Source organism: Streptomyces parvus (assembly GCF_014648875.1).
GTDB lineage: Bacteria > Actinomycetota > Actinomycetes > Streptomycetales > Streptomycetaceae > Streptomyces > Streptomyces parvus.
On record NZ_BMRY01000005.1, the window covers coordinates 227,058 to 456,726 of the forward strand.

The 229,669-nt window shown below is 70.8% G+C and carries 206 protein-coding genes, 3 tRNA genes and 4 pseudogenes (1 of these 213 running past the window's edge); 74 read left to right on the plus strand and 139 right to left on the minus strand.

Annotated features, from left to right (window positions below):
* Positions 1–91 precede the first annotated feature (91 nt).
* Entirely contained in the window at positions 92–712 is a 621-nt protein-coding gene (locus IE140_RS17800; protein WP_150196768.1) for a hypothetical protein, read from the plus strand.
* Between the two features lie 42 nt (positions 713–754).
* Here the strand turns inward: IE140_RS17800 and IE140_RS17805 are convergent, their stop codons facing one another.
* Positions 755–1,240: a DUF3592 domain-containing protein gene (locus IE140_RS17805; RefSeq protein ID WP_150196769.1), complete on the minus strand. Its 486-nt coding sequence runs from the start codon at positions 1,238–1,240 to the stop codon at positions 755–757.
* A gap of 131 nt (positions 1,241–1,371) precedes the next feature.
* On the opposite strand from IE140_RS17805, the gene IE140_RS17810 reads away from it, so the two are divergent.
* Positions 1,372–2,226 (plus strand): hypothetical protein, encoded by an 855-nt coding sequence (locus tag IE140_RS17810; RefSeq protein WP_150196770.1) that lies wholly within the window; start codon positions 1,372–1,374, stop codon positions 2,224–2,226.
* A gap of 74 nt (positions 2,227–2,300) precedes the next feature.
* Here IE140_RS17810 and IE140_RS17815 read toward each other — a convergent pair whose 3' ends face one another.
* Positions 2,301–3,749, minus strand: coding sequence for a hypothetical protein (locus tag IE140_RS17815; protein ID WP_150196771.1), 1,449 nt, complete (start codon positions 3,747–3,749; stop codon positions 2,301–2,303).
* 212 nt (positions 3,750–3,961) lie between these two features.
* Between IE140_RS17815 and IE140_RS17820 the strand changes: the two genes are divergently transcribed.
* Entirely contained in the window at positions 3,962–5,599 is a 1,638-nt protein-coding gene (locus IE140_RS17820; protein ID WP_150196772.1) for a penicillin-binding transpeptidase domain-containing protein, read from the plus strand.
* Positions 5,600–5,678: 79 nt separating this feature from the next.
* Here IE140_RS17820 and IE140_RS17825 read toward each other — a convergent pair whose 3' ends face one another.
* On the minus strand, positions 5,679–6,251 hold the full coding sequence (locus IE140_RS17825; RefSeq protein ID WP_093436227.1) for a 3'-5' exonuclease: 573 nt from the start codon (positions 6,249–6,251) through the stop codon (positions 5,679–5,681).
* 160 nt (positions 6,252–6,411) lie between these two features.
* Here IE140_RS17825 and IE140_RS17830 point away from each other — a divergent pair, with 160 nt between their 5' ends.
* Complete coding sequence (locus IE140_RS17830) at positions 6,412–6,921, plus strand: YbaK/EbsC family protein (protein WP_088575552.1); 510 nt, start codon at positions 6,412–6,414, stop codon at positions 6,919–6,921.
* Positions 6,918–7,769 (plus strand): EamA family transporter, encoded by an 852-nt coding sequence (locus IE140_RS17835; protein ID WP_150196773.1) that lies wholly within the window; start codon positions 6,918–6,920, stop codon positions 7,767–7,769. Before IE140_RS17830 ends, IE140_RS17835 begins: the two co-directional genes overlap by 4 nt.
* Positions 7,770–7,823: 54 nt before the next feature.
* Here IE140_RS17835 and IE140_RS17840 read toward each other — a convergent pair whose 3' ends face one another.
* The 5 genes from IE140_RS17840 to IE140_RS17860 form a co-directional block, all read right to left on the minus strand.
* Positions 7,824–9,365, minus strand: a complete 1,542-nt coding sequence (locus tag IE140_RS17840; RefSeq protein ID WP_150196774.1) for an alanine/glycine:cation symporter family protein — start codon at positions 9,363–9,365, stop codon at positions 7,824–7,826.
* Positions 9,366–9,827: 462 nt separating this feature from the next.
* A complete protein-coding gene (locus tag IE140_RS17845; protein ID WP_150196779.1) occupies positions 9,828–10,883 on the minus strand; it encodes a PucR family transcriptional regulator in 1,056 nt (351 codons plus the stop codon).
* A 201-nt stretch (positions 10,884–11,084) separates the two neighbouring features.
* Entirely contained in the window at positions 11,085–11,294 is a 210-nt protein-coding gene (locus IE140_RS17850; RefSeq protein ID WP_150196775.1) for a DUF397 domain-containing protein, read from the minus strand.
* 16 nt (positions 11,295–11,310) lie between these two features.
* Complete coding sequence (locus IE140_RS17855) at positions 11,311–11,520, minus strand: DUF397 domain-containing protein (RefSeq protein ID WP_150196776.1); 210 nt, start codon at positions 11,518–11,520, stop codon at positions 11,311–11,313.
* On the minus strand, positions 11,517–12,395 hold the full coding sequence (locus IE140_RS17860) for a helix-turn-helix domain-containing protein (RefSeq protein ID WP_150196777.1): 879 nt from the start codon (positions 12,393–12,395) through the stop codon (positions 11,517–11,519). Before IE140_RS17860 ends, IE140_RS17855 begins: the two co-directional genes overlap by 4 nt.
* A gap of 165 nt (positions 12,396–12,560) precedes the next feature.
* Between IE140_RS17860 and IE140_RS17865 the strand changes: the two genes are divergently transcribed.
* Positions 12,561–12,995: an ATP-binding protein gene (locus IE140_RS17865; protein WP_150196778.1), complete on the plus strand. Its 435-nt coding sequence runs from the start codon at positions 12,561–12,563 to the stop codon at positions 12,993–12,995.
* 405 nt (positions 12,996–13,400) lie between these two features.
* On the plus strand, positions 13,401–14,447 hold the full coding sequence (locus IE140_RS17870) for a hypothetical protein (protein WP_150193354.1): 1,047 nt from the start codon (positions 13,401–13,403) through the stop codon (positions 14,445–14,447).
* Between the two features lie 17 nt (positions 14,448–14,464).
* On the opposite strand, the gene IE140_RS17875 is transcribed toward IE140_RS17870, so the two are convergent.
* Positions 14,465–15,379, minus strand: a complete 915-nt coding sequence (locus IE140_RS17875) for an aminoglycoside phosphotransferase family protein (RefSeq protein WP_150193358.1) — start codon at positions 15,377–15,379, stop codon at positions 14,465–14,467.
* Between the two features lie 14 nt (positions 15,380–15,393).
* Positions 15,394–15,957 carry a GNAT family N-acetyltransferase gene (locus IE140_RS17880; protein ID WP_150193353.1) on the minus strand — a complete coding sequence of 188 codons (564 nt, stop codon included), beginning with the start codon at positions 15,955–15,957 and terminating at the stop codon, positions 15,394–15,396.
* A gap of 125 nt (positions 15,958–16,082) precedes the next feature.
* Here IE140_RS17880 and IE140_RS17885 point away from each other — a divergent pair, with 125 nt between their 5' ends.
* The gene (locus tag IE140_RS17885) at positions 16,083–16,529 is read left to right on the plus strand and encodes a GNAT family N-acetyltransferase (protein ID WP_150193352.1); all 447 of its coding nucleotides are present in this window, start codon (positions 16,083–16,085) and stop codon (positions 16,527–16,529) included.
* Here the strand turns inward: IE140_RS17885 and IE140_RS17890 are convergent.
* From IE140_RS17890 to IE140_RS17915, 6 genes are all read right to left on the minus strand, one after another.
* Complete coding sequence (locus tag IE140_RS17890; protein ID WP_150193351.1) at positions 16,513–17,001, minus strand: GNAT family N-acetyltransferase; 489 nt, start codon at positions 16,999–17,001, stop codon at positions 16,513–16,515. The two genes, IE140_RS17885 and IE140_RS17890, sit on opposite strands and share 17 nt — an antisense overlap.
* 154 nt (positions 17,002–17,155) lie before the next feature.
* Positions 17,156–17,950 carry an SDR family NAD(P)-dependent oxidoreductase gene (locus tag IE140_RS17895; protein WP_150193350.1) on the minus strand — a complete coding sequence of 265 codons (795 nt, stop codon included), beginning with the start codon at positions 17,948–17,950 and terminating at the stop codon, positions 17,156–17,158.
* Positions 17,947–19,110, minus strand: a complete 1,164-nt coding sequence (locus IE140_RS17900; RefSeq protein ID WP_150193357.1) for a serine hydrolase domain-containing protein — start codon at positions 19,108–19,110, stop codon at positions 17,947–17,949. The genes IE140_RS17895 and IE140_RS17900 overlap by 4 nt, the downstream gene beginning before the upstream one ends.
* Before the next feature lie 166 nt (positions 19,111–19,276).
* Positions 19,277–20,077, minus strand: coding sequence for an energy-coupling factor ABC transporter ATP-binding protein (locus IE140_RS17905; protein ID WP_150193349.1), 801 nt, complete (start codon positions 20,075–20,077; stop codon positions 19,277–19,279).
* Positions 20,065–20,826 carry a cobalt ECF transporter T component CbiQ gene (gene cbiQ, locus IE140_RS17910; protein ID WP_150193348.1) on the minus strand — a complete coding sequence of 254 codons (762 nt, stop codon included), beginning with the start codon at positions 20,824–20,826 and terminating at the stop codon, positions 20,065–20,067. The genes IE140_RS17905 and cbiQ overlap by 13 nt, the downstream gene beginning before the upstream one ends.
* A 1-nt stretch (position 20,827) precedes the next feature.
* A complete protein-coding gene (locus tag IE140_RS17915) occupies positions 20,828–21,895 on the minus strand; it encodes an energy-coupling factor ABC transporter permease (protein ID WP_093436281.1) in 1,068 nt (355 codons plus the stop codon).
* 234 nt (positions 21,896–22,129) lie between these two features.
* Between IE140_RS17915 and IE140_RS17920 the strand changes: the two genes are divergently transcribed.
* Positions 22,130–22,579, plus strand: coding sequence for an SsgA family sporulation/cell division regulator (locus IE140_RS17920; protein ID WP_150193347.1), 450 nt, complete (start codon positions 22,130–22,132; stop codon positions 22,577–22,579).
* 46 nt (positions 22,580–22,625) lie between these two features.
* Here IE140_RS17920 and IE140_RS17925 read toward each other — a convergent pair whose 3' ends face one another.
* From IE140_RS17925 to IE140_RS17965, 9 genes are all read right to left on the minus strand, one after another.
* Entirely contained in the window at positions 22,626–23,774 is a 1,149-nt protein-coding gene (locus tag IE140_RS17925) for a DUF711 family protein (protein ID WP_167533438.1), read from the minus strand.
* Positions 23,775–23,797: 23 nt separating this feature from the next.
* The gene (locus IE140_RS17930; RefSeq protein ID WP_150193345.1) at positions 23,798–24,982 is read right to left on the minus strand and encodes a cytochrome P450; all 1,185 of its coding nucleotides are present in this window, start codon (positions 24,980–24,982) and stop codon (positions 23,798–23,800) included.
* Complete coding sequence (locus tag IE140_RS17935) at positions 24,979–25,713, minus strand: thioesterase II family protein (protein WP_093436292.1); 735 nt, start codon at positions 25,711–25,713, stop codon at positions 24,979–24,981. The genes IE140_RS17930 and IE140_RS17935 overlap by 4 nt, the downstream gene beginning before the upstream one ends.
* Positions 25,710–27,482: a non-ribosomal peptide synthetase gene (locus IE140_RS17940; protein WP_150193344.1), complete on the minus strand. Its 1,773-nt coding sequence runs from the start codon at positions 27,480–27,482 to the stop codon at positions 25,710–25,712. Before IE140_RS17940 ends, IE140_RS17935 begins: the two co-directional genes overlap by 4 nt.
* A 91-nt stretch (positions 27,483–27,573) precedes the next feature.
* Positions 27,574–28,281 (minus strand): ubiquinone/menaquinone biosynthesis methyltransferase, encoded by a 708-nt coding sequence (locus tag IE140_RS17945; protein WP_093436297.1) that lies wholly within the window; start codon positions 28,279–28,281, stop codon positions 27,574–27,576.
* On the minus strand, positions 28,278–29,297 hold the full coding sequence (locus IE140_RS17950; RefSeq protein ID WP_167533437.1) for a UbiA family prenyltransferase: 1,020 nt from the start codon (positions 29,295–29,297) through the stop codon (positions 28,278–28,280). Before IE140_RS17950 ends, IE140_RS17945 begins: the two co-directional genes overlap by 4 nt.
* 59 nt (positions 29,298–29,356) lie before the next feature.
* Complete coding sequence (locus tag IE140_RS17955) at positions 29,357–30,700, minus strand: cytochrome P450 (protein WP_167533436.1); 1,344 nt, start codon at positions 30,698–30,700, stop codon at positions 29,357–29,359.
* A 442-nt stretch (positions 30,701–31,142) separates the two neighbouring features.
* Positions 31,143–33,410, minus strand: coding sequence for an MMPL family transporter (locus tag IE140_RS17960; protein ID WP_150193341.1), 2,268 nt, complete (start codon positions 33,408–33,410; stop codon positions 31,143–31,145).
* A 160-nt stretch (positions 33,411–33,570) separates the two neighbouring features.
* Positions 33,571–34,143 carry a TetR/AcrR family transcriptional regulator gene (locus tag IE140_RS17965; RefSeq protein ID WP_150193340.1) on the minus strand — a complete coding sequence of 191 codons (573 nt, stop codon included), beginning with the start codon at positions 34,141–34,143 and terminating at the stop codon, positions 33,571–33,573.
* A 183-nt stretch (positions 34,144–34,326) separates the two neighbouring features.
* Between IE140_RS17965 and IE140_RS17970 the strand changes: the two genes are divergently transcribed.
* Together IE140_RS17970 and IE140_RS17975 are read left to right on the plus strand one after the other, a co-directional pair.
* Positions 34,327–37,722 carry a S41 family peptidase gene (locus IE140_RS17970; protein WP_150193339.1) on the plus strand — a complete coding sequence of 1,132 codons (3,396 nt, stop codon included), beginning with the start codon at positions 34,327–34,329 and terminating at the stop codon, positions 37,720–37,722.
* Positions 37,723–37,850: 128 nt separating this feature from the next.
* Positions 37,851–38,978 (plus strand): Rieske 2Fe-2S domain-containing protein, encoded by a 1,128-nt coding sequence (locus IE140_RS17975; protein WP_150193338.1) that lies wholly within the window; start codon positions 37,851–37,853, stop codon positions 38,976–38,978.
* Positions 38,979–39,146: 168 nt separating this feature from the next.
* Here IE140_RS17975 and IE140_RS17980 read toward each other — a convergent pair whose 3' ends face one another.
* From IE140_RS17980 to IE140_RS17995, 4 genes are all read right to left on the minus strand, one after another.
* Positions 39,147–39,341, minus strand: coding sequence for a hypothetical protein (locus IE140_RS17980; protein ID WP_032767176.1), 195 nt, complete (start codon positions 39,339–39,341; stop codon positions 39,147–39,149).
* A gap of 134 nt (positions 39,342–39,475) precedes the next feature.
* Positions 39,476–40,369 (minus strand): SDR family oxidoreductase, encoded by an 894-nt coding sequence (locus IE140_RS17985; RefSeq protein WP_150193337.1) that lies wholly within the window; start codon positions 40,367–40,369, stop codon positions 39,476–39,478.
* On the minus strand, positions 40,366–41,304 hold the full coding sequence (locus IE140_RS17990) for an alpha/beta fold hydrolase (RefSeq protein WP_150193336.1): 939 nt from the start codon (positions 41,302–41,304) through the stop codon (positions 40,366–40,368). Before IE140_RS17990 ends, IE140_RS17985 begins: the two co-directional genes overlap by 4 nt.
* Positions 41,301–42,902 (minus strand): flavin-containing monooxygenase, encoded by a 1,602-nt coding sequence (locus tag IE140_RS17995; protein ID WP_150193335.1) that lies wholly within the window; start codon positions 42,900–42,902, stop codon positions 41,301–41,303. The genes IE140_RS17990 and IE140_RS17995 overlap by 4 nt, the downstream gene beginning before the upstream one ends.
* A gap of 168 nt (positions 42,903–43,070) precedes the next feature.
* Between IE140_RS17995 and IE140_RS18000 the strand changes: the two genes are divergently transcribed.
* Entirely contained in the window at positions 43,071–43,712 is a 642-nt protein-coding gene (locus IE140_RS18000) for a MerR family transcriptional regulator (RefSeq protein WP_030710609.1), read from the plus strand.
* A 102-nt stretch (positions 43,713–43,814) separates the two neighbouring features.
* Here IE140_RS18000 and IE140_RS18005 read toward each other — a convergent pair whose 3' ends face one another.
* A complete protein-coding gene (locus tag IE140_RS18005) occupies positions 43,815–44,630 on the minus strand; it encodes an exodeoxyribonuclease III (protein WP_150193334.1) in 816 nt (271 codons plus the stop codon).
* A 50-nt stretch (positions 44,631–44,680) separates the two neighbouring features.
* On the opposite strand from IE140_RS18005, the gene IE140_RS18010 reads away from it, so the two are divergent.
* The gene (locus IE140_RS18010; RefSeq protein ID WP_150193333.1) at positions 44,681–45,169 is read left to right on the plus strand and encodes a GNAT family N-acetyltransferase; all 489 of its coding nucleotides are present in this window, start codon (positions 44,681–44,683) and stop codon (positions 45,167–45,169) included.
* Between the two features lie 73 nt (positions 45,170–45,242).
* Here the strand turns inward: IE140_RS18010 and IE140_RS18015 are convergent, their stop codons facing one another.
* Both IE140_RS18015 and IE140_RS18020 read right to left on the minus strand, forming a co-directional pair.
* Positions 45,243–45,704 carry a GNAT family N-acetyltransferase gene (locus IE140_RS18015; RefSeq protein WP_176741647.1) on the minus strand — a complete coding sequence of 154 codons (462 nt, stop codon included), beginning with the start codon at positions 45,702–45,704 and terminating at the stop codon, positions 45,243–45,245.
* Positions 45,705–45,748: 44 nt separating this feature from the next.
* On the minus strand, positions 45,749–47,281 hold the full coding sequence (locus tag IE140_RS18020; protein ID WP_189460533.1) for a sigma-70 family RNA polymerase sigma factor: 1,533 nt from the start codon (positions 47,279–47,281) through the stop codon (positions 45,749–45,751).
* 141 nt (positions 47,282–47,422) lie between these two features.
* Here IE140_RS18020 and IE140_RS18025 point away from each other — a divergent pair, with 141 nt between their 5' ends.
* Positions 47,423–48,556 (plus strand): helix-turn-helix domain-containing protein, encoded by a 1,134-nt coding sequence (locus IE140_RS18025; RefSeq protein ID WP_150193331.1) that lies wholly within the window; start codon positions 47,423–47,425, stop codon positions 48,554–48,556.
* Positions 48,557–48,613: 57 nt separating this feature from the next.
* On the opposite strand, the gene IE140_RS18030 is transcribed toward IE140_RS18025, so the two are convergent.
* Positions 48,614–49,834 (minus strand): S1 family peptidase, encoded by a 1,221-nt coding sequence (locus tag IE140_RS18030; RefSeq protein ID WP_150193330.1) that lies wholly within the window; start codon positions 49,832–49,834, stop codon positions 48,614–48,616.
* A 328-nt stretch (positions 49,835–50,162) separates the two neighbouring features.
* Between IE140_RS18030 and IE140_RS18035 the strand changes: the two genes are divergently transcribed.
* Positions 50,163–50,516: a hypothetical protein gene (locus IE140_RS18035; RefSeq protein WP_229826839.1), complete on the plus strand. Its 354-nt coding sequence runs from the start codon at positions 50,163–50,165 to the stop codon at positions 50,514–50,516.
* A 100-nt stretch (positions 50,517–50,616) separates the two neighbouring features.
* On the plus strand, positions 50,617–51,984 hold the full coding sequence (locus IE140_RS18040; protein WP_229826840.1) for a hypothetical protein: 1,368 nt from the start codon (positions 50,617–50,619) through the stop codon (positions 51,982–51,984).
* A gap of 50 nt (positions 51,985–52,034) precedes the next feature.
* Here the strand turns inward: IE140_RS18040 and IE140_RS18045 are convergent, their stop codons facing one another.
* The 6 genes from IE140_RS18045 to IE140_RS18070 all read right to left on the minus strand — a co-directional run bounded on the left by IE140_RS18045 (position 52,035) and on the right by IE140_RS18070 (position 56,095).
* Entirely contained in the window at positions 52,035–52,724 is a 690-nt protein-coding gene (locus tag IE140_RS18045) for a contact-dependent growth inhibition system immunity protein (RefSeq protein ID WP_088575577.1), read from the minus strand.
* A gap of 12 nt (positions 52,725–52,736) precedes the next feature.
* Complete coding sequence (locus IE140_RS18050; protein ID WP_150193329.1) at positions 52,737–53,042, minus strand: RNase A-like domain-containing protein; 306 nt, start codon at positions 53,040–53,042, stop codon at positions 52,737–52,739.
* A 30-nt stretch (positions 53,043–53,072) separates the two neighbouring features.
* Positions 53,073–53,744, minus strand: coding sequence for a hypothetical protein (locus tag IE140_RS18055; RefSeq protein WP_088575579.1), 672 nt, complete (start codon positions 53,742–53,744; stop codon positions 53,073–53,075).
* A 32-nt stretch (positions 53,745–53,776) separates the two neighbouring features.
* Entirely contained in the window at positions 53,777–55,102 is a 1,326-nt protein-coding gene (locus IE140_RS36060) for an RNase A-like domain-containing protein (RefSeq protein WP_229826841.1), read from the minus strand.
* A 273-nt stretch (positions 55,103–55,375) separates the two neighbouring features.
* A complete protein-coding gene (locus tag IE140_RS18065; RefSeq protein WP_088575580.1) occupies positions 55,376–55,678 on the minus strand; it encodes a WXG100 family type VII secretion target in 303 nt (100 codons plus the stop codon).
* 15 nt (positions 55,679–55,693) lie between these two features.
* The gene (locus IE140_RS18070) at positions 55,694–56,095 is read right to left on the minus strand and encodes a WXG100 family type VII secretion target (protein ID WP_088575611.1); all 402 of its coding nucleotides are present in this window, start codon (positions 56,093–56,095) and stop codon (positions 55,694–55,696) included.
* A 1,027-nt stretch (positions 56,096–57,122) separates the two neighbouring features.
* Here IE140_RS18070 and IE140_RS18075 point away from each other — a divergent pair.
* Positions 57,123–58,466 (plus strand): lipase family protein, encoded by a 1,344-nt coding sequence (locus tag IE140_RS18075; protein WP_150193328.1) that lies wholly within the window; start codon positions 57,123–57,125, stop codon positions 58,464–58,466.
* A gap of 74 nt (positions 58,467–58,540) precedes the next feature.
* Here IE140_RS18075 and rocD read toward each other — a convergent pair whose 3' ends face one another.
* The 3 genes from rocD to IE140_RS18090 all read right to left on the minus strand — a co-directional run bounded on the left by rocD (position 58,541) and on the right by IE140_RS18090 (position 61,282).
* Positions 58,541–59,779 (minus strand): ornithine--oxo-acid transaminase, encoded by a 1,239-nt coding sequence (gene rocD / locus IE140_RS18080; RefSeq protein ID WP_150193327.1) that lies wholly within the window; start codon positions 59,777–59,779, stop codon positions 58,541–58,543.
* The gene (gene ddaH, locus IE140_RS18085) at positions 59,779–60,579 is read right to left on the minus strand and encodes a dimethylargininase (RefSeq protein WP_150193355.1); all 801 of its coding nucleotides are present in this window, start codon (positions 60,577–60,579) and stop codon (positions 59,779–59,781) included. The genes rocD and ddaH overlap by 1 nt, the downstream gene beginning before the upstream one ends.
* Positions 60,580–60,751: 172 nt before the next feature.
* The gene (locus tag IE140_RS18090; protein ID WP_088575588.1) at positions 60,752–61,282 is read right to left on the minus strand and encodes an Lrp/AsnC family transcriptional regulator; all 531 of its coding nucleotides are present in this window, start codon (positions 61,280–61,282) and stop codon (positions 60,752–60,754) included.
* 261 nt (positions 61,283–61,543) lie between these two features.
* On the opposite strand from IE140_RS18090, the gene IE140_RS18095 reads away from it, so the two are divergent.
* Entirely contained in the window at positions 61,544–62,611 is a 1,068-nt protein-coding gene (locus tag IE140_RS18095) for a M23 family metallopeptidase (RefSeq protein ID WP_150193326.1), read from the plus strand.
* Between the two features lie 25 nt (positions 62,612–62,636).
* Here the strand turns inward: IE140_RS18095 and IE140_RS18100 are convergent, their stop codons facing one another.
* The 8 genes from IE140_RS18100 to galU all read right to left on the minus strand — a co-directional run bounded on the left by IE140_RS18100 (position 62,637) and on the right by galU (position 70,984).
* Positions 62,637–64,985 carry a SpoIIE family protein phosphatase gene (locus IE140_RS18100; RefSeq protein WP_150193325.1) on the minus strand — a complete coding sequence of 783 codons (2,349 nt, stop codon included), beginning with the start codon at positions 64,983–64,985 and terminating at the stop codon, positions 62,637–62,639.
* A gap of 427 nt (positions 64,986–65,412) precedes the next feature.
* A tRNA-Ala gene (locus IE140_RS18105) sits at positions 65,413–65,486 on the minus strand.
* Between the two features lie 107 nt (positions 65,487–65,593).
* On the minus strand, positions 65,594–66,820 hold the full coding sequence (gene sepX / locus IE140_RS18110; RefSeq protein ID WP_150193324.1) for a divisome protein SepX/GlpR: 1,227 nt from the start codon (positions 66,818–66,820) through the stop codon (positions 65,594–65,596).
* Between the two features lie 157 nt (positions 66,821–66,977).
* On the minus strand, positions 66,978–67,607 hold the full coding sequence (locus tag IE140_RS18115; RefSeq protein ID WP_100561871.1) for a GNAT family N-acetyltransferase: 630 nt from the start codon (positions 67,605–67,607) through the stop codon (positions 66,978–66,980).
* Between the two features lie 17 nt (positions 67,608–67,624).
* Positions 67,625–68,161: a MogA/MoaB family molybdenum cofactor biosynthesis protein gene (locus tag IE140_RS18120; RefSeq protein WP_176741648.1), complete on the minus strand. Its 537-nt coding sequence runs from the start codon at positions 68,159–68,161 to the stop codon at positions 67,625–67,627.
* Positions 68,158–68,667 (minus strand): cyclic pyranopterin monophosphate synthase MoaC, encoded by a 510-nt coding sequence (gene moaC, locus IE140_RS18125; protein ID WP_032766875.1) that lies wholly within the window; start codon positions 68,665–68,667, stop codon positions 68,158–68,160. The genes IE140_RS18120 and moaC overlap by 4 nt, the downstream gene beginning before the upstream one ends.
* A 99-nt stretch (positions 68,668–68,766) precedes the next feature.
* On the minus strand, positions 68,767–70,077 hold the full coding sequence (gene glp / locus IE140_RS18130) for a molybdotransferase-like divisome protein Glp (protein WP_032766872.1): 1,311 nt from the start codon (positions 70,075–70,077) through the stop codon (positions 68,767–68,769).
* Positions 70,078–70,081: 4 nt separating this feature from the next.
* Positions 70,082–70,984 (minus strand): UTP--glucose-1-phosphate uridylyltransferase GalU, encoded by a 903-nt coding sequence (gene galU, locus IE140_RS18135; RefSeq protein ID WP_006125284.1) that lies wholly within the window; start codon positions 70,982–70,984, stop codon positions 70,082–70,084.
* Between the two features lie 93 nt (positions 70,985–71,077).
* Here galU and IE140_RS18140 point away from each other — a divergent pair, with 93 nt between their 5' ends.
* Positions 71,078–71,689: a 5-formyltetrahydrofolate cyclo-ligase gene (locus IE140_RS18140; RefSeq protein WP_093436361.1), complete on the plus strand. Its 612-nt coding sequence runs from the start codon at positions 71,078–71,080 to the stop codon at positions 71,687–71,689.
* Positions 71,690–71,762: 73 nt separating this feature from the next.
* On the opposite strand, the gene IE140_RS18145 is transcribed toward IE140_RS18140, so the two are convergent.
* Positions 71,763–74,507: a penicillin acylase family protein gene (locus IE140_RS18145; protein WP_093436363.1), complete on the minus strand. Its 2,745-nt coding sequence runs from the start codon at positions 74,505–74,507 to the stop codon at positions 71,763–71,765.
* Positions 74,508–74,785: 278 nt separating this feature from the next.
* Here IE140_RS18145 and IE140_RS18150 point away from each other — a divergent pair, with 278 nt between their 5' ends.
* From IE140_RS18150 to mscL, 6 genes are all read left to right on the plus strand, one after another.
* Positions 74,786–76,366 (plus strand): potassium/proton antiporter, encoded by a 1,581-nt coding sequence (locus IE140_RS18150; protein ID WP_229826842.1) that lies wholly within the window; start codon positions 74,786–74,788, stop codon positions 76,364–76,366.
* 389 nt (positions 76,367–76,755) lie between these two features.
* On the plus strand, positions 76,756–78,036 hold the full coding sequence (locus IE140_RS18155) for an MFS transporter (protein WP_128806166.1): 1,281 nt from the start codon (positions 76,756–76,758) through the stop codon (positions 78,034–78,036).
* A 66-nt stretch (positions 78,037–78,102) separates the two neighbouring features.
* Positions 78,103–78,444, plus strand: coding sequence for an FmdB family zinc ribbon protein (locus IE140_RS18160; RefSeq protein ID WP_032766860.1), 342 nt, complete (start codon positions 78,103–78,105; stop codon positions 78,442–78,444).
* A gap of 119 nt (positions 78,445–78,563) precedes the next feature.
* Positions 78,564–79,472, plus strand: coding sequence for an S-methyl-5'-thioadenosine phosphorylase (locus IE140_RS18165; RefSeq protein WP_175468645.1), 909 nt, complete (start codon positions 78,564–78,566; stop codon positions 79,470–79,472).
* Between the two features lie 226 nt (positions 79,473–79,698).
* Entirely contained in the window at positions 79,699–80,220 is a 522-nt protein-coding gene (locus IE140_RS18170; RefSeq protein WP_229826843.1) for a hypothetical protein, read from the plus strand.
* A gap of 113 nt (positions 80,221–80,333) precedes the next feature.
* Positions 80,334–80,867 (plus strand): large conductance mechanosensitive channel protein MscL, encoded by a 534-nt coding sequence (gene mscL / locus IE140_RS18175; RefSeq protein ID WP_093442861.1) that lies wholly within the window; start codon positions 80,334–80,336, stop codon positions 80,865–80,867.
* Between the two features lie 34 nt (positions 80,868–80,901).
* Here mscL and IE140_RS18180 read toward each other — a convergent pair whose 3' ends face one another.
* The 6 genes from IE140_RS18180 to IE140_RS18205 form a co-directional block, all read right to left on the minus strand.
* On the minus strand, positions 80,902–81,126 hold the full coding sequence (locus tag IE140_RS18180; protein ID WP_006125294.1) for a hypothetical protein: 225 nt from the start codon (positions 81,124–81,126) through the stop codon (positions 80,902–80,904).
* A 61-nt stretch (positions 81,127–81,187) separates the two neighbouring features.
* A complete protein-coding gene (locus IE140_RS18185; RefSeq protein WP_006125295.1) occupies positions 81,188–81,583 on the minus strand; it encodes a hypothetical protein in 396 nt (131 codons plus the stop codon).
* Positions 81,580–82,353 (minus strand): QcrA and Rieske domain-containing protein, encoded by a 774-nt coding sequence (locus IE140_RS18190; RefSeq protein ID WP_150197113.1) that lies wholly within the window; start codon positions 82,351–82,353, stop codon positions 81,580–81,582. Before IE140_RS18190 ends, IE140_RS18185 begins: the two co-directional genes overlap by 4 nt.
* Entirely contained in the window at positions 82,350–82,952 is a 603-nt protein-coding gene (locus IE140_RS18195) for a 4Fe-4S dicluster domain-containing protein (RefSeq protein WP_010059620.1), read from the minus strand. The genes IE140_RS18190 and IE140_RS18195 overlap by 4 nt, the downstream gene beginning before the upstream one ends.
* 5 nt (positions 82,953–82,957) lie before the next feature.
* A complete protein-coding gene (locus tag IE140_RS18200; RefSeq protein WP_093442865.1) occupies positions 82,958–85,285 on the minus strand; it encodes a molybdopterin oxidoreductase family protein in 2,328 nt (775 codons plus the stop codon).
* On the minus strand, positions 85,282–86,391 hold the full coding sequence (locus tag IE140_RS18205; protein ID WP_150198836.1) for an MFS transporter: 1,110 nt from the start codon (positions 86,389–86,391) through the stop codon (positions 85,282–85,284). The genes IE140_RS18200 and IE140_RS18205 overlap by 4 nt, the downstream gene beginning before the upstream one ends.
* A gap of 458 nt (positions 86,392–86,849) precedes the next feature.
* Between IE140_RS18205 and IE140_RS18210 the strand changes: the two genes are divergently transcribed.
* A complete protein-coding gene (locus tag IE140_RS18210; protein ID WP_150197476.1) occupies positions 86,850–87,935 on the plus strand; it encodes a P1 family peptidase in 1,086 nt (361 codons plus the stop codon).
* A 231-nt stretch (positions 87,936–88,166) separates the two neighbouring features.
* Positions 88,167–88,922, plus strand: coding sequence for a DUF6227 family protein (locus IE140_RS18215; RefSeq protein WP_093443895.1), 756 nt, complete (start codon positions 88,167–88,169; stop codon positions 88,920–88,922).
* Between the two features lie 47 nt (positions 88,923–88,969).
* On the opposite strand, the gene IE140_RS18220 is transcribed toward IE140_RS18215, so the two are convergent.
* Positions 88,970–90,544 carry an MFS transporter gene (locus IE140_RS18220; protein ID WP_373296176.1) on the minus strand — a complete coding sequence of 525 codons (1,575 nt, stop codon included), beginning with the start codon at positions 90,542–90,544 and terminating at the stop codon, positions 88,970–88,972.
* Between the two features lie 61 nt (positions 90,545–90,605).
* Between IE140_RS18220 and IE140_RS18225 the strand changes: the two genes are divergently transcribed.
* The gene (locus IE140_RS18225; protein ID WP_150197477.1) at positions 90,606–91,673 is read left to right on the plus strand and encodes a helix-turn-helix transcriptional regulator; all 1,068 of its coding nucleotides are present in this window, start codon (positions 90,606–90,608) and stop codon (positions 91,671–91,673) included.
* A gap of 130 nt (positions 91,674–91,803) precedes the next feature.
* Here IE140_RS18225 and IE140_RS18230 read toward each other — a convergent pair whose 3' ends face one another.
* Positions 91,804–92,805 carry a sigma-70 family RNA polymerase sigma factor gene (locus IE140_RS18230; RefSeq protein ID WP_032766835.1) on the minus strand — a complete coding sequence of 334 codons (1,002 nt, stop codon included), beginning with the start codon at positions 92,803–92,805 and terminating at the stop codon, positions 91,804–91,806.
* A 342-nt stretch (positions 92,806–93,147) separates the two neighbouring features.
* On the opposite strand from IE140_RS18230, the gene IE140_RS18235 reads away from it, so the two are divergent.
* A complete protein-coding gene (locus tag IE140_RS18235) occupies positions 93,148–93,354 on the plus strand; it encodes a hypothetical protein (protein ID WP_150197478.1) in 207 nt (68 codons plus the stop codon).
* A gap of 44 nt (positions 93,355–93,398) precedes the next feature.
* Here the strand turns inward: IE140_RS18235 and IE140_RS18240 are convergent, their stop codons facing one another.
* Complete coding sequence (locus IE140_RS18240; RefSeq protein WP_150197479.1) at positions 93,399–94,181, minus strand: dioxygenase family protein; 783 nt, start codon at positions 94,179–94,181, stop codon at positions 93,399–93,401.
* A 267-nt stretch (positions 94,182–94,448) separates the two neighbouring features.
* On the opposite strand from IE140_RS18240, the gene IE140_RS18245 reads away from it, so the two are divergent.
* Positions 94,449–94,961, plus strand: a complete 513-nt coding sequence (locus IE140_RS18245; RefSeq protein WP_150197480.1) for a MarR family winged helix-turn-helix transcriptional regulator — start codon at positions 94,449–94,451, stop codon at positions 94,959–94,961.
* 49 nt (positions 94,962–95,010) lie between these two features.
* Here IE140_RS18245 and IE140_RS18250 read toward each other — a convergent pair whose 3' ends face one another.
* Positions 95,011–96,552 carry an MFS transporter gene (locus IE140_RS18250; RefSeq protein ID WP_189460536.1) on the minus strand — a complete coding sequence of 514 codons (1,542 nt, stop codon included), beginning with the start codon at positions 96,550–96,552 and terminating at the stop codon, positions 95,011–95,013.
* Between the two features lie 207 nt (positions 96,553–96,759).
* The gene (locus IE140_RS18255) at positions 96,760–97,515 is read right to left on the minus strand and encodes a TetR/AcrR family transcriptional regulator (RefSeq protein ID WP_373296177.1); all 756 of its coding nucleotides are present in this window, start codon (positions 97,513–97,515) and stop codon (positions 96,760–96,762) included.
* Between the two features lie 222 nt (positions 97,516–97,737).
* Between IE140_RS18255 and IE140_RS18260 the strand changes: the two genes are divergently transcribed.
* Positions 97,738–99,012: a M6 family metalloprotease domain-containing protein gene (locus tag IE140_RS18260; protein WP_093443885.1), complete on the plus strand. Its 1,275-nt coding sequence runs from the start codon at positions 97,738–97,740 to the stop codon at positions 99,010–99,012.
* Here IE140_RS18260 and IE140_RS18265 read toward each other — a convergent pair.
* The 3 genes and pseudogenes from IE140_RS18265 to IE140_RS18275 form a co-directional block, all read right to left on the minus strand.
* Positions 98,999–100,735, minus strand: coding sequence for a class I adenylate-forming enzyme family protein (locus tag IE140_RS18265; RefSeq protein WP_189460538.1), 1,737 nt, complete (start codon positions 100,733–100,735; stop codon positions 98,999–99,001). The two genes, IE140_RS18260 and IE140_RS18265, sit on opposite strands and share 14 nt — an antisense overlap.
* Positions 100,736–100,889: 154 nt before the next feature.
* A complete protein-coding gene (locus tag IE140_RS18270) occupies positions 100,890–104,324 on the minus strand; it encodes a HelD family protein (RefSeq protein WP_150196060.1) in 3,435 nt (1,144 codons plus the stop codon).
* Positions 104,325–104,438: 114 nt separating this feature from the next.
* Positions 104,439–104,671, minus strand: a pseudogene (locus IE140_RS18275) (RNA polymerase sigma factor); the annotation flags it as partial.
* A 391-nt stretch (positions 104,672–105,062) separates the two neighbouring features.
* Here IE140_RS18275 and IE140_RS18280 point away from each other — a divergent pair.
* Together IE140_RS18280 and IE140_RS18285 are read left to right on the plus strand one after the other, a co-directional pair.
* Positions 105,063–106,511 carry an alanine/glycine:cation symporter family protein gene (locus IE140_RS18280; RefSeq protein ID WP_093443882.1) on the plus strand — a complete coding sequence of 483 codons (1,449 nt, stop codon included), beginning with the start codon at positions 105,063–105,065 and terminating at the stop codon, positions 106,509–106,511.
* Between the two features lie 329 nt (positions 106,512–106,840).
* Positions 106,841–106,913, plus strand: a tRNA-Arg gene (locus IE140_RS18285).
* A 108-nt stretch (positions 106,914–107,021) separates the two neighbouring features.
* Here IE140_RS18285 and IE140_RS18290 read toward each other — a convergent pair.
* The 15 genes from IE140_RS18290 to IE140_RS18360 all read right to left on the minus strand — a co-directional run bounded on the left by IE140_RS18290 (position 107,022) and on the right by IE140_RS18360 (position 117,482).
* Positions 107,022–108,152, minus strand: coding sequence for a tyrosine-type recombinase/integrase (locus IE140_RS18290; RefSeq protein WP_150196062.1), 1,131 nt, complete (start codon positions 108,150–108,152; stop codon positions 107,022–107,024).
* Entirely contained in the window at positions 108,152–108,364 is a 213-nt protein-coding gene (locus IE140_RS18295) for a helix-turn-helix domain-containing protein (RefSeq protein ID WP_037640101.1), read from the minus strand. Before IE140_RS18295 ends, IE140_RS18290 begins: the two co-directional genes overlap by 1 nt.
* Before the next feature lie 49 nt (positions 108,365–108,413).
* Positions 108,414–109,703: a replication initiator gene (locus IE140_RS18300; protein WP_150196065.1), complete on the minus strand. Its 1,290-nt coding sequence runs from the start codon at positions 109,701–109,703 to the stop codon at positions 108,414–108,416.
* Between the two features lie 88 nt (positions 109,704–109,791).
* A complete protein-coding gene (locus IE140_RS18305; RefSeq protein ID WP_150196067.1) occupies positions 109,792–110,091 on the minus strand; it encodes a SpdD-like protein in 300 nt (99 codons plus the stop codon).
* Between the two features lie 20 nt (positions 110,092–110,111).
* Complete coding sequence (locus IE140_RS18310; RefSeq protein ID WP_103543452.1) at positions 110,112–110,267, minus strand: hypothetical protein; 156 nt, start codon at positions 110,265–110,267, stop codon at positions 110,112–110,114.
* Between the two features lie 16 nt (positions 110,268–110,283).
* Positions 110,284–110,463, minus strand: a complete 180-nt coding sequence (locus IE140_RS18315; protein WP_150196069.1) for a mobile element transfer protein — start codon at positions 110,461–110,463, stop codon at positions 110,284–110,286.
* Between the two features lie 13 nt (positions 110,464–110,476).
* The gene (locus IE140_RS18320) at positions 110,477–111,175 is read right to left on the minus strand and encodes a DUF2637 domain-containing protein (RefSeq protein ID WP_150196095.1); all 699 of its coding nucleotides are present in this window, start codon (positions 111,173–111,175) and stop codon (positions 110,477–110,479) included.
* A gap of 84 nt (positions 111,176–111,259) precedes the next feature.
* Positions 111,260–112,615, minus strand: a complete 1,356-nt coding sequence (locus IE140_RS18325) for an FtsK/SpoIIIE domain-containing protein (protein ID WP_150196071.1) — start codon at positions 112,613–112,615, stop codon at positions 111,260–111,262.
* 5 nt (positions 112,616–112,620) lie between these two features.
* Complete coding sequence (locus IE140_RS18330; protein ID WP_145826844.1) at positions 112,621–112,968, minus strand: SCO3933 family regulatory protein; 348 nt, start codon at positions 112,966–112,968, stop codon at positions 112,621–112,623.
* A 243-nt stretch (positions 112,969–113,211) separates the two neighbouring features.
* Positions 113,212–113,568 carry a DUF6233 domain-containing protein gene (locus IE140_RS18335; protein ID WP_150196073.1) on the minus strand — a complete coding sequence of 119 codons (357 nt, stop codon included), beginning with the start codon at positions 113,566–113,568 and terminating at the stop codon, positions 113,212–113,214.
* A gap of 70 nt (positions 113,569–113,638) precedes the next feature.
* Complete coding sequence (locus IE140_RS18340) at positions 113,639–114,226, minus strand: Imm21 family immunity protein (RefSeq protein ID WP_229826845.1); 588 nt, start codon at positions 114,224–114,226, stop codon at positions 113,639–113,641.
* A 63-nt stretch (positions 114,227–114,289) separates the two neighbouring features.
* Positions 114,290–115,123: a protein phosphatase 2C domain-containing protein gene (locus IE140_RS18345; protein ID WP_150196075.1), complete on the minus strand. Its 834-nt coding sequence runs from the start codon at positions 115,121–115,123 to the stop codon at positions 114,290–114,292.
* Positions 115,120–115,971 (minus strand): sigma factor-like helix-turn-helix DNA-binding protein, encoded by an 852-nt coding sequence (locus tag IE140_RS18350; protein WP_150196077.1) that lies wholly within the window; start codon positions 115,969–115,971, stop codon positions 115,120–115,122. Before IE140_RS18350 ends, IE140_RS18345 begins: the two co-directional genes overlap by 4 nt.
* Positions 115,972–116,146: 175 nt before the next feature.
* On the minus strand, positions 116,147–116,536 hold the full coding sequence (locus IE140_RS18355) for an ATP-binding protein (RefSeq protein WP_150196079.1): 390 nt from the start codon (positions 116,534–116,536) through the stop codon (positions 116,147–116,149).
* A 97-nt stretch (positions 116,537–116,633) separates the two neighbouring features.
* Positions 116,634–117,482, minus strand: a complete 849-nt coding sequence (locus IE140_RS18360) for a helix-turn-helix domain-containing protein (protein WP_150196098.1) — start codon at positions 117,480–117,482, stop codon at positions 116,634–116,636.
* A gap of 810 nt (positions 117,483–118,292) precedes the next feature.
* Here IE140_RS18360 and IE140_RS36610 point away from each other — a divergent pair.
* From IE140_RS36610 to IE140_RS36785, 4 genes are all read left to right on the plus strand, one after another.
* The gene (locus IE140_RS36610) at positions 118,293–119,837 is read left to right on the plus strand and encodes an N-6 DNA methylase (RefSeq protein ID WP_359866232.1); all 1,545 of its coding nucleotides are present in this window, start codon (positions 118,293–118,295) and stop codon (positions 119,835–119,837) included.
* 43 nt (positions 119,838–119,880) lie between these two features.
* A complete protein-coding gene (locus IE140_RS18370) occupies positions 119,881–122,238 on the plus strand; it encodes a sensor histidine kinase (protein WP_150196084.1) in 2,358 nt (785 codons plus the stop codon).
* The gene (locus tag IE140_RS18375; protein ID WP_150196086.1) at positions 122,235–123,359 is read left to right on the plus strand and encodes a hypothetical protein; all 1,125 of its coding nucleotides are present in this window, start codon (positions 122,235–122,237) and stop codon (positions 123,357–123,359) included. The genes IE140_RS18370 and IE140_RS18375 overlap by 4 nt, the downstream gene beginning before the upstream one ends.
* 79 nt (positions 123,360–123,438) lie before the next feature.
* Positions 123,439–124,017, plus strand: coding sequence for a hypothetical protein (locus IE140_RS36785; RefSeq protein WP_483027937.1), 579 nt, complete (start codon positions 123,439–123,441; stop codon positions 124,015–124,017).
* Between the two features lie 284 nt (positions 124,018–124,301).
* Here the strand turns inward: IE140_RS36785 and IE140_RS18385 are convergent, their stop codons facing one another.
* Positions 124,302–124,754, minus strand: coding sequence for a helix-turn-helix transcriptional regulator (locus IE140_RS18385; RefSeq protein WP_150196090.1), 453 nt, complete (start codon positions 124,752–124,754; stop codon positions 124,302–124,304).
* 733 nt (positions 124,755–125,487) lie between these two features.
* On the opposite strand from IE140_RS18385, the gene IE140_RS18390 reads away from it, so the two are divergent.
* Together IE140_RS18390 and IE140_RS18395 are read left to right on the plus strand one after the other, a co-directional pair.
* Positions 125,488–125,562, plus strand: a tRNA-Arg gene (locus tag IE140_RS18390).
* 148 nt (positions 125,563–125,710) lie between these two features.
* Entirely contained in the window at positions 125,711–126,319 is a 609-nt protein-coding gene (locus IE140_RS18395) for a hypothetical protein (protein ID WP_150196092.1), read from the plus strand.
* Between the two features lie 42 nt (positions 126,320–126,361).
* Here the strand turns inward: IE140_RS18395 and IE140_RS18400 are convergent, their stop codons facing one another.
* On the minus strand, positions 126,362–127,216 hold the full coding sequence (locus IE140_RS18400) for an aminoglycoside phosphotransferase family protein (RefSeq protein ID WP_093443901.1): 855 nt from the start codon (positions 127,214–127,216) through the stop codon (positions 126,362–126,364).
* A 157-nt stretch (positions 127,217–127,373) separates the two neighbouring features.
* On the opposite strand from IE140_RS18400, the gene IE140_RS18405 reads away from it, so the two are divergent.
* The gene (locus tag IE140_RS18405) at positions 127,374–128,171 is read left to right on the plus strand and encodes an ATP-grasp domain-containing protein (RefSeq protein ID WP_189460540.1); all 798 of its coding nucleotides are present in this window, start codon (positions 127,374–127,376) and stop codon (positions 128,169–128,171) included.
* A gap of 48 nt (positions 128,172–128,219) precedes the next feature.
* Here the strand turns inward: IE140_RS18405 and IE140_RS18410 are convergent, their stop codons facing one another.
* The 3 genes from IE140_RS18410 to IE140_RS18420 all read right to left on the minus strand — a co-directional run bounded on the left by IE140_RS18410 (position 128,220) and on the right by IE140_RS18420 (position 133,862).
* Entirely contained in the window at positions 128,220–129,071 is an 852-nt protein-coding gene (locus IE140_RS18410) for an adhesin (RefSeq protein WP_189460571.1), read from the minus strand.
* Positions 129,072–129,224: 153 nt separating this feature from the next.
* The gene (locus IE140_RS18415) at positions 129,225–131,171 is read right to left on the minus strand and encodes a DUF8823 domain-containing protein (protein WP_093443873.1); all 1,947 of its coding nucleotides are present in this window, start codon (positions 131,169–131,171) and stop codon (positions 129,225–129,227) included.
* Between the two features lie 198 nt (positions 131,172–131,369).
* Positions 131,370–133,862 (minus strand): serine hydrolase, encoded by a 2,493-nt coding sequence (locus IE140_RS18420; RefSeq protein ID WP_189460542.1) that lies wholly within the window; start codon positions 133,860–133,862, stop codon positions 131,370–131,372.
* A gap of 192 nt (positions 133,863–134,054) precedes the next feature.
* Between IE140_RS18420 and IE140_RS18425 the strand changes: the two genes are divergently transcribed.
* The 3 genes from IE140_RS18425 to IE140_RS18435 all read left to right on the plus strand — a co-directional run bounded on the left by IE140_RS18425 (position 134,055) and on the right by IE140_RS18435 (position 136,315).
* Positions 134,055–134,774, plus strand: coding sequence for a GOLPH3/VPS74 family protein (locus tag IE140_RS18425; protein ID WP_093443869.1), 720 nt, complete (start codon positions 134,055–134,057; stop codon positions 134,772–134,774).
* A 287-nt stretch (positions 134,775–135,061) separates the two neighbouring features.
* The gene (locus tag IE140_RS18430; RefSeq protein WP_088576777.1) at positions 135,062–135,919 is read left to right on the plus strand and encodes a helix-turn-helix domain-containing protein; all 858 of its coding nucleotides are present in this window, start codon (positions 135,062–135,064) and stop codon (positions 135,917–135,919) included.
* Between the two features lie 189 nt (positions 135,920–136,108).
* Positions 136,109–136,315, plus strand: a complete 207-nt coding sequence (locus IE140_RS18435) for a DUF397 domain-containing protein (RefSeq protein WP_093443867.1) — start codon at positions 136,109–136,111, stop codon at positions 136,313–136,315.
* A 123-nt stretch (positions 136,316–136,438) separates the two neighbouring features.
* Here the strand turns inward: IE140_RS18435 and IE140_RS18440 are convergent, their stop codons facing one another.
* On the minus strand, positions 136,439–137,326 hold the full coding sequence (locus IE140_RS18440) for a hypothetical protein (protein WP_150193471.1): 888 nt from the start codon (positions 137,324–137,326) through the stop codon (positions 136,439–136,441).
* A gap of 85 nt (positions 137,327–137,411) precedes the next feature.
* On the opposite strand from IE140_RS18440, the gene IE140_RS18445 reads away from it, so the two are divergent.
* A complete protein-coding gene (locus tag IE140_RS18445) occupies positions 137,412–138,194 on the plus strand; it encodes an SDR family oxidoreductase (RefSeq protein WP_150193475.1) in 783 nt (260 codons plus the stop codon).
* Positions 138,195–138,566: 372 nt separating this feature from the next.
* Complete coding sequence (locus IE140_RS18450) at positions 138,567–140,150, plus strand: sodium:solute symporter family protein (protein ID WP_093809582.1); 1,584 nt, start codon at positions 138,567–138,569, stop codon at positions 140,148–140,150.
* A 48-nt stretch (positions 140,151–140,198) separates the two neighbouring features.
* On the opposite strand, the gene IE140_RS18455 is transcribed toward IE140_RS18450, so the two are convergent.
* The 4 genes and pseudogenes from IE140_RS18455 to IE140_RS18470 all read right to left on the minus strand — a co-directional run bounded on the left by IE140_RS18455 (position 140,199) and on the right by IE140_RS18470 (position 144,967).
* Positions 140,199–141,314 carry an ADP-ribosylglycohydrolase family protein gene (locus IE140_RS18455; RefSeq protein WP_109178970.1) on the minus strand — a complete coding sequence of 372 codons (1,116 nt, stop codon included), beginning with the start codon at positions 141,312–141,314 and terminating at the stop codon, positions 140,199–140,201.
* Positions 141,315–141,624: 310 nt separating this feature from the next.
* Positions 141,625–142,236, minus strand: a pseudogene (locus IE140_RS18460) (AAA family ATPase); the annotation flags it as partial.
* Positions 142,237–142,246: 10 nt separating this feature from the next.
* Positions 142,247–144,652 (minus strand): tetratricopeptide repeat protein, encoded by a 2,406-nt coding sequence (locus tag IE140_RS18465; RefSeq protein ID WP_150193470.1) that lies wholly within the window; start codon positions 144,650–144,652, stop codon positions 142,247–142,249.
* Between the two features lie 12 nt (positions 144,653–144,664).
* Entirely contained in the window at positions 144,665–144,967 is a 303-nt protein-coding gene (locus IE140_RS18470; RefSeq protein WP_150193469.1) for a sulfatase, read from the minus strand.
* Between the two features lie 141 nt (positions 144,968–145,108).
* On the opposite strand from IE140_RS18470, the gene IE140_RS18475 reads away from it, so the two are divergent.
* The 3 genes from IE140_RS18475 (at position 145,109) to IE140_RS18485 (ending at position 146,872) form a co-directional block, all read left to right on the plus strand.
* Positions 145,109–145,942 carry a helix-turn-helix domain-containing protein gene (locus IE140_RS18475; RefSeq protein ID WP_150193468.1) on the plus strand — a complete coding sequence of 278 codons (834 nt, stop codon included), beginning with the start codon at positions 145,109–145,111 and terminating at the stop codon, positions 145,940–145,942.
* Positions 145,939–146,139, plus strand: a complete 201-nt coding sequence (locus tag IE140_RS18480) for a DUF397 domain-containing protein (RefSeq protein ID WP_150193467.1) — start codon at positions 145,939–145,941, stop codon at positions 146,137–146,139. The genes IE140_RS18475 and IE140_RS18480 overlap by 4 nt, the downstream gene beginning before the upstream one ends.
* A 133-nt stretch (positions 146,140–146,272) precedes the next feature.
* On the plus strand, positions 146,273–146,872 hold the full coding sequence (locus tag IE140_RS18485; RefSeq protein ID WP_229826846.1) for a hypothetical protein: 600 nt from the start codon (positions 146,273–146,275) through the stop codon (positions 146,870–146,872).
* 4 nt (positions 146,873–146,876) lie between these two features.
* Here the strand turns inward: IE140_RS18485 and IE140_RS18490 are convergent, their stop codons facing one another.
* Positions 146,877–147,275 carry a hypothetical protein gene (locus IE140_RS18490; RefSeq protein ID WP_150193465.1) on the minus strand — a complete coding sequence of 133 codons (399 nt, stop codon included), beginning with the start codon at positions 147,273–147,275 and terminating at the stop codon, positions 146,877–146,879.
* Between the two features lie 72 nt (positions 147,276–147,347).
* Between IE140_RS18490 and IE140_RS18495 the strand changes: the two genes are divergently transcribed.
* Positions 147,348–148,277 (plus strand): TetR/AcrR family transcriptional regulator, encoded by a 930-nt coding sequence (locus tag IE140_RS18495; protein WP_150193464.1) that lies wholly within the window; start codon positions 147,348–147,350, stop codon positions 148,275–148,277.
* 156 nt (positions 148,278–148,433) lie between these two features.
* Here the strand turns inward: IE140_RS18495 and IE140_RS18500 are convergent, their stop codons facing one another.
* A complete protein-coding gene (locus IE140_RS18500) occupies positions 148,434–149,291 on the minus strand; it encodes an NPP1 family protein (protein WP_150193463.1) in 858 nt (285 codons plus the stop codon).
* Between the two features lie 219 nt (positions 149,292–149,510).
* Between IE140_RS18500 and IE140_RS18505 the strand changes: the two genes are divergently transcribed.
* The 5 genes from IE140_RS18505 (at position 149,511) to IE140_RS18525 (ending at position 154,450) form a co-directional block, all read left to right on the plus strand.
* Positions 149,511–149,954: a hypothetical protein gene (locus tag IE140_RS18505; RefSeq protein WP_150193462.1), complete on the plus strand. Its 444-nt coding sequence runs from the start codon at positions 149,511–149,513 to the stop codon at positions 149,952–149,954.
* Between the two features lie 60 nt (positions 149,955–150,014).
* The gene (locus IE140_RS18510; protein ID WP_150193461.1) at positions 150,015–152,201 is read left to right on the plus strand and encodes a DUF6571 family protein; all 2,187 of its coding nucleotides are present in this window, start codon (positions 150,015–150,017) and stop codon (positions 152,199–152,201) included.
* Positions 152,201–152,734, plus strand: a complete 534-nt coding sequence (locus tag IE140_RS18515) for a hypothetical protein (RefSeq protein ID WP_150193460.1) — start codon at positions 152,201–152,203, stop codon at positions 152,732–152,734. The genes IE140_RS18510 and IE140_RS18515 overlap by 1 nt, the downstream gene beginning before the upstream one ends.
* A 20-nt stretch (positions 152,735–152,754) precedes the next feature.
* Positions 152,755–153,291 (plus strand): hypothetical protein, encoded by a 537-nt coding sequence (locus IE140_RS18520; RefSeq protein ID WP_150193459.1) that lies wholly within the window; start codon positions 152,755–152,757, stop codon positions 153,289–153,291.
* Positions 153,292–153,400: 109 nt separating this feature from the next.
* Complete coding sequence (locus IE140_RS18525) at positions 153,401–154,450, plus strand: aldo/keto reductase (RefSeq protein ID WP_150193458.1); 1,050 nt, start codon at positions 153,401–153,403, stop codon at positions 154,448–154,450.
* 21 nt (positions 154,451–154,471) lie between these two features.
* Here the strand turns inward: IE140_RS18525 and IE140_RS18530 are convergent, their stop codons facing one another.
* A complete protein-coding gene (locus tag IE140_RS18530) occupies positions 154,472–155,143 on the minus strand; it encodes a class I SAM-dependent methyltransferase (protein WP_150193457.1) in 672 nt (223 codons plus the stop codon).
* 160 nt (positions 155,144–155,303) lie between these two features.
* Between IE140_RS18530 and IE140_RS18535 the strand changes: the two genes are divergently transcribed.
* From IE140_RS18535 to IE140_RS18550, 4 genes are read left to right on the plus strand one after another with little or no spacing between them, the layout of a single operon-like run.
* Positions 155,304–155,732, plus strand: coding sequence for a hypothetical protein (locus tag IE140_RS18535; protein ID WP_150193456.1), 429 nt, complete (start codon positions 155,304–155,306; stop codon positions 155,730–155,732).
* Between the two features lie 52 nt (positions 155,733–155,784).
* Positions 155,785–157,956, plus strand: coding sequence for a hypothetical protein (locus IE140_RS18540; protein WP_150193455.1), 2,172 nt, complete (start codon positions 155,785–155,787; stop codon positions 157,954–157,956).
* A gap of 3 nt (positions 157,957–157,959) precedes the next feature.
* Entirely contained in the window at positions 157,960–158,586 is a 627-nt protein-coding gene (locus IE140_RS18545; protein WP_150193454.1) for a hypothetical protein, read from the plus strand.
* On the plus strand, positions 158,583–159,098 hold the full coding sequence (locus IE140_RS18550) for a hypothetical protein (RefSeq protein WP_150193453.1): 516 nt from the start codon (positions 158,583–158,585) through the stop codon (positions 159,096–159,098). The genes IE140_RS18545 and IE140_RS18550 overlap by 4 nt, the downstream gene beginning before the upstream one ends.
* A gap of 42 nt (positions 159,099–159,140) precedes the next feature.
* Here the strand turns inward: IE140_RS18550 and IE140_RS18555 are convergent, their stop codons facing one another.
* A complete protein-coding gene (locus tag IE140_RS18555) occupies positions 159,141–161,735 on the minus strand; it encodes a bifunctional FO biosynthesis protein CofGH (RefSeq protein WP_150193452.1) in 2,595 nt (864 codons plus the stop codon).
* Positions 161,736–161,885: 150 nt separating this feature from the next.
* Between IE140_RS18555 and IE140_RS18560 the strand changes: the two genes are divergently transcribed.
* Positions 161,886–162,650 (plus strand): HAD family hydrolase, encoded by a 765-nt coding sequence (locus IE140_RS18560; protein WP_150193451.1) that lies wholly within the window; start codon positions 161,886–161,888, stop codon positions 162,648–162,650.
* Positions 162,651–162,683: 33 nt separating this feature from the next.
* Here IE140_RS18560 and IE140_RS18565 read toward each other — a convergent pair whose 3' ends face one another.
* Positions 162,684–163,136 (minus strand): Lrp/AsnC family transcriptional regulator, encoded by a 453-nt coding sequence (locus IE140_RS18565; protein WP_093439078.1) that lies wholly within the window; start codon positions 163,134–163,136, stop codon positions 162,684–162,686.
* Between the two features lie 113 nt (positions 163,137–163,249).
* Between IE140_RS18565 and IE140_RS18570 the strand changes: the two genes are divergently transcribed.
* The gene (locus IE140_RS18570; RefSeq protein ID WP_150193450.1) at positions 163,250–164,182 is read left to right on the plus strand and encodes an SMP-30/gluconolactonase/LRE family protein; all 933 of its coding nucleotides are present in this window, start codon (positions 163,250–163,252) and stop codon (positions 164,180–164,182) included.
* Between the two features lie 96 nt (positions 164,183–164,278).
* Here the strand turns inward: IE140_RS18570 and IE140_RS18575 are convergent, their stop codons facing one another.
* Both IE140_RS18575 and IE140_RS18580 read right to left on the minus strand, forming a co-directional pair.
* Entirely contained in the window at positions 164,279–164,740 is a 462-nt protein-coding gene (locus tag IE140_RS18575) for an LIC_13387 family protein (protein ID WP_150193449.1), read from the minus strand.
* Positions 164,740–165,978 (minus strand): FAD-dependent monooxygenase, encoded by a 1,239-nt coding sequence (locus tag IE140_RS18580; protein WP_150193448.1) that lies wholly within the window; start codon positions 165,976–165,978, stop codon positions 164,740–164,742. Before IE140_RS18580 ends, IE140_RS18575 begins: the two co-directional genes overlap by 1 nt.
* 69 nt (positions 165,979–166,047) lie before the next feature.
* On the opposite strand from IE140_RS18580, the gene IE140_RS18585 reads away from it, so the two are divergent.
* A complete protein-coding gene (locus IE140_RS18585) occupies positions 166,048–166,647 on the plus strand; it encodes a TetR/AcrR family transcriptional regulator (protein ID WP_150193447.1) in 600 nt (199 codons plus the stop codon).
* Positions 166,648–166,764: 117 nt separating this feature from the next.
* On the opposite strand, the gene IE140_RS18590 is transcribed toward IE140_RS18585, so the two are convergent.
* Both IE140_RS18590 and IE140_RS18595 read right to left on the minus strand, forming a co-directional pair.
* Positions 166,765–168,249 carry a peptidoglycan D,D-transpeptidase FtsI family protein gene (locus IE140_RS18590; protein ID WP_150193446.1) on the minus strand — a complete coding sequence of 495 codons (1,485 nt, stop codon included), beginning with the start codon at positions 168,247–168,249 and terminating at the stop codon, positions 166,765–166,767.
* A 115-nt stretch (positions 168,250–168,364) separates the two neighbouring features.
* Positions 168,365–169,210, minus strand: a complete 846-nt coding sequence (locus IE140_RS18595) for an LLM class F420-dependent oxidoreductase (RefSeq protein ID WP_150193445.1) — start codon at positions 169,208–169,210, stop codon at positions 168,365–168,367.
* A gap of 122 nt (positions 169,211–169,332) precedes the next feature.
* Here IE140_RS18595 and IE140_RS18600 point away from each other — a divergent pair, with 122 nt between their 5' ends.
* Together IE140_RS18600 and IE140_RS18605 are read left to right on the plus strand one after the other, a co-directional pair.
* The gene (locus tag IE140_RS18600; protein WP_150193473.1) at positions 169,333–170,916 is read left to right on the plus strand and encodes a CehA/McbA family metallohydrolase; all 1,584 of its coding nucleotides are present in this window, start codon (positions 169,333–169,335) and stop codon (positions 170,914–170,916) included.
* Between the two features lie 91 nt (positions 170,917–171,007).
* Complete coding sequence (locus IE140_RS18605; RefSeq protein ID WP_032766765.1) at positions 171,008–171,472, plus strand: SEL1-like repeat protein; 465 nt, start codon at positions 171,008–171,010, stop codon at positions 171,470–171,472.
* Positions 171,473–171,506: 34 nt separating this feature from the next.
* Here IE140_RS18605 and IE140_RS18610 read toward each other — a convergent pair whose 3' ends face one another.
* Entirely contained in the window at positions 171,507–174,338 is a 2,832-nt protein-coding gene (locus IE140_RS18610; protein WP_150193444.1) for a GNAT family N-acetyltransferase, read from the minus strand.
* Between the two features lie 126 nt (positions 174,339–174,464).
* On the opposite strand from IE140_RS18610, the gene IE140_RS18615 reads away from it, so the two are divergent.
* Positions 174,465–175,193 carry a siderophore-interacting protein gene (locus tag IE140_RS18615; protein ID WP_150193443.1) on the plus strand — a complete coding sequence of 243 codons (729 nt, stop codon included), beginning with the start codon at positions 174,465–174,467 and terminating at the stop codon, positions 175,191–175,193.
* A 53-nt stretch (positions 175,194–175,246) separates the two neighbouring features.
* Here the strand turns inward: IE140_RS18615 and IE140_RS18620 are convergent, their stop codons facing one another.
* The 7 genes from IE140_RS18620 to IE140_RS18650 form a co-directional block, all read right to left on the minus strand.
* A complete protein-coding gene (locus tag IE140_RS18620) occupies positions 175,247–175,615 on the minus strand; it encodes a DUF6463 family protein (RefSeq protein ID WP_150193442.1) in 369 nt (122 codons plus the stop codon).
* Between the two features lie 48 nt (positions 175,616–175,663).
* Positions 175,664–177,250, minus strand: coding sequence for an APC family permease (locus IE140_RS18625; RefSeq protein ID WP_150193441.1), 1,587 nt, complete (start codon positions 177,248–177,250; stop codon positions 175,664–175,666).
* Between the two features lie 261 nt (positions 177,251–177,511).
* The gene (locus tag IE140_RS18630; RefSeq protein ID WP_150193440.1) at positions 177,512–178,975 is read right to left on the minus strand and encodes an aldehyde dehydrogenase family protein; all 1,464 of its coding nucleotides are present in this window, start codon (positions 178,973–178,975) and stop codon (positions 177,512–177,514) included.
* Positions 178,972–180,711: an N-acyl-D-amino-acid deacylase family protein gene (locus tag IE140_RS18635; protein ID WP_150193439.1), complete on the minus strand. Its 1,740-nt coding sequence runs from the start codon at positions 180,709–180,711 to the stop codon at positions 178,972–178,974. The genes IE140_RS18630 and IE140_RS18635 overlap by 4 nt, the downstream gene beginning before the upstream one ends.
* Positions 180,712–180,931: 220 nt before the next feature.
* The gene (locus tag IE140_RS18640) at positions 180,932–182,056 is read right to left on the minus strand and encodes an LLM class flavin-dependent oxidoreductase (RefSeq protein WP_032766757.1); all 1,125 of its coding nucleotides are present in this window, start codon (positions 182,054–182,056) and stop codon (positions 180,932–180,934) included.
* Between the two features lie 123 nt (positions 182,057–182,179).
* A complete protein-coding gene (locus IE140_RS18645; RefSeq protein ID WP_150193438.1) occupies positions 182,180–182,977 on the minus strand; it encodes an SDR family NAD(P)-dependent oxidoreductase in 798 nt (265 codons plus the stop codon).
* Between the two features lie 11 nt (positions 182,978–182,988).
* Positions 182,989–183,933 carry a TIGR03619 family F420-dependent LLM class oxidoreductase gene (locus IE140_RS18650; RefSeq protein WP_150193437.1) on the minus strand — a complete coding sequence of 315 codons (945 nt, stop codon included), beginning with the start codon at positions 183,931–183,933 and terminating at the stop codon, positions 182,989–182,991.
* 411 nt (positions 183,934–184,344) lie between these two features.
* Here IE140_RS18650 and IE140_RS18655 point away from each other — a divergent pair, with 411 nt between their 5' ends.
* Entirely contained in the window at positions 184,345–185,892 is a 1,548-nt protein-coding gene (locus tag IE140_RS18655) for a pectate lyase family protein (protein WP_150193436.1), read from the plus strand.
* Positions 185,893–186,259: 367 nt separating this feature from the next.
* Here IE140_RS18655 and IE140_RS18660 read toward each other — a convergent pair whose 3' ends face one another.
* The 10 genes from IE140_RS18660 to IE140_RS18705 form a co-directional block, all read right to left on the minus strand.
* On the minus strand, positions 186,260–187,600 hold the full coding sequence (locus tag IE140_RS18660; protein WP_150193435.1) for a pectate lyase family protein: 1,341 nt from the start codon (positions 187,598–187,600) through the stop codon (positions 186,260–186,262).
* Between the two features lie 124 nt (positions 187,601–187,724).
* Complete coding sequence (locus IE140_RS18665) at positions 187,725–189,059, minus strand: ABC transporter substrate-binding protein (protein ID WP_093439112.1); 1,335 nt, start codon at positions 189,057–189,059, stop codon at positions 187,725–187,727.
* A 124-nt stretch (positions 189,060–189,183) separates the two neighbouring features.
* Entirely contained in the window at positions 189,184–190,740 is a 1,557-nt protein-coding gene (locus IE140_RS18670; RefSeq protein ID WP_150196390.1) for a glycoside hydrolase family 43 protein, read from the minus strand.
* The gene (locus tag IE140_RS18675) at positions 190,737–191,585 is read right to left on the minus strand and encodes a DUF6807 domain-containing protein (protein WP_150196410.1); all 849 of its coding nucleotides are present in this window, start codon (positions 191,583–191,585) and stop codon (positions 190,737–190,739) included. Before IE140_RS18675 ends, IE140_RS18670 begins: the two co-directional genes overlap by 4 nt.
* 23 nt (positions 191,586–191,608) lie before the next feature.
* Positions 191,609–192,820 carry a Gfo/Idh/MocA family protein gene (locus IE140_RS18680; RefSeq protein ID WP_150196391.1) on the minus strand — a complete coding sequence of 404 codons (1,212 nt, stop codon included), beginning with the start codon at positions 192,818–192,820 and terminating at the stop codon, positions 191,609–191,611.
* Positions 192,817–193,728: a carbohydrate ABC transporter permease gene (locus IE140_RS18685; protein WP_150196392.1), complete on the minus strand. Its 912-nt coding sequence runs from the start codon at positions 193,726–193,728 to the stop codon at positions 192,817–192,819. Before IE140_RS18685 ends, IE140_RS18680 begins: the two co-directional genes overlap by 4 nt.
* Positions 193,725–194,657, minus strand: coding sequence for a carbohydrate ABC transporter permease (locus IE140_RS18690; RefSeq protein WP_150196393.1), 933 nt, complete (start codon positions 194,655–194,657; stop codon positions 193,725–193,727). Before IE140_RS18690 ends, IE140_RS18685 begins: the two co-directional genes overlap by 4 nt.
* Positions 194,658–194,832: 175 nt before the next feature.
* Complete coding sequence (gene araD, locus IE140_RS18695) at positions 194,833–196,533, minus strand: L-arabinonate dehydratase (RefSeq protein WP_150196411.1); 1,701 nt, start codon at positions 196,531–196,533, stop codon at positions 194,833–194,835.
* Between the two features lie 119 nt (positions 196,534–196,652).
* On the minus strand, positions 196,653–197,555 hold the full coding sequence (locus IE140_RS18700) for a dihydrodipicolinate synthase family protein (RefSeq protein ID WP_150196394.1): 903 nt from the start codon (positions 197,553–197,555) through the stop codon (positions 196,653–196,655).
* Positions 197,556–197,608: 53 nt separating this feature from the next.
* Entirely contained in the window at positions 197,609–198,265 is a 657-nt protein-coding gene (locus tag IE140_RS18705) for a GntR family transcriptional regulator (RefSeq protein ID WP_006125376.1), read from the minus strand.
* A 266-nt stretch (positions 198,266–198,531) separates the two neighbouring features.
* Here IE140_RS18705 and IE140_RS18710 point away from each other — a divergent pair, with 266 nt between their 5' ends.
* Positions 198,532–199,341, plus strand: coding sequence for an NAD-dependent epimerase/dehydratase family protein (locus IE140_RS18710; RefSeq protein WP_150196395.1), 810 nt, complete (start codon positions 198,532–198,534; stop codon positions 199,339–199,341).
* 75 nt (positions 199,342–199,416) lie between these two features.
* Here the strand turns inward: IE140_RS18710 and IE140_RS36615 are convergent.
* Positions 199,417–199,815, minus strand: a pseudogene (locus tag IE140_RS36615) (imine reductase family protein); the annotation flags it as partial.
* 1,019 nt (positions 199,816–200,834) lie between these two features.
* Entirely contained in the window at positions 200,835–201,008 is a 174-nt protein-coding gene (locus IE140_RS18720) for a hypothetical protein (protein WP_167533525.1), read from the minus strand.
* 92 nt (positions 201,009–201,100) lie between these two features.
* Between IE140_RS18720 and IE140_RS18725 the strand changes: the two genes are divergently transcribed.
* Together IE140_RS18725 and IE140_RS18730 are read left to right on the plus strand one after the other, a co-directional pair.
* Positions 201,101–201,508 (plus strand): VOC family protein, encoded by a 408-nt coding sequence (locus IE140_RS18725; RefSeq protein WP_093439132.1) that lies wholly within the window; start codon positions 201,101–201,103, stop codon positions 201,506–201,508.
* A gap of 61 nt (positions 201,509–201,569) precedes the next feature.
* Entirely contained in the window at positions 201,570–202,409 is an 840-nt protein-coding gene (locus IE140_RS18730) for an aldo/keto reductase (protein ID WP_150196397.1), read from the plus strand.
* A gap of 27 nt (positions 202,410–202,436) precedes the next feature.
* On the opposite strand, the gene IE140_RS18735 is transcribed toward IE140_RS18730, so the two are convergent.
* The 6 genes from IE140_RS18735 to IE140_RS18760 form a co-directional block, all read right to left on the minus strand.
* The gene (locus tag IE140_RS18735; protein WP_150196398.1) at positions 202,437–202,973 is read right to left on the minus strand and encodes a DUF6924 domain-containing protein; all 537 of its coding nucleotides are present in this window, start codon (positions 202,971–202,973) and stop codon (positions 202,437–202,439) included.
* A gap of 106 nt (positions 202,974–203,079) precedes the next feature.
* The gene (locus IE140_RS18740) at positions 203,080–203,400 is read right to left on the minus strand and encodes a MafI family immunity protein (RefSeq protein WP_189460546.1); all 321 of its coding nucleotides are present in this window, start codon (positions 203,398–203,400) and stop codon (positions 203,080–203,082) included.
* A gap of 128 nt (positions 203,401–203,528) precedes the next feature.
* Positions 203,529–204,275: an aminoglycoside phosphotransferase family protein gene (locus IE140_RS18745; protein WP_150196400.1), complete on the minus strand. Its 747-nt coding sequence runs from the start codon at positions 204,273–204,275 to the stop codon at positions 203,529–203,531.
* A 25-nt stretch (positions 204,276–204,300) separates the two neighbouring features.
* Positions 204,301–204,522, minus strand: a complete 222-nt coding sequence (locus IE140_RS18750) for a DUF397 domain-containing protein (RefSeq protein WP_150196401.1) — start codon at positions 204,520–204,522, stop codon at positions 204,301–204,303.
* Entirely contained in the window at positions 204,519–204,761 is a 243-nt protein-coding gene (locus IE140_RS36620) for a Scr1 family TA system antitoxin-like transcriptional regulator (RefSeq protein ID WP_229826848.1), read from the minus strand. The genes IE140_RS18750 and IE140_RS36620 overlap by 4 nt, the downstream gene beginning before the upstream one ends.
* A 137-nt stretch (positions 204,762–204,898) precedes the next feature.
* On the minus strand, positions 204,899–205,153 hold the full coding sequence (locus IE140_RS18760) for a DUF6332 family protein (protein ID WP_150196402.1): 255 nt from the start codon (positions 205,151–205,153) through the stop codon (positions 204,899–204,901).
* Between the two features lie 201 nt (positions 205,154–205,354).
* On the opposite strand from IE140_RS18760, the gene IE140_RS18765 reads away from it, so the two are divergent.
* The gene (locus IE140_RS18765) at positions 205,355–206,479 is read left to right on the plus strand and encodes a glycoside hydrolase family 43 protein (RefSeq protein WP_150196412.1); all 1,125 of its coding nucleotides are present in this window, start codon (positions 205,355–205,357) and stop codon (positions 206,477–206,479) included.
* 49 nt (positions 206,480–206,528) lie between these two features.
* Here IE140_RS18765 and IE140_RS18770 read toward each other — a convergent pair whose 3' ends face one another.
* Positions 206,529–206,795: a hypothetical protein gene (locus tag IE140_RS18770; RefSeq protein ID WP_150196403.1), complete on the minus strand. Its 267-nt coding sequence runs from the start codon at positions 206,793–206,795 to the stop codon at positions 206,529–206,531.
* Between the two features lie 187 nt (positions 206,796–206,982).
* Positions 206,983–208,173, minus strand: coding sequence for a serine hydrolase domain-containing protein (locus tag IE140_RS18775; RefSeq protein ID WP_225679582.1), 1,191 nt, complete (start codon positions 208,171–208,173; stop codon positions 206,983–206,985).
* 62 nt (positions 208,174–208,235) lie between these two features.
* On the opposite strand from IE140_RS18775, the gene IE140_RS18780 reads away from it, so the two are divergent.
* From IE140_RS18780 to IE140_RS18790, 3 genes are all read left to right on the plus strand, one after another.
* Entirely contained in the window at positions 208,236–208,883 is a 648-nt protein-coding gene (locus IE140_RS18780) for a TetR/AcrR family transcriptional regulator (protein WP_150198138.1), read from the plus strand.
* Positions 208,884–209,443: 560 nt separating this feature from the next.
* Positions 209,444–209,794, plus strand: a complete 351-nt coding sequence (locus IE140_RS18785; RefSeq protein WP_225679580.1) for a zinc metalloprotease — start codon at positions 209,444–209,446, stop codon at positions 209,792–209,794.
* A gap of 183 nt (positions 209,795–209,977) precedes the next feature.
* A complete protein-coding gene (locus tag IE140_RS18790; RefSeq protein ID WP_150198136.1) occupies positions 209,978–210,463 on the plus strand; it encodes a hypothetical protein in 486 nt (161 codons plus the stop codon).
* Positions 210,464–210,572: 109 nt separating this feature from the next.
* Here IE140_RS18790 and IE140_RS18795 read toward each other — a convergent pair whose 3' ends face one another.
* From IE140_RS18795 to IE140_RS18805, 3 genes are all read right to left on the minus strand, one after another.
* The gene (locus IE140_RS18795) at positions 210,573–211,451 is read right to left on the minus strand and encodes an MOSC domain-containing protein (RefSeq protein WP_150198134.1); all 879 of its coding nucleotides are present in this window, start codon (positions 211,449–211,451) and stop codon (positions 210,573–210,575) included.
* 256 nt (positions 211,452–211,707) lie between these two features.
* Entirely contained in the window at positions 211,708–213,630 is a 1,923-nt protein-coding gene (locus IE140_RS18800) for an AMP-dependent synthetase/ligase (protein ID WP_189460548.1), read from the minus strand.
* Between the two features lie 85 nt (positions 213,631–213,715).
* A complete protein-coding gene (locus IE140_RS18805) occupies positions 213,716–215,011 on the minus strand; it encodes an acetyl-CoA C-acetyltransferase (RefSeq protein WP_189460550.1) in 1,296 nt (431 codons plus the stop codon).
* 136 nt (positions 215,012–215,147) lie between these two features.
* Between IE140_RS18805 and IE140_RS18810 the strand changes: the two genes are divergently transcribed.
* The gene (locus IE140_RS18810; protein WP_150193795.1) at positions 215,148–216,473 is read left to right on the plus strand and encodes a 3-oxoacyl-ACP reductase; all 1,326 of its coding nucleotides are present in this window, start codon (positions 215,148–215,150) and stop codon (positions 216,471–216,473) included.
* A 5-nt stretch (positions 216,474–216,478) separates the two neighbouring features.
* The gene (locus IE140_RS18815) at positions 216,479–217,318 is read left to right on the plus strand and encodes a MaoC family dehydratase (RefSeq protein ID WP_150193794.1); all 840 of its coding nucleotides are present in this window, start codon (positions 216,479–216,481) and stop codon (positions 217,316–217,318) included.
* 128 nt (positions 217,319–217,446) lie between these two features.
* Here IE140_RS18815 and IE140_RS18820 read toward each other — a convergent pair whose 3' ends face one another.
* From IE140_RS18820 to IE140_RS18865, 9 genes and pseudogenes are all read right to left on the minus strand, one after another.
* Positions 217,447–218,571: an HBL/NHE enterotoxin family protein gene (locus tag IE140_RS18820; RefSeq protein ID WP_150193793.1), complete on the minus strand. Its 1,125-nt coding sequence runs from the start codon at positions 218,569–218,571 to the stop codon at positions 217,447–217,449.
* A gap of 30 nt (positions 218,572–218,601) precedes the next feature.
* On the minus strand, positions 218,602–219,615 hold the full coding sequence (locus IE140_RS18825; protein WP_229826849.1) for a hypothetical protein: 1,014 nt from the start codon (positions 219,613–219,615) through the stop codon (positions 218,602–218,604).
* A 414-nt stretch (positions 219,616–220,029) separates the two neighbouring features.
* Positions 220,030–220,674, minus strand: a complete 645-nt coding sequence (locus tag IE140_RS18830; RefSeq protein WP_032766716.1) for a TetR/AcrR family transcriptional regulator — start codon at positions 220,672–220,674, stop codon at positions 220,030–220,032.
* An 82-nt stretch (positions 220,675–220,756) separates the two neighbouring features.
* A complete protein-coding gene (locus IE140_RS18835; protein WP_150193791.1) occupies positions 220,757–222,724 on the minus strand; it encodes a N,N-dimethylformamidase beta subunit family domain-containing protein in 1,968 nt (655 codons plus the stop codon).
* Positions 222,721–224,361 (minus strand): condensation domain-containing protein, encoded by a 1,641-nt coding sequence (locus tag IE140_RS18840; RefSeq protein WP_150193790.1) that lies wholly within the window; start codon positions 224,359–224,361, stop codon positions 222,721–222,723. The genes IE140_RS18835 and IE140_RS18840 overlap by 4 nt, the downstream gene beginning before the upstream one ends.
* Positions 224,354–224,644 carry an acyl carrier protein gene (locus IE140_RS18845; protein WP_032766713.1) on the minus strand — a complete coding sequence of 97 codons (291 nt, stop codon included), beginning with the start codon at positions 224,642–224,644 and terminating at the stop codon, positions 224,354–224,356. The genes IE140_RS18840 and IE140_RS18845 overlap by 8 nt, the downstream gene beginning before the upstream one ends.
* Positions 224,641–224,844 carry an MbtH family protein gene (locus IE140_RS18850; protein ID WP_093439172.1) on the minus strand — a complete coding sequence of 68 codons (204 nt, stop codon included), beginning with the start codon at positions 224,842–224,844 and terminating at the stop codon, positions 224,641–224,643. Before IE140_RS18850 ends, IE140_RS18845 begins: the two co-directional genes overlap by 4 nt.
* Positions 224,841–227,405: a non-ribosomal peptide synthetase gene (locus IE140_RS18855; RefSeq protein WP_373296179.1), complete on the minus strand. Its 2,565-nt coding sequence runs from the start codon at positions 227,403–227,405 to the stop codon at positions 224,841–224,843. The genes IE140_RS18850 and IE140_RS18855 overlap by 4 nt, the downstream gene beginning before the upstream one ends.
* A 59-nt stretch (positions 227,406–227,464) precedes the next feature.
* A pseudogene (locus tag IE140_RS18865) lies at positions 227,465–229,669 on the minus strand (amino acid adenylation domain-containing protein); its annotated part runs 1,083 nt beyond the window's last position; the annotation flags it as partial.

Genomic DNA, 229,669 nt, shown 5'->3' on the forward strand with positions numbered 1-229,669 from the left:
CCCCCTTAAGTGGCCACGCAGAGGGGTGGGTTCGTCCCGCTCCTCCGGGAACACTCCCGAGCTGCCCGTCGATACGCCTAACGTCTGCTCCATGGACGGACAGTGGGCAGTGGTCGTCGGTGCCGCTCTGGGTGCCAGCGGTGCGGTCGTCGGGGCGTTCACCACGTGGGTGAGTGCCCGGCTCCAGACCCGGGTGCAGCTGAGAGTGGCTGAACTCCAGCACACGGCGGCGCAGACCGCCGAGACGATCGGGCGTAAACGCGCGGCCTATTCGGATCTCGTCCTGGCGGTCGACACCGTGCGCCGCCAGATGCGGAAAGTCCGCCGGCACCTGCAGGAGGCCTCGGACGACGACTCCGCGCTCCGCGCTGAACAGGCAGCTGTGCACGAGCGGATACGGGAGGCGCAGGCGGCCGAGTGGGTCCTGCGGCTCATGCTGTCCGACGAGGAACAGCTGGCCGTCACCGGGGTGTTCAACGCGATGTACGTCTGCCATGAGGCTCTCATGGCAGACGTCGACACGTGGCTCGCGACCGCTCGGCCGGGCGAACGCCGCGAGCCCTCGGACGCACCCCGCTTCGGCGGGACGACAGCCGCTCTGCAGGCCCGGATGATGAGTTTCGCGAGCAGCGCCCACGACCGGCTGTACAGCCACAGCCTGCCCGGCACCGCACGGCCTGCGACCCAGGTCGAGCCCCGGCCGGAGGGGTGAGCGCAGCCGGGCACCCGCACCTGTCCGGCTCGGTCGCCGTGGTCACACCGGAACTCCCGGCCCGGCCGCCGTCTTTCGCCGCTGCCGCACCAGGAAGACCGCCGCCACGGCCGACAGCATCAGGAAGAGCAGGGCGGTCCCGCCCGAGATCCAGGCGAGCAGGGCCGCGCCGCCGCCCCCGACGTCCGCCTCGCGGGCGACCACCTGCGGGTCGTCCGCCTGGTAGCGGACGGTCAGGGCGGCGCCCACGGACTGCTTGCCGCCGCCGCTGCCCGTCGGCAGATCGGCCACCACGGTCCGGCCGTCGGCCTCGAACTCGACGCGGCAGTGGCCGATCATGCACGACCCGCTCGTGTGCAGCGTGGCGTCGGCCCGCTCGCCGTTCCGCAGGGAGCGCAGGTGCTCGGCCGCCGGGAACATCACCAGCACCGACAGCATCCCCAGCAGCAGCGCGAGCGTCAGCGACATCACCAGGGATCCACGGGGGCCCAGTCCGCTCTGCCCGCTCCCCGATGCGCTCTCGTTCACTTTGCCGTCCACCTGTCCCGTCCTCCCCGTCCGTTCTGGTGTACGAGCAGACTAGTTCGGATGGACGGACTGTCGGAGGCCTCGCGTAGGTTGAGCGCCGTCGCAGTCGAACGGAAGGAACGGGGAACACGGTGAAGGCGTACGACCTGGGGTTCGGAGAGTCCGCGGGCGCGCTGTCGGTCCATCCCGGCAGGAGCATCGAGATCGATCTGCCCGGGGCCCGCGTCGCCGGGTGGTGCGGCGGTCGTGCGCCCGGGATCGGGACGGCCTCCTGGCCCCGGAGCCCCGCCACGGGGCTGCCGATGATCCATGTCATCACCCTCGAACTGCCGGAGGACTACCGGCGCAAGGGCGATGACCTGGTGGCCGTCTCCTTCTTCCAGGCCGACGACCACGTCGCCGACGCCATCGAGGGCGTCGACGAACTGCTGGCGGGCACCGCGCCCACCCCGGAGCAGGCCGCCGACCCGTTCCTCGCCGCGGTGGCCGCGACGGCTGCGGCCCGCCACCCCCGGCAGGAGGACCTGGAGGACATGATCGGCGGCGCGCACGCGCTGATCCGGCTCACCGCCGAGGAGTTCGCCGCACCCCGCATCGACCCCCCGGCCGACATCCGTCCGGACGGCCTCGGCGACAAGTACAGCCGCGGCCAGAACGCCTGGGACGACAGCGCCCCCGAGATCACGGTCTGGATCGGCGAGCGCACCGGCGACCCGAACACCGGCCTCGCCCCGACGGAGGACGGCGAGGACGGCGAGGACGGCTACGTGGATGCCTGGTCCTCGGACGACGAGGATCTCGAAGCGTTCTGGTCGTCCGTCGAGGGCGTCTCCCACCTCGGCGGGACGGTGATGCCCTGCCAGGGGCTTCCGGCGGGGCTGACCCCGTACGTCTTCGAGCTGGAGGACGGCGTCGGCGGGGTCAACTTCGGCGGCGGCAACGCGCAGATCGACCTGGAGTCGGGCGTCTTCGACTGGGCGCAGTAGCGGGGCCGAGGGGGCTGAGAGGCACAGCCCGCCCGGGCTGTGCCTCCCCCGCTGCCGCCGCACTACATCCCGGCTCAGTCGCCCCCGCAGCCGCCGCAGCTCGAACCGCAGCTGCCACCGCAGCCTCCACCGCTGCTGTACCTGCCGCTGCCGTCGCTCCCGCTCGACCGGGTCGACGAAGAGCGCGGTGGGTTCCTGCGGCGCTCCTCAGCCTCGCGCTTCGCCCGCTCGCTCGCCGCCCGCTCCCGCGCCGCCTCGTCCCGGGCCTTGCGGAGCCGTTCGCGCTGGCGGGTGGCGCCGTCCACCGGTTCCCAGACGCCCAACCCGTGGTGGCGGTCCGGCCGGAGGGGGGCCGTGGTCACCGCCGCGTACATCCGGCCCATCTCCTGGTAGCGGTGATATTCGGCGCAGGCGTATTCGAGAACGACCTCGTCGCCCTCGATCGGCGTGCCGTACAGGATCGCCTCGAAGGGCTCCCGCCGCGGGTCGATGTCGTGGTGCCCGTTCCCCTCCGCGTACACCGACCCGCTGCCCAGGAGCCGCGTCCTGGTGCGGGTGTCGCGCCTCCGGGGTACGTACGCGATCAGCGGGGGCGCCGAGGGCGTACGGGCGTCCGCGCACACCCAGTGGCGTCCGTCGGCCCCGGCGCGTACGCCCACGATCAGGGCCGGCTGGTCCTCCTCGTGGAGTCGCCGCGCCGCCCGGTAGGCGAGCTGGCCCCAGCCGGCGAAGGCCGTACCGGCCACCAGAAGCACCAGGCAGACGCGCTGCTGCCCGATGGCGTCGTACGCGACACCGCCCGAGGTCAGGTCCTCGACCAGGCCGTCGGTCAGGATCGCGAGGCCGCTCAGGCAGAGCGCCAGCCCGAGGTAGACCTGACCGTGGCCGCGGTGGCCGTCCGACTCCGGGACGCCCCCGGGCAGCGGGAAGCGGCGTTTCCCGGCCGCGGCGAGAGCCAGCGCCCGCTGCCGTCGGCGGGCCCGCAGCCGCAGGCCGCCTCCGGTGACCGCTAAGGCGCAGACGGCGAGGACGACCAGGTACCCGGCCGTCGCCGGGCGGTCGATGCCGCCGGTCCGGGCCGCCGGCAGGGAAGCCTCCACCGCGACGAACAGCGCCGCCGGGAAGACCGCGACCGGAACGTACCGGTACCAGAGCGGCAGGGCGGTCAGCAGGACCACGCCCGGATACCTCAGCCAGTCCGTCCCGCCCCCGAGCCCGTCGCGCCAGGCCCCGGACGCGGACGAGAGCCCGAAGAGGAGGACGTACGCCGTCGCCACCAGGGCCGCCAGGATCCAGCCGCCCAGGACCGGGGCGAGGACGGCCGGGACCCCCGCCTTGCGCCACTTGTCCGCGTCGGCCACGGACCAGGCGGTGACGGAACCCCCGGTCACGGACCGGCTGGTGCTGCCGTCGCCGCCCACCGACCAGACCGGGACGCCCGCTTCGGGCAGGGTCCCGGGCGGCAGGTACTTGATGTGGTCCACCGCCTGCGGCCGATCGCGGTGCGCTCTCCACGTGAACATCCCGTACGCCCCCCGACGTCCGCTCCCCCGTGCGTCCCCGGCCAGTCTTCCCGCAACCGCCCCGGCCCACACAGACCACGCCGGAGAGCGCTTTCCAGCCAAGCATTCCGGTCCGGTAACAACCCCCTCACCGCCCGCGACAACCGCTTAGGGTTCCTCACAGTTGCCCCTTGAACATGTTCAGGGGGCCTCCTGGGGAGGGGGACTGCGAGATGCGCAGTGGAGCGAAGGTCGCCGTCGTGGGCGGTGCGTTCGTGCTGGTGGCCGGCGGGATCGGTTACGGGGCGTACAGCATGCTCGGGGACACGGGCGACGGGGGCGGCGGTACGCAGAGCGCGTCCCAGTCGTCGAAGGTGAAAACGGGGCCGCCGAGCGCGGAGGAGATAGCCGAGACGTCGAAGGGCTTCTTCGACGCGTGGGCGGCCGGGGACGCGTCGGCGGCGGCCGTCCTGACCAACAACGAGGCGGGCGCGGAGCCGGTGCTCGCCTCGTACGGCGAGGACGCCCACATCGGCAAGATCAAGATCACCCCGGGCCCGGCCGTCGGCACGAAGGTCCCGTACACGGTCAAGGCCACCGTCGCGTACGAGGGGAAGTCGAAGCCCATCTCCTACGCCTCGGAACTGACGGTCGTCCGCGGCCTCACGACGGGCAAGGCCCTCGTCGACTGGGAACCGACGGTCGTACACCCGCAGTTGACTGAGGGCGCGACGCTGAAGACGGGCGAGTCCTCGACCCCGGCGATCGAAGCAGTCGACCGCAACGGCACGGTGCTGACGAAGGAGAAGTACCCCTCGCTCGGGCCGATCCTGGACACCCTGCGCCAGAAGTACGGGGAGAACTCGGGTGGTTCGGCCGGCATCGAGACCTGGATCGAGCCCGCCGACGCGTCCCAGCCGGACGTCAACCTGCTGACCCTGTCCAAGGGCAAGCCCGGCAAGGTCCAGACGACGCTGGACGCGAACGCGCAGGCGGCGGCCGAGCGGGCGGTGAAGAAGTTCTCGGAGGCGTCGGTGGTCGCGGTGAAGCCGTCGACGGGGGCGATCCGCGCGGTGGCCAACAACCCGGTGACCGAGTTCAACGTGGCGCTCCAGGGCAAGCAGGCGCCCGGCTCGACGCTGAAGATCATGACGGCGGCGATGCTGCTGGAGAAGGGGCTCGTCACGGCGAACGGGGCGGCGGAGTGCCCCAAGGACGCGATGTACCAAAGCCGTTCCTTCCACAACCTGAAACACTTCGCGCTGCCGGACGGCTCCACCTTCACCCAGAGCTTCGCCAAGTCCTGCAACACCGCCTTCATCAAGCTCATCGACGACACGAAGGACGACGCCGCCCTCCCCAAGATCGCCCGGGATGTCTTCGGGATCGGCCTGAACTGGCAGACCGGTGTGGTCACCACGGACGGCAGCGTGCCGGAGGAGGTGGGCGGCGAGGCGGCCGCCCAGTACATCGGGCAGGGCACGGTCCAGATGAACGTCCTCAACATGGCGTCCATCACCGCGACGGCCCGCACCGGCACCTTCCGGCAGCCGATCATCGTCCCCCAGTCCCTGGACAACCGGGAGTTGGCGACGGCGTCGCGTTCGCTGTCGCCGTCCGTCACGCAGCAGCTCACGACGATGATGCGTGCCACGGCCGCCTGGGGCACGGGCGCGAAGGCCATGGCGGGCGTCGGCGGCGACAAGGGCGCGAAGACCGGTTCGGCGGAGGTCGGCGGGCAGTCCACCTCGAACAGCTGGTTCACCGGCTTCAGCAACGACCTCGCGGCAGCGGCGGTCGTCCAGTCCGGCGGCCACGGCGGCGACGCTGCGGGCCCGGTCGTGGCGGAGGTGCTGAAGGCGGGCGGCTGAGGCCGGGCCGAAAGCCGGACCGAAGGCCGGGCCGAAAGCCGGGCCGACGCGCCAGGTGTCCTCCGGCAGGCGGAGGGCCCTACCCCGTCGCCCAGTCCCCCCGCCCCACCAGATCCAGCACCAGGGCGGCGATGTTCCACGCGTCGTCGTCGCCCCGGTGGTGGCGGCCCTCCAGCGGGAGGCCGGCCGTCTCCAGGGCCTGGGCCATGCCGGGGCGGCGGCGCAGCCCGTACGAAGCGGTGAAGGCGATCTTGGCGTTCGTGTGGCGCTGCCCGAAGGGGTACGCCGTGCCCGTCGCCCGGCACTGGCGGGTGAACTGGTTACGGTCGTAGTCGCCCCAACTCGCCCACGGCAGCAACCCCGTACGGTGCTCGGCCGCCAGCACCCGGCAGGCCTCGGCGAACGGCAGGCCGGCGTCCACCTCCGCCTGCGTCAGCCCGGTCAGCTCCGTGCAGAACGGGCTGACCTTCGAGCGTGCGGGCCGGACCAGCAGCCGGTGCTTGGCGAGCCGTTCGCCCGCGCGCAGGTCGACCACCGTGAGACCGATCTCGATGATCTCGCTCACCTGGCCGGGCGGCGGCTGCCCCTCCCAGCAGGTCGCCTCGACGTCGACCACGTTCAGCAGGTACGCGTCCCGCTCCCCCATGTCCATGGGGCGAGCGTAGAAGCGCCGCCGACCCGGGGCATCCGGGTTTCGCGTCCCCACCCCCCCCCAGCGGGTCGCGGCACGCTGCGAGCTCGCGACCGGCCCGGTCGGCCCACGCTCCGGAACCCCCTCGCGTGCATCGTGCACGGACCGCTAGCGTGCAGCCATGAGCACACCCGAACCCGCAGAAACCGCACACGTCTCCCCCGCCCACCCCCGGTTCGCGGAGGCGCTGGCCGAGCTGGGTCTCCAGGTCGAGGTACGCCGCTTTCCCGACGCGACCAGGACCGCCGCCGAGGCCGCGGCGGCGGTCGGCTGCGAGCTGAGCGAGATCGTCAAGTCGCTGGTCTTCACGGCGGACGGTGTGCCGGTCCTGGTCCTGATGGACGGGTCGTCGCGGGTGGACGTCGAGCTGGTACGCCGCGAACTCGGCGCGCAGAAGGTGGCGCGGGCGAACGCGGACCTGGTCAGGGAGACGACCGGGTACGCCATCGGCGGCGTACCCCCCTTCGGCCACGCCACGAAGACCCGCGTCCTGGCCGACCGGCGCCTCCTGGACCACGCGGTGGTGTGGGCGGCGGCGGGCACCCCGCACACGGTGTTCCCGCTCGACCCGAAAACGCTGATCGCCCACGCGGGCGCGACTGTCGCGGATGTGCGCGAGCCCGCCAAGTGACCCCGCTGGTCGCCCTCGCGGTCCTCGTGGCCGCGGTCACGCACGCCAGTTGGAACGCCATCGCCCACGCGATCAAGGACCAGTTGGTCTCCTTCACGCTGATCTCCGGCGGCGGCCTGCTGATCGGCGCGGCGATGGCCCTGTTCGCCCCGTTCCCGGCGGCGGCCGCCTGGCCGTACCTCCTGGTCTCGGCCGCGCTGCACGTGGCGTACATGATGCTGCTGATGCGCTCGTTCACGCTGGGCGACTTCGGCCAGATGTACCCCATCGCCCGGGGCACGGCCCCGCTGGTGGTGACGGTCCTGGCCGCGGTGTTCGTCGGCGAGCGCCCGGACGCCTGGGCCACGACGGGCGTGGCGGTGGCCTCGGCAGGACTGGTCGGCCTGGCGCTGTGGGGCATCCGGGGTTCCGGGAAGCGCCCGCACTGGCCGGCGATCGTGGCGGCCCTCGGCACGGGCCTGGCGATCGCCGGGTACACGACGGTGGACGGCGTGGGGGTACGGGCCTCCGGCACACCGCTCGGTTACGTCGCGTGGCTGATGATCCTGGAGGGCCTGGCGATCCCGGCGTACGCGTACTACCGCCGCCGCACCGAACTGGCGGCCCAGCTCCGCCCGTTCGTGGTACGGGGCCTGCTCGGCGCGGCCCTGTCGGTGGTCGCGTACGGCCTGGTGCTCTGGGCCCAGACGAGGGCCCCGCTCGCCCCGATCGCGGCGCTGCGCGAGTCGTCGATCATCGTGGGCGCGGCGATCGGCACGCTGTTCTTCAAGGAGCGCTTCGGGGCTCCGAGGATCGCGGCGGCGGGGCTGATGGTGGTGGGCATCGGGCTGATGCTGCATACGAGCTGATGCCCCCCGCTCCTCCGTACGGGCAGGGGCGAGGGGCATCGGGGGCCGTTCGGATCAGACGGTCGCCTTCGTCGTCTCGTCGTCGGCGTCTCCGCCGGTTTCGTCGGAGCCGCCCGCCTTCCGGACCCGCACGTATTCAAGGAAGCTGTTCAGCTCGCGCTTGACGACGGGGGCGAGGAGGTACAGGCCGATGATGTTGACGACTGCGAGGGTGAAGAGCACCGCGTCGGCCAGGCTGATGAGGGTTTCCAGCGTGAGCAGGGACCCGGCGACGACGAACAGCGTGTAGAGGCTCTTGTAGACGGTCTCGCTGGTGCGGCTGCGCCCGAAGAGGTGCGTCCAGGCCTTGAGGCCGTAGTAGCCCCAGGTGAGCACCGTGGAGATCGCGAAGAGCATCACCGCGACGGTGAGGATGTACGGGAACCAGGGCAGCACGGTCTCGAACGCGTCCGAGGTGATCGTCACGCCGCCGATGGACTCACCGTCACGGGCCTCGCCCCAGCTGGCGGGGTTGGCGATGACGATGGTCAGCGCGGTCATGGTGCAGATGATGACCGTGTCGATGAACGGCTCCAGCAGGGCGACCAGGCCCTCGCTGGCGGGGTGCTTGGTCTTGACCGCGGAGTGGGCGATCGGAGCGGAGCCGATACCGGCCTCGTTGGAGAACGCGGCGCGCTGGAAGCCGATGATCAGTGCGCCGAGGATGCCGCCCGCGACGCCTTCGGGGTTGAAGGCGCCCTCGATGATGGTGCCGATCGCGGCGGGCACGGCGGTGACGTTGACCAGGATGACGACGAGGCAGGCGACGATGTAGATGCCCGCCATCGCGGGAACCAGACGGCTGGTGACCGAGGCGATGGAGCGGATGCCGCCGAGCAGGACGATGCCGACGAGCGCGGCGATCAGGATGCCGAAGAAGAGAGCGCCGCCGGAGGAGCCCATCGCACCGTCCTCGCCGCCGGTGACGGAGACGAGCTGGGCGTAGGACTGGTTGACCTGGAAGAGGTTGCCGCCGAAGAGCCCGAAGAACAGGATCATGATCGAGGCGAGGACGGCGAGGACCTTGCCGAGGCTCTTGCCGTTCTTCCCGAAGCGTTCGGCGAGCCCCTTGGGCAGGTAGTGCATCGGTCCGCCGGAGACCGTGCCGTCGGCGTGGACCTCGCGGTACTTCACACCGAGGGTGACCTCGACGAACTTGGTCGCCATGCCGAGCAGACCGCAGACGATCATCCAGAACGTGGCTCCGGCGCCACCGATGGAGACGGCCACGGCCACACCCGCGATGTTGCCGAGGCCGACCGTGCCGGAGACGGCGGCGGTCAGCGCCTGGAAGTGGTTGACCTCGCCCGCCGAGTCCTTGTCGTCGTACTTGCCGCGCACCACGTCCACGGCGAGCCGGAACTTGCGCACCTGGACGAAGCCGAACCAGCCGGTGAAGACGAGGCCGGCCAGCGCCAGCCAGGTGACGATGAGCGGCACATCCGCGCCGGCGATGTTGACGGAGTAGAAGACGATCCCGCCGAGCCAGTCGGCTATGGGCTCGAAGAATCCGCTGACGGATTCATCGATGTTCTCGGTGATGGAGTCGAGTGACACGTTGGCTACCTCGATGGCGCTGGAGCGGCGGACTTGGGGGTGCCTTCGCCGGTCGGCGTGCGATGGGGGGATGGGCGAACGACGCTGTCCGAATGGCGACCCGCCGTAACCGCATGGGCGGACGACGTCGGTGATCGCTCTGATCTGCTGCCGGTTGGGGCCGGCACTCCACTGCGGCGGACGTTCCGCCCGCGAAGTTGGGCATTTGTACCACGCCGTTTACCCATCCTTTAGTGACCTGGATCACATTCTGCGAGATTGCGAGTGAAGATGCTGGGCAGGTGACGTCATCGTTATGCGGATTCCTGGATACGTTTATCGGACACCTATTTACGAGGCCGAGCGCCCTGGAACAGCCCGTGGCGACGTCGCCCGGCGGGCGGCGCCCGCGGTGCGCCTCAGTGACCGAGCCCAGCGCAGAGCTCCTCCACTGGGGCATGAGCGGACACTTCTCGCCGTCGTCTAAGCCTTGTGTGCGGGCCAGCCGAGAATCCGGGCCCCGATGACAGCGGTCTGCAGGGCGTAGCGGCGCCGGGGGTCGGCAGGGTCGGACCCGGTGAGCTGGTGGATGCGTTCGAGGCGGTACGTGAGCGCCCGGACGCTCAAGGAGAGGCGCCGGGCGGCCTGGGTGGTGACACAACCGGAGTCGAAGTAGGCCGCGAGGGTCTCCAGATGCGGTTCCGGGCCTCCCCGGGCCTTCAGGAGCGGCCCCAGAGTGGTCCGGACGAGGTCCGCCATGGCCTGCCGGTCCCGCGTCAGCACCGGGTAGACGAGCAGGTCCGCGGCGTACAGCACCGGGTCCTCCAGGTCGAGACGGCCCGCCAGCTCCAGGGCCCGCAGAGCTTCCTCGTACGAGTGGACGACCCCACCGGCACCCGGGTGCGGCCGTCCGATCGCGGCCCGTCCGCCGTCGGTCGCGGCATGGGCCTGTTTGGCGAAGTACGTGAGGACCTGGCGCTGATCCCCGGGGGCGATACAGATCAGCCGGCCGTCCTTGGTGGTGAGCAGGATGCTGCGCTCCCCGAAACGACCGGTCACAGCCCGTTCGACGAGTCGGGGCACGGCGTCGCCCTCGGCGTACGGAACGGGACCTTCGGCCACAGCGACGGCGTGAGCGTGGGAGAACCGCAGCCCAAGCCGCTCGGCGCGTTCGGCCAGAAGCCCCGGTTCGCCGCTGCCGTACAGCAGGTCGTCGATGAACTCCCGGCGGGCCGCCTCCTGCCTCCGGACGGCGAGCTGCTCGGCGCGCTCATAGCCCTCGCAGAGTGCTTCGACGGCTCGTTGGGCGGCGGCGAGCACGCGGTCGGAACCCGCCGTCCCGGCGGGCCAGGCGGCCCGGGTCCGGGACAGGTGGTGCACGACCAGGGCCCGCAGGGTCGTGCCGCCGATCGCGGCCTCTTCCCCGAAGGACCGGAGCTCTTCCAACTCGCCCCCGTCGAGGTCCCTGCCCGTTGCCGCGACCGCGTCCAGCAGTGCTTCGAATCCGGGGCAGGTCCGTGCGCCCTCGGGCGGCTTCACCGGCGACCGAGAGGCCACGTACTCCTGGAGGACAGTGGGCTTGGGCGTCCGGCTCTCTGGCGCAGGTTCTCTTCCACGGCGGGCGGCCTTCCGAAGTCTCGGCAAGCGGAGGAACGGCTGTCCCTCCGACGCCGACCAGACTTCCCGGCACACCAGCGCTCATGGAGACGCGTTGCCCGCATCCTACTGGCGGGCGGTCGTTCAGCGCCTTGCTGCGTACGCGACGAAGCCGGCCCAGGCGGCGGGTGTGAGGGCGAGGCGGGGGCCGTGGAGGTTCTTGGAGTCGCGTACGTGGACGGCGTCGGGGGCGGTCGCGACCTCGACGCACTCGTTGCTGTTGCTGCTGTCGCTGTAGCTGCTCTTGAACCAGCGAAGCTCGGACGCGTTCCGGGCAGCGATCTTCTGGGTCACGTCACTCCCGATGAAGTCAGTGGGCTGCGGCGTACGCGACAAAGCCCGACCACGCGGCAGGCGTGACAGCAAGGCGAGGGCCGTGCGTGTTCTTGGAGTCGCGTACGTGGACGGCGTCGAGGGCAGTCGCGACCTCGACGCACTCACTGCCGTTACTGCTGTCGCTGTAACTGCTCTTGAACCAGTGCAGTTCGGAGGCGTTTCCAGCGAGCGGCTTGCCCATCATGTCTCTCCCAGCACGTGCTCGATGAAGGCCGTCGACTCCCGAGGGGTGAGGGCCTGGGCCCGGATCATGCCACACCGCAGATCAAGGATTCGGACCTGCTTCGGATCCGAGACCGGCCGCCCGCCGAACGCCCCCTCGGACCGTCCTACCGCCGAGCCGTCCTTGAACTTCAGCACCTGGATCTCCCCATCGATTCCTGCATGCTCCTCCAGGCCCATCGGCATCACCTGAAGCGTGACGTTGCGCAACTCGCCGACGAACAAGAGGTGTTCCAGCTGGCGGCGTAACACCATCTTGCCTCCGAGCGGACGGCGTAGCACCACCTCTTCCAAGACGAATCCGAGTGTCGGGGCAGGCGACCGCTCGAAGATGGCCTGCCGAGCCATACGCGCGGCTACTCCGCGTTCGATCTCCTCCTGCGGGTAAGCAGGCTGGCGCATCGAGAACAGCGCTCGCGCGTACTCAGTCGTCTGCAACAGGCCGTGGACACTGCTGCTGCCGTATGCCAGCACCTCCACGGCGGCGGCCTCCAGCTTCGCCAGCTCCCGGATCTTCTTCGGATACCGGACCTCCGCGATATCCGGTTTCATCGCCGCAAGCTTGCCGCCCGCCCCCACCGCCACGTCCACCGCATCCATGAACTCCGGGCGCGGAATGCGGCTCCCACCCTCGACCTTGTAGATCAGGTCCTCGCCATACCCCAGCATCGACCCCAGCTCACCGGCCCGCAGGCCCGCCGCCTCGCGCCACGTCTTGATCTGGCGGCCCACCGCTGCGACGACCGCCGCGCCCGATTCATCGTTCGGGTCGACCTCCCAACCGGGCTCGTCCACGGCCTCGTTGCCGCGCTCCGTACCGTCATCGACCATGCTCATGCGAGCCCCCGCTTCCGACGTGCGTGCCGTTCCCACCTCAACCGCTTCCGTTTCCCGCACGTCACCGCCGACAGCCCGGACAACACCGGACAAGCCCCGGACAGTGACCGTACGCAACGACTGCATCACTGGGAAAGGTACGCCGGGGCGGCCACGCTGAGTGACATGAACCAGGAAGTCACCCGCACCCAACACACGCCCACCGACCGCGCGTTCACCGTGCTGCTCTCCCCCACCCGGCGAGGAGCCCGGCTCGCCCGGCTGCTGACCACCGCCCACCTCGGCGCGTGGGGGCTCCCGTCGGAGTCGGCCGCCCACATCGTCGCCGAACTGGCGGCCAACGCCACCGTCCACGGCCGCGTGAAGGGCCGGGACTTCCAACTCGGCCTCATCGTCCAGGGCAACACCCTGCGGATCGAGGTCACGGACACGCGCGGTGACAGCGTCCCGCCCGGCCGCGGAAGCGTGAAGCCGCCCGGGGACGACGCGGAAACCGGGCGCGGCCTGCTCATCGTCGAGGCGCTGGCGGACCACTGGGGCATCACCCCCGGGCCGGTCCCGCGCAAGACGGTGTGGGCGGAGATCGGCCTCGTACGGTAGCCGCCCTCACCGGGTCGCACTGCCGCACGATCCGGTACTGCCCCGCAAGACCCCCGGAAGCCCCGGGAAACCACTCAAAAGCCCCACGGAAGCCCTCACCGGATCGTGCGGCAGCGCGACCCACGGCGGCGCGACATCAACTACCTAAGAACCAAGAGAAAGAACCCAACCCCACCCAACCCGCCCCGGCGGCCACCCGACGGGTCCCAGGGGTGCCGGGGCGGGTCCGGCAGCCTCCGCGGGCTTCGTCACTCACACGGGTGACATTTCCCAACTCAGCTCGCTTTTGGGCAGGTTGCCCGGCATATGCTCACGCCAGACCACATCCCACACATACGTCGGCCCCCGACCGGGAGTGCAATCCCAACCGAGGGCCTGGCCACCTAGGAAGACAACACCTTCCCGATGGATACCCAGCAGAATACTGCCCTCGCCCGCGCCCTGGCGGAGGTTCCCGGACCTCTCCCCACCCGTGGCGTCATCCACGTCACCATCCCCCACACCGAGCGCTTCACGATCGTCGGCAACCATCTCGCCCAGCACCCCGACCTCAGCTGCACCGCCGTCGGGATCGCCGTACGCATCCAGTCCCTGCCGCAAGGCACCGAAGTCGGCATCAAGGCGCTCGCCGCCCGCTGCAAGGAAGGCGAGAAGCGCATCGCCGCCGCCCTCCGCGAGCTCGAAGTCCACGGCTACCTGCAACGCATCCGGGACCGGCTGCACGGCAAGAAGGTCATCACCCGCACCGTCTTCTGCAACCAGCCCACGGCGCTGCTGCACCCCCGGCCCCGCCCGGCAGCGGAGGCCCGCCCGCAACCCGCCGCGTCGGCAGCCGTACCCGTACGCATGCCTGCCGGGGTGCACGTACCCGCGCCCGGACCTGTACGTGTCCCCGTACCCGCGCCCGTACCAACGGCTGCGCCGCCACCCCCACCGGAGGAGGTACCGGTGGCCCCGCCCGCGCCCTCAGCCCCGCTCTTCGAACGGCGCGTACCGCCCCCGACCGCACCCAAGGCACCTCGCCGGCCCCTCCCCCAGCCCGGCGAACTCACCCCGGAGCTCGACCGCGCGGCCACCACGTTCCTCAGCGATCTGCACCGGCACGCGCCCCAGTTCACCCTCTCCGAGGACGACGTCCGCCGACTGGTTCCCGGGGTGGCGGCCTGGCTCGAACGCGCAGCCCGTCCGGACGCCATCCGCCGCGCCCTCACCGACGACCCGCCCCAGCCTCTCAGGCATCCGGCCAAACTCCTCGCCCACCGGCTCACCGAACTGCTCCCGCCGGCACCTCCCGGCGTCGACGACCTCGCCGCGCTCGCCGCTCGCCCCCGGGTCGTCGTCACGCCCTTCCAGACCTGCGACGACTGCGACCGCGCCTTCCGTTCCCCGACGCCCGGCCACTGCCGCGACTGCCGCGAGACCCGCGCCGCATACGTGCAGGCCGCCGCCTGACCGGTCGGGAGCCGAGGTCACCGGCTGCGAAGGGCCTCCGCCATCGCGACGGCGGACGAGGCAAGCCGCCTCTCGCCGTCCTCGATGTCCCAGAGGGCGTTCTGCAGCAGCCGCCCCCGTGTCCAGTCGGCGGCCCGTGCGCGGTCCAGGCCGAGGGTGTCCGTCAGCAGGTCGAACCGGCGTCGCACCACGCGCAGGGGCTCGCCCTTCGCGGCGATGTCGTCCCACCGGCTGTCCAGAGCGGGCCACAGGTCGAACCCCGGATCGCCGGCGAGCGGCTCGGGGTCGATGGCGAGCCACGGCTCACGCTGCGCGGCGAGGACGTTGTCGTAGTGGAGATCCCAGTGCAGCAGCCGGTCTCCGGGGTCGTCGACGAGTTCGGCGACGGCCGAGGCCCAGCCTCGCAGCAGGCCCCGGTCGGCCGGGTCGGTCAACCGAGCGACCGCCTGCGGGACCTCCTCCAGCATCGCCGCGGCGACGTCACCGAGGCCGGGCAGTCCCTGCGGCGCGGGGACCGCGACCAGCCGCGCGTGCAGCCCGGCGAGGATGCCCATCGCCGCGTCGTCATCGTCGATCGAGGCCAGGGTACGGGCTCCGTCCAGCCGTTCCAGGAGCATGCTGCTGCTCGCGGGGTCGTGGTGGAGGAGCTGGACCATTCCCTCGCCGTCCCAGGTGCGGAGTCCGATCAGCGCGGCGGCGGTCTCCTCCCGGGGCAGCTGGAGTCGGAGCACCACGCGTGTGCCGTCGTGGCGCAGGACCGGCAGCACCAAGGAGGCCTGGCCGGACCGGACCGCGCCGTCCCGCCGCAGCTGCCAGCGTTCCAGCATGTCCGCAGCGAGAGAGGGCAGTTCGGCGATCCAGGCTCGCCCCTCCTCGCCGAAGCCCGTGGCGTACGACTCCACCAGGCCGTGCGGGACCTCGTCGGCGGCCAACGCGTCGGGCGCGGTCACCGGCTCTCGGCCGTGGCGTCCCAGTCGCGGCGGAGCAGGCCGAAGACCCAGGAGTCGGATACGTCGCCGTTGACGATGCAGTCCTCGCGGAGCGTGCCTTCACGGACGAAGCCGAGCTTCTCCAGGACCCGGGCGGACCCCACGTTACGGGTGTCGGTCTCGGCCTGGACGCGGTTGAGGTCCAGGGTGTCGTACGCCCACCGCAGGACGGCCCGCGCGGTCTCCGTGCCGTAGCCGTTGCCCCACGTGGCGGCGTCGAAGACGTAACACAGAGACGCACTGCGGAAGTCCGGGTTCCAGTCGAACAGAGCGCACCAGCCGATGAACGAGCCGTCGGAGACGCGTTCGACGGCCAGCCGCGCCCCCGAGCCCTCCTCCTCGATCCTCCGGCAGGTCGCGAGGAAGGTCTGGAAACGGGCCGGATCTGTCCACGGCGGAGAGTCCCAGTAACGCAGCACGTGGGCGTCGCTCTGGAGCGCGTGGAGCGGTGCCGCGTCGGCGTCCGTGAACGGCCGCAGACGCAGGCGCTCGGTCGTCAACTCAGGGGTGGGCAAGGTCATGCGGGCATCCTGCCGCGCGATGCCCGCCCCCGCCATCGGTTTGTCCGGTGGCGCCGGGCAGGACAGACGTCCGGCCCACCCGCATCAACGGCTGGAATTCCGTGCCGCGACTAGCATCCGGTCCCATGACCACCACGACCAGCGGCCCGCCCGGCGAAGACCCGTACGAGATCGACACCGACCCGGACCGCATCGACATCGGCCTCGTGCACCACTGGCTCTCCACCGACGCCTTCTGGGCGCTCGGCCGCAGCCGGGATCTCGTCGAGCGGTCGATGCGCGGGTCGCTCAACTTCGGTGTGTACGACGGCGAGGGGGCGCAGGTCGCCTACGCCCGGGTCGTCACGGACCATGCCACCTTCGCCTGGCTCTGCGACGTCTACGTGGACCCCGCGCACCGGGGCCGGGGCCTCGGCGTACGGCTGGCGACCGCCGTCCGCGACCACCTCGCCCCGTACGAACTCAAGCGGACCCTGCTGTCCACCCTCGATGCCCACGAGCTGTACGCCAAGGTCGGGTTCGTCCCCGTGCCAGACCCGAAGATGTTGATGATCCTCAGCCCGACGACGTAGAACGCGTTCCCCACTCCGCCACGATCTCCCCGTCCTCCTCCACCCCCGTGGGCCGGAACCCGAGCGCGGTGTACAGGTGCGCGGCCGCCTCGTTCTCCGGGGCGTACGAGAGGCGTACGGCGGTGCCGTCCTCGCGGGCCGACAGCCAGTCCGCCAGGGTGTGCACGGCTGCGCGGCCGATGCCCGTGCCCTGGTGGGCGGCGTCGATCAGCATGCCGCCGATCCAGTGCGAACCGTCGTCGTCCCGGCCCCACATGATGTGGCCGGTCACCTCGTCGCCCGCGAGGACCGCCAGGGAGTTCCAGGTGTCCTCGCGGCTGCTGAGGACGAGGTAGCGGGCGGCCAGGGCGGGGACCCAGTCGCGCTGGTCGTCGCGGGGTGCGCTGTCGGCGACCGCCCGCCAGTTGTCCGCGTCCACCTCGTGGAGGGTGACGGGGCGGCCGGTTCTGTCGGTGTGTCCGTGGTTGATCATCCGCGCAGGGTAGGCCGCCTGGACCATGCGTGACCAGGGGGTTTACGGGTGCGTCGGCGCCTGCGGAACGTATCGACGGCGCGCCGCCGCCCGCCGGTCCGCTCCCGCGCCACCGCCTGCCGGTCTGCTCGCGCGCCGCCGCCCGCCCGCCGGTCTACTCCTGAGCCATCGCCTGCCGGAACCCCGTGTTCACCGCGACGATCCCGCCGTCCACGCGCAGCGTCGTCCCCGTGATCCACGACGCGTCGGACGAGGCGAGGAAGGCGACGGCGGACGCGATGTCCTCGGGGGTGCCGATACGGCCCAGCGGGTAGAGGGCCGCCGCCCGGGCCAACTCCGCGTCCCGGCCCGCCCAGGCGTTGGTGCGGATCGTGCCGGGGGCGACCAGGTTGACCCGGACGCCGCGCGGGCCCGCGTGGCCCGCCAGCGTACGGGTCAGGCTGACCAGGCCCGCCTTCGCGGCGCTGTACGCGTGGCCGCCGAAGTCCTGTTCGCCGTTGACCGAGCCGATGGTGACGATCGCGCCCCGGCCCGAGGCGACCAGGTGCGGCAGGGCGGCGCGGGCGCAGCGGAACGGGCCGGACAGGGTGATGTCCAGGTCGCGTTCCCACTGCTCGTCCGGCTCGTCCTCGAAGAGCTCGGCGTCCTCGCTCGCCGCGTACGCGTTGTTGACCAGGACGTCGAGCCGGCCGAAGGTCTTGACGGCGTACGCCACCGCCGCGTCCACCGCCGTACGGTCGGCCACGTCGCAGGCGAGGGACGCGGCGGTGCCGCCCGCCTCGCGTATCGCCGCCGCCGTGTCGGACGCGCGCTGCGCGTCCAGGTCCGTGACGAGGACCGAGGCCCCTTCCGCCGCCAGGCGGTGGGCGGTTGCCGCGCCGATGCCCTGGCCGGCGGCGGTGATCAGGATGCTGTGGCCGGCGAAGCGGGCAGGTGTCACAGGTGTCATAGCGCCGACCGTACTGCCCTGACCAGGGCTTGGGCACGGGGGTCGGCGGTGACTCCTTTCTGGAGGCCGTTGGTGACGTAGCCGAGCGCGATGCCGGACTCGGGGTCGGCGAAGCCGAGGGAGCCGCCGCGGCCCGGGTGGCCGAAGGAGCCGGGGCCGAGCAGCGGGGCGGCCGGGCCGTGCAGCATGTAGCCCAGGCCGAACCGGGTGTTGACGACCAGGACCCGGTCCGGGCCCGCCGACTCCTCCGTACGGGCCAGGGTGAGTGTCGCGGGGGCGAACAGGCGGCGGTGGCCGTCGACCGGGCCGATCATCGCGGCGTAGCAGCGGGCCAGGCCCCGGGCGGTCGCGATGCCGCCGGACGCGGGGAGTTCGGCAGCGCGGTAGGCCGGGTCGTTCTCGTCGGGGAACGGGTCGATCGCGCCGAACGCCCGCCGGGTCAGCGACTCCGGGTCGCGGTAGGCCTCGACGACGGAGCGTTTGGGGCGTACGCGCAGGGCGCCCGACGCGGCGGCGGCCGGGGGCTCCACGGGGCCGATGCGGCCGATGCGGTGGGCCTCGTCGGCGGGGAGCCCGAACCAGAAGTCGAGGCCGAGCGGGCGGGCGATCTCCTCGGCGATCCAGCGGCCGATGGTGCGGCCCGTGGCGCGGCGGACCAGTTCGCCGATCAGCCAGCTGTAGGTCTGGGCGTGGTAGCCGTGGTCGGTGCCGGGCTCCCACTGCGGGCGCTGCGCCACCACGGCCGCCGGGCCGGAGACCCCGTCGGCGGCCTCGGCGGGGGTGAGGGTGCGGTCCAGGACCGGGACGCCGGCCCGGTGGGCGAGCAGGTCGCGGACGAGGACGCGTTCCTTGCCGTTCGCCGTGAACTCCGGCCAGTACGTGGAGACCGGGGCGTCCAGGTCCACCTGCCCGCGCTGGTGGAGGAGGAGCGGGACGGCGGCGGCGATCCCCTTGCCCGCCGAGCGGACGACCTGGACGGTGTCGACGGCCCACGGTTCGGTGCCGTCGACGTCTCTCGTACCGGCCCAGAGGTCGACGACCTTGCGTCCGTGGCGGTAGACGGCGACGGCCGCGCCGCGCTCGCCGCGCTGCTCAAAGTTGCGGACGAAGGCGTCCGCGACCGGTTCGTACCCGGGGGACACCGTGCCCCGGACGTCCACGGCCCTGCCCTCGGTCACGGTCCCGGCTGCCCCCGTACCGGATTCCGCTTCCGCGCCCGTACCCGTCGTGCTCACTCCCGCGCTCCCGCTCATCCCCCCATGGTGCACGTCCCGTCGGGGTGTTCGGGGAGCGGGTCTCCGTGACCACCGGGCTGTCACCATCTGTTTACGGTGGCGGAACGTCGACGGCTCCCGGATCGAAGCCGAACGGCAGCTCCAGCCGGTGGGAACGCATCAGCTCCTCGTCCCGCAGGAGGTCCTGCGTACGGTCGTCGGCGGCAATGACGCCCTCGCTGAGGATGACCGCGCGCGGGCAGAGCTCCAGGGCGTACGGCAGGTCGTGGGTGACCATCAGCACCGTGATGTCCAAGGACCGCAGGATATCGGCCAGTTCGCGGCGGGAGGCCGGGTCCAGGTTGGACGAGGGTTCGTCCAGGACGAGGATCTCCGGGTCCATCGCGAGGACGGTGGCCACGGCGACCCGGCGGCGCTGCCCGAAGGAGAGGTGGTGCGGCGGACGGGCCGCGTACTCCTCCATGCCGACCTGCTTCAACGCCCGCAGGACACGGTCCTCCAACTCCGGTCCGCGCAGTCCGGCGGAGGCGGGCCCGAAGGCGACGTCCTCGCGGACCGTGGGCATGAACAGCTGGTCGTCCGGGTCCTGGAACACGATGCCGACCCGGCGGCGAATCTCGGCCAGATTCCGCTTCGCCACCGGGAGCCCCGCGACCCGGACCGTGCCGGAGCCGGCCTCCAGGATGCCGTTGAGGTGCAGGACGAGCGTGGTCTTGCCCGCGCCGTTGGGGCCGAGGAGCGCGACGCGTTCGCCGCGCCCCACGGTCAGGTTCACCCCGAAGAGGGCCTGGTGACCGTCGGGGTAGGCGTAGGCGAGGCCGCTGACTTCGAGCGACGGGGCGGTCGGCGGGGTGTCCGAGGCGTCTTCCACAGAAGCAGTCACAGGGTCCATCCCAGCAGACAGACCGCGAGCGCGAGGCCGGGCAGCGTCGCCGCGTACGCCCATTGCCTCCGGTCCGCCGTCACCTCGTCGATCACCGGCATCGTGCCCGCGTACCCCCGGCTCACCATAGCCAGGTGGACGCGTTCGCCACGTTCGTAGGAGCGGATGAACAGGGCGCCGGCCGAGGCGGCGAGCACCCGCCACTGCCGTACCCCGCGCGCCTCGAAGCCCCGGGAGCGGCGGGCGATCGCCATGCGCCGCATCTCGTCGGTGACGACGTCCCCGTACCGGATCATGAACGAGGCGATCTGCACGAGCAGCGGCGGCAGCCTCAGGCGCTGGAGGCCGAGCAGGACGGCGCGCAGTTCGGTGGTGGAGGCCAGGAGCACCGAGGCGGCGACGCCGAGGGTGGCCTTGGCCAGCACGTTCCACGCGCCCCAGAGGCCGGGGACGCTGACGGAGACGCCGAGGACACTCGTCTGCTCGCCCGGCACCACGAACGGCATGAGCAGGGCGAACGCGACGAACGGCACCTCGACGACGAGCCGTTTCAGCAGGAAGCCGGCCGGGATCCGGGCCACGACGGCGACGGCCGCCAGCAGGGCCGCGTACAGCCCGAAGGCCCACATCGCCTCGCGCGGGGTGCAGACGACCACGAGGACGAAGCAGAAGACGGCGACGATTTTGCAGTGCGGGGGCAGCCCGTGGACCGGCGAGTGTCCGTGCCGGTAGAGCTTGTGGGCGTGGCCCGCACCCATGTCAGGCGTTCTCGTGATCGCGGTCGCGGGGCGCGTCGCCGGGCTCTTCCCTACGCCGGCGGATCACCCAGAACACCCCGGTGCCCACGACGACGGTGGCGCTGACGCCGATCACCCCGGCGAGGCCGCCGGAGAGCCGGGCGTTCGCGATGTCGCCGACGCCGTAGTCGGCGAGCGGGGAGTCGGCAGCGCCGTGCTCCTCCACCTTCTCGTCGATGCCCTGGTCGGCGGCGACCCGCTCCAGGCCGTCGGGGTTGGCGGAGGCGTAGAAGGAGACGACCCCGGCGAGGAGGAAGGCCGAGACGAGCCCGGTGATCCAGAACCCTCGGGTGGACCGGCGCGCGGGTGCGGGCTCGGGGTCGCGGGTGGCGGCGGGCGCGTCGACCAGTTCGCCGTCGATGCGGAGCTTGAGCGGGGCGGCCAGGGAGCCCTGGACGCCGTGGACGAGGTCGGGGCGTACGGCAAGGACGGCGCCGACCGTCAGGGCCGTGATGATCGCTTCGCCGATACCGATCAGGACGTGGACGCCGACCATGGCCGTGAAGACCTTGCCGATCGGGATGTCCGTGGTGCCGCCGATCCAGTAGAGCAGCGTGAAGGCGGCGGCCGACGCGGGTACGGAGACGAGCGCGGCGACGAACGCCGAGGCGGTCGCGGACCTGCGGGTGCGCGGCAGGAGGCCGGTGAGCAGGCGGAACACCGCGTACGCGACGACGACGGTGACCACGCCCATGACGGTGATGTTCACGCCGAGCGCGGTGAGGCCGCCGTCCGCGAAGAAGATGCCCTGGAGCAGCAGCACCACGGACAGGCAGAGCACGGCTGTATACGGCCCGACAAGGATCGCGGCGAGTGCCCCTCCCATCAGGTGGCCGCTGGTACCGGCGGCCACCGGGAAGTTGAGCATCTGCACGGCGAAGATGAACGCGGCCACCAGTCCGGCGAGCGGGGCGGTGCGCTCGTCCAGTTCGCGGCGCGCGCCGCGCAGGCTGACGGCGACCGCGCCGGCCGCGAACACCCCGGCGGCGACGGAGACAGGTGCGTCGATGAATCCATCGGGTACATGCATGACAGAGACTCCGCTCTCTGCGGTTCCGCACGGTGTCCGCGTCCGCTCGGGCACGGATCTGCGGGCGGGGTCATGAACCCATCAATATTAGTGCTCTCCTGCGAACCATGCGCAAGAGCGGTGGGCCAGCAGCTGAGATGTACCCACGGTCACGGTGGGTACGCGCTCGCCGCGCCAGTTCCGCAAAATATGGGACATTAGAGGGCAGAGCGAGCATTAAGGAGGAGCCGGCCTATGTCCCCTGTGATCGAAGAACACGCACGCGCCCGGCTCATCACCGATGGCCCTCTCACCCGTCCGGTCCCGGTCGACCTGCGCTACGACCCGGCCGACGAGCGGCGCACCGTCCACATAGGACTGCCCGACGGCACCGACTGGGCGTTCGGCCGCGACCTCCTGGAACGCGGTCTGCGCACGCCGATCGAGCGCGGCGCCGTCCGCGTCTGGCCCTGCGGCCGTACGCAGCTGATCGTGGAGCTGCATTCGACGGACGGGGTCGAGGTGTTCCAGTTCGAGATCCGGACGCTGATCCGCTTCCTCGCCCGGACCCGTCATACGCAGACACCGGGGGCGTCACCGGACACGGGCGGCGAACCGCGGCCGCCGTCCCGCACGACCCGCCCCGACAAGAGCGAGAAGCAGGGCGGCCGGCCGGAGCGGGGCGCCCAGCCGGCCCACGGCTGAGAGGACGGCATCGCAGGCCCCGCGCAGCGCGGGGCCTGCGATGCCGCTAAGCGGTGGGGTAGTCGATGTTGATGATCTGCTCCGCTCGAAACTCCGTACGGCGCGGATCGGCACCCGGAGGCGCGAGCATCAACCGGGCGGACAGCGGCTTCGTCCAGCGTGCCGACAGCGCCGCCATATCGGCGATCATGGCGACGATCTCGTGTTCCCGGGTCGACGCGGGCAAGGGGATGGTGTCCATCCCGGCGCCGCAGACCGATGAGTACGCGAGCACCGATTCGCTGTCGATACGGCCCTGCTGCCAGGCCAGTGCGAGCACCTTGTCCTCCAGGACCGGAAGCATCAGGCCCGCGTACCCGACCGTGGGCAGACCGACCGAGCGGATGCCCGCCGTGACCGCCGCGCAGGCTGCCACGGTCCCGGGGGAGCCGAAGCGGATACCGCCGACGGTCTCCAGGAACTCCCCGATACTGGCGTCCGGAGCGCAGGCCGGGGACGGGTCGAAGCCGTGGAACAGCAGGCCGTGGCGCTCGCAGGCAGGCCGCAGCAGGTCGTCGAGGGGGTCGAGCTGATCGTGCAGCCAGCTCCTGGTCAGGGTCGTCGCCTCGGTGAGGTCGACCGCCGCCGCCTCGCGGGCGCGGGCGAGCAGCGGGCCCGCCGACTGGAGCCCCAGGCTCACCCCCGCGTCGCCCCCGTCGCTGTACGAGCCGGGGAACAACGGAGCGTTGGCACCCAGATGGGCGACTGCCGCGAACCGGAAGTTCGCCTCCGCGTCGCGGCTCGCCAGCTCGCGGACCACGGCCCCGCTGAAGGCCACGGCGGCATGGTCGACCTCGGCGCCGTCGGCGACGAGGACGGCGAGGAACAGGGACGGGTGCGCGACCAGCACGTCCGCGACGCCCGCGGGCTCCAGCTCCACCAGTGCGGAAGGCCGCAGGACGCCCAGCGAGGCGCTGCCCACGCCCGCCCGCCGGCACCCCTCGACGAGACGGGCGGCTCGCGCGTGGAGCTGGTCATGGCTGAGCGGCCGGCCGAGGGCCGGGCTGGACAGGCGCACCGTCTGCACCTCGTACCCGGCATCGGTGATCTCGTCACTGATCGCCCGTACCTTCTCGCCGTACCGGCCGATGCCCGCGGTGTCGGGCTGTCCCCCCTGGAACACCTCGTCGGGGAGGCAGAGAGTCACGGCGCGCACCGGGGAAGCGGACCTCGTCCGTGTCATGAGTGCAGCACCACCGGCAGCTCGTTCAATCCCCAGGTGAAGTTCGACCCGTTGTAGCGCGGCCGGCCCTCCAGCGTCATCGAGCGCACCGTGTCACGCAGCACCCGGAGGAACGCGGTGATCTCCAGCCGCGCGAGCCGGCTCCCCAGGCACATGTGGCGGCCCGCGCCGAAGCTCAGATGCCGGTTCCCGGTCCGTCCGACATCGAAGGTCTCCGGGTCGTCGAACACCTCCGCGTCCCGGTTGGCCGAGCCGATCCAGGTGACGACGCGCTGGCCGGGCTCGACCTCGGCGTCCCCGATCCGCAGCGCCTCGGTGGCGGTCCGCAGCACATGCATGCCGGGCACCGACCAGCGCAGCGCCTCCTCGGTGGCCACCTCCGGTTCGGCCTCCCCGCGCACGATGCGGGCCCACTGGTCGGGGTGCTCCGCCAGTTGGAGCGTGAGCGCGGCCAGCGTGAACCGGGTCGTCTCGTTCCCACCGGCCAGGATTCCGCTGAAGTTGAAGACGAGTTCCTGGTCCGTCAGCCGGGCGCCGCTGGAGTTCTGTGCGGTGAGACCGCTGATGAACGCGTTCGTGCCGGACTTGCGATTCTCGCGCACCAGGTCGCTGAAGTACTTGAAGATCTCGCCGTTCGCCGTGATGCGTCGGACCTCGGAGGGGGATTCGAATGCCTCGGTGGTCTTCCTCCCGATCCATTCCCAGTCCGTGCGGGGCAGCCCCATGATGGCGCAGATGACGTCGGTCGGGATCCGTTCGAGCTGCTCGATCAGATTCGGACCGGGGTCCCGGACGGCCGTGGCGACGACGTCGGCGACGACCTGCTGCACGTACTCCTCGGCTCTGGACAGGACTTCGTTCGAGAACGGCTGGTTGAGCACCCGTTTCATCCGTGTGTGGTCGGGCGGGTCGGCGACGATCAGCATCTTGTTCGCGACGGCGTCGACCGCGCGGTCCGTCGAGCCGAGCCGCATGCCCTTCGTCGAACTCATGCGGGTGCTGTCGCGGTGCACGGAGACCACGTCGTGGTACCGGGTGACGTTCCAGAACCCCTCCGGCTCCCCGGCGGGATGCTGCCAGGACACGGGATCGTTCGCCCGGTACCAGGCGAAGACGTCGTAGAACCCGGTGCCCTCGAAGAGACCCGGCTCGAACAGGTCCGGCGCTGTCAGCTGCGTCATCCGCACACCGCCCGGCTCGGAGCGGTCCCGGACACGGCGTCCGAGAGCATGTCGACGACCGTGCCCGGGTCCATGAACTCGTGATGGTCCGCGTCGATCACCTGATGTCCTCGGTAGTGGGTGGCTCTCTCGCGCCACCGGGCCATCTGCTCGGCGGTGACGACCGAATCGCGGCGGCCCGAGACCGATCGCAGCGATGTGCTGGTCAGAGGTGTGGAAGGGATCCGGTAGCCGGTCATGAGACGCAGGTCCGCACGGAGGGGCAGGAGGGCATACCGGGCGAGCTGAGTTTCGCGCACCGACGGGTGGAGCAGGGCCGTCAGCTCCGCCTGGGGCGGGTCCGCGGAGGGAAAAGTCCTCCAGTGTTCGGGCGACCGGGCCGCGGCGACGACCAGGGAGTGGGCCGCGGTGCCCGTGGATTCGAGCCGTCTCGCCACCTCGTAGGCGATGAGCGCGCCGAGGCTGACGCCGAGCAGCACCAGCGGGCGACGCCGCGCCGGTTCGCGCAGTTCGCCGCTGACGTGGTCGACGACCTCGGCCAGGCTGTCGGCCGCCGTGTCCTCCAGCCGGTCCTCGCGTCCCGGTAACTGCACGCCGAGCAGATGTGTTCCGGGGGGCAGCGCCGCCGCGGTCGCGCGCAGGCGCAGGCAGCCGGCGCCCGCCTGCGGGAACACCACCACGGCCGCGGTGGCGCTCTCGTCGGCCTCGGCGAAGGAGCGCAGATACGTCATGCCGCCCTCGCTTCGTCGATCCGTCTCGCGAGCGCTCCGGGGGTCCTGGTCGTGAGGACGTCGTTGATCGAGACCGTCACCCCCAGCTCCGTCTCGATGTGGGACGCCAGTTGGGCTGCGAGCAGTGAGTGTCCGCCGATGGCGAAGAAGTCGGAGTCCTGGGCGACGGCGTGCCCGAAGGCGCTGCCCCATGCCTCCAGGACGGGGCCGAGGAAGTGGCCGGCGTGTGCGGGCCCGGCGCCGTCCGCGTCGGCGCGCCGCCGGGCCAGTTCGGCTTCGCCGAGCGCGGCCACCGCGTCCCGTGCGACCTTGCCGGTCGCCGCCAGCGGTATGTCGGCGATGCGATGCATCAGGGTCGGACACAGCTGGCGCGGCAGCCGTGCGGCGAAGTGGGAGGTGAGCCGGGTGCGCAGGGCGTCGTCGAGAGGGCGTCCGGAAGCCGTCTGAAGACCGATGGACAGGGTGGGCGGCTCACCGCGCGTATAGGCCACGGCGCCCTCGACGCCGGGCACCTCGCAGGCGATGTTCTCCAGCTCTTCGAGCTCTGTCCGGAAGCCGCCTATCTTGACCTGGTTGTCGGCCCTGCCGAGGATGCTCACCTGTCCATCGGTACGGAGTACCCCGAAGTCCCCGGTACGGAAGTGTCTGGCGCCGTTGTGGACGATGAACCGGTCCGTGCCCGGACCGTTCGCGTCGACGTACCCGAGGGCGACTCCGGCGCCGCCGATGAGGATCTCGCCGGTGACACCGGAAGGGACCTCGTTCAGGTCGTCGTCGACGACGGCGACCGTGTAGCCGGAGAGCGGACGGCCGATGGTGCGGGGGTCGTCGCGGCGCGCGGTGTCGGCCATGGTGGCGGCGATAGTGGTCTCGGTCGGCCCGTACACGTTGATCACCCGGTCGGCGACCGTCCGGAGGCGGTCGGCCAGGGCGTCCGGACAGCGCTCGCCCGCCACCACGGCGACCTCGGCCTTCGGCAGCTCGGTGAGCGTGGCGTACAGGGAGGGAGTCATACAGAGGTGGTCGATCTCCCGTGCGGCCAGGGCCTGTTCCAGGTCGCCGAGCGCCGGGTCGAGGGAGACGCAGGTGACTCCGTTGACGAACGGGGTGAGGACCGACCACAGCCAGCCGTCGAACCCCGGAGAGACGACCGAGACGGCCCGGCCGCCGGGCCGGTATCCGAGCGATTCGGCGTTGGCCAGGAGGTTCGCCAGGGCGGTGGAGCCGACGCGTACCCCCTTCGGGCGGCCGGTGGTTCCCGAGGTGTAGACGACGTACGCCTCGGACCGGCGCTCGCCTTCGGCCCACTCGTCCCAGTCGGACTCACCGGCCTGCGGGTCGGCGGAGCGGGCCTGCGAGCCGTGCGTCTCGACCAGCGTGAGGCCCGGTTCGAGGGCGTCCGGCTCGGACGACACGAGCACTTCGCACCCGGCGTCCGCCACGATCCAGCGCCGACGCTCGGCCGGATGCCGTTCGTCGAGCAGCACCGCCGACGATCCGTTGGCCCAGATCGCCAACAGGCTGCTGAGCGCGTAGCGCGACCGGCCCGCCATGACGGCGACCCGGTCGCCCGGACCGGCCCCGGCCCGCTCGATGCGGTCGGCCAGGGTCCGCGCCGAGGCGGCGATCTCCCGCCAGGTCAGCCCCTCGCCGTCGGTTCCGACGGATCCGATGAGGTCGGGGTGTTCGGATACCCAGCGCTCCAGCGCCTTCTTGACGTGCGATATGTGAGGAACAGCCGCGTGGCTGTCCGGAACAGGCTTGCTCACAAGTTCTTCCCCCCAGGTTCAGCAAGTTCAGCAAGTCCGGCAAGTTCGGCAAGAGGTTCTCAGTGCGTCGGCGTGCTGCCGATGCCCGTCGTCAATTCGCCTTGGTGGCCCACAGAATGACGTTGGTGGCGAAGAACTTCTTGCGCCACCCGATGTCTTTGAAGCCGAGCCCGCTCAGCGCGCCGGCGATGCTCTGCGGCGACTCGAAGGCGCGGGTGCTGGACTCGAGATAGGTGTAGGACTTCCGGTCGCGCGCGACGACCTGCCCCAGGAGCGGGACGATGACGCGCATTCCCCACTTCACCACGGGCTTCACCGGGCCACTCGGGGGACACGTTTCGAGGATCACGAGGCGGCCGCCGGGCTTGAGGACCCGGTGCTGTTCGCGGAGCACCCGGTCCAGGTCCTCGACGTTTCTGAGGAGATAGCCCTCGGTGATTCCGTCGAAGGACTCGTCCTCGAACGGCAGACTCGCCGCGTCCCCGTGCTGCCAGCGCACCGCGTCGGCCCCGGGCTTCGTCCTGGCCCGGCGCAGCATCTCCTCGGAGAAGTCGACGCCGGTCACGGTGGCTTCGGGGTTCCTGCGGGCCACCGCCAGAGCGATCACACCCGTACCCGTGGCCAGGTCCAGAAACTGTCCGCCCTCGGCGGGTGCGACCCGTGCGGCCACCTCCCGGCACCATTTCTCATGACGGCCGAGCGTCATGAGAAAGTTCATTCGGTCGTAGTACCCGGCGATCTTCTGGAAGATCCCGTGCACTTCGGAACCCTTGTTGTCGCGCGTGCGGTCACTCGTCACCTGTCCCGCCCTTCTCCACTGGAAATGTCCACCTTCGCATCGAGGCGGGTGATGTGACGACTCACTCGGGAATCCGAACCGGACAGGTCTGCCCAGGCCATGACCGCGACAGCGAGAAGTCCGATGAGCGCTGTCCCGGCCGAGGGCCGCACCGCGAAGAGGAGAAGGCCGAGGAAGAGCACGGACACGTACATGTCGCGTTGGCCGACCAGGTTGTACTCGACGGGCGTCCGGGCCCGGACCATGGAGACCATGTTGGCCACGGCCGGGATCACCATGACGCCCACATAGGCCAGCCGGTCAGGCATATCGGCGAGAAGGACGAGCACCGGGAACGCGGCGTACACCAGGGTGGTCGCGACAGCGGCGACCCAGGCACCGGCGAGCTGTGACGGCAGGAGCGCCGGGATCGTCCGCAGCCCGGCTTCCTTGTCCCCTGCGTAGTCGGGGACATTCTTCATGATGCCCTTGGCGAAGTACCAGCAGAAGAGGAACACCCCGAGAGCGACCGGCTGGTAGGAGTCGTAATGCGGGATTTTCCACCACGAGTCACCGAGCAGCGCACCCGCGATGTACGGTTCCGTGACCGCCATCGAGAAGACCGCCATTCCGATGACCGGGCGGCCCTTGAGGCGGAACCTCTTCGAGGAGTATCCGAGCACCAGGAAAACGCTGAAGACCCACAGAAGCGTCTGTGCGAACGAGATCAGCAGCGAGAGCAGCAGCATGACGCCCAGGCACGTGTAGAGAACTCTGTTGAGCAGGCCCTCGCCGGCCGTTTCGACCAGCTTCAAGCGGCCCGGCACGTTCTTGCCATCCTCCACGAGGTCGGTCACGGCGTTGTGGGCATTGGCGGCCAGAGGGGCGAGCACATGGAAGAGGACGCCGAACAGCACCGTGAGGTCGAAGCGGTGACCGGCCACCGCCACGCCCACGCAGTAGGAGAGCGGGCTGACCAGGAGTGTGCGAGGGCGCACGTTTTTGACCACCGCGTTGAAGCGCGTCATACGACGCATGGGCCGAACCTCTCTCATGAAGTCTTGCCGCCTCTGGCGAATACGCACCCGAAGTGAAGTCACATACGCGTGAGGGTCACCCCGAAACCTTCACGGGGCCGCAGGGTGAGCAGTGCTCTGGGGGCAGGTCCGGTGGAATCCCGCTGCGATATCTCGAACTTGTCGAGAATGGCTGCCAGGAGCATGCTCATCTCCATCATGGCGAACCCCTTGCCGATGCACATATGAGCGCCGGCTCCGAAAGGAAGGAACCGTCCCTTTCCGGGGATGCCGTTCATGAAACGCTCAGGAAGGAATTCGTCCGGCCGTTCCCAGACGGTCGGGTCCCGGTGGATGGCGGCCACGTTGAGCATCACGAAGGATCCCGCAGGGATCTTCGACGCGCCTATGGACACATCCTTCGTGACCTGTCGGGGGATGGTCGGGGACGGCGGGAAGAGCCGCATCCCCTCGTTGATGACGCGCTCGAGAAGAGTGCTTCCCCGCTGTCTCCCCGAGGTGGACAGAGGGGTCCGACGCACCTCTTCCCGAACCCGCTGCTGAACGTCCGGATAGCAGGCGAGCAGATACAGGATCCACGTCAGCGCACTGGCCGTGGTCTCGTACGCGGCGACGAACGTGGTCAGCATCTCGTCCCTGACCTCGGTGTCGGTCAACGGTTCCACGGAGTCACCGGCCTTGGCCGCCAGCAGCATGTCCAGGAGGTCGCCGTGGTGTTCGCCGGTGGTGCGCCGTTCTCTGATGAGCCGGTGGACGAGGTCGTCCAGGCCCCGCATGGTCGCGGTGAAGTTCCGGTTCCGTCGGCTGGGTACGCCGACCGGCAAGGAGAGCGGCATCCGCAGGCGGCGCTCGACGAACTCCAGGAGGAAGGAGATCGTGCCCGGTGTCAGGACGTCGGACACCGTGTCGCCGGGCCGGCTGAACATGCACCTGGCCACGATGTCGAGGGCGAAGGAGAGCATTTCCTCGTGGACGCGCAACTCCGTGCGGTCGCGGCTCTCCCAGCGCCCGATGTGCTCGTCCGTCACCTCGGCCATCTTCTGCCGCATGTCGGCCAGGCTGGGGCGGCCGTACATGGGCTGGAGGGCCCTTCGCCGCCGTAGCCACTGTTCGTGGTACGGACTACTGATCAGCCCGTCCCCGAGCACCAGCCGCAGCGGGTTCTCGGCGTTCGGCTTGCCGAAGGTGTGGATGTCGGAGAGGACGATGTCCGCCGCGGTGCTCCGGTTGACGAACACCATGCGCTTGGGTCCGACGGCGAAGTACGAGAGCTCGCTGCCGTCCAGGGCGGCGTACTGGATGGCGTTCAGCAGGTTCGACCGCAGCTTGAGGAGGTCGCCGATCCCCGGCAGGCGCCTCGGCGGCACGGTCGGTGTGGAGAGGACGCCGCTGTCGTGCCGCACGTGCCTGACGGGTAACGCGCTCGCGACAGTCCCCGCCATCCCCCCCCCCGATGAGTCGATACGTCATGTCCGCGGCCGGGCCGCGTCCGGTTGGCGTTCACAAGTCGTACTCGCGCGAGATCCGGCGGAGCAAGCGGATGGCAGGAAGGTGACGTGTGATCCCGGTGGGCGAGCGCGCGCCCCGTGACGGGGCGTCGGCCGGTTCCGGCCGGTTGCCGGATGCCGGTGATCCTTCGATGGCAGCAAGATGCACCGGGGCCGGCCGGCCCAGGCAGGACCTGCTGCGGTGCGGCTTCACCGGGCGCACACGCGGAAAGCCCCCGTGCCGCTCGCACGGGGGCTTTCGCTGTGCCCCGGTCCCCGTCCCCACAGGTGACCGGCGCTTCCGGGGCCGCGCTCCGCTCAGACGCGGACCCCGGAGTCCTGACCGTCCGGGGACGGGTCAGACGCGGACGAGCTCGCGCTCACCCTCGCCGCCGCCGTCACCGGACCCGGCGGAGTCGGACGTGTCGGTCAGCTGCTGCTGCAGCTTCTCGCCCTCCACGTCCACGTTGGGCAGCGCCCGGTCCAGCCAGCGCGGCAGCCACCAGGCCTTCCGGCCGAGCAGAGCGAGGACGGCGGGCACGATCGCCATGCGCACCACGAAGGCGTCGAAGAGGACGGCGATGGCGAGCGAGAAGCCGATCATCTTGATCATCTGCTCGCTGGAGCCGATGAAGCCGGCGAAGACCGCCATCATGATCACCGCAGCGGCCGTGACCACCCGTGCACCGTGCTTGAAGCCGGTCACGATGGCCTGGCCCGGGCTCTCGCCGTGGACGTACGCCTCGCGCATCCGGGTGACGAGGAAGACCTCGTAGTCCATCGCGAGACCGAAGACCACACCGACCATGAAGATCGGCATCATGCTCATGATCGGACCGGTCTGCTCGACGCCGAAGAGCGAACCGAGCCAGCCCCACTGGAAGACCGCGACGACCGCGCCGAGGGCCGCGACCACCGAGAGCAGGAAGCCCAGGGCCGCCTTCAGCGGGACGAGGATCGAGCGGAACACCAGCATCAGCAGCAGGAACGCGAGGCCGACGACGAGCGCCAGGTAGGGCACCAGGGCGTCGTTCATCTTCTGCGAGAAGTCGATGTTCATCGCGGTGGCGCCGGTGACCAGGACCTCGGCCCCGGTGTCGGCCTTGATGTTCTCGCCCGCGTCACGGATGTCGTGGACGACCTCCTCCGTGGCGTGGGAGGACGGCCGGTCCTTCGGGATGACCACGATGGTCGCGGTGTCGCCGGCCTTGTTGAACTGGGCCGGGGCGACGGCGACGACGCCGATGGACTCGATCTCCTCGGAGACCCGGGCGGCGGCGGCCTTGCCGTCGGAGCTGTTCTTCGTGTCGACGACGACCATCAACGGGCCGTTGAACCCGGGGCCGAAGCCGTCCGAGAGCATGTCGTACGCCTGGCGCTGCGTGGTCGACTTCGGCTGGGCGCCGTCGTCGGGCAGGCCCATCTCCAGCGAGGCGGCCGGTACGGCGATGACGCCGAGGCCGAGGACGCCGACGAGCATGACCCAGACCGGCTTGCGCAGCACGAACCGCGCCCAGCGGGTGCCCATGTTCGGCTTGGCATCGGCGCTCTTCGTCAGGCCGGCGCCGTTGCCCGGCTCGGCGCCCTTCTCCGCATCGGCGCCCTTGCGGGCCTTGCGGCCCATGACGCGCTTGCCCGCGAAGCCCAGCAGGGCCGGGACGAGGGTGAGGGCGATGACCACGGCGATCGCGACCGTACCGGCGGCGGCGAAGCCCATCTTCGTCAGCATCGGGATGTTGACGACGGCCAGGCCCACCAGGGCGATGACCACGGTCAGACCGGCGAAGACGACCGCGGATCCGGCCGTGCCGACGGCCCGCCCGGCGGCTTCCTCACGCTCCCGGCCGTCGGCCAGCTCGGCGCGGTAGCGGGAGACGATGAACAGGGCGTAGTCGATGCCGACCGCGAGGCCGATCATCATGGCGAGGGTCGAGGTCGTCGAGCCGAGATCCAGGACGTTGGCCAGCGCGGTGATCGTCGAGACCCCGATACCGACCCCGATGAGCGCGGTCAGCAGCGGCAGCCCGGCGGCGACCAGCGAACCGAAGGTGATGACCAGGACGATCGCGGCGATGACGACACCGATGATCTCGGCGGTCCCGGTGTGCGGCATGACCTGGAGGGCGTCGCCGCCGATCTCCACCTTCATGCCGCTCTTCTGCGCGTCCTCGCCCGCGTCCTCCAGGGAGTCCCGGGTCGCGTCGGTCAGCTCCATGGAGTTGACCTGGTAGGAGACCGAGATGTACGCGGTCGAACCGTCCTGGCTCACCGCCTGCGCCTTGAACGGGTCGTCGACCTTGGCGATCTGCTGCGAGCCGGACTGCAGCTCCTTGACGATGCCGGTGATCTCGCGCTTGTTCTCGGCGTCGGTCACCTTCTCGCCCTCGGGGGCCTTGAAGACGACCCGGGCGGTCGCGCCGTCGGCGCTGTTGCCGGGGTTGCGCTCTTCCAGCAGGTCGAAGGCGCGCTGCGCCTCCGTACCGGGGATCGAGAAGGAACTGGAGGTGGCGGTGGACGCGGTGGCCGCACCAAGGATGCCGACCGCCAGCAACGCCACCCAGATCAGGGCGACGAAGCCGCGGCGGCGGAAGGTGAGCCGTCCGAGCTTGTAGAGGAAAGTGGCCACGGGGGCGTACTCCCGGTCAGGTCGTATGAGTGGAAAGTGGGCGTGAGGAACCAGCCCGACGACGAGAGCGGCGTGTCAGGTGGAGCTTCGGGGAGGGGGCCGTGCGGGTGGGGCGTGCCGTACGCGTGGGACGAGCCGTACGGGCAGGGGTGCGGGGACGTCAGACGCCGAGGGCGGGGAAAACCACGGAGTCCAGGTAATCGATGAGGAACGCCTGGTCCACAGGCCGGTCCTCGATGAGTTCACGAGCAGTCAGCGCACCGATCACCATGTGCACGATGTATTTCAGCGCCGGATTGTCCGCACGCAGTTCACCCCGGTCCACCGCCCGTTGCAGCATCTGGTCGAAACCGGTCATCTCCGGTTCGATCAGCAGCTCACGCAGGGCCTTGAGCAGCTCGGGGTACTCATGGATGGCATGGGCCAGACCCCGCATCAGCGCGGCGTCCTTCTCCATCTGGCAGTCGTCGGTCCGGCTCAGCGCGGCACGGAAATCGCCCCGCAGCGAACCGGTGTCGATGTCCGAAAGGCTCCCCGGCTTGTTGTGCCGCATCGCCTTGGCGACCAGCTCGGGCTTGGAGCCCCACTGGCGGTAGAGAGTGGCCTTGCTCGAACGGGTGCGGGCGGCGACGGCGTCCATGGTCAGGGCGTCGTAACCGACCTCGCGGAGCAGGTCGAGGACGGCCTCGTAGAGTTCGCCCTCGCGCTCGGGGGTCAGCCTGGTGCGTGCCATGTGCCGACCTCCTTCGCGCTCGATCTTTCCTGCGTTCTGTTCTGCCGACGGCCTCGCTCAGCATCGAACGAAACCGTTTCGTACACCTGAACCGTACCCCCACCCGCCAGCGAAACGAAATCGTTTCGCTTGTGTCCTGCACCACAAGTTGCCCCGGGCCCCGCGCACCGAAAACATTGGGGGGTGAGTGACGACGTCGCGTATCTCCGTTTCCCGCACCTCCACCAGGACTTGCTGTGCTTCGCGGCCGAGGACGACCTCTGGGTCGCCCCCCTCGCCGCCGCGGGGCACCGGCCCGGACGCGCCTGGCGGGTGACCGTCGACCGGACCCGGGTCAGCCATCCGCGCTTCTCGCCCGACGGCACCTCCATCGCCTACACGACCTGGCGGACCCTGGACCCCGAGATCCACCTCGCCCCGGTGGACGGCGGCCCGGCGCGCCGGCTCACCTACTGGGGCTCGACGGACGCCCGGGTCTGCGGCTGGAGCCCCGATCCGGGCGAGGCCTGCCAGATCCTCGCCGTCTCCTCGCACAACCAGCCGTTCTCGTACTTCTCCTGGGCCTACAGCGTCCCCACCGACGGCAGCCCCGGCGGCAGGCTCCCCTGGGGTCCGGTCTCCGACATCGCGGTCGCCGACATCGACGGCGAGCGCCGCACCCTGCTGCTCACCGGCACGCCCCCGCACGAACCGGCCGCCTGGAAGCGCTACCGGGGCGGGGCCATGGGCCGCCTGTGGCTGCACGGCGAGCGGCTGCTCCCGGACATCGACGGGCACCTCGCCAACCCGATGTTCGTCGGCCGCCGCATCGCGTTCCTCTCCGACCACCAGGGCGTCGGCAACCTCTACTCCTGCCGCATGGACGGCACCGACCTGCGCCGCCACACCGACCACGACGCCTTCTACGCCCGTAACGCCTCCAGCGACGGGCACCGGGTGATCTACCAGTGCGCGGGCGAGCTGTGGCTGGTGGAGGACCTGGAGTCGCCCGACGCCACCCCGCGCAAGCTGGAGGTACGCCTCGGCGGGCCGCGCACCGGCCGGCGCGTCCACCAGGTGCCCGCCGCCAGCAACGTCGACTCGCTCTCCGTCGACGAGACGGGCCGGGCCAGCGCCGTCACCGTACGCGGCAGTCTCTACTGGCTCACCCACCGCGACGGCCCCGCCCGCACCATCGCCGACAACCCGGGGGTGCGGGTGCGGCTGCCGGAGATGCTCGGCAGCGGCGGGCAGGTCGCGTACGTCACCGACGCGGACGGCCCGGACGCGGTCGAGATCGCCTACCTGCCGCGCGCCAGCGGCGACCGGCCGCCGCGCAGGCTCGCCACCGGGCAGCTGGGCCGGGTCCAGGAGATGATCTCCGACCCGGACGGGAAACGCCTGGCCATCGCCTCGAACGACGGCCGGCTGCTGCTCCTGGACACGGGCGAGGAGGCGGCGGAGGCGGAAGCGCCGGAGACGGTGGAGAAGTCTCCCAGCGGCTCGACCCGGGCCGACCTCCACGCGGCCACCGGCGCGGCGACCCCGGACAGCGCCGTGCCGGTCGACGAGCACCCCGGGCTCAGCGAGCTGATCCGCTCGGTCAACGGCCCGGTCCGCGATCTGGCCTTCTCCCCCGACGGCGACTGGCTGACCTGGTCGCACCCGGGCGTCGGCCGCTCGCTGCGGCAGATCAAACTGGCCCGGATCTCCGGCCCCGGCGCGCCGGTCGTCGTGGACGTCACCAACGGCCGCTTCGAGGACGAGAACCCGGTCTTCACGGAGGACGGCCGCTATCTGGCGTTCCTGTCCTGGCGCGGCTTCGACCCGGTGTACGACGTCCACACCGGCGACCTGTCCTTCCCGCTCGGCTGCCGCCCGTATCTGGTCCCGCTCTCCTCGGCGACCCCGTCCCCCTTCGCGCTCTCGCCCGACGGACGCCCGGCTGCGGGCGGCCTCGACCCGGTGGACGTTCCGGAAGGAGGCGGTACGTCGGAGGGGTCCACGGTCATGGTCGAGTTCGAGGGGCTGGAGAGCCGGGTGACGCCGTTCCCCGTCTCCGCCTCCAAGTACTCGGCGCTCGCCCCGGTGAGCGGCGGCGGTCTGGTCTGGCTGCGCTGGCCGATCTCCGGGGCGCTGGGCGAGACGTTCGCCAACCCGGCCGACATGTCGGGGCGGCCCACCCTGGAGCACTTCAACATCGCGAAGGCCCGCAGGACCGAACTGGTCGACCACCTCGACTGGTTCGCGGTCAGCGGCGACTCCTCGCGCCTCGTCGTGATGGACGACGGCGAACTGCGCGCCGTCCCCGCCACCGAGCCCGGCGACGGCGACACCACGGTCTACCTGGACCTGCGCCGCATCCTGCACGAGGTCGACCCGGGTGCGGAGTGGCGGCAGGCGTACGGGGAGGCGGGCCGCATCATCCGCGACTACTTCTGGGAACCGGACATGTGCGGCATCGACTGGGACGGGGTGCTGGACCAGTACCGCCCGCTGGTCGAACGGGTCGCGTCCCCCGACGAGTTCGCGGATCTGCTGCGCGAGGTGCTGGGCGAGCTGGGCACCTCGCACGCCTACGTCTCCCCCGCCCGCCGCAACGAGGGCCCGCCGCACTACCAGCGGGCGATCGGCCTGCTCGGCGCCAACCTGGTCTGCCGGGACGGCGCGTGGACGATCCAGCGCATCCTGCCCGGCGACTCCTCCGACTCCAAGGCGCGTTCACCGCTGGCGGGTACGGGGATCAGGGAGGGCGCGGTCCTCACCCATGTCGACGGCCGGCCGGTGGACCCGGTGGCGGGCCCGTACCCGCTGCTGACGGCGGCGGGCGGCACCACGGTGGAGCTGACCTTCACCCCGGCGGGCGGCGGCCCGTCCCGCCGGGTGGCGATCATGCCTCTGGTCGACGAACGCCCGCTGCGCTACCAGGACTGGGTGGCCAAACGGCGTGACGTCGTACGGGAGTTGAGCGGCGGCAAGTGCGGCTATCTGCACATCCCCGACCTGGGCGGCTCCGGCTGGGCCCAGTTCAACCGGGACCTGCGCCTGGAGGTGGCCCGGCCCGCGCTCATCGTGGACGTACGGGGCAACGCGGGCGGTCACATCAGCGAGCTGGTCGTGGAGAAGCTCACCCGCACGATCCTCGGCTGGGACCTGACCCGTAACGCGCAGGCGGTCAGTTACGCCTCCAACGCGCCGCGCGGCCCGGTGGTCGCGCTGGCGGACGAGGCGACCTCCTCGGACGGCGACATGATCACCGCCGCGTTCCGGCTGCTGAAGACGGGACCCGTGGTGGGCCAGCGCACCTGGGGCGGGGTGGTCGGCATGACCGGCCGCCACCGGCTCGGCGACGGCACGTCGATCACGGTGCCGATGAACGCCGCCTGGTTCGACACGTACGGCTGGTCGGTGGAGAACCACGGTGTGGAACCGGACGTGGAGGCCCTGCGCACCCCGCTGGACTGGGCGGAGGGCCGGTACGCGGTCCTGGACGACGCGGTCCGCCTGGCGCTGGACCTGCTGGCGGCCCACCCGGCGGCGACGCCACCGTCGTACGACACGGCCCCCGACCTGCGCAGGCCGCCGCTACCGCCGAGGTGACGGCCGGTCAGACCTGCCGGCGATCCCCCGTGCGTGGGAGGTGAGCACCCGTCCGGGCGTTCCGGGCGGGCGCTCGCGCGTGGGCGGCGGACACGATGGAAGGGGCTGCCCACGTACGAGGGAGAAGCATGACCGAGAACCGCTCGGACCAGATCGCCCGCGGCCGGCCCGGGGAAGACCCCGGCACGGCCCCCGCCCCGCCCGACCTGCGGCGGATCGGGGCCGGCCCGGACTTCTGGTACCCGGTCGCCCTCTCCCGGAGCGTACGGAAGGAAGGGGTGGCCGCGGCCGTGTTCGCCGGGGAGCGCATCGCGCTCTACCGCGCCCGGAGCGGTGCCGTCCACGCGCTGGAGGACCGGTGCGCCCACCGGCAGGTGCCGCTGAGCATGGGGGTCGTGGACGGCGAGACGCTCCGCTGCTGCTACCACGCGTGGGCCTACCGCGGCGACGGCCGCATCTCGCAGATCCCCTACCTCGCCAAGGGCGACGCCCGGCCGCCGCGCGGTGTGCGCGCCTACCCGGTGCGCGAGGCGTACGGCCTGGTGTTCGTCTTCCCGGGCGACCCGGAGAAGGCGGAGGTCACCCCGCTGCCGGACGTGCCGGCCTTCGCCTCACCGCGCTACCGGACGATGACGTTCTCCCGGACCGTGCGCTGCCACTACTCGTTCCTGCACGAGAACCTGCTCGACATGAACCACCAGTTCCTGCACCGGGGCGTGGTCGGCAAGCTCCAGCCGAAGCTGCTGGGGTACGAGAGCGGGCCGGCCTCGGTGGAGGCCCGGTACCTGTTCACCCACACCGGGGGCAAGCGCAACCGCAGCGCGAGCCTGCTCGCCGCCGAGGGGCTGGGCGGTCAGCCGTCCAGCGATGTCATGACGATCCGCACCGAGTACCCCTACCAGACGCTGGACCTGGTCCCGGAGAAGGCCGACCACCCGGCGCTGCGCCTCTGGGCGGTGTACGTCCCCGAGGACGCGGAGCAGCGCGTCTGCCACGCGTACGGGCTGCTCATGATCGAGAAGCCGAGGATTCCCGCCGCGTTGAGCGTGGCCTGGCCGTTCATCCGGCACTTCACTGAACGGGTCTTCGCGGAGGACCGGATGGCGGTCGAGGCCGAACAGCGGGCGTGGGACGAGCAGGGCGAGGACCGCAACCACGAGGTGTTCTCGCTGATCCTGGACGTACGTGACGTCCTGCGCGCGAACGGGGTGCCCATTTCCAGCCCCTCCGGCACCCCCAGCCCGCCCGGCGTTTGAGGGCATCTTTTCAGCCCGTCCGGCGCTTGAGGACATCCTTTGACCCGCGCCCCGGGGGGCGGGCCCCGCGCAAAGAAGGAGGCGCACCCGGAACCCCGGGTGCGCCTCCTGACGCGACGCGTACGCACGCGCTGACCGCAGCACGTACGCGTCACACCTCAACGACCGTCAACGGTCAAAACGCTCGCGCGCCTGGTCCGCGGCGTCCCGGGCACGGTCCTGCATGCCCGAGGAGGAGTCCGACCGCTGGTCGCGGGCCTGCTGGCCGCGCTCCTTGGCCTGGTCCTTGCCCTGGCCGGCCTTCTGCTTGGCCTGGTCGGCGAGCTCCTGCGCCTTGTCCTTGAACTGGTCTGCGATACCCATGCTGTTCACTCCTGTGGGATGCGTGGGGGTACATGCGGGGTGGCCCCTCGCGGGGCCGTGCTCAGCGTTGCACGCCCCGACATCCCGCGCATTTCGGACCGTTACCCACCGTGAGATGGGGCCCGTCCACCCCGTTACGCCCGGTCCGCACGCCCCGCACGCGCGTCCTGGTCCGCCGCTCCCCCGGCCCCCACCAAGCCCTTCGACACGGTGTGGAGGCGCGGTTCGAAGCGCCGCATCTCACGCTGCCCGCCGATCGCGATGACCGAGGGCAGGTAGCCCCGGACCGACTGCATCCCGCGCAGCCACCACTGGGCGTAGACGTGCGGGGAGCGCCGCGCGATACCGTCCACGATCCGGTCGACGGCCGGGCCGAGCGGGTAGGTGCGGTTCATCGGCCACGGCAGTCGCTGCCGCAGCTCGCGCATCACGTCGTCCTGGTCAGCGCCCCGCACCATGTCGGTGTCGGTCCAGGAGAGGTAGCCGACGCCGACCTTGACGCCCTTGTGGCCGACCTCGGCGCGCAGGCTGTGCGCGAAGGCCTCGACGCCCGACTTGGACGCGCAGTACGCGGTCATCATCGGGGCCGGGGTGATCGCGGCCAGCGACGCTATCTGCAGGAAGTAGCCGCGGCTCTCCATGAGCACCGGCAGGAAGGCCCGCCCGGTGACCGCGCCGCCGATGAGGTTGACCTCGATGACCCGCCGCCAGGCGGCCGGGTCGGAGTCGGCGAACGGGCCGCCCGCGGCGACGCCCGCGTTGGCGACGACCACGTCGACCTTGCCGAAACGTTCCTTGACCTCCCGCGCCACCTGGGCCATCGCCTCGTGGTCGGTGACGTCGGCGAACCAGTGGTCGCTCTCGCCGTGCAGCCGTTCGGAGACCTGCTTCAGCTCGTCCGGCTCCAGACCGACGAGCGCGAGGGTCGCCCCGCGTGCGGACAGCTTGCGGGCGAGCAGTTCGCCCACGCCCCGGGCCGCGCCGGTGACGACGACGACCTGGCCCTCCAGATTCCGCTTGCCGCTCATGCGACATCCTCCTTCTCCGTCGTGGCGCCCGCGCCCGTGGCGACGTACCGGGTGACCAGTTCCCTGATTTTCGCCGAAACGGCCTCCGGGGCCTCGACCGGCGTCATGTGTCCCATGCCCGTCAGCTCGGTCAGGCCGAGGCCGACCGGCAGGGCGTCCGCGATGGCCCGGGCGTGGACCGGCGGGGTCAGCCGGTCGTCCGTCCCGGCGATCACCGCGGTCGGCACCCGCAACGCCCGTACGCCCTCGGCGAGATCCAGCTCGCCGAGCACATGGCCCCACTCCACCCGGGCGCGCCGCGGACAGGCGTGCACGATGCGGGCGCAGGCGTCGACCCGGTCCGGGGCGGAACCCCGGCCCATCGTCGCGTACTTGAGGATCTTCCTGGAGAGCGGTGTGACCGGCCCGAGGGGGGCTTTCGCGCCCAGTACGGCGGTGGTGAGCCGGGTCCGCAGCGCACCCTCGCGGAGCGGCAGGACCAGGGCCTCGGCGGTCAGCCGCGTAGCCCCGGTGGAGCAGAGCAGTACGGCCGCGGCGTGTTCGCGCAGTCCGGGCCGGGCTGCCGCCGCCATCACGGTCATCCCGCCCATGGAGTGCCCGGCGAGCACCGCCTTCCGCCCCGGGGCGAGCGTCGCGGCGAGGACCGCTTCGAGATCGTCGGCCAGGGCGTTCGTGCTGTAGCCGCCGGGTCCGGGCTCGGGGGTGAGCCCGTGGCCGCGCTGGTCGTAGGCGATGACGCGGTGGTCGGCGGCCAGGTCGCGGATCTGGGCGTCCCAGAAGCGGGTGTTGCAGGTCCAGCCGTGGGCGAGGACGACGGCGGGCGCGTCCTCGGGGCCGTGCAGTTCGACGTGGATCCGCGCCCCGTCGGCGGAGCGCGCGGTCAACTCGGCCGCGGGCACGGGCGGGACGGTGTCGCGGTGCAGGAGCCGGCTCATCGCGCGGCCTCCTCGGCGACGGGTCCGGCCTCCGCCGCGGCGGCGGTCACGGTCTCGCGGTCGGTGCGGCCGGGCTGCTCGGGGACGCGGCCGGCCCCGACGGCCCGCCGCTCGCCGCCCGCGCCTCCGGCCCGGACGACGTCGTACTCCGCGAGGTCCACCGACCGGGTCTGCCGCCGGAACTCGCCCGTCGTGCCCGGCCAGACGGTGGTGTTGCGGCCCGCCTCGTCCAGGTACCAGCTGGTGCAGCCGCCGGTGTTCCACACCGTGCGCTTCATCCGCTGCTGGACCTTGTCGTTCCACGCGGTGACGGAGACGGACCGGGCGTCGAGTGCGGCGCGTCCGCCGAGAACGTTCAACTGGCGGAGGTAGTCGGCCATGTAGTTCAGCTGGGACTCGATCATCAGGATCATCGAGGAGTTCCCGAGGCCCGTGTTGGGGCCGATGATCGTCATCCAGTTGGGGAACCCGGAGGCGGTAGCGCCGCGCAGCGAGTTCATCCCGTCCTTCCAGGTCTCGGCGAGGGTGATGCCCTCCGCTCCGACGACCCGCTCGGCGATCGGCATGTCCGTCACGTGGAAGCCGGTGCCGAAGATGATCGCGTCGACCTCGGCCTCGGTGCCGTCGGCGGCGATCACCGTGGAGCCGCGTATCTCGCTGAGCCCGGAGGCGACGACGTCCACATTGGGCTGGGCGAGCGCCGGGTAGTAGGTGCTGGAGAGCAGGATCCGCTTGCAGCCGATGCGGTAGTCGGGGGTCAGCTTGGCCCGCAGGGCCGGGTCCTTGATGGCCCGCGCCATGTTGGACTTGGCTATCTTCTCCACCAGGCCCAGCTGGTCGGGGTGCTTGGTGAAGGCGCTGACCTGCAACTCCCGTATGCCCCAGAGCAGTCCGCGGCGTGCGGTGCCCGTGGCGGGTATCGCCCGGTGGAGTGCGCGCTCGGCCTTGCTGATGGTGCGGTCCATGCGCGGCATGACCCAGGGCGGGGTGCGCTGGAAGAGCGTGAGCTTCGCGGTCTTCGGCTGTATCGCGGGGACGATCTGGATCGCGGAGGCACCGGTGCCGACCATCGCGACGCGCTTGCCGGCCAGGTCGTAGTCGTGGTCCCAGCGCGCGGAGTGGAAGACCTTGCCGGGGAAGGAGTCGAGCCCGGGTATGTCGGGCATCTTGGGGTCGGAGAGCGGACCGGTGGCGGAGACGACGACGTCCGCGTGGAGCGTGGTGCCGTTGGCGGACTCGATCACCCAGTACAGGTTCTCCTTGTCCCAGCTCATCAGCTTCACCTCGTGGTTCAGCCGGATGTGCGGGCGCAGCCCGAAGGTGTCGGCGACGCGCTCCAGGTAGGCCCGGATGTGTTCCTGGCCGGAGAAGGTGCGCGGCCAGTCCGGGTTGGGCGCGAAGGAGAAGGAGTAGAGGTGGGACGGTACGTCGCAGGCGCAGCCGGGGTAGCTGTTGTCGCGCCAGGTGCCGCCCACCGAGCCGGCCCGCTCCAGGACGACGAAATCGGTGATGCCTTCGCGGCGCAGCCGGACTGCGGCCCCCAGGCCCCCGAATCCGGTACCGATCACCGCCACACGTACGTGCTCCTGCTGGGCCATGCTGCCGCCTCCCGCGGTACGTCACGCGACTTTGCCAGCAATCACTGGCATGGTTCGGAGAGTAGAGCAGGTCCGTACTGATGGGTAGGGGGCGGACCAAGGAAAGTTACCGGCGGTACAACATAGGGTGCCCCTGTGGCTGAAGGACGCGAGCACCGCGAATACCGCATGGAGGAGCTGGCCAAGGAGGCCGGCATCACCGTGCGGACCCTGCGCTTCTACCGGGAGCGCGGACTGATCCCGCCGCCGCGCCGCGAGGGCCGGATCGCCTGGTACGACGACCACCACCTGGCCCGGCTGCGCACGATCGCGGGCCTGCTGGAGCGGGGCCACACGCTCAACGGCATCGCCGACCTGGCGGCCACGTTCGAGAGCGGCCGCGATGTCGCCGAGGTGCTGGGCCTCGGCGAACCGACCGAGGAGACCCCGGTCCGGCTCACCCCGGAGCAGCTCGCGGACTACTTCGAGGGCGAGGTCACGCCGGAGAACCTCGCCGCCGCGCTGGATCTGGGCTATCTCGCCACTGACGGGGACGAGATCGTGCACATCAGCCGCCGCCTCCTGGAGGTGTCGGCCGAACTCGTCCGGGAAGGGGTGCCGCTGTCCACGGTGCTCTCCTCGGGCCGCCGCGTCCGCGAGCACGCGGAGGCGCTCGCGGAAATCTTCGTACGCGTACTGCATGCCCACGCGAAGGAGACCGAACCCGCCCAACTCCGGCCACTGGCCCGCGCGGTGGTGGACGCGGAGCTGTCGATGGCGCTGGACCGGAGGCTGCGCCGCGAGGACGGCACGCAGCCCCCGAAGGCGTAACGGCTCCCGAAGGCGTAAGCCGTAAGCACTCCCGGAGCGGGTCGCGACCGCCCGTGGCGGGGTCTACCGCCCGCAGACGACCGCGACGACCGGAAGCGAGGGCTACCGCTCGTAGACGACGGTCACCGGCGCGTGGTCGCTCCAGCGCTCGGCGTGCGTGGCCGCCCGCTCGACCCAGGCCTTCACCGCGCGCCCGGCCAGCCCCGGGGTGGCCATCTGGTAGTCGATGCGCCAGCCGCTGTCGTTGTCGAACGCCCGGCCCCGGTAGGACCACCAGCTGTACGGCCCCTCGACATCCGGGTGCAGCGACCGCACGACGTCCACGTACGCGGCCTCGTCCAGGACCCGGGTCAGCCAGGTGCGCTCCTCGGGGAGGAAGCCGGAGCTCTTGCGGTTGGCCTTCCAGTTCTTCAGGTCGGCCTCCTGGTGCGCGATGTTCCAGTCGCCGCAGACCACGACCTCGCGGCCGTCCGCCGCCGCCCGCGCCTTCAGCCCCTGGAGGTAGGGCAGGAAGGCCGCCATGAAGCGCTCCTTCTCGTCCTGCCGCTCGGTGCCGACCTCGCCGGAGGGCAGATACAGGCTCGCGACCGTGACCCCGGGGAGGTCGATCTCCGCATACCGGCCGCTCGCGTCGAACTCCTCCGCCCCGGGGACCCCGTGGCCGCCGAAGCCGATCTGGATCCGCTCGGGGGTGTGCCGCGAGTAGACCGAGACACCCGCGCGCCCCTTGGCGGCAGCGGGGGCGTGGACGGTGTGCCACCCCTCGGGAGCACCCACCCCCTCGGGCAGCTGGGCGAGCTCGGCCCGCACTTCCTGGAGGCAGACCACATCGGCTTCGGTCGCCGCCAGCCACTCGACGAAGCCCTTCTTGGCGGCGGCCCGGAGCCCATTAACATTCACAGTGGTAACGGTCAGCATCCCCGAACAGTACCTACTCCACCCCACCGCACAGATATACGATATTCAGCATGCTTATTCACCCTCGGCCCTTCGACCACCCTGACGCCGTCAAACTCAACGACCAGGTGCAGCTCGAATACGCCGAGCGCTACGGCGACGGGGGCGATGTCACACCGCTCGACCCGTCGATGTTCGTCCCGCCGCACGGTCTGTATCTGCTCGCCTACGACGAGCAGGAGCGCCCGGTGGCGACCGGCGGCTGGCGTACCCAGAACCTCAACGCCGACGGCTACGAGGACGGCGACGCCGAGATCAAGCGGATGTTCGTGATCCCCGAGGGCCGGGGCCGGGGTCTGGCCCGCCGGATGCTCACCGCCCTGGAGGAGGACGCCCGCGCCGCGGGCCGGACCAGGATGGTCCTGGAGACCGGCGACCAGCAGCCCGAGGCCGTCGCGCTGTACACCTCGTGCGGTTACACCGTCTGCGACGTGAAGTTCGGCCACTACCGGACGTACGACAGCAGCATCTGCATGGCGAAGCCGCTGCGGCAGCCGTAGCGGCCCGGCCGGCCATCAGGACCGGGCGGCCGGACCAGGGCAGCCCGTCACGCGCTCCGGAACGGCCGGCCGGTCACGCGCCCTCGCCGAGCACCAGGAGCACATGCTCGTTCTCCCCGTGGCGCACCGTGCCCGTCGCCGTGAACCCGCACTTCTCCAGCAGGCGCACCGAGCCCGTGTTTCCGACCACCGGGTCCGCGTACAGCGGGCGGGCCGTCTCCCGCTCCAGGAACGCGGTCAGCGCCCGCGTGCCGATGCCCCGGCCCCAGTACGCACGACCCAGCCAGTAGCCGATGAAGCGCCGGTCCTCCTCCCACCAGGCCACGAAATTCCCCGCGGTCTCCCCGTCCACGACGACCGTCTGCACGAAGTTGGCGGGATCCCCCAGCACCCGCGTCCTCCAGTGCGTCATGAACGCCTCCCTCTCCCGGGGAGCGAACCGCGACCGCCGGGCCGCCTCCGGATCGTGCTCGTACGCGAGGAAGAGCTCCAGGTCCTCGGGCACGACATCCCTGAGCTGCACGCTGTTCTCCATGCCGACCGAGTCTGGCACCCGCCACTGACACTCGGCCCGGCCGCTCAGCTCGGGGTGGCCAGCACCTGGGTCCAGTACGGGCCGCGCGGGGAGTCGGCGATGCCCACGCCGACGTGGACGAAGTCGCAGTTGAATATGTCGTCGTCGCGGCCGGGGCTGTTGCGCCACTCCTCGACGACCGCGGCCGGATCGCTCATGCCGGTCGCGATGGTCTCCCCCACGGCCGACCACGCGTAGCCGGTGGCGCCGACCCGGTCGCCCGGGCCCCGGCCCGAGGAGTCGGTGTGGTCGAAGTAGTTCCGCGCGGCCATGTCCTCGGAGTGCCGCTGGGCGACCTCGGTCAGCCGGGGGTCGGTCTCCAGCTCCGGGCAGCCGTTCGCGGCGCGCAGGGTGTTGACCCGGGTGACCACGCGGGCGTCCGGACCGGGGCGCGGCTTCGGCGCGGGCGAGGCGGAGGGCGACGGGGAGACGGTGGGCGGCCGGGTGGCGGCGGTCCGGCTCGGGGTGGGGGTGGGCGGGACCGTGGAGGGGCTGGGGCTCGGCTCGGCGGAGGCGGAGGCGGAAGCGGGCGGGGGTGCGGGCGCGGGGCTGTGGGTGACGCCGCCGCCCCGGGACTCGGGCTCGGCCGGTGCGGAGGGCCAGATCAGTACGGCGAGGGCGGTCACGGCGGCCGCCCCGGCTATGAGCCCGGCGGCCTTCCCGGCCGAGAAGGCGGCCGGGGCGGAGTGGGCCGCACCGGACGCGGCCGGAGCGGCGGCGGTGGCGGACGCGGTGGCCGGGGCGGCCGACGAGGCGACGGCCACCGCCACCTGCTGCCCGCTGTCGTAGAGCGGCACCACGAGCGCGAGCCCGGACAGCAGGCCCTCCGGCGGGACCAGCCCCGCACTGCCGTCGGAGCAGGAGGCGCAGCCCCGTACATGGCGGGCGATCCGCTTGCGCCACAGCGGCGTCGGCGTACCGTCCCAGTCGCCCAGCAGGTCCTCCAGGGCCGGGCAGCGGGGGTCGGAGGCCAGAGCCCGGACGACGGTGCGGCCGACGTCGAGCTGGTTCTTCACCCGCTGGACGCGTACGGCGGCGTGCTGCGGGGAGAGGCCCAGCGCCTCGGCCAGCTCGGACCGGGTGAGGTCGCCGGTCGTCTCCAGCCACCACAGGGACAGCACATCGCGCTCGGCGTCGTCCAGCCAGCGGGTCGCCTCGGCGGTCTCGCGCCGCTGCCCGGAGAGTTCCAGGCGCAGGATCGTCAGGTCGACGAAGTCGGCGGCGGGGTCGGCGGGGTCGCTGGTCTCCTCCAGCGGGGCGGGGCGGTGGCCGAGGTTGGACCAGCGGCTGCGGACCTGGTTCATGGCGATGGCGACGAGCCAGGAGCGGAAGCGGGCCGGATCGCGCAGGGCGGGCAGGCCGGAGAGCGCCCGGAGCATGGTCTCCTGCACCACGTCGTCCACGTCCGGATGGCCGTTGAGGGCGCGCCCGACGACGTTGTAGACCAGGGGGAGGTACTGGGCGGCCAGCCGCTCCCCGGCGGCCCGGTCGCCGTTCCTCGCCGCGATGACCAGAGCGGTGCTGTCCACGCCGTTCACGCCCTTCGTTCGGGTTCGCCACCGGAATGTGGGCCAGGTCACCCCTGGGGGTTTTGTTATCCGCCCCCCGTCCGGTGGTCAACCAGTATGCGGGGGCCGGCAGGCAGTCCCGCCGAGAGAGTGCCGGGAGCGGGGAGAGACATGTCGAGCGACACGCAGACCGACGAGGCGCACGCCACCGGTCCGGGCTCCACCGGAGCGCAGGCCAAGGATCCTCGGGCCACGGAGGCGCGAGCCACCCCGGCACCGCACGCCGAAGCCCACGCCACCCCGGCACCGCACGCCGAAGCCCACGCCACCGCCGCGCGGACGGGCGAGGCTCTCACCACCTCGGCCCTGCACGCGGCGGCGACCGGCGCCGACACCTTCCCCGGGGTCCTGCGGGAGGCGCTGAACCGCCGCGGGCTCTCCCTGGAGCGGGTGAGCGAACGGCTCAGGGTGCGCGGCATCACCATCAGCCAGGCCACCCTGAGCAGCTGGCAGCGCGGCCGCAGCCAGCCCGAACGGGCCCGCTCCCTCCAGGCGGTGGACGTGCTGGAGGAGATCCTGGAGCTGCCCGCCGGGTCGCTGCGTTCGCTGCTCGGCCCGCGCCGCCCGCGCGGCCGGACCACCCCGCCCGACGCGGAGGGGGCGGCGCTGCAGATCCTCGGCGAGGACTCGGTGGTGGAGAAGGCGCTCGGCGCCCGCTTCCGCCACTTCAACCAGGAGACCAGCTCGCTGATGGTCCACGACATCGTCAGGGTCGGTGAGACCGGCACGCTGAGCGGCATCTCCACCACGAACGTGCTGCGGGCCAAGCGGGCCGGGGCGGACCGGGCGATCTTCGTCCTCAGCTTCGACGACGAGGCGGCCGAACCGGTCGACATCAGGGTCACCTGCGGCCGCCTGGCGGAGGCCACCTACCTGAAGGGGCTCAAATCCCTGGTGCTGGAAATCCACTTCGGGCGGGAGCTGGCCAAGCTGGACACCACGGTGGTGAGTTACGCGGTCGAGGTGAGCCCGTCCGAGACCCCGGCCACGCACTACGAACGCTGGTCGCGGACGAACCTCCACGAATACCTCCAGCAGGTCTTCTTCCACCCCGCCGCCCTGCCCGCGGACTGCCACCGCTACGTCCGGGAGAAGGTCGGCGACCCGCCCCGCGGCCGCCGTCGCATCCCGCTGAGCGACGCGCACGACGTCCATGTGCTCACCTCCCGGTGCAAGCCGGGCGTCCACGGGGTGGCGTGGGAGTACGGAACGGGACCAAGTGGAACGGGAGACCGCCCAGGATGAGTGGACGGTCTCCCGCGTCTGGGGGGTGGCCTTCGTTCGGTCGGTGTCTGTCGTGGACTACTTCGTGTTGAGCGTCAGCCCGTAGTACGCGAGGGCGTCGTCGAGCGGCTGGAAATAGGAGGAGCCGGGCGAGTTGACCTGGCCGTTGCAGCGCTGGTTGCTCGGACCTCCGGACGTCATGCCCAGAGCCTGGTTGCCGGAGACGTACGCGCCGCCGCTGTCGCCGCCCTGGGTGCAGACGCTGGAGCTGGCCAGGCCGGTCACCACGGTGTCCGGGCCGCCGTTCTGGTCGGTGTAGGTGACGCTGACGTTGTACGAACCGACCTTGCCGCAGGTCCACTGGGTGGTCTGGCCGGACTTGCAGAGCGCCGCGCCGGAGGGGGCCCGCTTGCTGCCCTTGACCGGGACGGTGCCGGCCCTGCCGTACGTGGTGATGTCGAGGCCGATGGAGTTGCCGGCGTCGACGGCCGCGATGCCCATGTCGACGCTGCGGGTGCCGAGCGCGAACCGGGTGTGGGTGCCCTTGGCGAACCGGGTGCCGTTGTAGGCCAGTGCGGGCAGGTCCTCGATGCAGTGCCCGGCGGTCACGAGCACCTGCTTGCCGTTACGGTCCTTGGCGCCGTAACCGACGGAGCAGAGGTAGCCGTTGAAGGTCATCCGGCTGCCGGGCGGAACGACGGCCTGGGTCTCCAGCTTCTCCTGGCCCTTGACCACGCGCACGGCGTCGCCGTTGCTCTGCGCGGCCTTGAGGAAGCTGCGGGTGGCGGCGTCGGTGTCGCCGTTGACCTCGACGGTCACGGTGTCCGACGCGAGGTCGACGGACCAGGCGGAGACCCCGGCCGGGGCGCTCTTGAGGGCCTTGGCGTCGAGCTGGGCCTTGATGCGGTCGAGTTCGCTCTCGCCGCGCTCGGGCACCCGGGCCTTGAGACCCGCGGCCCGGACGTCCTTCGCCGCCTCGGCGTCGGCGGCGTTGACGACGAGCGAACCGTCCTTGGTGAAGAAGGCCCCGAGCGTGTCGACCCGGTCCTTCCGCAGGTCCGCGAACCGGTCCTGCTGATCGGCCTCGCGGTCCAGCCGCTCGACGGCGGCCTTCTCGCTGACGCCCAGGGTCACGGCGAGCGCCTTGACCATCTCCGGCTGGTAGGCCGGCGCCGCCGCGGGCGCCGAGGGCTCCTCCGTCGTACCGGCGTAGGCCCCTGTGGCGACTCCGGCCGACAGAAGGGCGCCGATCGAGGCGGCCACGATGTATCTGCGCGCGTTCTTCTTTCCGTGCTTCACGCGATTCCTTCCGCTACGCAGGCGAGCGTCCAGACAATGGGGGGGGTGGCCACACCGCGCCTGGGGAAGCGCGATGTGTTCCATGGACACTGCCCGGCGGCGATGACATGTTCCTGTCGCCGCGCCTCGAACTCTGGCGCAGCCGGAACTGCCGCGACAAGAAGTGGCGGTGGGGCTCTTTTCTACAGAACTGGCCGAGAACTGTAGAGAGAACGACGGAAAGCGCTGGTGCGGACCTTTGCGCCGGGTCGAATGCCCGCCCCGTAGTCCACCCCCAGCACCATTCCCCAGCAGTAGAGTTGACTTCCGAATGAGGGGGGACACCGGCATGAACAGAGGCCGAAGAGCCGTACTGATGTGGACGGGCCTGGCGGTCGCCGTGCTCGCGGGAGTGCTGTCCTTCCTCACCTGGGACCGCGCCGACCAGGTGGCCGGAGTGGTCTCCGCCGTGGTGGGCGTGGCCGCCCTGGGAGTCGGCGTGTACGGGGCGCTCGGCCCGGCCCGGGGCCCCGACGTGCAGGTCTCGGGCACGGGGAGGGCGGTGTCCCGCGGCGGCGGCGAGGCCAACACCGGCTTCGTCGCTCCCGCCTCCACCACCGCGCCCGGCTCGGTGTCCGTCAGCGACACCGGCGACGCGGAGGCCGACGGGGGCAGCGCGAACAGCGGATTCCGGCAGGGGTAGCGGAGCTGTGGCCGGCGGCAGGATCGGGGCGAAGGGTACGGGCGACGCGTCGGCACAAGGGGACGCGGCTCTCTCGAACACCGGGGTCATCAACGGCCCGGTGACCCTTTCCTCTCCGGCACGACGACCCGCCGTATCGGGCTATCTACTCCAGGTCGAGAGGGTGGCGGCGGCCGACTTCCGGGGACGTGAGGCCGAGCTTTCGGAACTGGCCTCCTTCAGCACGGAGGAACGGCCGCAGGAAGCGGCGGGAAAGGACTACTGGCGCTGGCTGGCCCCCGCCTGGGCCGGAAAGTCCGCTCTGCTGGCGGAGTTCGTCCTGAATCCGCCGTCCGGGATCGACGTCGTCGCGTTCTTCATCACCTCCCGTATGGCGGGCCAGAACGACGCCGCCGCGTTCTGCGAGGTCGTCCAGCGACAGCTGTACGCCCTGTTGCGGGAGGAGGAGCCGCTGAGCACGCCCGCCACGCGGGACGAACAGCTGCGGCTCGCCCTGGACCGTGCGGCGGAGCGCTGCGCGACGGAGGGCCGACAGCTCGTCCTGGTGGTGGACGGGCTGGACGAGGACCACGGGGTCACCGCCGGTCCCGACTGCCACAGCATCGCCGCGCTGCTGCCCCGTACGCCCCCGCACGGCATGCGGATCATCGTGGCCGGACGCCCGCACCCGCCCGTCCCGGACGACGTGCCCGGCGACCATCCGCTGCGGACGACGGAGATCAGCCACTGGCTGGCACCCTCCCCGTACGCCCAGGCGGTCCGCTGGGAAGCGGAGCAGAACCTGCTGCGCCTGCTCGACGGCGGCGGACTGGGGCGTGAACTGGTCGGCCTGACGGTGGCGGCGGGCGGTGGTCTCAGTGCGAGGGACATCGCCGAACTGACCGGCAGCCGTCCCCGCCTCGTGGAGCGCGAACTGTCGGCGGTGACCGGTCGCAGCTTCCGCCGCCGCTCCGTGCACTGGGCGTCCCACGGCCCGGAGGTCTACCTCCTGGCCCACGAGGAGATCCAGCGCAGCGCGGCGGAACTCATCACGGACACCGAGCTGGCGGACTGCCGCACGCGGCTGCACGCGTGGGCCCAGACGTACCGGACCGCCGGCTGGCCCGCCACGACGCCCGAGTACCTGCTGCGCGGTTACGCCCAGCTCCTGCGCGAACTGGGCGACACAAGGCGGCTGGTGGATCTGGTGTGCGACGCCGCACGGCACGAGCGGCTGTGGCAGGTCACCGGCGCGGACCTGGAGGCGCTCAGCGAACTGTCCACCTCGCTGGACCAGTTGCTGGCACACGGCCGGCAGAGCGGCGATCTGGACGTCTCGGCCGCTCTGCGTCTGGCGGCCGCCCGCGACGGGCTGCACGAACGGACCAGGGCCCTGCCGCCCGATCTCATCGGCCTGTGGGCCCGGCTCGGGCACACCGGGCGGGCCATCAGCCTGGCGGAATCGCAACAGAGTCGTACCACCGGGTGAGCGCCCTGACCGCCGTCGCCACCTGAGCACTAGGCGCGGCGACCGCGCGGTCAGCCGGCGGCGGGGCCGGTCCCGTAGTCCGCCCTGAATCCGCTCAGGCCGTCCGCGAGGTGGGCCAGCCACCCACTCGGAGAGTATGGCTGGGGAGGGTCGACCTCCATTCCCAGCTCGGCCATCGCGAGGCCGTAGTCGGACTCTTCCAGACCGAGAGCGAGAAGCTCGCGAAGCTCACCCGCGAGGCGGGCGACCAACTGCGGGTCCGTGGTCGCGGTGTAGTCGCGCACGGCCGCGTCAGGATCCGGAAACTCGTCCGGCATGTCCTGCGAGAACCAGCCACCGAGGAACTGGCCGAGCTCGGGGAAGCGGGCATGCCACTCCCAGTGGGTGCGAGGGCTCGCCGGGGGCGGCACCTCGCCCTCCTCGATCGACCGCTTCAGATGGTCCGCCACCACGAACAGCCAGTCCTGGATCGCCGGCCGGGGCAGGCCGACATCCGGCACGGGGTAGAACTCACCGAGGCTCAGACGCAGGCGGCCCGGCGGGGTGCGAGCGTAGTCGCGGATCTGCCGTTCGGCCGTGGCCAGGGCGTCGGGGCGGGTGTGCCAGGTGTGGCGGAGGTAGGCCTGGAGGGCCTCGCTCGGCCTCTCCGGCTCGTCATCGGCCGACATTCCGGTGTACGCCCTGACTACCTGGTCCAACTCACCGTAGCGGCGGTCGAATTCGAGCGGCTTCATGGACACGGCGTAAGACCTCTACAGATAGATCGGGACGGTGGTGAGAACGACAAAGCCGTGCCGGCTCGCGGGCTCACGCCTGAGGACGACCCGTGCCGCGCGCACCTCGACGGGCTCACGCCCGGCGAGCATCATCGCCTGCAGCAGGACGCGGCCGACAGGAGCCTCACGGGTGGGCCAGGCGGCCTCGATGGTGAGACGGGCACGGGTGCCCTGCGCGAGCCAGCGATGAATCCTCTGCTCGTTGGAGGTCACCACCTGCTGGGTGGCCCATTGGGCGGTTTCCCGGTCGGGGTAGGTGGCCGAGCGATTCCTAACGGTCATGCGGAGAACTTCCTGTGGGCTGTGCGTGGTTCAGGAACCTGCATGCTCGGTCCGCATATGGTCGTCGATTCCCTGGATGACTTCGCTCAGCGCCTCGTGCGAAACCCACGGAATCCAACGCGTCACATTGGCGGACAGCACCGCAGGCTGCGGAAATGTCACGAGCACCGATTGGGCGTCGGCGGCCAACCGGGAGAAACTCTCGCCACAGAACGGATGCTCCGCGTCGATGAAAGCCGCCATCGAATCGCGCAGCGACGGATAATCGCCTTCGTAGATCCAGTTGGCACCGAAACCGAAAAGCTCCGGAAAGCGCACCGCCGCCTCCCAGTCCGCCAGCGGCAGGTCGGCGAATCCGACTTCCGGCTCCTGTTCGACCGCCCGGAGCAGCCCGGACAGCGTGCGCAGGTAGTCGTCTCCCGGAACACCGCCGCGCGCCTCGTCCAGCCGTTGGGTGAACGTACACGGGAAGAATGCCGGGCCTTCCGACCGCACCAGGTCGGCCGTGTGGTCGAGCAGGGCGGCAACGGACACGACGGGAAACAGCCAGCGTGTCGTGTCGGCGGCCCCCATCGTGCGGACGAAACGCCTGAGCTCGTCGTCCAGGCCGAGGGCGCCCTGCGACCGCTGGGCGCGCAGCGCTGTCTCGACCACGCGTCTGACCGGCCCGTCGTTGAAGAGGGCACCGGTGTGCGAGATCACGTCGCGATCATCTCCATGACAGGTCCGGGGGCTCAAGGGGAAACGGGGTACGACGTGATCACCACGAAAGGAGGGTCCATACCCTTCTGGTACTTCAGGGCGACCTGCGCGGAGCGCACCTCGCTCGCGGTCGCCCCCATTCCGTGCGCATCATAGTCGGCGCGCTCGACGGTGCGCCCAGTGGCGTCAGGGAAGGTCAGAGTCAGCGGCGGGGATATCTTGGAGCTGTTCGGGTCCCACGCGGGGTTGTTCCTTTCCCGCTGCTGCACCCGCTCGATCCACTTCTCGATCCGGTCCGCATTGTCGATGTCGTCGAGCGCAGCCTGGGTGTACCGCTGCGCGGATGCGAGATCCTTGTACGAAGAAGCCGACGGTGCGTTGTTCTGGTCGCGCAGGCGCTGGGTCAGCTGTTCGTCGGTGAGCCCGATGTGCTTGTCCACACCGTGACTGTTCCCGATCCCTTCCTGACTCGCGAGGTCGAGCGGAAAGAAATGGTCCTTCGGGTCCTCGCCCGGAACCAGGTATTGGTGTTCCTTTTTGAAGTCGTTCAGTGCCCTCGCACCGAACGCCTCGGCCCGCGCCTCCTCCGCGTGAAAGGAGGGCGCGCTCCGATGCGCCTCGTCCAGGGGTGCCATGAGTGCGTCCAGTTTCGGCACCAGCGCGTTGACGCGGGAGTTGTACTCGGTGACGATCGCGTTCAGTTTCGCGGTGTCGATGTTGAGGACGATGCCCGCACCGAGCTGGGCGGCGCCCTTCGCGGCGCCCTTCGCCAAACCCTTGACGAGCCCCTTGACGTCGTCCATACCGATGCCGTCCTTGAGGTCCACATCGACCTTGGGCACGGCGTCCTTGACGGCCTCCCAGTACACGTCCCAGACCTCGCCGTTGACGTACACGGCCGCCTCGGCGAACTGGTACAGCAGATCGCTGACCTTCTGGGCGGTGTCGAACAGCACCGTCATCACCGGATGCGTGGCTGTGGGCGAGGAGGCCGAGTCATGCTTCCACTGGTAGCCCGCGGTGCTCGCGCCCCACGCCGTCGTGCCCCACAGCGAGCTGCAGAACTGACGCATGGCATCGTGCCATTCGCTGTTGCTCTGCTGCGTGATGCTGCTGACATTGCCCGTCAAGGCACTCTCGGTCATGGAAAGCGTCATGGTCATCGCCATCCACGCCTTGGAGAGCGAGTTGAGATGGTGCTGATGCGGGTACGGGTAGACCTCGGCGACCTTGCCCATCCGGAAGGCGTGCTTCACGATCGGCCTCAGCACCTCGCGGATCGGCTCCGGAACCCATTCGAGCAGTGAACGGATCATGCCGTCGCCGCCGTCGTCGTCCCCCCACTTCAGGTTCGGCACGGATGCTGACAACACTCCTCGCCCACACGTCGAGAAACCGGTTGCCCACCTTCACGTACGAGGCAGCGAAGGCCTGGGGGGCCGTACCGTAGCCGCCGGCGTCCGGGTACTGCCTCAGCTTGTCCAGGAGGCCCTTGGCGCCTCTGTCCATGGGCGTCTGCTGCATCGCCACGCCGCTCGAGACCCGGAACAGGTCAGCCGGTTTGACGTCAATGGTTCCGTTCTGCCCGGGAGTCTGCGGGGTCGAAGGCGAGCCGGAGCCCGGTCCCGCCATCAGCCGACACCCCAGCCCCGCAGCACCGCCCGGTGTGCTGCGGCGTAGTTGACGTGCCCCTTGGTGACGACCTCGTGCAGCCACTTCTGTGCCGCCCGCAGGTCCTGAGCGGAATGGTCCCACTTGTCGAGCTCGTCGACGAAGGCCTCGCGGGCCTCGCCCTCCCAAGTGAGAACGACCTTCTCCGCCCGGCCGTACAAGAGGTCCAGCTGCTCGTTGAGCTTCTTGAGAATGTCCTCGAGTTCGCCGGTCAGACTCCGCAGCGTCGCGAAGTCGACCGTTATGTGGTCGTCGTCCGCCATCCTTTTCCCCCTTGCTCACAGATCGTCGAGTCTGCTCCGCGGCTCCTCGGCGGCCGGATTCGGCGTCGAGAGCTCCGCGGCTTCGGCCTTCACATCCGTCTCGACCTGGACCTGCCGCAGCCGTTCCATGATGTCGAGTTCCTGCTCCGAGAACCCGTCCCTGCTCAGCCGCACGCCCTGTTCGAGACGCTGAAGGACCATGCGGATGCGCACAGCGTCCTCGGCGGCACCCCGGTGCAGAGCTCGATACGCCTTGGCCGCGGGTCCACGCCAGCCCGCCTCGATGCTGTCGACAACGGCATCCATGCGCTTGATCTGCTTGTCGAGATGAGTCTGCATCGCGTCGAGGTCATCGGCGAGGACGGTCAGCCGATCGCTTTTGACCCGTAGTCTGCTCTGTCCGCCTTCATCACTCACGGATGTCCCCCGGTCCGTGGTGGTCAACAGTGTTGCTTCCGCAGCCACTTCCGTTGTACGTGGCACCTTATCAACGCCGTTTCCCAATGCGGCGGCCCGGATCCTGCACAGGAAGGGTGCCGTAACGGCCAGAGGAACTTGTCCTTCTTCACGAAGTGCCGGGCACCACCGGCCACGCAAGAGCCACACCGCAGCAGCACACGTCGCGGGATCGGGGGTGCGGTGCCCTGTGGGACGATCACCCGACGCCGCACCGCGCCGCCGTCCGGAGAGCGGACAGACCACAGTTCGGGCCCTAGTCCCGCATGCTCTTCTCACTCTTCTTGGTAAGCGTTGCGTTGACCACCGACTCGTCACGCTCCGGGCCCTTGGCGTACGCACAGCCGGTCCCGGTGATGCAGTCCTCCTTTCACTCACCCCCGGCGACGCAGAACGTCGCGCCCTTCGCCGTGAACTCGGCGACAGATCCGGACTCGTCGCATGTGACGCTGCCGACAGACTCCCCCTGGGCCGTACGGATGAGGTAGTCCGCATGAGGGACAGCACCACGTCATCCATGGCAGTCCAGCTGGCCTTGAGCGGCACGCTCCTATTCGCGCAGTCGACGATGGCCGTACCGGTCACGGCACCGTCCGAGACCTGCCCCTGCCTGTGCATTTCCTGACCGAAGGCCATGTTGTCGATGGACCCGTTCGTGTCGCTGGTGGCGGCGAAACCCACCCCATCCGCGTGCAGCCCTCCTCCGCCTGATCAGTCGATTGCCCGTAAGGCGACGGGATCAACGACCGGACCTGACAGAAGAAGCTTCGGTGGACGACAGGGTCGGCGGCCTGCCGCTTCGATGCCGATCTCACACGCACTCGGCAACTTCGGTCGCGCCCGCTCCACCCGCGCGGCCGAGAAGCATGCGCACGCATCTGTACGCCGCACCGTTACCCCCAGTAAGTTACCTCGCGGTAAGGGCTATGCCGCCCTGCCCACCAGCTAGTGCCGCCTCGTTCACCCAGATTCGGATACCGGGGGAATCATGAACCGGAGCACCGCCGGCCTGCTGGCCGTCGCCGTCGTCACCGCTCTCACCGTCGGCGCGGCGCCGACGGCCTGGGCCACGCCCGCCGCAGCCGAGCAGACCGGCAGCAGGGCGTCCGACCCGTTCTACCGGTACGACGGCAGCGAGCCGCTCTCCTCGTACGCGCCGGGCGACGTACTGAAGAAGCGCACGCTGGACTATCACATCCTCGGCATCCCGACACCGGTCAAGGCCGTCCAGCTGCTCTACCGCACGACCGACGCCCAGGGCCGGCCGTCGGCCAACGTGACCACGGTAGTCCGCAGTCACCTCGGGGACGGCAGCAAGGCCGTTTCCTACCAGTCGTTCTACGACTCCCTCGACCCCGAGGACGGCCCCTCCCGGGCCATCGCCGGGAAAGTCACCCTCGGCGGAATCATCGCCAACGTCGAATCCATCGTCATGGCACCGCTGTTGCTCAAGGGCTACGACCTCGTCATCCCCGACACCGAGGGCCAGACCGCCGAGTTCGCGGCCGGTCCGGCGTACGGGACGAACACCCTCGACTCGATCCGGGCGAGCACCCGGGCCGGGGGAACGGGGCTGCACGGCGGGACCAGGTTCGGTCTGCTCGGCTACTCCGGCGGGGCCATTGCCACCAACTGGGCGGCGGCCCTGGCCCCCGCGTACGCGCCCGAGGTCAACAAGCAGCTGGTCGGCTTCGCCGAAGCGGGGCTGCTCGTCGCCCCCGCGCACAACCTGAAGTACGTCGACGGCTCCCTGGTGTGGAACGGCGTGATGCCGATGGCGGTCATCGGTGTGTCCCGCGCCTACGGCATCGACATCAAGCGCTACCTGAGCCCGAAGGGCGTCGCGGTCTTCGACGAGCTCGAACACGGCTCGATCGTCGACGCCCTGGGCCGCTACCCGGCGATGACCTGGAAGGACCTGGCGAAGCCGGAGTACAAGGACCCCAACTCCATTCCCGCCTTCGTCGACGCGGTCAACAAGGTCAACCTCGGTGAGGCGGCCACCCCGACCGTCCCCGGTTTCATCGGGCAGGGAAACGCGGGCGTGCTGGAGGGAACGTTCAACAGGCCGCCGGGCATCGGCACGGGCGACGGCGTGATGGTCGCCGGTGATGTGCGGGCGCTGGCCAACCAGTACTGCGCCACCGGCAACAAGTCGGTCAAGTACGAGCAGTACGACCTGCTCAGCCACTTCGGCGCCATGCCGTACTGGACCCCGCGCGCGATGTCCTGGCTCGACGACCGGTTCGCGGGCAAGGCCGCCCCCACCAGTTGCGGCCGCATCCCCGCGGGCAACTCGCTGGCGCCGGAGAAGCCCGCCGTCACGAACTGACCGGCTCGTACGGCAACGGTGCGGTCCGGTGTACGTCACCGGGACCGCACCGCTGCCCCCGGCGCGGCGCGCCGTTACGCCAGCACCTTCGCCAACGCCGTGAGCGCCGACCCGAGTTCCTCCTCGGTGATGGTCAGCGGAGGCGCCAGCCGTACCGTCGAGCCGTGGGTGTCCTTGACCAGCACCCCTTCGGCGAGGAGCCGCTCGCTGATCTCCCTGCCCGTGCCGATCGCGGGGTCGATGTCCACGCCCGCCCACAGTCCGCGGGCCCGGAAGCCCGTGACACCCGCGCCGACGAGGGCGGCCAGACCGCGGTCCAGCACCTCGCCCAGCTCGGCTGCGCGCCGCTGGAACTCGCCGGTGGCCAGCAGGTCGAGGACGGCCGAACCGATCGCCGCCGACAGCGGGTTACCGCCGAACGTCGAGCCGTGTTCACCGGGCCCGAGCACGGAGAGCACCTCGCGGCGGGCGACCACGGCGGAGACCGGGACGATGCCACCGCCCAGGGCCTTGCCCAGGAGCAGCATGTCCGGGACCACGCCTTCGTGGTCGACGGCCAGCGTGCGGCCCGTGCGCCCCAGGCCCGACTGGATCTCGTCGGCGATGAACAGGCACCCCGCCCGCCGGGTCAGTTCACGGACCCCGGTGAGGTAGCCGTCATCGGGGATGACGACGCCGGCCTCGCCCTGGACGGGCTCGATCAGCACGGCCGCCGTCGTCTCGTCCATGGCGGATTCCAGGGCGGCGAGGTCGTTGTACGGGACGACCCGGAAGCCCGGGGTGAAGGGCCCGAAGCCGGCGCGGGCCGTCCCGTCCGTCGAGAAGCTCACGATCGTCGTGGTCCGGCCGTGGAAGTTGCCGTCGGCGACGACGATCGTCGCCCGGTCCGGCGCGACGCCCTTGACCTCGTACGCCCACTTGCGGGCGACCTTGACCGCGCTCTCCACGGCCTCGGCGCCGGTGTTCATCGGCAGCACCATGTCGAGGCCGGTCAGCGCGGCCAGGCGCTCGGCGAAACCCGCCAGCCGGTCGTGGTGGAAGGCGCGTGAGGTGAGGGTGAGTTCGTCGAGCTGGCGGTGCGCGGCCTCGATGAGGGCGGGGTGGCGGTGCCCGAAGTTGAGGGCGGAGTAGCCCGCCAGCATGTCGAGGTAGCGACGGCCCTCGACGTCCTCGACCCAGGTGCCTTCCGCGCGGGCGACGACCACGGGCAGCGGGTGGTAGTTGTGGGCGAGCACCGGGGCCTCGGCCCGGATCAGCTGCTCCGACGAGCGCGTCTCGGGGGCGGCGGAGGGAGGGGTGACGGTGTCGGTCATCAGCGGATCTCCTGGGTGCAGCACTTGATGCCCCCGCCGGCCTTGTGGAACTCCGAAAGGTCGACGGGAACGGGGACATAGCCACGGTGGGCGAGGTCGTCGATCAGGCCCTGGGCCTGCGGTGCGACGAAGACGTGACGGCCGTCGGAGAGAGAGTTGAGGCCGAACGCCAGGGCGTCCTCCTCCGTGGCGATCACCGCGTCCGGGTAGAGATACCGCAGGACCTCACGGCTGCCCGCCGAGAACGCCGCCGGGTAGTAGGCGATGTTCCCCGCGTCCGTCCCGCCACCCCCGTCCGGCTCCCCGCCGAGGTCGAACAGAGCCGTGTCCAGGTGGTAGAAGCGCGGATCCACCAGGTCGAGGCCGATCACGGGCCTGCCGAAGAACTCCTGCACCTCGCGGTGCGCGGAGCTGTGCGTACGGAAGCCCGTTCCCGCCAGTACGTACCGTCCGGCCGGGACGAGGTCCCCCTCGCCCTCGCAGACCGACCGGGAGGGGTGCACGTCGTACCCGGCCTCCTTGAACCACTGCGCGTACGCCGCCGCCTCCGGCTGCCGCTCGGGCGCGTGGAAGGACGAGCCGAAGACCCTGCCGTCCATGACGAGGGCCGCGTTCGCCGCGAACACCATGTCGGGCAGGCCGGCGACCGGGGCGATCGTCTCGACGGTGTGGCCATGACCCCGATACGCCTCGACCAGGGTCAGCCACTGGTCACGGGCGAGCGGGAGATCGACCGGTGTGCCGGTGTCCATCCACGGATTGATGGCGTAGGCCACCTCGAAATAGCGGGGCTCGCACATCAGATAGCGCCTGAGGCTCGGGCCATGGCCCAGCGGGCCACGTTCTGCGGGCACGGCGTTCCTCCGCCTTCTCCGGTGACGATGGGATGCCCTCACCGTAGAAAGCGGTCTGCGCGCCCGACAAGAACGAAAAGCTGCACACATACGCAGGATTGCTGCGCAGATGCATCACTCAGAGCAGGTTCAGTGCGTCACTACGGCCACCCGGGCTCTCCCCGGCGTCCGGCGCGGGCTCGCTGACTCCCGCCTCCGGGCTGTCCGGCAGCAGGTGGGACAGCACCATGTAGCTGATCGTCTTGCGGATGAAAGGCTCACTGCGGATCCGCTCCAGCACCTCCTCGAAGTGCTCCACATCGGTGGCCCTGATGTGGAACAGGGCGTCGGCGGCCCCGGTCACCGTCATCGCCGCCACGATCTCCGGGTACTTGCGCGCCACCTCCGACAGCCGCCGGGGCGGCGCCGCGCCGTCGCAGTACACCTCGATGTACGCCTCGGTGCGCCAGCCGAGCGAGGCCGGCCGGACGGTCGCCCGGAACCCCGTGATCACCCCCGTGGCACGCAGCCGGTCGACCCGTCGCTTGACCGCGGTGGCCGACAGCCCGATGGCCGTGCCGATCTCGGCGAAGCTCGCCCGGGCGTTCGCGATCAGGGTCGCGACGATCTTCCGGTCGAGCTCGTCGAACGGCGTGGGCTTCGCGGTCATGGCGGGTGGCCTTCCCCTCGTGCCGCCCCGGGCAGGGGCCGCCTTCCGGCCCATCCTGCCGGGGAACCCCGACAGGCGAGCGCGGCGGCCCGGATCCGTCGCCATTGGGCCGACAAATGACGGCACTCCTGCCTGGTTGACGCGCGTTGACAAGGGACAGCACACTCGGTCAGGTCCATGACAACTAACAATCCGGCCGACTGCCGAATGACCGACGACAGGGGATGTCCCGTGCTGCCGAGACCGAGTGTGTCCGCGTACATGAGAACCGCCGTCACCGCCCTCTCTGCCACCGCCCTCGCCGTCACCGGGCTGCTCGCCGCCGCACCCGCCGCCCCGGCGGACTCCTCGGCCGGCGCCGGGCACCCGTCCGCCGGGGTGACCGTCAAGATGCCGGCCTCCGTCGCCGACCGTCTCGGCGCCGAACGCGAGGCGCTGGTGGACGCCGTCTCCGCGGACGTCCTCTCGCGGTCCCACGACGCCAGAGGTCTCGCCCCGAGTGCCGCCGTCCGCGAACTCGCCGACGAGGGCCGCAAGGTGGTCGTCGACGTCCGCGACGTCGCGGGCGACTGGGCCCGTGGCGTCGCCTACGTCGAGGCGTCGCGCGCGCGGCACGGTGCGCCGGAGGGCTGGCTCTACATCGCCCACCGCGAGGACGGGCGATGGGTCCCGGGTCTTGAGGGCGACCGTGAGTTCGCCGACCACGTGGCCGACTCCCCGCTGGTCGGCGCGGCGGAGCGGCGGACGATGACGGCCTACGCCGAACGCGAGGTGACCCCGGACGCGCAGGCCTCGCCGGCCGGAGCCCTGGCCAACACCAACGGGCTGCTGCTGCCCTGGATGCCCGATTACTACATGACTCTGACCGGCGGCGCCCACGCACACGACGGTGCGACCGGCTACTGGAGCTCCCTCGACTTCGCCGGCGGCAACGCCAGTGGTCTGGTGCGCTCGTCGCGTGAGGGTACGGCCACCTCGATGTGCGGCGCGGGCGGCGGCTGGACCCGGGTGATCCACCCCGGCGGCTTCTCCACGGACTACTACCACCTGCACAACACGACCTACTACAACGGGACATCGATCGCGCGCAGCGCCCTGCTCGGCAGCATCGGCACCGACACCTGCGCCGGCGGTTCCGCGACCGGCGCCCACGTGCACTGGGCCCTGCGCACGTACGACGCCAACTACAACGGCCAGTACACCTGGCTGAACGGCCGCACGATCGGCGGCTGGGCGTGGTGGAACGGATCCCTCCAGTACTCCGGCTGCGGCACCCGTCTCGGCGTCACGGCCTGCCCCGGTACGGCGATCTACAACCGCACCGGCTGACGCCCGGGGCACCGCTCGCGGGACGTCACGGGCCCGGTGGCAGCGCCTGCTCCGTCCAGATGGTCTTGCCGGAGCGCGTGTACCGGCTTCCCCACCGGTCGGTGAGCTGCGCGATCAGGAACAGGCCGCGACCGCCTTCCTCGGTCTCCCGGGCCCGGCGCATCCTCGGCTGTGTGTTGCTGACGTCGGAGACCTCGCAGATCAGGGAGGACGCGCGGATCAGCCGCAGCCCGATAGGTCCGCCCGCGTAGCGGACGGAGTTGGTGACCAGTTCGCTGGTCACCAACTCCGTGGTGAAGGCCAGCTCGTCCAGGCCCCACAGCGACAGCTGGCCCAGCACGAGCGCGCGTGCGTCGGACACCACCGACGGGTCCGCCGCCAGGGTCCAGGAGACGTGGTCCTGCGGGGCCATCCCGCGGACCGCCGCGAGCAGAAGCGTCACGTCGTCCGCCAGCGGGCGGGGTACCAGTTCCCCGACCACCTCGGGACCGATCTCCTCCAGGGGCCGGCCGGACACGAGCGCCGCCGACAGCGCGTGCCGGAGGGCCGCCATCCCCTCGTCGGGATCGGGATGGCCGCGCGTGATGAGGCCGTCCGTGCAGAGCGCGAGGACGCTGTCGTCCGCCGCCTCGAACGCGACGGGCTCGAACGGCAGGCCACCGACCCCGAGCGGCGGACCGGGGCTGAGGTCGACGTGCGCGGCGTTGCCGCCCGGAGCCACCAGGGCGGGCGGAGGGTGCCCCGCGCTGGCCGCCAGGCACTGCCGGGTGACGGGGTCGTACGTCATGTACAGGCAGGTCGCACCGAACGACCCGAAGGACGCCTCGGCGTCTTCGGTGTCGATCGCGAGCTCGGACACCAGGTCGTCGAGGTGCGTCAGCAGTTCGTCGGGTTCGAGGTCGAGGTCCGCCAGAGTCCGCACAGCGGTCCGCAGGCGCGCCATCGTCGCCGTGGCCCCCAGGCCGTGCCCCACCACGTCGCCGACGACCAGCGCGACCCGGGCGGAGGACAACGGGATGACGTCGAACCAGTCGCCGCTGGCCCCCGTCGCCGTATCCGTCGGGAGGTAGACGCTCGCCGTGTGCGCCGTGGCCGTGTCGGTCGTCGGGGACGGCAGCAGGCTGCGCTGCAGCCCGACCGCGGCGTTCCGCTCGCGGGCGTAGCGGCGTGCGTTGTCCACGACGAGGGCGGCTCGCGAGGCTATCTCCGCCAGCAGGTCGAGGTCGTCGCCGGTGAAGGGCTGCCGGTCGCGGCCTCGGCCGACCCGGATACGGCCGAGGAGCGATCCCCGTGCTCGCAGCCACGTGCTCATCCCGTGTGCCCTGCCGAGCGCGTCGGCCGGCTCGGCGCCCTCCTCCGCGCTGACCGACCACATACGGTCGGACAGCGTCCCGCCGGTGTTCACATCGAGCACCGTGCCGGTAACGAAGCCACCGGGGGCGGCGCCGGCCACCGCCGTGCAGCGCAGCAGGTGGTCGCCGTGGTCCTCGGGAGCGGGTTCGTCGTAGGTGAAGACCGCCTCGGCCACGTCGACAACCGCCACGTCGGCGAGCGCGGGTACGAGTACGTCCGCCAAGCCCCGGGCGCTCTCCGCGGCGGAGAGGGTCGTGCTGAGCACCGTGGTCGCGCGGTGCAGGACGTCGAGCCGGAAACGTGAGAGCTTCTGGTCCGTCACATCGACGAACAGCCCCGTGACGCCGATGACGTGGCCGTTCGCCCCCTGGAGGCGGAACGCCGATAGGGACATCGTCCGTCCCGCTCCCGGTTCGACCTGTGTGTGGGCCTTGACCTCGAACCCAACCAGGGGGGTTCCCGTCGTCAGGACGTTCCGCAGGCGGTTGTCGATCACCCGGGCGTCCGCCTCCTGGAGGAAGTCGCCCAGCCGGGCCCCGTACAGCTCGTCCGGGACCCCCAGGTAGGGAAGCAGGTGGGTGTTCGTCCGTACCAGCCGCAGCTCGTTGTCGAACACCGCGAGGCCGATGCGGTCCTGCAGGAACAGTTCCCGCAGGAACGCGTGGCCCTGGCGCCGCTGTGCGACCAGGACCTGCGGGGCGGCGAGCACAAGGAACTCCTCCGCCCGGCCGGCCGCCCCTTCGCCGGTCAGGGGCAGCACGCGGAACTCCACCTCACCCCCGAGGCGCGGGGCCAGCACCGCCCGGCCCTCCCACACCGGCCCGTCGCGCTGTTCCAGGACCGTCGGCCAGCTCTCGGGCACCGCCAGGAGGTCCTGGAGCCGCCTGCCGTGCAGCTCCGCCGCCGAGAGCCCGAGGAGGGACTCCGCGGCCGGCGTGCACCGCAGGATCGTGCCTCTCTCGTCCACCACGAGCCCCGCCGAATGCCCCACGTCGAGAGGGTCGTCGCTCCCGGGTGCCATCGGACTCCCCTCTCCGTTCGATCCTGGGCGGCCAGGGCCGCCGTCCACTCCAACTCTGCCCGTGTGTCCGTCGCCCGGCACGCCGTACTCCCCCGATCGGCCAAAAGCGTCCGCCAGGCGTACCCGCAGGCATCGAAGCTCACGTGCCACCGTGTCGAGCATCAGGTCGTGGCTGGTGATCGGGATGAGCCCGTCCTCGGAGACGAGCGTCTCCGGAGGGATCGCGAACCGCCCCGGAAACTCCACGGGGTCGCCGCCGGGCTCTTCGACGATTCGCGCGAACCCGCGCAGGCCGGCCCCCCGGATCATCTGCCGGTGTTCGGCACATACCCGTACCAAGCCCGAGAACCACGAAATCCCGCCCAGTTGAAGTAACTGGACGGGATTTCGTCAACCGGTCCCGAGCTGACTCGTGATCGGTTCGCTGTGGACCTGTGGGGATTTGAACCCCAGACCCCCTCGATGCGAACGAGGTGCGCTACCAGACTGCGCCACAGGCCCTTGCGACGTGTGAAACTCTAGCACCCTCACAGGGGTGCTTGGAAATCCGTTCCTCCGCTGGTCAGCGGTGTCGGGTTTCCCGGTGCCCCCGGGCGTCCCCGGGGGCCTCACTCATTGGCCGCACGCGGCCGGTCCTCGTCGTCGTACTGGTCGAAGAGCGGGGTCCGGCCCCGGTCGCGGCTGCGGCGGGACTGGTTCGTGCGCTGACGCGGGGCCGGGTCGACCGTCGGGGCCGTCGGGTGCGACGTGCCCGTCTGGGTGGGCTCGGCGGTGCTGGAGCGGGCCGCGCTCCAGGTCTCCGGGTCGCCGACCTCCACACCGCCCGTGGCCCGGGGGGCGACGGGCGCGGTGACGTAGGTGGGCAGCGGTACGGGAACGGGCTCCCAGCTGTCGCCCTGGACCCGGCCGCGTTCGCGCTGCTGGTCCACCCACTCCGCGTGGTCCGTCTGCTCGACCAGCGCGCGGCGGCCGGCCTCCTGAGGGGAGACCGTGGGGGTGGGCTCCGGCTCCGCGTGATGCGCTTCGGAGTCGTCGTCCGGCTCGGCGGAGTCGGGGGCCGGGGGCTGGTTCCGGCGTGGGCGGTTCTCGCGCAGCCGCTGGGCCGCGTCCTCGGCCCGGCGGCGGTCCATCGTGAAGGCGAACCGCCGGCGCTCCTGCGCGCGCAGATGCACGATGTACGTGCTCAGCAGCACGGCCGGAACCGCGGGGGCCCAGAGGAAGCCGAGGCCGCCGACCGCAGCGACGATCGCGCCGAGGGTGAAGGCCAGGAAGAGGACGACGGTGGTCCGCCTGCGCCGCGCCAGGACCTGGGAGCGCCGGGCGCGCCGGGCCCGCTCGGCGTCGGCCGCATCGGAGCGCGGGCGTCGCCGGTCGGGGGGCACGTGCTCCGAGGGGCGCTCGCCGGACCGGCGTTCGTGCGCCGGGCGGTCCGGGTGCTGACGGTCCGGGGGCTGCTGGTCCGGGCGCCGGTCGTGCGCCGGGCGGTCGGATGCCTGGTGGCCCGGGGCGCGCTCGGGCGCGTACGCCGGGTCGCCCAGCCGGGCTTCCGTGTGCGCCGGAGGCGCGGCAAAGGCCCGGACGTCCACGGACTCCATACGGTCCGTTTCCCGGTCCGGGTCGACCTCGGGCCCCGCCTCCTCGGCGGTGCGCTCCCGCAGCTCCTTGGCGTAACGGCGCTCCATCGCCGCCCGGCCGGACAGCAGCCGGATGGCGGTGCTGAAGCGTTCCGTCGGACGGGCCTCGTTGAGCTCGTCCTGCCTGCGGAGCCACATCGGCACCAAGTAGGCGGCCCAGGCCCCGACGATGACTGCGTAGATGAGGCCGCTGCTGCTCACGCTCACACCGTAGAGGGGTTTGCGCGCAAGGATCCGCCAATTGGCCCGGTGTGTCGCACGATCCGGCTGATATCACGGACTTTTTTTGTGATTGTTCGGATCAACAGATGCCGATAACCCTATCCATTGCGGTCATCCGGCGATCAAATTCGAACACTTATTTTATTTCCCCGGCCGTCCCGGGGCCTCCCGGCGTCATGGGCCGTGACCGGCGCCAGCGCCGGAGCATCCCCTCGGGCACTTCCTCGGCGGTGAGGGCGAAGATCAGGTGGTCGCGCCAGGCGCCGTCGATGTGGAGATAGCGCGGGCGTACGCCCTCCGAGCGGAATCCGAGTTTCTCCACCACCCGGCGGCTGGGTGCGTTCTCCGGGCGAATGCAGACCTCGATCCGGTGCAGACCCACCGTGCGGAAGCAGTGGTCCACCGCGAGCGCCACCGCCGTCGGCATGACACCGCGCCCGGCGACGCTCCGGTCGACCCAGTAGCCGATATGACCGGAGCACATCGAGCCCCAGGTGATCCCGGCGACCGTGAGCTGGCCGACCAGCCGGCCCTCGTACTCGATGGCGAACGGCAGCATCCGCCCCGCGTTCGCCTCGGCACGCAGGTGGCGGACCATCTGCCGGTACGTGGGGCGCTGCGCGATCGGGCCGCCGGGGGCGGGCGGCGGGACGGTGGCCTCCCAGGGGCGCAGCCAGTCGCGGTTTCGCCGGTTGACCTCACGCCAGACCCGCTGGTCACGCATCTTTATCGGACGCAGGACGATCTCGCCGTCGGTCAGCGTCACCGGCCAGGTCGCGATGTTCAGCTCGGGCTCCCCGGTCGGGGGTGGTCGCCGCCGCGGAGCTGGTCGACGGCGTGGACCAGGAGCCGGCCGAGGACGGCGAGTCCGTCCTTCACCCCGCCGGTGGAGCCGGGGAGGTTGACGATCAGGGTGCGCGAAGCGACGCCCGCGAGGCCACGGGAGAGGGCGGCGGTCGGGACCTTGGCGAGGCCCTCGGCCCGGATCGCCTCCGGAATGCCGGGGATCTCGTGGTCGAGGACCCGGCGGGTCGCCTCGGGGGTGGCGTCGGTGGGAGAGATGCCCGTACCGCCGGTGGTGACGATCACGTCGTACCCGGCGGCGACACCCGCGCGCAGGGCCGCCTCGACCGGGTCGCCGTCGGGGACGACCTGCGGGCCGTCGACCGTGAACCCCAGGCCGGTCAGCGCCTCGGCGATGAGCGGGCCGCCCTTGTCCGCGTACACACCGGCGGAGGCCCGGTTGGAAGCGGTGACGACGAGGGCGGCGTACGGGGAGGGGGCCTCCGGCGCCACTCCGGTGGGCTCGGGCGGCGTCACGCGTCCGGTCCCGCCGGTTCCGCCGACGCGGTGCGCCGGTAGTCGCCGGACTTGCCGCCCGACTTCGCCTCGACCCGTACGTCGGTGATGACCGCGCTCTTGTCGACCGCCTTGATCATGTCGACGACGGTCAGGGCCGCCACCGACACCGCCGTCAGGGCCTCCATCTCGACGCCCGTGCGGTCCGTCGTCTTCACGGTGGCCGTGATCTCCACCGCGTCGTCGGCCACGCTCAGGTCGACCTTCACGCCGGAGACGGCCAGCGGGTGGCAGAGCGGGATCAGGTCCGGGGTGCGCTTGGCCCCCATGATCCCGGCGATCCGGGCGGTCGCGAGGGCGTCGCCCTTGGGCACTCCCTCGCCGCGCAGCAGCTCGATCACGCGCGGCGCGACGAGCACCCGGCCGGATGCGCGGGCGACGCGGGTGGTGACGTCCTTCGCCGACACGTCGACCATGCGGGCCGCGCCCGCCTCGTCGATGTGCGTCAGCCTGTTCTGCGTACTCAACTCACTCCGCCTAGCGGTAGGGGCACCGATGGGCCTCGGACCCGGAGGGGTTCCCCCGGAAGGCACGGCGGCAGATACCGTACCGCCACCGGGCGGCGGTCAGCGGAGCAGGACCACGTCCGTCTCCGTGCCGGGCTCGACCGAGGTGACGTCCTCGGGCACCACGATCAGCGCGTCGGCCTGGGCCAGCGCGGCGATCAGATGCGAACCGGAACCGCCGACCGGGGTGACCGTGCCCGCCTCCGCGTCGTAACGGCCGCGCAGGAACTGGCGTCGGCCGGCCGGGGAGGTGAGTGCCTTGTCGGAGCTGAGCTCGGCGCGGGCCGTGGGGCGGTGCACATCGGGCAGGCCCATCAGGGCGCGGATGGCGGGGCGGACGAACAGCTCGAAGGAGACGTAGGCGGAGACCGGATTGCCCGGCAGGGCCAGCAGCGGGGTGTGGTCCGGGCCGATCGAGCCGAAGCCCTGGGGCTTGCCCGGCTGCATGGCGAGCTTGCGGAACTCGACCCCGCTGCCCGGCTCGTCCGCGTCGCCGACGGAGGACAGCGCCTCCTTGACGACGTCGTAGGCGCCGACGCTGACGCCGCCCGTGGTGACGACGATGTCCGCGCGGATCAGCTGGTCCTCGATGGTGGCGCGCAGTGTCTCGGCATCGTCGGCGACCGCGCCGACCCGGTAGGCGATGGCTCCGGCATCCCGGGCGGCGGCGGTCAGCGCGAAGCTGTTGGAGTCGTAGATCTGGCCGCCCGTCAGCCCTTCGCCGGGCTGGATCAGTTCGCTGCCGGTGGACAGGACGACCACGCGGGGCCGGGGCCGTACGACCACGGTGGAGCAGCCGATCGCCGCGAGCAGCCCGATCTGCGGCGGGCCGACGACCGATCCGGCGGCCAGGGCCAGCTCGCCCGGCTCGACGTCGCTGCCGCGCTCGCGCACATGGGCGCCCGCCGTGACAGGACGGTGGACGCGAACCTCGCCGGTGGCGCCCTCCGGCGCGTCGGCGTGGGCGCGCATCCCCTCGGCGGGGCCCTCGCCCGTACCGCCGTCCGTCCACTCGACCGGGACCACGGCCTCCGCACCGGCGGGCAGCGGGGCGCCCGTCATGATGCGGGCGGCCTGTCCCGGTCCCACGACCTGGTCGTCGGCGAGCCCAGCGCTGCCCGCGGCGACGTCCCCGATGACGGTGAGAACCGCGGGGAACTCCTCGCTCGCGCCCTCGACATCGGCGACGCGGACCGCGTAACCGTCCATGGAGCTGTTGTCGAAGGGCGGCAGGGCCACCTCCACGACGACGTCCTTGACGAGGACGCAGCCCTGGGCGTCGGGCAGCTGCAGCTCGATGGGCTCCAGCGGCCTCACCGAGGCGAGGATGTCGTCCAAGTGCTCGTCGACGGACCAGATCGTGCTGCTCACGGGGCTACATCTCCTCAGCGACGTACTTGCGCAGCCAGGTCCGGAAGTCCGGCCCCAGGTCTTCACGTTCGCACGCCAGTCTGACAATGGCGCGCAGATAGTCGCTGCGGTCGCCGGTGTCATAGCGGCGGCCCTTGAAGACGACGCCGTGCACGGGGCCGCCGATCTTCTCGTCCGCGGCGAGCAGCTGGAGCGCGTCGGTGAGCTGGATCTCGCCGCCGCGGCCCGGCTCGGTGTGTCGCAGTATGTCGAAGACCGCGGGGTCCAGGACGTACCGGCCGATGATGGCGAGGTTGCTGGGGGCGTCGGCCGGGTCGGGCTTCTCGACCAGGTCGGTGACGCGGACGACGTCGCTGTCGACGGTGGCGTCCGCGGCGGCGCAGCCGTACAGGTGGATCTGCGCGGGGTCGACCTCCATCAGCGCGATGACGCTGCCGCCCTCACGCTCCTGGACCTCGACCATCCGGGCCAGCAGCGCGTCACGCGGGTCGATCAGGTCGTCGCCGAGCAGCACCGCGAAGGGCTGGTCGCCCACGTGCGGGGCGGCGCACAGCACGGCGTGCCCGAGGCCGCGGGGGTCTCCCTGGCGCACGTAGTGCATGGTGGCCAGGTCGCTGGACTCCTGGACCTTGGCGAGGCGTTCGGCGTCGCCCTTGCGGGTGAGCGCGGACTCCAGCTCGTAGTTGCGGTCGAAGTGGTCCTCCAGGGGGCGCTTGTTGCGACCGGTGATCATCAGTACGTCGGAGAGGCCCGCCGCGACGGCTTCTTCGACGACATACTGGATGGCCGGCTTGTCGACGACAGGCAGCATCTCTTTCGGAGTGGCCTTCGTGGCGGGCAGGAACCGGGTGCCGAGACCTGCTGCCGGGATGACGGCCTTGCTGATCCTGGAGGGCGACTGAGTCATGTGCCGACCTTAACGGGTGCACACGGCCGGAAGCTGATATTCCGGTTAACTTCGTCCTTAAATATGCCCATACGAGAATCGTGCGAGTCACCGATGAACACCGACAAGTCCGGAAAGGCGTCCGAGAAGGGCTCCCTGCGGCGTGAACTGCTGGCCGCACGGGCCCTCCTGACGAAGGAGGACGCGATCAGGACCGCCGCGGTTCTCGCCGAGGCGGCGCTGGGCCTCCCCGAACTGGCCGACGCCCGTACGGTCGCCGCGTATGTCTCCGTGGGCCGCGAACCGGGCACCCGCGCCCTCCTGGAGGCACTGCGCGGGCACGGCGTGCGGGTGCTGCTGCCGGTCCTCCTGGCCGACAACGACCTGGACTGGGCGGCCTACGAGGGCCCGGCCCATCTGCTCCCGGCCGGACGGGGGCTCCTGGAGCCGGACGGACCGCGCCTGGGCCCCGCCGCCGTCCTCGCCGCCGACGCGGTACTGCTGCCCGGCCTGGCGGTGGACGGGGCGGGGATGCGGCTGGGGCGGGGCGGCGGCAGCTACGACCGGGTGCTGGCCCGGCTGACGGCCGCCGGGGCACACCCGTCGCTCGTCGTGCTGCTGTACGAGAACGAGGTGGTCGCGCGGGTCCCTGCGGAACCGCACGACCACCCCGTGGACGCCGTGGTCACACCGGCCGGAGCGCGGCGCTTCGTGAACCCTTCCTAGAGGGCCTACGGTTTCAGCGTCAGCGTGTCGACCTGGGGCCTACGGTTTCAGCGTCAGCGTGTCGACCTGGGGCCTACGGTTTCAGCGTCAGCGTGTCGACGGTGGACGCGTCGACTGCTTCTGCCCCGAAGGACCAGTCGAGCAGTTCGCCGTCGACCCACTTGTCGGTCTGGTCGGTGTAGTGCGCGTTGAACGCGTGCCCGGAGGCCCCGCTGAGGTTGATCCAGCGGGACTTGTCCCACTCCCCCACGTTGACGACCATGCGCATCGACGGCACCCAGACGACCTCGTAGCCGCTCGCCGCGTTCCAGCCGGTGGCGTTGACCGCCGCCTCGCCGCCTCCGAGGTTCCAGGGGCCGCGGTTGAGCGCCCGCTGGAGCAGGCCGGGGCCCTCGGTGCCGAGCGTCTGGTTCTTCAGCGTGAGCCGGTGCAGCCGGCCCCAGCTCCAGGTGGAGATGTTCTTGCCGAGCTTGGCGGTCAGCTCCCAGCGGGCGTCCTCCATCGCCCGGGCGAACAGGTCGTCCCGGTTCTCCAGGGCGTCCTCGCGGCCCCGGGCGGGCGCCTTCCACCACTCGTTGTCCTGGTCGCCCACGATCTCGCGGACCACCTGGAACCAGCGGTCGCCGCCGTCCGGCTGCGCCGTGTCGCCGTCGCGCTGGCCGCACTCGCGGACGAGCTTCCTCTGCTGGTCGGCCGGGCCGCTGTTCTTGGCGGGCGGCACGTTGATGCAGTCGCCCTCGACCCGCATCTCCTTGGGCAGCTTGTTGCCGAAGGCGAGCTTCAGGATGTTGCGCCAGACGCCGTTGAAGTACGCGGCTGCGGCCGAGTCGGGCTCCTGGGTGTAGTCCCAGCCCTCCAGCAGCTTCTGGGCCTCGCGGACGCTCGGGTCGGGGATGTTGATCTTCTTCAGCTCGGGCACCAGCAGCGCGGCGATCTCGCTGAAGTTGTCCATCTGCAACTTCTGCATGTCATCGGTCGAGACCTTCTCACCGCCCTTGATCTTCTGGGCGAGGAGGTCGTTGATCCGCTGGCTGCGGGCACCGTAGCCCCAGTCCTTGGTCAGGAGGTGGGGGTACTTCTTCTCGTCGATGACGGCCTGGTTGGCGGTGACGATGTAGCCGCGGTCCGGGTTGTACTCGTAGGGCAGCTCGTCGAAGGGGATGTAGCCCTTCCACGCGTACTTCGGGTCCCAGCCCGGCGCCGGGACCGTACCGTCGAAGCCCGCGGAGCGGACCGGGATCTTTCCGGGGGCCTGGTAGCCGATGTTGCCCTCGGTGTCGGCGTAGATGAGGTTCTGCGAGGGGACCTCGAAGTTCTGGGCCGCCGCCCGGAAGGTCGTGAAGTCCTTGGCCCGGTTGATCGCGAAGACGGCGTCCATGGACTTGCCGGGCTGGAGCGCGGTCCACTTCAGCGCCACCGCGTAGCCGTCGGCCCGGTCGGGGGCGGCGTTGCTGACGGGGGCCTTCTGGCCGACCTTGTCCAGTTCCTTGCTGCGGTCGGAGACCAGGGGGCCGTTGTTGGTCTCGCGGACGGTGATCGTCCGGTCCTTGCCGCCCGCGACCTTGATGGTCTCCTCGCGGGTCTTGAACGGCTTGGTCTCACCGCCGTACAGATAGCCGTCGTCGGAGACCTTCTCCAGGAAGAGGTCGGTGACGTCGGCGCCCAGGTTGGTCAGCCCCCAGGCGATGTCCTGGTTGTGGCCGATGATCACACCGGGCATGCCGGAGAAGGTGTAGCCCGCCGTGTCGTACTGGCAGGTCGCCGAGAGCTTCCGGCAGTGCAGACCCATCTGGTACCAGAGGGAGGGCAGCATCGGCGCGAGGTGCGGGTCGTTCGCGAGCAACGCCTTGCCGGACGTGGTGTGCGCGCCACCGACGACCCAGGAGTTCGAGCCGATGCCGTTGCCGTTCGGGCCGAGCAGCGCCGGGATCTCGTCGAGGGTGTCGGAGAGCGCGGCGAGCTGGGTGGTCAGGCCCTCGCCGGCGCCCTGCGGGGTCGTGGAGCCGATACTGTCCGCCGGGGTCGCAGCGGGGTCGAACTTCCCGGTCACCGGCGAGATCGCGCCCTGCTCGACGATCGGCTTGTGCTGCTTGTACGGATAGCCGGGGTACAGGTCCTCGATCTGGTCCTGGTCGAGGCGGCTGGTCAGCAGCGAACGGTCGATCTCGTCCTGCATGTTGCCGCGCAGGTCCCAGGCCATCGCCTTGAGCCAGGCCACCGAGTCGACCGGGGTCCACTCACCGGGCTTGTAGTCGTTGGTCAGGCCCAGCGCCGCGTACTCGACCGAGATGTCCCGGCCTTCCTTGCCCTTCAGATACGCGTTGACGCCCTCCGCGTACGACTGGAGGTTCTTCTTGGTGCTCTCGTCGAGCACCTCGTCGTACTCCTTCTGCGCCACCTGCCGCCAGCCGAGCGTCCGGAGGAAGGCGTCGGTCTCCACCTGCCCGGAACCGAACATCTCGGAGAGCCGGCCGGACGTCATGTGGCGCCGGACGTCCATCTCCCAGAAGCGGTCCTGGGCCTGGACGAAGCCCTGGGCGCGGAAGAGGTCGGCGTCGGAGTCCGCGTAGATCTGCGGAATCCCGTAGGAATCGCGTTTGACCTCGACGTCGCCGGAAAGGCCGTCGAGCGTTATCGACCCGGTGGTCTGCGGGTACGAGGCCCGCACCGTGGACACGGACCAGTACGCCCCGTACCCGACACCCGCGACGAGCGCCAGCACCAGGACGAGCACGAGCAGGCGGGCGCGCCGCCCCTTCTTCCTGCCGGGCTTCTTCGCGTCGGAAGGGCCGGAAGAGTCGGTTGTGTTGGCGGGCATCGCTGTCCTTCGAGGGGGCAGGGTGGTCCTGGGAGTGCAGGAGCAACCATAGGCGCAGCGGAGAAGCCACTCGGACGCGGTATAGGGATGCATCCATTTGCGTCTTCCTCGTACGAACACTCGAAGCCGTCAAGAAGTCGTTAACGATTAGGTAAGGTAACGAAGTACTTGACTGCCGGGGGCCGATCCGGCAGGCGCACGCAGGGAAGGAACGGACCCTGACTGTCCACGCGCTCAACGAACTCCTGCTCGTCTGCTCGCTCGTCCTGCTCGTCGCCGTGGCGGCGGTACGGATCTCCTCGCGCAGCGGGCTCCCCAGCCTGCTCCTGTATCTCGGCATCGGGATCGCCCTGGGACAGGACGGCATCTTCGACGTCAAGTTCGACAACGCCGAGTTGACGCAGGTGATCGGCTACGCCGCCCTGGTCGTCATCCTGGCCGAGGGCGGACTCGGGGCGAAGTGGAAAGAGGTCAAACCCGTCCTTCCCGCCGCCGCGGTGGTCTCCACCATCGGCGTCGCGATCAGCGTGGGCATCACCGCCTCGGCAGCGCACTACCTCGTCGGCCTGGACTGGCGCCAGGCGCTCATCATCGGCGCGGTCGTCTCCTCGACCGACGCCGCGGCCGTCTTCTCCGTGCTGCGCAGGGTGCCGCTGCCGCCCCGGATCACCGGTGTCCTGGAGGCCGAGTCCGGCTTCAACGACGCTCCCGTCGTCATCATGGTCGTGGCGCTCTCCGTGGTCGGCCCGGTCGAGCACTGGTACATCCTGGTCGCGGAGATCGCGATGGAGCTGGCCATCGGCGCCGCGATCGGCGTCACGGTGGGCTGGCTGGGATCCCTCGGGCTGCGGCACGTGGCCCTGCCCGCCTCCGGCCTCTACCCGATCGCCGTGATGGCCATCGCCGTCTCGGCGTACGCGGCGGGCGCCATGGCCCACGGCTCCGGGTTCCTCGCCGTCTATCTGGCCGCGATGATCCTCGGCAACTCCAAGCTGCCCCACTGGCCCGCCACGCGCGGTTTCGCCGACGGGCTCGGCTGGCTGGCCCAGATCGGCATGTTCGTGCTGCTCGGCCTGCTGGTCACCCCGCACGACCTGGTCGACGACTTCTGGCCGGCCGTCGTGGTGGGCCTGGTGCTGACCATGGTGGCGCGGCCGGTGTCGGTCTTCCTCAGCCTCGCGCCGTTCAGGCTGCCGGCCCGCGAGAAGGCCCTCATGTCCTGGGCCGGGCTGCGCGGGGCGGTGCCCATCATCCTGGCGACCATTCCGATGGTGTCCGGGGTGGAGGGCAGTACGCGCATCTTCAACATCGTCTTCGTCCTGGTCATCGTCTACACCCTGATCCAGGGCCCGACACTGCCCTGGGTCGCGAACAAGCTGAACATCGCCGAGGACCCGGCCGAGGCCGACGACCTGGGCATCGAATCCGCCCCGCTGGAGCGGCTGCGCGGCCATCTGCTGTCGGTCGCCGTCCCCACGAAGTCGAAGATGCACGGTGTCGAGGTCAGCGAGCTCCGGCTCCCGGCCGGCGCCGCCGTCACGCTGGTGGTCCGGGAGAACCAGAGCTTCGTGCCCTCCCCGGCGACGGTGCTGCGGCGCGGGGACGAGCTGTTGGTGGTGGCCACCGACCAGGTGCGCGACCGGGCGGAGGAACGCCTGCGGGCGGTCGCCGAGGGCGGCAAGCTGGCCGGCTGGCTGGGCACGGGCGGATCCCCCGCCGCCGGAACCCCCGGCGCCACGGGCCCCCAGGGCGGGTCGGCCATCCCTCAGGCGATGAAGCTGGCCAAGAAGCTCGGCGGCGCCGGTGCCGACACCCGTACCGGCGTCAACGGGAGCGGCGGCACGAAGACCCGCCCCTGAGCGCCTTCAGAGGTGACGCCCAAGGTGCCGCCTTCAGGGGTGACGCCCAAGCTGTCGCCTTCAGAGGTGACACCCAAGGTGACCTGCGACGAACGCGTCGTAGATCACAGGCTGATACGGAAGCCCTGTGCGCAATCACAGGCGCACAGGGCTTCCTGCCTGTACCATGAAGGCAAACCTGAACGACCAACTCTGTCTGATGCAGAGCTGGCGCGACCGTATGGCGGTCGTGGTGTCTCTTCGCCCGGCGTTTCTTCGCCGCTTGCAGCGAGTCGCCCGGCATCTACCGCAGTTCCGCGCGAAGAGGACAGCTCTCGGCCGCTTCCGTCCGGCCCGCCCCACAAGGGCGCCGGGAAGCAGTGCCACCAGGCGGCAGAAAGGCAAGGACCGTGGCGACCACGGTCTCCGACCGCCCCGGATACGGGCAACTGCTGCGCACCCCCGGTGCGTGGACCTTCCTCCTCCCCGGCTTCGCCGCACGGCAGCCCTTCGCGATGCTCACCATCGGCATCGTCCTCCTCGTGCAGCACACGACCGGCTCGTACGGCAGCGCGGGCGCCGTCGCGGCGGTTTCCGGCGTCTCCATGGCGCTGTTCGCCCCGCAGAGCGGCAAACTCGCCGACCGGTTCGGCCAGCGTGCCGTCCTGGTCCCCGGGGTCCTGCTCCACGCCGTCTCGGTGAGCGCCCTGACCGCCCTGGCACTGGCGGACGCACCTCTGTGGGCGCTGTTCGCCGCCGCCGTGCCGACCGGTGCGTCGATCCCGCAGATCGGTCCCATGGTGCGGGCCCGCTGGGCGGCGATGCTGGGCGCGACCCCCGACCGGCCCGCCTCTCCGCTGATGTCCACCGCGGCCGCGTTCGAGTCGGTGACGGACGAGTTCACGTTCGTCCTGGGCCCGGTGATCGCCACCGCGCTGTGCACCGGCGTGCACCCGGCGGCCGGCCTGATCACGGAAGCCGCCCTGACCCTGGTCGGCGGCCTCCTCTTCGCCGCGCAGCGCGCCACCCAGCCCGCCCCGCGCGCCAAGGCCACCGCCGCCGAACCGCACGCCTCGGCGCTCTCCGTTCCCGGCGTGCGGGTCCTGGCCGTCACCTTCCTGGGCATCGGCGCGGTCTTCGGCGGGATGCAGGTCTCGCTGACCGCGTTCTCCGAGGAGATCGGCCACCCCGGTGTCAACGGGGTCCTCTACGGGATCTTCGCGGCGGGCAACATGCTGGCGGGCATCGCCTGCGGCGCCATCGCCTGGAAGAGCAGCCCGCGCCGCCGCCTGATCGTCGGGTACGTGGCGCTGACCCTGACCGCGTCCGGCCTGTGGGCCGTGCACTCGGTGCCGCTGCTGGCCGGACTCGGTCTGCTGGTCGGCCTCTGCATCGCCCCGGCCCTGATCAGCGGCTACACCCTGGTCGAGGCGCTGGTGCCCGCCACCGCCCGGACCGAGGCCTTCACCTGGCTGACGGGCGCGGTGGCGCTCGGCCAGGCGGCGGCCGTCACCGTGGCGGGGCGACTCGCCGACGCCCACGGCGCGAGCACCGGATTCCTGGTCCCCCTGGCCGGAACCGCACTGGCCCTGATGACCCTGCTCGCCCTGCGCTCCCGGCTGACTCCGACGTCCCAGGGACGCACGGTGGCACGTGGGATCGGTCACCGCGAGCCGGTCACGGTGGACTGATCCGACGGAATACGTCAGTATGGAGCGTCGTTAGCACTCATTGAGTGAGAGTGCCAGGAGGAGCAAGTGCCGACCTATCAGTACCAGTGCACCGAGTGCGGCGAGGGCCTCGAGGCGGTGCAGAAGTTCACCGATGACGCCCTGACCGTGTGCCCGAGCTGCGACGGACGCCTCAAGAAGGTGTTCTCCGCGGTCGGCATCGTCTTCAAGGGTTCCGGTTTCTACCGGAACGACAGCCGCGGCTCCTCGTCGAGCAGCACGCCGGCGTCGTCGTCCTCGAAGTCGTCCGACTCGGGTTCGTCCTCGTCGTCGACGGGCTCGGACACGAAGTCGAGCGCCTCGTCGTCCGCCTCCTCGTCGTCGGCCCCCGCGCCGGCCTCGTCGTCGAGCGGTACGTCGGCCGCCTGAGCCCGCGTACGCCCCACCTGCTTTCTCGCCCCACCTGCTCTTCACCGGACCCCGCCGAGACCGCTCGGCGGGGTCCGGGCGTTTCCCCGGGCCGGCGCCCCTGCGGATACGGTGACCGCATGGTGAACGCACATACGGAAACGAACTCCGGTACGCGTACGAGTACGGGTGCAGGTACGGGCACGGCGGGGGCCGAGGGGTCCGCGGAGATCGGTGTCATCGGCGGCTCGGGTTTCTACTCCTTCCTGGAGGACGTCACCGAGGTCGCCGTGGACACCCCCTACGGCAAGCCGAGCGACTCGGTCTTCCTCGGCGAGCTCGCCGGCCGCCGGGTGGCCTTCCTGCCCCGCCACGGACGCGGCCACCACCTGCCGCCGCACCGCATCAACTACCGGGCCAACCTGTGGGCGCTGCGCTCCGTCGGGGTCCGGCAGGTGCTCGGGCCGTGCGCGGTGGGCGGGCTGCGGCCGGAGTTCGGGCCGGGCACCCTGCTCGTCCCCGACCAGCTGGTGGACCGCACGAAGACCCGTGTGCAGACCTATTACGACGGTGAGACCCGGGCCGACGGGACCGTGCCGAACGTCGTCCACCTGGGCTTCGCCGACCCGTACTGCCCCGAGGGCCGCAAGGCCGCGCTCGCGGCGGCCCGCGGACGGGACTGGGAGCCGGTGGACGGCGGCACCCTGGTGGTGGTCGAGGGCCCCCGGTTCTCGACCCGCGCGGAGTCGCGCTGGCACGCGGCGATGGGCTGGTCCGTCGTGGGCATGACCGGGCACCCCGAGGCGGTCCTCGCCCGGGAACTGGGGCTCTGCTACACCACGATGACCCTGGTGACCGACCTGGACGCGGGGGCCGAGGCGGGCGAGGGCGTCTCCCACGAGGAGGTGCTCCAGGTGTTCGCGGCCAATGTGGACCGGCTGCGCTCGGTGCTGTTCGACGCGGTGGCGGGGCTGCCGAAGAGCGAGAGCCGCAACTGCACGTGCGCCCACGCACTGGACGGGATCGACACGGGGATCACGCTGCCGTAGGAGGGGCGGCTGCCGCGCGGGCACGGCGGAACTCACCGATCGGGTGACGGAGTTGTCCACAGCACGGAGGCTGTCCACAGGGCTCAGCGGGATCTGCTGGAACAGTGGAAAGTGAGGGGAGTCCGGCCGGGTCACACCGGCCCGGACTCCCCTTTCCCTTGCGCGATTCCTGCGCGTTTCCTTGCGCATGTTCTCGCGCTCGTCCGCACTGATCCCAGGTGGTGCCATGTCCACTTCTCCCCCTCCCCTCCCCTGTCCCGCCCCGGTGCCCGCGCCGTCCCGGGTGGGGCCGTTCGGCCCCCTGCGGGTGCGGGGCGGTGGCGCGGACCGGCTGCGGCGGATGCTGCGCCGCCAACGGCGTGCGGCGGCCGCGGGGCTCGCGCTGGCGGGCGCCGCGCTGGCCACCACGGGCCTGAGCAGCGCCGACGGAGGGGCCGGCCCGCCGGACGATCCGCCGGGGGCGGGCCGGGCGCCGGTGCGGCTGGTCTCCGCGCCGGTCCGGATCGCGGATCCGGAGACGGTACGGCTGCTGCGGCCGGGAGACCGGGTCGATGTGATCGCGGTGGGCGATGCGGGCGGCGACGACGCGCGCGTGGTGGCCCGAGGGGCGCGGGTGGCGAAGGTGCCGCCCGCGTCGACGGGGACCGGGGCGCTGGTGGTGTTGTCCGTGGAGCGGCCGACGGCGACGGCGCTGCTCGGCGCGGGCACTTCGGGGCGGCTGGCCGTGGCGGTGTCCGATGCGAACTGACGTTCCGTCACCGCCCCCGTGCGAATCAGCGGATTGGACAGTACCGCCTTCTCCCGCCTTGGGTGGTGGAGCAGTTCGCTTCCCTCACCGTCCATGCGAAAGAAGGCTCATCCGTGAGCGAGAAGAAGGTCAGTCTGCTGGAGGGCTTCAAGGCCTTCCTGATGCGCGGCAATGTGATCGACCTCGCGGTGGCGGTCGTCATCGGTGCCGCTTTCACCAACATCGTGAACGCGGTCGTCAAGGGCATCATCAACCCCTTGGTCGGCGCGTTCGGCACGCAGGACCTGGACAACTACAGCTCCTGCCTCCAGGGCCCGTGCACCACCGACCCGAAGACCGGGGAGATGGACGGGATCGAGATCCTGTGGGGCTCGGTGCTCAGCGCCACCCTCAGCTTCCTGATCACCGCGGCCGTCGTGTATTTCCTGATGGTGCTGCCGATGGCCAAGTACCTGGCCAGGCGGGCGGCGATGCAGGCCGCCAAGGAAGGTGTGCAGGAGACGATCGAGGTGAGCGAGCTGGAGGTGCTGAAGGAGATCCGCGACGCCTTGGTCGCCCAGCGCACCGGTGGCGCGCCCGGGCCGTCCTCGGGCGGCACCCCGGGCGGGGCCGACGGGACTGCCGCCGGCCCGCGCGAGGACCGGTAGCCCTCCGGAAGGCCGCTCAGGTCCGGAGGGTCGCTCAGATGTGGTGGGGCGGCTTCTCGTCCAGGAAGCGCGCGAGGTCCGCGGCGCTGTTGCCTGCCGGAGGCCGCTCACCCCACCCCTGGTCCGTATCGTCCGCGGACTGCCGGTCCAGCGGATCGTCGAAGATCAGAACCGGTTTGGGCTTCGGTTCCCGGTGCGGCTGCTCCTGTGGCTGCTGCTGCTTCGCATCACGCGGGCTGGGGGCGGGGGCGGCGCTCATGTCTCCAGGGTACGGCGGCTCACCACGGGGGGTGAGCCGCCGCGGGGCCGGGCGGCGGGCGTCAGCGGTCCTTCGGGTCGACGAGCCACAGGCCGAGCACGACGAGGAACGACAGGCAGAGGAAACCGGCCCCCCACCAGGCCGTGCCGGTATTGCCCTCCATCCACTCGTCGATCAGGATCGTCAGCCCCCAGAGCTGGCCGATGACGACGGACATGGCCAGGGCGAGGCGGGCGGTCAGCTTCGAGGAGCGCTCGGGGTTCTGGTCGGTGCCCGCGCCGGGTCCGGGGCCGGTGTGCCGGACGCGGGGGTCCCCGTATCCGCTGGTGGGGCGGATCTGCGGGTACCGCTCGTGGACGGGCCGGTTCAGCTCGGGGTCGGCGCTGCCGGGGTGGTAGGCGGGGTAGTGGCTGCCCGGGGGCGGCAGCGGCTGCTCGGGGTGCGGGGTGTCGCTCATGCCCGCCCGCCCGGGTTCTCGACGGTGGCGGACGTGGCACCGGTGGTCCGGGGTGCGCCGCCGGTCCGGGGTGCGGGCCGTTCACCGGTGGTCCGGTTCCGGGTGCGTAGCCCGGCGGCCCGGGGCGGGGACTCGGCTCCACCGTCGATGCCCGGGCAGCCGATACGGGCGGCGAGTTCGGGGCGTTCGCCGCCGAGCTGGCGGCAGAGGCCCTCCTCGATGCTCTCGCCGGACCGGGTGGTCCCCACGGCCCAGACGCTTCCGTCGTCCTGCTCGATGACCACGACCTTGGGCAGCCCGCGCGGCGGCGGGCCCGCGGTGACCTCTCCGGACCGGGCGTCGAAGACTCCCTCGTGGCACGGACAGTACAGCTCGCCCTCGGTGCCCCGGTCCTTGCGCCAGAGCACGGCGCAGGCGAGGTGGGTACAGACGGCGGAGTAGCCGACAAGGGTGCCGTCGTCGAGACGGACGGCGACGGCCCGGTCCTCCTCTCCGGGGTAGCGGAAGGCGATCGATTCGCCGGGCAGCAGCCCGCCGGCGATGCGCTTCGGCTCGGGGGCCTTGCCGTCCTCGCCGTCACCGTGGCGGTGGAGGATGCCCGCGGCCACGCCGATACCGCCGACGGCGAGTCCGCCGGAGACGGTAGTGACGATCCGGAGGTAGTCCCGCCGGGTGGTGAGGGAGTCGGCGGCGATCCGATCCTGGAGCGCCTCGCGCGGGTCTCCCCCGGCGGGGTGCTCGCCGCCCGGCTGCTGGTCGGTGACGCTCATCGGCGGACGTCCTTCCCGTTGATCTCGACGACGGGAAGACCGCCGGGCACCGGCCACTGGACCCGTTCGGCGGGGACGACCATGGCCACACCGGTGCGGACCTCCGTCTCGCCGAAGACGAAGGTGTCGGCGACCTGGACGCCGGGGCGCTCCGCCTGGAGCTCCTCGACGGTGCCGTAGAAGAGCGCTCCGGTCGGGCAGACGGTGGCGCACATGGGGGCGAGGCCGTAGGCGGTGCGGTCGTAGCAGAGGTTGCACTTCATCTGCAGCTTCGCCTGGAGGTCGATCTTCGGTACGCCGAAGGGGCAGGCGTTGACGCAGTTGGAGCAGCCGATGCAGCGGGTGGTGTCGGCCTGCTGCACCACACCGTCCGCGGTCACCAGGATCGCGTCGGCGGGACAGACCTCGGCGCACGGGGCGACCGGGTCCTCGCAGTGCATGCAGACGGTCGGAAGGGAGGCGACGGACTGGCCCTCGTCGGTGTAGTCGAGGTGGATCATCGATTTGCCGCGGTGCGAGTCGCATTCGCGGCAGGCGGAGACACAGGCCTGGCAGCCGATGCAGCGCCCCGGGTCGATGAAGATCGTTCTGCCCATCACGGGCCTCAGCTCCTCTCCGAGGTGCCACGGCCCTGCGGGGCCGTGGGAGGCAGCGGGTCGGTTCGGGAGACCTGGGTCTCCGGGTAGGCGACATGGCCGGGGGCGACCGGCGGGGCGGGGACCTCGTCGATCCGCTCGGCGTGCTCGATGCGGCAGGCGCACACCTTGTACTCGGGGATCTTGGAGCGGGGGTCGAGGGCGTCGATGGTGAGGGCGTTGGCCGCGGTGGGGACGGGCCAGTGGTACGGGACGAACACGGTGTCGGGGCGGATCGCCTCGGTGACCAGGGCGGGGAAGACCTCGCTGCCGCGCCGGGTGACGACGCGGACGGGTTCGCCGTTGCGGAAGCCGTGGGAGGGGTGGATCTCGGCCCAGGGGCGCGGGGTCTGTTCGACGAGGGCGCCGAGCCTGCGGGTCTGGTTGCCGGAGAGGAAGTGGGCGACGGTGCGGCCGGTGGTGAGGGACATGGGGTGCTCGTCGTCGTACGGGTCCATCGGCGGGTGCCACTCGACGACCTGGAGGTGGATCCTGCCGTCGGGGTGGTAGGTCTTCCCGTCCTCGAAGAGCCGGGGGGTGCCGGGGTGGTCGGTGGCGGGACAGGGCCAGGCGATGCCGCCGGTCTCCTCCAGCCGTTCGTAGGTGATGCCGTAGTAGTCGTTGACGGTTCCGGCGGAGGCGATGCGCAGCTCGTCGAAGACCGACCGGGAGTCGGGGAAGTCGAACTTGTCGCCCGCGCCGAGGCGGCGGGCGAGTTCGCAGATCACCCAGGTGTCGGTCCGGACGCCTGGCGGCGGGTCCTGGGCCTTGTTGTGCTTGACCACGCGGGCTTCCGCGTTGGCCATCACTCCTTCGTCCTCGGCCCAGGTGGTGACGGGGAAGACGACATGGGCGTTGGCAGCGGTCTCGGAGAGGAAGAAGTCGAATTGGGCGTGGAACTCGGTGGTGTCGTACCCCTCCTTGACCACCCGGTAGTTGGGCAGGGAGACGAAGGGGTTGTTGCAGATGCCGATCAGACCGCGGATCTCGCGGCGCTGCATCTGCCAGACCATTTCCATCATGGAGGTGCCGGCGGGCGGGAGTTCGGACTCCTCGATGCCCCAGATCTCGCAGATCTGGCGACGGTGTTCCTCGTTCATGATGGAGCGTCCGCCGGGGAGGAGGTCGGACTTCTGGCCGTGCTCGCGGCCGCCCTGCCCGTTGCCCTGGCCGGTGATGGTGCCGTAGCCGGCGCCGGGCTTGCCGATGTGGCCGGTGGCGGTGCAGAGGTTGATCACGGAGAGGCAGTTCTCGACGCCCTGCGAGTGGTGTTCGATGCCCCGGGCGTGCCAGGCCATGGCCTTGGGGGCGCGGGCGAAGGCCCGGGCGACCTGGACGATCTGCTCGGCGGGGATGCCGCAGATCGCGGCGGCGCGGGAGGGCGGGTACTCGGCGGCCTTGGCCTTCAGCTCCTGCCACCCGGTGGCGTGGTCGGCGAGGAAGTTCTCGTCGGTGAGCCCTTCCTCGATGACGACGTTCAGGACGGAGGTGAAGAAGGCGGAGTCGGTGCCGGGTTTGAGGGCGACGTGGATGTCGGCGGTCCGGGCGATGGCGGTCTCGCGCGGGTCGACGACGATGAGGGTCGCGCCGCGGTCCCGGGCTCCCCAGACGTACTGGGTCATCACGGGGAAGCACTCGCCGACGTTGGACCCTGCGATGAGGAGGCAGTCGGTGAGGAGGATGTCGGAGAAGGGGTTGCCGGCCCGGTCGATGCCGAAGGCCAGCTTGTTGGCGCCCGCGGCGCTGACCATGCAGAGGCGGCCGTTGTAGTCGACGTGCCGGGACTTGAGTGCTACCCGGGCGAACTTGCCCACCAGATAGGTCTTCTCGGAGAAGAGGCTGGCCCCGCCGAGGAGGCCGAAGGCGTCGTTGCCGTACGCCTGCTGGATGCGCCTGATCTCGGAGACGGTGAAGTCGAGCGCCTCCTCCCAGGAGACCTCGCGGAACTCCTCGTCGCGGGAGCGCCGCATCAGCGGGGCGGTGAGCCGGTCGGGGTGGTTGACCTGCTGGTAGGCGTTGATGCCCTTGGGGCAGAGCCGCATCCGGTTGATGTCGTGGTTGCGGGGTTCGACGCCGAAGACCTTGCCGCCGTGGTCCACGCGCAGATACATCCCGCACTGGACGCCGCAGAAGCAGCAGTGGGTGGGGACGAGCGTCTCGCCGTTCTGGTCGGCGTGCCACCGGTCGGCCGGGATGCCGCCCGCGTCCCGGAAGGCGCGAGTGCCGGGCGGGGCGAGGGAGGGGTCCAGGGGGATGAAGGTGCGGCGGTCGGCGGCAGCTCGCGGATCCGCGGTCACTTGAAACCTTTCTTCACATGGGAGAGGTAGGCGCTGCCGCGCAGCACCCGCTTGCAGCGCGGGCAGTATTCGGCCCAGGCGTCGAAGTCGAGGCTGAGGTCTCGCATGGTGCCGCGCAGGTTCTCGGCATAGGGCCCGGTGTCGATGGGTTCCTGGCAGCGGCGGCAGGCGAACACCTCGTCGTCCTTGCGGCCGGTGTACTTGAACAGCTGCATGCCGACCGCGGCCGGGCGCTGGACGATGTGGAAGAACTTGCCGAACGGGATGTAGATGAGGGTGAAGACCACCGACACCATGTGCAGGATCGCCAGGAACTGGTAGCCGCCGCCGTGCAGGAAGACCGAGGAGAAGGTGAGCAGCAGGCCGGTCACGGAGATGACGATGAGCGCGATCAGCGGCACCAGGTCGTAGGCGAAGCGCTGGCCGGTGATGGCGCCGCGGTCCTTCATCCGGCGCCACAGGAAGTACGAGGCGCCGAGGATGACGAGGACGGCGGCGATGTCCAGGCCGTGGAACATCAGCCAGCCGAGCAGGTTCAGGGAGTCGAAGCCGAGGATCTTGAATCCCCAGATCCGCATCTCGTAACCGGGCCCTGAACCGGTGCTGGAGGTGAAGGTGAACCAGCCCCAGGTGAGCGGGAAGGTGATCAGGGCGGCGAGGACGCAGCCCCAGAAGATGAGCTGGTGAGCGGCCCAGCGGGCGTGGGAGCGGGCCCCGAGGAACTTCTGGAAGCCGAGGTAGGTGGCGATCATCCTGGGCAGGGCGGTGGGGGCCCTGCGGAAGTTCTCCATCGAGAAGAGGCTGCGCCAGCCCTGTTTGAAGAGGCGTCGGGCGCCGGGGGCGGAGATCCAGACGGTGTAGCGGTAGGCGACGCCGAAGGCGAGGAAGACCGTGGCCACGGCGTACGGGAGGAGGGCCGAGTCGAAGTTGCGGAGCATACGGCTGCCGAGCACGATCGCGAGGATCAGGAGGGCGGAGACAATCACTCCGGCGAGCGTGGCCCGGGTGGTGACGGACCGGGTGCCGGTCGGCGCGGGAGGCGTCGCCGCGGGTTCGCCGGGGGCGGGGGGCTCGGCTGCTGCGGTGGCTTCTGAGGGCTCGGTCACCCGGCCACCGTAGGACTGTTTGAGCAGATTTAACCCGTTTTGGGGGGTGAGAGGGTGAGCGGGTCGCCCGGACAGTCGCAAGGACCGCCTTGCCCGGGCGGGCTTGCGTGAGCTGCTCGTCGGGCGGGCTTGCGGGGGCGGGGCCTGCGCCTTGCGGAGGGCCGGGTTCGCGCGCGGGTCGGGGCCTGCCCGGGCGCGCTTGCGCGGGGCGGGCTTGCGCGGGGCCTTGCACGAGGCGGGCTTGCCCGGGCGCGCTTGCGCGGGGGCTTGCGCGGGGCGGGCTTGCGCGGGGTTCCGCGCCTTGCGGAACGCCGCCTCGCGCGCCCCATGTCCCGGGGCCGCGCCCCGGCCGCTCGTCGGGCAGGGGCCGGCGCACCGCTTGTGGCTCGCCGGTACGTTCGAGGTGTAGCGGTCCGTGCTCTTCGGCGGGCCTCGATTCCGACCGGAGGAGCCGGACGATGACGCGCGAGGACAAGGCCCCCGAACTCCCGCCCCTGCTGGACGCGCTGACCGATGTGGCCGGCATCCGCGTCGGCCACGCCGAGGTCGCCGGTGCGGGCGCGCTGAGCGGTACGACGGTCGTCCTGGCGCCGGAGGGCGGGGCCGTGGCAGCGGTGGACGTACGGGGCGGCGGGCCGGGTACGCGGGAGACGGACGCGCTGGACCCGCGCAACCTGGTGCAGCGGGTCGACGCCGTCGTCCTCACGGGCGGCAGCGCCTTCGGGCTCGACGCCGCGTCCGGCGTGATGGCGTGGCTGGAGGAGCAGGGCCGGGGCGTCCGGGTCGGCCCCGGGCCCACCCGGGTGGTGCCGGTCGTTCCGGCCGCCGCCCTCTTCGACCTGGGCCGGGGCGGCGACTGGCGGGCCCGCCCCGACGCGTCGACCGGCCGCGCCGCGGTGGAGGCCGCGGCTGCCGCGGCCCCCGGGGAGCCGTTCGCCGAGGGCTCGGTGGGCGCGGGCACCGGCGCGGTGGCCGGGCAGCTCAAGGGCGGCATCGGCACGGCGAGCGCCCGCCTCGCCTCCGGCGTCACGGTGGCCGCCGTCGTCGCGGTCAACGCGGCGGGCTCGGTGGTCGATCCCCGGACCGGGGTGCTGTTCGGGGAGTACGGGGCCGGGGAGCCGCCGGTCCACCCTCCGGCCGGGGTCCACGCGGCGGCGGAGCGGCGTCTCACCCAGGAGCAGGAGGCCATGGAGGCGGCCGGGGGCGGGGTCCCGCCGTTCAACACGACGATCGCGGTCGTCGCCACGGACGCCGACCTGACCCGGGCGCAGGCCCAGAAGCTGGCGGGCACCGCGCACGACGGCCTGGCCCGCGCGGTGCGCCCGGTCCACATGCTGACCGACGGGGACACCGTGTTCACCCTGGCCACCGGGCAGGTGCCGGTGGAGCCGGGGAACCCCGTCGCCGTCAACGAGATCCTGGCGGCGGGCGCCGACGTCCTGGCGCGGGCCATCGTGAAGGCGGTGCGCGCCGCCCGGAGCACCGACGGCCCGGGCGGCACGTTCCTCTCGTACACGGAGTTGTACGGAGCCCGGATGCGTTGAGACCACGGCGCCGGGAGGGAGGGCGCGCGGTGTGAGCCGGGGGCGCGCGGGCGGCCGACTCACCGTCCGCGCAAGGGAGTTCCTCCCAACCGCCCGAAATGCACCGGGAACAGGCGGGGAACTTTCGGCCTGCGCCTTACGTTTTCATCCAACCCCGGTCACGATGTCGGACCCAGGGACTACGTTAAGCACGCACCGAGTAACACGCGGCGACGGCCTGGAGACACCACCTTGAGCGATCCGTACGAGACAACCGAGCACCACCTCGACCGACTCCTGCGACGCGCCCTGAACTCCTTCGACCTTCCCGACAGCACGGTCGACCGCCTCGGCACGGCGCTCGCCCACAGCAGTTCGCTGCACTCGTCGCACCACAGCTCCGTGCTGCACCGCGAGACCTACCGTCACACGTATCTCCTCGCCGACGGCTCCGCCCTCACCCTGTGGGAGCTGGTGCACAGCGGCGGCCGGGACGTGCGGAGCCCGCGCCGGCACGAGCTGTACGACGACGAGGGCGACGCCCGTATCGCCGCGTCCCGGCTGGCCGGGAGCCTCTCCGACTCCCCGGCCTTCGGCGACGAGGGGATGCAGGAGGCGCAGGGCGACCTGGAGATGCTGACGGTCCTGATGTCCGCCCCGCCGGCCCCGCTCCCCCGGACGTACGCCCCCGACAATTCCGCGGACCACGCCCGCCGCGTGCTGCGCCGGGCGGAGAACGCGGACCGGCCGGGCGAGGAGAGGGCTCGGCTGCTCCGGGCCGCCTTCGCCCACCACATCACCCAGATCTTCGGGCGGCAGTGCGACGTCGACGGCCGGCCCGCCGGATTCACGCTCTACGAGCACGCGTTCCTGCTGCTGGACGGCAGCGAGACGAGCCTGTGGGAGGTCGAGCACACGGCGACGCCCGACGGCCGTCACATGTGCGAGGTGTACGAGGACGAGCGCACCGCCCGCGCGGCGATGGAGAGCCGCACCCGGATCTGCTGACCCGAACCACAGATCAGCCCGAACCACAGGTCAGCCCGGACCACAGGTCAGCTCGCGTCAGCCTCCGTGTTCACGTCGTCCTCCCCGTGGGCGCGCGGCCGGGCGGGCAGCGCGAACATCACCAGGAAGATCACCGAGAGCACCCCGGCCACCCACCACAGCGCCCCCTGGAACGCGTCGACGAACGCCGGGCCGACCGCTTCGGGAGCCAGCCGGTCGCCGATCGCGCCGAAGAAGACGACGGACACCAGGCCGAGGCCGAGCGCCGTCCCCATCTGCTGCACGGTGTTGATCAGGCCGGACGCCGAACCGGCATGCTCCTTGGGTACTTCGGAGAGGACCGTGTCGGTCAGCGGAGCGACGATCAGCCCCATCCCCACGCCCATGACCACCAGCGGGACGGCCATCTGCCAGGAGCTGATGCCCATGCCGTACTGCTCGCTCTCCCAGAGGTAGATCAGCAGCCCGGCGATCATGAGGAGCGCACCGGCCTGGAGGACCTTGCGCCCGAAGCGGGGCACGAGCTTCTGCACGGAGATCCCGGCGGCCACCGAGACGGCGACGGAGAAGGGGATGCCCGTCACACCGGCGCGCAGCACGCTCCAGCCGAGGCCCGTCTGCATGTAGAGGGTCCAGACCAGGAAGAAGATGCCGAGGCCGACGCCGAAGGTCAGCTGCACGGCGATACCGGCGGCGAAGCTCTTCACCCGGAAGAGGGACAGTTCGATCAGTGGCGAGCCGTCGGTCAGGGCCTTTCGCCGCTGATGGATCACCAGCGCCGCGAAGACGAACAGGCTTCCCACCATCGAGAGATGGCCCCACAGCGGCCAGCCCAGTTCGTGTCCCCGGGTGAGCGGATAGATGAGCATCAGCATCGCCAGGGTGATCAGGGCGACGCCGGGCAGGTCGAGACGGACCGCCTTGGGGGCCCTGGACTCGGTGATGAACTTCGCGCCGAGGATCAGTCCGGCAATGCCGACGGGCAGGTTGATCAGGAAGATCGGCCGCCAGCCGAGCCCGAAGAGGTCCCACTCGGTGAGCAGGGCGCCCAGCAGCGGACCGGAGACCGCGCCGAGGCCGACGACGGCACCGAAGAGTCCGAAGACCTTGCCCCGCTCGTGGGCCGGGAAGGTGGCGTGCACGATCGAGAGGACCTGGGGCACCATCAGGGCCGCTGTCGCGCCCTGGAGGATGCGGGCGGCGACCAGTATCTCGGGGTTGGGCGCGAAGCCGCACAGGGCCGAGGCGAGCGTGAATCCGCCGATGCCGATGAGGAAGAGCCGCTTGCGCCCGTAGATGTCGCCGAGCCGGCCGCCCGTGATCAGCCCGGCCGCGAACGCGAGGGCGTAACCGGCGGTGATCCACTGGATCGCGGAGACGGAGGCTCCGGTCTCGCGCGTGATGCTGGGGATCGCGATGTTGACGATCGTGACGTCGACCAGGTCCATGAAGGCCGCGGTCATCACGATGGCGAGCGCGAACCAGCGACGCCGGTCGGCCGGTGCGGGCACGGGGGCGGGCGCGGTCACAGGCTCGGATGCGACCGGCGTCTTCACCGATCCGGGCGACGTGGGCGGTGCGAGCTGCGATGCCGCGGGCTGCGGCGGTGCGGAAGAAGGCATGGGGAAAACCTAGGCATCCATTAGGTCAGATCATGACCTGTTGGTCCGCCATCCTGAGGCCATGTCCGATACCCCGGCACGTCTGCTGAAACTGCTGTCCCTCCTTCAGACCCCGCGCGAGTGGCCGGGCGGCGAACTGGCCGAGCGGCTCGACGTCAGCCCGCGCACGATCCGCCGCGATATCGACCGGCTGCGCGACCTGGGCTACCCGGTCGAGGCCTCGCGCGGCTCGATCGGCGGCTATCGCCTGGTCGCGGGCGCCGCCATGCCGCCCCTCCTGCTGGACGACGAGGAGGCGGTGGCCATCGCGGTGGGGCTGCGGGCCGGGGCGGGGCACGCGATCGAGGGCGTCGACGAGGCCTCCGTACGGGCGCTGGCGAAGCTGGAACAGGTGCTGCCCTCCCGGCTGCGGCACCGGGTCTCCGTCCTCCAGAACGCCACGGTTCCGCTGACCCGGGGCGACGGCTCCACCATCGACCCGCGGACCCTGACGACGCTGGCATCGGCGGCCACCGGGCGGGAGCGGCTGAGGTTCGCTTACCGCAGCGGCGACGGCACCCGGACGAAGCGGCAGGTCGAGCCGTACCGGCTGGTGAGCACCGGGCAGCGCTGGTACCTGGTGGCGTACGACATCGGCCGGGAGGACTGGCGGACGTTCCGGGTGGACCGGATCGGCGAACCGTACGCGACCGGGGCCCGGTTCACCCCGAGGCCGCTGCCCGTCGAGGGCGCGGGGAGCAATGCGGGGAGCAGGGATACCGGGAGCGGGGACGCGGCGACGTTCCTGGCCCGGTCAATGCGGCGCATGCAGCCGGAGCTGCGCCTCGATGTGTGGTTCGGCGGGCCGGCTGAGTTCGTGGCGGCGCGGCTGCCCGCGCATCTCGGGGCGCCGGAGCCGGACGGGGCGGGCGGCTGTCGGCTGCGGGCCTCGTGCACCGATTCGCTGGAGTGGGTGGCGCTGCGGCTGGCACTGGTGGACTGCGAGTTCTCCGTACAGGGGCCGCCGGAGCTGGTGGCGTACCTGGAGAGTCTCGGCGCCCGGCTGACCCGCGCCGCCCGGCCCGGGGACCGGAACCGGCCTTCCGGCCCGGACCAGGGAGAGCGGAGAGAACGAGGAGAACAGGGATGAGCCCCGACGCCGGGGGGGGTGGGCGCCGGGGCTCAGCTCAGGGACCGGTGAAAACCGGTCGGGTGACCGGAATGACCCGGTCGGTCAGCCGGTGCGAACCGGCTTGATGGGGAGATTACGGGTTATCGGCTCACGCCGCAGCGTCAAAGCCCGTGTCGTGAGCCATTCGCTTCAATTCGAGCAGTGCGTGCTTCTCTATCTGCCGGATCCGCTCCCGCGTGAGGCCGTGCTGCTTGCCCACTTCGGTCAGCGTCCGCTCGCGCCCGTCCTCGATGCCGTACCGCATCTTGATGATCGAGGCGGTCCTGTTGTCGAGCTTGCCGATGAGGTCCTCCAGCTCCTCGCTCCGGAGCAGGGTCATCACCGACTGCTCGGGCGAGACGGCGGAAGTGTCCTCCAGCAGGTCGCCGAACTGGGTGTCGCCGTCGTCGTCCACGGACATGTTGAGGCTGACCGGGTCGCGGGCCCAGTCCAGGACGTTGCCGACGCGCTCGGCGTTGGAGTCGAGCTCGGCGGCGATCTCCGCGTGCTCCGGGTCGCGCCCGTGCTCGCGGTTGAACTCGCGCTGGACCCGGCGGATCCGGCCGAGCTCCTCCACCAGGTGGACGGGGAGCCGGATCGTGCGGGACTGGTCGGCGATGGACCGGGTGATGGCCTGACGGATCCACCAGGTCGCGTACGTGGAGAACTTGAAGCCCTTGGCGTAGTCGAACTTCTCGACCGCGCGCACCAGGCCGGCGTTGCCCTCCTGGATCAGGTCGAGCAGAGGGAGCCCCGCGCGCGGGTAGCGGCGGGCCACGGCGACGACGAGGCGGAGGTTGGAACGGATGAATATGTCCTTGGCGCGCTCGCCATCGGCGACCAGCGCCTCCAGCTCCTCACGCTTCGCGTCACCGGCATCGCTCTCCACCTCGCCGTCGAGGATCTGCTGGGCGTAGACGCCCGCCTCGATGGTCTGGGAGAGGTCGACTTCCTTGGCGGCGTCGAGCAGCGGTGTGCGGGCGATCTCGTCCAGGTACATGCCGACCAGGTCGCGATCGGCGATCTCCCCGCCCACGGCGCGAACACTGCTTGCCCGGTCGGTCTCACCGGAGGCGGCGGACGTACGACGGGCGACGGCACGGGTTGCCATGCGTGCTCCCTTGCTGAGTAGGTCGCGACACCCTTCCGGGTGCCCTGCATCCGATGGAAACAACGACTGGAATCCGGACAGAATTCCCATGCGGCACATTCATTTTCGTGATCATGCAGTACCCTGTTCCGCTTCGACCGCCGGACACCGCTGCCGGATCCCATCGGACGCGCAGGTCAGAGCCGGTACGGAGGGGGTTCCGGCCCCTTGTCGGCCCCCTTGCCGACTCTCCGGCCGGGTACCCGGAATCAGCACGTCCACCCGAAGCGCCCTGCTCCTGCCCCAAACTCCCCGCCCCCACCCCGAGAGACGGCTGCGGTGGCGTTCGGGTTGCTCGGGTGCGTGTCCGCGACGGGAGGGCCGGACAGGCCGGCCCTGAGCCCGTCGGCCGACCCTGAGCCCGTCGGCCGACCCTGGGTACACCGGCCGATCCGGCCCGTAACCGCCGACCCGTCGCGCCGCATCGCCGACACGACACTGGACGTGGGCGACGCGCTCGCGTTCTCCGCCGCCCGGCGCGCGATCGAGCTGAACCCGCCGGTGTTCTGAACCCGCCGGACACGCCCTGCCCGCAGGCCCCGACACGTACGCGGTCAGCCGAACTGCACCGACCGCTTCGCCAGTCCCATCCAGAAGCCGTCGATGACGCTCCGCCCCCGGTCCAGTTCGTCCTCGGCCGCGCCCAGCGTCACGAACAGCGGCGCGAAGTGCTCGGTGCGCGGGTGGGCGAGCTTTCCGGCCGGGGACGTGTGCTCGAAGTCGATCAGCGCGTCGATGTCCTGGGCCCGCAGCGCGCGGTCGCCCCAGTCGTCGAACTCCGCCGACCAGCCGGGCACCCCGCCGCCCTGGTGGCGCAGGGCGGCCAGGTTGTGGGTGAAGAAGCCGCTGCCGACGACCAGCACGCCCTCGTCGCGCAGCGGCGCGAGCTTGCGCCCGACGGCCATCAGCTTCTGCGGGTCGAGGGTCGGCAGGGAGATCTGGAGTACGGGGATGTCGGCGTCCGGGAACATCTCCACCAGCGGGACGTACGCCCCGTGGTCCAGGCCCCGGTCCGGGATGTCCTGGACCGGCGTACCGGCGCCGCGCAGCAGCTTGCGGACGCTGTCGGCGAGACCGGGCGCGCCGGGGGCCTCGTACCGCACGCCGTAGTAGTGCTCGGGGAAGCCCCAGAAGTCGTACACGAGCGGCACGGTCTCCGTTGCCCCCAGGGCGAGCGGGGCCTCCTCCCAGTGGGCGGAGACCATCAGGATCGCGCGGGGGCGGGGCAGGCCCGCGGACCAGGCGGCGAGTTCGCCGGGCCAGACGGGATCGTCGGCCAGGGGCGGCGCGCCGTGCGAGAGGTAGAGGGCGGGCATGCGCTCCGCGGTGGCTGTCATGGCACTCCCCATCCACTGGGCGCCGGATCCCGGGCGGCCGGGCGCCACGCCGGGCGTCCGGGTCACCGGATCCGGTCACGAGTTCGTCAGAGCGGTAGTTCCCCGAGGTCATCCGAGGGATCGTTGTACAGGGGTCCTACGGAAGTCCGCGGAAGCTCCCTCGGATCCTCCGGCGGAGACCTCTTGGGAAGGCTTCTTGAAACTTCAAGGTCCTACCTGTGGAGACCTTAGCTCTATCTAGTTCAACTTTCAAGAAAAGGTCGTACAGTGGAGTCCATGACCACGGCATCCACCAGCGCACCGCGTTGGCTCTCCGACGAGGAGCAGCGCGTCTGGCGCGCCTATCTGCATGCCACCACGCTGCTGGAGGATCACTTCGACCGCCAGTTGCAGCGCGATGCCGGCATGCCGCACATCTATTACGGGCTGCTCGTCCAGCTCTCGCAGGCCCCCCGCCGCCGGATGCGGATGACGGAGCTGGCCCGGAACGCGAAGATCACCCGTTCCCGGCTCTCGCACGCCATCGCCCGGCTGGAGAAGAACGGCTGGGTCCGGCGCGAGGACTGCCCCTCCGACAAGCGCGGCCAGAACGCGGTGCTCACCGACGACGGCCTCGACATGCTGCGCCGCTCGGCGCCGGGCCATGTCGAGGCCGTACGCCAGGCGATGTTCGACCGGCTCACGGACGAGCAGGTGAGAAGCCTCGGGGAGATCATGCGGGCGCTCGCCACCGGTCTGGAACCGGAGGACGCGGACGCGGATCTGCCCTGGCTCCGCTGAGCGGAGCCAGGGCAGACCGGGGCCGGCCCTCGTCAGGGGCCGGACGTCCTCAGTGGGCGACCACCGGGATCCTGAACTCGTCCTCGGCGCCCTCGCCGGACGCGCTCTCCGTGCCGCCCTGACCCGTTCCGGGGCGGCCGGTGTTGATGAGGGCGATCGCGATGACGGCCGCGGCGACGAGGATGCCGACCGCCCACCAGATCGCGGCGGCGAAACCGCTGACCATGGCCTGGAGCTCCAGGAGCTGCGGGTCCGTGGCGCGGGCCGCGTGATCGGCGACGTACGCGGTGGTGGCGCTCGCGGCGATGGTGTTCAGCAGGGCGGTGCCGATGGCGCCGCCGACCTGCTGCGAGGTGTTGACCATCGCGGAGGCCACTCCCGCGTCCCGCGGTTCGATGCCGTGCGTGGCCAGGGACATCGCCGGCATGAACGCCGTACCCATACCGAGGCCGAGCAGCAGCATGCCGGGCAGGATAACGGCGGCGTAGCTGGTGTTCAGGTCCAGCTGGGTCAGCAGCAGCATGCCGACCGCGGCGACCAGGAAGCCGGGGCCCATCAGCAGACGCGGCGGGACCCGGGTCATCAGCCGGGTGCCGATCTGGGTGGAGCCGGTGATCATGCCCGCGATCATCGGGAGGAACGCGAAGCCGGTCTTGACCGGGGAGTAGCCCTTCACGACCTGGAGGTAGTAGGTCAGGAAGAGGAACAGCCCGAACATGGCGATGACGGCGAGGCCCAGCGAGAGGTAGACCCCGCCGCGGTTGCGCTCGGTGAGGACGCGCAGCGGCAGCAGCGGCGACTTCACGCGCGCCTCGGTCACGACGAAGGCCAGCAGCAGCACGGCGGCGGCGATGAACATCGAGACGGTCAGGGCGTCCGACCAGCCGGCCGACTCGGCGCGGGTGAAGCCGTAGACCAGGGCGACCAGGCCGAGGGTGGAGAGCACGACGCCGGGGATGTCCAGCGGTGCGCGGTTACGGGTGCCGGAGGGCTCGCGGATCACGAAGTACGCGCCCACGGCGGCGACGACGGCGAACGGGATGTTGACGAAGAACGTCCAGCGCCAGTTCAGGTACTCGGTGAGGAAGCCGCCGAGGATCAGCCCGACGGCGCCACCGCCACCGGCGATGGCCCCGTAGATGCCGAACGCCTTGGCGCGCTCCTTGGCGTCGGTGAACATCACGGCGAGCAGCGAGAGCGCGGCCGGGGCGAGCAGGGCGCCGAAGACACCCTGGAGGGCCCGGGAGCCGAACATCATCGCCTCGTTCTGGGCGGCCCCGCCGAGCGCGGAGGCCAGCGCGAAGCCGGTCAGGCCGACCACGAAGGTGCGCTTACGGCCCCAGAGGTCGGCGATCCGGCCGCCGAAGAGGAGGAGACCTCCAAAGGCGAGCGCGTAGGCGGTGATGACCCACTGCTTGTTGCCGTCGGAGATGCCCAGATCGGTCTGGGCGGAGGGCAGCGCGATGTTCACGATGGTCGCGTCGAGAACGACCATCAGCTGGGCGAGCGCGATGAAGGCGAGGGCTTTCCAGCGACTCGGATCGGGAAGGGCGGTGTCAGCCGTTCGGGACAGGCCGGCCGTTTTTGACATGGGTGTAGCCACCTAAGGACATGCGAGGGCGCCGAGGCGTCGCGAAGTGGGCGTCGGCGGTACGTGCTGTGGCGTACGCGCGACGGTTACGTGGGGCCGCCCGCGCGTGACAGGGACGTACGGGCCGGAGTTCGGGTGGGACGAGACGGTGGGGCCGGTGGGCCGATGGAGTCGGCGCGGCCGGGAAGGTTCAGGTCGGTGCGGCCGTCAGGGGCGCCGCAGGTCCTCCAAGGTCGCCGCCGATCCGGGCAGTTCGGAGCGGGCCGGGGTCTCCAGGCCGTCCAGGAACAGCTGCAGATGACGGTGGGTGAACCGGTCGATGCCCTGGCAGGCGATGCCGGGGAGCGGCCGGGTGAGCTGGGAGAGGGCGACGAGTACGTCACCGACGGCGATGTCGGTACGCAGCCGCCCCGCGGACTGGGCGCGCGACACGAGCCCTGCGACGGCCTCTTCGAGGCGGTCGCGCTCGGCGAGCAGATCGGGGTGGTCCTTGTCGAAGACGCCGGAGATCATCGGGCAGAGGGCGCCGATGCGTTCGTCGGCGGCCGCGTGCACGAAGCGGCTGAGCGCGGCGAACGGGTCGGACTCCGCGGCGACGGCCTCCTCGGCCCGCAGGGTGGTGCGGGAGGTGACCGCGAGGACGACCTCGTGGGTGAGGGCGGCGCGGTCGGGGAAGTTCCGGTAGAGCGTGGCGTTGCCGACGCCCGCGCGGCGGGCGACGTCGTCCAGCGGCACATCGGGGCCGAACTCGACGAACATCTCGCGCGCGGCCGAGACGATCCGCTCGCGGTTGCGCAGCGCGTCGGCCCGTGGACGGGCGACGCGGCACGATCCCGTCGGCGCGGCGCCCCTCCCGGCGACGGCCTGCGTGGCGCTGCCGGCAACGGCCTGCGCGACAGCCTTCGCGACACTCTTCACAGCGACCCTCCTCCCCTTCCCCCTGCGTAGTCGATCGGACCCCATCGGTAACCGGGGACTGTTTCCCCGTTTAGCGGGGACACGTATGCAAACGGGGAGAGGCTCCCCGCTTATTTCCCACCTTTCATGTGACCTGCATCACATGACCTCAGGGTGAAACCCACCGATCGGCGCACCCAGCGAGCGGCCCCGGACCACCCGGCACAGGCTGATCGCCAGAGCGCAGTCAGGGGTCGGCCGGCTGCCGCGGACCCCGAAGGCGCCTCTATGCAGCAGCCCCGCCACCGGATACGCAGACACCGCCGTCCGGTCGCCCTGGCCGGAGCGACCGCGCTGGTCATAGCGGCCATGGCCTCGGCCAGCACCACCCTCCCCTCCGCCGGCCGCGCCTCGGCGGGCCCGGCGGCCACCCAGGACTCCGTGCTCGCCCCGTGCCGGATCTCCGCGGCCATGGGCGTGCAGATGTCCGAGGGCCTGCCGACCCCGCCCGGCTACGCCCGGTCGACCGGTGAGATCAGGGCGCTCAACCTGATGATCGACTTCCCGGACGCGGAAGGGACGGAACCCGCGACGGACCGGTTCGCGGAGTTCTTCCCGCAGACCTCCGAATGGTTCAGGACCAGCTCCTACGGCCGGCTCGTCTACCGGCCCGAGGCCCCCGTCAAGGACTGGCTGCGGATGCCGATGGCGTTCACGGAGTACGGGATAGAGCGCGGCTCACCGTTCGAGCCGGGCTACCGCCAGCTGGTGAAGGACATCGTCGAGGCCGCCGACCCCCGGGTCGACTTCTCGGAGTACGACCTGGTCAACATCCTGGTCAGCCCGAACGCCGGCCCCTCCGCGCTGGACACCGTGCTCTCGGTGACCTTCTCCGGCAACGACGAGGCCCCGGAGGCGGACGGCGTCCCGCTCGCCAACACCTCGTTCGTCTACAGCCGCCAGGACGACGGATCGGGGTCGTACGCCGAGACCGGCTACCGCGTTCTGCCGCACGAGAACGGCCATGTCTTCGGGCTGCCCGACCTCTACACGATGGAGGGCGGCGGCTCGGTCGGGCACTGGGACATCATGTCCGAGGACTGGGGCGCCAACAACGACTTCCTGGCCTGGCACAAGTGGAAGCTCGGCTGGCTCGACAACGAGCAGATCAGCTGCGCGTCGCAGCCCGGCGTCAGCGAGCACACGCTCGGCCCGCTGGCCACCGAGGGCGGCACCAAGCTCGCCTTCGTCCCGCTGAGCGCGCAGTCCGGCTACGCCGTGGAGGTCCGCACGGCCGGGGGCAACGACGAGGCGGTCTGCCGGCCCGGAGTGCTGATCTACAAGGTCAGCTCCGACGTGGACACCGGACAGGGCCCGGTCTCCGTCGCCGACGCCACCGAGGACAGCGGCGGCTGCACCCGGCGCCCCAACGTGCACGCGGAACTGTCCGACGCGACGTTCCGCCCCGGCCAGACCTTCACCGACCGGGCCAACGGCGTACGGATATCCGTGCTGGACGAGGACGACGACGGCAACTACCGGGTGCGGGTCACACGCCCGTGACGGGCCCGGCCGCCTCCACCAGGGCCCGGAGCCGCGGCTTGAGCAGCTTGCCGGTGGCGTTGCGCGGGAGCGGCTCGTCGGTGAACAGCACCCGGGCGGGCACCTTGAACGCGGCGAGCCTCCCGCCGACGTGCTCCCGCAGCGCCCCGGCGGTGACCGTCGCCCCGGCGCGCAGCCGGACGACGGCCGCCACCTCCTCCCCCAGCACCGGATGCGGCAGGCCAAGGACGGCGGCATCGGCCACGTCGGGGTGGTCGTGCAGGACGCCCTCGACCTCGACGCAGTACACGTTCTCGCCGCCCCGGATCACCACGTCCTTGAGCCGGTCGACCACGGAGACCTGCCCGTCGCGGCGGACGGCGAGGTCCCCGGTACGGAACCAGCCGCCGTCGCCGAAGGCCTCCTCGGTCGCCGCCGCGTCGCGCCAGTAGCCGCGGAACAGCGACTGGCCGCGCAGCCACAGCTCGCCCGTCTCCCCGTCGGGCAGTTCCTCGCCCGACGGTCCGGCGATCCGGACCTCGGTGACGGGGGTCGGGCGGCCCGCGCCGGCGGGGTCGGCGCGGTAGTCGTCGCCGAAGTGCGCGAGGACGCCGCCGCTGGTCTCGGTGAGGCCGTAACCGTTGCGGGGCTCGACGCGCTCGCCGTACCGGGCGGTGAGACGGGCCACCAGGGTGGGCGGGGGCGCGGCTCCCCCGGTACTGAACAGCGTGAGGCTCGCCGGCCCGTCCCCCGTGCCCTCGACGGCGTCCAGCAGCTGGAGCGCGGTCGTCGGCACCCCCGCGAAGTGCGTGACGCGGTGGGCCCGGATCAGCCGCAGCGCCTCGTCCGCGTCCCACTTGTCCATCAGGACGAGGGTGCCGCCCGCCGCCATCACCCCGTAGAAGCTGGTGAACGCGGCGACGTGGAAGAACGGGAACGTCATCAGGGAGACCGGGGCGGGCCCCATCCCCGGAACGGCCCCCCGCCCCAGCGCGGAGGCGGCCGCCTGGTAACGGGGGTTGAGCGCGGCCCCGGCCTGGGCGAGGTGGGTGGCCACCGCGCCCTTGGGGCGGCCGGTGGTGCCGGAGGTGTAGAGGATCGTGGCGTCGTCCTCGGGCCGGGGCTCGACGTCGGGCGGCGCGGCCAGCGGATCGGGGGCGGGGAAGTCGTCGTACCGGTCGAGGCGCAGCGCCTCCACCACCGGCCCGTCGCCGTGCTCGCCATGGAAGAGGACGACGTACGCCCCGGTCCGACGGGCCCAGCCCGCCACCCGGTCCAGCCGCTCCCCGTCCACGAGGAGCACGCCGGGCTCGCAGTCGTCGAGGGCGTGGACGAACTCGTCCTCGGTCCACCAGGCGTTGAGGGGTACGGCGACGAGTCCGGCCAACTGGGCGGCCCAGAAGGCGATCTGCCACTCGGGATGGTTCCGCATCGCGATCACGGCCCGGTCGCCGGAGCGCAGCCCGTACCGCTCCCGCAGGCGTACGGCGAGGGCGGAGGCGGCGGCGAAGAACTCCCCGTACGTGCAGGTCCGTTCGCCCGCGATCAGGAACGGCGTGTCCCCGTAGGCCCAGGTGGTCTCGACGAACTCCCGCAGCGTACGGGGCCCGTCGGCGTACTCCGGCGTCCCCCGCTCGCCGAGGACGACGGCGAAGGGCGCGCCGGGCGCGGTGAGGAGGGCGTGGATGCGCTCGGCGCGCCCGGAATCCGGCTGCCCGCTCGGGGGCGGGTTGGTGTGCGGCACGGCGGCGGCCCTTCTTGCGCTGGCTGGGTGGGAGCGACGTTAACCGGTGACCGGCTGCCGCGTTCCGGTGGGCACGTGCCGTCGGGCCTGTGGTGGATCACGTGACCATGGAGGTCAGCGTCGGCGAGGACGAGAACGGACTGACCGACAACCGCTACCCATGGCTCGTCCCGGAGGAGCCGAATGCGACGTCTGCCTTCTCGCCACCCCAGCCGGCCGGGCTGCGCCATAGGACATTGACACGGAAGACGTCGCGAATCGTGTCAACAGACCAGTTCTCGGAGGGCGGTTCGCAGAGAACGAGGTAGAGACCGTCGGCGGGGGCGGGCAGCGTGTGGTTGATCTCCAGCAACCGGGTCGCACCCGAGCGGAGGTCCGCGTAGGTGGAGCGGCCCTCGCCCAGGGCCTCGTAGAGAAAGAGGCCGTGCTCGGTGACGCAGCTGACGTCGACGACGGGCGAGTCGGCCGGCTGGAGGTCCGCCCAGAGGAGCGAGGACTTCAGCGCGTGGCGGACCGCCTCGTGCTTCTTGCACGTACGGTCGGCCCCGGCAGCCGCTTCCAGCGCGCGGAGGAAGCCGTCCTTCGTGGTCGCAGCCGGTGTTGCGGCGGTGGTGTCCGCAGTGGTCATCTGCACTTCTTCCTTCTGATCGGGTTGCGTCGGGGCGACGGGCACCGCGCCGTCGGCGTTCGGCTCCGTCGCCGTGCCGAAGCGTTCCTGGAGCTCTCTCCGCGCTTCGGCGAGGGCTCCCGCCCAGCCGGAACCTGCCAGCTCCTCCGCGAGCTGCCCCACGTCGAGAGTGCCCTCCTTGAGCGCACGGTTGGTCGTCGCGGCGAGGTCGCGAAGAACTCCGAGTCGTTCCCTGTCCGGATCGCCGAGCAGGTGAAGCACGTCAACCCAGTCGGCCTGGTCCCGTCGGAGGATGCGGTTGGCCATGCCCTGGAGTTCGGAGAGACGGCTGCGGGCGTCGGAAACGTCGCCGTCGCTCGCGGTCAGTTCTCCGAGAACATCCAGTGCCGCGACGTAGCGCCCTGCCATCCGCTCCGAAACGGGCGACCGGCCGCGCTGGTCGGCGGCAAGCACCGTCTGGGTCGTCTCGTTGGCGAACACCCAGCAGTCCAGCTTCTCGCCCCGCAGCGGGGGAACCGACCCATGGCGGACGGTGAGGACAAGCGGCCGGTCGATCACCGGCGACAACGGCTTGACCTTGTAGCGACCGCCCGGGACCCGGTCCACGACCTCGACCCGGACATCGGTACCGATCCGGGGCAGCCTTCCGACCCCGCTGCCCTGCGGCCGGGAATCGGGCACCGTCGGTGCCTGGGCGTCCCCGGAACCGGTGAGCGCCTCCGGCAGCGGGGCGGTGTGCAGAACGGTCAGGCTCTGGGTGCTGCGGGTGAGGGCCACGTACAACTGGCGCAGCCCGGCGGGACCTCGGTCGGCGATCGTGGCGGGCTCGACGACCAGCACGTGGTCGTACTCCATGCCCTTGACCTGGGCTGCGGCCAGCACGGAGACGGCCTCGCGGTTCCGCTCGCCGATGGCGTCGTCCTCACCGATCCTGCGGCTGATGGCGTCCAGCCAGTCCGAGTCGTCGGGGACGATGACGGCCACGGAGCGGGGCGTGCTGCCGTCACTGGTGCCCATGAGCCGGGCCACGTGGGCGACGGTGTCGTCGAGCAGCTTCCACGGCTCGGTCGCCACGGTCCGTACGGCGTCCGCTCCCGCTTCCCGGACAGCCTTCGGGTAGGGCAGGGCCGGAGCGACCACCTGTGCGAGCGGGGCAACGAACTCCATGATCTCGGCGGGAACGCGGTAGCTGGTGGTGAGCTGGGCCACGCTCCAGTCGCCGTGGTCGGAGAGGAGTGCGCCGAGCAGGTCCCAGTTCGTCGGAATGTGGGCGCCCGTCGCCTGCGCGAGGTCGCCCAGGACGGTCATGGAGCCGCCCACGGCACTGCGCCGCCGCAGGGAGCGGGCCTGCATGGGCGTGAGGTCCTGGGCCTCGTCGACGACGATGTGGCCGTATCTCGGTGGGGTGTCTCCGCTGATCAGCATGCGGAGCTCTTCGAGGCAGACGTGGTCGTCGAGGGTCCACGGGTCGGCATCGGCGCTGGCGGCGCGGGCTCGCAGCAGAGCCGTCTGCTCGTCCTCGTCGAGGATGCCGTCGGCGCAGTGCCGCAGGAGGTCTGCCGAGTCGTACAGGCTGCGCAGGGCCTCCCGGGGACCGGGGGACGGCCAGACGCGTTCGACGAGGCGCTCGACCCGCCGGTTGCGCTCCAGGTCGCGGCGGATCGTGCCGGCCTGCCTGCGGCGCGGCGCGACGCCGGCGAGCTCCTGGAGGAGCCGGTCGACGAAGAGGCCCCGGAAACGGTCGCGTCGCTCCCGGAAGGGTCCGTCACCGGCATGGGCCCGGTCCAGGAGGGCGAGGACCTCGGACTTCGGCACACGGAGTGTCGTACTGCCCGCGTTGACGACGATCCCGGGTTCGTCGCCCTTGAACGAGGGAACGGCGGTGAGGGGGTCGAGCGCCTCAGGGCGGTAGTCGCTCTCGACGCGACGCCGCAGGACGGCCGCCATGCGGTCGTCCGACTTCACGAGGCGCGCCTTCGAGGAGTCGCTGCCGAGGATCTCGCCCTCCCACAGGCGTTCCAGCTGGACGGCGTTGACGTCCCGGGTGCCGAGCGTGGGGAGGACCTGTCCCACATAGTCGAGGAACCGCTGGTGGGGGCCGATGACGAGGATGTCCGGGGCCTTGAAGTGCTCGTTGTTGACGAGCCAGGTCACCCGGTGGAGACCGACCGCCGACTTACCGGTACCGGGACCGCCCTGCACGACGAGGATGTCCGACGGCGAACCGGTGACCAGCTCCATCTGGTCGCGGCGGATGGTCTCGACGATGTCCCGCATCCGGCCGCCGCGCGACCGCTGGAGCTCCCGCAGCAGGAAGTCGTCCGGCTGGAGCGCCTTGCGCCGCTGCCGCCGCACGACGTCGCCGGGAGTGGGGGCCGGTGTGCGCTCCGGGGCGGGCGGCGCGCCCGTCTCCTCCGCCGCGCTGCCGTCGGCGGCCTGACGGGGCTCCGGTACGGCAACGGGCTCGGGTGCCGGCCCGGGCGGGGGCGCAGGAGCGGCCGAGGGCGCAGGAGCATCCTTCAGCAGGGAGATCTCGTCGAAGTAGCTCTCGACGACCTGCCGCACGCAGCGGAGCTGCCGACGCAGGACCACCTCGCCCGGGTTCTCGGACCGGGTCTCGATCCAGGTCTTCGCCAGGGGGCTGGTCCACAGGAGAACGACGGGGTCATTCGCGCTGTCCTTCACCCCGCGGCGCCCGATGTACCACGGCCGGGGCTCTCCTCCCGGGTCCTCCGGCGCATCGACGCGGGCGAAGACCAGCGCCTCGTCGCCCAGCCCTCCGTAGGCCTCGGCCCGCGCCTCCGCATCGGCCCGGTTGGCGATCCCGTCCTTGCCGCTCGCCGAGGCGGTGGCGGCCGAAGTTCCGCTCATTTCGGCCAGTTTCGTGGTGTAGCAGGCGTATGCGTGGTCCACCGCCCGCTGCTCGCCGGCGAGGATCTCGTCCCGAGTGGTGGTGCTCATGTGCGTCCTCCCTGCGGCGCCAGGTGACACCGCCACGGGCATGCGCCCGTACCCCGCTGAAACAACTATCAGAAAGCGGACGGTGACGAACAGTCAGCGGATCGGTTCTCGGACGAGGTCGTCGACGGCGATGCCCATCAGCCAGGGCTGCGGGCTCGCCCCCTCGTCCCCTCGTCCCGGAGCTTCCCGCGCAGCCGCCACGCCTCCAGGAACGTCAGCGACACGACGTCCTCGGCCGCACTCCAGTCCCCGGTGGTCCGGACGGCGTGCCGGTAGACGAGCTGGGCATGGTCACGGAACAGCTCCCGGAAGGCGTCGGGATCCCCCGCCCGGATACGCGCGTGCATCGAGTAGCTCACCCCCTGACCTGTCCGCCCACCCGGACAGGTTCCCGTGACCTGCGTCATGGCAACCGCGCGGCGGGGCCGCCGCTGCCGCGCTCAGCCCGTTCCCGTGAACGAACAGAGCCGACACCGGATATCCGACGGCGGAGCGGGCTTCCGCGACCAGCCCTGACAACGGCCGCGGCCAGGGATCTCCCGCCTGTATCGGTCTTGTATGAGATAGGCCACTTCGGGCGCCATATGCAGGGGCAGTCGCCCCCGCCTACAGTCCTTCTCGTTTGCGGAGTGTTCGGCTCCGCATTGTCCGGCCCAACCCTCCGCTCCGTACACGACCTGTACGCGCACACGGAGACCGGGCCACTTCCCCGACTCACAAGGAACCGGGAACATCTGCATGGGCACGTTGGAAACCTGGGTCGTCGAGCTCAACGACGTCTTCTGGACATACCTGCTGATTCCGCTGGTCGCCGTCGCCGGCGTCTGGTTCACGCTGCGCTCCAAGGGCGTGCAGATCCGCCTGATCCCGGAGATGTTCCGGGTCTTCAGGGACAAGCCGCAGTCCGGCGTCAGCCCCTTCGGTGCCTTCACCATCTCCGCCGCCGCGCGGATCGGCACCGGCAACATCGCCGGTGTGGCCACCGCGATCACCATGGGCGGCCCCGGAGCCGTCTTCTGGATGTGGATGATGGCCCTGATCGGCGGTGCCTCGGCGTTCGTCGAGTCGGTCCTGGCCCAGCTGTACAAGGTGCGCGACACGGAGCCCGGTACATACCGAGGCGGCCCGGCCTTCTACATGCAGAAGGCGCTCGGAATGCGCTGGCTCGGCGTGATCTTCGCCGTTCTGATCACGCTGACGTTCGGGTTCGTGCTGACCGCGGTGCAGTCCAACACGATCACGGTGGCCACGAAGGGCTCCTTCGGCTCGGACGCCTCCTGGTTCAGCCCCGTCCTCGGCGTCGCGCTCGCCGCGCTGCTCGCGCTCGCGGTGTTCTTCGGCGTGAAGCGCCTGACGGCCGTCACCAAGGTCCTCATCCCGGTGATGGCCGGGGTCTACCTGCTGGCCGGCCTGGTCATCGTGTTCCTCAACCTCGGCAACGTGCCCGGCATGCTCGGCGACATCGTCGGCGGCGCCTTCGGCTTCCGCGAGGTCGCGGGCGGTGCCGTGGGTACGGCCATCCTGCAGGGCGTGCGGCGCGGCATGTTCTCCAACGAGGCGGGCATGGGTTCCGCCCCGAACGCCGCCGCGTCGGCGGAGACCACGCACCCGGTCAAGCAGGGCCTGGTCCAGACGCTCGGCGTCTACTTCGACACCTTGGTCATCTGCACCATGACCGCCTTCGTGATCCTCTCCGCCAACCCGACCCTCGGTGAGCGCGGCGGCGCGGACGTCACACAGGCCGCCTTCACCAGCGCGCTCGGCGACTGGGCCGGTCACCTGCTGACCCTGGTGGTCTTCATGGTCGCCTTCAGTTCCATGATCGGTAACTACTACTACGGCGAGTCCAACATCCAGTTCATCACCCGCAGCAAGCACGTGATGAGCACGTACCGCGCGCTGGTCATCGCCTGCGCCGTCCTCGGCGCGATCGGCTCCGTCCCCCTGGTCTGGAGCCTCGCGGACGTCACGATGGGCGCGATGGTCCTGGTCAACATGATCGCGATCATCCCCCTCGGTGCGGTCGCCTTCCGCCTCCTCGACGACTACCTGGCCCAGCGCCGCCAGGGCCTCGACCCGGTCTTCCGCAAGGACCGGGTTCCGGGCCTGCGCGGCGAGGTGGAGTGCTGGGGCGCATCGGACCAGGACGCCGCACCGCAGGAGCGGACGCCGGTCGGCTCGCTCTGACACGGACGCGCCCACCGCGACCGTACGCATCGACGGGCGGCATCCCGGGAGGGGTGCCGCCCCCGGGCTTTGCGACGACGGGCCCGAATCCCGGGAACCGTGCCGAAGGGCGGGGGCAGGTACGGCGGCGCACAGCGACAACGGGGGCGACCTCCGCGATCCCGATCCGCTAGGCTGTCAGCGGTCAGTCGACCTCCAGTGCGCCTGCTCGGGAGCATGTCCCTCCGGACGTCACCCGACAGCACCCCGGCGGAAACCTGACCAGGGCGTTTGCCTCATCCCGCCCGGCAGCTCCACGGGGGTTTCCGGCACGGTTTTCGGCAAGCCCCGCCTTCGTAGCTCAGGGGATAGAGCACCGCTCTCCTAAAGCGGGTGTCGCAGGTTCGAATCCTGCCGGGGGCACGGACAGAAGGGCCAGCTCAGGAGAGGTTTCCTCCCAGGCTGGCCCTTCGTCGTGTTCGCGGCCGTGCCACACGCGTGCCACTAGAGTCCACGCGGAGTCCACATCCCCTAGCCGGAGGCCCCTCCCCCGCCGTCCCGGATCATGGCCCCGAGTCGGTCGGCGATGGCCCGGTCACGGTCGCTGGTCATGTGCTGATAGATCAACGCGGCCCGGGAGCTGCTGTGCCCCATGCGCGTCATCAGCTCTCGCGTGCTGGCCCCGGCCGTCGAGGCCAGCGTGTTGCCGGTGTGCCGCAGATCGTGGAAGTGCAGCTCGTCCGTGACACCCGCGGCTTTCCGGGCCTTGACCCAGTCGTCGCGGAAGTTGCTGCGCCGCAGCTGCCCGCCCTGCGGCCCGACGAATACGTGCCCGTCGCGGCCAGGAGCGGCGAAGTGCTCCAGGTGGTGCGTGACCGCGTCGAGCAGTTCGGCCGGGAAGGAGACGGAGCGCACCCCGGCCGCAGACTTCGGCGCCTTGTCGAAGAGCCGGCCGTCCTGCAACTCGGCCTGAGCACGGCGCACGGTGACGGTCAACCCCTCCAGGTCGACGTCCCGGCGCCGCAGGGCCGCTAGCTCCCCGAACCGCAGGGTGGTGAAGGCCGCCAGGAGCACAAGCAGCCGGTAGCGCGGCGCGATGGAGTCGGCGACGGCGAAGACCTGCGCCACTGTGAGGACCGGCCGCTCAGGCACGTCGTAGCGGTCCGCGCCCTTGATCCGGCACGGGTTGCGCCGGATCAGCTCGTCGTCCACGGCCGTGTTCATCAGGGCGCGCAGCAGCTGGTACGCCTTGACCACCGACGGCTCACCGACGCCGGCCGCGAGGAGCTTTCCGCGCCAGCTTCGCACTCGGGCCGTCGTCACATCCGCCACGCTCCCGGCCCCGAAGGTGGGCAGGATGTGCAGCCGCATCACCGACTCGCTCCGCTCACGGGTGCGGTCGGCGAGCTTCCGGTCCCGCAGCCACGCGGTGGCGTACTCCTCGAAGTTCACCGCCCCGGCGTCCGGGTCCGACCACTGCCCGCGCGCGATGTCCGATTCGATGTGCGTCAGGGCGACTTGGGCATCGGTCTTGGTCGCGTACGTCTTCTCCGCCGGGCGCAGCTGCCCCGTCTCCGGGTCCCGGTAGCGGACCTGCCAACGACCGGACGGAAGCTGCCGGACCGAGCCGAACTCCCGGCGCCTCCCCTTCCTGTTCGCCATCAGGCAGCCCTCCGCAGAGAGCTACGGCGGTCACCGATCGGCTGCACCGTGTTGGCGTCGATGAAGGCGTTCAGTGCGCTCTCCGGGATGCGAACGTGCCGACCGACCTTGACGAACACGATGCGCCGCTCGGCGATCAGGCGGCGCGGGAAACGTTCCGTGGTGCCGAGGAGTTCGGCCACCTGCGCCACGGTCAGGTAGCGGTCAGCCATGGGTGGGTTCTCCTTCCGGTGAAGTAGCGGAGTTGCGAGAGGTGGCAAGTCAGGTTTCTGCGGCTGTCAGGCCAGTTCCGGCAAAACGCCAGTGGGAGAGAACGAGCACGGTGTCCGGGTCGGGCAGCGGGTGGCCGGCCTCGGCCGCGCGTTCGCGGGTAAGGGCTTCGTTGTGGTCAGCGCGTTCATGGCGGAGGGCGCCGAGGGTGACGGAGTAGGCGCGGGACTTGGTGGAGAAGTGGCCGCGGAAGCCGAGCATGTGGGCCCACTTGCGCAGGCGCAGGTCTTCGAGTTCGGGCAGGGCGCCGAGGTGCCAGCAGGTGAGGATCATGCGCCGGGCGTGGTCGCTGACGCCGGAGCCGATCAGGTCCGTGATCGGATTGCGGATAGGCCGGTCGAGGGTGCCCGCCGTCTCGGCTCCCTTGGTGGCGTACTTGGCGATGTAGGCGGCCACGGCGCGGCTGGACAGTTCCGAGCTGCCTGCGAAGTCGGCCGAGCGGATGGGGCGGATGTCGAGCTGGTCGCCGAAGCGGAAGGTGTACGCGCGGCTGTCGAGGACCGGACCGGGTGCCTCGGCTTCCCTGGCCGCCCAGCGAATCGCATCGGTGAGGAGTTCGGTCGTGGCCCAGGCCGGCGGGGCGTCCTCGGCGCCGTCCGGGCCGTCGAGGCGGATGACGGCGTGGAAGTGGACGGCACCGCGCCGCTGGTACTCGGCGACCTTGGCGTAGGAGACCTTGAGGCAGTGACGCAGCGCCGAACGGCTCAGGCCCGCGCAGGAGGCGAGGTGCTGGCGCAGGTAGGTGGTGAAGCGGCCCCAGAGCTTCCCCGCATGGGCGTTCCACAGGACGGCCGCGCGGTAGTCGTATCGGTCCGGGTCCAGGGGCGTGCCGAGGGCGGGGTCGTCGTCCGGGTGAAGCCGTCCGCAGCGGCACCGGCCACCGCCGGGGCGGTTGTGCACGGGGCCGAAGGACGGTGCGGTGAAGGTGGCGAAGACGCGCGGGTGTTGGGCCACGGCCGGGCCGATGCCTTTGCCGCCGCTCAGACCGGCCGTAACGAGGTGGAAGGTGTCTTTGCGGTACACCTCAGCGCACGAGGCGCACCGGGTGGCGCGGCGGTTGTTGCAGCGGATGAGGAGTTGTCCCGCCGGTAGGTCGCGGTCGGTGATCTCCCGGACGATCTCCCCAGTGGTGGCGTGGACGTCGAGCCGGTGGCCCTCCATTCGGATGGGCCGCTCGCAGCCGCCGAGGCGCTGGATCTGGTGGGCGTAGGCGCTGAGGTCGCCGTGCCGGGCGAGGGATGCCAGCTGGCGGATAGCTGCGGTCGGAGCCGCAGGAGTCATGTGCGGGGTCCTCCTTGCGTGGGCTTGCGGTTGGTTTTGTCGAGGGGGCTAGACAGTGCGAAAAGGCCGGGAGGTCGGGGCGGTGGTGTCAGCGGCGGGCGATGACGGAGCGGACGGTGAGGGCACACACGGCCACGGATGCGGCGGTGAGGGCGACGGCGAGGAGCATGGAGACCAAGACGGCGCCGACGACCAAGACCACGGCGGTGCCGCCGCCGACCAGGGCGAGCACAGTGCCCGGCGTGAGCTGGACGGCCGGACGGGCCGGGGTAGCGGGTGCCGGCGGCGGGGCCGGGGTGTCCGGCGTTATGGTGGTCAGTTCGACGACTGCGGGCGGGGTGGTCAGGCCGGTGGGCTGCGGCATGGTCGGGACCTTCGGTCGGAACATGAGCGGTCTCCCTTCGCGGGTCACTTGAGGGCGGGGTCGATGACGGGGGCGAGCAGGCTGTCGGCGAGGAGGTAGCCGCCGAGGAGCAGTACGGCGATGAGCCACCAGGGCGGGCGGATGAGCTTGATGCCGAGGACGCCGACGACGAGGAGGGCGAGCCAGAGCGGAACGTCCATGTCGGGTGGTCTCCTGTCAGGCCGGGCAGCGGTGGGTGCGGGCGGCGAGTTCGGCGGCGGCACGGCTGTCGTACTCGGCGGAGAAGTCGCAGCGGGGAGCGGCGCAGGCGGCCAGGTGGCGGTTCCGGCCGCGTTCGACGTAGGAGGCGACATTGACGGGGCCGATGCGTCGGAGGTTGCGGAAACGGCGGTTCACGGTGGGGCTCCTCTCACAGGTGTGCGGCGACGGATGCGGTCATGGATGAGGGCAGGCCGAGCCGAGTACGTACGGCATCGGGGTCGGCGGGCCGGCCGGTGGCCGAGCGGTGTTCCTCGGCCAAGGCCCGGGCGCGGTCGACGAGGGCGGGCGGCAGGGCGACTGCAGGAGCAGGCGCCGGGGCGGGAGCGGTGGCCGGCGCGGCTGAAGGCTCGGGAGCCGGTTCGAAGTCGGCGCTGTACGGAACCTTGTGATCGGGCCCCTCCATGTCGGACGAACCGCCGTCAGGAGCCGCTACCGCGTCCGTCGCGGGAGAGGCGGCGGGCTCTTCCTCGGTGTGCGGAGCGTGGGCCAGCAGCGTGCCGCCGAAGAAGGCGACAGCGGGCCAGCCCGCGACCGTCACGCGGAGCCAGGCGGGTACGTCGTCCAGGTCGAGGAGGCCGGCCGTGGCGACGTTGGCGCCGAGGGACGCGGCCAGGGCTACGAGGAACCACAGGCGCGGACCGCCGGCCGCCTGGCCCGCTCGCTGTGACTGGCGCATCCGACGCCAGGCGGCGACCAGGAGCAGGTCGACACTCACGGGATAGGCCCAGGCCTTCCAGCCGTCCTGTCCGGCCGCCGCGGCGACGTCGTGCAGGTGGGAGAAGGACAGGGCACCGGCGATGACGGCCTGCACGATCACGGCGTCCACGCGGGCCAGGTGGGCACGCATCGGCTCGGGCTCCTTCGGTTTGGGCATGGCAGGGGTAGGGACTTGGCGTGAGGCGGTCACGCCGACCGTTGGAGGGAAGTGCGGCTACCCGGTCACCGGGCGCGCGGTAGGCGGCGCGATGGGAGCAGCGGAAGGCTGCGCCACGACGGGCCGGAGGGCGTCCAGACGGGGCAATTCCGGAATCAGGCCCGAAGTGTCGCGGCAGACGGCCGCCGCGTCTTCGAGGGTGAGATGCGGGGAGCGGACCCGGGACCAGCCGCCGGAGGAGTCACCGACGACCGCGACGCCGGGTCGTTCAGCCGGGATCCTGGTAGCCGCCAGCGCCGCTTCCGGTGCGATGTCGCCGAGGGCCATGTTGGCGGATGTCTCGTCGTTGACGCGATGGCAGACCCGACCGGTGAGCTGGGCACGGAGCATGGTGGCGCCCTTGCCGAGTTCAGCGCCGAAGCGCTGCCCGCACACCTCCAGATAGATACCGGCCGCGCGCCCGAGCTGGGCGAGGCGGATGAGCTTGGTGACCATGGCGTCCCGCCGCTTCTCGTCGTCCTTGCTCGCGGCGAGGAAGAGTTCAGCGACCTCGTCGACGACGACCACGACCGGCACCGGCCGCGCCTTCTCCTGCAGGCCCCAGACATCCGAGGTGAGCACGGCATCCGGACCGGCCCCGCCCCTCCTGCCGATGAGGCGGAAGCGTGCCTCCATCTCGTCCACCAGAACGTCAAGGAGGTCGTTCGCACGGTCCGGCGTATCGGCGAGCGCCGACAACCGGGGCGCGAACGGGGCCAGTTCGACGCCCCACTTGCAGTCGATGCCGACGAGTGCGACGGGTTGCCGGGCCAGCCCGCAGAGCAGGTTCCGCAGGTACACGGACTTGCCCGACTGCGTTGCGCCGAGAATGAGTTCGTGCGGCACGGTGCGGAAGTCCCGGACGTGCCAGTGCCCGTCCTCACGCAGCGCCAGAGGCAAGGTCAGCGATTCGGTCCGCAGCCACCGACGCGGGGGCCGCACGTCAGTGAGGACGTCCCAGCCGACCAACCGCAGCTCCAGCCGTCCCGGCTTGGTGGGCCGGACGTGCACGGCGTGCGCACCCCAGGCGTGCCGTAGCCGGTCAGCCGACGCGTTGAAGTCTTCGGGCGCCTGACCGGCCGCCATACGCAGCCGCATCACAAGTCCGAACCCGGTCGGCAGTGGCAGCGACCGACGAGGCGGCACGGGAGCGGCCTGCCGCCCCAGCATCCGGGCTGTTGCACGGCGCACGGCCGAGGCGGGCACCGTCAGGCCGCAGGCGTCCATCGTGGCCCGGTACGTGGCGAGCACCCGCAGCGTCACGGCCGGATACCCGACCAACCACCAGAACAGGACAGGCAGTCGACGGCGCACAACGGCCAGCGCAGCCGCCACCAGCAGCGCTAACAGCAGAATCCACAGGGCATCGGTCATGGCGCTCAGCCCTGCACCGCGGCCGGGGTGTCGACCATGACGGCGTCCGCCCGGTAGGCGATGCCGTGCCGAGTACGGCCGCCGAACTCACTCTCCCAGGGCCGCGCGATCAGGCCGGACAGGAACACCGGTGCGCCCATGGCCAGCCCCTCGCCGATGCCCTTCTCGGGCACGGTGACCTTGATCATGTCCGAGCCGCCCTGGGCGATGAACACCAGCTCCATGACCATGAGCCGGTCGTTGGTGACCGGGTCCACGGCCACCTCGCCGGTCTGCCGGTCCCTCACCTTGACCTCGGGGAGCTTGGTGACCAGCAGAGTGGCGGACGAGGTGTCCACGGGGATGACACGCATTCTGAACCTCACTTGATTCAGGCGTCCTCGTGGACGCCGAGCCGTTGAATACCCCCCTAGACAGCACAGGGAGGCGACCACCCCAACTGTCTAGGGGGGTTGACGACCACCGTAAACCGACGCCCTGTCAACCGTCTAGGGGGGTATACGAACGTGTCGCGCGAGCGTCGATGGGGCCACCCCATCTCGCAGCGGCCAGTGACACCATTCGGGAGCCCCTCGCCCGCCTTTAGACCACCACCGTCACGGGTTGTCGAGCAGACCCAGCGCCGTATCCGGGCGGCAGTGCACGCACGCCAGCACGCCATGCCGCAGAGCTTCAACCACCTGCTCGCGGGACGCGGGACGACACCGGCCCGACTTCGTCGCTGCCCAGCAGTCCCCGGCATGGACGGCCTCCACGTTTTTACGGTTGAGCCCGTACTGGAGCAGCCAGTCCGGAGGCGGCGGCCGCATCTCCCCACATCGACGCCGCTCAGCCTCGCGCCGCTCCTCGTCCGCGATCCACCCGTCGAGCTGCCGCACGGCAGCCGCCGCCTGCTGCACGACCACACGGCGCGCGAAGCGCAGCAGCTCCAGTCGGGACGGTTGATCGCTCACACGTTCGATTCTACGGTTGGGTGCGCGGCTACGACGAGGGCACCCAGTGGATGTCCCGTGCCATCGAAGGTCAGGGGTGGCCGTCCTCGGCAACAAGCTGCGCCACACCCACCCATGGGAACTCGCCGGTCTGATGGACCGCACGCACCCTCCACCGACCTGCCGGGAGCTGCACTGGAGCCTGGTCCGGCTGGCCCCCGTCGGGATACTCCACTCCCAGATCGGCGCCCGCTTCAGCCGAATCCATCAACACCGCCGGGCCATCGGTGACCCACAGTCCGCCGTCCTCCCAAGCGGTGTCCGGATCGGCCAGCACCGCCTCGGCTGCCGCGAACAACTCGGCCTCGGAGTCCGCAGCCAGCCACCGCACGAACAGCAGCTTCTCTGGTAGGAAGCACGTCTTTGCAGGTTCATCGGCCAGGACAAGCGCAGTGGCGGCGCCGGCGCCTACTGCGATGACACCGGCCCAGTCCTCCACCTCGCAGGCGCGGTCGTAGTCATCACGGCCATCGGCATCACCGAGGACAGAACCGTCCTCCGTGCATCCACCCCAGGCGGTCACAGAGGACTCCGGAAGGACGATCAAGGGGCCGCCCATCGACCGGACCCACACCACCCCAGCACGGTCACAGCGATCGGTGTCGAGAGAAGCATCCATGCGCGCAGTCTGCCGCCCTCCACTGACACCGCTCGGAGGCCGGAGCCTTGTCGGCCGACCTGGTCACTCAAACTTCGATGTCACAGGACAGTGGAGAACCGTGGCGTCGTCCCTCGCCTTTCCGCGAGGCCATCGCTGCCCGTCGGGATCGCTGTTCTCCGCTTCCCGTACACGGCGGATGAGTTCGTCCGGGCTGGCGGACGCGAGCACGTCCAGCACGTCCGTCCAGTCGGCGAGGCCGAACCGGTCGACGAGGCGTGTCGCGCCGTCGCTCAGCAGGGTCACGGACGCCAGCGACTCCAGCGGCACCGTTCCGGTGAGGGCGTGCTCGGCTGCCCGGGGTTCAGGGCCGGCGATCCAGAAGCCGCCCGGCCGGTTACGGAGTCCCGTCAGGTCGTCGCGGTACTGGGCCAGGGCGGCAGCGTGCTCGGGCGTGCCGGTGGGTAGTCGGTCGACCGGCGCGCGGAGTTGCTTGCCGACCTGGTCCAGGCGGTCGTCGGTGACAGCGGTCGTCTTCCCGTCCTGACCGGCGAGGAGAAGGGTCGAGTCGCCGAGGACGAGGTACTCCAGCCCTCCCCCGCCGACGCGGACCGCGACGACCGTGCTGGTCGGGCTGGCCCGGTAGGTCAGATCGCACGTGTCCTCGTGCAGGGACCGAACGCCGCGGATCGCGTCGGCGAGACAGTCGGCGAGCGGCCGGGCGGAATCTTGCGCGATGTTGCCCAGCAGCAGTCCGCCCAGCGTCGAGGAGAACCACGCGATGCCGTGCACGCAGCCGGTCTCGGCCCCGGCGACGCCGGCACCGTCGAGGAGGACGGCCGCACCGGGAGCGGCGGCCGCGAAGTCCTCGTTGTGCTGGTTTGGTTCGGCGGGCAGCGAGCCGAGGGCGACGTTCACGCCGTCGCCTCCTCGTCGTGCAGGTACAGGGGGCAGAGGAGTTCGGCGGATTGCGGCTCTTCGGTCTCGGGGTCGTATTCGACACTCACCAGGGTGGAGAAGTGCCGCTCCCCCACCTGTCCCCAGAGCGCGCTGAGGTCGGAGGTGAGCAGGTGGACGACGCCGAGGGAGCCTGCCGTGTGGATGCCGGCGATGGCGAGGACCGAGCCGTTGCCGTCCGGGCGGGGCAGTCGGCCCAGGTATCCGACGTCGTGCGGGCGGCTCGGCTCGAGGTCCACCCCTGCGTGGTACGCCGTGTCGGTACGCCGGTCCACCAGAGCCCAGGGCTCACCCTCCGGGTGCTCCCAGGCGAGTACCGGGTCCTGGGCGTACAGGTCGCGCATGGCCTGGGACATGCCCGGCCCGCAGACGACGACCAGGCCGTCACGGTTGAGGTCGACCTCGCCGCTCACCTGCACGTGGCCGGAGCTGACGTCGAGCCCGTACGACTTCGCCAGCTCCTCCAGCCGCTTGCCGGAGTTCATGTCGGCCATTGCGACGACCGGGCGTTTCTTCGTGTCGTCCCACCGGAGCGGCGTCACGACCGTGACGGAGCCCGTCCCGAGGAAGGCCCCCTCGGGCGCCGGGCCGGTGTGCCGGATCTGATGGATGCGACCGCGGCTCAGGCCGGCCTTCTCGGCGATCTGCGCGTAGGACATTCCTTGCGCATGGAGGTCCTGAACCACGCGGCGGCGGAGCCGGGCGAGTTCGGTCACCTCCTGCTGCGCAGCGGCCAGCCTCGTGGTGACCTCGCGCAGGAGCAGGTACGGATCATCGATCGCCATGATCCGCTGCAACTCGTCCGACATGACCACACCTCCCAGAAGTACCCAGGAGTCTAGGGCCCTAGACGGAATGGGCGGGAGGCGCCGTCCCGTACGACTTTCAACGACGAAGAAACGCGACCGCCGCCGAGGCACACCCCGAGGAGTCACCCGTCACCGCCGGCATGGCAACGGCCGCCTATCAGCGGACGGTGCACAATCACGCACCCTCCCAGGCCAGCTCCGCCCACACGGAACGCCCGTCGGGCCAGTTCTTCACACCCCAGTCCTTCGCACAGGCCGCGATCAGCAGCAGCCCGCGCCCGCCCTCTTCCTGGCTGGTCACATCGCACAGGTGCGGTACCCGTTCGCCGCCCTGGTCGACCACCTCGATACGGACGAAGCCGTCACCGAAGCCGACGACCACGAGGAACCAGCCGCCTTCCGCGCCGCTCAGCGAGTGACGTACGGCGTTGGTGGCCAGTTCGCTGACAACCAGAGTGGCGTCATCGACCGGCCCCTTCTCGGCGACTAAGGCAGCGACGAAGTGACGGGCCTGGGCCACTTGCTCGGCAAGACCCGGGAAGGCGCGGCACCACTTGGTACGCATGGCAAGCTCCTTGTCTGCGTCTAGGGGACTAGACAGCGCGACGGCAGGCTATGCCCACGGGAAGCCAGCACGCTAGGCATGTTGAGGAATTATTCCTCTAAGGGGTGACCGTGTCTTCCAGCTCGCGGAACTCCTTCATCACACGTAACAACAGCTCACGTACCTCGTCCCCGAAGACGGCTGCGCCTTGGAAGCGGTGGAAGGCCTCCTCGTACGCAGCCACCTCGGCGGAGTCGACCGACACCCGCTCACCGGTGAACGCCTCGATCACGACAGCCTGCTGGTCGCACAGCGTGAATCCGTGACGCGGCAGAAGCGGCACCGGGCGGCGCCACGGGATGACGCCGAGCCGGACGGTGCTCAGGCTCTCGACGGCGAGCAGCCGGTCGAGCTGGGCGAGCATCAGCGCCGGCGTGCCCGGCCAGGTCCGCAGCACGGCTTCCGTCAGCACGAACACCGACTCGCGCCCAGGCTCGTACAACACGCTCTGCCGCTCCACCCGGGCAGCGGCAGCCCGACCGACCGCCTCAGGGGTCGAGTCCGGTGCGCTCTCGAAGACGTGACGGGCGTACTCCGCGCTCTGGAGCAGGGCAGGCAGAACGACGCACTGGAAGGACCGCACCGACCGAGCACCGCGGACCGCGTCATCAACGACGAGCCCAGCGGGCAGCCCCGCCGGTTCGGAGTCGGTGGCGATCGCAGACTCAACGGCGACGAGCAGGTCATGGACTTCCCCGGCCGCCGACTCATCGAGGTTGAGCGCCCGGCACAGCCGGTCCAGCACATCGACACTGGGGACCATGCGCCCGGTCTCCACCTTGGAGACCGTCGGCTGACCAACGCCGGCCCGCTGAGCCAGAGCAGCACCCGTCAGGCCAGCCTCCGCACGCAGAGCCCGAAGACGTGCCCCAAGCACCCGCATCCGGTCGCGCCGTTCACTCCCCATACCCAGGGTTCTACACCACGAGCCGACAGCGACCAGGCGCAAGAGCGGCATCAACAGCCGCCAGTGTGAGTGTGATTCAAAGTCTCTCTACTGGTTCAAGGCGGCTCGCTCCGCTCGCCGCGCGCGGCCCGGCCCCCGGCCGGGCCTGCGCTCCTGTCTCCGCCCCGCTCCAGCCCCGACCGGCGCCCGTGCCGCGCACACAGCAATCAGCCACCTGATGCCAGAGAAGGAGTACGTCGCGGCTGGGGCAGTCGGCTCCACGGCTTTAGGCAGCCACTTTGGCGCAAGCCTCGAAGATCATGGCCCCAACGTCGTGCTTTGGCGGGCAGGTCCACAGACTGCCCGACGCGCCGGAAGCTTACGGGGCCATGCTCACTCGCGCCGAAGCAGCTCCAGCCCAAAGCCGCTCCGCCGACCGCTCGTCTGAAGCTGCACACCGGATCAGGAGCACAACGTCAACGTTCCGGAGGCGCCCCAGAGTGTGCAGATGCCTCCAAGTGGGGATGGTGAGCAACACACCCGGTACTCTCAGCTTGTCGTCGGCATCGCAGGGTTAGGAGTGGATGGGTGATCACTCAGCCCAACGCACAACACGACGTAGCGGAGCCACTGCATCCAGACGACCCATGTTTGTCACGAGACATCATTAGCTGGTGTCATCGGGTCGCCGATGAACCGCTGCCACCATCGGCCGTACCCGGAGCAACGCTTCGTCAGCGACGTGTCCTTGCCTCGCTCGGAGGGCTTGCAGCCGCTCTCACAGAGGCTGCGACTCTGGACACAAACACTTGGGATCGATGGCCCCACGCTGTGGCCTCATGGGCCAAGTCCGCACCGAGGCCGCCGTTGGCACTGGTCGAGAGAGCTCGCACGGCTATCGAAGCGAGAGGGCAGACCGACGTCTTGGCCCATCTGTATGAACGCATCGTCGCAGGACCTAATCGGCGCCACCTCGGTACCTTCTTCACTCCACCCCCTGTATTTGACTACATGATTAGACGTACGAAGCAAGTGCTTAGCGATAGGCCTGACGTAGTCATCGACCCTGGGGCCGGCGTTGGAGCCTTTACAGAGGGTGCCTTGCACCATTGGCCTGAATCTCAAATTCACGCTGTGGATGTAAATATTGTGACTCTAGGCCTCCTGGCCGCGAGGTGCGCTGTATTGAATTCACCCAATCAGCCTAACTTCGTGCATGGGGACTATCTTGAGTGGGTTACGAGCATCAAGTCAGACCCGCTCAAATCAAGACTCATCATCGGAAACCCTCCTTATACCCGGCATCAACTGCTCGACCGCAAGACAAAGGAAGCAGCGCACGCTGCTTCCGGTCCGCTCTGCCCTAATGGGCAAGCCGGCCTTTCGACTCACTTCCTTGCGGCAACACTCCGAGCGCTCGGGCCACGGGACAGTATTTGCTTTCTCCTTCCTACTAACTGGCTTGAGACACGCTACGCGCGCGAGGTCAGAAAGCATCTGTGGGAATTGCGGAACAGGACTGTTCAGATCCACGCCTTCCCTCACGAAGCGGTAATATTCCCGTCGGCTCAAGTCTCAGCCATGATTGTCATTGTGGGCCCGGAAGCGAACAAAACGCAATGCATGAGCTACTATTCGGTCACCCATGGAATGAATCAAAAATTCCGGGTTACCCGCCTAGCGAATACTCAGCGCAAAGCAAATTGTCCGCCTTCCTTTACGGTGCGAGCACTTTCAGGAACCTTGAAGAAAACCGGAGAAAACCGCACGCCTCAGAGCGCCCTATCCTCCATCGCCGTAGTAAGGCGGGGTGTTGCTACGGGGGATAACGAGTTCTTCCTAAGGCGAGACTCGGAGGTAGCAGACCTTCCCAAAGAAGCCTATGTGCCTGCGCTACCCACTCTGCGAAAAGTACCGGAACAAGATTTGACACCGGCTGCCCATCAAGTCCTTGGCGCTAGCGGAATTCGGAGATGGCTCCTTAGGCTCGATAATCTGCCCGCCGAGGACGAGGCAGTGCGAGCCCTTATCAACGAAGGCGAGGCCAGGGGTACACCTGAAAGATACCTTTGCCGAGTTCGCACCCCTTGGTATGCCGTAGAGCGTATGTCAATTCCAGACGTCTTAATCGCACCGATGACTAAAAGTCGATTTCGAGTGGTCCAAAATCTGGCGGGTGCAACACCTACCAACTCCATATACGGCATGAGGTTGATCCGTCGAACAGATGCAGTCGAGTCAGCACGAGAACTGGTTGCGTGGCTCCGTAGTGACGACGGCCAGCAAGCACTGCTTTCTATCGCCCGACGCCACAGTGATGGGCTATTCAAGCTTGAGCCACGCGCTCTAGCAAACCTGCACGTGCCGATCCAGTGAGATTCTGTCTGCCACTAGAGCGACTACAAACAAAGGGGGAAGCGTGGAGAAGTTTCGCTTCAGCGTAGACACTCACCTTTTCCGCGAACTCGGAGAGCTTCTCGTAGGTCGGGACAGTACTGCCCTGATTGAGTTGATCAAAAACTCATACGACGCCGATGCTACATTCGTCCGTGTCCGCGGAACCAACCTGAAAAATTCCGGGTCTATCGTCATCTCTGACGACGGCGTGGGAATGACAGACGAGATCTTCCGCACGGCCTTTCTTCGGATCGCTGGGCGCTATAAAGAGGGCCGCGATAGGAGAAGCCCGGTTTATAAGCGACGCTACACCGGAGCCAAAGGCGTAGGGCGGTTGAGCGCACACAAACTTGCTCGCGAATTGAATGTTGAATCGATTCCCGACACCAACGTTCATTCCGTGAAATCGTCGAAAACTCCCATTGCAGGCGTTTCGGCAAACATCAACTGGGACGAGCTTGAGAGCCAGGAACAAAGCCTGGAAAGTGTCGACACGGGTCTAAGCGTTAGCACTATAACTGAGCTTGGCGACAAAACGCCGGGGACCACTCTGAGGTTGAAAAACCTCAAGACTTCTTGGACTCCTGCACAGCTAACTCGCTTCCTGGAAGAGCTTCACTCTGCGCGGCCTGCCGAAGAGCTGTTAAAAAGGCCACAGCATGTCCGAGAGGCGAGTATTATCGGGGACATTCGCCCAGCGTCTACCAGCTCCGATGACCCAGGGTTCAAAATCATCACTGAAGGCGATTTTCGCACGGGTGAGTCATTGTGGTCGAATCTCGTAAATAGAGCTCACTGGCTATTGGAGATTGACGCTTCCGGATCGACAGTCAAATACTCAATTCAACCTACGGAAGGGAATATTCAGCGAGGCGGCGCCCCAGACTCATATTACTTCGAGAAGCAGCACCCGAACCCAGATGCTGGCCCCTTCTTTACAGCCAGGATTTATGCCCGCGAGGGTGCTTGGGCAGAGTCCCGTGCCTCCGAACTGACGAGGTTTAACCAGCGCCGCGGAGGCATCCGCGTATACCTTGAGGGTTTCCGTGTCCTCCCTTACGGAGGCCGGCGAGACGACTGGCTGGCACTCGACAGGGACTATGCGCGTAAGCCGCGCAGCTTCGATCTTGACCTCGATAGCTCGAATTCGTCCTATCTACCACAACAAGAGAACGAGGGATTCCTAAGTCAGGGTAACGAGCAGTACGTAGGGGCCGTCTTCTTGACAGCAGACGGTGCTCAGATGCTCCGCCCAGTCGTGAACAGAGAAGGCTTTGTTGAAGACGAATCCTTCGAAGTGCTACGGAACCTCGTGCGAGGCGGAATCGACCTAGTCACACGTGCTCGTGCATCTCGTAAGCGCGAGCAGCAGGCCGAGGAACGTCGAGCAGAGGAGAGGGACCTAGAGTCACAGCTCGCTCGAAAGTCGGGGATTGAAACTCCTGCAACTGACGACCCACGGCCGGCCCCTACGGAGCCTCAAACACCGGAAAGGAACGTACGGCATCCCTTGGTGACAGCGCGACAGGAACTTGTCATCCTGGGTGAGTCGCCTTCTATCCCACCTGATGCCAGGTCTCAAATTCAGCGTGCCCAGATTGCCGTCGAGTTGGCGGAGAACCGCGAGCGAGCCTGGGACGAAGAACGCATCATGCTTCGCGTTCTCGCCGGAGTTGGTCTTCAGTTCTCAGCTTTCGTTCATGAGATCAACGGTATTTTGGGGCAGGCGAACGCCGTACGAGAGCTAACCACCTTTGTTGCGGAAGCCGCTGATTTCCACGTTCGGAAGCGCATGCTTACAGAACTCAGCGAGGCGGTCGAGCAATTGGTTCAGTCGCTGACGCGACAAAGCAGTTACTTGACTGATGTGGTGGGACCCGATGCCCGTCGACGTCGAAGGAGGATGCGTCTTCCCGATACGGTACAAGCCTCCGTCCAATTGCTGTCCAAGACTCTCGCCGAGAGATCTATCCGCCTAGAAACACAGCTCGATCCTTACGTGAAAACTCCACCCATCTTCCCCGCAGAGATGGCTGTCATCATGACGAATCTACTGACCAACGCTATCAAGGCTGCGGATACTGGCGGAACCGTATTGGTCTCTGGCAGGAATGAGCCTGATGGTGGTATCTCTCTGCGCGTAGAGAACACCGGTACACCTATCGACCTGTCTGACTCGGAGAAGTGGTTCCGTCCCTTCGAGTCGACGACGTTGGAAGTCGATGTCGTGCTAGGCCAGGGCCTTGGGCTTGGACTTCCGATTACTCGGCGCATTGTGGAGGAGTATCGCGGTAAGGTGAGATTCGTAGAGCCGTCCAATGGCTTCGCCACAGCTGTAGAGTTCTTCCTACCGCTACCGCCCCGAGGAGCAGGCGCGTGACAGACAACCTTGAACAGCCTTGCGTATTGCTTATCGACGATAAGCCGGACGAGGAGCGAGGCCGCGCCTCAGCCATCTCTGCAAGGGGCCTTAAGACCATAGTTCGAACACCTCAAGATGTCACTCTTGCGGACGTCGCGCAGGCCTCTGTCATAGCAGTCGACGAGTATCTTGAGTGGGGATCGGGTTCTCACCCAGAAGTGCCGGCATTCTTTCCAGTCGATGGCTTGGCCCTAGTTCGCGTGTTCCAGCGTCACGCGTGGAAAATGGAGACGAGTCCCGCGTTCGTGCTCCGCAGTGGAGAACTCGCAAAGCTCGGTGAGTCCTTGCCGGCCGCCATCCGCGAGTCTGCCCTTGCTGCGCAGCACGACTTGGATTGGGCATTCAATAAGCAAGATGCCAGAGAGGGGCATCGCATCGCGGCGCTGGCTGCTGCCACGCATGAACTTCGCCGAACATTCCCAGCTGGCAACGGCTGGGAAGGCGGACGCAACTGGTTAGGCCTTGCGGACACTGAGTGGTGTGACATTGCCGCCACTCAAGTGGATGCTTGCCGCCCGCCCGATCATTCCGTAGCTGACTACACGTCGGGGTCTTCGTGGTTGCGCTGGTTTGCGCAAAGAATTCTTCCATACCCGACGTTCCTGCTGTCTGACTTGCATGCCTCAGTACGCCTTCGGTTGCCCTTGGCGGATTTTCAAAGTGTGCTGGCCTCAGGCTCTCCACTGTCTCGCAAAATCAACGAGTTTCGCTACTCGGGAAATTTGCATGATTTCAATGGTCGCCGATGGTGGCGCGCTGGAGTTGACCACTTCGTCGATTCCTTGCTCGCTGAAGGCGACTGGGACGTCAGCGAGGGTGAGCTTCTGGCTGAAAAGTTGACTGGTCTTCACGGTGGCAGCTTGGGTTCGCTTCCTCACAAACACCCAGTAGTGGCAATCGATGCCAACTACACCGAGAGTGAATGGGTGATCGATTCATCGGAGGCCGTGCGACTGAGCCCTGATCTCTGGCCCGTGTTCGCAGACGAGCCTTGGGCGAGCATTGACGACGCTGAGGGAGATCCTCACATTCGCTCGCTAGTTGCACGAGAAGATCAGAATCGCATCTTTGGGGGATGAGTTGGGAACTGCGAAAGACAGAGCGTCCGAAGTGACCCTGCCCGTGCAGCAAGCGCAACATCCGGCGTCCGCGCCTGAAGTGCAGCGCGAAGTAGTCACTGATACCGGACCTCTACTCTCCTTCGGCCACATCCCCACTGGAGTAAAGCTCTTCCGAAGTAGGTACTACGGGCGGATCTGCTGGACTGCCGCTGTGTCGTCAGAGCTTGAGAATCATAGCCGCAAGCCTAACGCCATTGGTAAGGCGGCTAGCAGGTGGGACACGCGCACAAAGGCCTTCCTTGGCGAGCCGCGAGTAGTGACCGACAGGCGAGCCGTATTGGCGATGCACACCCGAGTGCAAGCCACACTGCCCCCACAGCGACGCGTCGGTAGGAGCAATTCCGTCGACCAAGGTGAGTCTGAGTCTCTCGTGGTTGCCCAGGCAGAGGGACGGGCCATGCTCTGCAATGAGGACGCGGCCACCAAAGTCGCCGAAGCCCTAGGAATCAGTTCCTACTGTGCAGCAGACATCCTCGCCACCGAAGTGCGCGACGGCAGGATAACTCGCGCAGATGCCCTCAAGCACATTCGTGATATGCAGAGCGTGGGGATTGATGCTGGAAAAGTGGTTCGCGGTGCCCTGGACTTCACAAGATGGCGCTCTTTTGCACCGTGACGCGCACATGATTCAGCGCCCGCGCCAAAGAGTCTAAACGCCGCTTCACGGCGAGGTAGGGAGAGAAGCCCGGGGCTAGTACGGGCATCTCTCCCTACGAGGGTTGCACCGGAATGTCACCGAACGACAGCACCGTTGACGATGGTCCGTTTCAGAAACACGGTTCGCTCACCGTCAGGAGGTGACCGCGGCTGGTCGCAACGCACAGCACGTCCCGCAAATCCCCCGTCAGTTCCTTCACCAATACCGGTTCGTCACCGTGAGGGCCTGCAACTCCGCGAGCTTCAGGCATCCCGGTCGTAAGCAGCAACCATGGCCAACGCCTCCTCGGAAGGATCAAGCGCCACGACCTCCTTCGCGAGCTGCAATGCATCCTGCTGCGCCGTCCGCTTGAGGCTCAGGGCGTCGGCCATCTGCTCGATGAGCGGCAAGTCCTCCGTGTGGACACCTCGAAGAATCAAGAGGAGCGACCGCAAGCGCTCGGGCACCTTGTCATCCGGTCGCACCCCGCACCACTGCTCGGCGACCATCTCCGCGACCCGGCGCTCTGGCACCTCCAAAGCCTTGGCCAGATAAGGGAACAGGGCCGGCTTCGGCGGATCTTCGATCTCCTCCCACCGCACCTTGTTCCACCAGGTCACCGACCGCATGAAATCGCAGTCAGCGGCCATCTCTTGGTACGTCTTGCCGTGCATGCTGTTGAGCCGGCGCACCCGCTCGCTGAATACGTTGCCCATGACGGGAGCATCATCTCAAAAACACAAACTGTCAACTCCCGCTGATGAGAGTGTTGTTGCGTCGCGCGCTTTCTGCTGGCGGCCTCCGCATCGGTGGTGCGCACGAGCCCATGGCCAGCACCCACACCTCAGGCCACCGATCGGGCAATCCGCCCAATTCGCCCCGCCCTCTAGCGCCGTACAGATCCGCCAGGACACTACGTGTCGAATCCGTGTCGCAGTTCTACTGGCAAGCAGCTCAGCTGAAGAAGCCACAAGTCAAAAGGAGGACGGGACGCAGCCACAGAGCGTCTTCGAAGCGCTTGGTCGAGCACCAGTTGAGCTGTTTCGGGATGAAGAGGTCATGCCGGAAATGTGCCAGATCGTGCGGGGGCCCACGGGGAACACCGGGCACCGAGTCGGCGGTCAACCAGGACGCCAGCACCTCTTAGCCGCAGGTCAGCGCGACAACCAGTACCGGAGCACACAAGCTTCCCAAGCTGAGGGCTCGCACGTCGTCGTCACGGATCGGTCGTCAGAACTTGCTCTGGTCGACGACACAAGCCGGTAGCGTGGCTGAGGCCGGCGGGGGTGCAGCGAGGCACACGCGTGCGTGGTCGGTCGGCGCAGCCACCATCGTGGCTGACTGTCGTCGGCTGAGGTTCGTGCCACTGTCGTGCCAGATGCAGGGGTCAGTCACGGTCAACGGTGGTGTCTCACGGTCGAGTTCTCGGCAGCCTGACCAGGTATCGAAGCCCCAGCTCAGCGGCAGGATCCCCCGGCCTCTCTCCTAAAGCGGGTGTCGCAGGTTCGAATCCTGCCGGGGGCACACATGCAAGCGAGCTGACCTGGGGGTTCCCCTCCAGGAAGGCGCTTCGGCCGTCGGCTTCACTCGACGGAGTGGAGTCGGCCGCCCGCGGGGGAATGTCGCCCTCGCCCTGCTTCGGTTCCGCGTCGGCCTGCCGAACGATGAGCGCATGTCACTCCACACTCTGCGCTCCCTGACCCGCCGTGCGATTCCCGCGCTGCTGGTCGCCCAGGCCGCCTTCCTGCCCCTCCAGTCCGCCGCTGCCGCCGGGCACGTGGCGCAGCCCTGCCGGTCGTCCGCCGAGTGCGGTTCGGTGATCGTCGCCCCCGTCTCCCAGGCGGCTCCGGACGACGGTGACTGCACCAGCCCGGAGCCGGTCGTGTGCCTGATCCGGAGCAAGACCCCGGCGGAGCGCGAGGTCGCGCGTGATCAGCGGATGCACTACCACGACCTTCTCGAAGAGATGGAGCGTGCGGAGTGCGCCATGCGCGCCGAAGGGCGTTCGGAGGAGGACATCGCCCGCGCTCTGGTGCAGATGCGCAACGACGCCAAGGACGTCGTCCGGGCCGGGATGACCCCGGAGCAGGTCGCGGAGCTGGAGGCGCGCAACGAGAAGAAGTACGGCAACCCGCTCGGTCCGACGGCGGATCAGCTCTATCTGAAGTACGGCTCCTGGGAGAAGGTCACCGAAGCCGCCAAGCGGTCGAGCGCGGCCGTGGACCGCGAACTCGGTCTGGAGTTCCGTCACTGCTCGTGCGACGTGCTCCAGGCCGCCTGATCCGACCGCACCGCCCGTGGCCGTACGGGGGATCGGGCCCTGCTAGGTGACGATCTCCCCGATCACATGCGCCGCGATCCGTGCCATCACCGGGTTCGACTCCCGGTAGTGGGCCAGCTCCAGCAGGGCGATGGACAGCGCCCAGCCCCTCCCCCGCGCCCACGTGGCGTCGTCGGCCGCCACCGCCGTACGGAACGTCTGCCTGGCCCCCGCCGTCAGCAGGTACCAGGCCGCGATCAGGTCGACGGCCGGGTCGGCCAGGCCCGTGCAGCCGAAGTCGATGACCGCGGCGAGGCGGCCGTCCGCGACCAGGACGTTGCCCGGCTGGAGGTCCCCGTGCACCCAGACGGGGGCGGCCGTGAAGGGCGGGGCGGACAGGGAGTCCTTCCACGCCGCGGCGACCGCCTCCGCGTCCACCACCCCGCCCAGGGTCGCCAGCGCCTCCCGCGTCGCGGCGTCGCGGGAGGCCAGGGGCTCACTGCGGTACGCGGGCGGGGCGTCCTCCGGGGCGATCCGGCGGAGCGCCAGCACGAACTCCGCCAGGTCCGCCGCCAGGAGGTCCGAGGACGAGGCGGCGTCGCCGGGACGCGGGTTCGTGCCCTCCAGCCAGGTGCAGACCGACCAGGGGCGGGGGAACGTCTTGTCCGGGGCCCCCTGGGCGAGCGGGAGCGGTACCGGGAACGGCAGTTGCCCGGCCAGGCGCGGCAGCCAGCGGTGCTCCGTCGCCACGTCCGCCGCGCTGCCCTCGGTACGGGGCAGCCGTACGGCCTTGTCGGCGCCCAGGCGGTAGATCGCGTTCGCCGTCCCGCTCGCGCCGACCGCCTCCACGGGCAGGTCCGCCCACTGCGGGAACTGGGCGGCGATCAGGCCGTGCACGAGGGACGGTTCAACGATCATGCGGTGATCGAACCAGGTGACCCCGGGGCCGCACAACGCAGCGGGCGCGGTTCCACCCGATACCTCCCGGTGGGCCGCCCCCTCCTGTCCCCGCAGCGCGTCACTCCGTTCGAAAATCGGTGCGGCGCCGCGCATCCGTACGAGAGGATCTGCGGCCATGACGTATCCATCGCGCACCCTCGTACTTCCGCCCCAACTCACCGTCTCCGCACGGAGGTTACGCACCACCGCGCTGCGGCGCGGGCTGCGGGTCGTGGAGGCGGCGGCCTCCGCCGTGTCCGAGGGGCCGGGGAGACCGGGGTGGGCGGCGGGGGCCGAGGGCGAGGCGCACGCCGTGCATGTGCACGCCGGGCCCACCTTCGCCGACGTCGTCGCCCCCGCGCTCGGTATCGCCCTCCTGGAGGCCCCCGCCGACTGGCTCGCCCGGCTCCCGCGCGCGCTCACGCAACGGGAGGTCCGGGCGATGCCCATCGGCGAGGCGTACCGGCTGCGTCGCCCCGCCTTCGTCAAGTCGCCGAACGAAAAGGGCATTTCGGCGCTGGTGTACGCGGACGGGTCCCGGCTGCCCGGACCGGATGCCGTGGACCCGGCCACCGTGGTGCTGGTGAGCGACGTGATGACCTTCGCCGTCGAGTACCGGCTCTTCCTCCTCGACGGGGCCGTCCACACGGCCTCGCAGTACGCCGAGGCCGGCCGGCTCCGGCTCGGGCCGCCGACCGCTGCCGCGCTCGCCTTCGGGCGCGAAGTGCTCGCGGCCGCCGGGGACGCACTGCCCTCTGCGGTCGTCGTCGACGTCGGGCGGGACACCGAGGGGCGATGGGCCGTGATCGAGGCCAACGCGGCCTGGGCCAGCGGGTGTTACGAGGCCGACCCCGACCGCGCCCTCGACACCGTCCTCCGTGCCGCCGGACCCGTCACGGACCTGTTGCCGAACGACCGTGCCTTCGTGCGGTAGGCCGGTGGGGCGGTGGGTCCATGTCCGCGAGCCGCCCGCGTAGTGGGCTCAGTGGCAGGACGCCCTCATCTGCGCCGCCGCGTGATGCGCGCCGACCCGCCGCGCGTCGCCCCAGTCCCGGCCCCGGTCGATGAGCTGGACCGCGAAGACGTCCCCCTTGACCGGATAGCTGCGCACCGGGACCTCGCTCCCCCGGTGCTCCGTCTGGAGCACCGCGAAACCCGTGTACGCGGAGTCCGCGTCGTCCGGGTCCGAGAGCACCCGGTAGACGGTCGGCTCCCCCGCGGCGTCGCGGGGGCGGCCGCTGTCGGGGACGAAGACGGTCAGCGCGCACTCGCTGAAGCCCCGGCCCAGGTGCCAGGACCAGGTGGCCGTGGAGCCCCGGTCCTCCGTCGGGCTCCCCGACATCGGGATCGCGCTGAACCGGCCGTCGCACCCGTCGCCGTCGAAGCCGCCGTTCTCGACCGTGTACCAGCCGGCGTCACCGCTCTCGAAACGGCCGCGCTCCTTGTACGTACCCGTCGCACAGCCGGGGCCCGCCCACTGCGTGAAGCGGCCGCCGCCCGCCGGGGGTTTCGACGAGGGGGCGGGGGCGTCCGGGGTGCCCGGGGCTTCCGTGCCCGGGCCGGGGACGATCCTCGTGGGCGCCGCGCCGCCGATCCGGTCAGGGACCGCGCCCGCCCGGCCCGCCGCGTCCGTACGGCTGCCGCCGCCGGCCGGGACCAGCAGCGAGGCGACGGTGACCAGGCCTCCGGCGGCCACCACGACGCCTGCCGCAAGCAGGGCCTTGCGCCGGCGCGGCAGCGCGGATAGGCGGCCCGCCAGCGTCTCGCGCGCGACCCAGGAATCGTCCACACCGTCCGTACGGGACGCCCCCGCCCCGCAGCCGGGGCAGATCATTCCGGGCAGCGGTCCCCGGCGCCCGCCGCCGCAGTACTGGCACCTCGTGGACTTCATGGCAGAACACCTTGCCAGGGCGCCGCCCGCAGAGGGAGATCCCGCACCCGATGGCCCGTACACGGGACGGGCCCGAAGGGGAGGGGGGAGGGCCCGTCAGCTCAGTTCCTCCGGGCACGGTGTGCCCGGCTGGAGCTGGTACGGGGCCGCCAGCCGGTACGTGCCCGGCCGCGGCGCGAGCAGTTCGGTCCACTCGTCGCCGTACGGGCCCTCCTCGACCTTGTTCAGGCAGCCGTGGGTGTTGAGATACGTCTTCGGCGCGGTGTCGTCCAGCTGCGACCGTTCCTTGGACTCCTCGGTCTCCAGCGGGCGTTCCACGCTCTTGCCGTCCTCGTCGACGAGCGCGAGCCAGCGGGTGTACGGGATCCGGATCAGCACCCGGCCCGCCGACTTCACCGTGATCGTCAGCTCGTCCGCGCCCGCCCGCTCCACCGTCGCCGGCGGATCGGCGAGCGGCACCGGGTCCAGCACCCGGAAGAGCTTCCAGTTCGCGTCGCCCCAGATCTGGCGCAGGTATGGCTGCCCCTGTTCGACCAGTTCCGCCTCCTGGACCGCCCCGTTGTCCGGCCGGTCCTTGGGCAGCACCACATAGTGCACGGCCCAGCGGTCCAGCCACTCCCGGTAGTTCACCGGGTCGAGAGTGTCGTCGTAGAAGAGCGGGTTGCGCTTCATGTCCGCCTGGCGGTTCCAGCCGCGCGCCAGGTTGACGTACGGGGCGAGCGCCGACGATTCGCGGTGACTGCTCGCGGGCACCACCTCGACCCGGCCGCGCTCCGCCTCCACCTGCTGGAGCTGGTTGATCAGCGGGGCCAGTTCGCGGTTCCAGGAAGCTTCGGGCGCGGTCCGGACGATGTCGTCGACGCCCTTGAAGCCGATCCAGAAGTTCAGGCCCACGAAGGCCAGCACCAGGGCGTACCAGCGGCGGCTGCGCGGCACGGTGTACGGCAGGGCGGCGAGCAGCGCCACCCCGGCGAACAGCATCGCCATGCGCGTGATGTTCGAACCGATCTGCGAGTCGATGACGTACGTGAGGAGCGTCCCGAGTCCGTAGACGGCGGCGGCGGTGCGGACCGTGCTCCAGTCGCGCGGTACGAGGACGAAGACCAGCACCGCGAAGAGGAACGGCAGCGACAGCGTCCCGAGCGACATCGGCTGCGTACCCGAGAAGGGGAACAGCCAGGCGGAGAGCCCCACCACCGCCACCGGGGCGAGGCCGATGGCGTACGCGCCGGGTCGTCGTTTGTGCAGGAACAGCGCCGCCGCGACGACGCCCAGGAAGAGTCCGGCGACCGGGCTGGACGCGGTAGCGAGCCCGGCGAGCGGGGCGGCGACGGCGGCCTTGGCCCACCGCTTGTACCGCCACCGGTAGGGCCAGCAGAACACCGCGGCCACCGCGCCGACGGCGAACATCATGCCGAGCCCGAACGTCACCCGGCCCGACAGCGCGTTGCACAGGAACGCGAAGACCCCGGCGAGCGAGCAGGCCAGCGGATTGCGGACGGCCGGGACCCGCACCAGGATCAGCGCGGTCAGCCCGGAGGAGACCGTACCGACGATCATCATCGTCGTCCGGACGCCGAGCAGCGACATCAGGTAGGGCGAGACCACGCTGTACGAGACGGGGTGCATGCCCCCGTACCAGGCCAGGTTGTACGCGGTGCCGGGGTGCCGGCCGACGAACTCGGCCCAGGCGTCCTGCGCGGCGATGTCCCCGCCGGTGTTGGCGAAGAAGAAGAACCAGAGGAGGTGGAGCACGGCGGCGGCCGCCGTCGCGATGGTGACGGGGTGACGCAGCAGCCGGCGGGCCCGGGCGTGCGGCGTCTCGGCGGCCACGACGGCCTCGGCGGATCCCTCGCGCCTGCCCTCGTTCTCGCGCCCGCCCTCGCGCTCGCGCCCGCCCTCGTTCTCGGACGAGGCTGCGGCGGCATCCTCGGCGGGAGACTCCGGAAGGCGGGGCGACGGCACGCGCACGTGCAGGGCGTCGCCCCCGGCACCGGTGGTCCCGTCCGCCTCGCGGCCGGGCTTCGGCTCCGCGGTGGTCACTACGGTTCTCCCCGTCCTCCGCCGGCCCCGTACCTCTGCGTACCTCTTGGTACGTCCTCAAGGACGCGTCCCGGCATCCTTGAGTTGTCCGGGGACGCTAACACGTACCTTCGGCACGCTTCTCTGTCATAAACGGCCACCGGAGCGGTGGAGTGCGGGGCCCGCCCCCACCGCTCCGGTGGCCCAGCCTTCCGGCTCTCAGCCGATGCGGGTCAGCTTGTCGCCGAAGGCCGCCTCGGGCAGATCGCTCTGCAGCACCACCGGCGCCGTGACCTTGCCGGTGCCGGTGCCCACGGTCACCGAGCCGACCTCGGTCCCGGCCTTCGCGGCGTGGTCGATGCCCTTGCCGTTGTCCGTGACCTTGAGCTCGACCTTCAGACCGGACCAGCCGACCGCCTTCAGGTTCTTGGTGGCGACCACCGGGGCCTGTCCGCCGAACCCGTTGTCCACGTACCCGACGACGTCGCCCTTCTTCACGACGGTCGCCGAGGTGGCGGCCTCCTGCGCGTCCTTGATCAGCTTCAGGCTGTTCTGGAGCGACAGCTCCAGGCTGTCGTAGACCCGGCCGGTCCCCGCCTGCTGACCCATCACCGCTCCGTAGATCCACAGCATCTTGCCGTCGACCTTGGTGTTCGCGGACCAGAGCAGGTTGCCGCCCGCCGGGGTGGAGGAACCGGTCTTGATGCCGCTCACGCCCGGCTGGAGCAGGAGATTGTTGTTGTTGTAGATCGTGCCGTCTATGCCCTCGATCTCGACCTGGGGCATGTCCACGATCTTCCGGAAGACGTCGTTGCGCATGACGGCCTGCGCCAGCTTCAGCTGGTCGGTGGCCGTGGAGACGGTGGTCTTCTTCAGCCCGCTCGGGTCCGTGTACGTCGACCCGCCCATCCCGAGCTCCTCGGCCGCGTCGTTCATCTTGTCGATGAAGGCGTCCTCGGAACCGGCGTCCCAGCGGGCGAGCAGCCGCGCCGCGTTGTTCCCCGAGGGGATCATCAGCAGTTGGAGCAGCTGGCGCTGGGTGAGCTCCTGCCCCTTGGTCAGCGGGGCCGTCGACTCGTCGGGCCGCTTGGACTCGTCCTCGGCCTGCTGGTCGACGGTGATCTTCTCGCCCTCCTCGTCGCCCTTGAGGGGGTGCTCCTGGAGGATCACGTAGGCGGTCATGACCTTCGCGACGCTGGCGATCGGGGCCGGCTTCTGCGCACCCTCGGAACCGAGCGACCCGACGCCGTCGACCATCACGGCCGACTGCCCCTGGCCCGGCCAGGACAGCTCCGTCCCGCCGCCCTCGAAGGTGTACGACGGCTTCGCCGTGAGCTCCAGGGAGGGCTCCGGGAGCGGGCGCATCACCTGCACGATCGCAAAGACGATCAGCAGGAGGAGCACCAGCGGGGTCCAGATCTTGACCCGTCGGACGGCGGTCCGGACCGGGGTCTCCGGCGGCGGCGGGGTGTTCGTCAGCTCGGCGAGCAGGTCGAGCGGCGGCTTCGGCGGCAGCGGCTGCTGCCGGGTCCGCTCGGCCGTCGCCCAGGACGGGGCGGCGGCGGAGCCTGCCTCCGGGGTACGCGCGGGCGCCTCGGGCCCGGCCACGGACCCGGCCGCGGCCTCGGGCTCCGGCTTGCGGGGCGCGGGGGCGGTCCGTACGTCGTCGGAGCGCAGCGGTACGAAGGTGCTCGTGCGCTCGGCGTCGGCCTCGGGCTTGGTCTCGGCGCCGCCCTCGGGCTTGTCCTGGGACTTGTCCCCGGGCTTGTCCTCGCGGGGCGGGAGCTTCAGCGCCGTCGTCGCCTGGTCGACCCGGTCGGCCGGCTTGACCGCCTTGAAAATAGCGGTGGGCTGATCGATTCCTCGCAGGTCGGAGGCTTCGTCGGCAGCCGGCTCGGGGTCGGCGGCGGGGGCCGGGGCGGGCTTGGAGTCGGAGTCCGTTTCGGCATCGGCGTCAGCGGCGGCGTCGGCTTCGGGCGCCTTGTCCGGCTCGGCTTCGGCTTCGGCGTCGGACGCCTTGTCCGGCTCGGCGCCGGCCTTCGGCTTCTCCGCGGCCTTCGGCTCGGGCTTCGGCTCGTCGTCCTGCTCGGCCTTCGCCTCCGGCTCGGGATCCGCCTTCGCCGCGGGCTCGGCCTCGGCGGCCTCGGCGGCCTCAGGCTCCTCCGCGTCCTCCGCCTTCGGCTTGTCCTCGGCCGCGGCGTCGACCCAGGCGGCCACGGCGGCACGCAGCCGGCCGTCCCCGTCCTCTTCCCCGGTCTCCGGCTTCCCGGCCTCCGGCTCGTCCGCCGATCCTTCGGCGGGGGTCTCCGCGTCCACGTCCGCGTCCGGGCCTGTGCGGCCTTCCGGGGCTCCCGCACCCTCCGAGTCCTCCGAAGGCGCGTCGGCGTCTCCAGAGGCCGCAGAGGCCGTCACAGGCGCGCTCTCGGGCTCGGCGTCAGGCTCGACGTCGCTCTCCGCCTCCGGCTCACGCCGGGCAGCGTCCTCCGGCAGCCGGGGGCGGAACACCGCGGTCGCCGTGTCGGACATGGCTCCCGAGTCCGCACCCGTACCCGTGCGCGCGTCCGCACCCTCATCCGTACCGGCGTCAGCGTCCGCATCCGTGCCCGTGGCCGCGCCGGGGTCACGGAACACGGCGAAGCGCGGGTCCCGTTCCTCCGCAGCCGTCCCCGACGACTTCCGCTGCTCCGTTTTGTCGGGGGACTCGCCCGCCACCGATGCCTCCTCATGCGCTGCGGGGCCACCCCGCGCTGTCCGAACCATCAACCAGTGTCCCGTGTGAACCCCTGGCCGAGCTGCTAGACGAGAACGACATACCTACTGGTTCCCGCACAAAGCGACCAGGCGCTCTCGACAGATGAATGTGAGAGGGGTCACCCTGTCAGACATCCACGCGGGGAGGCATGGATGGGCAGGAGCCGCAGAACAATCCCGGAGGAGCTTCTGTTGCTCGCTCTGGACCCGACCACGGGTACCACAGCGCAGCCGCAGTCGCTCGACCTCGGCCTGGCCGGGGCACAGCTAGTGGAGCTGGCTCTGGCAGGACGGATAGCCCCTGACGGGGATCGTATCGCCGTGGTGATGCCACGGCCGACAGGAGATCCGACTCTGGACTCCGCACTGGAGCTGCTGCGCCGTCGTGGCAGCCCGGTCCGGGCGGTCCACTGGATCGGCGGGCCCCGGCTGGGGCTGCGTCAGATCTATCTCGCCCATCTGGAGCGGTGCGGCATGGTTCATGCCGTGGCGGGCCAGATGTGCGGGGTGCTGCCGACGACTCGCTACCAGGCGACGGACACGGCGATCAGCCGGGACATCAGGAACCGGCTGGACACGGCGATCCGCACCGGCGTACCGCCGGACCCGCGGACCGCGGCGCTCGCCGCGCTGGCCCACGCGGTCGGACTCGGCAAGCACCTGTACCCCGGGAACGAGGGGCGCTCGTCGCGCTCCCGGCTCCGGGACCTGATCAGGCACGACCCGATGGGCGGACTCGTGGCGCACGCCGTGATGGACGTCCAGAACGGAGTGGCGGTCCAGCCACGCCGTTCGCAGCAGGCAGCGGGCGTTCCGTTGCAGCCGCAAGCACAGGCCCGGCGCGGGAGCATGGCGCACACCGCCGCGAGCTGACCGCACGGACCTGGCGCACCAGCGCGCCGCGAGAGAACGCACCGCGAGAACAGCACACCGCCGTACCGTCGTCAGTCGTCACCGACCCGGTCCGGGAGCCGCACCACGCACGGGGCAGCCGGTAGTCACCACCACCGGCTGCCCCGTGCGCTTGCGCGCCGCCCCGCGCACCGATGCGTGCGCCCCCGTGCTCCGCTTGTGGCCGTTTCCCAGCGCGGCCGGGGCAAGGGGTGGCAATCTGCTGAGCAGTAGATACGCACAGCTACATAGCCGGAGGTGCCGTTCCCGTGCCGTCCAACGTCAATCCCACTGTCAGGCGACGCAGGTTGGGCCAGGAATTGCGCCGCCTGCGCGAACTCAAAGGCATGACGGCCGAGGAAGTGGCTGAGCGGCTGCTGGTCTCGCAGTCGAAGATCAGCCGCCTGGAGAACGGCCGCCGTTCCATCAGCCAGCGCGATGTGCGTGATCTCTGCGGGGTGTACGAGGTCGAGGACGTCCGCATCGTCGACTCGCTGATGCAGATGGCGAAGGATTCGCGCCAGCAGGGCTGGTGGCACGCCTTCGGCGACATTCCGTACAGCGTCTACATCGGTCTGGAGACCGACGCGGAGTCGCTGCGGGTGTACGAACCCCAGATGGTCCCGGGGCTGCTCCAGACCCGGGCGTACGCCGAGGCGCTGATCAGCGGCGCGCTGCCGGAGGCCCCGCCGTCGGACATCGAGAAGCGCGTCAACGTACGGTCGCGGCGGCAGGACCGGGTCAACGCGCCGGAGAATCCGCTGCGGCTGTGGGCCGTGATCGACGAGTCCGCGCTGCGCCGGGTGGTCGGCGACAAGCAGGTGATGATCGACCAGCTGGAACACCTCGTCGAGCAGTCGCATCTGCCGCATGTCACCGTGCAGGTCCTGCCGTTCGAGATGGGCGCGCATCCGGGCATCAACGGCCAGTACGCGATCCTGGAGTTCCCGGACGCCGCGGACTCCAGCGTCGTCTACATCGAGGGCGTCACCAGCGATCTCTATCTGGAGAAGGCGAACGACGTGCAGCGCTACAGCGTGATGTACGAGCATCTGCGGGCGCAGGCGCTGAACGTGGAGCAGACCCGGGAGTTCATCAGCAGGATCGCCAAGTCGTACACCAGCTGAATCCGGACAGTGGAGTGAGCGGCGGCGGGATGGTACACCGTCGCCCACTCACAGCAGAAGATCTACCGAGGAAAGACCATCCGGTCGAGTGAACGGCCATCTCATGGACGAGGCTTGGCGAGTAGCGTCGATCACGCCAATCGGAATCAGGTTGGTGCGACTCCCCCAACTCTCTGAACCGGAGTGAACATGGCAATTCTTCAGGGTGCTACGGACCAGTGGACGAAGTCGTCGTACTCCGGCGGCAACGGCGCGTGCGTCGAGGTCAAGTCCCCGGTCGCTCTGTCCATCGCCGTACGCGACTCGAAGGCCCCCGAGGGCCCCTCGCTCACCTTCGTCCCCGGTGCGTGGAACACGTTCGTGCGCGATGTCGCCACGGGCTCGATCAACGCCTGACCGGCCGGCAGCGTTCACGTACCACCGTTCACGCAGCACCGTTCGCAGCACACAGCACCACCTGATGGAGCCCTCTCGACCGGTTCGCCGTCCTGGCCGAGGGGGCTCGGCATGTATCCGGTGTCACCGCAGCCGGTCGACGTAGCGGTCCGTCCCCGGCACGGTCGGCACGAACGGGGCGACCAGCTCGACCCGCCCTGAACCGGCCTCCGCGACCGCCGCGTCGAGGCCGGTGAAGTGCTCGTCCCAGCAGGTCCGCGGGTCCTCCTGGAGGAACCACAGCAGCGTCAGCCGGGTGTCGACCCCCTCGACCTGCTTCACATACGTCATCCGGTCACCGGGCAGAGGCGTCGGCCGGAACACCGTGACCATCGCCGCGGGCGACCCCTTCAGCCGCTTCGGGAGATGGCGTGAACGCAGCCATTCCAGCAACTCCGCCCGCTGCCCAGGCCCTTCGGCGTCGATAACCTGGAGGACGAGGCCCGCGTAGGGGTGGTCGAGGGCGTGGAAGTCCCGGGGTCCGGCGGCCCCGTCGCGGTAGACGGTGGCCTCGTGGTCCTGGAACGCGGTGAAGACGTGGGTCCGGTCCTGGTAGACCCGGCCGTCCCGGTTGAGCCGCTTGTTGATGGCGACGGTCCACTTCATGTGTTCGTCGTAGCGCCCCTCGGTCACCCAGTACGTCGACAGATAGCACCCCGTGCCGACGGGCCGGGCCACCGCGGACTTCTCCGGGTAGCGCAGCTCCTGGAGGTCCTTGGTGGCCACCCAGCGGCGTCCGGCGAACATCCACGGCATGGCGGTTGCGCCCGCGTAGTAGTGGTCGTCCTCGTACCAGCGGTTGTACGCGTACTCATGGCCCGGATGCGGTTCGACCAGGGTGATCAGCGCGTGCCCGGGGCGGACCCCGTACGGCCCGGTCCCCGCCAGTTCCGCGTACCGCTCGCTCCCCGTTCCGGCAGGCCCCTCCCCCGTTCCGGCGGGCCGCCTCCCCGTTCCGGCGTCTTCGGTCATCGGGACTCCCTTCCCCTTCCATCGGATACCGGCCCCCTCTACCCTGACGGACCGTCAGATGAACTGCCAGAGCCGGGAGGCGCCGATGTTGCTCGCGGGGAAGACCGTCATCGTCTCGGGCGTCGGGCCGGGGCTCGGGCACCGGGTCGCGGAGGCCGTCGTCCGGGACGGCGGACGTGTGGTGCTCGGGGCGCGTACGGCGGCGAATCTGGCCAGGTCGGCGGCCGAGATCGACCCGGAAGGCGGCAGTACGGCCTTCGCACCCACCGACATCACGGACGAGGCGCAGTGCGAGGCGCTGGCCGCGCTGGCGGTGGAGCGGTTCGGGAGGATCGACGCGGTGGTCCATGTCGCCGCCTGGGACAGCTACTTCGGCGGGCTCCAGGACGCGGACTTCGCCACCTGGCAGTCGGTCATCGACGTGAACCTGCTGGGGACGCTGCGGATGACCCGGGCCTGTCTGCCCGCGCTCAAGGAGCGGGGCGGCTCGGTGGTGGTGATCGGCACGCAGTCCGCGGTGGCCGCGCCCTCCCAGGTGCGGCAGGCTGCGTACGCGGCATCCAAGGGTGCGCTCACCTCGGCGGTGTACTCGCTGGCGCAGGAGCTGGGCCCGGACCGGATCCGGGTCAACACGGTACTGCCGGGCTGGATGTGGGGGCCGCCGGTGCAGGCGTACGTCCGGTTCACCGCGGACTCCGAGGGCGTACCGGAGTCCGAGGTGCTGGCCCGGCTCACCAAGCGGATGGCGCTGCCCGAGCCGGCCACGGACGGGGACGTGGCGGAGGCTGTCGTCTTCATGGCCTCCGACCGGGCCCGGGCGATCACCGGCCAGTCGCTGCTGGTCAACGCGGGTGAGCTGATGCGCTGACGGACCCGCATCCCCATCCGTATCCGTACACGCGGCACCCTCCCTCTCGACTTCTCGGCCGCACGGGACCCGCATCCCGTGCGGCCTTCGCGCGCTCTCGTGCGCTCCTGACGTTCTCTGCACAGCCTGACGAAGTGCCCGCTCATCGTGTGGCCGCCGTCACGTTCACGACAACGCCTCACAAGGTCAAGAACAAGTAAAATCGTTCGCCTTGTTGATTCACGTTCACATCTATGACCAATGGCGGCCTTGACCGTGACCCCTCGCAGGGGGTTCAATCCCCGAAGTCCCCGCTCCCGCACGGGGACGCCGCTGAACGGCCGTACCGGCGAAGTGCGTACCCGTTCACAAGGCGGACCCCTGGAGGGGGACATGAACAGTCTCGACTGGGCTGTACTCATCGGCTACTTCGGCGTGATGGTCGCGATCGGACTCTGGTCGCACAAGCGCGTCGACAACGTCAGCGACTTCTTCACGGCCGGCGGCAAGATGCCGTGGTGGCTGTCGGGCATCTCGCACCACATGTCCGGCTACAGCGCGGTGATGTTCACCGGCTACGCCGGCATCGCGTACCAGTACGGGGTCACGTCCTTCGTGACCTGGTCGCTGCCGATCGCCATCGGCATCTTCATCGGCGCGAAGCTCTTCGCGCCCCGGCTGAACCGGCTGCGCTCACGGCTCCGGGTCGCCTCGCCGCTGGAGTACCTCAAGAACCGCTACGACATCCGGACCCAACAGGCGCTCGCCTGGTCGGGATTGCTGCTGAAGATCGTGGACGTCGGAGCCAAGTGGGCTGCCATCGCCACCCTGTTGTCCGTCTTCACCGGCCTGTCCATCTCCCAGGGCATCCTGATCACCGGGGTCGTCACCGGGATCTACTGCACGGTCGGCGGTCTGTGGGCGGACGCGCTCACCGAACTGGGCCAGTTCATCATCCAGTTGTTCGCCGGACTGGCGATGCTCTTCGCCGTGATGAGCGAGCTCGACGGCTTCTCCACCCTGTGGACGGTCTGGGACAAGCTCCCCGACGGGCACGCGGAGCCGACCGCCGGACCGTACACGGTGACCTTCCTGCTGGCGTTCCTCTTCATCAAGACCTTCGAGTACAACGGCGGCATGTGGAACCAGGCCCAGCGGTACATGGCGACCGACTCCGCCGCCTCCGCGACCCGTTCGGCGCGGCTCTCGGCGGTGCTGTGGTTCGTCTGGCCGCTGGTCCTGTTCTTCCCGATGTGGTGCGCGCCGCTGCTGGTCGACGCGCAGAAGCCGGACGCCTCGGACAGCTACGCCCTGATGACCGAACAGCTGCTTCCGCACGGGCTGTTGGGCCTGGTCATCGTCGGCTTCTTCTCCCACACGATGGCCATGTGCTCGTCGGACGCCAACGCCATCGCCGCCGTCTTCACCCGGGACATCGCCCCGGTCCTCTCGAAGGCGGCGCGCGGCTGGAGCGAGCGGGCCGGGCTGATCGCGGCCCGCTGGACCACGGTGGCCTTCCTGGCGCTCTCCATGGCCATCGCGACCCAGGTCAACTCGCCGACCTTCAAGGACATCATCACCGTCGTGATCAAGTGGGTCGCCGGACTGATGGGCCCGATCGCGATCCCGTTCATGCTGGGCCTGCTGCGCCCGTTCCGGAAGTCCGGTCCGACGGCGGCGCTGGTCAGCTGGGCGGCGGGGCTGATCGCGTTCTGGCTGGTCAACTACCCGGTCAACTGGGCGGTCGAGGGCGGGGTGCCGCTCCAGTACCAGGTGTCCGTACCGCTGGCGGTCTCGCTCGTGCTGTACGTGCTGATCGGCTTCGTGAAGCCGGAGGACACCCCGGAGCGGGACGCGGTCCTGGCCCGGATCAACGAGGGTGAAGGGGACGAGGACGGCGGAGGCGGTACGGGGGCGTCCGCGGCCGTCCCCGCCCAGGACGGCGGCCCGACCCCCGCGCCTCAGCCGCGCGGATGACCCCGGCCCCGCCCCTCAGCCGCGCGGATGGACCCGACGCCCCGCCCCTCAGCCGCGCGGGTAGCGGGCCAGCCAGCCCGGGGCGACGGCGGCCGGGCTGTGCAGGGCGGGGCCCTGGGTCATCTCCATCGCGAAGTCATCGGCCAGTTCGAGGAGGGTGGCCCGCCCCTCCAGCTCCGCGAGCCAGGCCGGCGGCAGCGCGGTCTCCCCGTGCAGAGCGCCCAGCAGCGCCCCGCAGACCGACCCGGTGGCGCGGGAGGGCCCGCTGTGGTTCACCGCGAGCCGCAGCCCGTGCCGGATGTCCTCGCTGACCAGCGCGCAGTACACGGCGACGGCGAGGACCTCCTCGGCGGCGTCGCTCGCACCCAGGGCCTCGATCAGCGCCGGCCCCGGGATGCCCTGGCGCACCGAGCCCAGCGCCTGCCGCAGCGCCTCGGTCACCGGCTCGTGCCCGGGGCGTTCGGCGAGCAGGCTCAGCGTGTTCTGCACCGCCCCGTCCAGGCTCTCGCCGCGCGCGAGACCGTGTACGAGTACGGCGAAGGCTCCGGCGGACAGCTGGGCGGCGGGGTGGCCGTGGGACTGGGCCGCGCACTCGACGGCCAACTGGAGCACGAGCCCCGGCTCCCAGCCGACGAGGAGCCCGAAGGGCGCGGACCGGGTGAGCGCGCCCGCGTCCCGGGCGGCGGGGTTCTTCGGCCGGTCGAGGGTGCCCATGACGGTGTCGCCGAAACCGGACAGGCATTCCCGGGCGGGATCGCGGCGGGCGTAGAGCCACTCCTCGGCGGCCAGCCAGCCGTTGTCCTCGCGCCGTTCGTCGGGCCCCCAGTCGTGCTGGGTGGCGGCCCAGCGCAGATGGGCCCGGTGCACATCGGTGGGCGGGTGCCAGGCCCCGGTGTCGCGGCGGACCTGGGCGCGGATCAGCCCGTCGACGGTGAACAGGGTGAGCTGGGTGAGGGCGGTGACGGCGCCGCGTCTGCCGTGCGCGGGTACGTAGTCGGCGACCCCTTCGACCCCGTGGGCGGCGCGGATCTCCTCCAGCACGAGCCCGCTGACCCCGGCCCCGAGCGCGTCCCCGACGGCCCCGCCGAGCAGGGCCCCGCGGACCCGGCTGCGGAAGTCCTGCTGCTCGGCCCGTCCCCAGACCGCCGTGGTCCCTGTGCTCACCCCGCCCCCTCCCGTCACCGCTCCCGGCACCACGTGCTCGCCTGCGCGCGGGCCCCTGCGGGCGACCGCGCAAGCACTGTAATCGAACAGGAACGGGCGGTAGAGGGGGCGGCCGGGGTACGTACGGGTATGTCGACGGACGTCCTTGAGGTCGTTTTTGAGCGGTGGGGCGGACATGCCCTCAGGCCCGCTCCTCGCCCCGGGCCCCCTCGGCCATGATCCGGCGCACGTCCGCACGCGTGATGGGGCCGCCCAGATCGCGCGTCTCCTCATCCGCGACGAAGACGCCGCCCCCGGCACCACCTCCACTTCCGGGGCGTGATCGGCCCTCGACTGCCGCCAGCACGGCGTCGGCCAGCTCCGCCACCGTTCGTCCGCCGCCGGTGTCGATCCGGTCCAGGCCGAGCGCGTCGACGGCGTCCACCATCAGCGCCTGGTAGCGATCGGTACGGGCCAGGAACCGGTCGATGAGCAGCCGCTCCTCCTCCGTCGCTTCCTTGTACCGCCCCGCCGCCCGCACCCGGTCGTGTACGACCGTGGCGTCGGCGGTGAGCCACACAGCGGCCGTACGGGGCGCCGTCAGCGGGGCGACGCGCTCGGGCCACAGCGCCGAGCCCTCCAGGACCAGCCCCGGCGAGCCGGCCTGCGCGTGGTCGGTGATCAGCTCCTCGATACGCGGCCAGAGCCGTTCGTAGTGGGCGAGGACGGAGGCGATGAGCTCGTCGGTGGTCAAGGTCCCGTAGTGCTCGGCGACATGGGGTGGCACCTCGCGCTCCGGGGTCCGCCAAGGTCGTCCCGGGTGCCGGGCCAGGCCGTCCGTGGAGCGGTGCTCGAACCCGAGCCGCTCCGCCACCGCCTCGGCGACGGTCGACTTCCCGCTGTTCGAGGTCCCGCCGATCAGCACCACTCGCACATCACGCATACCCGCGAACCTACTGCCCCGTGCGGGCCCCCAGCCGCTCCCGCTGCGCCCGGGCCCACGCATACTCCGGGTCCAGCTCCAGCGCCCGGTCCAGGTCCGCCCGCGCCTCCGGCAGCCGCCCCAGGGCCTCCAGGGCGATGGCCCTGCTGCCGTGGGCCCAGGCGTACTCGGGGTCCAGGGCCAGCGCCCGTCCGTAGCAGGCGACGGCCTCCTCGTACCGGCCCGTCGCCCGGTACACCTCGCCCCGCTCCCCCTCCGTCCCGGGCCGCCCGGGGTTCAGCTCCTCGGCCCGGTCCAGGTCGGCGAGGGCGCCCACCGGGTCGCCCAGGACCGTGCGGACCCGGGACCGCCGCACCAGCGCCCAGGCGTACTCCGGCCACAGGGCGACCGCCCGGTCGAAGTCGTCGAGCGCCTCCTCGTGCCGGCCCAGGGCATGGCGGACCAGTCCCCGGCTGCCCAGCGGCACGGCGTCGGACGGGTCCAGGGCGTGCGCCCGGTCCAGGACGGTCAGGGCCTCCTCCAGGCGGCCCATCCGCCGGTACGTCTCGCCCCGCTCCCGCACCGCCCAGGCCCAGGCGGGCGCGATCTCCTCGGCCCGGTCCAGGTCGGCGAGGGCTTCCTCGTGGCGGCCGAGCGACCGCAGGATCACCGCCCGGCCCTGGTGGGCGCGTTCGCTGCGCGGGTCCACGGCGACGGCCCGCCCGTGGTCGGAGAGCGCGGCGTCCAGCTCCCCGGCCCGGAACCGGTCCCAGGCCCGCGCCACGAGGGCGGCCGCCCGGTCCCGGTCGGTCAGCTCGGCCCGGGTCAGCAGGAGCCCGAGGGCGGCGGTGGGGCGGGGGCCGTGGTCGGTTATGGCGGCGAGCAGGTCCCGGCCCCACTCCCGCAGTACGGCGTCGTCGGCGTCCTCGCCCGCGTCCACCAGGGTCCGGGCCCAGTGCCGGGCGCGGGACGGCCGCTGGGAGAGCAGTTCGATCCCGGCGCGCAGGGCCTCGGGCAGCGCGGTGCGCGGGCGGGCGCACAGCCGGTGGTACAGCACGTCCAGGGCCGCCCGGCGCCAGGGCTGCTCGGCCCAGAGCCGTTCCGGGTCGACCCCCTCGGCAGCCGCGTCCCGGCGCGCCGCGAAGGCCTCGGCCAGCCGGTCGTGCGCCGTCTTCCAGCGCCGGGGGGATCCGGTGCGCTGGAGCCGGAGCATGGGGGCCCGGACGACGGCGTGGTAGCGGGAGCGTCCGCTGTACGGCTCGGCGACGAAGGGCAGTTCGAGCAGCCAGTCGTAGAGCCCCGGCACATCGTGCGGCCCGTCCTGCGGTACGGCGACGGCGACCAGGTCCTCGTCGAACCGGCGGGGCAGCGCGCAGGCGAGTGCGGCCGCCCGGCGGGCCGGGTCGCTCTCCCCCGCCAGGAAGCGTTCGACGGCGGTCGCGTTCGCCTCACCGGCCGCGCCGGGGTTGGCGGCGAGCGTCGACACCAGGACCGGCAGCCCGCCGGATAGCCGCAGCACTTCCCGTACGGCGGGCTCCGCCACCACCCCACGCCCGTTGAGGAGTTGGCGCGCCTCCTCCTCCGTGAACGGCCCCAGCGGCACGTCCGCGACCAGCCGGCCCCGGTCGCCCCAGTGCGCGGGGTCGAGGCGGCGCTGGCCGGCCAGGGTGAGGACGAGGTTGGCGGGCAGTTCGCCGTACCGCCCGGGGGTCAGCAGGTCCGCCAGCCACCGGTCCAGCTGGGGGGCGGTGCGCTCGTAGGTGTCCAGGAACAGGGCGATCCAGGGCACGGCGTCCGCGACCCGGTCGAGCTCGGCGACGAACACCGGGGTGAGGACCTGGACCGGTTCCGCCAGCAGCCGGGCCTCCTCCAACTGCCGGGCCCGCCCGCCGAACACCGCCCGCAGCCCGCCCGCGCCGCGCGCCACGACCGCCGGGTCGATGCCCCCGGCCAGCGCCCCGACGACCGGTATCGCCCCGGCCGCGAGCAGCCCGGCCTGCGCGGCGGCGAGCGCCCCGGGCGAAGGAACCCCGGCCGCCGCCTCGTTGTCCGCCGCGAGCCGGCCGGCCGCCTCGTGCAGCGCGCGCCGGTGGGTGGCGAGCAGCCGGTCGAGCGCCTTGAGCGGATGCCCCTGCTCGGCGAACTGCGCGGCGATGGCGCCGAGTACGTCCGGCACGGAGTCGGCGCTCTCGTCGGCCGACGCGACCAGCGCCCCGAACTCTCCTGCCGCCTGCCGCCATTCACGCACCAGCGAGGTCTTGCCGACCCCGGCGTTGCCCCGCACGTGAAAGACGAACCGGTGCCGGGGGTCCTCGGGCGGCACCGTGAAGTTGCCTCGGAACAGTGCCAGTTCGGTCTCTCGCCCGACGAATGCGGCGCGGCGCTGGCCTTCGACGATCTGCTGGAGGGAGAGGCGGCGGGGGCTGGACGGCGACATGGTGTCAGTCTGTCAGCGGCCCCCGGGATCCGGCAGCCGCAGCCCCCGGCTGTGCGCGACGAGCAGCACGTCCCGCAGGGACAACACGGCCTGTGTCAGCGCGAACCGTACGGCGACCTCGCCGGCCACCTGGTCCGCCAGCACTTCCTGCGCGCCTTCGAGTACGACGTTGCCGCACTCGATCTGCTCCTCCTCCATGTCGTCGGCGAACCGGGAGAGCCTGCTGTTCGGGTCGCCGGTACTGAGGTAGCAGGGCTTGCCTTCGGGGGACCTCCAGGGGAGGAGGCGGAGTTGCGAGGTGTCGGCGTCGGTCATGTCGGCGTCCTTTGCGCGTGGGGGGTGCGTGACCCTGACGGGTGGCGATTACGGTTCGTGCCTCCATCGTCACGGCCTCCGCCCTACGCTCGACAGAGGCACGCGATTGCCTGCGCACAGGACAACGGCGAGGGGTCGGGGATGACCGAAGTCGCGGAAGTGAACGTGGAAGCGGAGTCGGGGCGCGCGGCGCTGGGGCGCGCTCTGAAGTACTTACGGGAGAAGGCGGGGCTGTCGCTGGGGCAGCTCGCGGAGAAGACCCGGTACGACAAGAGTTACCTGTCACGCCTGGAGTCGGGGAAGCGGCTGTCCAAGCTGGCGGTGATGGAGGACCTGGACCGCTTCTATGAGACGGGCGGGTTGCTGGTCGAGCTGTGGAAGGTGGCGCGGCGGGAGGTTTTCAAGGACAAGTACAAGGAGTTCATGCGGCTGGAGTTCACGGCCCGCATCATGCACAAGTACGCCCTCGGCATTCCTGGCCTGTTGCAGACCGAGGACGTGGCACGGGCCCTGTTGTCCGGCGACCAGGAAACGGAGAGCGAGGCGGAGTCGGTCGAGGAGCAGGTGATAGCGCGCCTGGGCCGCCAGCAACTGCTCTTCCGTAATCCGGCTCCGACCGTCCGCATCATCATGGACGAGTACGGGTTGCGCCGTCAGGTGGGCGACGCAAAGGTGTGGGAAGCCCAGTTGGAGCATCTGATCAAGATCGCAGAACTGCCGATGGTCACTCTTCAGGTACTGCCGTTCTCGGCCGGCGCGCATCACCTGATGAACGGCTCGCTCACGCTCCTGTGGCAGGAGGACGGAAGCGCGGTTGCCTACGTGGAAGGCAACCAGTGCTCCGAGTTGCTGGAAGATCCGGCCGACGTCACGCGCGCCCGGCTGTCCTACGATCGGGCACGGGATCGGGCGCTGCCCCCGCCCGACTCCATCGCCTTCATCAGGGGCGTCCTGAAGGAGTTCAGAGGATCATGAAGCGTACGCCCGACCTCTCCACCGCGACGTGGCGCAAGTCCAGCTACAGCGATGGCGGCGACAACAACTGCATCGAGGTCGCCGACGGCTACCCCGGCGTCGTCCCCGTACGCGACAGCAAGATTCCCGCAGGACCTGCGCTCGTGATCGCCGCGCCGGCCTGGGCGGCCTTCGTGGAGTTCGCGGCCGAGCGCTGACCCCACCCCCGTACACCACAGGGCCCGCACCCACGTCCTCACCGGACAGGGGCGCGGGCCCTCGTGCCTACTCAACCGCCCCTGAGTACCGGCGCTCATGATCACGCGCGGGCCGCTGCCTAGCGTGGCCGGCATGGACACGGAAGAAGCAGCAGCAGCAGCCACCGCAACAGACACCTCACCCGTCGCGAGCGCGCGGGGGTTCTACGGCTGCGTGATCGCCCTGATCGCCTTCTTCACGCTGATCGCGCTGGGGGCTCATGCGCTGAACGAGTTCGAGAAGGGCCTCGACGGCGACGGGCAGTTGGATCAGCCCGGCCTTGCGGGAAGCGTGTCCCAGCCTCTCGGTCCCGGCACGACAGCCCGGTACGAGGACGGGCTGCGGGTCACCGTCGGCCGCCCCGAGCGACACGACGACGGCACCTACGGCGTCACCGTAACGTTCAAGAACGGCACCGACGAAGACCTGCGCCTCGGCGATGAGGAGTTCTCCGGCACGCTCGACGTCCAGCCCGGCGAGTCCGGCCAGGACTACGCCCCCGGCGACAACGTGAGCTGGCTGAACTGGCGCGAGGTCGCCTCCGCCCTCGCGCCGCCCCTCCCCGAGGGCGAGGAGCGCACCGTCCCGGTCCGCCTGAAGCCGGACCGGAAGGGTGCCCCGGTCACGCTGGAGGTCACCCCTCCGCACTCCGGCTACCGGGAGACGGCCTACTTCCAGCTCACTCTGGGCTGAGCCCTCACTCCCTGCTTCGTTCCTCCGCCCAGGCGCGGGCAGCCGTCACGTCCTGCGTGGCCGTCGTCGGGCAGCCCCAGAGCTGCTCACCGCTGTGGATGGATTCCGCGCGCTCTGCCGGGATGTCCGCCGGCGCGACGAAGGCGAGCCCGCGGCAGAACTCCGTGAGGCCGGGCCGGATCGCCTTGAGGGTCCGGATGCGGTCGGCGGCGGAGGGCACGTCGCCGGATGGCGGCGGGGTGCGCCCCTCCGGCGGCGCGGGCATCAGGAGGATCGCCGCGAACGGCTCCTCGCACTCCGTCAGGGCGCGCAACTCGTCGAGGATCACTGCCTGGGCGTGTTCCATGGGCAGCCCCGAGGCGTCGATCTCCCGTGGCTCCTGTACCGCTCTCCGTACGTCCATCGGGTGACCGTAGCAGCATTAGCGACCACTGGTCACTAATAGGCGTGCGCCTTCCCTGCGTACGCTGCCCCGATGAACAGCACCGGAGGGAAAGGGCGGCCCGGACGGCCGGCAAGGCTGAGCCGGGAGCGGATCGCCGAGGCCGCCCTGCAGGGGGACGTCGCGACGCTCACCATGCGGGAGCTCGCGACGAGGCTCGGGGTCTCGCACTCGTCGCTGTACCGGTGGGTGCCCGATCGCGACGGCGTGCTGGACCTCGTCAGTGGGGTCATGGTCGAGCGGGTGCTCCCCGAGGACGAGCCCGATGACGAGAACTGGCGCGACTGGCTGACCCGGCTGGCGTGGGCGATGCACGACGAGTTCCTGGCGGTACCGGGGTACGCCGCACACGTGGCCCGGCCGCACCGCCACCACCCCGAGTCCTTCGGGCGGCTGCGCGGCAGAGCCGTCGCCGCGTTCCGCGCGGGCGGCGCCGACGCACGGCAGGCCGAGCAGAACTGGACCGTCTTCGGCCACGGTGTGGTCCGGTGGCTGGCCGCCGCGGGCAGCCACCCGGCGGAGCCGCCGTTCGGCCGCTACCTCGACACGCTGCTGCGCGGCCTGCCCCGCCACGCCGAGGAGCGCCCCCCGTCCCTGCGCCCCGAGGCGGCCGCGCACACGGCCGCGACCGCCTCCCCCTCCATCGGCGACGAGCATCTGCTCGCCCTCACCCGGAACCTCACCTCGGAATCGGCGAAGGCCCGGGAGCGGGCGTGCGAGACGATCTGCGACTGGGTGCGGTCCTTCGACCGGCGCGAGGTCCGGACCCTGGCCTCCCTCCTCGCCTCGGCCGCTGTCCTGGAGCAGGACGAGACCTGCCTGGAGAGCGAGTTGAACGCGCTGGGCGAGCTCTCGGTGACGGGCCTCTTCGACGCCGCGGACATCGCCACCCTGCGCCGCCTGCCGCGGGACTCCGTACGCCCGGCCGACGTCGAGCACCTGGACAACCTGATGGAGGAGTAATTCTGAGGGCCCCGGTCAGGCACTGCCTGCCCTCTCCCCCTCCCTCTGCTCCGCGAACAGCCTCCGCCACCACTTCCTCAAGCAGATCGGAGTGTCGCCGAGCGACTACCGACGCGCCTTTCCTCCGGCGTAACGGCGCAACGGGCCCGGTGACCTTCACGCCCAGGGATCGAAGGGGATCCCGGCGGGCTTGGAGTTGTTGAGGAGGTTGCGGAAGCGGTCGTCCTTGTCGGTGACCTTGATGGTCGCGGACCCGAAGTCGGCGTTCATGAGTTTGTCGCGCAACTCCGTGCTGGGGAAGCCGTTCCAGTCGACGATCGGGGGGTAGCGCCAGGTGCCGTAGTGGTTCTCCGGCGGCTCGTCGTTGCCGTTGGCGAGGCGGAAGAAGTGCGTGCTCGGACCGTCCTTGTGGTACACGGCCTTGGGGTGCGAACCGTCGAACCGCACCTGCGAGCGCGGGTAGGTCTTGACGGTGCTGTGCTGGGTGGTCGAGACGTAATCCACTTGGTTGGAAGCCTGGTTGACCCAGGAGATGACGTGCTCGAAGTCGTGACGGTGCCCGCCGAGCCCACTGCCGTGGACGGCCTGGTCCTTCTCGAAATAGCTCGCGTAGACGATGCCGCACCAGCCGTTGTTGCACTTGGAGCGGGCGTACGTCTGGGAGTTGTCCAGGTCCCACTGGTCCCGGCAGCTGCCGTTGATCGCGCCGGTCGTCTTGAGCCCCGGAGCGAGGGTGCCGTCCGGGCCGATGGCGGGGGTGGCGTAGCAGCCGTCACCGTCGTAGTCGTAGGCGGGCGAGAAGGCCTGCTCGTAACCACCGGCATTCTGGGGGAGACTGCCCGGCGGGTCGGCGTGGGCGGCGGATGCGGTGCCCAGCACGAGGAGGCCCGCGGCGGCGAGGGTGGTGACGGTACGGGTGGCACGCCGGTTGCGGAAGGGAAGTGATCCGGCCACGGCCGGGGGCGCCTTCCTGCGGACCTTGCGGGGGAAATCCGACATCAACGGGGTTCGCATGACTTATGTCGCTCCTGACTCGGCAGCACGTCACGACAGGTGTGACTCCCGCAAGAATTGCCCGGGTCATGACAGAAGGAAACGGAAGACCGTCCCCCACCTGCCCGGCGTCATCCAGCAGTCGCCCGCCCAGCAAACGATCAAGAAGCAAAGATAACGTGGGTGAAAAGGCAGCCGCAGAGCGGAAGAAGAAGCGATGTACGGCTTCACGGAGGACCTATGACGTGGGACGAGTGGGAGCAGGCGAAGGCGAGGGCCCAGCAGGGCACAGCCATGCAGTTGAACGAGGTCGCTCCCGAGCGCAGCGGTAGCGGCGACGGGGACATGGTCGTGCACGACAACGTGCTCGGTGCGCTGGGGAACGCGGCCTACACCCTGCGTCAGCACTTCTCCACCGCGTCCGACCACGCCCGGCAGAACACCTTCGACGCGTCCATCCAGCTGTTCAACGACGGGCTGGACATGGGTTCGGCCCTCACCGAACTCCACGACGCCTGGAACACGAAGGCGGGAACGCTCAAGGAGGCATGCGCGCACATCTCCAACCACCTCGACTACTCCCGCGCCCAGCACGCGAAGGACGCGGTCAAGATCGCGACGGACATGCGCACGGTCGGCGGGGACGAACTGTCCGTGTCGCGCATCCACGACTACTACAAGTAGCCGGGACTCAGGGCCACGCAGGCGCACGCAGGAAGACGCACGACGACGGGGGCACACATCATGGTCACCTTCCAAGAACTCAACGACCTGCGGCTGGGAAAACTCCAGTCCGCGGTCGCGGACTGGCAGGCGATGATCAACAAACTGGTCAAGGTCGCCGACGGCGGCGACGGCGAGATCAGCGCGGCGGATCTGGCCGCCAAGGCCAAAGCGGCCGATTGGAAGGGCCAGAACGCGACCGTGACCAAGGACTTCGTCACGGTCACGGCGCGGGAGTTCGATGACGTCGTCACCGTCGCACGGAGTATCCACACAATCCTGAGCGGCGCGCACAGCAAGCTGACGAAGCACAAGAGCGACTTGTCCGACGCGGTGAGCAGGGCGGCCAAGAAGAACATCTACGTGAACGACAAGGGCGTGGTCAACGCCGCCGTCCCCTCGCCGCAGGCGGCCGGCAGCGCGAAGATCGAACCGCCGACCCAGGCGGAGATCGACGCGGTGGCCAAGGAGATCAGCACCATTCTGACCGCGGCCGGCGAAACCGACAGCACGGCCGCCACGGCGCTGCGTTTCCACGCCAAGGACAAGCACGGATTCGAATCGAGCGGATTCAACAGCTTCGACTCGGCGCAGCAGGGCATCGAGGACTCCAACGAGCTCATCCGCCTGGGCAAGCTGGACCCCAGCAAGATCACCAACGAGCAGCTGGAACGCTTCAACGCCCTGCTGAAGGCCCACCCGAACGATCCGGTCTTCGCCGAACGCGTGGCCCTCGGCCTCGGTCCGGAAAGGACACTGAAGTTCTTCGCCGGGGCCGTGGACCTGGACAGCTGGGAGAACCGGGACGACGGCACCGCCGGAACGCGGGAGGACCGCGAGCGACGCATGCAGCTGCTCGGCACGCTGGAGAAGCAGCTGGGCACCACGCTGGCTAACGCTTCCCACTCCAACAGCGAGGGCATGGAGTCCTGGAAGGACCGGGTGGTCGCGCTCGGCGGCGAGAACGTCGGCAGCGGCCAGGGTGGGAGCCAGACCCGTGTCCACGGCTTCCAGGCCATGAGCAACCTCATGCGCCACGGGAAGTACGAGGGCGAGTTCCTCAACGACTACGGCAACGCGCTCGTCAAGTACGAGAAAGAGAACACGGGGGACGTCAAGGACCCGGGCCCCGGCGGAAAGCGCCGGGAGGACGTGCTGCCCTGGGACAAACTCCCGTCGTACGCGAAGATCGACCAGCTCCACTACGGAGAGAACAACGACGCGGGTACGGACCCGATGACCGGGTTCATGAAGGCGCTGGCACATAACCCTGACGCGGCTACGGACTTCTTCAGCGCAACCGACCCCCAGGACAACGCGCAGTACTTGCTGAAGGACCGCCAGCCCATGAACGACGTCGTACCCGACTCCATGGGGGTCGGGGGGTCGGTGGATGACTACAAGGGCCCGAAGGCGATCTACGAAGCGACCGGCGACGCCCTCGTCGCGGCGGCGACCGGGGTCGACCCGGACGACAGCTCCGCGCGACCCCCCGAGCACACCGGACAGCACCGGCAGGTGCTCGACAACTCCCTGAAATACCTCGCGGCGCGGGGCAACGACTTTCCCGCAGAAATGCGGGACGACATGGCGATCGTGCTCTCGAACCACGGGGACGTGGTGCACCACTCCGCCAGTGCGCTGGCGGACGATCCCGAGGACGCTCGGCTGCTGGACCGGGACCAGCTCTTGGAGGTCTCCAAGCAGGTCTCCCGCGACCAGAACGCGTACGGCATGCTCAACGAGGGCCTGAACCAGGAAATGTACAAGGACATCCGCGAGAACAAGGCCGAGGATCCGAAGGAGACTCTGTTGCGCGCGGGCGGAACCGTCGGATTCCTCGAACAGGCCCGGTATCAAGCCCTGGTGACCGACAAACACGATCCTTCGTGGGATGCCAAGTGGTTGTACCACGGGTTCGGCAGCATCGTGAACTTCGTGCCCGGGGTCGGTGATCTCGCGCAGCGCGGCGTCGACGCGGTGACCTACGAGTGGCAGCAGGAGGAACAGAAGCGAGTCGACGCGATCCAGGTGCAGGACAACCAGGAGACTTTCAAGGGGAGGGAGCGGCAGTTGCAGGCGCTGGCCGACGCATGGGAAAGGGCGAACCCTGGCCACTCCAACTCCCGCTACACCCTCACCAGAGAGATCGGCAGTGCTGCCTACGATGGCAACGACCGCGCCAGCGGGTTGGAGGGCGCAGGGTGATGAAGTCGAGTGTGTCGCGACAGGTCGGATCTGTCGCCCTGCTCACCGTGATACTCGCCGGAGCCGCCGGCTGCGGAGAGCCCGAACCCTTCAGAATCTCCGAGGCCTGCGGAGTCAAGACCGACCCGGACCTCATCGGCCAACTCCTCCCCAGGGGAGAGAAGCTGAAGGCCAAAGACACGTTCTCTGAACCCAAGCAGCCGCGTTGCGAGTTCGAGGTGGACGGGGTGGAACAGGTGGGACTGCGGGGCGATGTCGTCGAGCCGTTCGTCGAGCCATTGAAAGTCAACGAACGGACCATGCGACGGTTGGGCAATCCGATGCCCGCCGACGTCGGCGACGGCGCCACCATCTCGGACCACGCGGCGATGGCCGTCCAGGCGTGCACGTACAAGGGAGAAAAGAGTCAGTACGTACTGTCCATCGATGGCGTGGAGGACCCGAAGGACATCGAAGAGCGCCGTCGCATCCTGGAGAAGTTCCTGCGCTCCCAACTGCCCGTCGCCATGGAAGCGGAGGGCTGCCGCCCGTAGTGGGCGTCGGTAGTGATCGGATGAAGAACAAGCTTCTGCGGCAGTGGCTCGGTGCCACGCTGTCCGCCGCCCTGCTCATCGGCATCACCGGTTGCGGTGGGCCGGAGTCGTTCACGGTCTCGGACCTGTGCGGGAGGAAGGTGGACCCTGCCCTCGTCGCCCCCTTCCTCCCGGGCGGCGAGACACTGAAGGTCGACGACGGTATCTCCGCTCCGGAGCAACCACGCTGCCAGGTGTACGTCGACGACGACCTCCGCCTCTACGTGCGGGGCAACATCGACAAAGCCGACTTCGACATCCTGAAGGCCACGGAGCGGAGCATGCGACGGCTGGGCAACCCGACGCCGGCCGACGGCATCGGCGACGGGGCAACCATCGCGGACCGTGGGGCGATGGCCGTGCAGGCGTGCACGTACAGGGGAGAGAAGCGCCAGTACATTCTGGAGATCGACGGGGTGGACCACCCGGCGAACACCGCCGAACGCCGAAAGGCCCTCGAAGAGCTCCTGCGAGCCCACCTGCCTGTCGTCATGGAGGCGGAGGGCTGCCCTCCGTAAGGACAGGGCGGGGCGGCGCGCTTGCCATCGAGTCCACTCGAAGTCCTACAGTGCGCGCACGGATCCGGATCCGGCCCCAGCCACCCCGCACCCACCAGGGAGCCCGGCCATGCTCTACCGCACACTCGGCGGCACCGGCATCGAGGTCAGCGCGCACTGTCTCGGCACGATGATGTTCGGCAAGGTCGGCAACCCCGATCACGCCGACTCCGTACGCGTCATCCACGCCGCCCTCGACGCGGGCATCAACTTCGTCGACACCGCGGACATGTACTCCGCCGGCGAGTCCGAGACCATCGTCGGCAAGGCGCTGAAGGGGCGGCGCGACGACGTCGTCCTCGCCACCAAGGTCCACTTCCCGATGGGCGAAGGGCCCAACCGGGGCGGAAACAGACGGCGTTGGATCGTCAAGGAGGTCGAGGAGAGCCTGCGCCGCCTCGGCACCGACTGGATCGACCTCTACCAGGTCCACCGCCCCGACCACACCACGGACATCGAGGAGACCCTCTCCGCGCTGACCGACCTCGTGCGGGCGGGGAAGATCCGCGCCTTCGGCTGCTCGACGTTCCCGGCCGAGGAGATCGTGGAGTCGCACGTCGTCGCCGAGCGGCGCGGGCTCGGGCGGTTCCGGACCGAGCAGCCGCCGTACTCCATCCTCGCCCGGGGCATCGAGCGGGCCGTCCTGCCGACCTGCCGGCGGTACGGGATGGGCGTGCTGACCTGGTCCCCGCTGGCCTCCGGCTTCCTGACCGGCAAGTACCGCAAGGGCGGGGCCATCGACCTGACCAGCGGGCGGGCGGCGCTGCATCCGCACCGGTTCGACCCGGATGCCCCGCTGACCGCCGCCAAGCTGGACGTCGTCGAGCAGCTCGTCGCCGTGGCCGACAGCATCGGGACCACCCTGCCCGAGCTGGCGGTCGCCTTCCCCCTCGCCCACCCCGCCGTCACCTCGGTCATCATCGGCCCGCGCACGATGCAACAGCTGGAGGGGCTGCTGAAGGGCGCCTCGCTCACGCTGGACGACGAGACGCTCGACCGTATCGACGCGATCGTCGCCCCCGGCACCGACGTCTACCCGCCGGACGGCGTGTGGACCCCGCCTTCCCTGACCGACGTCGCCCAGCGGAGACGGCCGGTGGGCGAACGCGCGGCGGCGTAGGCCCAGTTGGAACCACGACGTCTACGGGGCCTCGGCGGTGGTCGGCTTTCGCGCCAGGAAGCTGACCACCGGCCGCTTCTCGCCCTCATCCGGCGCTTGCAGCGTCTGCGCCGTGATCGCGAATCCCACCCGCTCCAGCAGCCCGGCGATCCGGTCCGCAGGCAGCCGGTAGCTGTCGAAGGGGGCGGGGTCGCCGTCGCCGTAGCCGTACGTACGCCGCTGGTGCTCCTCCTCGCCGACCCGGGTGACGAGGAGGAGGTGCCCGCCGGGCGCCAGGACGCGGTAGAACTCCCCGTACACCTGCGGCAGTTCAGCCGGGGGCAGGTGGTGGGTGGAGTAGAACGCCAGGACGCCGCCGAGTTCGCCGGCGCCGGCCGCCAGTGCGGACATCGGGCCGACGTCGAAGCGCAGGTCCGGGTGGGCCGCGCGGGCCAGTTCGATCATCTTCGGTGACAGGTCGACCCCGAAGGCGGAGACGCCGAGTCCGGTCAGGTACGCGGTCACCTTGCCGGGGCCGCACCCCACGTCCGCCGTCGGGCCGAGGCCGGACGACGTGACGAGCTCGGCGAAGGCCGACAGGACGGCGCGCGACACCGGGTCCAGCGCGCCGGGGTCCTTCACGAAGCGGGCGTAGTCGGCGGCGACGGTGTCGTACGACTGCCGGGTCGCGTTCAGGTGCGGGGGTTCGATCACCCCGTGACGCTATGCCGTCCCGATGCCGTCCCGATGCGAGCGCCTACAGGTGTGACTGAGTTGTGCTGATCCACCTCCGATGGGTTCACACACCAAGCAGGTTGCTAACGTGCAGGGCGAAGGGTCCAGCATCGGCCAAGCACGGGGGACGGTTCGGTTCATGGCGTGGGACGAGTGGGAACAGCTCAAGAGCGACGCGGCGCAGCGGGCCTCGGCCCCCATGCAGCTCAATGGGGCGCCACCCGGCGCAGGCGGACCCGGCGGACCCGGCGACCTGGTCGTCCATGACGACGAGCTGGGCAAGATGGGCAACACCGCGTACGAACTGCGCCAGAAGTTCGGCGTCGACAGCGACCACGCCCGCCCCAGCACATTCACCGCCTCGATTGACCTGTTCAACGACGGACTCGACATGGGCGCGGCCCTGACCGAGCTCCACGACGCGTGGAACAGCCAGACGAAGACGCTCAAGGACGCCTGCGCCCACATCTCCAACCACTTCGACTACACCCGGGCGCAGCACGCCAAGGACCAGGTCCAGGTCGCGACGAGCATGCCGGTGTCCAAGATCGACGGCTACATAAAGTAACTTTCGCAAACCGGGAAGATCCGGCGAACAGCACACGGGGGCTGGGCAGCACATGGCGACCGAGACGATGACCGCGCAGGAACTGACGGATCTACGGCTGGGCACACTCGACACAGCGGTCACGGACTGGGAGACCATGTCCAAGCGCCTCAAGACGCTCTCCACCGGCGAGGGCGGCGGGGTGAACGCCAAGCGGCTCCAGACGGAGGCGAACGCCGCCGACTGGAACGGCGTCAACGCCACCGTCACCAAGAGTTTCGTCACCAAGACGGCCGTCGAGTTCCAGGACGTGGCAGGTCAGGCCACGAGCGTTCTGGGCATCCTTCGCGACGCCAGCGCGGCGTTCAAGAAGCACAAGGCCGACCTGCGCACGGTCATCGACGACGTCGCCAAGCGGAACATCTACATCAACGCCAAGGGCGGCGCCGTCGCCTCCGTTCCCTCGGGCGCCGCAGCGGGCAACGGGGACATCCCCACCCCCAGCGACGAGGAACTCGCCGTCGCGGAACGCCGGGTGAAGCGCGTCCTCTGGGAGGCGAGCGAGACCGACCGCATCGCGGCCCGCGCCCTGCGCGCCCTCGCCAGGAACAAGCACGACTTCACCGGCGACGGCCCCGGCGGGCTCAAGGAGGCCGACGACCGGCAGGGCAAGGCGGACGCCGACTACTGGGCGAAGAGGGTGAAGGAGAGCGACCCGGGGGAATGGAGCGACAAGGACGTCGAACGCTTCAACGAGACGCTGATCAACCAGCGCGACAACCCGGGGTTCAGTGAACGGTTCGCCACCACGCTGGGCGCCGAGGGCACACTCCAGTTCTGGCGGGACCTCGCCGCTCCGCCCGGTGGCGCGGTCGAGGGCGAGCGGGCCAAGGTCCTGGCCCAGGTCCAGGACAACCTGAGCATGACGCTCGCCACGGCCTCACACAGCGACAGCCCGGCCATGGAGAACTGGAAGCGGGACGTGATCGCCGCCGGGGACAAGCCGTTCCCCATCCAGAACCTGCCCATGGGGCCGAACGGCTTCCAGGTCATGAGCAGCCTCATGGGCAAGGGCAAGTTCGACGACGCGTTCCTCAACGACTACGGCACGGCCCTGGTCAAGCATGAGCGCGAGTTCCCCGGGGACCCGAAGGTGGCCTGGCGCGACACGGCCAACCTGAACTACCCGCCGACCGACGAGCCCAACGATCCCTTCGCCGGCTTCATGGAGGGCCTCGGGCACAACCCGGAGGCTTCGCTCGAGTTCTTCAACGACTCCGTCAAGGCCGACGGCAAGGACCTCGACAACTGGGACTACCTGGTCGCCAAGAGCGACGACGCCCGAGAATGGCCGGTCGGGGAGGACGGCAAGCCGCTGGGCCACGACGCGCTGGGCCACGCCCTCGAATCAGCCACGATCGGTGTCCCGCACGACTCGGACGCCACCCCGCCCAAGCACTCGGCCGGCAGCGCGGAGCTTGTCAACCGGATCGTGTCGGAGTTCGGCAAGAACTCGGACCGGCTGGACGAATCACCTATGAACGACAGCTTCGGGAACATCACCGCGGAGTACATGCGGGATGTCCAGGACGGGATGAACGGCGACCGCGAGATCAAGACCTACGGGAGCAATGCCAACCTCGGCGATCTGCCCCGTGGCCAGCTCAAGGACTTCATCGCGCAAGTGGGCAAGGACCCCGACGCCTACGGCGCGATCATCAACTCCCAGCAGGCGGTCACCACCGAACTCGTCAACGAGGGTTACCACGACAAGGCCAAGTACGCGGAGTTCTCCGAGGAGATCGCCAACCGCATCACGCCCGGCGCCGAGATCGCGGGCATCATGGCTGAATCCCGCACCCAAGCCGTGTACGACGACAAGATCGCCGCCGACGCGGAGTTCAACGAGAGTCTGGCGACCACGGACAAGTGGGCCGGACGAGCCATCGACATGGGGCTGTCCCGGTTCCCCGTCGCGGGCGATGCAGCCGGCATGATCATTGAGGATATCCGGGGCGCGGTCGTGGAGCACTACACCCGTGACTCCAGTGAGCAGGCCGGGCAGGATCGCAGCGATTTCCTCGAGGAACAGCGGAGCAAGTCCGCGGACGCGATGTATGACGCCACTTACCAAGCGGCCATCGAATCCGGAACCGATCCGGAGAACGCGAGGAGCCAGGCCGATTCCGCAGCCCGCGAGGTGCGGGTCGGCTATGGGATGGGCCGACAGCGGGCAGGGAGCTAGATCATGGGAGCCAGTTCCGGGGCAATGTCCTCGTGGATCAGTGATCGCAGGGCACTCGTCGTGGGCCTGGGGGTCCTCATCGTCGCAGGGACGGGGGCGGCGCTGCTCCTGCCGGACCAGAAGCCACAGGTCGCCGTTCCGGACCGGGTGTGCCAGGGCACTGTGCCCGGTACGCAGGTGGCGGCGTTGCTGCCTCGTACGGGCGACCCGTTCGAGGAAGTGCGCTCGACCAACTTCGTCGCCGATGCTTCGAAGGGGCTCGGAGCGTGCGAGCTGTCGGGTGGCGGTCAGGAACTCGCGATCAGCTACCGCCGGATCCAGGACCCGGAATTCACCACCGAGACCGTTGCGCGCAAGAGCACCGAGCAGGGCAACACCCCCATCTCCCTGGGGCCGGCCACAGGCTACATCGGCCGTTACAAGGCCGCATTGTTCGTCCCCTGCCCCTACAAAAAGGGCAGGAACGACCTACTCGAGGTCTCGGTCGAGGTCGCATCCGAGATCAACGATCGGACCGCAAGGGAAGAGGTCTCGGAGCTGACAGCCGACACGGCGCGGGCTGTCGCCCGCGAGGTGGTGCGCTGCCAGGGAGCGGCCGAACTTCCGGACATCGCTCCGGAATCGCCATGACCGGGAACCTGCGGGCCTCCGCCGTTCGCCTTTCCCTCGCCGTCCTCCTCCTCGCCGGCGTCTCGGCATGCGGGGGCGCGGAGGAGTACACCGTCCCGAGCAAGGCCTGCGAACGGGACGTCAGCAAGGACGAGCTGGGAGCCCTCTTGCCCAGCGGCGCGGAGCTGCGCGAAAAGCAATCGGTGTCCGACAGGTCGTTCTCCTGCCAGATCTACGTCGATGGCCTGATGCAATTCGCCTTCACCGAGCATTCCGGGCAACGGAAGTTCGACGTGTCGGCGTACGCCAAGAGCGGCAGGCTCGGAAACTTCGACCGGCTCCGAGCCTCGGACGTCAGCGACAACGCCGTGGTCTCCCACACCCGGTCCGTGGTGATGGCCCCGTGCCCGAAGGCAGGCAAGAACTACATCCTCAACCTGGATCTGCCGAACACCGACGGCGACCACAGCGACGACATCGAGCGGTTCGTGCGGTCGTACCTACCGACCGGGCTCGCCGCCATGGGCTGCTGAGCGGAGAGGAGGGGGCACCTCAAGCCCCCTCCCCCAGTTCCCTCAGTTCGGCAGCACCGGCAGCAGCTCCGGCAGGTGTCCGTCCGACGCCGTGGCCGCCGCGACGCGTTCGGCCGGTACCTCGCCGTAGAGCGTCGTACGGGGGCGGGACGGGCGGCCCGCCAGGTCGGCGATCGCCTTGAGGTCCTGGATGGAGCGGTACGAGCCGTAACTGGAGCCCGCCATACGGGAGATGGTCTCCTCCATCAGCGTGCCGCCCAGGTCGTTCGCGCCCGAGCGGAGCATCTCCGCCGCGCCCTCCGTGCCGAGCTTCACCCAGCTCGTCTGGATGTTCGTGATGTGCGGGTGGAGGAGCAGTCGTGCCATGGCCGTCACCGCCCGGTTGTCGCGGTCCGTCGGGCCCGGACGGGCGATGCCGGCCAGGTAGACCGGGGCGTTGGTGTGGATGAAGGGGAGGGTGACGAACTCCGTCAACCCGCCTGTCTCCTGCTGGAGTCGGGAGAGGGTACGGAAGTGGCCGAGCCAGTGGCGGGGCTGGTCGACATGGCCGTACATCATCGTCGAGGACGAGCGCAGACCCACCTCGTGCGCTGTCTTGATGACCTCCAGCCAGGTGGCCGTGGGCAGCTTGCCCTTGGTGAGGACCCAGCGGACCTCGTCGTCCAGGATCTCCGCCGCCGTACCGGGGATCGAGTCGAGCCCGGCCTCCTTGGCGGCGGTCAGCCAGTCGCGGATCGACATGCCGGTGCGGGTGGCCCCGTTGACGACCTCCATGGGCGAGAACGCGTGGACGTGCATGCCGGGGACGCGTTCCTTCACCGCCCGCGCGATGTCGAAGTACGCCGTGCCGGGCAGGTCCGGGTGGATCCCGCCCTGCATGCAGACCTCGACCGCGCCCACGTCCCACGCCTGCGCCGCCCGGTCCGCGACCTGGTCCAGGGAGAGGGTGTACGCGTCGGCGTCGGTGCGGCGCTGGGCGAAGGCGCAGAAGCGGCAGCCGGTGTAGCAGACGTTGGTGAAGTTGATGTTCCGCGTGACGATGTACGTGACGTCGTCACCGACCACGTCCCGGCGCAGCGCGTCCGCGATCCGGCACAGCTCGTCCAGCGCCGGGCCGTCCGCGTGGAGCAGGGCGAGGGCCTGGTCGTCGGTGAGCCTCGTCGGGTCGTCGGCGGCCTGGCTCAGCGCCTGGCGTACGTCGGCGTCGATCCGGGACGGGACCATGCCGGGGGCCGCCGCCTCGCGGAGCGCCTCCCAGTCCCCGTACACCTCGTCGAAGTCGTTACGGCGGTCGCCCGTACGGCCCTCGGTGTCGATGGTGGCGTGCAGGTCGGTGCGGCCGGAGGAGGTGAAGCCCTCGTCCGGCTCCTGCCAGGGCAGGCCGGCGGGCAGTGCGCCTTCGCGGGCGAGGCCCGTCTCCGGGTCGGCCAGGGCGCGGACGTGCGGGAGGAGCCGGGGGTCGAGCCAGGGCTCGCCGCGCTGGATGAACTCGGGGTAGATGGTGAGGCGTTCGCGGAGCGTGAAGCCCGAGTCCGCCGTCTTCTGCGCCAGTTCGTCGATGTGCGGCCAGGGGCGTTCCGGGTTGACGTGGTCGGGGGTCAGCGGCGAGACCCCGCCCCAGTCGTCGATGCCCGCGCCGATGAGGAGCGCGTACTCCGCGTCCACCAGGTTCGGCGGGGCCTGGATCCGGGCGGACGGGCCGAGGATGTGCCGGGCCACGGCGATCGCGGCGGCCAGCTCCTCCAGCTCGGCGTCGGGCATCCCGCGCATCGCCGTGTCCGGCTTGGCGCGGAAGTTCTGCACGATGACTTCCTGGATGCCGTGGTAGGCGCGGGCCGTCTTCCGCAGCTCGAAGAGGGAGTCGGCGCGCTCCTCGTACGACTCGCCGATCCCGATCAGGATGCCGGTGGTGAAGGGCACGTTGGAGCGCCCCGCGTCCTCCAGCACCCGCAGCCGCACGGCCGGTTCCTTGTCCGGGGAGCCGTGGTGCGGGCCGCCCGGCTCGGACCACAGGCGGGTCGCCGTCGTCTCCAGCATCATCCCCATCGAGGGGGCGACGGGCTTCAGGCGCTGGAGGTCGGTCCAGGTCATCACGCCCGGGTTGAGGTGGGGCAGCAGACCCGTCTCCTCCAGGACCCGGATCGCCATCGCCCGTACGTACGCGAGGGTGTCGTCGTACCCCTCCGCCTCCAGCCACTCCCGCGCCTCCGGCCACCGGTCCTCGGGGCGGTCGCCGAGCGTGAACAGCGCTTCCTTGCAGCCCATCGCCGCACCCTCGCGGGCGATCTTCAGCACCTGGTCGGGGGACAGGAACATCCCGTGGCCCGCGCGGCGCAGCTTTCCGGGGACGGTGACGAAGGTGCAGTAGTGGCACCGGTCTCGGCAGAGGCGGGTGAGCGGGATGAAGACCTTGCGCGAGTACGTGATCACGCCCGGCCGGCCCGCGGCCTCCAGGCCCGCGTTCCGGACGCGGGCGGCGGACGCGGCCAGATCCTTCAGGTCGTCGCCGCGCGCCTGGAGCAGGACGGCGGCCTCGGTCACATCGAGGGCGACACCGTCGCGGGCGCGTTTGAGCGCGCGCCGCATGGCGTTGGAGGTGGGGCGTCCGCTCTGAGGATCGGGATCGGGATCGGTCATGAACCGAGCATACGAGCGAGGCGCGCGTCCCGGACCAGGGCCTGTGGCCTGTATGCGCAGGCCGTGGGGTGCTCCTGGTCACTCGTGCGGGCCGACTCACCCGGATGAGCGCCTGTCGGCGGCGTCCTCACGCCTAAGGTCGGAACGGTGATGGAAACGATCGTCCTCGACATCGGCGAAACCCTCGTACGCGACGACCGGCACTGGGCGTCCTGGGCCGACTGGCTCGGCGTACCACCGCACACGCTCGGTGCGTTGGTGGGCGCGGCCGTCGCCCAGGGCCGCGAGGCCACGGACGCGCTGCGGATCCTGCGGCCCGGCATGGACGTCGAGGAGGCCTGCCGCGCACGGGCCGCCGCCGGGCGCGGCGAACACCTCGACGAGTCAGACCTCTACCAGGACGTCCGGCCCGCGCTGGGTGAACTGCGGGCCGCGGGCGTGCGGGTCGTGGTGGCGGGCGACGGCACGGTCCGGGCCGGGGAGCTGCTGCGGGCGCTGGACCTGCCCGCCGACCTGGTGGTCACCTCGGACGAGTGGGGCGTACGGAAGCCGGACCCGGAGTTCTTCGCGCGGGTGGCCGAGGCGTCGGGCGCGGCCCCGGAGGCGACGCTGTACGTGGGCGACCACCCGGCCGACGACCTGTTCCCGGCCGCCGCGGCGGGGCTGCGGACGGCGCATCTGCGGCGGGGGCCGTACGGGCACTGGTGGGCGGACCACCCGGATGTGGTGGAGACGGCGGACTTCCGTATCGACGCGTTGACGGAGTTGGTGGCGTTGGTGGGGTCCGGTGGTGCATCCTCCGACCCGGACCCGGACCCGGACCCGGACCCGGACCCGGCTTCGGCTTCGGCTTCGGCTTCGGCTTCGGTGGGGGCGAAGGTGGTGCGGCGGGGCGCGTTGCGATCGGTGCGCTAGCTGCCCCCTGGCACCGTTGCCCCCCGGGCGGAGCTACGTCTCGGCGGTGGGCTCCAGCGGTGCCGGGCGCTCGAAGAACGTCTCCAGCACGACCGTGGCCTGTGTCCCGCTGACCCCGTCAATCGCGTAGATCCGGCGCAGCACGTCCTGCAGTTGCCCGGTGGTCGGCGTCCTGACCTTCACCAGCACCGACGCGCTGCCCGCGATGATGTGCGCCTCCACGATCTCGGGGACCGCGGCGAACGCCTCCGCCGAATCGCCCATCCAGGAGACCGAGTCGACCATGACGTACGCCAGTACGTCATGGCCCGCCGCCGTCGGATCGACCTCGACCGTGGTCCGCCGGATCACTCCGCGTTCGCGCAGCTTGCGCACCCGTTCGTGGGCCGCACCGGCGGAGAGGCCCACGGACCGGCCCAACGCGGCATAGGACTGGGTGGCGTCCTGCTGGAGCCGGGCCAGCAGGGAACGGTCTATGTGATCCACAACTCCCCATTCGGCAGAACCTTGATCGGACCATATCTCATACGGCAGTCTCACCAGCGAGCCGAAGGTGATTCCGGGACTCCGGGATGACGTGCTGGATGGGGAGGGTCTGCATGACCGGCGAACGTGGCGTGCTGTACGAGATGTTCGACGAGCGGTTCCGCACCGGGCGGTGCATGAACGGTGATGCCGCCCTGGAAGTGCTGTACACCGGCTGCCGCTGGGCCGAAGGCCCGCTGTACGTGCCCGCCTGGCGGCAGGTGATCTGGAGCGACATCCCCAACGACCGGATGCTGCGCTGGGACGAGGAGACCGGCGCGGTCGGTGTCTTCCGGCGGTCCGCCGGACACACCAACGGCAACACCCTCGACCGGCAGGGCCGGTTGATCACCTGCGAACAGGGCAACCGGCGGGTGACCCGGACCGAACACGACGGCACGGTCGCGGTACTGGCGGACCGCTGGCAGGGCAAGCGGCTGAACAGTCCGAACGACGCGACGGTCCGGTCCGACGGCACGCTCTGGTTCTCCGACCCGGACTTCGGGATCACCAGCGACTACGAAGGACACCGCGCGGCGAGCGAGATCGGGGCCAACCACGTCTACCGCGTCGATCCCACGACGGGCGAGGTGCACCTGGCGGCGGACTGCTTCGCGGCGCCCAACGGGCTGGTGCTCTCGCCGGACGAGCAGAGGCTGTACGTCTCCGACACCAGGGACAACGTCATCCGCGTCTTCGACGTGCGCGAGGACGGGGAGCTGTCGGACGGCCGGGTCTTCGCGGAGGGCGGGGCCCGGAGCGGGGCGCGCTTCGACAACATCCGGTTCGACGACGAGGGGCGGCTGTGGGTGGCCGCGATGGGTGACGGGGTGCACTGCTACGACCCGGACGGGACGTTGACCGGGCGGTTGGTCGTGCCGGAGGCGGTGTCGAACGTGGCGTGGGGCGGGGTGAAGCGGAATCGGTTGTTCATCACGGCTGAGACGAGTCTGTACTCCGTGGTCATGGGGGTCACGGGCACACACCCGACGGGGGCGCGCCCGTGACCCCCGCCTCCGTGGTGCCCACCCTCGCCCCGGGGGCGCCCACCACCCGTCCGAAGGGCCGCCACCGCTAACGGACAGGCAGGCCCCGCCCGTACGTCAGTCCGCCGCTCCTCTCCACAACGACAGGGCGAACGCGTAGCTGGTGACGGGCAGGATGACGATCGGCGGGGCGGGCAGCAGGAGCAGCGCGAGCCCGAGGGCGGCCAGGGAGGCCACCAGGGGCACCCACCCGAAGGCGGTACGCCGCCGGACGAGGTCGGGGGCATGGCGGACGGCGGCGAGCATCAGCAGGCCGCAGGCGACAGCGAAGAAGGCCATGGCGATGCTCATGCCGTGGGTGACGTCGAGGGTGGTGCGTTCCAGGCCGAGCAGGGTGAAGGTGGACTCCCGCATCGCCGTGTCGGCTCTGCGCTGCTCGGGGGTCGGGGTGGCCGAGGCCGTCGCGGCGACGAAGGCGAGGTGGCCGGCCCCGAGGACGACGAATCCGTACGCGCCGATCCTGAAGGGCCGTACGGGATCCGCTCCGGTGGAAGTCCGGGCGGCGATCGCGGTGTTCATCAGCGCTCCTCCTCCTTGATGTCGACGGACCGGCTGGAGGCCTGGGGCGAACCGGGTGCCGGTTCCGGGCCGGGCGGGGGCTGCCAGCCGAGGAGCGTGTCCAGCCCCCGTGCCGTGACTGCCGACGGCGTGGCCCGTACGGCGAAGTTGCGGACGGAGACCGCCAGGGGATGGGAGAGCCGGGCGAGGTCCCCCATGCGCCGGGAACGGCGGCTGATCAGCGTCGTGCGCCCGAGCCGGGCCTCCGTGTAGGCGGCGAGCGCGGCCGGTACGGCGGTGCCGCCCGCGAGGAGGTGCGCCAGGACGACCGCGTCCTCGATGGCCTGGCAGCCGCCCTGACCCAGGTTGGGGGTCATCGCATGGGCGGCGTCACCGAGCAGAGCCACCCGGCCGGAGTGGAACCGGGGCAGGGGCGCGGCGAGTTCGTAGAAGTCGTGGTGGAGGACGGTCACGGGGTCGGGCTCGCGCCCGTCCGGCCGATCCAGCCGCTCCAGCAGGGCCGGGATCGGATCGTGCCAGGCACCGAAGCGGCGGACCAGCTCCGCGCGGTGGTCGGCCGGCCGCGTACCGGGGCCGGCGACAGCGGTCGCGTACACATAGACCCGGCCGTCGGCGAGGGGGACGATCCCGAACCGCTCCCCTCTCCCCCAGGTCTCGGCGGCCGGGAGCGCGGGCAGGCCGGCGCCGGGCAGCACCGCCCGCCAGCCGGTCTCACCGGCGTAGCGCGGACCGGGGTGCCGGGGAAAGAGCTGCCCCCGGAGCGCGCTGCGCAGTCCGTCGGCCGCCACGACGGCATCGGCCCGCAGCTCCCCCGCCGACGTACGCACCACCACCGCGCCCTCGGCGGCCTCGTCAACCCCGCCCACCGAGACGCCGAGCCGCAGCGCGCCGGGCGGCAGGGCGGCGGCGAGGGCGTCGATCAGGAAGCCGCGGTGGACGGCGCGGGCGGGAACCCCGTAGCGGGAGGCCGCGGCGCCGGTCCGGCTCAGCCACGCCCCGTCGGGGGTACGGAGTCCGAGCGCACCGGCCAGGGGCTCGCCCGCCGACACCGCGGGCCCCAGGCCGATCGACTCCAGGGCACGCAGGGCGTTGGGGGCGAGCACGATGCCCGCACCGATCCCCGTGAGGGCGGCGGCCCGTTCGCACACGGTCACCCGCCATCCGCGACGGCTCAGCGCCACCGCGGCGGTCAGGCCGCCGATCCCGCCCCCGGCCACGACAGCATGACGAACACCCATAAGGATCGCCTCCCCACGCGCACCCTCTACATCTGTAGAGGCTCATGGGCCGCACTCTACACCTATAGAGTGCGAACCATGCCTGCTCCCCTCCCCGACCGCCGGGACCTGATCGCTGACACCGCCATCGCCACGGTGGCCGCCGCAGGTCTGCGCGGCCTGACCCACCGCGCGGTCGACACGGCGGCCGGGCTGCCCGCCGGCAGTACGTCGTACTACTTCCGCACGCGATCCGCCCTGATCAGCGCCTGCTACCTCCGCCTGGCCACGCTGACGGTCGCCGACGTGGACCGCTGGGAGGCCCGGCACGGCGTCCCGGACCCGGACTCCGCCGCCGAGTCCCTGGCCGCGCTGCTGCACCACTGGCTGACCACGGGACGGGACCGCCAACTGGCCCGCTTCGAGCTGAGCCTGGAGGCGACCCGCCGCCCGGAACTCCGCGCCGACCTGGAGACCGCCGGCCGCGCCGCACGCGCCAGGGCCGCCACTCTGCTGGCGTCGCTGGGTGCCCCCGATCCGGAACAGGCGGCGGACCTGCTCGTCGCCTGGACCGACGGCCTGCTGTACGACCGCATCGCCGGCGCCCCGGCCACGAGCCGCCCGGCACCGGACCCGGCCGAACTCGCCGTGGTCGTACGGCGGATGCTCGCCGCCCTGCTCGCCCCCTGAGGGTTTCGGGGCCTCGGGCTCGGCACCCCGTTACGTGCCCCGGGCCCACCTGCGCGGTTCCGTCCTCAAACGCCGGACGGGCCGGGGTGGACCGGTCCAGGTAATCCTGCTGGAGTACTAGCCCCCCAGCACCGCCTGCATCACGCTCTTCGCGATCGGGGCGCCCAGCCGGCCGCCCGAGATGTCCGAGCGGGAGATGTCCATGTCCGTCGGGTCGATGAACACCGCGACCGCCACCGAACGCCCGTCGTCCTTCTTGCCGTAGCTGACGAACCAGCCGTACGGGACCTCGTCGCGGACGTTCACGCCGCGCTGGGCGGTGCCCGTCTTGCCGCCGACCGTGACACCGTCGATCAGGGCGCGCTGGGCACTGCCCTCCTTCGCGGTGTGCTCCATCATCTCCTGGACCTTCTTCGCCGTCTCCGGCGAGACGGCCTGGCTCATCTCCATCGGCTCGTTCTTCTCCAGCGTGGAGAGGTCCGGGCCGCGCAGCTCGTCGACGATGTAGGGCTGCATCAGCTTGCCGTCGTTGGCGAGGGCCGCCGTGACCATCGCCATCTGCATCGGGGTGCTCGTCAGACTGCCCTGCCCCATGCCGGTGAGGGCCGTGCCGGGCTTGTCGAGCTTCGGCGGGTAGAGGCTCTTCGTGGCGAGCATGTCGCCGAACTCGTCCGCGTACACGTCCTCGTTGAAGCCGAACTTCTCCGCCGTCTCCCGCATCCGGTCCTCACCCAGCTCAGCGGCGGCGTCGAGGAAGACGTTGTTGCAGGAGTACTGCATGGCGGTCTTCATGGACGCCTTGCTGCACACGGCGTCGCCCGCCTCGCTGCCGATCTTGTTGGAGGAGAGCGGCAGCGGGTACGGCGAGACGGCGTCCGTCCGGGCGTCCACGTCGGTGACCACGCCGTGCTCCAGCGCCGCCGCGGCCGTGAGGATCTTGAAGGTGGAGCCGGGCGGGTACGTCTCGCGCAGCGGGCGGTTGGCCAGCGGCTTGCCCTTCTTCTTCTCCAGCGCGGTGAACCGTTCGCTCTCCTTGAACGTGATGCCGGCGAAGACCTCGGGGTTGTACGAGGGGGTGGAGACCAGTGACAGCACCTTTCCGGTGCGCGGGTCCAGGGCGACCACCGCACCCCGGGCGCCCAGGTCCGTCAGCCCCTTGTAGGCGGCCTTCTGCGCCTTGGCGTCGATCGTGGTGATCACATCGCCGCCGCGCCGGGGCTGTCCCGTCAGGACGTCCTTGGCGTGCCGGAAGGCGAACCGGTCGTCCTGGCCGCTGAGGATGCTGTCGTAGGTCCGCTCCAGCAGCGAGGTGCCCCGGGCCTGGGAGGCGTAGCCGGTGACGGGCGCGTACATCGGGCCGTCCTTGTAGGTCCGGCGGAACGCGTAGTCCCGGCTCTCGGTCTCCTTCGACCCGGTGATCGCCTTGCCGCCGACGATGATGTCGCCGCGCGGCGTGGCGAACCGCTCGAACCGCACCCGGGCGTTCCTCTCGTGCTGGGCCAGCTCCTGGCGGTCGACGTGCTGGAGCCAGTTCACCCGCAGCAGCAGGCCCAGCACCAGCAGCCCGCAGAAAATGGCTATGTGCCGCAACGGCCTGTTCATTCCACTCCCCACCCCGGGCGGGCCTCCGGCCCGCGTGTGCGTTCCCCGGTGAGTAAGGATGCCTTGTCGGCACGCCCGGTTGCACCGGCGGCCCCGGAGGGCCCCTCCCACGAGGTCAGAGGTACGCGGCGTACGCGTCCAGGGTCCGCAGCACCTCCGGTTCGTCCGCCGGGGGCAGCTGGAGCACGACCTCCTCGATGCCCAGCTCCGCGTAGTGGGCGAGCTTCCCGGGGCTCGGCAGGACCGCGTACGGCACCACCTGGAGGCTCTTCGGGTCCCGCCCGGCCTCCTCCCAGGCCGCCCGCAGTTTCGGCAGGGACTCCGTGAGGCCCCCGCCGCCGATGGGCAGCCAGCCGTCGGCGTACTCCGCGATGTGCGCGAACAGCTTCGGGCCCGCGCCGCCGCCGATCAGCGTGCGCGGGCCGTTGACCGGGCCGCGCGGCCGCTGGAAGGGCTTCGGGTGCGCCTCGCTCGCCTGCACCGACCCGGACGCGCCCTCGTACCCGGTCGGCTCGTCCGCCCACAGGGCCCGCATCAGCGCCATCCGGTCCCGGACCCGGTCCCGGCGCGTCGGCCACTCCACCCCGTGGTCTGCGGCCTCCTCGACGTTCCAGCCGTAACCGACGCCGAGCGTGAACCGGCCGCCGGAGAGGTGGTCCAGGGTGGCCGCCTGCTTGGCCAGGTCGATCGGGTCGTGCTGGGCGACCAGCGTGATGCCGGTCCCCAGGGTCAGGCGCTCGGTGACGGCGGCGGCCTGGCCGAGGGCGACGAACGGGTCCAGCGTCCGGCCGTACTCGCGGGGCAGCTCACCGCCCATCGGGTACGGCGTACGGCGGCTCACCGGGATGTGCGTGTGCTCGGGCAGATACAGCCCGCCGAACCCCCGCCGCTCCAGCTCGCGGGCGAGCCGGACCGGGGTCACCGTCTCGTCGGTGAGGAAGATCGTGGTGGAAATCCGCATCGAAGCCACCTCCATGGTTGTTGTCGTTCCCTACGTCGTCCTTCTGTACGTCGTCCGTGCGAAGCGCCAACGTAAGCCGTATGTCGGCGAAATCCGAGAGCGTGACCGCCATGAACTCCGCCATGAACTCCGCCGTGAACTCCGCCGTGAACCGGCGCGGCCTCCTCGCCGCGACCGCCGCCACCGGCCTAACGTTGGCCACCGTGAGCTTCGCCCGCGCCGAGGACCGCTCCGAAGACCGCTCCGGACCCGGCCCGGACGGCCCCCACCGCACCCGGACCGTACGCGGGACGCTGCCCGTCGGGTCGCCCGACTACGTGTACCTCCCGGTCGACGTCCCGCGCGGGGTGGCCGAGTTCGCCGTCTCCTACACGTACGGGAAACCACCCGTCCCGCCCGGCGTCCAGGGCAACGCGCTCGACATCGGCCTCTTCGACGAACGCGGTACGGCCCTGGGCGGGCGCGGCTTCCGGGGCTGGTCCGGCGGGGCGCGCACCTCGTTCTTCGTCCGGGCCGACGCCGCGACCCCCGGCTATCTCCCCGGCCCCGTACGCCCCGGGGTCTGGCACATCGCCCTGGCCCCCTACACCGTCGCCCCCGAAGGCCTCCCGTACGAGGTGACCGTCACCCTCCGCTTCGGCGGGACGGCCCCCACCCCCGCGCCGGTGTACCCGCCCGAGCGGGCGAAGGGGCGCGGCCGGGCCTGGTACCGGGGCGACTGCCACGTCCACTCCGTCCACTCCGACGGGCGGCGCACCCCGGCCGAGGTCGCCGCCGCCGCGCGGGACGCCGGGCTCGACTTCATCAACAGCAGCGAGCACAACACGACCTCCGCGCACGCCGCGTGGGAGGGGCTGTGGGGTGACGACCTGCTGATCCTGACCGGCGAGGAGATCACCACCCGCAACGGGCACGTGCTCGCCGTCGGCACCGACCCGGGCGTCTTCGTCGACTGGCGCTACCGGGCCCGCGAGAACCGCTTCGGCCGGTACGCGCACCAGGTGCGGCGGGCCGGGGGGCTCGTCGTGCCCGCCCACCCGCACGCCACCTGCATCGGCTGCAACTGGAAGTTCGGCCTCGCCGAGGCCGACGCGGTCGAGGTGTGGAACGGGCCCTGGACCCCGGACGACGAGATCGCCCTCGCGGAGTGGGACAACGCGCTGGTGGCCGCCGTACAGAACACGGACGTACGGAACCCGGACGACGGGCCGGGGCGCTGGCTCCCCGCGACGGGCAACAGCGACGCCCACCGCGAACCGGACCGGGTGGGCCACCCGCAGACCGTCGTCCTGGCCGAGTCGCTGTCGCGGCGGGCGATCCTCGCGGGCATCCGGGCGGGCCGCTCCTATCTCGCCGAGTCCGCCGCCCTGACCCTGTCCTTCGGCGCGACGGACGGGCGGGGCGGGCACGCGGGCATCGGGGAGCGGCTGCGGGCGGCTGCGGACGCTCCCGTGACCGTACGGCTGGAGGTGTCGGGTGCGGCCGCCGACTGCACGGTGCGCCTCGTGACCGACCAGGGGGTCCTGCTGACCACCCCGCTGCCCGCGGCGGGAACGGGCGTGGTGGAGTGGCGTACGACGCCCGCCCACGCCGCGTACGTGCGCGCCGAGGTCCGGCACGCACCGGCCGTTCCCGGGCTGCCGGGCGCGTTCGCGGCGCTCACCAATCCGGTCTTCCTGGACGCGGCGGCCGGTACGGGAGGCTGAGAAGCGGGACCGGCGGAACCGGTACGGCGGGCCGGGATGCGGGAAGGGACGGAGCACGCGCGGCGGAGAGGCCGGGCGGAGAGGAGTGGGCATGGGACCGGGGCTGGGGTACTTCCTGCTGCCGGCGGGCGGCGCGCTGAGCCTGACCGGGGTGATCACCGGCAACGGCACGCTGATCAGCCTGAGCTGGATCATGTGGGTGCTCGGGATCCTGCTGATCCTGGGGAACCGGTACCGCCGCCCCGCCGATCCGCGCGCGCTGGCGGTCGCGGCCGCCGCCGGGGACGCCCGAGCGGTACGGGGGCTGCGGACGCTCGCCCTGACCGCCCGGGCCGAGGGGCGTCCCGACACGGCCGAGCGGCTGCTGCGGCAGGCGGTGAAGGCCGGTGACGTGGAGTCGATGTGGGAGCTGGGCCGCCTGGTCGAGCAGCGCGAGGGTCTGACGGCGGCGGAGCCGTGGTTCCGGATGGCGGCGGAGCGCGGGCACGCGGTGGCCAAGCGGCTGTTCCGGCCGGGCGGCGCGCTGCACCCGGACGGGGCGGACCCGGCGCCGTAGCGCCGTACGGTCCGCCCCGCGCGAGCGGTTTCCGTTACGCGAGCCCCAGCGCCGCCCTCGTCAGGAACGCCAGCCGGGCCGTCTTCTCGGGCTTCCGGATCTCCGGGCCCAGTTCGAACCCGATCCGGGCCATCCGGGCGATCGCCTTCTCGTTGCGGGCGTCGGGCTCCACGACGACCCGCACATGGGCCGGGTCGCTGAAGACGTAGGCGATGAACGCGGTGAGCAGGGTCTCCGTGTACCCCTTCACGGCTCCCTCGCCCTCGGCGGGCGCGATCAGCAGGTGGACGCCGAAGTCCCCGGGCTGGACGTCGTAGCACTCGCCGACCGGGTCGGCGTCCGGCTCGTACGTCTGGAAGAGCGCGGCCGGAACCCCGTCGCGCAGGGCGAGGTAGGCGTGGTGCGTGGGGAGAGAGTCGACGAACTCGTAGATCTCGCGGACCTGTTCGAGGGTGTGGCCGGCCATGCCCCAGAAGCGGGCCCGCTCCTCGGTGACCCAGCCGTGCAGCAGTTCGGCGTCGGCCGCCGGGTCGACCGGGACGAGACGGACGGTGCCGAAGCCCTCGATCTTCTGCTCGTGGACGGCCGGGCGCAGGGCGGGTGCGACGGGCTCGGTGGCGGCGGTCATGGCGGGGTTCTCCTCGGGGTGGTGCGTCGTGCGGTGGGGCTTCGTGCGGTGCAGCAGGTTCCAGTCCGTGACGACCGGGGCGAGCTCGCCCCGTGCCCACAGGGGCGTCTGGTCACGGTGGTGGGCGGATCCGGGAACTCCGGACGCGCCGAACGGGACCACCCACCGGCTGTCCTCGCGGCGGCCCAGGTCCCAGACGTACCGGGCGGCCGGGCCCCGGGCGAACAGGTCGGTGACACCGGGGACGCTGGAGGTGGACAGCACGCAGTCGTGGTCGCCCGCGGCCCCCGGCCGGATCGCCTCCGCGTCGGAACTGTCGGGTGCGAGGTCCGGCAGGGCCTGCCAGGGGGACAGCCGGTGCAGCTCGCCCCACGGGCCGGGCGGGGTCTCCTCGGCCGCCGCCGCGACGGCCTCGGCCGAGGCGGCGACGAGCGCCAACCGGTCCTCGTACGGCAGGAGCCCGACGGTGAGCAGGCTCTCCAGGGCGTAGCCGATCCGGGGTACGGCGGCGAGCCAGGGGCGGAACAGCGCGGGGTAGGCGGTCGAGCGCCAGGGGTCGTCCTCGCCCGTGACGCCGTTCAGAGCGGGGTGGGCGGCCAGCCGGTGGACGACGTCGGTGCGCAGGCGGGCGTAGAGGGTCGCGTCGGTGCTGTCCGCGTCCATGTGGCGGTCCCAGCGCAGCAGCCGGTCCCGGAGGCGTTCGGCGGCGGGGCCGAGGCCAGGGGCCCAGGCGAGCAGGGACAGGAGTTTACGGGAGGAGGCGAGGCGGGTGTCGGTGTGGACGGCGGCCTGGGCGTCGGGGGTCCAGCCGGTGTCCGCGCCGAGCAACTCCCGTATCCGGCGGGCCCGGTGCGGGGGTGCGAACTCGACGCCGAGCGGGGCGGCGAGGCCGCACTCGTTGGCCATGACGGCGATCCCGTCGGCGCCGTCGGCCTCGGTACGGGGCAGGGGCACGGTCTCGCCCTCGCGCCAGGCGTACGCCGGGTCCTCGGCGGGGACGACCCGCAGCCGGTTGGCGTACGGGCGCACGGGGACGTGCCCGGCGACCCGGTGCAGGGTGGACCCGGCGGTGTCGGCGGCGAGCACCACGTTGACGGGTTCGATCCAGCGGTCGAGGGCGGTGTCGACGTCGGCGACCGTACGGGCCCGGAGCAGCGCGGGCAGCGCGTCGAAGCCGAGCTCGCCGGTGACGCGGGGCGGGTAGCGGAGGCTGATGAAGGTGCCGTCGGCGGCCGGGGGCGCGCCGGCCGCCCCGGCCCCGGCCCCGGGGCCGTCCCCGATGATCACCGGACCCCGGTCCGTCTCGATGACCTCGACCTGCTCCGGCTCCGCCCCCGCCACCTCGATCGTCTCGGTGTGGGCGTGGGCCCGGTACCAGCCGTCGGGGCCGAGCGCCTCCACTCCGCCGTCCGGGGTGCGGCGCACCTGCTCCCGGTAGAGGTCCTGGTAGTCGGCCATGGCGTTGGTGATCGCCCAGGCGACGTGGCCGGTGTGGCCGAAGTGGGCGATGCCGGGGATGCCCGGGACCGCGAGGCCGACGACGTCGAACTCGGGGCAGGCGAGGCGGATCTGCTGGTAGACCCCGGGGTCCTCGATGAAGCGGTGCGGGTCGCCCGCGAGGAGCGGGGCTCCGGTGGCGGTGCGGGCGCCGGTGAGCAGCCAGCCGTTGCTGCCCGCCGTGCCGGGGCCGTCGGTGGCGAAGAGGGTCGTCCGGTCCTCGCCGAGCCGGCGGGCCACCTCTTCGCGCCAGAGTTTGGTCGGGAACCCCGCGAACAGGATGTGGGTGGAGAGCCAGACGCCGAGCGGGGTCCACGGCTCCCAGCGGCCGGGCGCGAGGCCCACGGCGGCGAACTCGGGGGCCCGCTCGGCCCCTTCGGCGAGGCCCTCGTTGACGCCGTCGACGTACGCCGTCACCCAGGCGGCGGTCTCCGGTGCGAGGCGGTCGAAGCAGCGGCGGGCGGTGTCGGCGATCCGGGCCCGCCGGACGAACCGGTCCCAGTCGACGGCTTCCGCGCCGAGGTGGGAGGCGCTGGTGCCGAGCACCCGGTGGCGTTCGGTCTCCAGCTGCCAGGCCCGGTCGAGGGCGGTGGCGTGGCCCTGCGCACGGGCCAGGGTGAGGGCGTCGGCGGCCCGGAGGTGGGGTATCCCCCAGTCGTCCCGGAAGAGTTCGTAGCTCACGGCTTCCTGCGCCCGGTCGGGTCTCTCGCCCGGTCTCTCGCTGTCGACGTCAGCGGCCATCGCTCTGCCCATCCCCTGCTCCCGGTGGTTTTCAGCCACTCCCCAGCCCCCGAGATTTAGGTTAGCCTAACCTAAAGAGACCCTTTGGGCAGTGGGCCGGGGCGGCAGGAGAGGGCGGGGAGCACCGTGGGGCATGGCTGGGAAGGCGTCGTTCTCAAACTGTTCCGGGGCCGGGATTTCACGTTCACCGTGACCGGCGCCGAGCAAGTCACCGACCGCTTCCACCGGGTGCACCTGACCGACGGCGGGCTGCTCGCCGCGACCGGCGGGGCGCACCCCACGATGTGGGTGCGGCTCTGGTTCGAGAAGGCCGGCAAACCGCATCAGCGCGCCTACACCCTGGTCGACCCGGACCCCGAGGCCGGGACCTTCAGTCTGGAATTCGCCCTCCACGAGGGCCCCGCCTGCGACTGGGCGCGAACCGCCAAGGCCGGCGACACGATCGACGCGACGCTCCAGGGCACCGGTTTCACGCTGCCCGACCCGGCCCCGAAGCGGCTCTTCGTGATCGGTGACGCGGCGGCGCTGCCCGCGATCAACTCCCTGCTGGACGCGATCCCGTCGACCCCGGCGACCATCTGGTTCGAGACCGCGCACGAGGACGACCGGAAACTCCCGTTCCGCCTCGACGAGGCCCACCACACCCTGCACCACGTGGAGCGCCGCGAGGCGGGCGCGCACCTGGTCACCGAGGTGAAGGCGGCCCTGCCGGAGCTGCTGGGCACGGACCACTCGGACGCGTACGTCTGGGTCGCCTGCGACACGTCGACGACTCGGACCCTGTCGACGTACCTCCGCAAGGAGCTGGGCCTGCCCAAGGACCGGGTGAACGCGCTGGGTTACTGGCGGCCGTAAGTCCCGGGAAGCCCACCGCACAGAGGCCCCGGCGAGCTCGCTCGCCGGGGCGCTTACCTGCCCGTGGACCGCAGCGACCTGCGCAGCAGCACCCCGCCGATCCCCACCAGGCTCGGGAAGCCGCTCTTCGGCATGGCGACCGTGCCCACCGCGCCGACGGCGGACAGGACGACGCCCGCCGCGCGCTGGGCCGGCAGGTCCCCGTGCTCCTCGGCCGAGCGCAGCAGCCGGCCGCCCAGCCACAGCGTGGGGGCGGCGGCCATGAACCAGAAGGCGGCGGCGCGGTCGCCCCGGTCGGGGACGGAGCCGACGACGGACCCCCGCCCGATCTCGGCGAACACATCGCGGTAGATCACCGCACCGATGGCGCCATGAGCGATTCCGACCACCTGGAGCAGGCGTCCCGCCGAAGCTCGTGTCATGGCCTCATCGTACGAGCGGACCGTCCGCGACCGGGGCCCACCGCGCCCTCAGTCCTGGACCACCAGCGCCGGCGTCTCCTTCGTCAGCACCTCGCCGCGGAAGAACGCCGGGCTGCGGCGCTCCATCGCGATCATCAGCACCACGCCGAGGAGCAGCAGCCCCACCCCGATGACGAACACCGAGCCGACGCCGAACACCGAGGAGCCGGAGCCGTACGCCGGGTCCCACATGTCGTAGAGGGTCTTGGCGAAGACGGCGGCGAGGAGGACGCCGCCGAGCAGCGGGAAGAGGCCCTTGAAGACCAGGTCCCGGGTGGAGCGGGTCAGTTCGGCCCGGAAGTACCAGGCGCAGGCGAAGGCGGTCAGCGCGTAGTAGAAGCAGATCATCAGGCCGAGCGCGTAGATGGTGTCGACCAGGACGTGCTCGCTGACCAGGGTCATCACGGTGTAGAAGACGCCGGTGCCGATGCCCGCCGTGATCGTCGCCCGGCCGGGCGTCTTGAAGCGGGGGTGGACCTTGGCGTACGAGGCCGGCATCGCCTCGTACGCGGACATCGCGAGCACCGTGCGGGCGACCGGGATGAACGTGGTCTGGAGGCTGGCGGCGGCCGAGGCGAGGACCGCGAGGAAGAGCAGGACGCCGAGGCCGGGGCCCATCACCGGTCCGGCGAGGGCGGCGAAGACGTTGTCGGAGGTGTCCGGGTTGGCGAGGCCGAGCCCGGAGGTGCCGGAGCCGACGGCCATCTGGGCGGCGACACCGGTGGCGAGGTAGGAGCCGACCAGGACGACCATCGCGATGAGCGCCGCGCGGCCGGGGGTCTTCTCGCTGCCCGTGGTCTCCTCGTTGGCGGTCAGACAGGCGTCCCAGCCCCAGAACATGAAGATGGAGAGGGAGAGGCCCGCAGTGAAGGCGGCGAAGGACTGGACGGCGAAGGGGTTCAGCCAGGACCAGGAGAAGTCGAGCGAGGACGCGAAGTCCGGGCCGCCGCTGCCGGCCTTGCCGAGCGCCATCGTCACGAACAGGGCGAGGACGACCAGTTGGAGGCCGACCAGGGCGTACTGGATGCCCTTGGTGGCGGTCATGCCCCGGTAGCTGATCGCGGTGGCGACGGCGATGAGGGCGAGGCAGGTGATGATGTGGACGGGCTTGCTGTCGTCCAGGGCCGCGACCGAGCTGCTGCCGGTGATCTCGCCCGCCAGCAGCCAGAAGTACGAGGTGGCGACGCCCGCCAGGTTGGACAGCACGATGATCGTCGCGATGACGAGACCCCAGCCGCACATCCAGCCGACGCGCGGGCCGAACGCCTTCACCGTCCAGGTGAAGGAGGTGCCGCAGTCCGGCATCGCCTTGTTCAGCTCGCGGTAGGCGAAGGCCACGAGCAGCATCGGCAGGAACCCGGCCAGGAAGACGGCGGGCATCTGCACGCCGACCTCTCCGGCGGTGGAGCCGAGGGTGGACGTCAGGCAGTAGACGGGTGCGACAGTGGAGACGCCGATGACCGCGCTGCCCATGAGGCCGACGGAGTTCCCGCCGAGCCCTTTGCCGCGTACGCCGCCGCTGCCCGTGCCACCGTCGGCCGGGGCGCTTCCCCGTACCGTGTCTCCGGCCCGTGGCCGCGCGTCCAGCTGAGTCATGAGAAGGACGCTATGCGCTGCGATATCCACATCCGGAGCGTGAGACTCCAACGTCTCACCCTTGGGTGTAGCGGCCAATAACTCGTGAACACTTCGTCAATTCAAGGTCATGTTCACGTTAGACCTTGCAATGAACGCCACTCGGCCGAGCGTGACGACGTACGGTAACCGTAGCCCTGTCCGTTTTGTGTGGGTTCAAAATTTTCCCGCGCCGTCTCCGCGCCTCCTCCGCGCCTCCTCCGCGCCCGCTCCCGCTCTGGGTCAGCCGGGCCAGACGATCGCCTGCGTCTCGCTGTAGGCGTGCAGGGCGTACGAGCCCACATCCCGCCCCACCCCGCTCTTCTTGAACCCGCCGAACGGGGCCTCCATGTTCCGCCCGACCGTGTTGACGCCGACCCCGCCCGCCCGCAGCCGCCGGGCAACGCGGAAGGCGCGGGCGACATCGCCGGACCAGACGTAGTCGATGAGGCCGTAGTCGCTGTCGTTGGCCAGCGCGATGCCTTCCTCGTCGTCGTCGAAGGGGACGACGACCACGACCGGCCCGAAGATCTCCTCGCGGACGACCCGCATGTCGGGGGTGCAGCCGGCGAGGAGGGTGGGGGCCACGTAGAAGCCCCGGTCCAGGTGGGCGGGGCGGGCGCCGCCCGTGACCACCCGCGCGCCCTCCTTCCGGCCGAGTTCCACGTACGCCTCGACGCGGTCGCGGTGGGCGGCGGAGATGACGGGGCCGACGACCGTGGCCCGGTCGGCGGGGTCGCCGACGGTGAGCGCGTCGGCGTACGCGGCGAGCCGGGCGATCAGCTCGTCGTGCCGGGACCGGTGGACCAGGACGCGGGTCGGAGCCGTACAGATCTGTCCGCTGTAGAAGGAGAAGGTGGTCCCGATCCCCGCGACGGCGGAGCCCGGATCCGCGTCTTCCAGGACGAGCGCGGCGCCCTTCCCGCCCAGCTCCATCAGCTGCCGTTTCATCCCGCGCCCGCACACCTCCGCGATGCGCTGCCCGACGGCGGTGGAGCCGGTGAAGCTGACCATGTCCACGTCCGGGGAGTCGACGGCGGCCTCACCGGCTTGTGCGCCCGAGCCGGTGACCACGTTCACCACGCCCGGCGGAACACCCGCCTCCGCGAGGGCGGCGGCCATCCGGAGGACGGAGAGCGGGTCCTGCGGGGCGGGCTTCACGACGACCGTGTTGCCCATCGCGAGGGCGGGTGCGATCTTGCCCGCCGGGTTGGCCCACGGGTTGTTGTACGAGGTGATGCAGGTGACCACGCCGACCGGCTGGCGGACGGCCAGCGCCCCGAAGACCCCGGCCTTCCCCATCGGCCCGGCCTCGTTGATCTGGGGTGCGACGGCCTCCTCGACCGGCTCCAGCGCGCCGCGCGCGTACCGCCGGAAGCGGGCGATGCCCACCCCGACCTGCATCCCCCGCGCGGTGGAGCCGGTGGCCCCGCTCTCCCGCCGGGCGATCTCGGCGTGGGCGGGGAAGTCGCGCTGGATGATGTCCGCCGTACGCTCCAGGATCGCGGCACGCTCCTCGGGGCGGGTCCGCGACCAGGCCGGGAAGGCCGCCTTCGCCGCCGCTGCCGCCTCGTACACCTGGGCGCGGCTCGCCTCGGGGGCGAGGCCCACGGTCTCCTCGGTGGCGGGGTCGACGACCTCGTAGTGTCCGTCGGCGGGTTCCACCCACTCCCCGCCGATGAACAGCCGCTCGGACACGGGGCTCACGCCGTACTCACCGTCCGGGTGTCACGGCCCGAGCGCAGCACCGTCCCCGGCACGGCGCCCGTCACCTTGTCGTCGCGCAGGGTCTCGACCCCGTTGACGCGAACGGAGACGATCCCGATGGCCTTGGAGTCCAGGCGCGGGCTGTCCCCGGGCAGGTCGTGGACGAGGGTCGCGGGTCCGGCGTCGATCCGCTCGGGGTCGAACAGGACGAGGTCGGCGTGGAAGCCCTCCTCGATCCGGCCGCGCTCGCGCAGCCCGAAGAGCCGGGCGGGATCGTCGGTGAGCATGCGGACGGCGGTGGGGAGCGGGAGGAGCTTGCGCCCGCGCAGACAGTCGCCGAGGAAGCGGGTGGTGTACGGGGCCCCGCACATCCGGTCCAGGTGCGCGCCCGCGTCGGAGCCGCCGAGCATGACGTCCTCGTGCTCCCAGGTGCGCTGCCGCAGCGCCCAGGAGTCAGGGTCGTTGTCGGTGGGCATCGGCCACAGGACCGTACGCAGGTCGTCGGCGGCGCAGATCTCGACGAGGCAGTGGAAGGGGTCCTGGCCGCGCTCGGCCGCGATGTCGTTCACGACGCGTCCCCTGAGGCCTTCGTTGGCGGCGCTGTACGTGTCCCCGATGACGTACCGGCCGAAGTTCGCGAGGCGGCGGAAGACCCCGGCCTCCTTGCTGTCGGCGCGGCGCAGCATCTCGGCGCGGGTCGCGGGGTCCCGGAGGCGTTCGATGCGCTCGGGGACGGGGAGGGCGAGGATCTCGCCCCACCCGGGAATGAGGTTGAGGGCGCAGAAGGTGCCGAGCGACATGTTCATGGGGGTGAGGATCGGCATGGTGAGCGCGACGATCCGGCCGCCGGCCGCGCGGGCACGTTCGCTCGGTATCAGCTGGCGCGGTACGCGTTCGGGGACGGCGGCGTCGATGGTGAGGACGTTCCAGTTGAGCGGGCGTCCGGCGGCGGCGGTCATGTCGACGAGGAGGTCGATCTCCTCGTCGGAGAACTGGTCCAGGCATCCGGCGACGATCGCTTCGAGCTGGGTCCCCTCGTGCTCGCCGACCGCGCGGGAGAGGGCGAGAAGCTCCTCGGGGCGGGCGTGCCGGGAGGCGACGGGTTCGCCGTCGCCGTCGGAGTGGGTGGACGACTGGGTGGTGGAGAGCCCCCAGGCGCCCGCGTCCATCGCGTCGTGGAAGAGCGCGAGCATGGCGTCCAGTTGGGCGGGGGTGGGCTGCCCGCCGACGGCGTCCGCGCCCATGACGTGCCGCCGCAGGGCGCAGTGCCCGACCATGAACCCGGCGTTGACGGCGATGCGCCCTTCGAGGGCGTCGAGGTACTCGCGGAAGGTGGACCAGGTCCAGTCGACGCCCTCCTCCAGGGCGGCGAGGGCCATCCCCTCCACCCGCGACATCATCCGCCGGGTGTAGTCGGCGTCCTCGGGGCGGTCGGGGTGGAGCGGGGCGAGGGTGAACCCGCAGTTGCCGCCCGCGACGGTGGTGACGCCGTGGTTCATCGAGGGGGTGGCGTAGGGGTCCCAGAAGAGCTGGGCGTCGTAGTGGGTGTGCGGGTCGACGAACCCGGGGGCGAGGACGAGCCCGTCGGCGTCCTCACTGGTGACGGCCTCTTCGGTGACGGTCCCGGGCTCGGCGATGACGACGATCCGGCCGCCGCGGATGCCGACGTCGGCGGGGTACGCGGGTCCGCCGGTGCCGTCCACGACGGTCGCGCGGCGGATGAGGTGGTCGAGCATGACGGTTCCCTTCTGGGGGTTCCTTCTTCGGCTCGGTCGGGACAGCCGGGGTACGCACGCTTTCGGCCGCGGTACGTACCCCGGCTCATCTGGGCGACGGTCCGGGAAGACGCCGCCCGGCTCCAGCGGCGGGGGCAAATCCAGCCTCGCCGGCGTTTGAGGCGAGTCTTTTCAGCCCCTCCGGCGATTGAGGAGCGGGGTCCGGGGCAGCGCCCCGAAATCAGTTCGCCGCCGCCCGCATCCGCGAGGTCCGATGCACCGGATCCGTATCGATCCGCGGAATCACGTGCTCCCCGATCAACCGGATCGTGTTCATCGTGTCCTCGGGACTGATCCCGATCGGCAGCCCGAAGCTCAGCTGGTCCGCCCCCGCCCGGTCCCACCGCCGGCACTGCTTCAGCACCTCGTCCGGGTCGCCGCAGATCATCAGCTCCTCCGCGATGAGCAGTTCGACGATCTCCTCGGTGTACTCCGGAAGCAGCTCCGGCCACTCCGGGATCCCCTCCGGCCGCGGGAACGTGTCGTGGTAGCGGAACAGCAGCGACTGGAGGTAGTTCAGGCCGCCGCCCACCGCGATCTCCACCGCCTTGGCGTGCGTCTCGGCGCAGATGGCCGTGGACGTCACCATCACGTTGTCGTTGACGAACGCCCCCACCGGCTCCGCGTCCTTGACCGCGTTCTTGTAGGACTCGACGACCCACTCCATGTCGGAGACCTTCTGCACGCTGAAGCCCAGCACCCCGAGCCCCTTCTTCCCCGCCATGGCGTACGAGGACGGCGACCCGGCCGCGTACCACATGGCCGGGTGCGCACCCCCGTACGGCTTCGGCAGGATCTTGCGCGGCGGCAGCGACCAGTGCTTGCCCTGGAAGCCCGCGTACTCGTCCTGGAGCCACATCCTGGGGAACTCGGCGATCGTCTCCTCCCAGAGCTCCTTCGTGTGGTTCATGTCGGTGATGCCCGGCATGAACCCGAGGATCTCGTGGCTGCCCGCACCCCGCCCGGTGCCGAACTCGAAGCGCCCTTCGGAGAGATGGTCGAGCATCGCGACCTTCTCGGCGACCTTCACCGGGTGGTTGACGGGCGCGAGCGGGTTGAAGATGCCGGAGCCGAGATGGATGCGCTCGGTGGCGTGCGCGAGATAGCCGAGGTACACGTCGTTGGCGGAGAGGTGCGAGTACTCCTCCAGGAAGTGGTGCTCGGAGGCCCAGGCGTACTTGAAGCCGGACTTGTCCGCCTGGATGACGTACTCGGTCTCCTCGATCAGCGCCTTGTGCTCTGCCTCGGGGTCCACCTTGGCACGCGCGGCGGGCACGTACCCCTGGACAAAGAGCCCGAATTCCACGGAGGTTCACCGTCCTCAGGTTTCCTGGCGGCATTTCTGACACACCGTCAGATTGCGATGCGACCGACTGTTCCACCGCCGCCGCGACCCGTCAATACCTGACGCCCAGTCAGGTGCGGTGCTTCAGAAGGGACTGACCCCCGCCAGCCACCCCCCGTCCACGACGAACGGCTGACCGGTGATGTACGAGGAGTCGTCGCAGGTCAGGAACAGCACCAGCGCGGCGACCTCCTCCGGCCGCCCGATCCGGCCCATCGGGAGGAGCTTGCGGTAGTACGCCTCCAGCGCCGCGCTCGACGCCGTCAGGTCGGCGTCCGGGTCCAGCAGCGCCGGGTTGGTCATCGCGGTGTCGACGGCCCCCGGACAGACGGCGTTGACCCGGATCCCCTTCCCCGCCAACTCCATGGCGGCGACCCTGGTGAGCCCCAGCACCGCGTGCTTGGTCGCGGCGTACGCGCCGACCAGCGGCATACCGGTCAGGCCGGTGTACGAGGACGTGTTGACGATCGTCCCGCCGCCCGCGGCCTCGATCTCCGGCGCGACGGCGCGGATCCCGAGGAAGGCCCCCGTCATGTTGACCCGCACCACCTGTTCGAACTCCGCCAGCGGGGTGTCGACCAGTTCGTTGAAGCGCAGGATGCCCGCGTTGTTGACCAGCCCGTCGATCTTGCCGAAGGCGTCCTTGGCCACGGCGACGGCGGCGGCCCAGTCCCCTTCGTCGCCGACGTCCAGCCGCACGAACCGGGCGACGTCCGCCCCGGATTCCTCCGCCAACTCCTTTACCAGTTCCTCCCCTTGCTCGACCAGCACATCGGCGACGACGACCCGCGCGCCTTCGGCCGCGAAGAGCCGCGCCGCCTGCTCGCCCTGCCCGCGCGCCGCCCCCGTGACGAGGACGACCCGCCCGTCCAGCTTGCCCATGACGTACTCCCCTACCTGCCGAGGTGCGGAGCGACGTCCGCACCGAACGCCGCCATCTGGTCCGTCAGTTCGTCCACGCTCCGGCTCCGGAAGCGGACCTGGATCTGGTGCACGCCGATCGCCGCGTACTCCCGCAACGACTCGGCCAGCTCCTCCGGCTTCCCGGCGAGCGTCCGCCGCCCCACGGGCCACCCGGGCTCACCGACGTACAGCGGCTCGGTGATCGCACCGACGACGATCGGCGCCTCGACACCGGCCTCCTCGCGCAGGGCGTGCAGCCGGACGATCTGCGCGGGCAACCGGTCCCGGGGGTCGCCCTGCGGCAGCCACCCGTCGCCGCGTACGGCGGCCCGGCGCACGGCGGCGGGCGACGAGCCGCCCACCCAGACCGGCACCCGCTCCTGGGCGGGCCGGGGCAGCTGCCCGAGCCCGCTGAACGCGAACCGCTCCCCCGCGAACTCCGGGTACTCCTCGGGACCGAGCGCGGCCCGCAGCGCGTCGATGCTCTCGTCGAGGACACCGCCGCGCCCGTCGAAGTCGGCCCCGACCGCCTCGAACTCCTCCCGTACGTGCCCGGCCCCGACCCCGAGGATCAGCCGGCCGCCGCTGAGGTGGTCGAGGGTGGCGTACTGCTTGGCGGTGATCAGCGGATGGCGCAGCCCGACGACGGCGACATGGCTCATGAGCAGCACGCGCTCGGTGACCCCGGCGAGGAAGGAGAGCGTGGCGACGGGGTCGTACCAGACGGTGCTCATGCCCGCCGCGAGCCGTCGCGGGATGGCGACGTGGTCGCAGCCGGCGATGTAGGCGAAGCCCCCGCGATCGGCGGCACGGGCGACGCGGACGAGATCGGCGGGGGTCGCCGCCGCCTCCCAGGGTTCCGCGTAGATGGCGCTCTGCGACTGGACCGGCAGCTGCATCCCGTACGACAGCGGCCCGTCGGGCGATATCGGCACGGTGACCTCCTTCCCCTCCGGCCCGGAACGGTCCCGCCCCGGGCGACGGCCGCCATCGTCATACCTGACGACCCATCAGACAAGGGGGCGGCATGCCCACGAGTGCGCCGAGCCGACACCACCGCATCATCGACTTCACCGGCCGAACGCCCCCGACACCCCCTTTCACCAGGCGTTTTCGCGATCGCCAAGGAGCCGCGCGGCGCGAGAAACACGACAGCCGCACGCCTCTTGCCCGAGCCGTCGACCCCCCTCTATGTTCGCCGGACAGGAATGGGGAAAGCGCTTTCTAGATGTCCGCGGAGAACCTCCCGGAGAAGGGATCGCGAGGGCGGGCACGGGGGCGCATCGATTGACATGCACCTGACATCAGGGGCATCACGGATCACCCGAAGACACAGGGAGACGAACATGAGGCAACCCGTCACACGACGGCTGCAGGCGGCACTGGCCACCCTGGCGCTCGCCGCCGCAGCCGGCGGCATCGTCCTGACGGCGCCCGAGGCGTCGGCCGCGGCCGGCAGCGCCACGGGCTACGCCACCCAGAACGGCGGAACCACCGGGGGCGCCGGCGGACAGACCGTGCGGGCCACCACCGGCACCGCGATCCACGCGGCCCTGTGCGGCCGCGCCGCCGCCGGCACGCCGATCGTCATCGAGGTCGAGGGCACCATCAACCACGGCAACACCAGCAAGGTGTCCGGCAGCAGCTGCAACACGGCCGACGGCGTGATCGAGCTGAAGCAGATCAGCAACGTCACGATCGTGGGCGTCGGCGGCGGCGCCGTCTTCGACCAGATCGGCATCCACATACGCGAGTCCAGCAACATCATCATCCAGAACGTGACCGTCAAGAACGTCAAGAAGTCGGGGTCCCCCACCTCCAACGGCGGTGACGCCATCGGCATGGAGTCCGGTGTCCGCAACGTCTGGGTCGATCACACGACCCTGGAGGCGTCGGGCGGCGAGTCCGAGGGATACGACGGCCTCTTCGACATGAAGGCCGACACCCGGTACGTGACCCTCTCCTACAGCATCCTGCGCAACTCGGGCCGCGGCGGCCTGGTGGGGTCCAGCGAGAGCGACGTCTCCAACGGGTTCGTCACGTACCACCACAACCTGTACGAGAACATCGACTCCCGCGCGCCCCTGCTGCGGGGCGGCGTCGGCCACATGTTCAACAACCACTACGTGCGGATCAACTCGTCCGGCATCAACTCCCGCGCCGGCGCCCGCGCCAAGGTGGAGAACAACTACTTCGAGGACTCCAAGGACGTCCTGGGCACCTTCTACACCGACGCCGCCGGCTACTGGCAGGCCGACGGCAACACGCTGGACAACGTGACCTGGTCGAGCCCCGGCGAGGACAACAACCCGGCCGGGCCCGCCATGGAGTCCACCACCACCGTCAGCATCCCCTACGCCTACTCCGCCGACGCGGCCGGCTGTGTGCCGGACGTCGTGAGTCGTACGGCGGGCGCGGGCAAGGGCCTGAAGGTCTCCGACGGCAACTGCACGGTCCAGCCGCCGACCGAGCCCACACCCGGGCCCACCGATCCCACCCCGGGGCCCACCGATCCCACGCCGCCCGGCGGGACCAACCTCAGCATCGGCGCCGGATCCGACGGATCCAGCAAGGCATCCGGGACCAGCTTCGGCCACCTGCGGGACGGTGACCTGACCACCTACTGGTCGCCCGCCGGTTCGACCGGACACGCCTCGATCAAGTGGGACTCCGCCACCGCCGTGTCCTCGGTCGTCATCCGGGAGGCGGCGGGCTCCGCCGGCACCATCGGGGCCTGGCGGCTGCGCGACGCCGACGCCGGAACCGTCCTGGCCTCCGGCGACGGAGCGGGGACCATCTCCTTCCCGCGCACCACCCTGCGCAAGATCACCTTCGAGATCGTCGGCTCGACCGGCTCCCCGAGGATCGCCGAGTTCGAGACCTACGCCGACTGACAGGGGCCGTCGCCCGGCGACCGGCCGTGCGACGCCCCACTCCGGCACCCCGTTCCCCGCACACCGGCAAAGGCCCGCACCCCCCGCTCGGCGGGGGGTGCGGGCCCTGCTAGGTGCCGGGCGCACGACGGCGGTGCGTCGAGTGGGCATGGCGGTACTCCTCCGGACGAACGGCGGCGGAAGACGGGCGAGAGGTGATCGGGGAACGGCCGCGGGTGGCAGGCGGCGGGTGGACGGCGAAGGGCCGAAGCCGCGAAGGGCCAGAGCTGCCGAAGGGCCAGAGCCGCGAAGGGCCGGAGCGGCGCTCTCCGGGGTGGTGGAAAGCATGCGGTGCCGCTCCGGCCGGTTCATCGGGGGTACGCGCCGGTCATCGGAGGCCGGACACCCTGCCCGCCCCGGCCTTGAGGCCGACCAGCACGGGAACGGCCCAGGGGTGGTGGACCGTCGTGCGCAGTTCGGGGGTCCAGCCCGCGCCCTCGGTGAGCTGCTCGCCGGGAACTCCGGCGTTGTGGACGGCGATCAGGTCGGTCCTGCGTCCGTTGACGAAGTTGTTCTCCGCGGTGAGCGGGGCCTCCGACCACTTCTTCAGGACGGTGGCCCGGTCCACGTCGCCGGCGAGCGTGAACGCGTTGTGCTCGGCGACCAGACGGGACTCGGCGCCGATGCCGTACGAGTAGCCGTAGGAACTGCCACGCGTGGCGACGAAGTGGTTGTTGTACGAGTCGACCTGGCCGAAGCGGACGCGCGGAGCACGTTCCTTGACGTCCTTGAAAAGGTTGTGGTGGAGCGTCACGCGGAGCTTGCCGCGGTCGGTCGCGCCGGCGCCGTCGCTGTTGCCGATGAGCATCGTCTTGTCGTGGTCCTTGAGGACGTTCCACGACACGGTGACCAGGTCGGCACCGCGCACGATGTCGAAGAGGCCGTCGTGCTGCTGGTACAACTGGCCGAAGTAGCGGGGCTGTCCGGCGTCGGGCCGGTCGCCGTCGCTGAAGGTGTTGTGGTCGACCCAGACGTTCCGGGAGCCGTACACGACGAGGTTGTCGTACTCCGAGTTCCAGGCGCCCCCGCTGCCGTCCGTGGGGTCCCACTGGGGGAAGCAGTCGTAGGTGTCCTCGAACGAGATGTTGCGGACGATGACGTTGGAGACGTCCCGGACCTGGAGACTGGCACCGATGATCTCGGGGTTCGCCCCGACCCCGATCAGGGTGGTGTTGGACGGGACCCGGACGTTCACGGCGGCCTCCTGGAGCTTCGCCGAGGCCACGCGGGCGTCCTCCAGCGGGCCCTCGGGAACCCGGTCTCCGCCCCACACCTCCGGGTCGTAGGCGGCGAGGTACTTCTCCAGGGTGTAGCCGTCCGTCTCGTACTGCTCGCAGCCGATCGGGGTGCCGTCGGCGTCGGAGTTGCCGTGGATGGTGCCGGCGACTCTGACGATCTTGGGCGCGTCGCCCGCCTCCTCGAAGGCGGCGACGAGCTCGGCCCGGTCGGTCACCGTGTAGACGTGCTCGGGTGCGGCGTTCGCGCCCCCTGTGGTGGACCCTCCCGCGGCGGCCCAGCCGTCCCCGGCGGGCAGTACGGCGCGCTCGATCCCGGTGCCGTGGGGACCCGGACGGGGGGCGGCCTGGGCGGGGAAGCTCAGCGCGAGGGCCAGCGAGGCGCAGCCCAGGGTGACGGCTGCGGACCGGGTGTGACGCGTGCGTGCGGGCATGGCGAAACCTTCTCTGCAGTCGGAGGAGAGGAAGCGGAGGAGCGGGGAGGGAAGGGGAGAGCGGCGGCCGGGGCGCGCGGCCCGGGCCGCCGCCGGTCCGTCATCGGGGCGGAGGGGCGGGGCCTCAGCCGTTGCCCAGCTCCTTCCACTCCTTGTTGGCGGCGTTCAGCTCCTCGGCCATCTTGTCCAGGAACTGCTTCGCCGTGGTCTTGCCGAGGAGCACCTTCTGGAACTCCGGCTCGTTGTCCGCCTTGCTGATGTTGTTCCAGTCGGGCAGGTAGTACGGCAGGTCGACGACCTTGGTGGAGCCGTCCGTCAGCGCCTTCGCGGCCAGCGCGGTCGACTCGGTCTTGCTGATCCACGGGTCCTTGGCCGCTTCGGTGTTGGCCGGGATGGCTCCGGCCGCCTCGTTCCACTTGCTGTTGGACGCGTGGGAGGCGGCGAACTCGATGAACTTCCAGGCGGCGGTCTTGTTGTCGCTCGACCGGAAGAGGCCGAGTCCGTCGACGGGGTTGGAGACCTGCACGCGGGTGCCGCTGTCCCCGATGGGGGCCGGGATGCCGGCGAACTTGTCGTCCCCCAGGGCCTTGGCGTGGTCCTGGTAGGAGCCGAGGTTGTGGCTCAGCATGCCGATGGTGCCGTTGTCCCACTGGGCGACCATCTTGGTGAAGTCGTTGTTGACGTCGGCGGCGGGCGTGGTCCGCTTGAAGAGCCCCGCGTACTTCTCCAGCGCGGCGACGTTCCTGGGGTCGTTGAGCGTCGTTTCGTCGCCGTCCCAGAACTCCGTGATGCCGGACTGGCCGTAGACGGCGTCCAGCGCCTGGGCGATGGAGCCGGCGCCGCCGCGGATGGTGTAGCCGAACTCGTTGTTCCCGGCGTCGGTGAGCTTCTCGGCCGCGGTGTAGAAGTTGGCCCAGGTGTCGGGGGCCTTCAGCCCGGCCTGCTCGAACAGGTCGGTGCGGTACCAGAGCACGCCGTTGTTGGCGGAGGTCGGGACGGAGTAGATGTCGTCGCCCCGGCCGGCGGCCGCTCTGACGCTCTCCACCATGGAGTCGACGAGCTTGCCCTCCAGGGCGGACCCCTTCAGCCGCTTGTTGACCGGCTCCAGGGCTTCCTGCGAGACCATGTTGGCGAGGTAGGCGGTGCCGACCCCGCCCACGTCGGGCAGTCCGCCGCCGGCGATCGCGGTGTCGTACTTGGACTGGACGTCGGCGATGGGGATCGGGACGTACTTCACCTTGATGTCCGGGTGCTGCTTCTCGAAGTCCTTGATGATCTCGGTCCAGATGGCGGTGCGCGGCCCGCCGTTGTTGTCCCAGAAGGTGATCTCGCCCTTGCCGCTCCCCTCCGTGCCGGCTCCGCTGCCGTCGTCACCGCACGCGGCGGCCGTCAGCGCGAGCGCTGCTACGAGGGAGACGGCGGACGCGGTACGCCCCCGCCGGGTCTTCGAGATGGTCATGGTCGGCTCTTCCCTGTCGGATGGGTCGGGGTGGTTCTGCACGTCTGCGCTTCCGTACGCCTGCGTGCCTGCGCTTCCGTACGTCTGCGTGTCCGTACGTCTGCGCTTCTGCGGGGGGGTGGGGTCAGTGGGTGGCGCGGAAGGTGGTGAACAGCGCCGTGCCGGCGGGGCCCGTCCCGGCCGGCGCGGTGGCGAAGAGGCCGAGGAGCGCGGCGACCCAGCGCCACGGGGTGGCCGCGAAGACCTGCCCCGAGGGCCGGAAGCCGTCTCCCGTGTCGGCGGAGAACCGGCAGCGGGCCCCGGCCGTGACCTCGATGCGCAACCGGGCCCGGCCGCCGGGCGATGCACGGGCCCCGGCCGCGTCGCGTTCGCTCTCCGCGGCGCCCTCGGCGTACCGGTGCACGAGCCGGGGCGTCCCGTCGGCCCCGGCCTCCAGACCGATCCAGCAGAAGGCGTCCCCGAGGACGGCCAGGCCCGCCTTGGCGCCCGGCTCGTCGCTGTGCAGTTCGAGGTCCACCTCGACGGTGAACTCCTCGGCGGGCAGGCGCTGGACCAGGACGTTGGGCAGCAGCCGCAGATCGTGCGCGTCCGGCGTACGGAGGCAGGTGAGCCGCAGCCCGTCGGCGGGGCGACCGGAGTGCCCGGAGTGCTGAGGCTCCTCGGTCCAGGCGTCGGCGCAGGGGTTGGCCGTCCACTGCCACTGCTTGCCGTGGGCGCCGCCGGGGAAGTCGTCGTCCACGGCGGGCGCTGCCACGGGCTGTTCGGGGGCGGCCGGTTTACGGTGCGTGGAGACGGGTTCGCCCGCGTCGCCGATGACGGGCCAGCCCTCCGCGTCCCAGCGCATGGGCTGGAGGTGGACGACCCTCCCGTACGCGCCGCGCGCCTGGAAGTGCACGAACCAGTCCTCGCCGGCGGCGGTCCGCACCCAGCCCCCCTGGTGCGGGCCGTTGACGTCGGTGCGTCCCTGGGACAGCACGACGCGTTCCTCGTACGGGCCGGAGAAGTCCCGCGACCGGAACGCGCCCTGCCAGCCGGTCTCCACCCCGCCCGCCGGGGCGAAAATCCAGAAGTACCCGTCGTGGCGGTGGAGTTTGGGACCTTCCAGGGTGAACCAGCCGGGTATCCGGTCGGCGTCGATCAGGGTCCGGCCCTCGTCGAGGAGTGCGCGTCCGTCGGCGCTCATACGGTGCCCGGTGAGCCGGTTCTTGATCCCGGAGCGGGACTTGGCCCAGGCGTGGACGAGGTACGCCTCGCCGGTCTCCTCGTCCCACAGGGGGCAGGCGTCGATGTACCCGCGGCCGGGCTTGAGCAGGTGCGGGGCGCTCCACGGTCCTTCTATGTGCTCGGCGTTGATCTGCTGGACGCCGTGGTCGGGGTCGCCCCAGAAGATCCAGAACCGGCCGGCGTGGTGGCGCAGGGAGGGCGCCCACACCCCGGCGTCGTGGCGTGGCCGGGCGAAGTCGGCGGCGGGCTCGAGGCGGTCCAGGGCGTGCCCGACGAGCGTCCAGTTGACCAGGTCGCGGGAGTGCAGGAGCGGCAGCCCGGGGGCCCGGCCGAAGCTGGACGCGGTGAGGTAGTGGTCCGAGCCGACGCGGACGACGTCCGGGTCGGACCAGTCGGCGTTCAGCACGGGGTTGCGGTACGTGCCGTTCCCGAGGTCGGCGGTCCAGGGCCGGTTCACGAGGTCACCGCCCGTCGGACGTACCCGGCGGCGGCCTCATGGTCCAGCCTGCCGTCCGCGATCACGGTGACGATCCGGCGTACGACGCCGGCCCCGGCGGGCACGGGCAGCCGTTCGTCCGCCGCGAGGGAGGAGCCGACGCCCGGGTACTCCTCCGTCCGCACGAACCACGGATCGCGCCGGGTCTCCTCGCTCGCCCCGGCGAAGACGAGGGTCCAGCCGTCCCCGGCGAGGGCGAGCCAGTCGGCGGCCCGGCCGTGCACCGCCTCCTCGCCCGCGCGGCCGGCGGTGAACACGTCCGGCGGCGCGGCCTCCTTGGGCGCGCGCCAGAAGAAGCCGCCGTAACCGGCTCCGGGACGGCCGTTGGTCGCGGGGCTGCCGACGGAGAGGTCGTCGGCCGAGTGGTTGGTGAGCGTGAAGGAGAGGACCAACGCCCAGGCGGTCAAAGAGAGTTCGACCGCTTCCACCGTGCGGCGCTCCCGCAGCAGTTCGATGCCGTCCGCCTCCCAGGCGAGCGACTGCGTGAAGCCGCCGGGCCCGTGCCGATCCAGGACGAGGCAGCGCTGGACGCCATGGTTGTCGAGCTCGGTGGGCCCCTGCCCCCGGACGAAGGTGCGCCCGCCCCAGAAGTTGCGGCCGGACACGTCGGGAACGGCGATGGAGACGCCCAGGTGGTGCCGGTGGTCGGCGGGGCGCTCCTGGGTGACGGTGCGGCCGGCGAGCGTGGTGACGGGGTGCAGGCGGGGGCGGCCGTCCGCCGCGGATCCGTAGCCGTAGTGGGCGACCGTACGTCCGGCGCAGTCGAGGAGTACGGGCTCGGGCGGGGCGGCGGACGAGGCCGTCACGGGCGAGTCGGGGGCGGGTCGGTTCACGGGGCCGCCACCTCGTTGCTGCGGGCCCAGGCGGCGCCCAGTTCCGAGAAGAGGGCGAGGGATTCGGCCCCGGCGGCGACCAGGCCGTCGATGCCGTGGACCGTACGCCGCGCGCCGCCGCCGGGGGCGTCGTACCGGGTCTCCCAGGCGTCGGCGGGCAGGGCGACGGGCTCGGGGGCCGTGCGTACGGCCTCGACGACCCGCATGAACGCTCCCGTGCGCTCCGGCGGCACCAGGAGCGGTGTGCCCCGCTCCAGATGGTCGACCAGGTTCTCCAGAAGGTCGGTCCGGCCGTGGACGGTCTCCTCGGGGCCGTGGCCGGCGCGTTGGACCAGAACGCGGTCCTGCTTGTACCAGAAGGTGATCCGGCCCCGGTCGCCGTGGACGATCACATAGGGCTCCCCCGCCCGTTCCGCGCAGAGGGTGGCGGCGACGGTGACGGGCAGGCCGCCGGTGGTGGTGATCCGGACGCAGCTGGTGTCGTCCGCCTCGATGTCATGGGCCCGGAACAGCTCGGTCTCGACGGACAGGACGTCCTCGGCCGTGCCCCGGTCCGCGAGTTCGAGCGCGGTGGCCACGGCGTGCGCCAGCGGATTGGTGAGCACGCCGTCGACCACGTCGGTGGAGCCGATCCTGCGCCGCCCGGACCAGGGCGCCCGGCGGAAGTAGGCGTCGTCGCGGACCCAGGCCCCGGCGGCGCCGATCCCCGTGAGCGTCCCGATCACCCCGGTGCGGACCAGGTCCTGGATCGCGGGCACGGCGTGCGACCCGAACGACTGGAAGCCCACCTGACAGGCGGTGCCCGCCCGCCGTACGCCGTCGGCCATCCGGGCGTACGCGGCCCGGCTCGCGGCGGGCGGCTTCTCCAGCAGCAGGTGGACACCCCGGGAGGCGGCGGCCAGGGCCAGGTCGGTGTGGGTCGGTATGGGCGTGCAGACGACGGCGGCACGGGCTCCGGTGGAGTCGAGGAGCGCCCCGAAGTCGGCGGACTGCTCGGGCCGGTCGTCGCCCTGGAGGCCGGAGGCCGCCAGTTCGTCGGTGGTCAGCGGCTCCAGCTCGCAGATGCCGGCCAGCCGTACCCGGCCCTGGTGCTGGAGCCGGCGGAGGTTGGCCAGATGCCAGCGGCCGTGGCCCCGGGCGCCGGCCAGCACGACGGGGAGCGGCGCGCCTGCGGGGGCTGGGGCGGTGCGGCGGGTGAGGTCGGTCATCCCTTCACCGCGCCCGCGCTGAAGCCCGTGACGAGCCACTTCTGGATGAAGGCGAAGACGATCACGACGGGTACGGCGGCGATGACCCCGCCCGCAGCGAGCGCGCCGAGGTCGACGCTGTCCGCCCCGATCAGGGTGTTGAGGCCGACCGGGATCGTCTGCTTGTCCTGTTCGCTGAGGAACATCAGCGCGAACAGGAAGTGGTTCCAGCTGTGGACGAAGGCGAAGGAGCCGACGGCGATCAGCCCGGGGCGCAGCAGCGGCAGGACGACCGTGCGGAAGGCGGTGAAGCGCGAACACCCGTCGACCCAGGCGGCCTCCTCCAGGGAGACCGGGACGTTCTTGATGAACCCGCTGATCAGGATGATCGACAGCGGGAGCTGGAAGACGGTCTCCGCGATGACGACGCTCCACAGGGAGTTGATCATCTGGAGGTTCCGGAAGATCTCGAAGAGCGGTACGAGCATCAGGGCGCCGGGGATGAACTGCGAGCAGAGCAGCGCCAGCATGAACGCGCCCTTGATCCTGAAGTCGAACCGGGCCAGGGCGTACCCGCCGGCCAGGGCGACCAGGGTGGTGGCGATCAGCGTGGCGACGCCGACGATCATGCTGTTCTGGAAGAAGACGGCGAAGCTGCGCTCGTTCCAGACCTTGGCGAAGTGCTCCCCGGTCATCGGCCACGGCACCAGCGCGGTGGAGCCGGCGGGCCGCAGGGCGAACAGCAGCATCCAGTAGAACGGGATGAGCGTGAACAGCAGGTAGATGCCGAGCGGCAGGTAGATCTGCCAGCGCGGTACGTCGTCGAAGGCGCGCTCGCGTCCGGTGCGGCGGCGCGCGGGGGGCTGCGGGCCGCCGGGGCGGACGGGCGGCCGGACGGCGCCGTTCTTCTCGGTGAGTACGGCGGTCACTTGTTGTCGCCTCCGAACTTGCTCAGGCGCAGATAGACGATCGAGCAGAAGAGGAGGATCACGAAGGCGACGGTGGTGAGCGCGGAGGCGTAGCCGAAGTCGTGTCCCTCGATGCCGGTGTTGGCGACGTAGAGCGGCAGCGTGGTGGTCTCGCCGGCCGGTCCGCCGCCGGTGAGGGTGTAGAGGAGGTCGACGTTGTTGAACTCCCAGACCCCGCGCAGCAGGGTGGCGAGGATGATCGCGTCGCGCAGGTGCGGCAGGGTGATGTGGAAGAACTGCCGGAGCCTTCCCGCCCCGTCGACCGACGCCGCCTCGTACAGCTCCTTGGAGACGGACTGGAGGTCGGCGAGGATGAGGATGGCGAAGAAGGGCACGCCGCGCCAGAGTTCGGTGACCGTGGCCGCCCAGAAGACGGTTCCGGTGTCCGAGAGCACCGAGGTGCCGTACTCCCCGATCCCGGCGTCCGCGAGGTACCGGCTGAAGCCCGTCGAGGAGTTGTAGAGCAGGATCCAGATGGTGCTGGTCAGCACGCCGGAGACGGCCCAGGGCGAGAAGACCATGGCCCGGGAGATGCCCCGGCCGATGAAGGTCTGGTTGACGATCAGGGCCAGCGCGAGGCCGAGCACGAGCTGCAGGGAGACCTGGGTGAAGACCCACTGGGCGCTGAAGCCGAGCGTCGACCAGAACTGGTCGTCCTCGGTGAAGATCCGCCGGAAGTTTTCGAGTCCGGCGAAGCCGTTCCGCCACGGCTTGGTGACGTTGTAGTTCTGCAGGCTGTAGCAGAAGACGCTGAGCACCGGGTAGGCGATGAAGCCCAGCATCAGCAGGCCCGCGGGCGCGATCAGCAGGTACGGCAGGCGGCGGGGTGTCGCCGAGCGGCGCCGGGGCGCCTTGGGCGGCGGGGTGGCCACGGCGGCGGGTTGGGCCATGACACGTCTCCGATCTCTGGTACGCGCTCGATGCGCTGGATGTGCGGACCTGCTGGATGTGGGGACTTGCTGTCGCATGCATGCGCGGGCTTGCCGCCGTCCACGGCAGCAAGCGCTTTCTCATGACCGCTGGGCGGCCCGGGCGCCCCGCCGCGCGGAGCACTCGTCGCCCGGGTCACCCCACGTACGGGTCGGGCACTTCTCCCTCCCGGGCCAGGAACGCGAAGTCGCATCCGGTGTCGGCCTGGGTGATCTGCTCCTGGTACAGCGCCCCGTAACCGCGTCCGTAGCGGGCGGGCGGCGGGCTCCAGGCGGCACGGCGGCGTTCCAGCTCGTCGTCGTCGACACCGAGGTGGAGCAGGCGGGCCTCGACGTCCAGGGTGATGAGGTCCCCGGTGCGGACCAGGGCGAGGGGCCCGCCGACGAACGACTCGGGCGCGATGTGCAGGACGCACGCCCCGTAACTCGTGCCGCTCATCCGGGCGTCGGAGATCCGCACCATGTCCCGTACGCCCTGCTTCAGCAGGTAGTCGGGGATCGGCAGCATGCCGTACTCGGGCATGCCGGGCCCGCCCTGGGGTCCGGCGTTGCGCAGCACGAGGACATGGTCCGGAGTGAGCGCCAGCGCGGGGTCGTTGATCGTGCGCTGCAACTCCCGGTAGTCGTCGAAGACGACGGCGGGCCCGGTGTGCCGCAGCAGGCGCGGCTCGGCGGCGATGTGCTTGATGACCGCGCCGTCGGGGCAGAGGTTGCCGCGCAGGACAGCCACCCCGCCCTCCTCGGCCAGGGGTTCGGTGCGCTCGCGGATGACGGCGCTGTTGTGGACGGCCGCACCGTCGAGCTGCTCGCGCAGGGTGGTGTGCGCGACGGTGGGCCGGTCCAGGTGCAGGACGTCGGCGATCCTGCTCAGGAAGCCGGGCAGCCCGCCCGCGAAGTGGAAGTCCTCCATCAAGTACCGCCCGCCGGGGCGGAGATCGGCGAGGACGGGCACCGTACGGGCGATCCGGTCGAAGTCGTCCAGGGTGAGCTTCACACCGGACCGGCCCGCCATCGCGATCAGGTGGATCACGGCGTTGGTGGAGCCGCCGAGCGCGAGGACGGTCGCGACGGCGTCCTCGTACGCGTCGGCCGTGAGGATCTGCGACAACGTCGTGCGCTGCCGTACGAGTTCGACGATGCGCAGGCCGGATGCGGCGGCCATCCGGTCGTGCCCGGAGTCGACGGCCGGGATGGAGGAGGCCCCGGGCAGGGTGACGCCCAGCGCCTCGGCGGCGGCCGTCAGCGTGGAGGCGGTGCCCATCGTCATGCAGTGGCCGGCGGAGCGGGCGAGGCCGTTCTCCAGCTCCCCCATCTCGCAGTCGCCGATCAGCCCGGCCCGCCGCTCGTCCCAGTACTTCCACATGTCCGTGCCGGAGCCCAGGACCTCGTTGCGCCAGTGGCCCGGCAGCATCGGCCCGGCCGGCACGAAGACGGTGGGCAGGTCCGCGGAGGCCGCGCCCATCAGCAGCGCGGGCGTCGACTTGTCGCAGCCGCCCAGCAGGACGGCCCCGTCGACGGGGTACGAGCGGAGCAGCTCCTCGGTCTCCATGGCGAGCAGGTTGCGGTAGAGCATGGGGGTCGGCTTCTGGAAGGTCTCCGAGAGGGTGGAGACCGGGAACTCCAGCGGGAACCCGCCCGCCTGCCAGACGCCCCGCTTCACCGCCTGCGCGCGTTCACGCAGGTGGGAGTGGCAGGGGTTGATGTCGGACCAGGTGTTGAGGACGGCGATGACCGGCTTGCCGAGGTGCTCCTCGGGGAGGTAGCCGAGCTGACGGGTGCGGGCCCGGTGGCTGAAGGAGCGCAACCCGTCGGTGCCGTACCACTGGTGGCTGCGCAGCTCCTCGGGCGCGACGGGGGCCGCTTTCCGGTCGTCCGTCTCCGCGGCCGACCCCCGGCCCTCCGCCTCCGCGGCCGATCCCCGGCCCTCAGTCTCCGCGGCCGCTCTCCGGTGTTCCGTCACAGCGCCCACGCGGCTATCTGCTCGGCGACCTCGGTGCGCCGCGCCTCGGGCAGGACCCGGCTCGGCGCGCGTACCTCGCGGCGGCAGAGGCCGAGCACGGACAGGGCCTCCTTGATGACCGTGACGTTGTTGGCGGACTGCTCCTCGGCGCGGAGCTCCTCGAAGCGGCGGATGCGCTCCCACACCTTCATGGCCGCCACGTAGTCCCCGGCGCGCAGTGCTTCCAGCATGTCGAGGGAGACGGCCGGGGCGACGTTGACGAGACCGGACGTGAAGCCGGTGGCGCCGGTGGCGAAGTAGGAGGGGGCGTACAGCTCGGCGAGGCCGGCGATCCAGACGAACCGCTCCAGTCCGGCGTCGCGGGCGAAGGCCCCGAAGCGCGCCGCGTCGGGCACCGCGTACTTCACGCCGATGACGTTGGGGCAGCTGTCGGCGAGCGCGGCGAGCCGGTCGCCGGCGAGCAGGGGGTTGCGGATGTACGGGACGACGCCGAGCTCCGGGACGGCCTCGGCGATGGCCCGGTGGTAGTCGACCCAGCCCTCCTGGGCGACGTAGGGGTGCACCGGCTGGTGGACCATCACCATCGCCGCGCCCACCTCGGCGGCGTGCTCGGCGGCGGCGACGGCGGCCGGTACGTCGTGGCCGACGCCCACCAGGACGGTGGCGCGTCCCGCGGCCTCCTCGACGGTCAGCTCGGTGACGAGGCGCTGCTCGTCGGGGGTGAGCGCGTAGAACTCCCCAGTGTTGCCGTTCGGGGTGACGATGCGGACACCGCCGTCGAGCAGCCTGCGCGTCAGGGCGCGGTGGTTCGCGACGTCGATACTGCCGTCCTCGGCGAACGGGGTCACCGGGATCGCCACAACGTCGGCGAGGGCCGCCTTCAGCGGAGAGAAGTCCATGCGGACCGGCCTTTCGTCGGATTGCTGGTGGAGGTGCGGTTCCAGCAGACGGTTCACGCGGCACCGCCCCCGTCCTCGTCGTCGGGGAAGGCACGGCGTACGAACGATGCGATGTGATGGTGCAGAGCCCCGGCGGCGGCCTCCGCGTCGTCGGCGAGCGCGAGCCGCAGGATTTCCCGGTGCTCGGCCGCCTCACGCTCCCAGGAGGGGACGGCCGACCAGGCCACCGTGGAGACGAGGGCCGCCTGGTCGCGGACCTCGTCGAGCATCCGGGCGAGCAGAGGGTTGCCGCAGGGCAGGTACAGGGCACGGTGGAAGTCACGGTTGGCCAGCGACCTGTCGGCCTTGTCGAGCGCCGAGTCGGCCCGTTCCAGGGCCTCTTGGGCCGCTTCCAGCGAGGCCTTGCGGTTGACGGACCGGCGCAGCGCCTCCGGTTCCAGCAGGAGGCGTACGTCGTACACCTCCCGGGCCATGGTCGCGTCGACGAGCCGCACGGTGACGCCCTTGTACTGGCTCATGACCACGAGTCCCGTACCCGCGAGGGTCTTGAGCGCCTCGCGGACCGGGGTCTTGGACACCCCGAACTGAGCGGCGAGTTCCGTCTCCACCAGCGCCTGTCCCGGTCTCAGCTGCGCGGTGAGGATGGCGTGCTTGATGGCCTCCAGCACGTACTGGGTCCGGGACGGGATCGGGGCAGGGGCGAAGGTCATGGGTGACGGGCTCTCACATCTCGCGTATCGCGTCTCATATATGACGTACGAAGTACGACGCGATGAAGCTAGGGCTGCCCGGAAGGCTTCGTCAACGCTTCGGACAGAACAACTTTCGGTGCGGACGGGCCACTTGACGTAACCTCACGGACTTCTTAGCTTGTCCACGTATGCGAACGTGGTCCACGGCCCTGAAGGCCGGAGGCGTCAGGAGGCGCACCGATCGGTGCCGCACCGCATCGCATCGCCCCCGAGGAGACCCCCGTATGCCCGCTCCCCGTACCGTCCTGCTCACCGGTGCCGCGGGCGGCCTCGGCACCCTGATGCGCGGGCTGCTGCCCGCGTACGGCTACGACCTGCGGCTCTTCGACCTGGTCCCGGTCGAGGACGAGCCGCAGGCCGTCACCGCCGACCTGAACGACCGAAAGGCACTGCGCGAGGCCGTACGCGGGGTGGACGCGATCATCCACCTGGCCGGCATCTCCCTGGAATCCACGTTCGACAAGATCCTCCGCGCCAACATCGAAGGCCCGTACCACCTTTACGAGGCCGCCCGCGAGGAGGGCGTCCGCCGCATCGTGGCCGCCTCCTCCAACCACGCCGTCGGCCACACGCCGCGCCCGCTCGCCGGGGACCGGCCGATCCCGTCCGACGCCCCGCACCGCCCCGACACCTTCTACGGCCTGTCGAAGTGCTTCGGCGAGGACCTGGCCCAGCTCTACTGGGACAAGCACGGCGTCGAGACCGTGTCGGTACGGATCGGGAGCTGCTTCCCGGAGCCCACCTCGGTACGCATGCTGTCCCTGTGGATGAGCCCCGCCGACGGAGCCCGCCTCTTCCACGCCGCGCTCACCGCCGAGGACGTCGGCCACACCGTCGTCCACGGTTCCTCCGCCAACACCCGCCTGTGGTGGGACCTGACCTCGGCGCGGGCGCTGGGCTACGCACCGCAGGACGACTCGGAGCCGTACGCGGCGAAACTCATCGCCGCCCAGGGCGAACCGGACCCCGCCGACCCGGCGCAGACCCGTCTCGGCGGCCACTTCGTGACGGACCCGCCGATCTGGCCGCACTGAGGGGGCCGGTGGGAGAAGCTCCCGCAGCGGCTCGTGGACGGCACCGGTCACGCCGCGCTCGGCGCCGAGGCGGAGGAGGCTGTGGACGGCGGCCCGGTTCAGGTCGACGGTGGAGACCCCGTCCCCGTACGAGCGGGTCCCCGCCTCCCGGGCCAGTTCCGGCAGGAACGGGGCCATCCCGCGCAGCCGGCGGGCGACGAGCCGCGAGCGACGAGCGACGAGCGACGCGAACGCCTCGGGGTCCGTGCCCGACGGCTCCAGCAGCGCGAGGGCGTGCAGGAATCCGGTGAGCGCCGCGTACCCGGTGCCGAGGACGGCGAGGTCGTGGACCTCGGCGGCCCCGGGGTCGGTCCCGAAGCAGTGCGCGGACGCCACCACCTCCAGCTCCTCGCGGTACGCGGTGAAGACGCGCTCCGAGCCGCTGCAGAGGAAGAACGCCTCGCCGGTGGCGACGGTTTCGGGGAGCGCCATCATGGCCCCGTCCAGGTAGTCGGCGCCGTACCCCGCGAACAGGCCGGCCGGCTCCCGGGCACGCTCCGGGCTGCTGTTGGCCAGATTCACGAGGATCCGGCCGCGCAGCTCCTCGCCGACCGGGCCGAAGGCGTCGCGTACGGAGTCGCTGTCGACGAGCGCGGCGAGAACCAGCGGCCCGGCCGGCGGCGGTAGAAGGCACTGACTCCAGGCGTTCCGTCGCTTCAGCGATATCCGGCGCCTTGTACGGTCGAGTCACTGTCGGAGCGTAGGGTCGAGCAGTCACAGGGGTGCACTTTGAGCAATATTTTGGGCGCGCACGAAATAGTCGTCAGTCCCAGCTATCGCCTGTTCGGTTTGATGGACACGAGTGTCGATCCGTACGGGCTGGATCCAGATGATACCCATTGGCTTCTTTCCGCCCCTGGGCTGGTATATCTCCAAGTACCATCAGCAGTAATCAATTCGATCGTGCGCCTGGAGAGCTGGTCCAGTAAACCTCCGGAGAATCCTGGCAAATGGTTCGGTCGGGAAGAGGTGGCAGTGGAGTTTCCCACCGGGGAGCTAGAGATACACACCCTCGATGGCGGGGCCCAGAATATCCCTTTAACTCTTCCCTCGGCCGGTCTGTACGAGATGCGATGGCAGTGGATGTTCAATGGGAATCGAGGCCCTTTCCTGTCACCGATTGGAGGATCACGCCCATTGCCAGTGCCACCGGGCCAGGAAAGGGAATTGAAAGGTAAAGATCAGTACTGCCTTGTGCAGATATGGCGCGCACCCACCTGCACGCAGGAAGAGTAGTGGACTGTGGGGCTGAAATATTTCGGCCCCATCGGCAAACGTTGCGTCAACCACACGGCGACGTGCGCAACGGCGCTGAAAGTGAACGCTGTGCCATGTAGGTACTTTTCGGACTCGGGTGCCACTCGATAGCCTCAACGGCATCGGCGCCCAGTTTCGCCACCCCGAAGGCGGTGACCATCAAAGCCGCAGGGCGCGCCGGGTGTCGCTCCTGCGGCCTACTGCACGGTGGTGTGCATGACGGAGACGGTGCACTCGATCGTGGATGCCCGCGCTGGGCGCGGCGCACCGGGCCCGCGCGGCAGCGGGGGCTCCGCTTCCGGCGGCGGAGCGGGGAGCGTGGACCGGGTGGAGGCGGCGGTGCGGGCGGCGCTGGGCGACGAGGTCTGCACGAGGGAATCCTCGTCGGGGACCGATGACTTTCCCGGGCGTGCGGGGTCATGACCTGGTAGGACGACTCGACGCACGACCGAAGGAGAAGGCCATGGCAGCGCAGGACAAGACCGGCCCGGGCACCACTCCCCCGCAGGGCGAGGTCACCGGCCTCGGAGTCATCATCGGCAGCACGGACAGCGAGGCCCTGATCTCCTGGTACCGCGCCGCACTGGAGCCGCTGGGCGCCCGCTGGGCGGAGCATCTCCTGATCGTGGGCCCCGGGGCGATCATCGGCTTCGACGAGCGGGACGACGTGGCGGACAAGGCCGCCGAGCCGGGCCGGCAGATGATCAACATCACCGTGCGCGACGTCCGGGCGGCCGAGAGGCACCTCAACACCCTCGGGGTCACGTGGGTGCGGCCGGTCGAGGAGGTCGGGGGCGGCTGGTTCTTCTCCACGATCGTGGACCCGGTGGGGAACTACCTCCAGATCCTCCAGGGCCCGGAAACACCGTGAGCCTCCCCGGGAATCCCCCTAGATTGTCAAGAGCACTCGAACGAGGGGGAGTTCACCGAGCATGCCATCGACAACGTTCCGTATCGGCGGGGACCTGCCCGTGGGCCGGCTGGGCTTCGGCGCGATGCACCTGCCCACCGAGAAGCCCGAGGACCGACCGTCGGCCATCGCCGTGGCCCGCCGGGCGGTCGACCTGGGCATCACACTGATCGACACGGCCCACATGTACGGGTACGGGGCCAACGAGGAGGTCCTGGCCGAGGCCCTCCACCCGTACCCGAAGGACCTCCTGATCACCACGAAGGTCGGGGTCGTCCGCTCCGCCGAGACGGGCGAGTGGGCCCTGAACGGCCGCCCGGAGTCCCTGCGCGCCGAGGTGGACCACGCCCTGCGCCGCCTCCGCGTCGACCGCCTGGAGCTGCTCCAGCTCCACCGCATCGACCCGGAGACCCCGCTCGCCGACCAGCTCGGCACCCTGCGGGACCTGCGCGACGCGGGCAAGGTGGGCCGGATCGGCCTGTCCGAGGTGACGGCCGCCGAACTGGCCGAGGCTCGGGAGATCGTCGACATCGCGAGCGTCCAGAACCGCTACAACCTGACCGACCGCGAACACGAGCCGGTCCTCGCGGCGTGCGCGGCGGCGGACATCGCGTTCCTGCCCTGGCGCACGGTGGCCTGGGGCAAGGCGGGCGACCGGGCGGAGGTGGCAGCGGTCGCGGCCGAGCTGAACGCCACCCCCACCCAGGTCTGCCTGGCCTGGCTCCTGGACCACTCCCCGGTCACGCTCCCGATCCCGGGCACGTCGAGCATCGCCCACCTGGAGGAGAACACGGCGGCGGCGGACGTGGTCCTCACGCCGGAGCTGCGGGCGCGGCTGGACGGGATCGCGGGGGCGGCATAACCGACGGGCGGTCCGCCCCGGGGGGCATCACGGCCCGGAGTGCGGAAGGGAGCCCGGACTCGCCGATGCGGCCGTCACATCCCGGACGACCCTGTCCGGATCGGCGGCCGCGTCCTCCACGAACTCCGGGAAGTCCACGTTGGCGAGCTGGAGGTTCCCGTGGACCATGTGCACGGCGTCCGGCGCGACACGCACCTCGCGGGGCTGCGGGGAGTCGATGAGCTCCTGGTAGTACATCGGGTCGAGGTCCTCGTCGTCATCAGCGCCGAGGTCGAGGGCGAGCAGCGGACGCAAGGGCGAGCGCATGGTGACCCCGTCGGCGAGAAACACAACGCTCAGTTCCTCGTCCCGCGCCGCAGCGGCTACAGCCTCGTCGCCGGTGACACCGTCCCACCGCCGGTCCTCGACGAGATGCGCCACCGACAACCACTCCCGCTCCCCCTCGACGGCACGCTCCAGCGCGGCGACGACCTCCCGCCACGCGGCGTCATCGGTGTAGTCGGTCCGGATGACGAGAGGCACCCACTCATCGGCCCGAACGATCTCCGGCAGCTCTTTCCTCATCGGCTCCCCGCCCATCCGGTCGACTCCGCTCCCACCGCACGGACGGTGTCACGTCCCACTGACACAACCGGCGGGCTCGGGAAGCCGGGGAAGCCAGGTCGGCGGATCAATCCCGCCCGGAAGCCGCGGCGAGGTGACGAAGGCAGGAGTCGGCAGCCTCGCGGTGGGGCATGTGCGGCTCGTCGCTGTAGAGCCGCATCTCACGAGCCGCTCGATCCATGTGCCGCCAGAAATCGAGGGGCAGACCGAGGTCGTCGGCGAGATGGGCCATGCAGTCGAAGGCGAGTCCCAGTTCGTTGTGGTCCAGGAACTCCGTGGTCGTAGAGAGATCGATCCCCGGAAGAGGCGCGAAGTAGGCCCGCGCGGCGTCAAGGTGGGTCCGGGTCCGCTTCCAGCTCGCCGCCAGAGCCTCACGATCATGGGTCATGGCACCAGTGTTGCCCGTGCCATGACCATCCACCAGCTGATTACGGACGAGGTTGCACCCGCCCGAGGAGATGGCCGGCTCGACGCACCGGAACGTACGCGGGCGGGGCGGACGGGCCTACCGCTGCCTCACATCCGGGATCTCAGCACGTCGACCTCACAGCCCGGCGAGAACGGGTCGAACCCGTGCTCGACGAGCCAGCGGACTCCCAGCAGGCTCCGCACTGCCCACCACGCACGGACCACTTCGAGGTCGACGTCTCCGCCATAGCCGACGAGGACGTCGCCGAGGTGCTCCTCGTGTCCGAGCGTGAAGGTGGCAAGGTCGTACAGCGCATCGCCGCGGCCCGCCTCGGACCAGTCGATGATGCCCGTGACCTCGTCACCGTCGACGAAGACGTGTGCGATCTGTAGGTCGCCGTGCGTGAACGCCGGAGTCCACGGCCTGAACGCCGCCTCGGCGACCTGGCGGTTACGGGTGACCAGGTCGGCGGGCAGGAGCTCGTTCGCCACGAGCAACGCGCACTCGGCGTCGAGATCCGCAGCCAGCTCGCCGACGCCTCGGCCTGCCCGGCCGACCCTCGGCGGCAATGGCGCGTCGTGCAGCCTCCGGATCGCGGCACCCGCCGCGGCCCCCGCCGCCGGTGACCCGGTCGACGGCCCGCCGAGGCGCCCCAGCGTCGCCCCCGGGACGGTGGAGATCGCCAGCACGGGCGGCTTGCGCCACAGGACTTCCGGCGTCGGTACGGGCGCGAGGGCCATCGCCTCGACCTCGACGTCGATACGCGCCTGATCGGCGTCCACCTTCAGGAACACGTCACCGACGCGCAGGGTCGCGCGCTCGGAGTGAGCGACGACGACTTGGACCTCATCCACGGTGACCGCCACCTCGGCCGGATCCCTAAAAGGAGCCGTCCCGAACAGCCGTGACGAAGGCCTGCCACTGCTCGGGGCCGAAGGTGTGCGCGCCGAGGGCGCGGTCCTTGCTGTCGCGGACCGCGTGGCGGCCGGAGGCCAGGAAGGCATGCTCGACGCAGTTGTTGTTCGACCCGCTGTACGTGCTCTTGTGCCAACGTGCACACTCAAGCTCGGTCTTCGGAACGCGAGCCGATCCCTCGATCATGATCTGCTTTCCTCGATAAGGTCGCGAATGTACTGCCGGGATGCGGTGGGCGACAGCGCGGCGGCAGTCAGTTCGTCCCACGCCTTGCCGTAAGCCTGAACATCGAGGTTCTGCTCCAGCAACGTACCACCGGTGATGTGCTCCAACCACACCACTTCCACCGGCGGATCGGCCTGCAGTCCGAGGATGGAGAACGACACGTACTGCTCGATCGGCAGGGCGGAGTTCAGCGGCAGCACCTGAATGGTGACGTTCGGCGCCGAGCCCGCTACGGGAGAACGCCCCTGGGCTCCTGGACCTGGGCTCCATCGACGCCAGGACCGCCCGACGCCTGATCCGCGCCCTTCAGTTCTGAACGGCCCTCCGCCCCCGGTCGTCAGTGGTCTTTACGGCGCTCCACGTCGAAGCGGTACAACACCCGCACCAGTCGCCACACTCCGGCCGCCCCACCCACCAGGGCTCCCCCCGTCAGCACACCTTTGGACGCTGAACCGGAGAGATCGAAGGCGAGAGTGAGCACCAGCGCGGGGGCGAAGACAGCTGCGGCAAGAACGGCAGCAGTCACCAGGGCGAAGACGATCTCCACCGTCATCGCGTCCTTCTCCCACCGCGACTCGCGCCCCATGTCCATGCCGGAAGTCTCGCACCACGGTCCAACCCAAGAACGGCGCAACGCCCGGTCGGGCCCAGCTTCATTCCCGAACTACCCCCTCCCGCAAGCCCATTGACAGAGGCAACCCCTGACGAGATTCTGCGAGAGCGCTCTTCTATCGATGTAAATCGCCATCCCATCGAAACCCCCACCCAGGAGCGAGCCCCCATGAGCGAGCCCATGAGCGACCCCACACGCAAGCCCAGGAGACCCCTCCGCCGCCCGTCCACCTTCGGCGCGCTCGCACTGGCCGCCGCCCTCGCCGCGACGCTCCTCCTCTCGCCGCCCGACACCGCCCAGGGCGCACCCCCCACCCGTGAGGCGGCTCCGCAGGGGCAGACCGGTCTGCGGGCGGCCGACCCCAGCGTGTTGCGGGTGGGCAGTACGTACGTCGGCGTCCAGTCGACCGGCGGCGGCATCGTCGTGCGGCAGGCGTCGTCCACGGACGGTCTTGCCACCGCGCCCGCCCGGCAGGTCTGGGCAGACAGCCGGGGGCGCGGGGAGGTCTGGGCTCCCGAGATCGTGATGGACGGCGGGCGGTACTACATCTACTTCACCGCCGGCGTCGGGGCCGCCCACCGCATGTTCGTCATCAGCTCGGCCTCGCCGGACAGCGGGTACGGGGCCGAGACCCAACTCGCCCTTCCCGACGACAAATGGGCCATCGACGGCACCCTGTTCACCTTCGAGGGGCAGCGCTGGTTCGTCTGGTCCGGGTGGGCGGGCGGCACCAACGTCGAGCAGAACCTCTACATCGCCCGGATGAGCAGCCCGACCCAGCCCACCGGCGCGCGGTACGTCATCTCGCAGCCGCGCGAGAGCTGGGAGCGGGTGGTCGGCAACCCGTTCATCAACGAGAGCCCCGAGGCCATCAAGGATCCGAACGGGCAACTGCACATCGCGTACTCCGCCAACGGCAGTTGGAGCGAGCAGTACTGCCTGGCGGACCTGCGCCTGCGCAAGGGCGGGGACCCCACCCACGTATGGGACTGGTACAAGTCGAACGGCTGCCTGTTCGGCTCCAACCGCGCGACCATGATGGCAGGTTGGGACCCGACGCTGTACGTGAACGGGCCCGGCCACCACACCTTCGTCCTGCTGCACGGCGACATCAACACCAGCCCGCCCGCAGGCCCGAAGTTCCCGTCGATGTACCACGCGGTCGCGAAGGGCACCCCGTACTCCTGGGCCAATCGCCACTGGTACACCGGCACGTTCGCCTGGTGGGGCAACACAACGTACTCACGGGCCAACGTCCCGGGGCCCAACACGGACACGGGATGGAGCCTGAAGTTCTTCGAGTGAGCCGTACGGCCGTCGGCGACGAGGATGGAACCGTGAGTTCGTCCGAAGGTCAGTGGTCGGCGACGGTCATGGGTCGCTGCAGGATCCACCGGTGTACGGGCGGGGTGATGCCGGCACCCACGACGAATCCGATCACTACGCTCCCGCTCGCGTTCGCGATCGTCCCGATCAGCGCGCACAGAACCATGCCGACCACGACCAGGCCCGCGACCTTCGTACGCGAGGCCTGCTGGTTCAGCCACTGCACGGTCGCGTGGGTGGTGAGATACGCGGTGGATCCGAACGCGGCCAATGCCAGAACGGTCAGAGCGTCCATTCCGCAAACCTCGGCTTCCTGTGGCGCTCCCCATGGGCAGAGCATTGTGGTCGATTGAGCGGAATGAACACACTAACGATCTTGGCGGGATGATCAAATTCATCTGAGCAATCCCTGAGGAAGCCGCTCACGGCTCCCTGGCCCCAAGCCCCGGCCCCTGGTCCCCCGGGCCCGCGGCCCCCGGCCGTCAAGCCCGGTCGCAGTAGCCCCGCTGGAACGCGGACCAGAAGTCCTCGTCGATCCCGGTGTCGGCGAGCGGGCTCCAGTTGGTGTGGGCGACGAGTTGCTTGCGGCCGTCGCGGCCGTTGAGGGCGAAGGTGAGATAGCCGGGCGCGGTGCCGCCGTGGCCGTACGCCGGACCGCAGTCGGTGGCGTAGACGTACACGCCCAGGCCGTAAGCGACGGCGGGCGGGGCGCTGCCGGTCGTGGGGACGGTGTCGGTGAGCATCGAGCGCAGGAGGCCCTGCGGCAGCAGGCGCCCTCGCAGCAGCGCCCGGTAGAAGCGCGCGAGGTCCGCCGCCGTGGTGACCAGGGCGCCCGACGCCCCCGCCTCGGACGGGCTGAGCCCGGTGATGTCGAACCGGGTGGCGTCGGGTGCGTCCGGCAGCAGGGCCGAGACGTCCGTGTAGCCGCGCGCGTGAGGCCCCTCGATCGTGCGCCGCGCCAGGGGGTAGGAGGTGTCACGCAGTCCGAGGGGCGTGAGGACGCGGCGTTCGAGGTTGGCGCGCAGGTCGCGGTCGGTGACCCGTTCGACGATCAGGTCGAGCAGCAGGTAGTTGGTGTTGGAGTACCGGAACCGGGTTCCGGGGGTGGGGAAGTACCGGGGCTCGTCCAGGCCGATGGCGAGGAGCCGGTCTCGGGGCCAGTACTGGTCGAGGCCGCGGAAGTGCGGGATCAGCCCGTCGATGTAGTCGTACAGCCCGCTCGTGTGGTTGAGCAGCTGGCGGACGGTGATGGGTGCGCCGGACAGGGCGTTGTCGGCGCGGACCTGGTCGGGCAGCAGCTCGTCCACGGTGTCGTCGAGTCGCAGCCGGTGTTCGGCGACGAGTTGCAGGACGACCGTCGCGGTGAAGGTCTTGGTGATGCTCCCGGCGCGGAACTTCAGGTCCGGCCGCATCGGCGTACCGGTGGACCGGTCGGCCACGCCGGCCGCGGCGGAGCGGACCCGGGCGCCGTCGTGGGCGAGGAGGAAGGCGCCGGGGTTGGGGTTCGGGGCGGCCACGACCTTTTCCGCCAGGGCGCGCAGGGCGGAGTCGGGGCGGCTCTCGGCGGCGGCCACGCCCCGGTCGGCCGGCCGGCCCGCGGCGGCCGTGCCGGATGAGAGCAGGGCGAGAACAAGTGCCAGGCCTAAAAGGCGGGTTGAGCGTCGACGGAACATCGTGGACTCCTTCGCCGATAGCAATATAGTCATACGGTTATAGCACGCGATACCGTCCTCGTATGCCGAGAGTCGCCGACCACGACGCCCGCCACGGGCAGATCAGTGACGCCGTCCAGCGCCTGATCGTGCGGGACGGCCTGGCCGCCGTGACCGTCGCCCGGACCGCCGCCGAAGCGGGCATGTCCGTGGGCCTGGTGCAGCACTACTTCACGGCGAAGGACGAGATGCTGCTGACGACGTTCACCCGCGTCAACGAGCGGTTCACCGCACGTGTCGACGCTGCGGTGAACCGGGGCGAGGCCGAGGGCCTCACCATCGCCGCCATGCTGCGGCAGGCGCTGGCCGAACTGGTTCCGCTCGGCGACGCCCGCCGGGCTGAGTTCCTGGTCCGGCTCGCCTTCTCGGGCCAGGCCGCCCACAACACCCGCCTCGCGGCCGTGCAGCGGGAGACCCTCGCGGGGGTCCGCGCGCGCGTCAGGCAGGCCATCGACAACGGTACGGAGTGCGGCGAGGTCGACAAGGGTGTCGACGCCGGCCAACAGGCCCTGCGGATCGTCGCGTTCACCGAGGGGCTCGCCCTGCACACACACATCGACCCGGGCAGCACCCCGGAGGCGGCCGCCCTCGCCGCCCTGGACGACCAGCTCGGCCGCGTGTTCACCGGGACGTGCCGCCACCACCGAGCACAGACCCGCGCGAGCCGGTGACCCCACGCCTTCGACAGAGACTCCGCGCGAGTCGTTGACAGGAACTCCACCCCACGGGATTCCGCGAGAGCGCTCTTCTATCGATGTAAATCGCTTAATGGGCCGTCGCGCACGGATGCCCCAGGGGCAAACCCCGAGACTGTTCTCCGAACGCCTGATTCGAGCGTTCCGCATCTCAACTACCTTGAACAGTAAGGCAACTGAGCACTTTCATGAGCATCGATCAGCTGATCAGCCATCAGAGGAACGTTTCCCCTCAGGCAGAACCTATGTGTATTCTGTGATCGCCAGGGGGAGGCATGAGCACGTTGCGTTCACTTTCCCCTGCGCCTATTCAGGTTCACCGGGGGGTATCTATGAATCGCTTTGTACGTGCGTTCGCCATATTCGCCGCCGTTCTCGGCATATCACTGACAACTGCGCAGTCGGCATCGGCCAACAGCTTCGGTCCGGTGTTCGCGGACAACGGGGCACACAGCTTCTTCCTGGACGACGACCTTTCGTCCGGGCAAAAATCCGGAATGAATTGGGCACGCAGCAGCTCGCTCAATCCGACGGACATGACCACAAGCCTCAACAAGTCCTACAACAAGCAGGTCGACGTCTGGGCCTACGGGACCTGGAAGCCGACGGGGGACCAGACGCGCTGGTACGCCTGGGCGAAGTGCGTGAAATTGGTGAGTGGCAGCAAGACCAAGTGCGACCAGTTCACCATTGTCTTCAACCACAAGCTCCCCCACAGCAATTACAAGGCGCTCGCCTGCCACGAGACCGGGCACACCGTGGGCCTGGGGCACGAGTCGGGGAAGAACAGTAGTTTCACGTCCGCGGCGCGCTCCTGCCTGCGCGCGAGCCCTGACCACAACTACTACTCGAACCACGACAAGAGCCACATCAACGGCCGTTACTGATCGGAAGAGGGGAAACTTCTGATGCGTAAGAGAATTCTTTCGATCGTCGGCGCCGCTGCCCTGACGCTGGGCGTCACAGCATGCTCGTCTTCGTCGGACACCGGATCCACCGAATCCATCCGCGCCACCGGGGGATTCTGGGGAGTCCACGGGGCTCAGGGAGCGTCCGAAGCCGATCCGCCGATGAGTCTCACCGCCATCGCCGAACGCGCGGACCTGGTCGTCCTCGGCACCGTTTCGGGAGCGGAGGAGGGCAAGGACTACACCGAGGAGGGAAAGCCTCCGAACCGCACGTCGAACCTCAGTATCGGCGTGGAGCAGTCAAGTGACACCGGTGTGTCCGAAGCCGTGGTGGAGATCACCCGGGACACAGCCACCTCCCTGACGGATATTCAGGCCAACCTTCCGAAGGGGCGCTACGTCTTCTACCTCAGCACCTGGTACGACGGCCCGGACGGCCCGGTCTACCGCTGTGCGTCTCCCGCCAAGTGTGTGGTCGGAGTCGAGGAGGGGGACCTGGAGACGCCGCGCGATCCGGAGGCGGCGGAGGAACTGCAGGTGCCGGCAGAGGCCGACCAGGAGAAGGCTGCGAAGAACGACTCTCTGACAGTCGAGCAGGTCTACGACCTGAGCGCGGAAGCTGTTCCCGCGTCGGGCTCCGCGTCCTGACCGTTCACAGCCGAGCCTGACCCTGCCCGGGGCAGCCCTGGGCAGGGTCAGAAGCAGAAACAGGGCCCCTCGCAGGCAGGACCCCGAGGAGTGGGCCGAGGCCGGAGCATCAGGCCTCGGCCTCGCCCCACTCCTCCACCACCACCTCGTCGCCCAGCGACAGCTTGCCCGGCCGCACCACGGCGAACTTCGTACCGAACACCACCCCGCCCACCGAGAAGCGCCGGTAGTCCGCGAGCGTCCGCAACGGCTCCGGGCCGCCGCGGGCCCCGGCCTCCTGGTCGACCAGGGTGACCGCGCAGCGCACGGCGAGCTTGGTGTAGCCGAGCTCGGCCGCGCCGATGGTCGCGCGGCGGATCCGGTCCTCGGCGTGGGGCTCCGACGCCCAGTCCTCCCCGTGCCCGCCGTGCGCCCCCTCGGGGAGGCTGGCGATGACGATGTTCGGGCGGAACCGGTCCATGGCCAGGGGCGGGGCGCCGCGCTCGGCCAGCCGCGTGTGCAGATGGGCGAGGGAGGCGCAGGTCAGCAGGTGGACGGCGCTGCTGTCGGCGTAACCGGAGGTGCCGGGGGTCACGCCGTCGGTCTTCCGGTCGTGCTCCGGCGGTACGCGGACCAGACGGCTCGGGGCGCCGAGAAACTCCGTGAGCCAGGCCGCGGCCTCGTCACCCTGGTCGATTCCCTGGTACGTCGCGCCGAACAGGTCGACGTCGCGCCGGGGCGCCGAGGTGGTGACGTCGAGGTGCAGCGCGCCGCGGCCGCTGTCCGGCTCCGTCGATACGAGCGTGAGCCTGCTGCCGTCGGCGCTGACGATGGGCCGGACGAGGGCGAGGCGCGGGTCGCGGCGCTGGGTGCGGAAGACCCCGTCGACGCCGACGACCATGAAACTGCGGTCATGCGCGAGACCCGCGGGGGTGAGGTGCGTACTGTCCACGGACGTTCCCGCACAGCCCTTGACGGGGTAGGTGATCAGCTCGACGACTGTGGCCATGCGGCCTCCTTCATGACGCCCTGCCCCCGCGCTCTGCTGCCGCCGGGCCCTTGCGGCAAGGGTGCCAGGCCGCGCGCAGGATGATCGACGGGTTTTGCGCCAGACCGCGAGGAAGCCCCGGCACCGCGATGCCGGGGCCGGGACCATCTTCACCTCGGACCGCCACTTCCGTATGGTCCGGCCCCTGACCGGCCACAAGGCGTTCAGGTTGCTCCCCGAGGACGTGTGACGAGGGCCCTCGACGCCGCCGAAACCCCTACCTCCGGTACAACCCCTCGATCTCCCCCGAGAAGTCCCGCGCGATCGCGTCCCGTTTCAGCTTCAGCGACGGCGTCAAGTGGCCGTTCTCCTCCGTGAAGTCCACCGGCAGGACCGTGAACCTGCGGATCGACTCGGCGCGCGAGACCAGGCGGTTGGCCTCGTCCACCGCCTTCTGCAAGGACGTGCGCAGGTCCTCGTCGTGGACCAGGTCGCGCATCGGGATGTCCTGCTTCTTGGTCATCTGGCGCCAGTGCTGGAGGCCGTCCGGTTCCAGGGTGATCAGGGCGGTGACGTACGAGCGGTTGTCGCCGACCACCATGCACTGGCTGACCAGGGGGTGGGCGCGCAGCCAGTCCTCCAGGGGGGCGGGGGTGACGTTCTTGCCGCCCGACGTGATGATGATGTCCTTCTTGCGGCCCGTGATCGTCAGGTAGCCGTCGTCGTCCAGCGCGCCCAGGTCGCCCGTCGGGAACCAGTCGTCCGCCAGGAGCGCCGGGGTCACCTCCGCCCGCTCCCCGTCCCAGTAGCCCCGGAACACCTGGCCGCCCTTCAGCAGCACCTCGCCGTCGTCCGCGATGCGCACCGAGGTTCCGGGCAGCGGCCAGCCCACCGTGCCCAGGCGGGGTTTGAGGGGCGGGGTCACCGTGTGGGCGGCCGTGGTCTCGGTGAGTCCGTAGCCCTCGAAGATGCCGATGCCCGCGCCCTCGTAGAAGGCCGCGAGGCGCCGGCCCAGCGGGGAGCCGCCGCAGATCACGTACCGGACCTTGCCGCCCAGCGCGGCCCGGATGCGGCGGTAGACCAGGGGGTCGTAGAGGGCTCGGGCCGCCCGCAGGCCGAGGCCGGGGCCCGGGCCCGTACCGTGTTCGGCGGCCTCCACCGCCTTGCCGTAGCGCTGGGCGATCCGCGCCGCGCGGTCGAACGACGAGGCGCGGCCCATCTTCTCCGCCGTCGCCCGGCCCGTGTTGTAGACCTTCTCCAGGACGTACGGGATGGCCAGGAGGAAGGTCGGGCGGAAGCCGGCCAGGTCCGCCAGCAGGTCCTCGGTCTGGATCGACGGCGCGTGGCCCAGGCGGACCCGTGCCCGCATGCAGCCGATCGCCACCATCCGGCCGAAGACGTGGGAGAGGGGGAGGAAGAGGAGAGTGGAAGCCGGGTCCTTCGAGACCGACTTGAAGACCGGGTGGAGGAGTTCGATCGCGTTGTCGACCTCGGCGAAGAAGTTGCCGTGGGTCAGGACACAGCCCTTCGGGCGGCCCGTCGTGCCCGAGGTGTAGATGAGGGTCGCCGGGCTGTGCGGTTCCAGGGTGGCCCGGCGGGCCGCGACCGCCGCGTCCGGGATGTCCTTGCCGAGCGACTTCAGATGGCCGATCGCCCCCGTGTCGAACTGCCAGAGGTGCGCCAGGTCGCCGAGCTGTTTGCGCTCCTGGCTGATCAGGCGGCCCTGCTCCTTCGTCTCCACCGCGCACGCCACCGCGCCCGAGTTCTGGAGGATCCAGCGGGCCTGGAAGGCCGAGGACGTGGGGTAGATGGGGACCGTCACCAGGCCCGCCGCCCACGCCGCGAAGTCCAGCAGCGTCCACTCGTACGTCGTCCGGGCCATGATCGCGACCCGGTCCCCCGCCCGCAGGCCCTCCGCCATCAGGCCCTTCGCCACCGCCAGCACCTCGGCGGCGAACTCGGCGGCGCTCACGTCCCGCCACACGCCCTCGGCGTCCTTACGGCTGAGGACCGACTCCCCTGGCGCCTCGCGGGCGTTGTCGAACGGGATCTCCGCCAGCGAGCCGCGCTCCACGACGGGCGCGAACTTCGGTACGGAGACCTCCTGGACCCTGCCGTCCGGGCCGCGCTTCTTCGTCGGCTCGATCAGGACGGGCCCGGGGGGCGTGGTGGACGTGGGGGCGGAAGGTGGCGTTGACACGTGCGGCTCCTCGGTTCGGGGGTCGGGCGGGTCGGTTCGCCGGGTCGTCCGTCCGGCAGGGGAAACAGCGGAAGAGGCAGGCAGGTCAGGGGCGTTCCAGGATCGCCGTCACCCCCTGCCCGCCCGCCGCGCAGATCGAGATCAGGCCCCGGCCCGGGCCCTCCCGTTCCGCCAGCAGCTTCGCCAGGGTCGCCACGATCCGGGCGCCAGTCGCGGCGAACGGGTGGCCGGTGGCCAGGGAGGAACCGGCCACGTTCAGGCGGGTGCGGTCCACCGGGGCGAGGCCCTGCTTCTCCCAGGCGGCGAGGGTGGCCAGCACCTGAGAGGCGAACGCCTCGTGGATCTCGTACAGGTCGAAGTCCTCGATGCCCAGGCCGGCCCGCTCCAGCAGGCGCGGCACCGCGTACGCCGGGGCCATGAGGAGGCCGTCGTCGCCGTCCACGTAGTCGACCGCGCCCGTCTCGTACAGGGAGAGGTAGGCGAGTGGTTCGAGGCCCCGTTCCTCCGCCCACTCCTCGCTCGCCAGCAGGACCGTCGCCGCGCCGTCCGTCAGCGGCGTCGAATTGCCCGCGGTCATGGTCGGGTCGGGGTCGGACGTGCCGAACACCGGCTTCAGGCGCGCCAGTTTCCCGGCCGTCGAGTCCGGGCGCAGGTTCTGGTCGCGGTCCAGGCCGCGGTAGGGGACCACCAGGTCGTCCAGGAAGCCGCGTTCGTACGCGGCGGCCAGGCGCTGGTGGCTCGTGGCGGCCAGCTGGTCCTGGTCCTCGCGGGTGACCGCCCAGCGGCGGGCGGTGACGGCGGCGTGGTCGCCCATCGACAGGCCGGTTCGGGGTTCGGCGTTGCGCGGGATGTCCGGGACGAGGTGGCGGGGGCGTACGGCGGCGAGGGCCGCGAGGCGGGCGCCCGTCGTCTTCGCGCGGCGGGCGGTGAGCAGGATGCGGCGCAGTTCGTCGTTGACGCCGAGCGGGGCGTCGCTGGTGGTGTCGGAGCCGCCCGCGATCGCGGAGTCGACGGACCCGAGGGCGATCCGGTCGGCGGCGGTGATGACCGCCTGGAGGCCGGTGCCGCAGGCCTGCTGGATGTCGTAGGCGGGTGTGCGCGGGTCGAGCGCGGAGCCGAGGACCGTCTCCCGCGCCAGGTTGAAGTCGCGGCTGTGCTTGAGGACCGCGCCCGCGACGAACGCCCCGACCCGCTCCCCGGCCAGGCCGTGCCGCTCGACCAGGCCGTTCAGGGCGGCCGTCAGCAGGTCCTGGTTGGAGGCGGTCGCGTACGGGCCGTCGGAGCGGGCGAAGGGGGTGCGGCTGCCGCCGAGCACCGCGACGCGGCGCGGCCGGGGCGGGGAGAGCGGTACGAACGGGTCCCGGCGCGTCATCGTGACCATCTCGTCTCGGCCGGTCCGGTCAGCCCGGTTGATCCGGTTGATCCGGTTGATCCGGGATTGCTCATCTCGACCAACTCCTGACCCTTAAGTAACCTTACTCAAGAGTAAATCTACGACCGAGCAGGGAGTCAGGACAATGGCCGATCGCTATCTGCACCTCACCGGCACAGCACCCGGCCGCTTCCTCACGCGCCGGCTCGGCCTGCCGCAGCCGGCCGCGCTGCGCCGCTGGAGCCTGGAGACCCCGCGCCTGGACGGGCCGCTGCTGCATCTGACCGCCGGGGACTCGGCGATCACGGACGAGCTGGCGAAGGCGCTGGCGGCGACGGGCCTGACAGTGGACGCCCAGGCAGCGCGGCCCGCCGGGATCGTGCTGGACGCCACGGGGGTCACCTCCGCGCGGGGTCTCGCCGAGGTGCACGCGGCCCTGCACCCTGTCGTACGGTCGCAGGCTCCCGGTGGCCGGATCGTCGTCATCGGCACGCCACCGTCCTCCGAGGACCACCATCAGGCCGCTGCCCAGCAGGCGTTGGAGGGTTTCGTCCGGTCGCTGGGCAAGGAGACCGGGCGCGGCTCCACCGCCCAGCTCGTGCGGATCCCGGCAGGCGCCGCGCCGGGGGCCGCCGAGTCCACCCTCCGCTTCCTCCTCTCCCCCCGGTCCGCCTACGTCAGCGGCCAGGTGATCGAGCTGACCACCGCCGCCCCGGACCCCGAGGCCGACCGGGACGCCCCGCTCACCGGGCGCACCGCCCTGGTCACCGGCGCCGCGCGGGGCATAGGCGCGTCCGTCGCCTCGGTGCTGGCCCGCGACGGGGCGCACGTGATCGTCCTGGACGTCCCCCAGGCCCAGGACGACCTGGTGCGCACCGCCGACCGGCTCGGGGCCACCGCGCTGCCGCTGGACATCACCGCACCCGACGCCGCCGCCCGCATCGCCGCCGCCGCCGCACCGGACGGGCTCGACATCCTCGTCCACAACGCGGGCATCACCCGCGACCGCCGCCTCGCCAACATGCCGGCCGAACGCTGGGCCCAGGTCATCGACGTCAACCTCGACAGCGTGCTCCGCACCACCGACGAACTCCTCACCTCGGGCGCCCTGAACCGGGGCGGCCGGGTCGTCGCCACCGCCTCCATCGCGGGCATCGCGGGCAACAACGGCCAGACCAACTACGCGGCGAGCAAGGCCGGTGTCATCGGCCTCGTCCGCTCGCTCGGGCCGCGCGCCGCCGCCGAGCACGGCGTCACGGTCAACGCGGTGGCCCCCGGCTTCATCGAGACGAAGATGACCGCCGCCGTGCCGCTGTTCATCCGCGAGGCGGGCCGCCGTATGAACTCCCTCTCCCAGGGCGGCCTTCCGGTGGACGTGGCCGAGGCCGTCGCCTGGTTCGCGCAGCCCGGCTCCGCCGCCGTCAACGGCCAGGTGCTGCGCGTCTGCGGCCAGAGCCTGCTGGGGGCTTGAGACCGATGACCTCACTCAGCGCCTCGCTCGTGCGCGGGGCCCTCTCGTCCCCGTTCAAGCGCGCCGGGCGGCCGGACGCCACCCTGCCCCCGGGCCACCTGACCCGCCCCGCCGCGCCGGTCGCGCCCGGGCCCCTCGCGGCGTACGCCCGGATCTGCGGGTTCGCGGAGTCCGGCCCGCTGCCGCTCACCTACCCGCACGTCCTGGCCTTCCCGCTCACCATGCGGCTGATGACCGGGCGCGCCTTCCCGCTGCCGGTCCTCGGGCTCGTCCACACCTGGATCGAGATCATCCCGCACCGGGCCGTGCAGCCCACCGAGCCGCTCGAACTGGCCGTGTACGCGGACGGTTTGACCCCGCACCGGCGAGGAACCGAGGTCACGATGGCGACCGAGGCGCGGGTGGGCGGGGAGCTGGTGTGGGAGTCCCGCAGCGGCTATCTGTCCCGGCACGGGACGACGGATGCGGCTGCCGCGCCCCGCACGGCTTCGGCCCCGGACGCCGCCGTCGAGCTGCCCGCCGTCGCCGAGTGGGCACTGCCCGGCGATCTCGGGCGGCGCTACGGGGCCGTCTCCGGGGACCGCAACCCGATCCACCTCCACCCGCTGACCGCCCGGCTGTTCGGCTTCCCCCGGGCCATCGCGCACGGCATGTGGACGGTCGCCCGCTGCCTGGCCGAAGTCGAGGACCCGGTCGGCATCCGTTCCGTACGGGCCGAGTTCAGGGCTCCCGTCCTGCTGCCCGCCGCCGTGACGTACGCGGCCGACGCCGCCGGGAACGCCTTCGCGCTGCGCGGGGCGAAAGAGCGTGTCCACCTGGTGGGAGCGGTGACGCGAGCTTCCTGAAGCGGGGTCATCCGCTCCCACAGGTACGGCATCAGGAATCGATGCGACAGGACGAGAGCGTCCTGCCGCACTGATCCTTGAGCTGTCTCACAGAACCTTGAGCGCGTCCGTGGGCTTCCGGAGCCCTGTCATCGCGCCAGCCGTGGGGGCTGCTGCAGCTGGAACCGGATGAGGTCGCCAGTGTGCGTGTTCGGCTGGGACACCGTCTCCATTCCGATGAGGGCCTTCCGCGTGTTCCTGAGCTGTTCAAGATTGCGCGGCAGGGACTTGTCGATGGTCCTCAAGAAGGTCTTTCGGAGGAAGTCCGACTGGGCCCTCCCAGCCTTTTCGATGTTGTCGGCGGCGGAGTTCAGCGATTCCTTGAGGAACGTCCAGCTGTTGGTGGTGTTCTGCAGCGCAGTGGCCACTCCGCCCGCCTGGGTGCCAAGGTCCGCCAGTCCGGAGCTGCATGCCGTCAGCAGCTTCACCCCGCTTTCGAGCCGCTTCTGCTTGACGAGAAGGTTCCTCTTCTCGTCGTAGAGATTCGCCAGCGCGATCCCGCTGCCGATACCCCCTCCGATGCCACCGAGGAGCAGGACACCGCCACCGATGGCCACGGCGAGGCTCGCCCCGCCGGTGAAGATGGAAGTGCAGCATCCGATGACGATGCATGCCACGCCCCCGAGAATGGCAGCTCCACTCACCCCTGCCCCGATGGTCGCGGCGGTGATCTTCGAGTTCACATTCTCCAGATCCCTTTTCAGCTCTCCCAGGATCCCGCTCTCGCCACCCACCAGCGTGTTGATCTTCTCGGCGCATTCAGTGAATTCCCGCTTGTCGCCACTGAAAGCACCGACCATCCTGTCCGTGCTGGACGCGACCTTTCTCGTCTGGTCCGTGAATTCGCCCGCCTGCTCACGCAGGTACCTCAGCGTCTGCACCATGGCGTCCGGATCATGCTCATCCTTGAGGGATTCCGAAAGGGCACCCAGCGTGACGAAGTAGTTCTCGACCCTGGACAGGAGCGCGATGGACTCGGGCTGTACCTTCCCGAGATAATGCCCGGCATTGTCTGCCGAGTTGTTCAGTACGCCCTGGACCGTACCCTGAAAGCTCCGGATCTCTTCGTTGTCGAAGCCACTGAAGTCCGGCTTCGGCTGCTGCATGATGCTGAGAGCATGCGTCTGCACGAGTGCGGTCAGGGACCCTTGCGCGGCCACCTCCCCTCCGATTTCCTCCTGCTTCTCCAGGGCGGCGACAAGTGCGTCACTCATAGTCTTCTCCCAGTCGTCCAGTAGCGGGTGTCAGTTTCCGGTGACCATGGCGCGCAGTCGCTCCGCCTGGCTCTGGATGGTCTTCCACTTGATGACGCTCCAGCTGATCTCCGTGGCCAGCCAGGCACCCTGGTCCTTCTTCTTCGCCTGCTCTTCCAGCGTCGCCGCGAACGAGGCGACCACCTGGGTCCAGGCGTCCGCGATCTCCTGGGCCGGACGCATCACGTCACGCACGCTGCGACCGTAGGCACCGCACTCCGAATCGATCTTCTTCGCGGTCGCCAGCCCCGACTTCAGACCGGCGATCTCCCGGTAGAGCGCTTCGACCTTCGCGCGGTCCCTGCGGAGCTTCTGAAGGGCGGCGCCAACGGCGCCGGACGTGATGTCCTCGATCCCTCCGTGCACATCCTCCGAGGATTCCGGAGCGGATTCGCCGGCGGACGGCTTGTCCTCCTTCTTGCTCTTGCCGTCGTCCTCTCCCTTCTTCTTCGCGGCGTCCTTGAAGATGTCGAGGATGGTGTCGAGGATCTTCCGTGCACCGGCGCCCATCTTGTGCGAGGCGGAGATGACGGCATCCAGGTCCTTCCGCACCTCTTCCTGCATCGCCTCCAGTTCCTTGGTCTTGGCGGCGATCCTGCCGTCGTCCCCGGAGATCTTCTTGATCTCGGCATGCGTCCGGCCGGCCAGGACTTCCAGCCGGTCCTCCGTCTCCCTGGAGAACTTCCCGTGCTTGTCCGCGAGATCGCGGGCATGCTGCTCGTGCTCCTCGAAAGTCGGCATCAGCTCGCCCAGAAAGGAGGCAACGCTCTCCGGGGACTCCACCGACCCCTCGTGCAGGCTCTCGAGCAGGTCGGCCGCCCCCGCCATCAGGACAAGCTGGTGGATCACCGAGGGAAGCTGGACACTCCGGTAGGTCCGCGCGTTGGCCCTGACCTCCTCCTGCGCCGTGTTCATGGCGTGCTCATCGCTGGGGTCCGCCGTGCCGACGGACACCTGCGATTCGAGAACCAGGGCCCACACCTGCGCGACCTGAGCAGCGGTCACCAACTTTTCCAAAGGCTCTTCGAGTCCGACCGGGTCAAGCGTGATCCTGGCCGGAACGCTGGGGGCGAGTTGCGAGGACGTCATCGTTTCTCCGTTGGATACTCAAGGACGGGACGGGCAGTGCAGGGCCGGTCAGGGGGCCTATGGCGTTCTATCGGCCGCACACCATTCCGCGAAGCCGTTTGTCCCGTGCTCACCCGCTCGGGGGAAGGGGTTCACCGCAGAAACGGTCCGCCGCGCTCCGCCGCTCCGGGGCGGAGTGAGAGCGCTCAACCTTTCGATGCGTCAGTGGCAACGGCACGGAGGCGGACATGGACGGCGAAGCCGACGGCGGCGAAGTCCTCCGCCGCTGACGGCATTTGACAGCCGCGCCCCCGAAGGGCACGTCCAACTCGTGGGTGACGCGGAAAGAAATCAGTCGGCCGGGGGCGTCCACGGCCGGGCGTGCATCAGGTTCTCCAGGCCCGCCCAGGCGAAGTTCATCAGGGTCGCCGCGGCCTCCCGCGCCGAGACGTCCGGGGTGTCGTTGGCCCAGCCCGCCAGCGACTCCGCGGCCCCCACGAGGGCCTGGGCGAGGCCCGCCACGTCCCGGTCCGCGAGGGCTGGATCGCTGTGGGCCTCGCGGGCGGCGGCTCCGATCAGGCCCGTCACGAACGTGACGATCTCGTCGCGCATGGAGCCGACCTCGCTGACGAACGGCTCCCCGTGCGAGCGGGCCTGCCGGTGCAGGACCGACCAGGCGTCCGGGTTCTCGGCGGTGTGGACGAAGAACGCCCGCAGCCCTGCCCAGAGTTGGGCGTCGGCGGGCAGCCCGGGGTCCACCCCGGCCCGTACCGCCTCCAGCAGAGACTGCGCCTCGCGCCGGATACAGGCGGAGAACAGGTCCTCCTTGGAGTTCAGATACAGATAGACCAACGGCTTGGAGACGCCCGCCAGCTCCGCGATCTCGTCCATCGAGGCGGCCCGGTAGCCGCGCTGCCCGAAGGTCCGCACGGCGGCGTCCATCATCTGCTGCTCGCGCACGGCGCGCGGCATCCGCTTGCTCTTCACAGCACCCACGTCCGGCTTCCTCCCCCGCCCCCACTGCCCTGCTCCGCTTCCCACCCTACGGCGGCGGGCGGCCCGGCGTCGCAGGGCACGATCATCGGGGCGGGACGGCCGGCCTCGCGCACAGAAGCAGCGGACCCCCGGCCACGGCGGCGTACAGGGTCCCGGCCCGGCCGGCCAGAGCCGTGCAGCCGCCGGGAGACGCCTTGTCCCGCGGCGGGGCCGGTACGCCGGTGTCGGTGAAGGGGGCCGGCCCGTCCGCCGGGCCCGCCGGGAGGCGGGTGCGCAGGCGGCCGTCCTCGGTGACCACCCACAGCCTGCTGTTCAGCGTGGTGAGCGCGACCGCGCCGCCCGCGTCGCCCAGCACTCGCCACGGCCGGTCGAGGGCGAGCGCGGAGAGATGGTGCAGGGTGTCGTCGTGCGGGGTGACGGCGAAGATCCCCGCGTCGCAGAGCGCGATCCCGGTCGTCCCCGGCGGGACCGTCCCCACCTCGGCCCACTCCTCGCGGCCCTCGACCGGTTCCGGGACCGGGTCGCGGCGCAGCAGTCTGCCGTCCTCCGTGGCCGCGTACAGCTCCAGCGGCAGCCCGCCCGACGCCTCGCGGGCCGAGGCCAGCGCCCGTACGCCGGGGGCCTGCCCGACGGGCCGCCACGGCAGGTTCTGCCCGGACGGCTCCCGGCACAGGAGCCGGCCCCGGGCGTCCACGCCGAACAGCACCGACGCGCAGACGGCGAGCGCGTGGACATCGTCCGGTGCCCCGGCGGCCTCCCAGCCGTCACCGGGGGCGGCCCCGCCCAGCCGGTCCAGCACGTTGCGCGTGATTCGGTCCACGACCGGGTCGTCCGCCAGGACGCTGCCCCAGTTGATCGTCCCCGCGTTGAAGACCGTGCCCGCGCCCAGCCGGAAAACGCCCATCGTGGCCGCCCCGCCCTGCCCGTACTCCCGCCAGTGCCGCAGATCGGCGGTGGCCAGGACGACGAACGAGGCCGGAGTGCCGTCCACGCCCGTCGCCCGGGGCACCTCGCCGGTCCACTCCAGGGCGCAGGAATCCGTTTCGTAGCCGAGGGCGCCCCGGGCGAAGGGCTCGCCGTCCGTCAGCCCCGTACCGGCGAAGGCCCAGTGGCCGGCGAAGCGGGCCGTGTAGGCGTCCTTGCGCATCACCGCCATGCCCTCGCCCCAAGCGCCCGCGCCCCGGCGGAAGCTGAGGCCGGTCATCGAGTTCTCCGGGCGGTCGACGGGCGAGCTGGACCACTCGACGGTGGTCCGGCGGGGGTCCGTTGCGGTCATCGGGTCGGTGAGCGCGTCCCGGTGGCAGACCATCGTGCGTCCGTCGTCCTCGATCCGCATCTGCCACCAGGCGGTGTTGGCGGCGAAGAAGGCCACGTTGCCGCCGCGCCGGGCGAACGCCTCGACACTGTCCCGCATCTCCATCGACCAGTACTCGTCATGGCCGTTGATCACCAACAGGCGGTAGTGCGAGAGCAGTTCGTCGCCTCCGTGCAGGTCGAGGCCGGAGCAGAGATCGACCGGACAGCCCGCCCCGGGCAGCCAGCGCAGCAGCCCCTCCTCCCAGCGCTCGGGCGGCGGCCCGCCGCCCGGGGAGGCGAAGGAGACCCGGGCGGCGCGGTAGGGCTGCTCGGAGTAGTAGAGGCCCCGGTGCGGCAGGCCCGCGTGGGTGTAGGCCCGCCAGGTGGGGAAGGGGATCGAGACGAGGATCCGGGAGGCCGTACCGGGGCGGGCGGCGCGGACGACGAACCAGACCTCGTGCTCCGCCTCGTCCGTCGTCGGCAGGGTCTCCCCCGGTACGTCGAAGACGGCGCGGCACAGGGCGCTGGGCCATGCGGGCGGCACGTCCAGGGTCCAGTCGGGGCCGGTCACCGTGGCGGTGAGCAGTGCTTCGCCACTGATCCCGTCGGTGATCCGCACCCGGACCGGGGTCGACGGACCGACGCCGGTCAGGTGGAACGGGAGCCGGCCGCCCTGGACGCAGGAGGTGCGGTCCGCCCAGGCCCGCAGGGGTTCGCCCGGCGTCGGGGCCGGAACGGGCTCGGCGGCGGTCACGGCCGGTCGCCTCCCGCCGCCACCAGCAGGGTGCGGAGCTCCGTCAGCGGGGGCGGCGTCCCGGCCGCGCTCGCCACGATCAGCTCCTCCATCGCGTAGAGGTGCGCGCGGATCGCCTCCGGCGGCAGATACGCGGTGTCGGCGGTCAGCGACACCGCGAGCGCGTCGCCCTCCTCCGTGACGTGCAGGCAGTAGCGGCACGCCACCCGGTCCTGGGTCGCCGGGAAACCGAAGGTGGTGCGCCGCCGGGCCTCGGCCGGCTCCGCACCGGTGGCCCGGGGGCCCTCGGGCAGGGCCCGTTCGACCAGGCGCATGTCGTTGAAGCAGCAGTAGGGGTGCACGTCGGTGCCGTACTCCGCGCTCAGCCGCTCCCCCAGCGCGTCCCACTCCACGGGGTCGTACACGGCGGCCCGGTACGCGCGCAGGGCGGACCGGTAGGCGGCGGGGAGAAGGTCGGTGAACGTGCCCGCGAGACCGGACGGCTCCGTGGGACCGGACGGCTCCATGGGACCGGACGGCTCCATGGGACCGTGCGGCTCCGTGGGACCGTGCGGCTCCGCGAGACCGGACGCCGCCCTGGGGCCGGACGCCTCCGCCAGGTCGAGGACGAACAGGCCGTCCTGCGACAGCGTCGAGACCAGGTCGCGCAGCGCCCCGGCGGTGCGGTTGCCGACGATCGGCATCACGGCCGCCGTACGGTGCCCCTCCCCCGCGGCGACGAGCGCGGCCGACGCGGTGAGCAGCACGGTCGAGCCGCTGACCCGGTGCGTCGCCGCCACCGTGCCGACCGCCCGGGCCAGCGCGGGGGACACCAGTCGCCCGGTCCAGAAGCGCGGGGTGCGCGGCTGCGCGCACAGGTCGGGGAACATCGTCGGGGGCGCGGCCCGGTAGCCCGCCTCCCAGTGCGCCAGGGCCGCCGCCCCCCGTCGGCGGCCCGCCGCCGCGTGCTGGTCGCGGGCCAGGTCCAGCGGGGTGGTGGCGGGCGGCGGGCCGGCCGAGCCGCGCCGGACCAGCAGCCGCAGGTCCCGTACGAGGATCTCGGCGGCGTGCCCGTCGGCGGCGAGGTGGCACAGGACCAGCACGGCGTGGGTCACCCGGTCGCCCACGGTGATGAGGGCCGCGCGTACGGGCCACTCCGCCGCGTAGTCGAAACGGGTGGCGGACAGCCGGCCGAGCAGCGCCTCCGCCTCGGCCGCCGCCTCCGGGAGGCCGGCGGCCCGGGTCATCGTCACGGACAGGGTTCCGGCGTCCGCGAGGCTCTGGGCGGGCTCCCCGTCCAAAGCCGGCAGCAGGAGCCGGGTTCGCAGCGACTCGTGCCGCTCCGTCAGTCGCGTCAGCGCCCCCAGCGCCTCGGGTACGGTCACCGGTCGGCCCCGGTCGGCCAGCGGGAGGACGCGGCCGATGTTGAAGTAGTGGTCGTTGGGCGCGGTGCGGCGGATCGCGTGCCAGATGGCCCGTTGGCCCCAGGTGAGCGGGGCCCGGCCGGACCGCTCCCCGTGGAAGGCGATCTCGCGGCGCGTGTCGGAGCACGCCCCGGAGGGGACCGGGCCGCCGGGCGTCCCGGCCTTCTCCGGCTCCGTGTCCGCCGGCACCGACCCGGCCCTCAGCCCGGCGACCGTCACCGTCCCCTCAGGCATCGTTCCCTCCGTCCGCCGCCACGCCCAGCCCGGCCAGGTGACCGACCAGGCCGTCGAGGTCGTCGAGGAAGCGGAACGGACCGTCCAGGTCGAGGACGATCCCGAACTCCTCCTCCACCGCGTCGATCAGCCGCAGGAGCGCCAGGGACGTCACGCCGAGAGCGGTCAGCGAGGCTCCCGCACTCAGCAGTTCCTCCTCCGTGACCTCGCCGTCGGTGGCGCGGGAGACCAGGACGGCGACCCTGCCCCTCAGCGCGGCCTCCGCGGCGGCCGGGGCCGTCACCGGCCCTGCTCCGCGAGGCGGCGGCGCAGGCTCAGCGGGCGGATGTCCTCCCAGACCCGGTCGACGTGGACCATGCACTCCTCCTCGGACCCCGTGAACCCTTCCGCCCGCCAACCGGCCGGAGGATCCGTCCGGGCGGGCCACAACGCGTGCTGCTCCTCGTCGTTGACGACCACCTGGTATGCCGTCGCGTCGCTCATCGCTGCTCTCCTTCCGGTGCTGCCTGGGTCGTCCCTGCCGTCCCGGCCGCCGGTCGGCGGAGTTCGCCCACCAGGGCCGAGATCTCGGCGAGTGTCGGGGTGTCGAAGAAGGCGTCGAGGGGCACCTCGACGCCGAGCCGCTTGCGGATACGGGCGGCGATGGCGGTGATCGTCAGGGAGTGGCCGCCCAGGTCGAAGAGGTCCTCGTCCGGGCCGATGTCGTCGAGCCGCAGCACCTCCTGCCAGATCTCCCGCACCACGGCGGCGTCGCCGTCGAGCGCGGTCGGGGGGCCGTCGGGCCCGTCCGGCTCAGCCACGCCCGCCCCGTCCGGCCGGGTCCGGGGGGCCGCCGGCAGCCGGGCCCGGTCCACCTTTCCGTTCGGGGTGAGCGGCAGCGCGGTCAACGGGACCCACGCGGCCGGGATCATCGCGGCGGGGAGCGTACGGGCGAGACGGGCGCGCAGTTCGTCGGCGGCCGGGACCGCCGGGTCACCCGGGACCCCGACCACGTACGCCACCAGCCGCTCCTGGCCGAACTCCCCGGCGCCCTCGCCCGGGTCCAGCACCACCACCGCCTGTGCCACTCCGGGGTGCTCGGCGAGCCGGGACTCGATCTCGCCCAGTTCGATCCGGTGGCCGCGCAGCTTCACCTGGGAGTCGAGGCGGCCCGCGAACTCCAGCCGCCCGTCGGGAAGCCGGCGTACCAGGTCGCCCGTGCGGTACATCCGGGATCCCGGCGGCCCCCACGGGTCGGGCACGAAGCACCGGGCGGTCAGCCCGGGGCGGCCCCGGTAGCCGTGCGCCACGCCCGCGCCTCCGAGGTGCAGTTCGCCGGGAAGGCCGTCGGGGACGGGTCCGCCGTGCTCGTCCAGCACGTACGCCCGGGTGGCGGCCAGCGGGCGGCCGATGGTCACCGGTTCGCCGGGGGACGGCTCGGCCAGCGTGGACCAGACGGTGGTCTCGGTCGGGCCGTAGACGTTGAACAACCTGCCTACGTCAACGCCCAGTTCGGCGGCCAGCGGGCCGGGGAGCGCCTCGCCTCCGGCCAGGGCGACGAGTCCGGGACGGTGGAGCCCGGCGGCCAGCATCAGCCGCCAGCCGCTCGGCGTGGCCTGGACATGGGTGACGTCGTGGGTCTCGATCAGTTTCAGCAGCGCCGCTCCGTCACGCTGCCGCTCCTCCGGCACCAGGACGACCCGGCCGCCGGTGGTCAGCGGCAGCAGCAGTTCCACGGTGGAGATGTCGAAGGACAGCGAGGTGAGCCCCAGCCAGCGGTGGCCCGGGGCCGCCTCCAGCAGGTCGGCCAGCGAGCCGATCAGGTTGGCGAGGGCGCTGTGCGGGACCTCGACGCCCTTGGGCCGGCCGGTGGAGCCGGAGGTGTAGAGGACATAGGCGGGGTGAACTCCGGCCGGGACGGCCGTCCGCCGACGCGGCGGCGCGGCGACGGCAGGGTCCGGGGACAGCACGGGCAGCCCGGCCGGCAGCCCCTCCGGTACCGGCCCCTCGATCACGAGGGCGGAAAGCCCGGCGTCCGCCCGCACGAAGGCCAGCCGCTCGGCCGGGTAGCCGGGGTCCAGCGGTACGTACGCGGCCCCGGCCGACAACGTGCCCAACAGGGTCGTCAGTTCGGCAACCGAGCGGGGCACCTGGACACCGACGAGGTCACCGGGGCCGATGCCCTCGGCGGCCAGCCGGTCGGCGAAAGCCTCCACGGCCGCGTGCAGTTCACCGTAGGAGAGTTCCGTGCCGTCGGCCGCCACCACGGCCACCGCGTCGGGTGTCGCGGCGGCCCGCTCCGCGAACATCCCGACCACCGTGGCGTCCGCCGGGCGGGCCGCGGGCGTCCCGTTGTCCGCGTACAGCGCCCGCTCCAGCTCGTCGCCCGACAGCAGCGGCAGGTCGGCGAGGCGGATGCCGGGGTCGGCGAGCACCGCGTCCAGGAGGGCGCGGAAGTGGCCGACGATCCGGGCGGGCGCACCGGGCGCGAAGGTGTCGGCCCGGTACTGGAACGAGACGTCCAGCCGGTCCGGGCCGGAGACCAGTTGGAGGTGGGCGAGGTTGCGTACGGCGCCCGGGAAGCCGATCCAGTCCACCTCGACGTCCGGGGCCTGAAGCGCCTCCCAGCCGGTGCGGCGGCGGTAGCTGACCGAGAGCGGGGTGAGCGGGGTGCGCGGGGTGAGGCCGCGCACGGCCCGGCCGAGCGGGACCGGGCGGTGGTCGTAGAGGGCCGCCAGCTCGGCCCGGACGTCCCGGGCGAAGTCGGCGAAGCTCCGGTGCGGGTCGGGGCGGGTGAGGACGGGCAGCTCGTTGACGTACAGGCCGATGTGCTCGGGGCTTCCCGGGCGGCGGGTGGACAGTTCCACTGCGGTGGCGGGCGAGCTGTTGCCGTAGCGGAGCAGCAGGGTGTGCCAGAGGGCGAGGAGCAGCTCGAACCGGGTGACGCCGAGGGAGCGCGCGGTGTCGGCGAGACGGGCGAGGGGCGATCCCTCAAGGGTGAACGGCACGGCGTCCCCGGGCGCGGGTGAGGTGGCGTCCCGTGCGTCGACGAGGAGGCCGGGCAGCGCGGGGGCGGCCGGGTCCGACCAGCGGTCCGCCCAGAAGTTCCGGGCCGCCTCGGTCGCACCGTGACCCCGGCGGCGGCCCGGATCCGGGCGACGACACGGGTGGCGAGGAGCGAGTGTCCGCCCAGGTCGAAGAAGTCGTCCAGCGCGCCCGCCCGGTCCAGGCCCAGCACCTCCGTCCACACCTCGCCGACCAGCGCCTCCGCGTCGGTGCGCGGGGCGACGTATCCGGGTCCGAGGTCGGGCCGCCGCTCGGGCGCGGGCAGGGCGAGGTGGTCCACCTTGCCGTTCGGGGTCAGCGGCAGGGCGTCCAGCACGACCAGCGAGTTCGGGACGAGGTGGGCCGGGAGCCTGGCGGCCAGCGCGGCCCGCAGCGCGCTGGTGGACAACCCGCCGCCGGCCTGCCCGGCCGGGCTGTCCCCGGCCGGCGGTGTGCCCGCGCCGCCCGGCCCGCCCGCGTCGCCGCCCCGCTCCGGGACCACATACCCGACCAGCGCCTCGTCCCGTACGGTCACCACCGCCCGGCCGACCCCGTCCAGGGCCAGCAGAGCGGCCTCCACCTCGCCGGGTTCCACGCGGAAGCCGCGTACCTTGACCTGGTCGTCGATCCGGCCCAGGAATTCCAGCCGGCCGTCCGTCCGCCAGCGGACCAGGTCGCCGGTCCGGTAGCGGCGGGAGCCGGGCGGTCCGTACGGGTCGGGCACGAAGGCCCGCGCGGTGGCCCCGGCCCGGCCGCCGTAGCCGTACGTCACCCCGGCGCCGCCGACGAGGAGTTCACCGGCCGCTCCCTGCGGCATGAGCCGTCCGAGGGGGTCGCAGACGGTGAGCACGGTCCCGCCGACCGGGCTGCCGATGGGCGGGCGGTGGAGGGCGTCGGCGTGGCCCAGGTCCGCGGTGGCGGCGATGACGGTGGTCTCGGTGGGCCCGTAGGAGTTGACCACTCGTACGGTGTCCCCGAACCGGGCCCGCCACGCTGCCACCGCCCCGGGCTGCACCTGGTCCGCGCCGAGGATCAGGAGTCGCAGGCCCGGGGGCCGGGTGACGGCGTCGAGGTCGTCGGCCAGCTCGTGCCAGTACGGGGTGGGCAGGTCCAGGACGGTGGGACCCGCGCCCCGCGCGGCGGCGAGGCGGAGGTGATCGGGCAGGGTGCTGCCGGGATCGGGGACGACGAGGCGGGCCCCGGCGGTGAGTGCCGGGAAGATCTCCTAGGCGTGGGTGTCGAAGCTCAGCGACGCGAACTGCAGCACCTCGTCGTCCGCCGTGAGGCCGTAGTGCTCGCGCATCCAGCCGACGCGGGCCGCCAGTGCGCGGTGCGGGACGACGACGCCCTTGGGCCTGCCGGTGGAGCCGGAGGTGTGGATGACGTAGGCGGGATGGTCGGGGCCCGCCGCCCAACCCGGGTCGGGCACACCGGCCGGACCGGGTGCCTCGGGGGCGAGCACGACGGGGGCGTTCTCGGGGGCGTTCCGGGGGACGTTCACGGGGCCGCCCGGCGCGGCGCCCGGAAGCTCGGGGCCGCCCGCGGAGCCCTCCTCCTCGGCACGCGGACACTCGGGGTCGCCGACCGGGACCCCCTCCGCGGACTCCGGGTCGGCCACGACCACCCGTACGCCGGTGTCCGCGACCATGAGGTCGAGACGGGCGGGGGGATAGGCCGGGTCCAGGGGCAGATAGGCCGCGCCGGCCCGCCAGGCGGCCAGCATCGCGGTGACCGCCCGCGTACCGCGCGGCAGGCGGACGCCGACCGTGTCTCCGTCCCGCACACCCGCGCCCCGCAGCCGCACCGCGAGCGCCCCGGCCGCCTCCCACAGCTCCCGGTAGGTCAGCGCCCCGCCCGCGTCACGCACCGCCGTCCGGTCGTCGCCGTACGTCCGCACCGCACGTTCCAGCGTGGCGGGCAGCGCTTCCGCGTCGGCTTCCGGGACCGCGCAGCCGGTGCCCAGGGCGAGCAGCTCGTCCTCCTCCGCCCCGGTCAGGAGCGGCAGTCCGGGCACCGGGGCATCCGGGTCCGCCAGCGCCCCGCGCAGGAGCGTCTCGAAGTGCCGGGCGAACCGGGTCACCCAGGGGGCGTCGAACAGATCGGTGCGGTAGCCGAAGACGGCGATCAGGTCGTCGCCCTCACGGCGCAGGTCGAGCATCACCTCGAACTTGCTGGCCGCATGTCCGCCGTCCGCCTCGGCACAGCCCAGGCCTGCGAACTCCCCCGCGTGAGCGTCCGGTTCGTCCTGGGTGTGCACGGTCAGCAGAGTCTGGAAGAGCGGGCT

Bases quoted from the DNA above. Each gene is read 5' to 3' on its own strand.
- IE140_RS18385 (WP_150196090.1), bottom strand. From the start codon at position 124,754: ATGGGCAACGTATTCAGCGAGCGGGTGCGCCGGCTCAACAGCATGCAC.
- IE140_RS18260 (WP_093443885.1), top strand. From the start codon at position 97,738: ATGCAGCAGCCCCGCCACCGGATACGCAGACACCGCCGTCCGGTCGCC.
- IE140_RS18005 (WP_150193334.1), bottom strand. From the start codon at position 44,630: ATGCTGACCGTTACCACTGTGAATGTTAATGGGCTCCGGGCCGCCGCC.
- IE140_RS18780 (WP_150198138.1), top strand. From the start codon at position 208,236: ATGCCGAGAGTCGCCGACCACGACGCCCGCCACGGGCAGATCAGTGAC.
- IE140_RS18185 (WP_006125295.1), bottom strand. From the start codon at position 81,583: ATGAGCGACACCCCGCACCCCGAGCAGCCGCTGCCGCCCCCGGGCAGC.
- IE140_RS18330 (WP_145826844.1), bottom strand. From the start codon at position 112,968: ATGCGTGTCATCCCCGTGGACACCTCGTCCGCCACTCTGCTGGTCACC.
- IE140_RS18310 (WP_103543452.1), bottom strand. From the start codon at position 110,267: ATGGACGTTCCGCTCTGGCTCGCCCTCCTCGTCGTCGGCGTCCTCGGC.
- IE140_RS17915 (WP_093436281.1), bottom strand. From the start codon at position 21,895: ATGCATGTACCCGATGGATTCATCGACGCACCTGTCTCCGTCGCCGCC.
- IE140_RS18790 (WP_150198136.1), top strand. From the start codon at position 209,978: ATGAGTCTCACCGCCATCGCCGAACGCGCGGACCTGGTCGTCCTCGGC.
- IE140_RS18295 (WP_037640101.1), bottom strand. From the start codon at position 108,364: ATGGCTGACCGCTACCTGACCGTGGCGCAGGTGGCCGAACTCCTCGGC.
- IE140_RS17975 (WP_150193338.1), top strand. From the start codon at position 37,851: ATGACCGAGAACCGCTCGGACCAGATCGCCCGCGGCCGGCCCGGGGAA.
- IE140_RS18575 (WP_150193449.1), bottom strand. From the start codon at position 164,740: ATGAACACCGCGATCGCCGCCCGGACTTCCACCGGAGCGGATCCCGTA.
- IE140_RS18475 (WP_150193468.1), top strand. From the start codon at position 145,109: ATGACCGAAGTCGCGGAAGTGAACGTGGAAGCGGAGTCGGGGCGCGCG.
- IE140_RS18400 (WP_093443901.1), bottom strand. From the start codon at position 127,216: ATGATCGTTGAACCGTCCCTCGTGCACGGCCTGATCGCCGCCCAGTTC.
- IE140_RS18280 (WP_093443882.1), top strand. From the start codon at position 105,063: ATGGGCACGTTGGAAACCTGGGTCGTCGAGCTCAACGACGTCTTCTGG.
- IE140_RS18590 (WP_150193446.1), bottom strand. From the start codon at position 168,249: ATGAACAGGCCGTTGCGGCACATAGCCATTTTCTGCGGGCTGCTGGTG.
- IE140_RS18445 (WP_150193475.1), top strand. From the start codon at position 137,412: ATGTTGCTCGCGGGGAAGACCGTCATCGTCTCGGGCGTCGGGCCGGGG.
- IE140_RS18405 (WP_189460540.1), top strand. From the start codon at position 127,374: ATGACGTATCCATCGCGCACCCTCGTACTTCCGCCCCAACTCACCGTC.
- IE140_RS18765 (WP_150196412.1), top strand. From the start codon at position 205,355: ATGAGCGACCCCACACGCAAGCCCAGGAGACCCCTCCGCCGCCCGTCC.
- IE140_RS18485 (WP_229826846.1), top strand. From the start codon at position 146,273: ATGGACACGGAAGAAGCAGCAGCAGCAGCCACCGCAACAGACACCTCA.
- IE140_RS18325 (WP_150196071.1), bottom strand. From the start codon at position 112,615: ATGACCGATGCCCTGTGGATTCTGCTGTTAGCGCTGCTGGTGGCGGCT.
- IE140_RS18795 (WP_150198134.1), bottom strand. From the start codon at position 211,451: ATGGCCACAGTCGTCGAGCTGATCACCTACCCCGTCAAGGGCTGTGCG.
- IE140_RS17865 (WP_150196778.1), top strand. From the start codon at position 12,561: ATGAACCAGGAAGTCACCCGCACCCAACACACGCCCACCGACCGCGCG.
- IE140_RS18050 (WP_150193329.1), bottom strand. From the start codon at position 53,042: ATGACCGTTAGGAATCGCTCGGCCACCTACCCCGACCGGGAAACCGCC.
- IE140_RS18290 (WP_150196062.1), bottom strand. From the start codon at position 108,152: ATGGCGAACAGGAAGGGGAGGCGCCGGGAGTTCGGCTCGGTCCGGCAG.
- IE140_RS17855 (WP_150196776.1), bottom strand. From the start codon at position 11,520: ATGATGGGCAAGCCGCTCGCTGGAAACGCCTCCGAACTGCACTGGTTC.
- IE140_RS18815 (WP_150193794.1), top strand. From the start codon at position 216,479: ATGACCTCACTCAGCGCCTCGCTCGTGCGCGGGGCCCTCTCGTCCCCG.
- rocD (WP_150193327.1), bottom strand. From the start codon at position 59,779: ATGACCGACACCGTCACCCCTCCCTCCGCCGCCCCCGAGACGCGCTCG.
- IE140_RS18505 (WP_150193462.1), top strand. From the start codon at position 149,511: ATGACGTGGGACGAGTGGGAGCAGGCGAAGGCGAGGGCCCAGCAGGGC.
- IE140_RS18465 (WP_150193470.1), bottom strand. From the start codon at position 144,652: ATGTCGCCGTCCAGCCCCCGCCGCCTCTCCCTCCAGCAGATCGTCGAA.
- IE140_RS18820 (WP_150193793.1), bottom strand. From the start codon at position 218,571: ATGAGTGACGCACTTGTCGCCGCCCTGGAGAAGCAGGAGGAAATCGGA.
- IE140_RS18480 (WP_150193467.1), top strand. From the start codon at position 145,939: ATGAAGCGTACGCCCGACCTCTCCACCGCGACGTGGCGCAAGTCCAGC.
- IE140_RS18625 (WP_150193441.1), bottom strand. From the start codon at position 177,250: ATGACTCAGCTGGACGCGCGGCCACGGGCCGGAGACACGGTACGGGGA.
- IE140_RS18515 (WP_150193460.1), top strand. From the start codon at position 152,201: ATGAAGTCGAGTGTGTCGCGACAGGTCGGATCTGTCGCCCTGCTCACC.
- IE140_RS18770 (WP_150196403.1), bottom strand. From the start codon at position 206,795: ATGGACGCTCTGACCGTTCTGGCATTGGCCGCGTTCGGATCCACCGCG.
- IE140_RS18140 (WP_093436361.1), top strand. From the start codon at position 71,078: ATGAACACCGACAAGTCCGGAAAGGCGTCCGAGAAGGGCTCCCTGCGG.
- IE140_RS18320 (WP_150196095.1), bottom strand. From the start codon at position 111,175: ATGCGTGCCCACCTGGCCCGCGTGGACGCCGTGATCGTGCAGGCCGTC.
- IE140_RS18270 (WP_150196060.1), bottom strand. From the start codon at position 104,324: ATGAGCACCACCACTCGGGACGAGATCCTCGCCGGCGAGCAGCGGGCG.
- IE140_RS18470 (WP_150193469.1), bottom strand. From the start codon at position 144,967: ATGACCGACGCCGACACCTCGCAACTCCGCCTCCTCCCCTGGAGGTCC.
- IE140_RS18655 (WP_150193436.1), top strand. From the start codon at position 184,345: ATGAGGCAACCCGTCACACGACGGCTGCAGGCGGCACTGGCCACCCTG.
- IE140_RS18775 (WP_225679582.1), bottom strand. From the start codon at position 208,173: ATGTTCCGTCGACGCTCAACCCGCCTTTTAGGCCTGGCACTTGTTCTC.
- IE140_RS18435 (WP_093443867.1), top strand. From the start codon at position 136,109: ATGGCAATTCTTCAGGGTGCTACGGACCAGTGGACGAAGTCGTCGTAC.
- IE140_RS18595 (WP_150193445.1), bottom strand. From the start codon at position 169,210: ATGCGGATTTCCACCACGATCTTCCTCACCGACGAGACGGTGACCCCG.
- IE140_RS17860 (WP_150196777.1), bottom strand. From the start codon at position 12,395: ATGAGCATGGTCGATGACGGTACGGAGCGCGGCAACGAGGCCGTGGAC.
- IE140_RS18425 (WP_093443869.1), top strand. From the start codon at position 134,055: ATGGGCAGGAGCCGCAGAACAATCCCGGAGGAGCTTCTGTTGCTCGCT.
- ddaH (WP_150193355.1), bottom strand. From the start codon at position 60,579: ATGTGCGAGCCCCGCTATTTCGAGGTGGCCTACGCCATCAATCCGTGG.
- IE140_RS18520 (WP_150193459.1), top strand. From the start codon at position 152,755: ATGAAGAACAAGCTTCTGCGGCAGTGGCTCGGTGCCACGCTGTCCGCC.
- IE140_RS18785 (WP_225679580.1), top strand. From the start codon at position 209,444: ATGACCACAAGCCTCAACAAGTCCTACAACAAGCAGGTCGACGTCTGG.
- IE140_RS18015 (WP_176741647.1), bottom strand. From the start codon at position 45,704: ATGGAGAACAGCGTGCAGCTCAGGGATGTCGTGCCCGAGGACCTGGAG.
- IE140_RS18750 (WP_150196401.1), bottom strand. From the start codon at position 204,522: ATGATCGAGGGATCGGCTCGCGTTCCGAAGACCGAGCTTGAGTGTGCA.
- IE140_RS18250 (WP_189460536.1), bottom strand. From the start codon at position 96,552: ATGTCAAAAACGGCCGGCCTGTCCCGAACGGCTGACACCGCCCTTCCC.
- IE140_RS18340 (WP_229826845.1), bottom strand. From the start codon at position 114,226: ATGGATGCTTCTCTCGACACCGATCGCTGTGACCGTGCTGGGGTGGTG.
- IE140_RS18355 (WP_150196079.1), bottom strand. From the start codon at position 116,536: ATGCGTACCAAGTGGTGCCGCGCCTTCCCGGGTCTTGCCGAGCAAGTG.
- IE140_RS18000 (WP_030710609.1), top strand. From the start codon at position 43,071: ATGGAGGAGCTGGCCAAGGAGGCCGGCATCACCGTGCGGACCCTGCGC.
- IE140_RS18035 (WP_229826839.1), top strand. From the start codon at position 50,163: ATGAACAGAGGCCGAAGAGCCGTACTGATGTGGACGGGCCTGGCGGTC.
- IE140_RS18490 (WP_150193465.1), bottom strand. From the start codon at position 147,275: ATGGACGTACGGAGAGCGGTACAGGAGCCACGGGAGATCGACGCCTCG.
- IE140_RS18350 (WP_150196077.1), bottom strand. From the start codon at position 115,971: ATGTCGGACGAGTTGCAGCGGATCATGGCGATCGATGATCCGTACCTG.
- IE140_RS18240 (WP_150197479.1), bottom strand. From the start codon at position 94,181: ATGACAGCCACCGCGGAGCGCATGCCCGCCCTCTACCTCTCGCACGGC.
- IE140_RS18555 (WP_150193452.1), bottom strand. From the start codon at position 161,735: ATGACCGATCCCGATCCCGATCCTCAGAGCGGACGCCCCACCTCCAAC.
- IE140_RS18545 (WP_150193454.1), top strand. From the start codon at position 157,960: ATGGGAGCCAGTTCCGGGGCAATGTCCTCGTGGATCAGTGATCGCAGG.
- IE140_RS18220 (WP_373296176.1), bottom strand. From the start codon at position 90,544: ATGCCTTCTTCCGCACCGCCGCAGCCCGCGGCATCGCAGCTCGCACCG.
- IE140_RS17885 (WP_150193352.1), top strand. From the start codon at position 16,083: ATGACCACCACGACCAGCGGCCCGCCCGGCGAAGACCCGTACGAGATC.
- IE140_RS18635 (WP_150193439.1), bottom strand. From the start codon at position 180,711: ATGCTCGACCACCTCATCCGCCGCGCGACCGTCGTGGACGGCACCGGC.
- IE140_RS18410 (WP_189460571.1), bottom strand. From the start codon at position 129,071: ATGATCTGCCCCGGCTGCGGGGCGGGGGCGTCCCGTACGGACGGTGTG.
- IE140_RS17815 (WP_150196771.1), bottom strand. From the start codon at position 3,749: ATGTTCACGTGGAGAGCGCACCGCGATCGGCCGCAGGCGGTGGACCAC.
- IE140_RS18510 (WP_150193461.1), top strand. From the start codon at position 150,015: ATGGTCACCTTCCAAGAACTCAACGACCTGCGGCTGGGAAAACTCCAG.
- IE140_RS17890 (WP_150193351.1), bottom strand. From the start codon at position 17,001: ATGATCAACCACGGACACACCGACAGAACCGGCCGCCCCGTCACCCTC.
- IE140_RS18605 (WP_032766765.1), top strand. From the start codon at position 171,008: ATGGGACCGGGGCTGGGGTACTTCCTGCTGCCGGCGGGCGGCGCGCTG.
- IE140_RS17800 (WP_150196768.1), top strand. From the start codon at position 92: ATGGACGGACAGTGGGCAGTGGTCGTCGGTGCCGCTCTGGGTGCCAGC.
- IE140_RS18360 (WP_150196098.1), bottom strand. From the start codon at position 117,482: ATGGGGAGTGAACGGCGCGACCGGATGCGGGTGCTTGGGGCACGTCTT.
- IE140_RS18255 (WP_373296177.1), bottom strand. From the start codon at position 97,515: ATGGGGTCCGATCGACTACGCAGGGGGAAGGGGAGGAGGGTCGCTGTG.
- IE140_RS18440 (WP_150193471.1), bottom strand. From the start codon at position 137,326: ATGACCGAAGACGCCGGAACGGGGAGGCGGCCCGCCGGAACGGGGGAG.
- IE140_RS18210 (WP_150197476.1), top strand. From the start codon at position 86,850: ATGACGCGCGAGGACAAGGCCCCCGAACTCCCGCCCCTGCTGGACGCG.
- IE140_RS18075 (WP_150193328.1), top strand. From the start codon at position 57,123: ATGAACCGGAGCACCGCCGGCCTGCTGGCCGTCGCCGTCGTCACCGCT.
- IE140_RS17930 (WP_150193345.1), bottom strand. From the start codon at position 24,982: ATGACGCAGCTGACAGCGCCGGACCTGTTCGAGCCGGGTCTCTTCGAG.
- IE140_RS17825 (WP_093436227.1), bottom strand. From the start codon at position 6,251: ATGGACATGGGGGAGCGGGACGCGTACCTGCTGAACGTGGTCGACGTC.
- IE140_RS18740 (WP_189460546.1), bottom strand. From the start codon at position 203,400: ATGACCCATGATCGTGAGGCTCTGGCGGCGAGCTGGAAGCGGACCCGG.
- IE140_RS18850 (WP_093439172.1), bottom strand. From the start codon at position 224,844: ATGAGCGACGCGACGGCATACCAGGTGGTCGTCAACGACGAGGAGCAG.
- IE140_RS17990 (WP_150193336.1), bottom strand. From the start codon at position 41,304: ATGAGCCGGCTCCTGCACCGCGACACCGTCCCGCCCGTGCCCGCGGCC.
- IE140_RS17980 (WP_032767176.1), bottom strand. From the start codon at position 39,341: ATGGGTATCGCAGACCAGTTCAAGGACAAGGCGCAGGAGCTCGCCGAC.
- IE140_RS18165 (WP_175468645.1), top strand. From the start codon at position 78,564: ATGGTGAACGCACATACGGAAACGAACTCCGGTACGCGTACGAGTACG.
- IE140_RS17895 (WP_150193350.1), bottom strand. From the start codon at position 17,950: ATGACACCTGTGACACCTGCCCGCTTCGCCGGCCACAGCATCCTGATC.
- IE140_RS17880 (WP_150193353.1), bottom strand. From the start codon at position 15,957: ATGACCTTGCCCACCCCTGAGTTGACGACCGAGCGCCTGCGTCTGCGG.
- IE140_RS18225 (WP_150197477.1), top strand. From the start codon at position 90,606: ATGTCCGATACCCCGGCACGTCTGCTGAAACTGCTGTCCCTCCTTCAG.
- IE140_RS18735 (WP_150196398.1), bottom strand. From the start codon at position 202,973: ATGAGGAAAGAGCTGCCGGAGATCGTTCGGGCCGATGAGTGGGTGCCT.
- IE140_RS17920 (WP_150193347.1), top strand. From the start codon at position 22,130: ATGTCCCCTGTGATCGAAGAACACGCACGCGCCCGGCTCATCACCGAT.
- IE140_RS18665 (WP_093439112.1), bottom strand. From the start codon at position 189,059: ATGACCATCTCGAAGACCCGGCGGGGGCGTACCGCGTCCGCCGTCTCC.
- IE140_RS18535 (WP_150193456.1), top strand. From the start codon at position 155,304: ATGGCGTGGGACGAGTGGGAACAGCTCAAGAGCGACGCGGCGCAGCGG.
- IE140_RS18500 (WP_150193463.1), bottom strand. From the start codon at position 149,291: ATGCGAACCCCGTTGATGTCGGATTTCCCCCGCAAGGTCCGCAGGAAG.
- IE140_RS18540 (WP_150193455.1), top strand. From the start codon at position 155,785: ATGGCGACCGAGACGATGACCGCGCAGGAACTGACGGATCTACGGCTG.
- IE140_RS18610 (WP_150193444.1), bottom strand. From the start codon at position 174,338: ATGGCCGCTGACGTCGACAGCGAGAGACCGGGCGAGAGACCCGACCGG.
- IE140_RS18145 (WP_093436363.1), bottom strand. From the start codon at position 74,507: ATGCCCGCCAACACAACCGACTCTTCCGGCCCTTCCGACGCGAAGAAG.
- IE140_RS18010 (WP_150193333.1), top strand. From the start codon at position 44,681: ATGCTTATTCACCCTCGGCCCTTCGACCACCCTGACGCCGTCAAACTC.
- IE140_RS18580 (WP_150193448.1), bottom strand. From the start codon at position 165,978: ATGGGTGTTCGTCATGCTGTCGTGGCCGGGGGCGGGATCGGCGGCCTG.
- IE140_RS18450 (WP_093809582.1), top strand. From the start codon at position 138,567: ATGAACAGTCTCGACTGGGCTGTACTCATCGGCTACTTCGGCGTGATG.
- IE140_RS18090 (WP_088575588.1), bottom strand. From the start codon at position 61,282: ATGACCGCGAAGCCCACGCCGTTCGACGAGCTCGACCGGAAGATCGTC.
- IE140_RS18525 (WP_150193458.1), top strand. From the start codon at position 153,401: ATGCTCTACCGCACACTCGGCGGCACCGGCATCGAGGTCAGCGCGCAC.
- IE140_RS18495 (WP_150193464.1), top strand. From the start codon at position 147,348: ATGAACAGCACCGGAGGGAAAGGGCGGCCCGGACGGCCGGCAAGGCTG.
- IE140_RS18705 (WP_006125376.1), bottom strand. From the start codon at position 198,265: ATGACCTTCGCCCCTGCCCCGATCCCGTCCCGGACCCAGTACGTGCTG.
- cbiQ (WP_150193348.1), bottom strand. From the start codon at position 20,826: ATGGGTGCGGGCCACGCCCACAAGCTCTACCGGCACGGACACTCGCCG.
- IE140_RS18645 (WP_150193438.1), bottom strand. From the start codon at position 182,977: ATGGGCAAGCTGGACGGGCGGGTCGTCCTCGTCACGGGGGCGGCGCGC.
- IE140_RS17820 (WP_150196772.1), top strand. From the start codon at position 3,962: ATGCGCAGTGGAGCGAAGGTCGCCGTCGTGGGCGGTGCGTTCGTGCTG.
- IE140_RS18395 (WP_150196092.1), top strand. From the start codon at position 125,711: ATGTCACTCCACACTCTGCGCTCCCTGACCCGCCGTGCGATTCCCGCG.
- IE140_RS18095 (WP_150193326.1), top strand. From the start codon at position 61,544: ATGAGAACCGCCGTCACCGCCCTCTCTGCCACCGCCCTCGCCGTCACC.
- IE140_RS18690 (WP_150196393.1), bottom strand. From the start codon at position 194,657: ATGGCCCAACCCGCCGCCGTGGCCACCCCGCCGCCCAAGGCGCCCCGG.
- IE140_RS18680 (WP_150196391.1), bottom strand. From the start codon at position 192,820: ATGACCGACCTCACCCGCCGCACCGCCCCAGCCCCCGCAGGCGCGCCG.
- IE140_RS18025 (WP_150193331.1), top strand. From the start codon at position 47,423: ATGTCGAGCGACACGCAGACCGACGAGGCGCACGCCACCGGTCCGGGC.
- IE140_RS18570 (WP_150193450.1), top strand. From the start codon at position 163,250: ATGACCGGCGAACGTGGCGTGCTGTACGAGATGTTCGACGAGCGGTTC.
- IE140_RS18710 (WP_150196395.1), top strand. From the start codon at position 198,532: ATGCCCGCTCCCCGTACCGTCCTGCTCACCGGTGCCGCGGGCGGCCTC.
- IE140_RS17965 (WP_150193340.1), bottom strand. From the start codon at position 34,143: ATGGCACGCACCAGGCTGACCCCCGAGCGCGAGGGCGAACTCTACGAG.
- IE140_RS18620 (WP_150193442.1), bottom strand. From the start codon at position 175,615: ATGACACGAGCTTCGGCGGGACGCCTGCTCCAGGTGGTCGGAATCGCT.
- IE140_RS17985 (WP_150193337.1), bottom strand. From the start codon at position 40,369: ATGAGCGGCAAGCGGAATCTGGAGGGCCAGGTCGTCGTCGTCACCGGC.
- IE140_RS18700 (WP_150196394.1), bottom strand. From the start codon at position 197,555: ATGGACTTCTCTCCGCTGAAGGCGGCCCTCGCCGACGTTGTGGCGATC.
- IE140_RS18550 (WP_150193453.1), top strand. From the start codon at position 158,583: ATGACCGGGAACCTGCGGGCCTCCGCCGTTCGCCTTTCCCTCGCCGTC.
- IE140_RS18730 (WP_150196397.1), top strand. From the start codon at position 201,570: ATGCCATCGACAACGTTCCGTATCGGCGGGGACCTGCCCGTGGGCCGG.
- IE140_RS18305 (WP_150196067.1), bottom strand. From the start codon at position 110,091: ATGTTCCGACCGAAGGTCCCGACCATGCCGCAGCCCACCGGCCTGACC.
- galU (WP_006125284.1), bottom strand. From the start codon at position 70,984: ATGACTCAGTCGCCCTCCAGGATCAGCAAGGCCGTCATCCCGGCAGCA.
- IE140_RS17870 (WP_150193354.1), top strand. From the start codon at position 13,401: ATGGATACCCAGCAGAATACTGCCCTCGCCCGCGCCCTGGCGGAGGTT.
- IE140_RS17830 (WP_088575552.1), top strand. From the start codon at position 6,412: ATGAGCACACCCGAACCCGCAGAAACCGCACACGTCTCCCCCGCCCAC.
- IE140_RS18180 (WP_006125294.1), bottom strand. From the start codon at position 81,126: ATGAGCGCCGCCCCCGCCCCCAGCCCGCGTGATGCGAAGCAGCAGCAG.
- IE140_RS17935 (WP_093436292.1), bottom strand. From the start codon at position 25,713: ATGACGTATCTGCGCTCCTTCGCCGAGGCCGACGAGAGCGCCACCGCG.
- IE140_RS18065 (WP_088575580.1), bottom strand. From the start codon at position 55,678: ATGGCGGACGACGACCACATAACGGTCGACTTCGCGACGCTGCGGAGT.
- IE140_RS18805 (WP_189460550.1), bottom strand. From the start codon at position 215,011: ATGGTCACGATGACGCGCCGGGACCCGTTCGTACCGCTCTCCCCGCCC.
- IE140_RS18660 (WP_150193435.1), bottom strand. From the start codon at position 187,600: ATGCCCGCACGCACGCGTCACACCCGGTCCGCAGCCGTCACCCTGGGC.
- IE140_RS18725 (WP_093439132.1), top strand. From the start codon at position 201,101: ATGGCAGCGCAGGACAAGACCGGCCCGGGCACCACTCCCCCGCAGGGC.
- IE140_RS18810 (WP_150193795.1), top strand. From the start codon at position 215,148: ATGGCCGATCGCTATCTGCACCTCACCGGCACAGCACCCGGCCGCTTC.
- IE140_RS18600 (WP_150193473.1), top strand. From the start codon at position 169,333: ATGAACTCCGCCGTGAACTCCGCCGTGAACCGGCGCGGCCTCCTCGCC.
- IE140_RS18190 (WP_150197113.1), bottom strand. From the start codon at position 82,353: ATGAGCGTCACCGACCAGCAGCCGGGCGGCGAGCACCCCGCCGGGGGA.
- IE140_RS18170 (WP_229826843.1), top strand. From the start codon at position 79,699: ATGTCCACTTCTCCCCCTCCCCTCCCCTGTCCCGCCCCGGTGCCCGCG.
- IE140_RS17905 (WP_150193349.1), bottom strand. From the start codon at position 20,077: ATGGACCCTGTGACTGCTTCTGTGGAAGACGCCTCGGACACCCCGCCG.
- IE140_RS17995 (WP_150193335.1), bottom strand. From the start codon at position 42,902: ATGGCCCAGCAGGAGCACGTACGTGTGGCGGTGATCGGTACCGGATTC.
- IE140_RS18840 (WP_150193790.1), bottom strand. From the start codon at position 224,361: ATGCCTGAGGGGACGGTGACGGTCGCCGGGCTGAGGGCCGGGTCGGTG.
- IE140_RS18560 (WP_150193451.1), top strand. From the start codon at position 161,886: ATGGAAACGATCGTCCTCGACATCGGCGAAACCCTCGTACGCGACGAC.
- IE140_RS18100 (WP_150193325.1), bottom strand. From the start codon at position 64,985: ATGGCACCCGGGAGCGACGACCCTCTCGACGTGGGGCATTCGGCGGGG.
- IE140_RS18300 (WP_150196065.1), bottom strand. From the start codon at position 109,703: ATGACTCCTGCGGCTCCGACCGCAGCTATCCGCCAGCTGGCATCCCTC.
- IE140_RS17950 (WP_167533437.1), bottom strand. From the start codon at position 29,297: ATGCGTCGTATGACGCGCTTCAACGCGGTGGTCAAAAACGTGCGCCCT.
- IE140_RS18760 (WP_150196402.1), bottom strand. From the start codon at position 205,153: ATGGACATGGGGCGCGAGTCGCGGTGGGAGAAGGACGCGATGACGGTG.
- IE140_RS18230 (WP_032766835.1), bottom strand. From the start codon at position 92,805: ATGGCAACCCGTGCCGTCGCCCGTCGTACGTCCGCCGCCTCCGGTGAG.